The following is a 230170-nucleotide window of genomic DNA, read 5'->3' on the forward strand; positions in this document are numbered from 1 at the left end:
GTCGGATGAGGACGCTCGCGCGGTGGACGCGGTCCTGGAGGATCGGATCCCGGACCGCAACTCCGATCAGATCCGGAAAGCGGCCAACCATGCGGCGATGATGGCCGACCGTGACGGCGCCTCCCGCCGCGCCGAACGCAACCGCGGCGGACGCCGCTTAACCGTGCGACAGGGCGACACCGGCGTCGCGTCCATCGAGGTTGAAGACGGCCCCGCCGAGAAGGTCGCCGCCGCCTACACGCGGATCGATCGTGAAGCCCGCGCCCTGCGAGCCGACGGGGAGACCCGCACTCTGGATCAGTTGCGTGCTGATGTCGCCCTTGATCTTCTGCTGGGTGGTCAGGGTGGGAAGAGTGAACGGTCTGAAGTGTTCCTCTATATGGACCTTCAGACGTATTTGGGGTTGAACGATGATCCCGCCGAGATGGCCGGGCATGGGCATATCCCCGCCTCGCTGGCCCGGGAAATCGCCAGTGGGTCGAACACGGTGCTGCGGCGGATCATCACCGACCCACTCTCAGGACAGGTCCTCGACCTCGGCCGCGACCGCTACCGACCCACCGCCGGACTCGACGAATTCGTCCGAGTCCGAGACAGAGAATGCCGAAGACCCGGCTGCCACCGCGTCGCCCAAGCCTGCGACCTCGACCATTCGCTGCCGTGGCAACACGGCGGCCATACGTCGGATACCGAGCTGATCGATCTGTGCCGCCGCGACCATCGGTTGAAGGACGAGCCTGGGTGGAACTACCGGTTGGGTTCTGACGGGACTCTGACTATCACCACGCCCACCGGACAGCGCTACGACAGCTCGCCTCCGCCGCTGCACGAACCCCGCGACGAAGCACCACCGTTCTGAGCCGTCGCCGGAAAACGGCAACGGCACGACGCGGCGTCGCGAGCCTGGCCACCTCCCTGCACGAGCCCCGTCGCCGAATAGCGACGACAGCACCGAGGCCACGACCGGCACCGGCCAAGTCGCCGAAAATGGCCACGGCACGGGACCGAACCTCCACACCGACCTCGCCGGAAAACGGCCACGATGCCGCACACCGCCACGCCTCGCGCCCGCTTGCTCCTCGCCGGCCGGCCGTCGCCGAGAAACGACCAGGCCCGCCGAGCGAACCGGCGCCATCACACCCTGACGGCCGTCGCCGAAAAACAGCCACTCCCCCGCCAGACCGCCCCAACTCCCGACACCAACGCCAACAACCCCCAAGCTCCGCCGACCACCCCCGGTGAAACCGGCGTGAACACCCGGTGACACCTCCCGACCCCTACCGGCAACCCCAGCCGCCAGTTGTCCACTTCATGACGTCATCCGGCCCTGCCCCTAGGTGTTCCACGACACTTTTTGGCGGGTTCCTACAATCCCCGGCCCCCGGCATGCGCCACCGGCGACATTCTCGTACCGGCCGGTAAGAGGCAGGCTGTTAGACAGGTATCAGGAGACTGTCCCGCGCGTGATCCAGCGGGACGGTGCCGCTCACTTGGGAGGCTCAGTCGGTGTTCAGTCGTGTCGCCATCGTCAACCGCGGGGAAGCCGCGATGCGGCTCATCCACGCCGTCCGCGAGCTTTCGGCGGAGACCGGACGGCGGATCGAGACCGTCGCGCTCTTCACGGACGCGGACCGGTCGGCGACGTTCGTGCGGGAAGCCGACATCAGCTACAACCTCGGGCCCGCGTCGGCGCGCCCGTATCTCGATTTCGCCGTGCTGGAGCGGGCCCTGACCGAGACCGGGGCCGACGCGGCCTGGGTCGGCTGGGGGTTCGTGGCCGAGGACCCGGCGTTCGCGGAGCTATGTGAGCGGCTGGGCGTCACCTTCATCGGTCCGAGCGCGGACGCGATGCGCAAACTCGGCGACAAGATCGGCGCGAAGCTGATCGCCGAAGAGGTCGGCGTGCCCGTCGCCCCCTGGAGCCGCGGCGCCGTCGCGGATCTCGACGCCGCTATCAAGGCCGCCGCCGAGATCGGTTATCCGCTGATGCTCAAGGCGACCGCCGGCGGCGGCGGTCGCGGTATCCGCGTCATCACCTCCGCCGACGAGCTCAAGGACGCCTACGAGCGCACCAGCCTGGAGGCCGAGCGCGCCTTCGGCAGCGGCGTCGTCTTCCTGGAGCGCCTGGTCACCGGCGCCCGGCACGTCGAGGTCCAGGTCATCGCCGACGGCCAGGGCACCGCGTGGGCGCTCGGCGTCCGCGACTGTTCGGTGCAGCGCCGCAACCAGAAGATCATCGAGGAGTCCGCCTCCCCGGTCCTGAGCCCCGAGCAGGCCGACGAGCTCAAGCGGTCCGCCGAGCGGCTCGCGCTCGCGGTCGAGTACCGCGGCGCCGGAACGGTCGAGTTCCTCTACCACCCCGGCGACAAGCTGTTCGCGTTCCTCGAGGTGAACACCCGCCTGCAGGTCGAGCACCCGATCACCGAGCTGACCACCGGCATGGACCTGGTCAAGGCCCAGCTGCACGTCGCTTCCGGCGGCAAGCTCGACGGCGTCCAGCCGGCCGAGTTCGGCCACGCCGTCGAGGCGCGGCTCAACGCCGAGGACCCGGACCGCGACTTCGCGCCGTCCCCGGGCCGCATCGCCCGCCTGGACCTGCCCGCCGGCCCCGGTATCCGGGTCGACACCGGAGTCAGCGAAGGCGACACCATCCCGGCCGACTTCGACTCGATGATCGCGAAGATCATCGCCTACGGCCGCGACCGTGACGAGGCGCTCGGCCGTCTGCGCCGCGCGATGGCGCAGACCACGGTCATCATCGAGGGCGGCGCGACCAACAAGAGCTTCGTCCTCGACCTGCTCGACCAGCCCGAGGTGATCGACGGCAGCGCCGACACCGGCTGGATCGACCGCGTCCGCGGCGAAGGCAAGCTGGTCACCCACCGCCATTCGGCGATCGCGCTCGCGGCCGCCGCGATCGAGGCCTACGAGGACGAGGAAGCTGTCGAGCGTCAGCGGCTCCTCTCCACCGCGCACGGCGGCCGCCCGCAGGTCCAGCACGAAAGCGGCCGACCGCTCGACCTGAAGCTGCGCGGCGCCGCGTACCGCGTGAGCGTCGCCAGGATCGGCCACCGCCGGTTCCGCGTCGGCGTCTCGGCGGGCGGCGGCGACATCCACCCCGCCGACGTCGAGGTCGACCGGTTCGACGAGCACACCGGCCAGATCACCGTCAACGGCACCCGGTTCCGCCTGGTCACCGGCACCCACGGCCCGATCCACCTGGTCGAGGTCGACGGCATCACCCACCGCATCAGCCGGGACGAGGGCGGCGTCGTCCGCTCTCCCGCGCCCGCGCTCGTCGTCGCGACCCCGCTGGAGGTCGGCGCCGAGGTCGAGGCCGGCGCGCCCGTGCTGGTGCTGGAAAGCATGAAGATGGAGACGGTGCTCCGCGCGCCGTTCCGGGCGAAGCTGCGTGAGTGCGTCGTCTCGGTCGGCAGCCAGGTCGAGACCGGCGCTCCCCTGCTGCGGCTCGAACCGGTGGCGGAGGAAGGCGAGGAGGTCGCGGAAGACAGCGGCAGCGTCGAGATCGAGCTGCCCGCGGAGCCGGACGGCACGTCGGCGGTCCAGCGGATCACGCGGGGACAGCAGGATCTGCGCAGCCTCCTGCTCGGCTTCGACGTCGACCCGCACGACGAGCGCCGCACGCTCAGCGCGTACCTGGCCGCCCGCGCCGAACTGGAGGGCAACGGCGACCGCCCGCTGGAGGGCGAGGTCGAACTGCTGACCGTGTTCGCCGACCTGTCCGAGCTGATGCGCAACAAGCCGATGCGCGAGGACGTCAAGGCGGACACCCGGGTGCACAGCGCCCGCGAGTTCTTCCACACCTACCTGCAGAGCCTCGACGTCGAACGCGCCGGGCTGTCGGAGTCGTTCCAGAACAAGCTCAAGAAGGTGCTGGCGCACTACGGCATCAAGGATCTGGAGCGCACGCCGGAGCTGGAGGAAGCGGTCTTCCGCATCTTCCTCGCCCAGCAGCGGACCTCGTCCGACGTCGCGATCGTCACCGCGCTGCTGCGGCAGTGGCTCACCGAGCCGCAACCGTTCGAGTCGATGCGCGAGCCCGCGGGCAAGGCGCTGGAGCAGCTCATCGCCGCCACCCAGCTCCGCTTCCCGGTCGTCGGCGACCTGGCCCGCAGCGTCGTGTTCCGCTGGTTCGCCCAGCCGCTGCTGCGCCGCACCCGCGCCGAGGCGTACAGCGAGGTCCGCAAACACCTGCGGCACCTCGACCTGCACCCGGATTCGCCGGACCGCGCCGAGCGGATCGCGAGCATGCTGGCCAGCGCCCAGCCGCTGGTCCGCCTGCTCGGACAGCGGATCGGCCGCCCCGGCACCGACCACAGCCCCCTGCTGGAGGTGCTGAGCCGCCGCTACTACGGCAACCGCGCGCTCACCGGAGTCCAGCAGGTGACCGTCGGCGGATGCACCTTCGTCACCGGTGACTACGCCGACGCGAACGAGCGGTTCCACATGGTCACCACCGCCGTCGACCGCGCCGGGCTTCCCGGGGCGATCAAGGCGGTCGCCGATCTCGCCGCCCAGCTGCCCGCCGACACCGACGTCGAGGCGGACCTCTACCTGACGTGGGACGACGAGTCGGCCGACGACGACGCGATGGCCGCGGGGCTGCGCGAGGTCCTCACCTCCGGGGCGTTGCCGAGCCGGGTCCGGCGCATCACCACCACGGTCGCCGGGCACGGCGGCGCGGTGATGCACCACCACTTCACCTTCCGCCCGTCCTCGACCGGGTTCAGCGAAGAACGGCTGATCCGCGGCCTGCACCCGCTGATCGCCCAGCGGATGCAGTTGCAGCGGCTGGCGAACTTCGACCTCACGCGACTGCCGTCGGGTGACGAGGACGTCTACCTGTTCAAATGCGTCTCGCCGATGAACCCGTCGGATCAGCGGCTGGTCGCGCTCGCCCAGGTCCGCGACCTGACCCCGTTGCGGGACAACGACGGCAAGCTGCTGGCCCTGCCCGCGGTCGAAGGCACGCTGGCGGGCTGCCTCGACGCGATCCGCGAGGTGCAGGCGAAGCTTCCGCCGAAGAAGCGCTTCGACACCAACCGGATCATGCTGTACGTGTGGCCGACCAGTGAGCTCACCGGCGAAGAGCTCGACACGGTCGCCCAGCGCGTGCAGCCGTCGACGGCGGGCGCGGGCCTCGAAGAGGTCCAGTTCCTCGGCAGGCAGCGCGATCGCGCCACCGGCGAGGTCAAAGAGGTCGCCGTGCGCATCGGCTACGACGTGAGCGGCGGCGTGCAGATGTCGCTTTCCGAGCCCACGACCGAGCCGATCCTCCCGCTCGACGACTACCGCCAGAACGTGCTGCGCGCCCGTCGCCGCGACACCGTGTACCCGTACGAGCTGACCGAGATGCTCGGTTCGTTCACCGAGTACGACATGGACGACACGAACACCCTCGTCCCGGTCGACCGGAAAAAGGGCCGCAACAAGGCGGCGATCGTCGCCGGTGTGGTCACCACGCCGACCGAACGCCACCCCGAGGGCGTCAAACGCGTGGTGCTGCTGGGCGACCCGACGAAGGCGCTCGGCGCGCTGTCGGAGCCGGAGTGCTCGCGGGTGATCGCGGCGCTGGACCTCGCCGAGCGGCTGCAGGTCCCGCTGGAGTGGTACGCGCTCTCGGCCGGCGCCCGGATCTCGATGGAGTCCGGTACCGAGAACATGGACTGGGTCGCGGCCGCGCTCAAGCGGATCGTGCACTTCACCCAGAACGGCGGCGAGATCAACATCGTGGTCGCCGGGATCAACGTCGGCGCCCAGCCGTACTGGAACGCCGAAGCGACGATGCTCATGCACACCAAGGGAATCCTGGTGATGACGCCGGATTCCGCGATGGTGTTGACCGGTAAGCAGTCCCTCGACTTCTCCGGTGGCGTCTCGGCCGAGGACAACTTCGGCATCGGCGGCTACGACCGCGTCATGGGCCCGAACGGCCAGGCGCAGTACTGGGCGCCGAACCTCGCCGCGGCGCGCGACGTGCTGATGTCGCATTACGACCACACCTACGTGGCGCCGGGCGAGCCCGGTCCGCGCAAGGCGGTCACGAACGACCCGATCGACCGGGACATCTCGTCGTTCCCGCACGCGGCCGTCGACAGCGACTTCACCACGGTCGGCCAGATCTTCTCGCGGGAGGCCAACCCGGACCGCAAGAAGCCGTTCGACATCCGCACCGTGATGCGCGCGCTGTCGGATCAGGACCACCCGGTGCTGGAACGCTGGCCGGGTATGGCCGACGCGGAGACCGCGGCCGTGCAGGACGTGCACCTCGGCGGACGGCCGGTGTGCCTGCTCGGTATCGAGTCGCGTTCGGTGCCGCGCCGCGGCTTCCCGCCCACCGACGGCCCGGACACCTACACCGCGGGCACGCTGTTCCCGCGGTCGTCGAAGAAGGCGGCGCGGGCGATCAACGCGGCCAGCGGCAACCGGCCGCTGGTGGTGCTGGCGAACCTGTCCGGTTTCGACGGCTCGCCGGAGTCGATGCGGAAGCTGCAGCTCGAGTACGGCGCGGAGATCGGCCGGGCGATCGTCAACTTCGAGGGCCCGATCGTGTTCACCGTGATCTCGCGGTACCACGGCGGCGCGTTCGTGGTCTTCTCGAAGGCGCTGAACCCGAACATGACGGTGCTGGCGCTGGAAGGCTCGTTCGCCTCCGTGCTCGGCGGGGCGCCCGCCGCGGCGGTCGTGTTCGCCGGTGAGGTCAACGCCCGGACCGCGGCGGATCAGCGGGTGCGGTCGCTCACCGAGAAGCTCAGCGGCGCGGTGGGCGCCGAACGTGCCGCGCTCGCCGCGGAGCTGGCCGAGGTCCAGTCGTCGGTGCGGGCCGAGAAGCTGGGCGCGGTCGCCTCCGAGTTCGACGGCGTGCACAGCATCGAGCGCGCGGTGAAGGTCGGTTCGGTGGACGCGATCATCAGCGCCGCCGAGATGCGGCCGCGCATCATCGAAGCGATCGAAGCGGGCCTGGCGAAGCAGTAGCAGCCGCCCCTTCCGGAATGTCATGAAAGGGCCGTTCAGGACGAAAAATGTCCTGAACGGCCCTTTCATGACATCCGGGGCAGGCTAGTCGGTGGGCGGCTGATCCCCGAAGTCCTCGGGCGCGATCTTGTCCAGCGCTGCCCGGAACTCCTCGACCTCCCGTTCCTGAGCGGCCGGGTCGGACGGCACCGACGGCAGTTCGGCGTCGGGCCCGGCTCCCACGATCTCGACCCGCACCGATGCGACCTCCAGCACCGCGTCCGCCACCTCGATCCCGACCCCGGCCCGCAACCCGATCGCGACCGCGTCACTCGGCCGCGCCGAAACGCGGATCCCGGAATCGAGTACCAGATCCGCGAAGAAGATGCCGTCCCGCAGCGCGGTGACCTGCACTCCGGTGACCCGGTGCCCGAACGACTCGACCACCTGGCCGATCAGTTCGATCGTGCCGGGCCGGGGCAGCCGGATCCGTTCCTGCGCGAGCGCCACCGCGCTCGCCTCCGGGCCGCCGATCGTGATCGCCAGCCAGCGGCGTTCGCCCTCCCGTTCCCGCAGCAACATCACCGGTGCCGCTTCCGGCGCCAGGACTGCCATCCCCTCGACGTCCATCGAAATCATGCGCGGTACCTCATTCCCTCGCCTCAGGCGGTGTCGTCGTCCTTCAGTGCCTTGTCCGCCACCACTTCCGACGGGGCGGACTGGTCGCGGCGCTGAAACGGGGTCGTATGCCCCTCGGCGCGCATCCGGGCGATCATGTGCGGGTAGTGGAGTTCGAACGCCGGCCGTTCCGACCGGATCCTCGGCAGATCGAAGAAGTTGTGCCGGGGTGGCGGACAGGTCGTCGCCCACTCCAGGGAGTTCCCGTGTCCCCACGGGTCGTCGACTTCGACGACCTCCCCGAACCGGTAGCTGCGGACGACGTTCCAGAGGAACGGCAGCACCGACGCGCCCAGCAGGAACGCGCCGATCGTGGAAATGGTGTGCAGCACGGTGAAACCGTCCGTGCTCAGGTAGTCGGCGTAGCGGCGCGGCATTCCTTCGTTGCCGAGCCAGTGCTGGACGAGGAACGTCATGTGGAAGCCGATGAACGTGGTCCAGAAATGGAGCTTCGCGAGCCGCTCGTCGAGCATCCGCCCGGTCATCTTGGGGAACCAGAAGTAGATCCCGGCGAAGGTGGCGAACACGATGGTGCCGAACAGCACGTAATGGAAGTGCGCCACCACGAAATAGGTGTCGTGGATGTGGAAGTCCAGCGGTGGCGCGGCGAGGATGATCCCGGTCAGCCCGCCGAGCAGGAACGTCACCATGAACCCGATCGACCACAGCATCGGTGATTCGAAGGTGAGCTGCCCCTTCCACATGGTGCCGATCCAGTTGAAGAACTTGATCCCGGTCGGCACAGCGATCAGGAAGGTCATGATGGAGAAGAACGGCAGCAGCACCGCGCCGGTGGCGAACATGTGGTGCGCCCACACGGCGAACGACAGCGCGGTGATCGCGATCGTCGCGAACACCATGAGTTTGTAGCCGAACAACGGTTTCCGGCTGAACACCGGCACGATCTCGGTGATGATGCCGAAATACGGCAACGCGACGATGTACACCTCGGGATGCCCGAAGAACCAGAACAGGTGCTGGAACAGGATCGCCCCGCCGTTGGCCGGATCGAAGACGTGCGCGCCGAGCCGCCGGTCCGCCTCGAGGCCGAACAGCGCCGCGGTGAGGATCGGGAAGACCGCAAGGATCAGGATGGTGGTGAACAGGATGTTCCAGGTGAACAGCGGCAGCCGCCACATGGTCATCCCGGGCGCGCGCAGGCAGAGGATCGTGGTGACCATGTTGACCGCGCCGAGGATCGTCCCGAGCCCGGACACGATCAGGCCCATGATCACCAGATCGGCGCCGACGCCCGGCGTGTGCGCGGCGTTGGACAGCGGCGTGTACATCGTCCACCCGAAGTCGGGCGCGCCGCTCGGCGTCAGGAACGAGCTGAGCACCATCAGCCCACCGAAGAGGTAGAGCCAGTAGGAGAACGCGTTCAGCCGCGGGAACGCGACGTCCGGGGAGCCGATCTGCAGCGGGAGAATGTAGTTGGCGAAGGCGAAGAGATTCGGCGTCGCGTACAGCAGCAGCATGATCAGGCCGTGCATGGTGAACAGCTGGTTGTACTGCTCCTGCGACAGGAACTGCATCCCCGGCCTGCCCAGCTCGCCGCGCATCAGCAGCGCCATGAAGCCGCCGATGAGGAAGAACGCGAACGAGGTGCTCAGGTAGAGGACGCCGATCGTCTTGTGGTCGGTGGTGCGGACGACGCCGAGGAACACACTCCCCTTGGGGGCACGGATCCGCCCGCCGAAGCGGACGGCCTCCGGGCGCGGAGCGGGCTTCACGGCGGTCATGGCGACTCCCAGCACGAGGACACACCTTCTGAAGGCTGGTACCCCTCCAGGAGAGTCCCTACACGCGGGCTTTTCAAGGGCTGGTCGAGTAGAGGACCCTGGCCACCGTGAGTGAAGGGGGCTTCCGATGAATCTTGCCGCCGTCCGTGCCGCCGCGGCGGCGCAGCGGGCGCGGGTCACGCCGGGTATCGACGACATGGGCCGCTATCTGGAATCCCAGGTGGCCGATGTTTCCCACCGCGAGGTGATCGGGCCGGCACTGCCCGGCTCCGGGGCGAGCGGGGTGGTCGTCTTCCGCGGGGAACGCGTCGCGTCCTGGGGTGATCCCGAGGTGCCGGAAATGGCGTTCAGCGCCACCAAAAGTGTCGTGTCGACCGTCGCGGGCCTCGCCTTCGACGCCGGCCTGATCCCGGACGTCCACCAGCCGGTGACCGACACCCTCGACATGCCCGAGCTGGACGGCCCGAGCGCGATCACCTGGCACCACCTGCTGCAGCAGACCAGTCAATGGGACGGTGAGCTCTGGGGCAAACCGGCGTGGGCGGACGCCGGGAGCCTCGGTCCGGGCAGCGCGCCGCCGGACGCCCCGCCGGGCGCCGGCTGGGCGTACAACGACGTCCGGGTGAACCTGCTCTGCCTCGCGCTCACCCGCTTGTTCGGCCGGTCGCTGCCCTCGGTGCTGCGGGACGGCGTCCTCGGGCCGATGGGCGCGTCCGCGAACTGGTCGTGGCATGGCTACCGCGGTGCGACGACCGACATCGACGGTGAAGCCGTTCCGGTCGTCAGCGGCGGAGCGCATTGGGGAGGCGGCCTGTGGATCTCCGCCGGCGACCTCGCCCTGCTCGGCTCGCTCTACCTTCGCGACGGCGAGCACCACGGCCGCCGTCTGCTCAGCCGCGCGTGGATCGAGCGCACCTGGAGCCCGTGCGCCCACAACCCGGATTACGGCTACCTCTGGTGGCTCAACGACCATCGGCGGGTCTTCCCGGCCGCTCCGCCGAGTGGCCGGTGTGCCCGCGGGAACGGCGGCAGGCATCTGCTGTGGGTCGATCCCGAACGCGACCTCGTCATCGTCTCCCGCTGGGGTGAGGACGCCGAACGGTTGCTGCACGAGGTCTCGGCCGCGATCTCCTAGCCGAGCAGAGCCTCCAGATGGTCCGCCGCCGTCGCGGCCCCGCCCGCCTCCCGGAACGAGGCGCCCACCTTCTCGGCGGCCGACCGGTACCCCGGATCGCCCAGCACCTTCGTCACGGCGGCCGCGATCCGTTCGGGTTTCGCCTTGCCGAACCGCAGCCGGACACCGGCGCCCGCGTCGACGACCTGGCCGGCGATGATCGGCTGGTCGTCCCGGATCGGTGCGACCACGAGCGGCACCCCGTGCCACAGGCTCTCGCAGACGGTGTTGTGCCCGCCGTGGCAGACGACGGCGTCCACGCGGGCCAGAAGTGCCATCTGGGGCACCTGTGGCACCACGAGCACCGTGTCCCCCACCAGGCCCACGGCACCGCCTGGATCGGCGATGACGGTCCGGATCCCGTCGACGTGGGAGAGTCCCCGGGCGGCCGCGCGGAGGAAGTCCCCGGCGGCGTCGGCGTTCGCGGTGCCGAGCGAGACGAACACGGCGGGCACCGCCGGGTCGAGCCGCTCCCACGGGAAGCCGCCGGTGGGCGCTCGACCGCCGATGGACGGGCCGACCAGCCGGACCCGGCTCGGCAGCGCGGCCGGGCCGAGCAGTTCCCGGGTGGTGAACGCGAGCACGCCGTGCGGCGACATCCGGGGATCGGCGGGGCCGCCGTCGATCCGCGCGCGCAGGCCGTCGAGGAGGTCGTCGAGCCAGGCCGCCACCTTGGGCAGCCCGGCCAGGGGATCGACGAGTTCCGCGGACGTCGTCGCGGAGGTGACCCACGGCAGGCCGAGCCCGTCGGCGACGAGACCGCCCGCGATGGCCTGCTGGTCGGCGACCACCACCTGCGGGCGGAACCGGCCGATCGCGGCGCGGACCCCGGGCGCCATCGCCTCGGCCAGCGGGATCAGGAACTCCTCCCACAGGAACCGGAACGCCGCCGGTCCCTTGAGGCTCGCGTCGCGTTCGGGCAGGCGACGCGGGATCGCGCACGGGAACACGACGGCACCGTCGCCGGCGAGCCGACGGATGACCTCCGGCCGCCCCGCCCAGGCGACCTCGTGCCCACGTGCGGTGAGGGCGGCCGCGACCCCGGCCGCGGGGTTCACGTGCCCGGTCAGCGGCGGGGTGACGAAGAGGAATCTGCCCACTCAGGCCGCCGTTTCGCACGAGTGTTCGCGGACCCAGTCCAGGATCAGTTCCGACGTCTCCGCGGTGCGCTCGACGAGTACCGAATGTCCCTGGTCCGGCAGGACGACGGTGCGGCAGCGGCCGAGGTTCGCCTCCAGGTCCGGGACCTGCGCCGAGAGTCCCGACTGGTCGCCGAACAGCGCGAACACCGGGCAGCGGACGGCCTTGAGGTCGTCGTCGATGGTCCGGCTCAGCGGGATGTCCTCCGCCAGTGTGGTGGCCGCGAGGATCTTGTACGCGGATTTCGACAGCCGGGCGGTGTGCGCGCCGTGGTTCTCGGCGATCCAGCCGATCACCTCGTCGTGCGCGAGCCTGTTCTTCGCGTCGGCGAGCCCTTCGGCCATGTGCCCGATCCACGCCCGCACCGGTGGCTCCGCTTCGATGGCGACGACGCTGGCGACGCGCTCGGGATGCGAAGCCGCGAGCCCAAACGCGATCGAGCCACCGAAGGAGTTCCCGGCCACGTGCACCGGCCGGTCGATCCCGAGCTCGGTCAGCAGACCGTCCAGGTCGGCGACGAACTCCTCCAGCCGGTAGCCGGTGGCGGGCCTCGTCGTGCGGCCGTGCCCGCGAAGGTCGTACATGACGACGTCGATGCCTTGCGCGGCGAAGGCGGGCCCGAGCGTGAAGTAGTAACTCGCCAGACTGTCGGTGAGAAGGCCGTGGACGAACACCACGACCGGCGCCGTGCCGTCCGGCGGACCCAGCCGCTGCACGTGGACGTCGAGGTCGCCGACCTTGACCTTCGCCATGCTCAGGCCTTCCCCGCCAGGGACGCGACCACGTGGTCGACCAGTTCGCCGACGGTCAGCGCGATGATCTCGTCCAGTTCGCGTTCCGCGATGAACTCGGCGAAGTTGACCTTGTCGCCGTAGTGGTCACGCAGCCGGCCGGACAGCGTCACGAGGTCGATGCTCTCCAGTTCGAGGTCGTCGTGGAACTTCGTGTCCCGGCCGATCTCGGCGTCGTCCAGCCCGTACTCCTCGAGCAGTTCGCGCAGCATCACGGTGAGGTCGGCCAGTACGGTCCCGGCCGCCGCGGTTTCGGTGGTCATTCTTCGTTCTCCGTCCAAGCCACGACGTAATCCGTCAGCGGTGTGGTGATCGTGGTGTGCCACACCGGATACCGGGCACCGCCCACCTCCACGGTGAGCCGCCCGTCGTCCGCGCCGACGACGGCGAAAGCGCGCGGATCACCGCGCAAGCCGGTGCGGAGCCGTTTCGCGACGGCCTCCTTGGCGGCCCAGAACCTGGTGAACCACACCGCTTCCGGCTCGCCGAGCAGGGCACGTTCCGCCGGGCCGAGAGCAGCGGCGACCGTGCTCTCCGGCCGGTCTTCGACGGCTTCGATGTCGATCCCGCAAGGCCCAGGCCGGGCGATGGCGACGCCGAGCGCGTCCCGATGGGCGATCGAGACGGTGAGCTCCGGAAGGCTTCTCCCATAGGCGCCCGAGACGGTCGGCGCCCCCGACGAGTCGTTCCCGATGCGCAGTTCGGCGGGGAAGATGTCGCCCACGCCGTCTGTCCACAAGAGACGCCGGACGGCGTCCTTCGCCGCGATCCGGCCGAGCAGCCAGGCCCGTCTCCGGCGCGGGGACTGGCCGGCGTACGCCTGTCTTTCCTCCCCGGCGAGCACGTTCCGCATGATCAGCTCGCGCGTGGCCAGATCCGGCCATTGCTCGCGCACCAGCGCCCAGCCGCCGGGGCGTGCCTCGGACAGCGTGGCCCGCTCGGGCCGCCGGTCCATCGCCCGGATCACCGGGTTGCTGTCGAACCGGCGATCACGCCAGCCCTCGACCTCGGCCCAGACCCGGCCACCGTGGATCAGCTGGACGTCCGCTTCGAGTTCCGCGTCGGTCACCGACACGATGCGGACGACGCAGTCGACCCGGTCCCCCGGTAAGGGATGTTCGCCGTAGAACCGGATCCGCCGCATCCCCACCGGGAAAACCGTGGTCCTGGCGGGCAGCCGCGACATGATCCAGTACCCGAGCAGCTGACCGGCGTTGTCCAGCAGCGCCCCCGGCGCGTCCGGGGTCCGCAGCACTCCGCGCACGTGGCGGTCCCCGACCGCGACCAGTTCCTCGACGCCCTGGAACCTCGGCCCGTGGAACATCCAGCGCTCGGTGTAGAGCTGCTCGGCGCGCAAGTCCGGCTTCCGTTCCCGCGAGGCCGGGAACGTCCACGGCCCGGGCGGATCGGCGGGGAACGCGGCGTCCAGATCGATGACGGCCCTGGAGTAGTCGCCGAGGGAGACCCCGGCCCGGGAAGGACCTTGCGGCACCACGGTCACCGGGACGTCCAGCGCGGGGATCGCGGCGATCCACTGGTTCAGCCGGACGTCCTCCAGCGCGACCGCGCGACGGCCCGGCGCGGCCTGCTCGGCGAAGTCCATCAGATGCCCGATCACCGTCGTCGCGGGGACGACCGGCCACGAGTCCGCGGGATCCGCACCGGGCGGTTGTTTGAAGAAGCAGTGGTCGAGCAGATACGGCATCGTCTCGACGGAGACACGGAGTTCGGTGCGCGACGGCCGGATCCGGGGCGCCGACCTGGCGGCGAACAGTTCGGCCGCCAGGCCGGCGGTGTCGGCCAGCAGCCCGGAGAATTCGGCTGCCAGCGGGTTCCTTTTCCCGATCTTGTCCAAAGTGGACGTACCGGCGCCCGATGGGCGGAACCCGTGCCGGACGCGTTCGTCGAGCGACACGAGCGCGCCGCCGAGGTCGAGCCGGATCGTCCGGCCGCGTTTCGCGCCGCGTTGACCCGGCAGGAGTTCGAACGCCGGATCGGCGCCGTCGGCCCACAAGGCCGTCGCGGTCCGCAGCAGTTGCGGCAGACCGGGCCGGTGCGCGGAATGCGCGGCGACGACGAGATGTTCGCGGTCGTGCAAGGTGTTCCCGATCAGCGATCCGAGCTGCCCCGCGCCCGTCTGCACGAACGCGCGGAATCCGGCCGCGTACAGGTTCTCCACGAGACCGCGGAACCGCACCGGTTCCAGCAGGTGCCGGACGAACAGGTCCCGCACTTCCGCGGCGGCCGCCGGGTAGGGCTTTCCGGTCGTGGCGGACCAGACCGGGAGTTTCGCCGGATGCAGCGTGTAGCGTTCCGCGGCCTCACGGATCGGGCCGAGATACGGGGCGAGCATCGGCGTGTGGAAGCCGGACCGGAACGGCAGCACCTGGGAGATCACGCCGTCCGCGCGGAACCCACGCACGAACCCGTCGACGGCCTCCGCCGGCCCGCAGATCATCGCCTGATTGGGCGCGTTGTCGTGGGAAAGGACCACTTCGGACTGTCCTTTGAGGACTTCGGTGACCACGGGCGCGGCCGCGCCGATCACCGCGAAGGTCAGCCCCGGTACCTTGAGCGCGTCAGGATCGAAGCCGGCCAGGAAGGCGTCCACCTCGGTGTCGGCATGGATCCCGGCGACGGCCATGGCGGTCCACTCCCCCAGGCTGTGCCCGGCGAGCGCGTCCGGGGTGACGCGCAGCGTGCGCAACGCCGTGTCGAGGAGTCTGCCCAGCTGGAACACGCCCTTGCCGTGCCTGCCGACGTCGCCGATCGTGACGTCCGGCGCTTCCCAGCGGATACCGAAATGCCGGGCGATGTCATCGGCGTCGGCCTCGAATTCGTTCTCCAGCCCGGGGAAGACGAACGCGAGCTTGCCCCCGCCCGTGCCGAGCAGCGGTTCCGGGACGAACCAGAGGTCGTTGCGGCCACGCCAGGGTCTGCCCTTCGCGACCACCTTCCTGGCCAGGTTCAGCCGCTTGGGCGTCGGGTCGACGAGCCCGAGCCGGACCCGGCCGCGACCGGTGTCGCTCTCGCTCAGAACGTCGTCGTGCTCGAGCAGGCAGCCCATCTCGGCGACGGTCGGCGCCGAGAGCCGCAGGACAAGTTCGGGCTCGGAGACCTCGACGGCGGGCCGGGTCGCGGCCTGCTCCAGGACCACGTGGGCGTTGATCCCGCCGAAGCCGAACGCGTTGACCCCCGCCCGCCGCACCGGCCGCCGGTCGTCGGTCTCCCAGGTCTTCGCGGCGCCGAGCGTCTCGAACCGGGTCGATGCCAGCGCCGGATGCGGGTTCTCGCAGTGCAGAGTCGGTGGCAGAACTCCGTGGTACACGGCCAAAGCGGCCTTGACGAGTCCGGCGACGCCCGCCGCGGGCATGGTGTGCCCGATCATCGACTTGACCGAGCCGAGTACCGCCGTCGGCTCGTCCTCCTGTCCGAATACCTCCGCGATCGTCGCCAGTTCGGCCGCGTCGCCCGCCGGGGTGGCGGTCCCGTGCGCTTCGAGCAGGCCGATCGTGGCGGGGTCGATTCCCGCCGCGTTCCAGGCCTGCCGCACCGCACGGACCTGACCGGCGGTGTCCGGAGTGGACAGTCCGGCGGTCCGGCCGTCGCTGGCCACGCCGGTCCCGGTGACGACGGCGTAGACCCGGTCGCCGTCCCGTTCGGCGTCCGCGAGCCGTTTGAGCACGACGACCCCGGTGCCCTCGCCGATCAGCACCCCGTCCGCGTCCTCGTGGAACGGCCGGATCCGCTGACTCCGCGACAACGCGCCGAGCTGGGAGAACACGCTCCAGAAGGTGACGTCGTGGCAATGGTGCACGCCACCGGCCAGCACGACGTCGCATCGCCCGGTCGCCAGTTCGCGAACGGCGTGGTCGACGGCGACGAGCGAGGAGGCGCAGGCGGCGTCCACCGTGTACGCGGGTCCGCGCAGGTCGAGCCGGTTCGCCAGCCGCGACGCGGCGAGGTTGGGCACGAGCCCGATCGCGGCGTCGGGGGCTTCGGGCCCGAGCCGGTCGGTGAAGGCCCGGCGGAGTTCCTCCAGCCGCTCGCCGCCGAGTTCGGGCATCAGCTCGCCGAGGGTGCGGACGACCTGGGTGGCCGTGCGCACCCGCTGGTCGAGCCGCACCAGACCGGGCGTCAGATAGCCGCCGCGGCCGAGGATGACACCGGTCCGCTGCCGGTCGGCGGGCAGCCGGTGCTCCCCGCCCGCGTCGGCGATGGCCTGCGCGGCCACCCGCAGCGCGATCAGCTGATCGGGTTCGGTACCGGGGACCGACGACGGCATCACGCCGAAGCCGGTGACGTCCACTTCGGCCAGTTCGCCGACGAAACCGCCGCGATGGCAGTAGATCCGGTCCGCCCGTGGTTCGGCGTCGGGCTGGTAGAACCCCGGATCCCAGCGATCGGCCGGGACTTCGGTGATCGCGTCGACGCCGTCGACGATGTTGCGCCAGTAGGTCTCGAGATCGGGGGCGCCCGGGAACAGCACCGACATCCCGACGATCGCGATCGGAGGCGTTTCGGCCACCGGTCACCACCCCGACGCGGTGTAGGTGACGGACGTGAGGGCCGCGTCGCCCCACGCCAGTTCGCGCAGCAGGCTCAAGGTGCCTTCCTCGGGGTCGATCAGCTCGATCCCGCGCCGGGCGTAGTCCCGCATCAGCTCCGGGGTGACCATCCCGTTGTTCACCCCGGTGGGCGCCCACGGTCCCCAATGGACCGTCAGCCCACGACGTCCGTACACAGTGGACCAACGGTGGCCGAGCGCCTCCAGCGCGTCGTTCGCCGCCGCGTAGTCGGCCTGGCCGCGGTTGCCCAAGGTCGCGGCGATACTGCCGAACAGGACGGCGAACCTCGGCGCCTCCGGCAGTTCACCGGCCGCCGCGAGTAGCGTGCTCGCCCCTTCGACCTTGGTGGCGAAGACCCGGTCGAAGGACGCCGGATCCTTCTCGGCGATCAGCTTGTCCTCGATGACGCCCGCCGCGTAGACGATGCCGTCGAGCCTGCCGTGTTCGGCGTGGATCTCCTTGACCGCGCGGTGCACGGCCTCCGCGTCGAGCATGTCCACCGAGTGGTACCGCACCGGGCTGCCGAGGTCGCGGATCCGCCGCAGCGTTCCGCGGACCTCGCGTTCGGACTCGATGAGCCGGATGGTCCGCTCGATCTCCGCCGGTTTGGTCAGCCCGCTCCCGATCAGGGCGGCACGCAGCTCTTCCGTCGTCGTCGCGGTCGCGATCCCCGGTTCCTCGCCGTCGATGGGCACGGCGGTGCGGCCGAACAGTTCGATACGGCACCGCGACGCCGAGGCCAGCGTGGTGGCCAGCCGGGCGGTGATGCCCTTCGCCCCGCCGACCAGGAGGACGACCGAGTCCCGGTCCAGGCCGAGCGCTTCGGCCTCGGCCGTGCCGTCTCCGGCCGGACCGGCGCCCGTGCTGCCGAGCAGACCGAGGCCCTCCTCCGTCATCCGCAGACCACGCCGTGCACCACCGCGGCGGACGACGACCGGCTCCCAGTCCCCGGTGGACAGCTCGGCGAGCAGGGTCTCCACCTGTTCGTCCACAGTGGATTCCGGATGCTGCTCCACCACGCGGGCGACCGTGTCCGGATACTCCCTGGCCACCGTCCGGAAGAAGCCGCGGGCACCGTCGGCGGGGCCGTTCGCGATGAGCCAGCGCGGACCTCGCGCCAAGACCGCTTGGTACAGCGGGAAATCGTCGGGGAACGACGGCGACAGGTGGAACACGCCGTCCGCGCCGTGCTCCGGTACGCCTTGGACCAGTTCGGTTTCGGCGCCGTACCCGGCGAGCCGGGCGGTGAGCATCTCGGCGACCTGACCTTCACCCACGACGGCGAAACGGAGCCCGGCGAGTTCTTCGTCGGCGGGAGCGGCGCCGGCGAGATCGAATTCCCGCATCAGGTAGCGCTTCGGCGCCACCACCACGGCGCCGTTCTCTTCGGCGGGCTGGTCACCGGAAGGAACGCCGCCGAGCAGATCGGCGAGTTCCGCCGCCGTCCGGGCCTTGGCGAGGACCTCGGGATCGCCGTCGGTCAGGCCCAGCCGGGCCGCGAGTTCCCCGGCGATCTCGGCCCGTTTGATCGAATCGACGCTCAGATCCGCTTCCAGGTCCAGATCCGGCTCGATCATGTCCACCGGATAGCCGGTCCGCTCGCCGATCACCTCGACGACGGTGTCGAAGACCGAGCGTTCGGGCACGATCTCGACGCGCGCGGGCTCGGGTACCGAGGCGACGACGACGGGCGCGGGCGGTGGCACACCGGGATCGGTACCGAGGTAGCCGAGCAGGACATCCCGTTGCGCGGCGATCATCTCGCGGCTGGTGCGGAGGAACTCCGAGATGAGCGCCTCACCGCCGTCGGTGCCGGGCCGGGAAGTCACGATCGCCTCCGTGGGGATTCGCTGGGCTGGGTGCAGGGCGGTGGCGGGGATCTCACCGTCGGCGGTGCGGACGAGGTGTCCGTCGACGGTCCAGCCCGCCTTCTTCGGTGGCCGGACGGACAGCGCGTCCGTGCCCGCGCGGCCGGTGAACAACCGGCCGGTGCGGACGTCCGCGCCGGCGACCGCCAGCTTCGCCAAGGCGGCGAGGAATCCGGGGATCCCGGTGCGGCGGCCGCCTTCGAGAGTGACCGTCCGATGTGGACGGCCGTCGAGTACGGCATCGACGAGCCGGGTGAGGACCGAGCCGGGGCCCGCTTCGACGAACGTCCTGGCGCCCGCCGCGTACATGGCCTCGATCTGGTCGGCGAACCGCACCGGCGCGCCGATCTGCGCGGCCAGTCCGGCGCGGATCCCGTCCGGCGTGGACGGGTAGGGCGCGGCGGTCCGGTTGGCCCACACCGGGATCTCCGGTTCCCGGACCGCGACGGTGCCGAGCACGCGGCCGAATCCCGGCTCCGCCGGGGCGACCAACGGGCTGTGGAACGCGCACGCGACCGGAAGGGATTTCGCGCCGATCCCGCGGTCGCGTAGCCGGTCCATCGCCAAACCGACCGCGTCCGTCGGCCCGGAGATCACCGTCTGTTTCGGCGAATTCCGGTTGGCGGTGACGACGGTCCCGGTCAAGCCCTCGGCGGCGAGTACTTCTTCGACGTCGGTGGCGTTCGCGGCGACGGCCGCCATCGTTCCCGGGTCGCCGGTGCCGGTCGCACCGAGGATCGCCTCCGCCCGCGCCCGGCTGAGGTCCAGCAGCGAAGCCGAACTCAACGCACCGGCGACGGTCAACGCGACGAGTTCGCCGTAGCTGTGACCCGCCACCATCGAGGGCCGTACCCCGGCCGTGCCCAGCAGGTGGTGCGCGGCGAGCCCCACGATGCCGAGCGCCGGCTGCGCGGCCCGGGTGTCGGTCAGCCGGGCACGCTGGGCCTCGCGTCCGGCCTCGTCGAAAGCGGTGGACGGGAACAGGACGTCGACCGTGGCCCCGCCGCGCGCGAGGTAGCGCCGCAGTTCGGGGAACGCGACGAACAGCTCCGCGAACATCCCCGGCCGCTGGCTGCCCTGCCCCGGGAAGAGGAACGCGATCTCGCCCAGCGGCGCGTCGTCGGCGCCGAAGATACCCGCGTTCTCGTCCCGCTCCCCCGCGATGGCCCGGCGGAGCAACCCGGCCAGTTCGTCCACAGTGGACGCCAGAATGGCGAACCTCGGCCGTCCGTCCCGGGTTTCCGCCCGGCGGGACGCGGCGAGCGCCAGATCACGCAGCCGCCAACCCTGTCCCGTCGCGGCCAGGAGATCTTGCGCGTCCTTGTCACCCGCGAACAGGAAGAGCTCGGCAGGCCAGTCGTCGAGGGTTTTCGCGGGTGGGACGGCGCCTTCGTGCGCGGTCAGGACGACGTGGAAGTTCGTGCCGCCGAACCCGAACGCGCTCACTCCGGCGACGCGTTCGGTCTCGGCCCACGGCCGGGCCTCGGTGTGGAACGCGAACGGGCTGGTCTCCGGGTCCCACGCCGGATTCGGCTTCGCCAGGTGCAGCGTCGGCGGTTTGACGCCGGTGTGCAGCGCGAGGCTCGCCTTGATCAACCCGGCCAGCCCGGCGGCGCATTTCGTGTGCCCGATCTGGGATTTCACCGAACCGAGCGCGCAGCGGCCGGGTTCGGCGCCCGCTTCGGTGAACACCTCGGTCAGGGTGGTGAGTTCGGTGCGGTCGCCGACGACCGTGCCGGTGCCGTGGGCTTCGACGAGCCCGACCTGCGACGGAGAGATCCCGGCGTTGCGATACGCCCTGGTCAGCGCGTTGTGCTGCCCCTCCGGCCGGGGCGCGGTGAGCCCGAGTGCCCGGCCGTCGCTGGCGCTGCCGACGCCCTTGATGACGGCGTAGACGCGGTCGCCGTCGCGTTCGGCGTCCGCCAGCCGTTTCAGGACGACGCACGCGACGCCCTCGCCCAGCGCGATCCCGTCCGCGTCGCTGTCGAAGGTGGCCGAGCGGCCGGACGGCGAAAGCGCGTGCACCGACGAGAACAGCAGGTAGTCGTTGATGCCGTTGTGCAGGTCGGCGCCGCCGCACAGGACGAGGTCGCTGGTGCCGGCGACGAGTTCCTTGCAGGCGACGTCGACGGCGGTCAGCGACGAGGCGCACGCCGCGTCGACCGTGTAGTTCGCGCCGCCGAGGTCGAGCCGGTTCGCGACCCGGCCCGCGATGACGTTCGCGAGCACGCCGGGGAACGAGTCCTCGGTCAGGCGCGGCAACTGGCGGTCGAGGTCGGCCGGGAGTTCGCCGAGGTAGGACGGGAGCACGGTCCGCAAGGTCATCGCGTTGGACAGGTCGCTCCCGGCTTCCGCGCCGAAGACCACCGACGTGCGGGACCGGTCGAAATCGCGTTCCGCGTATCCGGCGTCGGCGAGCGCCCGCCGCGACACTTCCAACGCCAGCAGCTGGACGGGTTCGATACTAGCGAGCGACGCGGGCGGGATACCGTGGTCGAGCGGGTCGAACGGGATCTCCGGCAGGAAACCGCCCCAGCGTGACGGCGTCTTCTCGCCGTCGCCGCCGGGCGCGTAGTAGAGCGCCGGATCCCAGCGCCGGGCCGGGACTTCGGTGACGGAGTCCGCTCCGGACAGGATGTTCGCCCAGAACGCCGAGAGATCCCCGGCCTGCGGGAAGACCCCGGCCATCCCCACGATGGCGATGTCGAGCGGTTCCGGCACGGGCTCGTCGTCCGGGACGCTCAGCAGTTCGGCGGCGCGGGCGGCGAGAAATTCCTGGGCCCCGGGGCCGACGGCCTCGTGCAGCCGGGCGATCGTCGTGACCTCGGACCGCAGCACGGCGACGTCGCCCGCCATGAACATGCCCTCGGCGAGCTGCCGGTCCTCACCGACCGGGCTGAGCGCGTCCCCGACCCGCTCGATTCCCTTGCTCGCCAGCCGAAGCCGTCCGACGTTGAGCTTCTCCAGCCGTTCCCAGGCCTCGCGATCGGGCACGTCCTTCAGCGCGCGCTTGAGTTCCGCGTATTCGGTGGTGAACGCCGAACGCACGCACCGTGTCGCGTGTCCCGGCGCGGTCTCCAGCAGATCGGTGCGCGTGGCTTCGACGACCTGGCGCTGGAACAACGGCAGGACGGCGCCCGCCAGGACGGCCTCCTCGGTGAACAGGTACGCGGTGCCCATCAGCAGGCCGACCGTCGCGCCGAGCCGGGTCAGCGGTGCCGCGGCGGCGGTGACCATCGCGGCCGAGCGTTCGTCGTGGACGCCACCGGCGAAGTACACCTCGACCTCGGCTGCATACTCGCGGAGGACGTCGATCTGGGCTTCCCACAAGGGAAAACTCGCCCTCGGCCCGACGTGCCCACCGCATTCGGCACCTTCGAAGACGAATTTGCGCGCACCCGCTTCGAGGAACTGGCGCAGCAAACCCGGTGACGGGACGTGCAGGAACGTCGAGATCCCTGCCTCTTCCAGCGTCTTCGCCTGCGCCGGACGGCCACCGGCGATGATCGCGTGGCTCGGCCGGATCTCGCGGATCACCTCGAGCTGCGCGGCACGAATGTCCTCGGCCGCGAACCCGAGCACACCGACGCCCCAGGGCGCGTCACCCAACGCCGCCTTGGTCGCTTCGAGCATCTCGCGGGTCCGCGCGGGCCCGGACAACGCCAGTGCCAGGAACGGCAGCGCTCCCCCGGCGGCGACGGCCCGCGCGAATTCGGGCTGGTCGCTGACCCGGGTCATCGGTCCCTGCGCGAGCGGCAACGGGGCGCCGGCAGCGGTGAGCCCCTCGGCGATCGAGGCGCGAACGCCGTGGATCGCGGCCGGGAGGGTTCCCCAGCGGTCGCGGAACCGCTCGGGCAGGAAGGCGTCCTGCCCGGCTTCCACCGGCCGTCGGCGGAGGCGCCGGACGCCACCGTCCACAATGGTCTCGGAACCGTCGAGGCCGTCCAGGGCCCTCGTGACGTCCGACGGGAGCTCCGCTTCGGGGAGCAGCGCGAACGCCGTGTCGAGGACGACACCGGCGGCGCCTCCGGCCACCGCGGCGGCCGCGGTGTGCGAGCCGATCCCGCCGTACGCCCAGACCGGGACACCGATCGCCGGATCGGCCAGCAACTGCTGCAGGAACACGAAGGTACCGAGTTCGCCGACCCTGCCGCCTGCCTCGTGGCCGCGGGCGACGAGCCCGTCCGCACCGGCGGCGACGGCTCGGGCGGCTTCGTCCCGGCTCGTGACTTCGACGAGTACCCGGCGGCCCACGAAGTCCACAGTGGACAGAGGGGTACCTTCGGCGAGCAGAACCGTGTGCACCGCCGAAGGAAGGTCGACCGGTCCCGCGACGCGGACGCCGAAACCGGTCGCGAGCCAGTCCTCCGCCAGGTCGAGTTCTTCGCGGGCCACCCGGTTTCCGCTGGTCAGATCCAGGACACCGAGCGCACCGGCCAGCGCCGCCGCCGCGGTGAACCGCGCGGACGCCACACCGAAAGGGTGCATCGCGATGAGCAGATCCGCCGTACCGGTCAACATTGAGGCATCGGCGCCACGAATCGACTTACCCACGGGAAGCCTCCGGCACACGGAAGAGTGAATTGGTTACCGGGCGTACTTAAACGCAGGCGAGGCTTCACGTCAATACTCGACAGTAGGGTTTCCGCTCACAGGAACCGGATGGCGGTACGCCGACCTTGCGAAACGCGAAGTCCGTCGCGAGAATTTAGCGTTCCGGATACACACGGGACATCCAAGGGGTCGGGTTTTCCCTGCCCCTACAGGAAAGAACAGTCAACGACCAGGTGTCCCAACGTCCGATACGCCATCCGGCGTGTTACCCGGAGTTCACCATTCCGCTTTCGTCGGACCACCGGAATCAGTGGTCCGTACCCATTTCCGGAAATCGACGCCCTTTCGCCCTATCGTCGGTAGCCGGGCGCCGGGAGTTTCGGTATCACGCGCGGAAAACATGAAGGGAATCAGCGGGATTTCGCATTCCGGACGGCGATGCCCAGCAGTTCCGCGGCCGGACCGGCGAGCCGCCGCCCGGCGGGCCACACCGCGCGCAACTCCCGGCCGAAGTCGACGCCGTCCACCGCGACCGCGACGAGCCGCCGGTCGGCGACGTCCCGGGCGATGGCGAGTTCGCTGATCACCGCCGGTCCGGCGCCCGCGATCACCGCGTTGCGGACGGCGGAGGCGGAACCCAGTTCCAGCAACGGTTTCGCCGGTCCGACCCCGGCCTTGCGCAGTGCGGCGTCCACGGTCTCCCTGGTCCCGGAACCGAGTTCACGCACCACGAGCGGCGTGATCGCCAGCTCGGCCGCGGTCACCGGGCGGCGTTTGCGCGCCCACGGATGACTCGCGGGCACGACGAGGACCAGCCGGTCGGTCGCCACCCGACGCGACGAGAGACCGGGCAGCGAACCGGGCGATTCGACGAACCCGAGATCGACCTTGCCCTCACGCGCCATTTCGGCGGCCTGGTCGGAGTTGGTGACCTCCAGCCCGAGGTACAGTCCGGGGTCGCCGCGTTTGAGCTCGCCGATCCAGCCCGGCACCAGGTACTCGGCCAGTGTCATGCTCGCGGCGACCCGCAGATGCGCCTCGTGCTGGGTGCGCAGCGCCTCGGCGCCGTCGAGCAGACCGTCGAGTTCGGACAGCACGCGATGCGCCCAGCCCGCGATGACCCGGCCGTCGGGGGTGAGCGCGGAGCCGCGCCGCGTACGGTCGACCAGCACCAGCCCCAGCCGTCGCTCGACTGTGGACAGTCGTTTGCTCGCGGACGGCTGCGCGATCCCGAGGCTGGCCGCGGCCTGCCCGATACTGCCGAGCTCGTCCACGAGCACGAGCAGGCGCAGGGAGTCCAGATCGGGTGTGGTCATAGCCCAAGTGTATGACCTACCCCCGGTATTCCCGGCTACCGAGCCCACCCCGGCCGGGCGAAGCTCGAACCATGAGCACCACGCACGCGAGACCGACGAAGCCCTACCTCACGGCCTTGGCCGTCACCGGCGCCGGAGTGGCCGCCGCTTACCTGGTCGGCACCGCTTTCCCGGTCGTCAGCGCGCTCACCATCGCCGTCGTGCTCGGCATCCTCACCGGCTCGCTGTCGTCGGTGTCGGAGGAGACCCGGAAGGCCATCGCCGGGATCACCAAGAAGCTGCTTCGCGCCGGCGTCGTGCTGCTCGGTCTGCAACTCTCGCTCCCGGCCGTCCTCGCGCTCGGCCCCGGGACCCTGCTCGCCGTCGTGCTCACGGTCGGCATCACGTTCCTCGGCACCATCGGCCTCGGCAGGCTCCTCGGCGTGCCACGCGGTCTGGCGATGCTGGTCGCGACCGGCTTCTCGATCTGCGGCGCGTCCGCCATCGCCGCCATGGAAGGCGTGGTGAAACGCGAAGACTCCGACGTCGCGACCGCGGTCGCACTGGTCACCTTCTACGGCGGGCTCGCCATCGCGGCGGTCCCGTTGATCGGCGGCTGGCTGCGGCTCGACGCGGCCCGTATCGGCGAATGGGCCGGGCTCAGCGTGCACGAGGTCGCGCAGGTCGTCGCCGCGGCCACCCCGGCGGGCAGTGCCGCCATCGCGGTCGCGATCGTGATCAAGCTCAGCCGGGTGGTCCTGCTCGCCCCGATGGTCGCCGCGGTCGGCGTGCACGAACGGAATCGTCCCGTCGACGGCAAGCGGCCGCCGCTCGTCCCGCTGTTCGTTCTCGGTTTCCTGGCGATGGCCGCCCTGCGCAGCACCGGGATCGTGCCGGGCCTCGCGCTCGACGTCGCCAAGATCGCCTGCACGCTGCTGCTGGCCGGAGCGCTGTTCGGGCTGGGCTGCGCGGTCCGGATCGGCACGCTCGTCCGCACCGGCGGCCGCGCACTGGTGCTCGGGCTGCTCTCCACCCTGCTGGTCGGGACCACCGCGCTGGTCACGCTGACCGTGCTCGGCTGAGGACCGCGACCGCGAGCAGCGCGACCACGCCGCCGGTGACCATCACCGCCGGGACGGACACCGCGTCGACGACCAGTCCGCCGAGCAGCGCGCCCGCCGAAAGGGTCGCCTGGAACGACGAGGTGAACAGCACCGACGCCGCCTCGGGCGCCTGCGGAGCCGCCCTCGCGAACCACGTTCCCGAACACACCGGGACGGCACCGTAGGCGAATCCCCAGACCACCAGCAGCGCCAACGCGCCCGGTTTCGTACCGCCGAGGAACGGCAACGCGCAGGTCACCACGCCGATCAGGCCCGCCGCGGTGAGGAAGGTCAGCCGGAGGTCGCGCGCGATCGCCGCCCCGGCCACGAAGTTGCCGGCGATCCCGGCGGTGCCGTAGACGAACAGGAAGACGGTGATCAGCTCCGGGCTCACCTGCGTCACCTGGCGCAGGAGTGGCGTGACGTAGGTGTAGGTCCCGAAGTGGGCGAGCACGACCAGCACCGTGACGAGCAGCCCGAGCCGGGTCGCCCGCTGACGGGTCATCTCGCGCAGGACGCCGAGCCGGGTCGCACCCGCCGACGGCAAGGGCGGCAAGGCGAACGCCAGCGCCGCGAGGACCCCGGCCGTGAACACCGCCATCACGGCGAAAGCCGCCCGCCAGCCGAAAAGTTCGCCGAGGAAGGTCCCCGCGGGCACGCCCAGCACGGAGCCGAGCGGGACGGCGGAGAAGATCACCGCGGTCGCCGTGCCCGCGCGTTCCGGGCCCACGAGCCGGGCGGCGAGCCCGGACCCGATCGCCCAGAAAGCGCCGATCACCAGCCCGACGAGGACTCGCGAGACCAGCACGGCCCAGTACGCGTGCGCCGTCGCGGCGAGGACGTCGGACAGCGCCAGCACCACCATCAGCGCGCACAGCAGGATCCGGCGGTCGAGCCGTCCGGCGGCGACGGTGACGACCGGGGCCGCGAGCGCGGCGAGGAACCCCGGCAGGGTCATGGTCAGGCCCGCCGTCCCCGGCGTGATCCGGAAGTCCTCGCCGATCGGGGTCAGGAGGCCGATCGGCAGGATCTCCGTGGTGACGAGGGAGAAGATCCCGAGCGTCACCGCGAGGACGGCGAGCCATCCCTTCAGCGGGGTCCGCGCGGAGGTGTCGAGGGTCGAAGCGGTCATGTGCTCCAGCCCATCACCGCGCGGGCACCGCGGTCTGGCGGATTCGCGACGTTGATCTAGGTACGGGACCGCTGGGTCACGACGATGCAGGCGACGACGATCAGCGCGGTGACCGGCGCGGCGGCCGGGAGGTGCTCGCCGAGCAACAGGACCGCCCAGACCAGCGTCAGCAGCGGCTGGGCGAGCTGCAACTGGCTCGCCCGTGCGACGCCGATCTCGGCCATTCCGCGGTACCAGGCGAAAAACCCGCCGAACTGCGAGATCAGGGCGACGTACAGCAGGCCGACGATCCCTTCGCCGGTGATGTGCAGCGGCTCGGTCGCGAGCCCGAAGACGGCGAACGCGCCGGTGACCGGCAACGCCATCACCAGCGCCCAGGCGATCACGTGCCAGCCCGCCATCTCCCTGGCCAGCCTGCCGCCCTCGGCGTACCCGAACGCGCACAGCACGAGCGCGCCGAACAGGAACAGGTCCGCTGTGGACAGTCCGCCGCCGCTCTGCGCGACGGTGAACACCACGACCGCGCTCGCGCCGACCGCGGCGGCGAGCCAGAACCGGCGGGACGGCCGGTTCCCGGTCAGCTTCGAGGAGATGACGGCGGTGGCCAGCGGCAGCAGCCCGATCACCACCGCGGAATGCGCCGTCGACGACGTCTTGAGCGCGAGCGTGGTCAGGATCGGGAAGGCGAGGACGCAGCCGAGGGAGACCACGGCCAGGCCCCGCCATTGGTCGCGTCTCGGCAACGGGACCCGGAAGACCCGGAGACAGGTACCGGCGACCAGCGCGGCCAGGACGCTGCGCAGCCCGGTGGCGGTCCACGGGTCGAAGCCCTTGAGCGCCCACACGGTGGCGGGGAACGTGAACGAGAAGGCGAGGACACCCAGCGCCGCCAGCGCGGTCCCGGAGCGGACCGCTACTGCCCGGTCCGCGATAGCGCTATCATCCAGTCTCATGTCCGATGGTAGCAGCGTCACCAGCCTGGTCACACAGCTGCGGTCCACTTTGGAGCGCTATCCAATCGATGGAAAGCTGCCGTCCAGCCGGGAGCTGGTCCGGGAGCTGAAGGTGAGCCCGGTGACGGTGTCGCGCGCCATCGCCGCGCTGGCCGCCGAAGGACTGGTGATCACCCGCCCCGGAGCCGGCGTCTTCCGCGCGCCGCCGCCCCGTGAAGCGGCCGTGTCCGGCGACGTGTCGTGGCAGGAGGTGGCGCTGAGCTCGCAGTCCGGCACCCGCGCGATCGACGCGAGCGGCGTGCTCACCGCGCTGAGCGACCCGCCTTCGGGCGTCATCGACCTCAACGGCGGGTACACGCATCCGAGCCTGCAGCCGGAACGCGAACTCGCCGCGGCGTCGGCCCGCGCCGGCCGCCGTCCCGGCGCGTGGACGCGGCCGCCGATCTGCGGCCTGCCGGAACTGCGGGCCTGGTTCGCCCGCGACATCGGCAGCCCGGTGAACGTCGAGAACATACTGGTCACCTCGGGCGGGCAGAGCGCGCTGACCACGGCGTTGCGCGCGCTCGGCGCTCCCGGCGCGCCGGTGCTGGTGGAATCCCCGACGTACCCGGGGATGCTCGCCATCGCGCGGGCGTCCGGGCTGCGGCCGGTCCCGGTGCCGATCGACCGCGACGGCGTCCGGCCAGGACTGCTCGCGGACGCCTTCCGCGAGACCGGCGCCCGGTTGTTCGTCTGCCAGCCCGCGTTCCAGAACCCGACCGGCGCGGTGCTGTGCGCCGAACGCCGCGCCGAGGTGCTGCGGATCGCCCGTGCCGCGGGTGCTTTCGTGATCGAGGACGATTTCGCCCGGCTGATGGCGCATCCCGGCAGCCCGGCTCCCCCGCCGCCGCTCGTGGCCGACGATCCCGACGGGGTCGTGGTGCACATCCGCTCGCTCACGAAACCGGCGTCGCCGAGCCTGCGGATCAGCGCGCTGGCCGCCCGCGGCCCGGCACTGGAACGGCTGCGCGGCCTCCACGCCGTCGAGAGCTTCTTCGTACCGCGGCCGCTGCAGGAAACCGCGCTCGAACTGGTGAGCTCCCCGGCGTGGTCCCGGCACCTGCGGACTCTCGCGGCTTCGTTGCGGGAACGCCGCGACGTGGCCGTCTCGGCGTTGCGGGAGTTCCTGCCGTCCTGGCAGGCCGTCCCGGTCCCGACCGGGGGCTACCACCTGTGGCAGCCGCCCCCCGGTTTCGTCGACGAAGTAGCGCTGACCAGCGCCGCTTTCCGCGCGGGAGTAGCGGTCACCCCGGGCAGGATGTACTTCGCGGCCGAGGCGCCGGGGCCCTATCTGCGCCTGAGCTACGTCAGCGCCGCGACGGGCGCGCAGCTGCGCGACGGGATCCAACGCCTTTCCCAGGCGTACCAGGAGCTCCCCGGTTGACGTCTCGTACGATCGCCCACGGAGGCGACGAGAAGGCATGACTCAGCCGGCGGCGGAGCCGCACGATGCACCCGGCAGGCTCTGGGAGCTGCTCGACGACGGCCAGCGCAAGGCGCTGCGGGCCGAGGCCGAACTGCGCCGGTACCCGGCGGGAACGGTGATCATCCGCGAGGGCGACCGCTCGGACTGGGTGCTGATCCTGATGACCGGGCGGGTCAAGATCACGTCGGTGTCCACCGGCGGTTACGACGCCGTGCTGGCCGTGCGCGATCCGGGCGACATCATCGGCGAGATGGCGTCGATGGACGGCAGCCTGCGCTCGGCCACCGCGATCGCCGTCGAGCCGGTCACCGGCCTGTGGTTGTCCGCGCGGGCGTTCAACTCCGTGCTCCGCGAACATCCCGGTATCTCCGTGGTCCTGCTCCGGATCATCACCTCACGTCTGCGTTACGCCAACTCGCGCCGGACCGAATTCGGGGACAGCACCGCCGCCGAACGCATCGCCGCCATCCTCGTCGACCTCGCCGAGCGCTACGGCGTGCCCGTCGCCGAAGGCACCCTGATCGCGCTGAAGATCAACCAGCGCGACCTGGCGGGACTCGCTTCCGCGTCGCGGGAAGCCGTCGCGCGGACCCTGCGGACCTTGCGCGCCGACGGGCTGCTCAGCACCGGACGCCAGCGGCTGGTCGTCCGGAGCCTGAACGACCTCAGGCAACTGGCCCCCGACGACCACTGAGCCGCCGCGGCAGCGCCCTCATCGGCGCCCGGCTCTCCAGCGAAGCAGGGTCCGATGGCGTTCCACCCGCGCCCCGAACCGGGTGAGCGTTTCGTGCACGGCCTGGTCGCCGGGGTCGAACATGACGCGATCGCGCACCAGGGCGCCCAGTTCGACGATCAGCGGCCCCGCCAGGTCGTCATGGACCCTGAGAATCGTCAGCGAAGCCAGGCCGCTCTGCTTCTTGTGCCAGGCGAGGACGTCGACGCGGACCGGCGCCCTCCGGAACCGGCGCACCCCCATGGCGACGAGCCCCGCGACACCCTGGCACGGCAATTCCAGCACCAGGAACGGCAACAAGAAGAGTCCCAGCAGCAAGTACATCGGGACATGCACGAGTGCTTCCAAGAAGACCAGCAGCCCGAAAGCGCCCGTCGCCACCTTGTCCAGAGGTCCGTTGTCTCCGGTCTCGTCTCGAGCCTTGGGTTCGTCGTCGAGGTAGAGCCCCCAGTCCGGGGTGAGCTTGTAGTGCCGGTAGCCGCCGGCGAGCCCAGCGAACGGCTGGACCCACCGGCGCCACGGGGCGAACCGGCGATCGACCGCCCATTCGCGCCCCTCCGGATCGAACACCTTCATCGCCCTCCCCCTCTCGATCTCGCCCCGTGTCGGCGGGATCGAGCTTGGCAGGAAGAGCAGCGTCGTTCTGCGTCACCTGACACAGAACGCGAGATCGGTTGTACGCGCCTTGTACGACCGAAAAGGACGCTGATGCCCCGTCACCCGGAAACCATCCAGGACGGAGCAATCCCTTGAAGATCTCTCGCGTCGCACAGGGCCTGTTCGCGGCCCTCGTCGCCATCGCGGCGGTCGGCGCCTTCCCTGTCACCTCATTCGCCGCGACCGCCGCCGTCGGGAACACGGTGGTGTACAAACAGAAAACAGAAGGTTACGACTGCTTCAGAATCCCCGCGATCGTCAAAGCGAACAACGGTGAGCTGCTCGCGTTCGCCGAAGGACGCAACGGCGGCGCCAGCTTCTGCAACGACCGCGGCGACATCGATCTCGTCGTCAAACGCTCCGCCGACAACGGCAGGACCTGGAGCGCCCCGAAGATCGTCATCGAAGGTTTCGGTGACACCAAAGGAAACCCGACCCCGATCGTGATCCCGTCCACCGGGCGGATCGTGCTGCTGTCGGTGATGGAATGCGTCAAGAACCCGGACTGCAACAGGATTCCGCGTGTTTCGATCAGCGACGACCACGGCAAGACGTGGACCGCGCCGAAGGTGCTCACCACCCAACTCGGGTTCGACACCGCGCCGGGCTGGCTCGCGACCGGCCCGTCGCACGGCATCGTGCTGACGCGCGGCGCGCACGCCGGCCGGATCGTCGCCGGGATGAGTTACACCATCGACGGCAAGAACAGCGGCGCGCTCGTCTACAGCGACGACCAGGGTGTCACGTGGAAACGCGGCGCCACCGACACCCCGGCGACGACGGCCGGGCTCAACCCGCAGGAGATCAGCGTCACCGAACTGCTCGACGGGCGCGTCTACGCCGCGGCGCGCAACCAGGCCAACAACGACAACAAATGCCTGAGCGGCGGCGCGAAGAACCGTGCCTACGCCATCAGTTCCGACGGAGGGGCGAGCTTCTCCACCAAGTTCACCTTCGAGGAGGACTTGATCACGCCGGTGGTGCAGGCTTCGACCGCCCGGATGACCGCGACCGACAAGGCGGGCAAGTACAACCGGATCCTGTTCGCCGCGCCGTCGGTCTGCGACCGCCGCAAGGAACTCGTCGTGCGGTCGTCGTTCGACGAGGGGGCGAACTGGCAGGGCAACTCCGCCGGCACCCTGGTGTGGAGCGGTGACGCCGCGTACTCCGACATGGTCCAGCTTTCGTCGGGCTCGGTCGGCGTGCTGTACGAAGCGGGCCCGGCAGGCAACGCCAACGAGACCATCCGCTTCTCGACCGTCACCGACACGACCCTCGGCGCCCCGGTCTGCGGCGGCGGATACGGCGTGATCGACTCGGCACCGCTCGGGACGGCTGGCACGGTTTACCTGTCCTACAACGCTTCCAACGGACAGAACTGTGTCAGCACGATGAAGAGCGAGGCGGCGGGCACCGCGACCGCGACGTCGGCCTACCTCGAGGTGTCGGGGTCGGCCCGGATCACCGACTCCGGTTCGTTCTCGTGGTTCGCCGGTCCGGTGCGGGCGGCCGCGGCGGGCAAATGCGTGAAATGGGGCGGTTCCGCGGGCGGGAGCAAGTACGACAGCCCGTCCGAACACTGCGGCTGAGCACTGGGTCTCGTGAGTGGCGAGGACGGTTAGAACCGTCCTCGCCACTCACGAGGTCACGCGCGGCGCGTCACCCACCAGAGCCTCGCGCCCAGCAGCGCGGCGACCGCGGCCGCGCCGGTGAGCCACCAGAACGTCGCACGGAAGGCCGCCTCCGCGCCCGCGGGCAGCAGATTCGCCAGCACGACGGCGAACAGAGCCGTCCCGGCGGCACCGCCGACCCGGCTGACGATGTTGATCTGCGCGGCGGCGTCGGGCAACTGGTCCTTGGTGACGGCCGCGTATCCGGCCGTGGTCGCGGGCATCAGCAGGAAGGCCACGGCGATTCCCCTGGCCAGCAACAGGATCTGCACGACGACGCCGTCCGGTGGGAAGCCGCCGATGGCGAAGGGGACGGTGGTGGCGAGCGTCGCGACACTCCCCCAGGCGGCGACCAGGCCCGCGCCGTAGCGGTCGGTGAGCTTGCCGGAGATCGGCAACGCGATCGCCGAACCGAGCCCGAGCCCCATCAGCAGCAGCCCCGTCTCGACGACCCCGTTCCCGCCCAGTACCTGGAAGTACAGCGGCAGCAGGAAAAGCGCGCCGAACAACGCGGGCGCGGCGAAGAAGGACAACGCGACCGCCGCGGTGTAGACGCGGCTGGAGAACAACGTCAGGTCCATCACCGGGTTCTCCCGGCCCCACGACCGCCGGACGAACAGCGCCAGCAGCACGACCCCGGCGACGAGCGGCACCAGCACTCCCGCGCCGAACTCCTCGCCACCTTCACCCCAGGTGGTGAGCCCGTACAGCAGCGCCGGGATTCCCGCGCTCACCAGGACGAAACCGAGCCAGTCGGGCCGGGTCGCCGCGCCCTTCGTACCGCGAGGCACCAGACGCAGCCCGAGTACCAGCGCGATCACGCCGACCGGGATGTTGATCAGGAAGAGCCATTCCCAGGAGAGACCGCGCAGCAGGACCCCGCCGAGAACCGGGCCGAACGTCGGGCCGACGCTCATCACGATGCCCAGCGTCCCCATGACCCGCCCGAGCCGGGCGGGACCGACCGCCTGGCCGAGCACCGTTTGCCCGGCGGGCAACAGTAGGCCGGCGGCGAGGCCTTGCAGCACCCGCAGCCCGATCAGCCAGCCGACGTTCCCGGCCAGCGCGCACAGCACCGAAGCCACGGTGAACGCCGCCAGCGACACCAGCCAGACGCGGCCCGCGCCGAAGCGGCGGCTGAGCCAGCCGCACAACGGCAACGCGACCGCCAGCGCGACCAGGTACGCGGTGAAAACCCATTGCACGGAAGCGATTCCGGCGCCGAGCTCACGGGTGAGCGTCTCGGCCCCGACCGCGAGGACCGTGGTGTCCAGCATGGTCATGAACGCGCCGAGCACGATCACCCAGGCCATCCGCCAGGCCTCGGCCGGAACCTTGTCCGGCGGCGGGGCGGTGTCCGCCCGCCGTTCCAGCGAAACAGCCATCGGGATGTTCTCCTCACGTGCCCGGGGATCTTGACCCGGCTCACGCTAAGACCTCGACTTAAGTCAAGGTCAAGCGAAGAACACCACGATCACTTCGGCGGACGCAGCCGCGGGGAAAGCTTGGTGAGCGCCAATTCCTCCAGCCGGCTCGAGATCTCCGCGAGCCCGGCGTCGAACCGGTCCAGATCCACCCCCTTCTCGGACAGGTCTTCGCGAACGTGTTTTTCGACCTTCGCCCAGTCGTTGCGGTACCGGGTGGCGAGTTCCTTCCACGGCACACCGGCCAGCCCGGCGGTGAGGCCGCCGTCGTAGGCGAGCACGCCGCGCTCCATCAGGTACGCGATGCCCGGGTAACCGAGATATCCCTGCCAGTAGGACCCGTTGTCGTTGGCCGTGATCGATCCGGCGGCCGGATCGTGGCGGACGTCGTAGGTCTTGGCCTTGTCCGACGACGTCACGCGTGCCGTGTCACCGTCGATCTCGACCCGCCCGTCGGCGACCGCGCCGAGCGCCTCGTAGATCTTGATGACCGGGGACGGCTTCCATGCGGTGGCCAACTCAGCCCTCGAGCCTTTCGAGCAGGACGATGTCGACGGTGTCACCCTCCTCTTTGCCGATCGCCTTGCGCACGTCGGCCTTCACCGGCAGCTTGTGGGTGCCGTCCCCCAACGCCATGAACGAACTCCGGAACGGATGCCCGTCGATCGTCCCGCGCACCTTGACCAGTCCCCTGGTGCCGAAGAACTCGGCGGAGCCGGGCATGATCACGTACGTCCAGCCGCCCTTCTCCGGGCTCTTGAGCAGCTTCGCGGTGAACTGTTTCTTGTCCATGGATCCACCCTACGACAGCGCACCGACGAAACCAGACACTCAGAGGGTGACTCGGATGCGCACGCGGCGGCCGACATCGCGGGCCCACGCCCGGATCGACGGCCAGTCGCGGAAATCGCCGGCCCACGGGCCCGCCGCCATGATCTTCCAGAACAGCCCGCTCGCGGTGTCCGGGGTGAGCTTTCCGCCGAAGGTGGCCGTGCGTTCGGCGTCGATCCTCGCGGCCAGCAGGGCGACCCCGGCGGGCAGGCTCACCCGTTTGCCCGCGGCGAGCGGCCCGCACGGGCCGCTGTGGAACAACCAGACGGGGCGGTTTCGCAGCGCCTCTTCGTGCTCGGCGAGCAGGCGGACCGCCTCCGGGCGCCAGCGCCGGTGATACAGCGCGCTTCCCACGATCACCGCGCCGTACGGCTCGACGTCCTCGACTTCGGCCGCGTCCTGCAGATCGGCCGTCAGCCCGCCTTCCCGCAGCTCGGCGGCGATCACCTCGGCGATCTCCCTGGTCCCACCGGATCGGCCGGCGTGGACGACGAGCACTGCGGTCATGTCCCCATTGTCCGCGCGGCCGCAACCCGTGCCACCGTTCAGCCCATCGACACGCCGCATTCGGCTCACCTCTTCACCCGTCGGAGCGCTACCCGGGAGGCAGGAACGCCGGCCTCGCGGCCGGATCGGGTTCGTCGTAGTAGCGGTGGAACACCGCGGTCTGCCCGCCGGACAGCGGGGGGACGATCCAGCTCCAGTCGGCCTGGCAGCGACGTCCCGCGCGTTCCTCCTTGGCGATATGCGTGAGGAACCGCCGCGATTCGGTGTGGTGGTCGGCGACGGTCACGCCCGCCGCGTCGAAGGAGTGCTGGACGGCCAGCGTCAGTTCGACCAGCGCCCGGTCGCGCCACAGGGTGCGCTCGGACTTCGTCGACAGGCCCATCAGATCCGCGATCACCGGCAGCAGGTCGTAGCGGTCGGCGTCGGCGAGGTTGCGCGCGCCGACCTCGGTGGCGAGGTACCAGCCGTTGAACGGCGCCGCGGGATAGGTGAGCCCGCCGATGACCAGCCGCATGTTGCTGATCGCCGGGACCGCGTGCCAGCGCAGGCCGAGCCCGGCGAACCACCGGTGGTCGGGATGCGACAACGGGACCTCCAGCACCGCGTCCGGCGGCAGCCGGAACAGGCTCCGCTCCTCCGGCTCGGTCTCGATGAGGAGCGGGAGGACGTCGAAGGAGCCCTTCCGTTCGGGCGGCCGCCAGCCGTGTTCCCGGACGGTCTCGGTGAAGTCGGCGTGGCGCGGATCGCCCAGCACCGAGCCGTCGCCGAGCCGGTAGCCCGCGTACCGGACGAGCTGATCGTTGTGGATCTTCGGACCGGGTCCCGCCGGGCCGTCCGGCGCGAACACGGTGATGGTCGAGCGGATCCGGCCACCCCGGGTCGCTTCTCGCAAATGGGTGACGCACTCGTCGGCGATGGCGGAGGCGCCTTCGACGTCGCGGCGGTCCCGCACCTTCAGCCCCTGCCAGTACAGCCTGCCGATGCAGCGAGCGGAGTTCCGCCAGGCCACCCTGGCGCCGAATTCGAGCTCGGCGGTCGTGTGCCGGTAGGTGCCGGTCGCGTCGATCTCGGCACGGACCCGGTCGAGCCGTGCGTGCAGCCGTGCCTGCCCGCCGTCCGTTTCGGCGTGGAAGAGCCGGAGGAAGTCTTCGGCCTCCGCCACGTCCACGCTCCGTTCCCGGGGCCGTACCTCCGGAGGCAAGCGAGGGATATCCGTCACCCGCATGGACGCCGTCGCCACCTCGGCCTCCCACTCTCCGAATTCGACGCCGGCACCGGCGGCGGGAACGATCACCATTCCTCCTGCACTCGGAAAATGCCCGGAGGCTCATGCCTGATCGGCGAGCTGGCCGGGTCCGGACCAGACGAAAGACGATACCCCACGGTAAGGCGGCCACGATCCACCAAATGGCAGAAGCTTCGGCCACGATGACATTTCAGCAGGTGGAAAGCTTGCCGACGACAATATTTGGAATTGAGTAAGACTTCGCGGGATATTCACCGAATTTCCTCGAAGAAAACGATCACATCCGGGTCATGATCACTTTATGATCGTCATTCATCACTCTTTCGAGCGTATTCGACCCCCGACTCTTCTACTCTTTCCCCCTGCCGGTGTATTGACCCGGTTCCGCCGTCGCTAGAGTGCTGGGAGATCCGACGGAAAGGAAAATCGTGGTCGACAGGCGGATTCCGGTCATCCTGGTCGCGGGCTTCCTCGGCTCCGGCAAGACCACCCTGCTCAACCACCTGCTGGCCAACCGGCAGGGTGCGCGGATCGGGGTCGTGGTCAACGACTTCGGCAGCATCGCGGTCGACGCGATGGCCGTCTCCGGCCAGGTCGACACCATGATGTCGTTCGGCAACGGCTGCCTGTGCTGCGCCGTCGACGCGAGCGGCCTCGACGCCATGCTCGCGAAGCTTTCCGAGGCCGAGGCGGGGATCGACGTCATCGTGATCGAAGCCAGCGGGCTCGCCGAACCACGTGACCTCATCCGCCTGATGATCGCCAGCGAGAACCCCGTCATCGCCTACGGCGGTCTGGTCGAACTCGTCGACGCCGCCGAGTTCGAATCGACCAGGAAGCGGCACCCGGAACTGGACGAGCACCTCGGGTTCGCCGACTTGGTCGTGCTCAACAAGACCGACCGGGCAGACGAGGAGACCCTGGTCAAACTGCGCGGCACGATCGACGAAATCGCGCCCGGCACGCCGGTGATCGCCACCTCCCACGGCCGGATCGACCCCACCCTGTTCTTCGACGCCCGGCCGCGCGAACGAGTGGGCCAGATGTCGTTCGACGACCTCCGCGAGGAGGAGCACGACCACGAGCACCACTTCCACACCGCGTACGACAGCGTCGCCTTCACGACCGAGCGCCCGCTGGACCCGCGACGGCTGATGGACTTTCTCGAACAGCGCCCCGGCGGGCTCTACCGGATCAAGGGCTTCCTCGACTTCGGCCCGAATGGCACGCGGTCCCGGTTCGGCCTGCACACGGTGGGCTCGTTCATCCAGCTGGAGCGGTCGTCGTGGCCGTCCGGCCTGCCGCGCCGGAGCGAGCTGGTGCTCATCGGTTCGGGAATCGACACCGAGGCCGTCACCGCGCGCCTGGAAGCCTGTGTCGCGGATGATCCCGAGGTCGTCGACGAACGCGGCATGCTGCGCGTGCTGCGGTTCATTCAGGACTGAATCGGGTCTGACACGCCGAAGGCCGAAATACCGGGAATCGCGGCGCGTCTGCTTGACACTGTTTTCCGGAAGGAATCTCGAGCTGGACCACCTGTATCGGGAGGACAGTTCCATGACGAACACCGCCGGACGCTGGTACCTGGTCGGCGCGCTGCCGGAAGACTCCCCCGCCGCGCATCTGATGACCCGCTCCGAAGACCTCCGGTACCGGCGTTCCGCCTGCGGGGACAAGGAATCCCGCCTGTGGACGCCGGTGGACCTCACCACCACCGACGTCGCCCCGTGCCCACGCTGCGCCGCGACCTTGCCCGGCCACCGGTCCAGCCGCAAGGCCGAACCCGCCGTGAACACACAACTCGCTTTCGACCTGCCACTCTGACCGCGTTTAGTCCTCTGAATGCGGTAGTTGCGTGCGCAAGGACCGCATTCAGAGGACTAAACGCCTTCTTTCTTCGCCCGGCTCGGCGCCACCCGCGGCGGCTCGTTCGGCATCTTCGGGTAGACGGGCGGCCAAGGCGCGTCCATGAGCCCGTTCGCCATGTCCTTCTTGGACATCTCGAGCAGCGGCTCGATCGACTGCGGTTCCGTTGCCGCCCAAGGGTCTCCGCGTTCGGCGAGGCGGGCGGGCACAGTGGACAGGGTGAGCTTGTCCGGCTCGACGGTCTCCAGTTCGTCCCAGCCGATCGGCGTCGACACCTGCCCGCCGACCCGCGGCCGCACGCACCACGCGCCGAACACCGTCTTGTGCGGCGCGTTCTGGTTGAAGTCGACGAACACGCGGGAGCCGCGTTCCTCCTTCCACCACTGCGCCGTCATCTCCTCCGGGTGGCGGCGTTCGAGTTCGCGGGCGAGCGCCACGGCGGCCGCGCGGACCTCGTAGCCGTCCCACCTCGGTTCCAGTGGCACGTAGAGGTGAAGGCCGCGCGAGCCCGAGGTCTTCAGTTGCGCTGTGATGCCCAGCTCCTCGAGCAACGCCTTCGTGAGGACGGCACCGTGCCGCAGTTCGGGGAACCCGATCCCCGGCGACGGGTCGAGGTCGATCCGCAGCTGATCACTGATGTCCGGCGCGTCGGCCCGGTTCGGCCAGACGTGGAACCCGAGGCACCCTTGATTGACCGCCCAGATGACGTGCGCGAGGTCCTTCGCCACGAGCGCGTCCGAAGTGGTCCCGTTCGGAGTGGACACCACCGTCGTGGTCAGCCAGTCAGGGGCGTTCTTCGGGACCCGCTTCTGGAACCACGATTTCCCGCCGGCACCGTCGGGATAGCGTTCCAGCAACAAGGGCCGGTCGCCGAGCTGGGCCAGCAGCGGGACCGAGACCGCGCGGTAGTACTCGACGAGGTCCAATTTGGTCTCGCCGCGCTCCGGGAAATAGACCTTGCCCGGATTGGACACCGTGAACTCGACGCCGTCGAGATCCAGCGTGACCGGCTCCGCCTTCATTTTTCCCCCAGCTCGGTGAACAAGGTGGCCAGCTCGGCGGGCGGGACCTCTTCGAGCTGCGCGTACGTGCACGAGGCGGGCTCGCGGTCGGGACGGAAGCGCACGAGCCTCCCGCCGTGCCGGAACCTGGTGCCTTCGACGTGTTCGTAGCGGACCTCGGCGACCCATTCGATGCGGACCGGCTCCCAGCTCAGGTCCTTCTTCGGCGCCCACCGGCTGCCCGCGCCCGGCATCCGGCCGCCCGCCTCCTCGTGGGCCTCGGCCCACTCGCGCCACGGATGGTCCTCCAGCGCGTTCTCCCGCAGCGGCGCGAGCTCGTCCACCAGCTCACGACGCCTCGCGGCGGTGAAACTGCTGGCCACGCCCACATGGTTCAGGACGCCCTCGTCGTCGTAGAGGCCCAGCAGCAGCGACCCGACCCCGACCCCGTCCTTGTGCCACCGGAATCCGGCGACGACGCAGTCCGCGGTGCGCTGATGCTTGACCTTCCACATCACCCGCTTGTCCTGCTCGTACGGCGCGTCGGCCGGTTTGGCCATCACGCCGTCGAAACCCGCGCCCTCGAAGCGGGTGAACCAGTCCTGTGCGACGTCGGGATCCTCGGACAGCGGGGTGAGGTGCACCCGGGCGAACTTCGTGTCGACCACGCTTTCGAGCAGCTTCCGCCGCTCCCCGAACGGTTCCGGCGTGAGATCCCGGTCGTCCAGGGCGAGCAGGTCGAACACGACGAAACTGGACGGCGTCTCCTCGGCCAGCTTCTTCACCCGGGACGCCGCCGGATGCAGACGCAGCTGCAGCGCCTCGAAATCGAGCCCGCCCTCGGTGACCAGCACGATCTCGCCGTCGACGACGCAGCGCTCGGGCAGCGCCTCCTTGAGCAGCTCGACCAGCTCGGGGAAGTACCTCGTCAGCGGCCTGTCGTTGCGCGAGCCCAGCACGACCTCGTCGCCGTCGCGGAAGACCACGCAACGGAAGCCGTCCCACTTCGGCTCGTACAGCAGCCCCGGCGTGCGCGGCAGTTCGTGCACGGCCTTGGCCAGCATCGGCTTGACGGGCGGCATCACGGGCAGTTCCACGAGGCGATCCTAAGCCGCGCCACCGACAAAAGCGCGACGTCAGAGCTCGGCCAGGAGGAGCCCGCTGCGGGGTTTCGGCGTGAAATAGGTGGCCTTCCTCGGCATCCGCGCCCCGGCCGCGTGCACGGCGAGCACCTCCGCGTACGGGACCGGGGCCAGCAGCAGCACCGCGTCCGCGTCCTCGGGCACCGGAACGCCGGGCAGCAACGGCCGCACGTGGGGCCCTTCCGGATCGACGCCGAGTGCCCCGCGGAGCAACTCCTGCTCGACCACCGCGTGGTCGCCGCCCGCCTTGCCGAGCGACACCCGGAACGCCGACGTCCCCGCCACCACGGTCACCTCGCCCGCCTCCGACGGCGGATCCGCCGGACCGGGGCGGACGTCGTACCCCGCTTCCGTCCAGCGCCGGGCCAGGGTGTCCGCGTCGAGACCGGTGCCGGCGAGCACCCGGTGGATGGGCCCGATCCTCAGCCCCGGCCCGCCGGTGACCAGCGCCAGCAACGCCCCGCGCCCGGAGGCCGCGGCGGCCGCGACGCGGTGGTTGCCGTCCGCGACCAGGAGATCCAGGCCGTCCAGGGTCGCCAGCAGTTCGTCCTGGTCTTCGCCGGGGCCGGCGAGCCACAGTTCGTGCTCACGACCCGCGCCGTCCACTGTGGACAGGCTGGGCACCCGGCCGCGGCAGATCCGTTCGATCAGCGCGGTCAGCTCGCGGCCGCCGGTCGCGGGGACCAGCATCGCGGCGCTCGTCGCGACACCGAGACCGGCGAGCATCGCGGCCCGTTCCGCGACGACGTCCGGATAGACGTCCTCGGTGTGCCGGACCCGGGTCACGCCGTCGTCGCGGACCGCGGCGGGGTCGACCAGGCAGAGCACGCCGAGCGCGACGCCGTCCGGCCCGTCGATGCGATACGGCGCGACCACGGCGGAGACGGGGCGATAGTGGCGCTCCCGGATCCGTTCGAACGTCGCCCTGGCCTGCGGCAACGCGGCCTCGATCGAGAGCCCGCCCGCCAGCGCGGCCGGGGTCCTCGCCGGATGCTGGACCGCCAGCAGGCTGTCGCCGCGGGCCCCGGCGAGCGCGGCGGCCACCCGGTCCGGGTCGGCGAACTCGTCGACGTCGGGCCCCGGGACGGTGTCGCGGACTACCCAGCCACGGTCGATCGGGCGGATCCAGGTGCTCATCCGATCCATTTTGCGGGATACCTCACGGAAAAAATCGGTCCCATGACCGGGTGTCTCCGTGGAATGCTTACCCATGCGAAGTAGTTGACGTCGTTCATGAGCCTGAGGAGACCGTCACAGATGACCACCCCGGCCCCGGTCACCACGAAGGAAGGGGTCGGTTTCCGGTCCGAACGCGGCCCCGTCCTCATCGCCGTGATGCTGTGTTCCGGCCTGATCGCGCTGGACTCGACCATCATCGCCACGGCGGTGCCCTCGGTGGTCGCCGATCTGGGCGGGTTCTCGCAGTTCCCGTGGCTGTTCTCGATCTATCTGCTGACCCAAGCGGTCACCGTCCCGCTGTACGGCAAGTTCGCCGACGTGCTCGGCAGGCGTCCGGTGATGTTCTTCGGGATCGCGGCGTTCCTGCTGGGTTCGGTGCTGTGCGGCGCGGCCTGGAGCATGCCGGTGCTGATCGCCGCCCGCGCGGTGCAGGGCATCGGCGCGGGCGCCATCCAGCCGATCGCGCTGACCATGGTCGGCGACATGTACACCGTCGAGGAACGCGCCAGGGTGCAGGGCTATCTCGCCAGCGTGTGGGCCATCTCGTCGGTGGTCGGGCCGACGCTGGGCGGCGTGTTCGCCGAGTACCTCGACTGGCGCTGGATCTTCTTCATCAACCTGCCGCTCGGCGCGCTGGCGGCGTGGATGCTGTTCCGGAACTTCCGCGAGCGCGTCGAACGCCGCTCGCACCGCATCGACTACCTCGGCGCCACGCTGCTCACCCTCGGCTGTTCGCTGCTGATCCTCGGCCTGCTGGAGGGCGGGGTCGCCTGGGGCTGGGCGTCCGCGCCGAGCCTGGGGATCTTCGCGGCCGCGGCGGTGCTGCTGGTGGCGTTCGTGTTCGTGGAGCGCAAGGCCGAGGAGCCCGTGCTGCCGCTGTGGATCTTCACCAAACGGACCCTGATCGGCGGCAACCTGGTCGCCGTCGTCGTCGGCATGCTGCTGATGGGGCTGACGTCGTATCTGCCGACCTTCTCGCAGGGCGTCCTCGGCACCGGCGCGCTCGTCGCCGGATTCGCGCTGGCCGCGCTGACCGTCGGCTGGCCGATCTCGGCGTCGCTGGCGGGCCGGATCTACATGCGGATCGGGTTCCGGGACACCGCGCTGATCGGCAGCGGGGCGGTCATCGCGGGCGCGGCGCTGACGGTGTTCCTCGCGGCGGGTTCGTCGATCTGGCTGGCGGCCGCGGCCGCGTTCGTCCTCGGGCTGGGACTGGGGCTGGCGTCGAGCCCGACACTGATCGCCGTGCAGTCCACCATCGGCTGGGAACGCCGCGGCGTCGTCACCGCGACCAACATGTTCAGCCGTTCGCTCGGCAGCGCGGTCGGCGTGGCGATCTTCGGCGCGATCGCGAACGCCACCCTGGCGAACCGCTTCGCCAACCCGCCCGCCGGGGTCACCGGCCTGCCGTCCGGCGTCGACGCGACCAGTGTCGTCCTGGAGGGCAACGGTCCGGAAACCGCGACGACGACGTTCGTGCGGGGCGCCCTCGCGGACGCCACGCACCACGTCTTCCTGGCGATGCTGGTGGTCGCCGTGCTCAGCGTCGGGGCGCTGCTGCTGATGCCGCGGCGGACCGAAGAACTGAAGTTCGACTAGCGCCTCGGTCCGGTGGGTCGTGAGTGGCGTTTCGGGTTCTAACCCGAAACGCCACTCACGACCACGGTGACCCAGTCAGTTCTGCAGCGGGACGGCGTGCTCGACGAAGTTCTCCACGAACCGCTCGATCGGCTCCGGCCCGGCCGGGTACAGCACGAACTTGCTCAGCCCCGCGTCGATGTGCTCGGCGATCAGGTCGCGGGCGGCGCTCCAGCCGTCCGCGATCAGCCGGGCCGGGTCCGCACCGGACCGCGCCGCGACCGAAGCGGCGAGCGCGTCCGGGATCCCGTCATCCGCGACGAGGAGGCTGATCCCGAAGTGGTCGGCTTCGACTTCCCGGTCCGCCTCGGCGGCGGCCTCCTGGATCGCCTCGCGGCCTGCCCGCGCCTCCTCCGGCGTGAGGAAGCTGGCCAGCCAGCCGTCCGCGAGCCTGCCGACCCGCCGCAGCGCGCCGGGTGCCTTCCCGCCGAGCCAGAGGTCGAGCCGTTTGAGCGGGGTAAGACCGAGCCCCTTGCCTTCGACGCGGAAGAACTCGCCATCGAAGGTCACTTCCTCCTGCTCCAGCAAGGTCCTGATCAGCCGCAACGACTCGTCGAACACCGCGGCGCGACGGCCTTGCGGCACCGGGAACAAAGGCAGTTCCGCGTCGCGCGCGGGTTTCAGGCCGAAGACCGGAAGGACCCTTTTCGGCGCGAGCGCGGCGAGGGAGGCGAGCTGTTTGGCGACCAGCACCGGATCGCGGCCGGGCAGCACCATCACCCCGGTGCCGACCTTCAGTTTCGCGGTGCGGGCGAGCGCGTGCGTCAGCCCGACGACCGGATCGATCCTGGGCGAGTACACCGCCTCGGGCAGCCAGAGCGAGTCGACACCCGCCCGCTCCAGCAGATCGACCGCGGCGCCGAACTCCTCGGGCGCCGTCCCGGTCCCCAGCCCCGCACCGACCCTGATCTTCAGGTCCTCCGCCACATCCGCTCCCATCCGCCGAGCCCCGGTGTCCAGTGTTCCCAGCGTGAACAACCCCGCACAAGCATGGACTCATTCCGCGATTCCCCCGTACATTCCAGTGTCGTGCGGGTCGTTCCCGCGCGGATTGGGGGATTTTCGAATGGCAGGACAGGTTCTGAGCAGTTGGACGCGCTGCTTCCATCCGGCGCCGTCGGCCGGGATGCGGCTCATCGCCTTCCCGCACGCCGGTGGGTCCGCCAGCGCGTACCGCTCGTTTTCGGCCGCCCTCTCACCCACCGTCGAGGTGCACACCGCGCAGTACCCGGGGCGGCAGGACCGGATGGGCGAGCCGGTCATCGACGATCTGCACGTCCTCGCCGAGCAGCTGGTGGACGTCGTCGCCGCGTTCCCGAAACCCTTCGCCCTCTTCGGCCACAGCATGGGCGCCATCGCCGCGTTCGAGGTCGCGCGGCGGCTCGAAGCACGCGGCATCGTGCCGGCGGCGTTGTTCGTCTCGGCCCGCCGCGGCCCGGATGTACACAAGGAGAAGGCACTCCACCTCGCCGACGACGACACCTTCCTTCAGGAGGTCAGCCGTCTCGGCGGCACGGACCCCACGATCTTCGACGACCCGGACATCCGCGCGCTCGCGTTGCCGGCGCTGCGCGGCGACTACAAGGCCGTCGAGACTTATCGGTACCGGCCCGGTCCCGACGTGAGCTGCCCGATCGTCGCGCTCGCGGGCGACGCGGACCCGGTCCTGGAGGTGCCGGACACCGAGAACTGGGCCGGGCACACCAGCGGCTCCTTCGAGCTGGAAGTGTTCCCGGGCGGGCATTTCTTCCTCGACGACAACCTGGACGCCGTCGCCGCGCGCATCCTCGGCAAGCTGACCGTCAGTCGCTGAGGCCTTCCCTGCTCGCCCACGCGACGACCTCGGTCCGGTTCGCCAGGCCGAGTTTCGCCAGGATGCTCCGGACGTGGCTTTCCACCGTACGTTCGGAAAGCACCAGTTTCTCGGCGATCCGGCGGTTGCTCAGCGCGTCGGCGAGCAGGGCGACGATCTCGCGTTCCCGCCCGGTGAGCGGGTCCGCGGCACGGCGTTCGGCGCGGACGCGGTCGAGCAGCGCCGCGGCCCGCGCGAGCGGCCCAGGCATCGCCAGCCGCCGGAACTCGTCGAGGGCCTCGCGCGCGATCCCTTGCGCACGAACGAAATCGCCCCTGGCGACGAGAACTTCGGCGAGCAGCAACCGCGCCTGCGCGACGCCTGGCCGAGCGCCGATGCCTTCGTTGATCGCGATGGCCTGCTCGAACAGCCGCGCCGCCTCGTCGTGGCGGCCTAGCAAGGCGTTGAGCCGGGCGGGGTGCTCCAGGCTCGATCCGGTGCAGAAGACACCCGCGCCACCGGACACGGTCGGCCGCACCTCTTCGAGGCGCCGCAACAGGTATTCCGCCATCTCGACGTCTCGAAAGGCCTCGACCAGCGGCACGAGATTGGGCAGCGCGCCGGTGGCGTGCAGTGCGAACTCCGGGCTCCGCACCAGCGGGACCAGCTGTTCGTACCGGACCCTCGCCTCGTCGAGGTCGCCCGCGAGCAGGCTCAGCAGCGGCCGCGAGACCAAGGTGACCGGCAAATGCGGCGCGCGCTCCAGCAAACCCGCGTAGTCCTTCCGCAGATCCCCGGGGTCACCGGTGAGCAGCACGAGCTGGGTGCGGAACGCGTAGGACATCCCTTTCGCGGAGAAGTCGTCCGCGAGTTCGGTGTCGGCCAGTTCCTCCGCCGCGAGATCGAGTTCGCGTGCCTCGGCCAGATCTCCGCGCAACGCCAGCACCGAACTGCGCAGCCGCAGGTCGTGCCAGCGGACCAGGGGCAGCCTCGTCAGCCGTGCCAGCGTGGTCACCGCGACGAGTTCGTCGTTGACGAGCGCCATCCGCCCGTCCGCCAAGGCCGCGTCGATCCGCCATTTGTGGCCCCACAAGGAAACCAGCGGCTGCCGGGTACGCGAGCCCAGTTCGGCGGCCAGCGCGCCGAGCCGCAGCCGTTCGGACAGTGGCAGCTTGTCCGGAGCGACCTTCATCCGGGCGCGGACGGCGTCGACCAGCGCCTCGGGATCGCCCGATTCGTCGGCGAGTGCGAAGGCTTCGTCGGCGAGCTTTTCCGCATCGGCGAACCGGCCGTAATCGGCTTCCACCGAGGCGCTGTGCGCCAGCAGACGTGCCCGCGTCGTCCGGTCGACCCCTTCGGCCGCGAGCGCGCGGACGACGAGGTCGCGAATACCCGGCAGGAGATCCGGCGCCGCGACGTCGCGCACCACCAGCGCCGCGCGGGCGATCAGCCCGGCGTCGGCGGCGAGCCGGGCATGGTCGAGACTTCGCGCGAACCGGCCCGTCCGGTATTCGGCGACGGCGAGGTCGAGCAGCAGCCCGGCACGGTCCACTTCGGACAGTCCCGCCTTCGCGCGGGCGTCGAGCGCCATCGCGAGGAAACGCGCCGCTTCGTCGAAGGCCAGTGCCCGGTTCGCTTCCGCGGCCGCCAGCGCCGCCCACTCCGCCGTCTTCTCCGGCGCGGTCGCCGAACGCAGCCAATGCCCGGCGACCGTCCCGGCGAGCGAGGGTTCACGCCGGGCGTGTCCTTCGAGCGCGGCCGCGGCGCGACCGTGCGACGTTTCCCGTTCGGCTTGGCGGAGATCCGCGTAGATCCCGTCGCGGACGACGGCGTGGGCGAACCGGCCGGAACGCAGTACCCCGGCCTTTTCGGCCTGATCGAGCCCGTCGGCGACCTCGATGGCCGACAGGCCGGACACCTCCGAGAGCAAGGCGGCGTCGACGTCCTCGCCGAGCACCGCCGCGATGGCGAGCAGCCGCCGTACTTCCGGCGCGAGGGCGGCCACCGCGGTCCGCACGAGGTGGCCGAGTTCCGCTCCGCCGGCCGAACGCGCGATCGCGCCGAGGTAGAGCGGATTCCCACCGGAGCGGCGATAGGCCTCGCGTACGTCCTCTTCCGTCAGCCCGGTGAGCAGCGCCCGCGCTTCGGACTCGGCCAAGGGCGGCAGCGAGATGCTCCGCGCGCCAGGACGGCGGAGGAGATCGGGCAGGGCCGCGTCCAGCGCGGGAGTGTGCCCGGTGTCCCGGTGCGTCGCGACCACGGCCAGCTTCGAGCGCCGCAACTCCCCCGCCAGGTGGCGCAACAGCCGCAACGACGCCTCATCGGCCCAGTGCAGGTCTTCGAGGACGACCACCAGGCCCGCCGGTTCCGCCGCGGCCACCAGCGCGTCCGCCGCGGCGGCCACCAGCCGGAACCGCGCCGCCTGGACGTCGCCGGCGCCCTCGGTCTCGGCGAAAGCGGTCTTCACGGCCGAATCGACCGACGGCAGCGCCTCGACGACGCGGCGCCACGGCCACAGCGGCGGCGCACCCGGATCGTCGGCGCACCGGCCCCAGACGACGGTGGACGCGCTGGACGTCGCCTCTTCGACCAGCCGGGTCTTGCCGATCCCGGGTGGACCGGAGACGAGCACGAGGCCGCCGGAGCCCGCGGCGGCGTCGGCGAGCCTGCCGCGCAGGCTCGCCAGTTCGCCCTCCCGGCCCACGAATGGTTCCCGGTTCACGCAAGGAGTATCGCTCTCCGGGCCCGATTCCGTACCGCCCTGCGTACTGGCACTGATGTCCGGCGACCGCCGGGAGCGCAGAGTCGGCACGTCCGACGGGAAAGGAAAGCCCATGTACGCCACCGTCCACCAGTTCCGGCGTTCGCACGCCGACGAGTCCGCGGGCTGGGGCCACGCCCTCGCCGCCGAACTCCATCCCGGCACCGGGTCGCCGGGCACCTGCACGCTCGCCCAGGTCGGCGGTCTGACCGGGCTCGTCGTCGCGTTGTGGCGCGACCGCGGGTCCGCGCTCGCCGCCGCCGACCGGCGTATCGCCCACGTCTTCGACGCCCGTGTCTACGCGGTCGCCGACGCCGAAGGCGGCGCGGCCGAGCCCAGGATCGCGCAGGCGACCTGGTTCGACCGGCCACTCACCCAGGCACAGGCCGACGCCGCCGAGTTCGGCGGGCGCGAGCGGATCCGGCCCGCCGTGCGGGGACTCGACGGGGTCGGCGGCTTCTACGTCCTGACCGCCGAAGACCGCTCCAGCCTCGTTCTCGGCTTCACCGAGTCGATCGAGGCGATGGAGACGGTCCAGAAGACGATCATGGCGACGGAGTTGCTGCCCGGCGAGGATCCCGCGCTGCTGCCGGGCCCGGACCGGGTGGACGTCCACCGCGTGCTCCACACGTCCCTGCCCTCGCTCGGCCTGGTGGGTGAGCCGCGATGACCGCCGGGACGTCCGCGCGCGTCGGCACGTGGACCGTGCTCGCCGATCGGACCTCGGCCACGTTCACCGTCCGGAACTTCGGATTCCGCGTGGTCCACGGCTCGATCCCGGTCAGCCTGGGCTCGGTACGGGTTTCCGCCGACGGCGTCGTCGTCGAAGCGGCGCTGGACCTCGACAAGATCAACACCGGCAACGCCAAACGCGACGCCGACCTGCGTAAACCCGGACTGCTGGCGATCGACGCGCAGCCTGTGCTGACCTTCGCGGCGGACCGGGCCGACGAGGGCCCGGACGGATGGACGGTCGAGGGCACTCTGGGCGCGCGCGGCGAGTCCTGTCCCCTCACGGTGACCGCGACCGGACCGGTGGACAACGGCGACGGCACCTGGCGAGTGCTCGCCGGTGCCGTCTTCGACCGGCGGGCGATCGGCCTCCGCGCGCCGAGATTCCTGATCGGCCGGGAGATCACGATCGCGCTCGACGTGGTCCTCGCCCCACCTGGGTGATCAGGCCCAGGCGGCGAGCTCCTTGGCGAGCGACGAAGGTCCGGCGGCGGTGCGCAACGCCGGCGGACCGGGCCAGCAGTCCTGGTGGTCGCCGGTCCGCAGGGTCTGGGCGAACCTGGCGACCAGTCGCGGATGCGACGCCACCGTGCGGCCGCCGAGGTAGGCGACGACGACGTGGTGATCGTCGTCCGCATGCGTCGCCACGGCGGCCGACCAGCCGTGCTCCTCGTGCCACATCAGGTCGACGTCGCGCTCGGGGAAGCCGGGAAGGCGCCAGTTGAGCCTCAGCTGGGCGGTGACCGGACCGGTGAGGTCGACCGTGCCCGAATCCCGCTGTATCCCCAGTGCCGCGGCCACGTCCTCCAAGTAGGCGTTCAGCCTGGTCATGAGCTCCAGACCTGCTTCCGTGGGCGCGGGGGTCGAGGTGGTCACGGTCCCTCATCTTCCTGTCACTTTGTGCTGGCGTGACGGGAATTACCCACCCCGGAGCGGCTTCACACCCTCATTTCGTCACACCCCGGTTTCGGTTCGCTCAAGCCGTGGCTTCGATGACGCGGGTGAGCGCCTTGTGCAGCGCCTCCAGCTCGGAGACCTCCATTCCGAGCTTCTCCACGACGCGATACGGGATCTTCTCCGCCTCCGCGCGCAACGCGCGACCGGATTCCGTCAGCTCGACCGTCAGCAGCCGCTCGTCCTCGGCGCTGCGCCGGCGAGTGACGTAACCGATCGTCTCCAGCCGCTTGAGCAGCGGTGACAGCGTCGCGGGTTCGGCGCGCAGGGCGACGCTCAGGTCCTTGACCGCCTGCGGGCCCCGTTCCCAGAGCGCCAGCATGACGAGGTACTGCGGATGGGTGAGCCCATGGGGTTCCAGCAGCGGCCGGTAGATGGCGATGACGCTGCGTGAAGCGACCGACAGCGCGAAACACACCTGACGCTCCAGAGCGAGCGGATCCTCACCCAGATCGATCGACTTCATCTCCGGCCCCTCCGAGTTCATGCCGCCGATCCTAGCGGTGACGCTAACATTTAGCGTACTAATGATTAGTGTACTGTGATCGTATCGAAGGAAGGAGTCGCCCGATGCCCCGCAAGCGCCCGGACGTGTTCCGCTGGCTGTGGTACTCACTCGGCGGCAGGCTGCCCGAGCGCTACCACGACTGGATCCTCCACGACGCGACCACCGGAAGCTGGCGCTGGCGGCACGTCGCCCGCAGCACGGTGATGATCGCCCCGCTCTGCGCGGTGTGGCTGCTCCTGCCCGGCCCGCTCACCCTGCGGCTGGCGATCGTGCTGATGGCCGCGCTCGTGGCGTACTTCTACTCGATGGCCTACATGGAGGAGAGCATCGAGCACCGGCTCGCCAAGAACGGCTTCCCTCCGGGCATCGGGCGCCAGACCCGCGCGGAGGCCGCCGCGGTCGCGGAAGCCGAGGTGACCGAGCGGTACCTCGCGCGGTACCGGGACCAGCCGAACTCCTGACGCCTCTCGGCCCGCCAGTCGCCTGGGCGCCGATCCGGACGTTGCGAAAGCCACTTTCGCAACGTTGAAGGTTGCGAAAGTGGCTTTCGCAACGCCAGAGTGGGTGGTCAGGCGGCCTGCTTACGGGCGATGGCGGCTCGATAAGCCGCGACGAGTTCCGCGGCGACACGTTTCGGTTCCGTTCGCAAGCGGCTGGGCAACGTCTGAAGGACCACGATGCCGGCAGCCGCGTACCTGGCGTTTCTAGCGACCGTCGCGGCGTACTGCTGCTTGCCGAAATGGAAGTCGTACGAATCGATCTCCCAGGCCAGACCCGCCGCCACGAAGTAGCCGTCTGCGGTCGCGATGTATTCGCCGTTCTCGTCGCGCAACTCGTGATTCCACAAGGGTTCCGGCAAGCCGGTCAGCCGCCACACCTTCATCGCGTCGACCTCCGCCGCCGACCGTGCTCCGTCGGCGATCCTATGCAGCACCTCGCGCGGGATCGCCGTGCCACGGCTGCTCCCGGCGTCGAGTTCGGCGAACAGCTCCGCGAGGCTCACACCCCGCTGCACCGCCTCGGCCAGCAGAGCGGAAGCCTCTCGTCTCGAGCCAAGCCGACGACACACGTCGAGGACCGCCCTGTTCAACGGCGCCAGCGGCACTCCGTCGATCGTGATCGCCTGCGGTAGCCGGGTCGTTCGTTCGACGATCACATGCCCAGAACTGCCGACCTTGTGCTCGAGTGGCACCAGGAGGTGGACACCGAAGGGCTGGTCCGGCAAACCCCGCAGCCCTTGCCGCCGGCATGCGACGACTCCGGTCACCACGGCGTCCGGCCCCGCGTACAGGAGCGCGGCATCGACCAACTGTCGCCGCGTCGGCGTTCCGGAACTCAGCAGCACGACACCCGGTAGCAGCCGTTGCCAAGGTTTCCCGGGGCGGCACCGTCGATAGCAGGTCATGGACGGAACGCCGAGTTGCCCGAGCCGGGCGACAGTGACCACGCCACCACGGCTGTGTTGATAGAGCCCTTCGGGGTCACGGGCCCAGTCTCCGGTCTTCACCCCATGATCATCGGGACGGCGATCGATCGCGCACCAGTCCCTTTTGCCGGCCTGTGGACAACTCGCCACACCAGCCCCACTGTGGATAACTCCGGGGAGTTGCGAAAGCCACTTTCGCGACACCGGCGAGCACCCGCAGAAGACCACGGCGGCCGCCCTCGGCCAGGAGCGCGGCTAGAGTGCGCGGTGATGAGACGCAAGCTCCGCCCGCCGCTCCCGCCCCGCCACGGGCTCGATCCCGCGAGGCTCAAGATGCCCGCCGAGGGGCCGTGGACGACGTTGCGGGAGCACCTCGTCGAGCGGCTTCCCCGCGTCGCGCCCGAACGGATCGAGGAGATGCTTCGCGAGGAGCGCATCGTCGGACTCGACGGGCCGCTGGGCGTCGATTCGCCCTTCGTGCCGGACTCGTTCATCTGGTTCCATCGCGACCTGCCCGAAGAGGTCGAGGTGCCGTTCGAGGTTTCCATACTGCACCGCGACGAGCATTTCCTCATCGCCGACAAACCGCATTTCCTCGCGACGATCCCGCGTGGACGGCACATCCTGCAGACCGCGCTGGTCCGGCTGCGCCGCGACCTCGATCTCCCGCGGCTCACCCCCGCGCACCGGCTCGACCGGGTCACCGCGGGGCTCATCCTGTTCGTGATCACCCCCGAAGTCCGCGGCAAATACCAGACGATGTTCCGAGACCGTTTGGTGCACAAGGAATACGAGGCGATCGCGCGTCACGATCCTGCCGTCGCGATGCCGCGTGAGATCAGCAGCCGCATCGTCAAGGAACGCGGGGTGATCGCCGCACAGGAGATCGACGGGCCGCCCAATGCCGAGACCCGCGTCGAGCTGATCGAGCACCGCGACGGTCTCGGCCGCTACCGGCTGATCCCCGCGACCGGCCGCACCCACCAGCTCAGGCTGCACATGAGCGGCCTCGGGTTGCCGATTCTCGGCGACGACTTCTACCCGGAGCTGACCGAAACCCCGCTCGACGACTTCACCGAACCCTTGCAGCTGCTGGCGAAAGTCCTCGAGTTCACCGATCCGGTCACCGGGGAACACCGCCGGTTCGAGAGCAGGCGGACGCTCCAGGCATGGACGGACCTCGACGCGTGGCGCCGCGGCCCGAGCCTCGTGAGTGGCAAGGACGGTTAGAACCGTCCTCACCGCTCACGAGGCGACCCCGCTCACTTACGCCAGAACTTGATCCCGCTCCAAGTCACCTTGACCGGCCCGGCCCCACTGGCCGTCCGGTAGGCGCCGAACTTGTCGTAATAGCTCCCGCTGCTGCTGCTCACGGTCTGCTTCAGCGAACCGTTGATGTACACCTTGTGCGTGCTCCCGACCTGGTGCACGGTGTTGACCCGCACCGACGTCCCGACGGTCGCGCCGCTTCCCAGGGTGTCCCCGCCGTGCACGGCGTAGAGCCGCCCGCCGCGTTCGACCGCGAGCATGAAGTACGGGCCGGCGGTCGGCGCGTCGCGGAAGGTCTGCTTCAAGCTGATCCGGCTGCCCGCCATGCTGGTGATCCGGAACGACCCCTCGAACTGCCGGGTCCCGCCGGTGTAGGTCACGTAGCGTCGTTCCGCCCGCTGGTCCCCGCTTCCGGTGGAGCAGGTCAGCTCGAAGTTCAGCCCGTCGACCTGGCCGCATCCGCGCTCTTGCACGTTGAACGAGGGGTTCTCCGCCGTCCACGGCCCCGTTCCGATCTGGGCGTTCGCCGGCATCGCCGACGCGATCAGGCCGAGGACGGCCGTCGCGACCACCCCGGCGGTCCGAAGTCGTCTCCGCATCCTGCCTCCTGCGCACTCAGGGCGGCGGTGATGGTCCAGACCAGGACCAGGCTGCGACTGTACGAGCACGAACCGTCGTCGGACAAGACGTTGACGCTCCGGCGTCCCGCTGATTGGGTAACGACGGTGATCCTCTCCTTGACGGTCCTCGAAGGACTGGCGGCCGGGACGATCGACCTGGCCTTCCGGCGCTGGTCGAAACAGAACGTCCGCCCCGGCGACGTCATGCGGCTGGAGGCCGGGGTGATCGAGGTCGTCTCGGTCGAGATCGTCGACCCCGACGACATCACCGAGGCCGACGCCCGCCGTTCCGGCGCGGAGTCCGCGAACGCGGTCCGCGGGACACTGCGCGGCCCCGCCGACGCCCCGGTCTACCGGATCCACCTGCACTACCTCGGCCCCGATCCCCGGCACGCCCTCAGCGCGGACGCCGAACTGTCCGAAAAGGACGCCGAGGCCATCGGCAAGCGCTTGTCCAAGATGGACAGACGTCGCCCGTGGACGCACGAGACCCTGCGGCTCATCGCCGAAAATCCCGGCCGCCGCGCACAGGACCTCGCCGAACTCCTCGGCCGCGAGAAGGAACCGCTGAAAGTCGACATCCGCAAGCTGAAGAACCTGGGCCTGACGCTCAGCCTCGAAGTCGGCTACCGGATCTCCCCTCGCGGCGCGGCCTACCTGCGCCTCATCGAGGATCCCGGTAGAACGCGCTGAGCTCAGGCGCGAGCCGCTCCGGCGCGACACTGTGGAACTCGCCGTCCAGCTCGACCCGACGCGCCCCCGGGACCGTCTTCGCCGCGGCGAGAGCGGCGGCCTTCAGCCAGTCGGTGCTGCCGTTGCTGTTCACCACGAGCACGGGCGTCGCGATCGACGCCAGTTCGCCGGGCACCTTGGAATCCCTCATCACGAAGGCGTCGTAGACGAGCGTGGGCGCGAACGACCGCAGCTCCGCCCACATCGGCGTCGCCTTGGCCGCGGTGACGGCCTCCGCCGGGGTGCCGACCGCGGACATCGTGAACAGCGCGACGGCGTCGTCCCACCGGTCCGCCGCGACCAGCTCGCGCATCTCGTCGGCATACCCCACGGGAACTTCTTCCGTCTCGCCGCGATACGGCGGCTCGAAGACCGACAGACGCGTCATCGGCACTCCCGCCGCGGCCGCGAGCAGCGCCAGCGCACCCCCGGAGGAGATGCCGTGCACGATCACCGGCTCACCGAGCGCGGCGACCACCGCGGCCAGGTCCTCGATCTCCCGCTCGACCGCGTACGGCGCGGTGTCGCCGCTGTCTCCGCGGCCCCGGCGGTCGTAGGTCACCACGGAGAACTCGGCCGTCAGCTCCGCGACCAGCGGTTCGTCACCGTGCCGGTCGTTGCCCGCGCCCGCGACGACGACCAGCGCCTGCCCCTCGCCGCGTCGTTCGAACGCGATCGGCGTCCCGTCCGCGGACCTCGCTGTGTGGATCATGCGGACCATCGTGCCCGACCCCACCGACAGAATCAGGTCATTTACGCCCACTCGAACACCCGTTCGACAAATGATCGGAACCGGGGTAGGTTCGGATGCCATGACCCCCGCCCTGCAAGCCTCGCTGTTCGACGAGTGCGCCGCGCTCGGGCTCGGCTCGCTCGACGGGCTCCGGCGCACCGAGCTGACCCGCGGCGCCTGGATCGACGTGCTGCCCGGCTGGCTCTCCGGCGCCGACGAGCTGTTCACCCGGCTCGCCGAAGACGTGCCGTGGCACGCCGAACGACGGCAGATGTACGACCGCGTCGTCGCCGTTCCCCGGCTACTGAGCTACTACCGCGAAGGGATGCCACTCCCCCACCCGATCCTCACGGAGGCGCGGGAGACGCTCTCGGCGCACTACGCGGAAGAGCTCGGCGAGCAGTTCGTGACCTCCGGCCTGTGTTTCTACCGGGACGGGCGCGACAGTGTCGCCTGGCACGGCGACGACACCGGCCGCTCCCGCACCGAGGACACCATGGTCGCGATCGTCTCGGTCGGCGCCGCCCGGCAGCTGGCGCTGCGCCCGCGTGGCGGCGGCGAGACGATCCGGCGCGCCCTCGGCCACGGCGACCTGATCGTCATGGGCGGCAGCTGCCAGCGCACCTGGGAACACGCCGTCCCCAAAACCGCCAAACCGGTCGGCCCGAGGATCAGCATCCAGTTCCGTCCGAGAGGAGTCGCCTGAAAGATCAGTCCAGCAGTACGGGCAACGCGTCGACGCCGTAGACGATGGAGACCTTCCGGAAGCCGACCTCTTCCGGTTCGACCGCCAGCCGCATCTCCGGGAACCGGCGGATCAGCGCGGGATACGCGGTGCGCAGTTCCATCCTGGCCAGTTCGGCACCGATGCAGCGGTGGATACCCCAGCCGAAGGCGAGATGCGACGTCGGCTCGCGGGTCGCGTCGAACTTCTCCATGTCCTCGCCGAGGACGCCGTCGCGGTTCGCGACACTGAGCGACACCAGCACGATGTCGCCCTTGGCGATCCGGACCCCGGCGATCTCCATGTCCTCCTTGGCGAACCGCGGGAAGGCCATCTGCACCACGGTCAGATACCGCAGCTGTTCCTCGACGAACTTGTGGACGGCCTCGTCGTCGCCGCGGACGGTTTCGAACAGCTCGCGATCCTTGAGCAGCACGAGCGCGCCGAGCGCGAGCATGCTCGCCGTGGTCTCCAGCCCGCCGGTGAGCACGCCGTCGGCGAGGCCCGCCAGTTCGCGGTCGTCGATCTCGTCGCCATGCTCCTTGATGAGCATGCCGAGCAAACCGTCGCCCGGCTGCTCGCGCTGCTTCTTGACGATCTCGTCCAGATAGGACAGTGACTCGGTCATCGCACCGAGTGACGCCCCCGCGCCACCGAAGAGATCGAACCGCGCGGTGCTCAGCCGCTGGAAGTCGTCGCGATCCTCGTACGGGACACCCAGCAGCTCACAGATCGTCAGCGACGGGATCGGCAGCGCGAAGGCCTCCCACAGATCGACGGGGCCGTCCGCCTTCTCCATCGCGTCGAGCTGTTCTGCGACGATCTCGTCGATCCGCGGCGTCAGGCGCGACAGCCGCCGCATGGTGAACTCCGGCGTGAGCAGCCGCCGCAGCCGGGTGTGCACCGGCGGATCGGCGAACCCGAGCCCGCCGGGGTTCTGGTCCTCGGTCACGCCGGCGTTCCCGACCAGGTTCGTGAAGTCGCTGCTGAACTCGCCGACCTTGCCCAGCACGGCCTTGGCCTCGTCGTAGCCGGTGACCAGCCAGCCGTTCATCCCGAACGGCAGGTCGAGTTTGCTGATCGGCTCCGCCGCGCGGATCCGGCCCAGCTCGGCCACCGGGTCGAGACCGTCGCGCTTGAGCGGCAGCAGCGCGTTGTCCGGGATGACCGACATCTTGGACAGGTCGAAACCGTTCTTCTGCTGACGCGCGAGGTAACGGCGGCCGATCCACGCCAGCACGCGCGAGCGAATGCTCCCCATACTCTGCACCCTACTCCAGCCCGCGACCAGCTGACCTGGCACAACAGGCCGCCTCCGCCCGCCGGGGCAGGAATTTCGACGGCTGTTCACCCGCCGTCCCACTCGATTACTCACGTCCAGAAAGTCGGATTTCCCCCGCCGGGGGTTCCCGGCGACCGGGAGACGTCGGTCACCGTCGGTCACGACGGACCGGAGGTAACGCCTGACAGCGGGCGCGCGTCGTGAGATTGTCGGACCCTACTGGGAGGATTCGGACATGTCAGCCGCCCTCATCGGACGTGACCATCCCGCGGGGGTGCTCCGCGCGGAGATCGCCCGCGCCGCCGAAAGCCACGGCGGGCTGGTGCTGGTCACCGGGGAAGCCGGGATCGGCAAGACCACGCTCGTCACCGGCGCCGCCGAAGAGGCGAAGCGTCTCGGCGCCCTCGTGCTCAACGGATCCTGCTGGGACTCCGCCAGCGCCCCGGGCTACTGGCCGTGGACACAGGTGGTCCGCGGGCTGCGGCGCGCGGTCGGCGAGCGCTGCTGGGCCGCGATGGCCGACAGCGCGTTGGACGTCCTGCTCGGCGAAGCGCGTGGCGACGGCGCGGCCGACGGGTTCCGCTTGTACGACGCGGTGACGAGTGCGCTGGTGGCCGCTTCTCAGGACCAGCCGGTCGTCGTGGTGCTCGACGACCTGCACTGGGCCGACGCCGCCTCGCTGCGGCTGCTGGAGTTCGCCGCCCAGCACACCTGGTTCGAACGGCTGTTGCTGATCGGCACGTACCGGGATGTCGAGGTCGAAGCGACCGATCATCCGCTTCGCTCGCTCATGCTGCCGTTGCTCGCGAAGGCCACTTCGGTCACTCTCACCGGCCTCGAACCGGACGAGGTCGGCACCCTCATGGCCAGGACGGCGGGCGCGGAGCCCGACGACGCGCTGGTCGCCGAGGTCCACCGCCGCACCGGCGGGAATCCGTTCTTCGTCGAGCAGACGGCCCGGCTGTGGCACAGCGGCGGTTCCGCGGAGACCATCGCCCCCGGCGTGGCCGACGCCCTGCAGAGACGGCTTTCCCTGCTCCCCCGGCCGGTCCTCGCTCTGCTGACCACCGCGTCCGTGCTCGGCAGGGAATTCCACCGGCGGCTGCTCGCGGGGGTGGCGTCGGCGCCCGTGCCCCAGGTGGACCGGCTGCTCGACCAGGCCGTCGCGGCGCGGCTGGTCGTGGTGCACGGGCAGGGCCGGTTCGCCTTCGCCCACGACCTCGTCCGAGAGACGCTGTACGCCGGCCTGTCCGAACCGGACCGCCGCAAGCATCACGCCGCGGTCGTCGCGGCGGCCCGCGAGACGCCGTCGTCCTCGGACCGGCTCTTCCCCGCGGACATGGCCCGCCACGCGCTGCTCGCGGGGCGTGAACTCGATCCGGACGAGGCCGTCGATCTGCTGCTCGCCGCCGCGATCGACGCCACCGGCCGGATGGCGATCGAGGAGACGACCACGCACTACCGGCGGGCGATGGAGATCGTCGAAGACCGGCGGCGGCAGGCGGTCATCGCGCTCGAACTGGGCGCGCATCTGACCCGCCACCAGGAAACCGAGGAGGGCAGGCAAGTCCTCGACGACGTCTCCGTGCTCATCCGGGAACTCGACGACGACGATCTCCTCGCCCGGCTCGCGTTGACCCTGATCCGCGCCGACCACAAGGGCCTGCGGGTCGACGAGACGGTCAAGGTGCTCACCGAAGCGCACGGACGACTGTGCGGCCGCGAGCCCGGCCGGGACGTCACCGTCGAGGAGATGACGCAGGAACTGACCGCGCACATCATGATCACCGCCCGCGACGACCAGGACGATTCCGCCCTGTTGTTCGGTCTGTGGGCCCGGCACGACGCGATCTGGGGGCCGGGCAGCGCCGCGGAACGCGAGCGGCTCACCGACGAACTGGTCCTCGTCGGCCGCCGCACCTCGAACCCGGAATTGGAGCACTACGCGGCGTCGTTCAAGTGGGTGGCGCTGCTCGAACAGGGCGATCCCCGGTATTTCGAGCAATACCAGGAGTTTCTCGCCCTGGCGGCCACCGGCAGGGCGCCGAGTTCACAGCTGGCGTCCCGGATCGACCAGAGCATCATCGCCACGCTCCAGGGCCGGTTCTCCGAAGCCGAGGCGTTCATCCAGCAAGTGGTCTCGTGTCACGGAGGAGACGACCATCCCCATTTCGGTGACCTGAACCAGTTGCAGCGATGGGCCCGGTGGTGCCTGGAGGGACGGTTCGACGAACTCGTCGGGCTGCACCGCGAAATCTCCCGCACCGGGTACGCCTACGGCCGGTTGCTGGAGGCGATCACCGCCGCCCAGCGCGAGGACGTCGGGGAAGCCGTCCGGCTCACCGATCTCGCGGCCGACGCGAAGCCGTATCCGCGGGACCTGGAAGCGTTGTGGTTGCGCTGTCAGGCGCATACGGCGGCGGTCTCACGCGATCCCGAACGCTGTGAAGCGGCCCGCGCGCTTCTCCTGCCGTACAGCGGGGAGTGGCTGGTTTCCCTGTACGGCTGCGAGATCTCCGGCCCGGTCGACCTCTGGCTCGGCAGGCTCGATCTCGCTCAGGAACGGTGGAACGAAGCGGTGGACCGGCTGCGCGGTGCCGCGGTCTCCGCGGATCGTCTCAGGGCGACGGTCTGGGCGGCCGAAGCCAAGTCCTGGCTGGCGATCGCCCTTTCCGGCCGCAACCTCGACGGCGACGCGACGGCCGCGATGAGCCTGCTGTCCGAAGTGGACGAAGAAGCCACCGCGCTCGGTATGCGACAGGTCGCGGCCAGGGTGACACGGGCGCGGCAGGAGGCGCGGACCCCGACTGCGCCGATGGCCGAGTTCCGCCGCGACGAAACCGTGTGGACCTTGCGCTTCGACGGCGTCACCACCCACCTTCCGGACTCGAAAGGCTTGCGGGATCTGCATTTCCTGCTCGGCAGGCCGGGCTCGGAGGTGACGGCGGTGCGGTTGCTCGATCCCGAAGGCGGCGAGGTGGTCGTCGCCGCGAAGAGTCTCGGCGGGGACGCCGTCCTCGACGCCGAGGCGAAGGCCCGGTACCGCGCGCGGCTGGACGAACTCGACGAACTGATCGACACCGCGACCGGGCTCGGCCAGGACGCGCGCGCCGCCGCGCTGGACCGGGAACGGGACGCGCTGCTCGCCGAACTGCGGTCCGCGGCCGGGCTCGGCGGCCGCACCCGGCGGCTCGGCGACGAGGCCGAACGCGCCCGCAAGACGGTCACCGCCCGGATCCGCGACACCCTGCGCAAACTCGACGAGCAGCATCCGGCGCTGGCCGCGCACCTGCGCGCGTCGGTCACCACCGGCTCTTCGTGCCGTTACGCGCCCGAGGAAAAAGTCCCCTGGCGGCTGTGAGCCGCCAGGGGACCTACCCCCGGTTCACTTGCGGTTGTAGAGCCGCATCGTCAAGGTGCCGAAGATCGCGAGGATGATCGCGCCGGCGATCAGCACCCAGCTGATCTCGCCACCGTCCCAGTTCCCGTCCATCATCGAGCGCACCGCCGCGACCACGTGGGTCACCGGGTTCACGTCGACGAAGGCCTGCAGCCAGCCCGGCATCGTCTCCGGATTGACGTAGATGTTGCTGAGGAAGGTCAGCGGGAACAGCACCATCATGCTGACGCCCATCACCGACTTCTCGCTGCGCAGCAGCAGGCCGAACATCGTCCAGATCCACGAGAACGCGAACGAGAACGCCAGCAGCAGCAGGATCGCCGCGGCCACGCCCCCGACTCCCCCGGCGGGACGGAAGCCCATGATCAGCCCGACGCCGAGAATCACCAGCGAGGCGATGAGGTAGCGCAGCATGTCGCCGAGCAGGTAGCCCACCATCGCCGACGGCCGCCAGATCGGCAGCGTGCGGAACCGGTCGAAGACGCCCTTCTCGATGTCGGTGTTGACCGAAATCCCGGTGTACATCGTGATCATCAGGATGCTGCTCGCCATGATGCCCGGCAGCACGAACTGCAGATACTGCGTCGGCGAGCCGGACAGCGCGCCGCCGAACAAGTAGGTGAACATCAGCGTCATCATGATCGGGAACGCCGTGACGTCGAACAACTGCTCGGGCACGTGCTTGATCTTCAGCATCGCGCGCCACCCGAAGGTGACCGAAGTGGAGAGCGCGCTCGGGCGCTGTGGGCGGTTCTTCGCGATCAGGACGGCGGCGAGATCCTCCGCCTTCGGTGCCGCGAGAACGGGTTCGTTGTCTTTGACTGCCGTGGTGCTCAAGCTGCACTCTCCTCAGGCGTTGCGGTGCGGTCGGTGAGGGCCAGGAAGACCTCGTCGAGGCTCGGCTGGCCGAGGGAGAAGGTGTCGACGACGATGCCGGCGCGGGCGAGTTCGGCCAGTGCGCGCGCGGCGTGCTCGGCGGCACCTTGTTCGGTGCTCTCGCCCGAAAGCCGGGCGGTCAGCGCGACGGGATCCGCCTCCAGGAGCACCTGCGCCTCCAGGGTGCGGACGAGCAGTGCCTCGGCCTCGGACCGCTGGCCGGCCTCGCGCAGCCGGACGTGGACGGCGCCCGCGCCGACCGACGCCTTCAGCTGCCCCTTGGTGCCTTCGGCGATCACCTTGCCGTGGTCGATGACCGCGATCCGCGAGGCCAACTGGTCGGCCTCGTCGAGGTACTGCGTGGTCAGCAGGACAGTGGTGCCGTGCTTCACGATCGCGCGCACGATGTCCCAGACCTGGTTGCGGCTGCGGGGATCGAGCCCGGTGGTCGGTTCGTCGAGGAACAGCACGTCCGGGGTGTTGAGGATGCTCGCGGCGATGTCGATCCGCCGCCGCATCCCGCCGGAGTAGTTCTTCACCTGCCGTCCCGCGGCCTCGGTGAGGCCGAACGCCGCCAGCAGCTCCGCCGCCCGTGCGCGGGCGGCCGGTTTGCGGTGCCCGGTCAGCCTGCCGATCAGCACCAGGTTCTCGGTGCCGGTCAGGTCTTCGTCGACCGAGGCGTACTGCCCGGTCAGGCTCACCATGGACCGGACCGCGTCGGCGTCGCGGACGACGTCCTTGCCGAAGATGCGCGCTTCACCGCCGTCGGGGCGGAGCAGGGTCGCGAGCATCTTCACCGCGGTGGTCTTGCCGGCGCCGTTCGGCCCGAGGACGCCGTACACGGTGCCTGCCGGGACCTTCAGGTCGATCCCGTCGACCGCCCGGTTCTCGCCGAACACCTTGACCAGCCCCGAGGCTTCGATGGCCAGTTCACTCATTTTCCGTTTCCTTTCAGAAGCTTTCAGCAGACGTAGGGGCGGGCGGCGCGGGCGTCGCGCAGGGCGAGGCCCCACCAGGCGAGCGCGTCGAGCAAGGTGGTCACGGCCTGCACTTGCCCGTCGGAGTCGAAGATCGTGCCGTCGAGGAGGTTGAAGGCCACCGTGTCGCGCATGGTCACCGTGTGCAGCTCGGTGAAGATCGTGCGCAGCTGCTCCACGGCGTAAAGCCCCTGCGAGCGGTAGCCGTAGGAGACGAAGCCGACCGGTTTCGCGCGCCACTCGTCGTAGGCACAGTCGATCGCCTGTTTGAGCGACGCGGGGAAACTGCGGTTGTACTCGGGGGTCACGACGACGAACGCCTCCGCCTCGTCGACCAGCCGCGCGAACCGCTTCATGTCGGGCGTCGGATGCTCCGGAAGCCCGGAGGGCAGGTCGAAGTCGACCAGGTCGAGCACGTCGGTGACGAGATCGTCCCGGTGTTCCGCCCGGCCGGTGAACCATTTGCCGACGGTGTCCCCCACCCGTCCTTCGCGGGTGCTGCCGACGATCACCGCGACCCGCAGCGGACTGACGTCCATGACCGACCTCCTCTCGCCTCACCCCTCAGGCGCGAGAAAGCCGCCGGGCTTCCGCTAGATCGGATCTAGCGGAAGCCCGGCGGCTTCGGTCGGTGATCTCGCTACGCGTCCAGCGCGATCGCGATCGCGCCCAGCAGGGACGCGTCCTGGTCGAATTTCGCCGACACCAGTTCCGGCGGGAACGGCACGGCCCGTGCGAGCCGCTCACGCAGCGCGGGCAGCAGGATGTCGGCCGAACGCACCAACCCCCCGCCGACGGCGATGCGCTGCGGGTCGAGCGCGATCGCGAGGTTCGCGACGTGCATCGACAGTTCGTCGAGCGCGGCGCCGACGAGTTCCTTCGCCTGCGCGTTCTCCCTGGCGAGGCCGAACAGCTCGCCCGCGGTTACCGGGCGGCCGAGCAGCACACTCGCCCGGCCGCCCAGCCCACGCCCACCGACGGCCTCCTCCAGCGGCGCCGCTCCGCTGGCGAAACCGTCGGTGTCCTGCGGCGAGAGGAGGTTGTACCCGATCTCTCCCGCAGCGCCGTTGGCGCCGGCCAGCAGCCGGCCGCCGACCAGGACCGCCGCGGCGATCCCGGTCCCCAGCGAGAGGAACACCGCCGGATCGGTGTCCGCCAGTGCCCCCCAACGCCATTCCGCGAGCGCCGCCGCCTTGGCGTCGGTGCCCACCTCGATCGGGACGCCTTCGAACTCGGCCGCGACGAGTTCGCGCAGCCGCAGTTCCTCCCAGCCCGGCACGTTCGGCGCGAGCAGGATGCGGTCCTCCAGCACGATGCCCGGACTGACCACGCCGATCGCGACGAGCCGTTCCGCGGCGCCTTCGTCGGCGAGCAGTTTCCGCGCCGCGGCGAGCGCGCGGCTCACCACCTGCTCGGCGCCCGCCTGCGCGTCGGTGTCGAGCCTCCGGGTGACCAGCAGGCTCCCGGCTCTGTCCGCCAGCCCGATCGCGACCTTCGTCCCGCCGAAGTCGATCCCCAGGATCAGTTCTTCCCCCGTCACTTCCCGTTCCCCTCTGCCGCCCCCGCGAACGATTCCTGAATCCCCTTGGGCCCGAACGGCCACACGCGCTCCGCCTTCGCGTAGGCGAGGAACGCCGCCACGCCCAGCACGATCCAGCCCACCGAAAGCCCGATCGACAGCCAGGTGGCGGAGAAGTAGATGTAGACCCAGCCGAGCAGCGCGATGATCGTCGGGATCGGGTAGAGCCATTGGCGGTACGGCCGCTCCAGCTCCGGCCGTCGCCGCCGCAGCACCACGATCGCCGCGACCTGCGCGAGCGACTGGATGAGCACCAGCACCGTCACCGCCGCGTTGATCACCGCGGTCAGGGTGAACAGCGAGCCGATCGCGGCGATGGCGCCCATCGTCAGCACACCGGCGGTCGGCAGGTTCAGTTTCGGGTGCAGTTTGGCGAACACCGGCAGGAACACCTTGTCGCGCGCGGCTTCGAACGGGACCCGCGAACCGCCGAGCAGGCCCGCGAACACCGAACCGATCGCGGCGATCACGATGAACACGGTGATGACCTTGGCCGCGCCCGTGCCCCACGCCTGTTCGAGCACGGTGGAGGCGACCGACGTGGCGTTCTTCAGCTCCTCCAGCGGGACCGAGCCGAGGACGCCGAGCTGCAGCAGGAAGTACAGGCTCATGATGCCGAGGATCGACAGGATGATCGAGCGCGGCAGCGTCCGGCCCGGGTCGCGTACCTCCCCGCCGAGGTAGGCGCTGGTGTTGTAGCCGAGGTAGTCGTAGATGGCGATGATCAGGCCCGCGCCGAGCCCGGCCCAGAACGCGCCGCCGTCGAACGAGAACGCGCCCGGGGTGAAGGCGAACGCTTGCGCGCCGTCGAAATGCGTGAAGGCCGCGACGATCACCGAGAGCGCGGCGAACAGCATGATCCCGAACAGGACGGTGGTCAGCTTCCCGATCTCGCCGATCTTGCGGAACAACGCCAGCACGATCAGGGCGATGATCCCGAGACCGATCACCTTGCCGAGCGTCGTCGTCCCGCCGTCGTCGGCGACACCGGGGATCAGGTATCCGAGGTACTGGACGAGGCCGATGATGCCGGTGGACATGATCAGCGGGATGAACAGCACCGCGCTCCAGGCGAAGAGGAACGGCATGAGCCTGCCGGTGCGGACGCCGAACGCCTCGCGCAGGTAGACGTAGGTGCCGCCGGCACCAGGGAGGGCGGCGCCGAGTTCCGCCCAGATGAGACCGTCGGCCAGCGCGATGACCGCGCCGATGAGCCAGCCGAACATGGCCTGCGGGCCGCCGAGGGTCACCACCATCGCGGGGATGGTGACGAACGGGCCGATGCCGCACATCTGGGTCATGTTGATGGCGGTCGCCTGGAGCGGCCCGATCTTCCGCTCGAGCCCCGGCCGCGGGGATGAACTCAAAACGCGCCTCCCTGTTAGTTAGTAAAGTTTCTTAACATAATTTCGGGCGTGTCGGAAGGCCACGCGGCGAAGTTGTCGCGCACCGGTCCACCCGGGATTGCCCGAAAGGGCGGAATCCCGGGTAATACGCCCGAATGGACCAGTGCGGGACGTATCAGGGGCTCGTCGTTCCGCGTCCTTACCCAGAAGGACGTCTTTTCCGAGGACGGTGAGGTCCATGAAACGGCTGTTCAGCGCGGCGATGGCGATCGCCGCACTCGGGTTCGCGACCGCCTGCGGCGGGACGTCCACGCCCCGCGACACGGCGCCGGGCGATCTGACGACCGACAGCGGGATCACCACCGAGACGGCCCCGACGGCGTCGTCCGACGCGCCGCCTACGGGACCGGGCCCGACGAAGGACTCCCCTCCGCCCGGCGTCGTGCCCGGAAGCCCGATCAGGTACAACAGCGACCTGCTCGGCACCGACCCCGCCACCGCCAAGGACGCGATCGAGCAGAACCTCGAACGGCTCTGCAAGAGCTCCCGGCGATGCGGTGTCTCGGTCGTGGTCGTGGGCGAGGGGAACTGCATCCGCAGTATCGGCCCGAATCCGGTCTACCCCGGCAAGACGATCACGATCCGGGCGAGGGCCTGCGAAACCGAGACCACGGAGGAAAGCTCGGCGCCGCCGAAGCCGGAAAGCTCGCAGCCGAGCGAAACCACCGGCGGATGAGCACCCGGCGGCCACTACGCCGGGGCCTGCGCGCCCCCACGCCGCCGGAGCCCGAATCCGCGGCGGGCCCGTCGCACGCGCTCAGGCTGGTCGGCACCGTGCTGGCCAACACGACGCTGCTCACCGCGTTGCTCTACTACTTCGGGCTCGTCTACACGCAGACGTACTTCATCTACTTCCGCGTGCACTACACCCTGCTCGGCCAGACACCGGACGAGATCTTCGGGCGCGGTGTCGACGGGGTGCTCCTGCCCCTGACTGCCGCCGCGGGCGCCGCGTTGCTGTTCCTCGTCCTGACCCGGTTCCTGAAGATCCGCCTAGGCGAGGGTTCCTGGGCCCGGCTGCTGCGGATCTGCTCCCCCGTCGCGGGTGTCCTCGGCCTCGCGCTGCTCGCCGTCACGACCGCGATCGCCCTCGACCCGGAACCGTTCCGCGACCGGCCTGGTGCGCCGGGGATCGGCTTCGCGATCGGGGTCCTGATGGTGCTGTTCTCCTGGCGGCACTGGACAGCGCACAGAACGGGAAGCACCCGGTCGAGCGTCGCGGAACTGGTGACCGGCTACGTCCTGGTGAGCATCGGCCTCTTCTGGGCGGTCGGCGACTACTCGGGAGCCGTCGGCACGAGCCGTGCCTTCGAAGCCTCCGGGGTGATCGCGACCAGACCGGCCGCGACCCTGTACAGCGCGGAAAGCCTCAACCTCACCGCGAACGGTGTCCTGCAGGTGAAATGCGCCGACCCCGAATCGGCCTACAAGTACCGGTACACCGGGCTGAAGCTGCTGCTCCAGTCCAGCGGCCAGTACGTCTTCCTCCCGGCGAACTGGCGGGCCTTGACCGGTGTCGCGTTCGTGATCCCGAAAACCGACAAGCTGCGCCTCGAATTCGGCCCGCCCCGCTCGGCGCCGCTACCCGGCTGCTGACGTGCGTCAGCCCAGGTGGCGCGTCAGCCACTCGGCGACCGTGTCGTCCACCAGTTTCGCGATCGGCAGCTGCGGCGCGGGCTCGATGCCCGGTTCTTCCGCCAGCGGATGGGCGAGACCGGCCACCCTGGCCAACTGGACGTCGTCCGGCCGGGCGTACCGCTCGCGCAGCGCGGTGACCAGATCGTCGGCGTCGGTGCGCAACGACGGATAGTCGTCCTCGCCGGAGACGAGCAGCAGCGGAACTTGGGTTTCCCGCGCCGATATTTCACCCGATCGTGCGACGAAGTCGAGCCGATCCGCGGCCTGGTCCGCCTCGTCGTTCCACGGATACGGCTGGTCCAGCAGGCCTTCCACCAAGCCGACCACCGAACGCGCCCGCACGGCGGGGTTGATCAGGGTCGCCGCGCGCACCGGGATCTCCCGCGTGGCCAGGATCGTCAGCGCCACCGCACCACCGAGCGACCCGCCGGCGACCGCCGTGCGGGACGTGTCGAAGCCGAAGCGTTCACGCAGTTCGGCCAGCGCGGCGGGGAATTCCAGCGCCGCCTGGCGGACGAACGGGTCGACGTAGGCGAGCATCGCGTCCCGCCGGGCCCGTTCGACCACCGCGTCCATGCCGCCGTCGACCATTCTCGCGCCGCACAACGGCATTCCGAGATACACCCGCCACGCCGGCACCCCGGCCAGCGGCAACGCGGCCGCGAACGCCGCGTCGGAGCGGGGCGCGTCGATCATATGCCAGGCGACCACCACCGGCGCGGGTCCGCTGACCTCGGCAGATGGCGGCAAGACCGTGAACGGCACCCCGGCGGCCGTGCCCGTGACCGGTTCTCCCACCGCGATCCTTCCTCGTACGCTGTCGATCTCCACGATATCCAGGACGCGGCGGAGGCGGACCTCGTTCCGCCACAAGCGAAACAGTATGCCCGCGACGTCACCCCGACGCGCCGCGGAGGTGGTTGCGACCCGGCGACGGCGGCCGAATAGTGTTGCGGCCCGGCCCTTTGGAGGTGAACCGCCCGTGCCCGACGTCGACTATTACGAGGTGCTCGGCGTGGGCAAGGCCGCCTCGGTCAACGAGATCAAGACCGCGTACCGGCGGCTGGCGAAGTCGCATCACCCGGACACCGGCGGATCCGCCCTCACGTTCCAGCTGGTCCGCGAGGCCTACGACACGCTCAGCGATCCGATGCGGCGTGCGGGCTACGACGCGGGCGGGCGCTCGGTGCGCGCCCCGATCCGGCCGCGGCCGCGGCGCCGCTTCGGCGAAGAACCGGGCTACGAGCCCGAACCGGTCGTGATCGATCCGGACGACCTCGAATGGTGGGAATTCGCCGCACAGGACGAGCGCGTGCGCCACGGCCGCCGTCGTGGCCCCGGGCACACCCCCGTGGTGGCGGCGGTCGGCGGGATGGTGCTGGTCCTGCTGCCGGTGCTGACCGGCGTCGGCTTCTCGGCCCCCACGCTGATCGTCTGGCTGATCCTGACCGCCGGCACCGCCCTGCTGGTGCAACGGCTCGCGCGCGGCTATCTGGCCGCCTCCCGCGCCAAGAACCGGTTCGCCGCCGAGTTCGGCGGGAAACGCGTGTTCGGCACCCCCGGCGTCGAGACCGACGAACTCGCCGAGCGTCTCACCGCCGACATGCTCGAGCGCTATCTGACCCGGTTGCCCGGCGCGCGGATCTTCCACGGCCTCTCGTGGCCGGACTCGGTGTTCGCCGACGTCGACCACGCGGTGCTGTGCGGGAAGCGGCTCGTGCTCGTGGAATCGAAGCTGTGGCTGCCGGGTCACTACGAGACCGATGACGACGACCGTCTGCTGCGCAACGGCCGCGCCTTCCGCGGCGGTGGGAGCAGACTGACCGAAAGCCTCGCCGAATTCCGGCGGGTGCTGCCCGGTGTCACGCTGCGCGGGGCGATGGTCGTGTACCCGAGCCGGACCGGTGAGATCACCACGGATCCCGACGATCCCTCCCCCGCGCCGCCGATGACGCCGGAGCAGTTCCTGCACGAGATCGGCGGCTGGCTGGCGGCGGAACCGTCCACTGTGGACACGGCGACCATGCGAGTCGTACGGGACCGCGTGGTCGGCACCGTCTAGCCCCCTCCGCATTTCGTCCTCTGAATGCGTACGCGCGTGAAGGCCTCCTTCCCTCGGCTGAGCCGAGGGAAGGAGGCCTTCACGCGCAATACGAGGAACTACCGGCCCGAGCGCTCCTTCTTGGCGCGCGCCGACCGGGTGCAGACCTCACCGACGTCGACCGTCTGGCCGCGGTCGATGTAGACGTCCGCCAGCCCGACGAGCTTGCCCTTCGGCGACGTACAGGTCAGCTGGTACGCCTCCTTGGGACCGTAGGTCGGCGGGATGGGCGACTGGAACGACACACCGCCGGTCCAATCGTCCACAGTGGACGGGTTCGCCTGCGAGTAGTTGACCAGCACGGCCCGGTAGTCCCCGGCGGGCGGGTCGTACAGGATCGCGTGCTCTTCCGTGGTCCCGCCGTTCGCCGACGACGACACCATGTTGCCCGCGGCGTCGAAGACGTACAGGTCCCAGTCGGTGTCCTGACTGGCCCACTTCACGTCGACGCTGAACTTCCCGTTGTCGACCTTGGGGAGCCCGTCCACGTGGAACGTGAAGCTCTCCGAAGCCGGGTCGGTCGGGTAGTTCGTGTTGATCGCCGGGACCCCGGGCGGGTTGGCGACCTGGATCGCCGCCTGCGCCGGCCCCTGCGGTTCGCGGCCGTAGCGGCCCGCGACGTAGGGACGGGTCGACGGGTTGATCGACCACGCGAACCGGCCACCGGTCGACGACAGCGACGAGTTCAGGTCGTCGGTCACGTAGATCGGCGGCTTCGTCGAGCCGTCCGGCTGCACCACCGGGGAGGTCGGCGTCTGGAAGGTCTTGTGCAGCTTCAGCTGGTAGCCCTTCGGCGCCGTGCCGATCAGCGTCGAGTGCGCCGCCGGGTCGGCGGCGTTGGCCATCATGTCGATGAAGGCCGCACGGTTACCGCCCTTGCCGGCACCGGCCGCGGGGGCGACGCCGGTGTACTCGGCGACGACACCGGCCTCGAACGGCGGGTGGAACTCCGTGTTGCCGATCTCGAAGGTGAAGCCCCAGCCACCGGTGGCCCAGTACGACCAGTCCTCGGTCGACCCGGTCGTGTCGTAGAGCGCCCACGACGGCTGGCTGGTGTATCCGTTGCGCGAGGCCATCTTGTCGCCGAGCGCCTTGTACGCCGGCTCGTCGAGCGGCGGGCGGACGGCGGCGACACCCGGGACACGCAGCACCAGGTTCGAGAAGGTGTGCAGCGTGATCAGGTTGGTCACCTGGCGGTTCGACACGATCGAGCGGATGTTCTGCGTCTCGGGCTCGGAGAACGGGCCGGAGCCGCGGAACGTGTCGCTGCGCCACAGGGTCGACGCGCCGGCGCCGCCCCAGAAGCCCGCGTAGTTGCGGTTCGGGTCGGTGCCGCGTTCACGGCCGCCGGGGTTGGCCTTGCAGACGCCGGTCGCGAACTCCTTGGGCGAGTCGTTGACGTTGCAGTTCTTGCGCTTCATCTCGTAGTCGAACCGCGAGAAGTCGCCCTTGGGCTCGGCCTCACGGGAGATTTCGAAGCCGTCGGGGTTGACGATCGGCACGATGATGTTGCGCGTCCGGCCGACCAGACCGCGGATCTCGGGGTTGTTGCCGGTGTAGCCCTTGACCAGTTCGTGGGCCCATTCCATGGCGTGCTCGCCCGCCGGCCACTCACGGGCGTGGTGCACGCCCATGGTGAAGTTGACGGGTTTGCCGTCGGCGATGTTCTTGACGTCGGTCGCGATCTCGAGACCGACGACGTCACGGCCTTCCCAGGTCGGCTGCGGCAGCGTGAACGCCGTGGCGATCTTGGGGTTCTTACGGGCCAGTTCCTTGACCTCGAACTGGTAGTCGTAGAGGTGCCGGTAGCTCGTGCGCCCGGACGGCAGGGTGGAGCCCGGCGTCTTCGCGGCGTACTCGCGGTCGGTCTTGGCGTTCTGGATCGACCGCGCCGAAAGGTCTCCGTCGACCACCTTCGACTTGAAGCCGTTGTCCGCCAGTGTCTTGCGGTCGGCGTCGTTGGCGAGGACGACCTCGACGCCGGTGGCGTCGGCCTTCTCCGTGACGTCCAGGCCGAGCCGGAGGAGCTTGTCCTTGTCCTGCTTGGCGGGCGTCTCGACCCGGACCAGTTCGGCGCGCTGCGGCGCGGGCGCGGCGCCGGTCGGGGTCCCCTGCGGCGTGAGCGCGAGGAAGTCGACCCCCAATACCGCGTCGCGCGTCCGGCCGTCGTACCGGCAGGTCTGCACGACCAGTTTCTGGTCCTTCTTCACGAAGCCTTCGGCGAGCTCGTGGCTGCGCAACGCGGCGGACGCGGCGACCACGGCGCCGGTGGCCTTGTCGAAGACCGCGAGGTCCCAGTCGCCCTCGGTGCCGCCGCGCGGCGCCAGGCGCGCCTGCAGCAGACCGTCTACTGTGGACGTGAACTCGCGCCGATCGGTGCCGGACGTACCCGGCTTCTGCAGCGCGGCGAAACAGGAACGCGGCACGGCCTGATCGGCCCGCACCACGTTGTCCGCGGCCCCCGCCGTCGTGGCCGACGGAAGTGCCACGAAGGCCCCGGCGAGTACCAGGGTCGCCGCGGTCCATCCCGCTCTTCGCCGGTTTGGTGAATACCCCACAGACTGACCTCCTTGGACAGTCCGGTGACCGGGTGAGGTCACCGGTAGCGAGACCCTAGACCCGCGACCCCGCCGGAGGGACCCGCCACAAGTCGTCTACACCTCTTTCGGCCCAACGATCTCACCGTCCGTGCCGGAACGATCACCGGCACGCGCGCCGTAGAATGGGACTTTCCTGTCGATTCCGACAGGTCGGCCTAAGAAAACCTTCAGGTTGGGTGGTTACCTTTCAACCATGACGACGCCCCAGGTCACCGCCAGGTCGCCACTGGCCCTGCTGGCCGCCGTGGTCTCCGTCGCCGGCGGAGCGCTGCTGATCCTGTTGCTGCAGGTCCTTCCCGCCACCAGCGACATCAGCCCGGTCCGCCGCACCATCAGCGAGTACGCGCTCAGCGAGAACAAGTGGATCTTCGACGTCGCGGTCCTGCTGGTCGCGTTCGGCTCGGCGATCGGCTTCGGCGCGCTGATCCGCCGCAAGCACCTTCCCGCGCTGTCCGCGGCATCGGTCTTCTGCGCGCTCTGGACGGTGAGCCTGGTGGTGATCGTGGCGTTCCCCAAGAACAACTGGGCGATCGGGCCGAGCACCGGCGGGACGGTGCACCGGATCGCGAGCGTCGTCGCCTTCGTCTGCCTGCCGCTGGCCGTGTGGTTCGCGGCGAAGGCCGTCTTTCCCTCCTCCCCCGTGCGGCGCGCCGTGACCAGGGTGCTCGCGGTGGCGGCCCTGGCCTGGTTCGGCGTGATCCTCGGGGCGATCGTGGTCTCGATGAACGGCGGCGAACCCTGGTGGCGGGCGATCCCCCTCGGGCTGGTCGAACGCGCGATGGCGCTGACCGGACTGGTCGCGCTGGCGTCGCTGCTCATCCCCGCGCGCGTGGTCACCGCACCGGTGACCGAGCAGGCCGAAGCCCTGGAGATCGCGTCCTGACCGCCGAACGCCTCGCCCGCGCCTGGGACGAAGCCGCCGACGGCTACGAGGCCTACTACGTCCCGCGGTTCGCGCCCTGGGTCTCGGCGGCGGTGCACGCCCTGCCCAGGCGCTGCCCGAGGGCCCTGTCCTCGTTCCCTGCTGCGGGACCTTTCCGGAGCTCGACGTGCTCACCGGGCCGCGGGCAACCCGCTCGTCCCCGCGTTGGAGGGCGCCACGCTCGAACGGGACGAGGTCCTGTCGTTCCCGATGGTCCACCCCGACGCGGACACGTTCTTCACCGCGCACACCCGTTCAGGGCCGATGCGGCCGCTCGCGGACGCGCGCGGTGAAGAGTTCATCGCCGTGCTGCGCGAGGAATTCCTGCGAAGGGCGCCGGAAGGGGAATGGCGGCACCGTCCGTCTGCCCGGCATATCGTGGCACGGGCGTGATCTCGACGGCGTCGTCGTCGGCGTCCTTGCGCAACCGCGCCGTGCACACCGAAAGGTGCACCACGTTGGCACGTTTGTGGTGGCGGTACACGTGGACGTCGGTGGCGAAGCACGCCGCGGCCAGCAGGGCCCGCCGCTGCTCGATGCGCTCGTAGCCGACCCCCGCCGGGCAGAACACGGTGACCTCGACCTCGTCGCCGCGCGGTTTGGTCCACAGGATCACCGGCAGCTTGCCGTCGAGGGTGCACACCCGGGCGCGGGCGAATCCGGTCCGCAGCCGGTGCTGCACGACGATCGAGCGCAGCCGGTCGCGGAGGAACCGTCGCGCCGATTTCCAGTAGAACAGCCAATTCGCGACGCCGAACAGCACGACCGCGCCCCAGATCGGGCCGGCCGCCTGGAAAAGCGAGAACAGCGCGTACGGGAGGACGAGGAGCGCGCCGATCTCGTACCGCCAGTGGTAAAGCGCGGTGATCGGGTTGGGCCTCCTGACCACCGTGATCTCCCTGGCCAGCTCGGCGATCGCCTGGGGTTCCTGCCAACGGCTCATGACCTTCCTCCTGTCCGTCCGGCGGTTTGCTCGGCGGCCACGGCCGCCGCGGGAATGGAGCGGACGACACCGGCACCGGCGCAGTCCGGGCAAACGGCGTCCTCGTAGGGCCACCACCCCGTGCCTCCGCACGGTTCGCACGCGTGCACGGTGTCCCAGCGGGGATCGCGGTAGACACGGCGCCTGCTGTTCGGCACCCGGGTCACCTGCCAGCCACGAGCGGCCGCTCTCGAGTCCTCGCCGGACGCGAAAAGCCATTCGTGGAAGCGTTCGAGAAGTCGATCGAACCAAGATCGGGGCGCTGCCGTGTGGTTCTCGTGGTGGGACATGAGGTTCACCCCCGATGCGGCGAAGCACTGACGCGGATCGGCACACACGACGCCTACTCCGGCATTCGTGTGGCCCGCAGGCGACGCGAACCGAAACGGATGCACAGCGTTACGATCAGATGGCTGACAGCATCTGCTCTTCGGTCGTGCCCTGTCCGGACCGGCCCTCTCGGCCGGGCGGGTCACGCACCCCAGGACCAGGAAGAACAGGCCCGGACTCGGCTACTCGCACGTTGTGACACGACATTGACCGACGCGCCAGCGCGGTCCGATTCGCTTGCTGTACTCTCCCCGTTGTGTGCACGTTCAGTCACCGCCCTACTTTGCCTACTAAAGGTAGGTAAGCCTGTGTCTAGTGCCTACATGAAGCCTACATCGGCCGGACGGCGGCCGGTAAGCCCCGATGCGGAAACCGTTACCGCGTCGGGTGTCGGCCGTGAGCTACGGCGGCTGCGCAAGGCCGCCGGGGAAACCCAGGCGGAAACCGCCCGGATCATCGGGGTGACCAGGGCGAACCTGACTCAGTGGGAGACCGGCAAATACCTGCCGTCGACCCATAACGCCCGCCAGCTCGACGACCACTTCCGCGCCGCGAACGCGCTGTTCACCCTGGTCGAGGCGGCCCGATCGCCGCAGGAGCACACCGCCCCGCCCCTTGTCGCCGACGCCGGCGTGGTCGACACTTCGCGGTCGCTGCTGCAGGTGTTCCACACCGTCGGCGCCAAACTCGCCGAGCGCCTGATCCGCGACGAGCACGGGAAACCGCTGGGCTGGCGGCACAATCTGCAGAAGAGCACCGGGCCGAAGGCGCTCAGCACCGCCTATGGGATCAACACCATGCTGATGGTAGGCGATCCCTACATCGGCCTACATACACTCGCCGAAGATCTCTACCGGCTCCAGTCGGCGCACGGCTGGCGGGGCCGCGCGGGCGGCAGGCGGCCGGAGACCACCGCGTCGGTGGTGGACGCGCTTTTCCGCACCAGCACCATGTCCGCGGACGACGGACTGAAACAACTCGAAGGGTCGCTCCTGATCGGAGAGGAAATCGACCCGTACAGCCGGACCCGTCCGTACCTGTTGTCCGCCGTGCTGCACACGGCGGTCCGGCTGCGGCCGGACGCCCCGCTGACCGACCGGCTGATCGACGCCCTCCTGGCGGCCCGGCTCGACTTCGACGGCTCACTCCTGTGGCCGGAGAAGAACGAGGCCGGGCTCGTCGCCCCGGAGGCTTCGGTGGTGCACACCGCGCGGTCGGTCGTCGCCCTGCGGGACGTCCTGCGCAGCCGTGAAGATCGCAACGACGTCCGTGAGGCGGCCGACGAAGCCACACAATGGCTCATCGATCGGTCCCATTCGGACGATGGCGTGGCAGAGGATCTAGAGAGGCCTCGCCCCGACGGTGAAGGAACGACCCGGATCATCATCCGGCACTTCACCTCCGCCTGGGTCGTCCAAGCGCTCGCCACCGCCCCCTTCCTGCCACTCCCCCGGCTCAACCGGGCGCTCGGAACCCTTTGGGAGCGCTACGACGCCGACCAGGGGCTCTGGGCCTGGGAGAGCGGAGACCTACCCATTTGGCAGACGCTGGACGCCGTCACCGCGCTCCGCGCGGCCGCCTTCGCCGCCGCGGCGCCCCCGCTCAGTCCTCCAGGAATCCCAGGAACTCCATGATCGACACCCCGCCATCGACCCTCGCCGCCGTTCCGGCGGACGGTGACGCCGACCTTCCCTGGCTGCGCACGGTCGCGCGCCGGGTCCAGGACTCCCCCGACGTTTTCCTTTCGTGGCTCGAAGAAATCCTCGGTGACGAAGAAGCCGTCCGCGCCGCGGCGAAGCGTTCCTACTGGCATCCCAACGGTTTCGCCAAAATGGTGCTCCACGCCTCGCCCGATTTCCGGATCCGGCTCCACGTCTGGCCGGAATCCGCGGAGCCGTCGCGCGGCGAGTCCAATCCGCACAGTCATCGGTGGGAATTCGCCTCGGCCATCGTCGCGGGTGAGGGCCTGCACATGGTCGAGTTCCACGAAACGGCCGACGGCGGGAAGCCGTACACGCGGTACCGCTACGGCGCCGACCCGGCGAACCCGGCCGCGTTGCTCGCGGACGGCGAGGCCCGGCTCGAAGTGGACAAGACCCCGCACGTCCGGCTCGGCGAGGTCTACTCGTGCGACACCGGAATCGTGCACACCGTGCGGCCGATCGCGGCCGGGTTGACCGCGACGGTGGTGATCCAGGGGCCGCATCGCACCAGCACCACCGTCGTCTACTGCGAGCCGGGCGAATCCGACGACCAGCCCAACGGCGACCTGACCGAGGCCGATTTCCGTGTCCTGGTCGGCGCCGTCGCGGAAGCGGTGGCGTCATGCCGCTGAACTGGCCCGCGCCACGTCGCGGCATCCTGACCGACAGGGCCATCAGACGGGCGCACCGCAGCGGGGAGCTCACGATCACCCCGTTCGAACCGACCCTCGTCCGCCCCGCCGCGATCAGCCTGCGGCTCGGGCACGAGGCCTTCGCGCTGGAATCGACCGGGACCGTCGACATCGCCGACCGGAGCACCTATCCGGAACTCCGGCCGAAGGAACCCGACGCCGAAGGACGGCTGTGCGTCGAACCCGGCGAAGTCGTCCTCGCGCCGACGCTGGAGAAGATCGGGCTTTCGGAGAAGCTCGCCGGGCTCGTCGACGGGACGAGCGACTACGCGCGGCTCGGCATCAGCGTCGTCCTTTGTGGACAGGTCAGCCCCGGTTTCGGCAGTGAGAAAGGCGCCGTGCTGACCTTGGAGATCGTGAACCATCTGCGGCATCCGGTGCTGCTGCACCCCGGAGCGCGGATCTGCAACCTCATGCTGTTCGCCTCGACCGGAAGCGAACAGCCCTACGGCGCGCTGCCGCACAACTATTCCAGCGACCACAACGTGGCCCCGTCCCGATTGGCGGATCATGTCGGCCGTAACTGAACTCTCGCCGGTCGGCGACGACGTCCGCCTCGGCGACCTCGGCGAGCACGCGATCCTGGAGCACATCCTGCGGCCGCGTTACGGCGGTGTCCGCGGGTTCGGTGACGACTGCGCCGTCCTCGACGCCGAAGAGGGACTTCGCGGCGATCTGGTCGCCACCACCGACAGCTGTCCCACGCCGCTGGTCACCATCCTGGGCGAAACGGATCCGTATCACGCCGGATGGCTGCTGGCGACGATCAACCTGTCCGATCTGGCGGCGGCCGGGGCGACGCCGCTTGGCCTGGTCGTCAACTACACCCTGCCGAAGACGACCACGGCGGGCGAATTCCGGCGGCTTCTCGACGGCGTGGACGACTGCACGAAGAAGCACGGGACCAAGGTCGTCGGCGGCGATCTCCGGGACGGTCCGGTCCGGCAGCTCACCGCCACCGCGATCGGCCGGTGCGTCCCCGGCGGCAGGCTCGGGCGACTCGGTGCCGAGGTCGACGACCGTCTGCTGCTGGTCGGTTCGCCCGGTTACCTGTGGTCGTACGCGTTGCTCGTCGAACAGCAGGCGCGGCTCTCCGATTCGGCCGTCGCCGAGATCCGCGAGCGTGCCTGTAAGCCGATGGCGCAGGTGGCCGCCGGGAACGCGCTCGCCACGGCGGGCCTGGCACGCGCCGCGATGGACGTCTCGGACGGTCTTTTCCCGACCGTGCGGACCCTGTGCGGGGCCAACGGCCTCGGCGCGCGGATCACGACGGCCATCCGGCTGGACGAGCCGCTCGCCGACGTCTGCGCGCAGTCGGGACTCGGGCGGTTCGAGCTCGCGCAGGCTTGGGGCGACTGGACGCTCGTGGTCGCCGTGCGGCCGGAGGACGTCGAGCTCGCCAAGAAGACGCTCGCCGGCGAAGGTGTCGCGGCGCAGGAGATCGGCGTGCTCGTTCCCCGCGAGGAAGGCATTTCGCTGGACGACGGCGAGCCTTGGGAAGGGATCGCGCAGGAGCGGTTCTCGCCCAGTTCGTGGCATGGCGGCGAGCTGCCGCGGCTGATCACCGAGGTGCTGGGCAAACGGGCGAGCTGACCCGAGCCTCGTGAGTGGTACGGACGGTTAGGGCCAAGGCTTCCTTAGGTACCTACTGAATGTGGGGGTCAGTTGGCCGAAGGTCCGTGAAGGCCTCCTTCCCTACCTTCAGGGTAGGGAAGGAGGCCTCCACGGACTTCTCGCTCGCCACCCACGGCTCGGCAACACCACCAGCCCCAGCGGTCGGCGTAAAACCCCTGCCCCAGTAAATGAAGGTGAGCAAGGGGCGCATGTGGCACCTCAGCGTGCTTGCGGAAGCGCAGGTCGGCGCGCCAGATGTCGGGACGATCAGCTCGCCGGGAGTGGCCGTTCGGGCGCCCGTGATTACGATCACAGCGAGACTCCTGGCCTGACTTCTCTACAAACCAACTGCTTAGTACGGCAGACTCGACGGCACTTCCACTCGACGACGAGGAGAACACCCGTGACCGAACACCCCTCCCGTGTAGCGATCGTCACCGGCGCCGGCCGCGGCATCGGGGCGGCCGTGGCCAAACGGCTCGCTTCCGACGGATTCGCCGTCGGCCTGCTGGACCTCGACGAGGCCGGTGTCGAACAAGGGGCGGAAGCGATCGTCGCCGAGGGCGGCAAGGCCGTCGGTGTCGCGCTGGACGTCAACGACGCCGCGCAGGTCGAAGCCGCGGTGACCCGGGTGGCCGAGGAACTCGGCGCGCCGACCGTGCTGATCAACAACGCCGGCATCACCCGCGACAACCTGCTGTTCAAGATGACCGAACAGGACTGGGACTCGGTGCTGGGCGTGCATCTCAAGGGCTCGTTCCTGATGACCCGCGAGGTGCAGAAGTACCAGACGCAGGAGAAGTGGGGCCGCATCGTCAACCTGTCCAGCACCTCGGCGCTGGGCAACCGCGGCCAGGTCAACTACTCCGCCGCCAAGGCCGGTATGCAGGGCTTCACCAAGACCCTCGCGATCGAACTGGGCAAGTTCAACGTCACCGCGAACGCCATCGCCCCCGGGTTCATCGCCACCGACATGACCGCGGCGACCGCCGAGCGGCTCGGCATGTCGTTCGAGGACTTCAAGGCGGCGGCCGCGTCGCAGATCCCGGTGCAGCGCGTCGGCACCCCCGACGACATCGCCAACCTCGCGTCGTTCCTGGTGAGCGACGGCGCCGAATTCATCTCCGGTCAGGTCATCTACGTCGCCGGCGGACCGAAGGACTGAGCCATGCGCGAATTCGCCTCCCTGCAGGAGTTCGAGAACGCCGTCGGCGAGCACTTCGGCTACAGCGACTGGCTGACGCTCACCCAGGAACGGGTGAACCTGTTCGCCGACGCCACCGACGACCACCAGTGGATCCACGTCGACGTCGAGAAGGCCGCCGAAGGCCCGTTCGGGGCGCCGATCGCCCACGGTTTCCTGACGCTGTCGCTCATTTCGGGCTTCGTCGGCAAGCTTTACCGGGTCAACGGGCTCAAGATGGGCATCAACTACGGCCTGAACAAGGTCCGGTTCCCCCAGCCGGTCAAGGTCGGCGCGAAGATCCGGGCGGGTGCCGAACTGGTCGAGGTCACCGACGTCGCCGGCGGCAAGCAGGCCGTCGTCCGGTGGACGATCGAGATCGACGGCGAGCCCAAACCGGCGTGCGTCGCGGAAATGGTCGTCCGCCTGATCGCCTGAGAGAGTGACCTCCGGCACCTCGCCGGACCAGCCCTACCTGACATACCGACTGGTCGGTACTGTTATCGGAAAGCGAGACGCTGGAGGCACCATGAACCAGTCCGACCTGCCGGGCCTCGACCTGACCAGGCTCAAGGCCCATCTGGACGAGCACCGGCCGGGTCTCGTCCAGGGCGACCTGAGCGGCCAGGTCGTGGAAGGGGGCCGGTCGAACCTCACCTACATCGTGGGTGACGGCCGGTCCCGCTGGGTGGTCCGCCGCCCGCCGCTGGGCCACGTCCTGCCGACGGCGCACGACATGGGCCGCGAGTACCGGGTGATCTCCGGCCTGCACGGCACGGCGGTCCCGGTGCCGGAAACCGTGCTGCTGTGCGAGGACACCGGCGTCATCGGCTCGCGGTTCTACGTGATGGAGTTCGTGGAGGGCACGCCCTTCCGTTCGGACACCGAGCTGGCCGCGCTGGGTCCCGCCCGCACCAAGGCGATCGCGGACGAGCTGGTCGACACCCTGGTCGCGCTGCACGCCGTCGAGCCGGAATCGGTGGGACTGGGCGATTTCGGCCGTCCCGAGGGCTTCCTCGAACGCCAGTTGCGGCGCTGGAAGAAGCAGCTCGACGGCAATCGCAGCCGCGACCTGCCGGGCGTCGACGAACTGCACGACCGGCTCGCCTCGTCGGTGCCGGAATCGGGCGAACCGTCGATCGTCCACGGCGACTACCGGCTGGACAACGTGCTGGTGAACGCCGACGACCGGATCACCGCGGTGCTGGACTGGGAGATGTCCACCCTCGGCGACCCGCTGACCGACCTCGCACTGCTGGTGGCCTACGCCGAACGCGACAAGGTCTCCCTGCAGTTCGTGTCCAACGCCAGTTCGGCGCCGGGCTACCCGCGCAACGACGAGGTCATCGCGCGGTACGCCGAACGTTCCGGCCGCGATGTGTCCCGGCTCGACTGGTACGTGAGCTTCGCGTTCTTCAAGCTCGCGGTGATCCTGGAAGGCATCCACCTCCGCTACAGCAAGGGACAGACCGTCGGCGCCGGATTCGACGGCATCGGCTCGGGCGTCGTTCCCCTGATCGCGCACGGCATCGAAACGCTCAAGGAAGAGGGATAGGGATGGACTTCGCCTTCGACGCGAAAACCGAGGAACTGCGGGGAAAACTCCTCGAGTTCATGGATTCGCACATCTATCCGGCCGAGGCCGTCTTCGAGCGGCAGCTGGCCGAGCGCGACAGCGAGTGGTCGCAGCCGCCGATCGTCGAGGAACTCAAGGCCGAAGCCCGTAAACGCGGGCTGTGGAACTTCTTCCTCCCCGGTGACCACGGCGCGGGCCTGACGAACCTGCAGTACGCGCCGCTGGCCGAGATCACCGGCCGCAGTCTCCGGCTCGCGCCGACCGCGGTGAACTGCGCGGCACCGGACACCGGGAACATGGAAGTGCTCACCATGTTCGGCACCGACCAGCAGAAGAAGCAGTGGCTGCAACCGTTGCTGGACGGCGAGATCCGGTCCGCGTTCGCGATGACCGAGCCCGACGTCGCCTCTTCCGACGCGCGCAACATCGCCACCAGCATCCGGCGTGACGGCGACGAATACGTCATCAACGGTCGCAAGTGGTACATCTCCGGCGCGATGAACCCGAACTGCAAGATCTTCATCGTGATGGGCAAAACCGATCCGGACGCGCCCGCGCACAAGCAGCAGAGCATGATCCTGGTCCCCCGCGACACCCCCGGCATGACCGTGAAACGCGGTATGCACGTGTTCGGCTACACCGACGGGGACCACGGCGGCCACGCCGAAGTGCTCTTCGAGGACGTCCGCGTACCGGCGGAGAACCTCATCGCCGGCGAGGGCGACGGGTTCGCCATCGCGCAGGCACGCCTCGGGCCCGGGCGGATCCACCACTGCATGCGCGCCATCGGGATGGCCGAGCGCGCGCTGGAACTGATGTGCCGCCGGGCGCTCTCGCGTGAGACCTTCGGCAAGCCGATCGCCGAACAGGGCGTGGTGCAGGACTGGATCGCCGAGGCGCGGGTCAAGATCGAGCAGCAGCGGCTGCTGGTCCTGAAGACCGCGTGGCTGATGGACACGGTCGGCAACCAGGGCGCGCACACCGAGATCCAGGCGATCAAGATCTCCACCCCGATCACCGTCGAATGGATCCTCGACAAGGCCGTGCAGCTGTTCGGCGCGGGCGGGGTCAGCCAGGACTTCCCGGTCGCCGAGATGTGGGCGCAGGTGCGGACGCTGCGCCTGGCCGACGGCCCGGACGAGGTGCACAAGCGTTCGCTGGCGCACCGTGAGCTGAAGAAGTACCGCGGGGAGGCTTCGAAGTGACCACTGTGGACGATCTCAAACGGCGCGTGGCCGAGTTGCTGGCCGCGTATCCGCCGGAAAGCACGCCGCGTCAGGACTTCCTCGACGCGCGGTTCGACGCCGGGCTGGCGTGGATCCACTTCCCCGAAGGCCTTGGCGGGCTGAACGCGCCCCGCTCCCTTCAGTCCGTTGTCGACAAAGAGCTCGCCGCGGCGGGCGCGCCGGACAACGACAAACGGCGGATCGGCATCGGTCTCGGCATGGCCGCGCCGACGATCCTCGCCTTCGGCACGCCGGAACAGCACCAGCGTTTCCTGCGTCCACTGTGGACCGAACGCGAGGTGTGGTGCCAGCTGTTCAGCGAGCCCGGCGCCGGCTCCGACCTGGCCGCGCTGGGCACCCGCGCGGTGCGTGACGGCGACGACTGGGTGGTCACCGGCCAGAAGGTCTGGACGTCGGGCGCGCACAAGTCGCAGTGGGCCATCCTGGTCACCCGCACCGATCCCGATGTGCCGAAACACCGTGGCATGACGTACTTCCTGTGCGACATGACCGCGCCGGGCGTCGAGGTCCGGCCGCTGCGGCAGATCACCGGGGAGGCCGAATTCAACGAGGTCTTCCTCAGCGAGGTCCGCATTCCCGACGCGCACCGCCTCGGTGCGGTCGGTGAGGGCTGGAAGGTCGCGCAGACCACGCTGATGAACGAGCGGGTCGCGATCGGCGGGACCGAGTTCCCGCGTGACGGCGGCATGGTCGGCGTCGTCGCGGAAGTCTGGCGGGAGCGCCCGGAGCTGCGGACGTCCGAACTGCACGACAGGCTGCTGAAGCTGTGGGTGGAAGGCGAAAGCCTGCGCCTGGTGAGTTCGCGGCTGCGACAGCAGCTCGCCGCGGGCGCGCCGGGGCCGGAGGGTTCCGCGGTCAAGGTCGCGTTCTCCGAGCTGAACCAGGCCGCGTCCGGGCTGGAGATCGAGCTACTCGGCGAAGACGGTCTGCGCTACGACGACTGGACGATGCGCCGCCCCGACGGCGTGAACTTCCTCGGCCGCGAAGCCGGCTATCGCTATCTGCGCGCGAAGGGGAACTCCATCGAGGGCGGCACCTCGGAGGTCCTGCGCAACATCATCGCCGAGCGTGTGCTGGGGCTGCCGTCCGAGCCGCGGATCGACAAGGACGTCGCCTGGAAGGACCTGCCCCGATGAGCGACCTGCTGTACTCCGAGGTCGAAGAGGACCTTCGCGCCAGCGTCCGTGACCTGTTCAAGGACCGCGCGGAACCGGCGGCCCTGATCACCAGGACCGAGACGGCCGAACCGTACGACCTGAAGCTGTGGCGCACGCTCGCCGCCGACCTCGGCACGGCGGGTCTCGCCGTCCCGGAGGCGCTGGGCGGGCACGGCGCTTCGGCGCGGGAAGTCGCCGTCGTGATGGAGGAGCTCGGGCGCAGTGTCGCCCCGGTCCCCTATCTCGGCAGCGCCGTCCTGGCGACGTCGGCCCTGCTGGCGACCGACACGGCACAGGCGGAAGTGACCGAACGGCTCGGGAAACTGGCCGCGGGCACGCTCATCGGCGCGCTGGCCGTGCCGCTGTCGACCGCGCCCGGCGCCGAGTTCCCCTCGGCGGTCACCGCGGCGGCCGACGGCACGCTTAGCGGCCGGGTCCGAAGCGTCGCCGACGCTTCGGTGGCCGAACTGCTCGTCGTCCCGGCGGTGGGACCCGACGGTCCCGGCCTGTACACGGTCGACGCGGCGTCGGCGGGGGTGACCGTCGCCGAGGCGATCTCCCTCGACCTCACCCGGCGCATCGCCGACGTGACCTTGGAGAACGCGGCCGCGAAACGCGTCGCCGACGCCTCGACGGCGGCGTCCGCGCTGGACACGGCACTCGTGACCGCGGCGGGTCTGCTCGCCTCGGAACAGCTCGGGATCGCCGAGTGGGCGCTCACCGAAACGGTGCGCTATCTCAAGGAGCGCTACCAGTTCGGCCGTCAGGTCGGCTCCTTCCAGTCATTGAAGCACCGGCTGGCGAACCTGTACACGGATCTGGTCAACGCCAGGGCGACCGCGCGATACGCCGCCGACTGCCTGGCCTCCGGTGACGACATCGCGATCGCCGTCGCGGTGGCACAGGCCCGCAACTCCCCCATCGCCGTCCACGCGGCCGAAGAGGCGATCCAGCTGCACGGCGGGATCGGCATGACCTGGGAGCACCCCGCGCACCTGTACCTGAAGCGCGCGAAGAGCGACGAGATCGCCTTGGGCACTCCTGGACGGCATCGCGCGGCTCTCGCGCCGCTGATCGACCTGCCGGCCTGATCCACCCGGCGGGGTCCGCCCGGAAACGGTCGGACCCCGCCGAGCGGCTGGGCGCTACTCGGGCCGCAATGCGGCCAGCAGGAGATCCGCGAAGTGGTCGCCGATCTGGCGGGCCGAAAGCGCGCCGCCACGCCGGTACCACGAACCGAGGTGGTGCACCGAGCCGAAGAAGAAGTCGACGATCACGTCGGCCGGTTTGTCCCCGCGGAATTCGCCGGACTCCTGGCCTTCCTCGATCAGCGTGCGGAACCGCTCGTGGTACTTGCGGCGTTCCGCGCGGACGGCCTTCTGCTTCTCCACGCTGAGCTGGTGCATGGACTGCATGAAGATCGTGTTGTCGTCGAGGTTGTCGATCGTGCTGACGATGACGTCCGAGGCGGCGGAACGCAGCCGCTCCCGCAGCGGCGCCTCGCTCGAGGCCACCTTTTCCAGCTGCTCGGTCTGCGAGCGCAGCACCCGGGCGTAGATCTCGTAGAGAAGGTCGTCCTTGGAGCCGAAGTAGTGGTACATCGCGCCCTTGGTGACGCCGGCCGCCTCGACGATCTCCTGCACGGAGGTGCGGTCGAAACCCTTCTTGGCGAAGAGCTTCGTGGCGTGCGACAGCAGACGGCGCGGGACGGCGGCCTGGTCTTCGCCGCCTGCCTCGGCCTTCCGGGTGGTCGCTCGTGTCATGACCGGCTCCTTCTCGTGCGGACACTCAGCATACCGGCCGGTTTGTCGACGCACGGGAAAAGGCACTCGAGATCGCGTGATCAGGCACGTGACTCGCGTGATTGGAGGCCGCACTCGGTGTTCCGGCGCCGATCACGCGAGTGCGGTGCCGCGCAGGTCCGTGAGTGGCGATTCGGGTTAGAACCCGAATCGCCACTCACGACCACCCCGCCCGAAAGCTGACCGCGGGCCCCAGCACGAACGCGGTCAATACCCGCCCGCATGCTCGAAGAACCGCCGTGTCGACGGACCCGCGGACGGTTTCGACCTGCGCCATCCCGCTCAGCCCCTCTCCCGGAGTTCGCGGCGGAGGATCTTGCCGCTCACCGTCTTCGGCAGTTCGTCGAGCACCTCGATCACCCGCGGGTACTTGTACGCGGCGAGGCGTTCTTTGCAGTACGCGACGAGGTCCTGGGGGTCGGGCGTGGTGCCCGGCGCCGGGCTGATGTAGGCCTTCACGGTCTCACCGCGGTAGGCGTCCGGAACGCCGACGACGGCCGCTTCACGCACCGCCGGATGCGTGTACAGGACGTCCTCGACCTCACGCGGCCAGACCTTGAACCCGGAGGCGTTGATCATGTCCTTCTTGCGGTCGACGACGTAGACCCAGCCGCTCGGCTCCATGAAGCCGATGTCGCCGGTCAGGAGCCTGCCGCCGGGCAGCACGGCTTCGGTCGCCTCGGGCCGGTTCCAGTAGCCGGGGATCACCATCGGACCTTCGACGGCGATCTCACCCGCCGTCCCGAACGGCTGTTCCTCGCCGTTCTCACCCAGGATGCGCACGATGGTCCCCGGTACGGGCAAGCCGATCGAGATCGTGCCGGACGCTTCGTCGATGGGCGCTTCGAGGCTGCTCGGCACGACGATGCAGCCCGCGGTCGTCTCGGTGAGCCCGTAGCCGTTGTGGATGTAGTGGCCGAACCGTTCGCGGAACGTGCCGACCACGGCGGGCGGCAGCGCGGCACCACCGGAGTACAGCAGCTGGAAGGAGTCGAAGTGCTCGCGGCTCACGCCGGGATGGGCCATCAACGCCATGTACGCCGTGGACGGGCCGACCGTGTACACGGGCTTGTGCTCCAGGAAGGCGTCGAGCACCACGCCGGGCTCGAACCGGTACGCGAGCGCGAGCGTGCCGCCGATGTCGATCGCGGAGGCGATCTCGCACACCATGCCGGTGATGTGGAACAGCGGGGCCAGACCGAACAGCGTGGCGCCCTCGCCGAGACCGCTGAACGTGCTGAGCACGGCCGCGTTCGCGCCGAGGTTGCCGTGGGTGTTCATCGCCCCCTTCGGTGTCCCGCTGGTGCCCGAGGTGTAGCTGATCAGCGCGACGTCGTCGGGGCCGAGGCCCGGGTCAGCGGGTGGCTCCCCCGCCGCGGCCCGCGCCGCCGTCAGCAGATCGGCGGCGCCGGGGGTCGGCTCCCGCACGGTCTTGCCGAACACCCGCGGGTCATCGCGGCCCTGCAGGTCGAGTTCGCTGGTGGTCAGCGCGATCGTCACGTCGCTGCCGGGCACGAGCGGGCGGATGCGGCGGTTCCATCCGCTCTGCGAGCAGACGACCGCACGCACCCCCGCGTCCTCGAAGACGTGCTGGAGTTCCCGCTCGCGGTACATCGGGTTCACCGGGACCACGATCCCGCCCGCCTTCCACGCGCCGAGCAACGCCAGCACGAACTGCGGGATGTTCTGCAGGACCAGGGCGAGCCGGTCGCCGGGCGCGAAACCGGAGGCCAGCAGATGACGCGCGACGCCGTCGGAGAGCTCGTCGACCTCGCGGTAGCTCATCGTGGCGTCGAAGTAGGCGATCGCCGTGGCCTGCGGAGAGCGCTGGACCGCCCGCCGGAAGGACGCCAGGACCGTGGTCGCTTTCGGTGCCTCCGCCACCTTCATCCGATCCTCGTAGGCGGCCAGCCACGGCTTCGCTTCGTACCGGCTCATGCAGGTTTCCTCCCTGACAAGTCTCGACGATCCCGTAAGCATCCGCTTAGTATGTCGATGACGCAAGGAGGTCGACGTGACCGATCAGCTCTCACCGTCCGAAGTAGACACTGCGGGCACGGTCCGCTACGCCGTGGACGGCGCCGTCGCCACGATCACCTTCGACAAACCCGGCCGCGGCAACGCGATGGACCAGCCGATGCAGATCCGCTACGGCCGGCTGCTGGGCGAGGCGTCGGCCGATCCCGGCGTCCGTTCCGTCGTCGTCACCGGCAGCGGGCGCTCCTTCTGCCCCGGCGCGGACCTGGGACTGCTGGAGAACATCTCCGTCAGCGGCACGGGCGCGCCGGAACGAGAAGGGTTCCGCGACGTCCTCGCCGCCGCGTATGCCGACGTGCCGGTGGTCGCGGCGATCAACGGCGGCTGCGCCGGGCTCGGCTTCGTGATCGCCTGCGCCGCCGACGTCCGGTTCGCCGCGGCGGGCGCGAAGTTCACCACCGCCTTCGCGCGGCGGGGCCTCATCGCCGAATACGGGGTGGCGAAACTGCTGCCCGAACTCGTCGGCCGCGGCCGGGCACTCGATCTGTTGCTCTCCGGCCGGACCTTCACCGCCGAAGATGCCTACGAGTACGGCCTGGTGCAGGAAGTCGTGCCGCCGGAAGAGCTTTCGGCGCGGGCAATGGCCTATGCCACCGAACTCGCGACCTACAGCGCGCCACGTTCTATGGCGCTCATCAAACGGCAGGTCCTTCGCGAAGCCGGGCTCTCCTTGGAGGATTCCGCCCGCGAAGCCACCGCCCTGATGCTCGAATCCTTCGGTCACCCGGAACTTCCCGAAGGCCTGGCGAGCTGGAACGAACGCCGTCCGCCGGATTTCCCGCCGTACTAAGGAGCTTAGGTCGCCCCGGACACGCGTCCGGGGCGACAGAGGCGAATCAGACGGTTTCGCGCGTGGTCACCGCGTCCTTCTCCGCCGCCAAAGCGGTGCAGGTGCGCACCCACAGCTCCCAGCCGCGCAGCGCCTGGTTGCAGTTCCAGCCGGTCCAGCGTCCCGCCTGCGCGCCCTCGTTGCCGGCGCGGTTGCAGGCGGTTTTGCTGCTCCAGCCCTCACTCACCTTGCGATACGGCGTGCAGGAAGCCGCCGCGACGTCTCCCGACGCCCCGGCCGCGCACGGTTCCGCGGTGCTCGCCATCGCCGATCCCGCGGTCAGCATCGACCCGGCCACGGCCGCGGCAAGCACGAACCCACGGACCACGAAACGCTTGTTCATCGTGTTTCCTCACCGCGAGCAGGACCCCCTCCCCACAGTGGCCGATTCCGCGGCGAAGATCAACCGCCGGGTGGATACACGCCGTGGCGGCCGGATTCAGCCGGTCCGATCCCAGGTCATGGGCGTGGTTGCGCATGCGTGCATCCGAGCGGTCCACTCGGTCGTACTCCACCCGGAAGGGGACGACCATGTCGGTCACCGATGAACTCCTGGCCAACAACGCCGGTTACGCCGCGCGCTTTTCCGGACCACTGCCCTTGCCGCCCGCCAAACACGTGGCCGTGCTCGCCTGTATGGACGCCCGTATCAACGTCTACGGCGTTCTCGGCCTTCAGGAAGGTGAAGCGCACGTCATCCGCAACGCGGGCGGCGTCGTCACCGAGGACGAGATCCGTTCCCTCGCGATCAGCCAGCGCCTGCTCGGCACCGAGGAGATCATCCTCATCCACCACACCGACTGCGGAATGCTCACCTTCACCGACGACGATTTCAAGAAATCCATTCAGGAGGAAGTCGGCGTCAAACCGGCGTGGGCCGCCGAGTCGTTCGGCGACGTCGACGCGGACGTCCGTCAGTCGATCGCGCGAATCAAGAACAGCCCGTTCATTCCCAAGAAGGATTCCATCCGCGGTTTCGTGTTCGACGTCGCGACGGGGAAGCTGAACGAAGTCGTCTGAAACATAAGGGACCGCGCAGGGCGAAACCGTGCGCGGTCCCGGGGGTCATTCGCCGGTGACCTGCTCCACCTTGCGCTGCAGCTTGTTCATCCCGCCGAGCCAGCGGTCGGTCTGCGTGGCCCGCGCGGCGTAGTAGTCCGCGACCTCGGGATGCGGCAGCACCAGGAACCGGTCGGCGGCGATGGCCTCGAACAACGCGTCCGCGACCTGTTCCGGCTGGATCGCCGACGCGCCCATCAGCAGTTCGCCCGCGGGGCCGGTGTTCTCCAGCATCGCCGTCCGCACACCCTGCGGGCAGATGGCCTGCACGGTGAGCCCGCGGTGCCGGTACGTCGCCGACAGCCATTCGGCGAAGGCGAGCGCGCCGTGTTTGGTCACCGAGTACGACGCCGAACCGAGGCTGGTCAGCAATCCCGCGGCCGACACCGTCGAGATGAAATGCCCACGGCCGCGTTCGAGCCACGGCGGCAGGAGCAGCCGCGCGGCGCGCACGTGCGCCATGACGTTGACGTCCCAGATCCGCGCCCAGTCCTCCTCGGGCGCGTCCACGCCGCCCATCGGCGCGATCCCGGCGTTGGCACAGAAGACGTCGATCTCGCCGAGGGTTTCGCGGGCCGCCTCGATCAGCGACGCGACACCCGCTTCGCTCGCGGCGTCACCGGCGACGGCGGTCCCGCCGATCTCCTTCGCGACCTCGGCCGCGGCATCACCGTTCAGGTCGCCGACGACCACGCGCGCGCCCTCGGCGGCGAAGCGGCGGGCGAGTACGGCACCGATCCCGCCGCCCCCGCCGGTGACGACGACACCGGATCCGGTGAAGGACGGGGTCACAGGCCACCGGCCAGCGTCACGCCGCCGTCGAGGACCATCGTCTGCCCGGTGATCCAGCCCGCCTCTTCCGAAAGCAGGAACGACACGGCGCTCGCGATGTCCGCCGGGACGCCGAGGCGCTTCATCGGGTACGGCGCCGAGACCTCTTCTTCGCGGCCTTCGTACAGCGCGGTCGCGAACTTGGTCTTGACCACGGCCGGCGCGACGGCGTTGACGCGGATCTTCGGGCCCAGTTCGAAACCGAGTTCCTTGGTGAGCCGGATCAGCGCGGCTTTGCTGACGCCGTACATCCCGATCCCGGGCGACGCGCCGAGCCCGGCGATGGACGCGACGTTCACCACCGCGCCGCCGTGCTCCCCCATCCACGCGTCGCGCGCCCGGCGGGTCCACGAAAGCGGGGCGAGCACGTTGACGGCGAAGATCTTCGCGGCGGCACCGGGGTCGACGTCCAGCGTCGGCCCGAACACCGGGTTGATGCCGGTGTTGTTGACCAGCATGTCGAGCCGTCCGAACGTCTCGATGGTCTTGGCGACGGCCTCGGCCTGGTGCTCGTCGTCGTCGGCCTTGCCGGGAACGGCGATGGCGACCGCCTCGCCGCCCAGTTCGGCGACCGCCTCGGCCAGCGGCTCCGGCTTGCGCGCGGTGATGCACACCTTCGCGCCGCGCTCGACGAGGTCCTTGGCGATCCCGAGGCCGATACCCCGGCTGGCCCCGGTGACGATCGCGACGCGATCCTTGAAGGAGTGGTTCACTCTGTCGATCTCCTCTTTCCTTGACTAAGCGAGCGCTCACTTACAATGGGAAGGTCCGGAGGCGCTGTCAAGCCCACTCTCCGGTTCGAGCGTCTGGGAGGATCTGCGGATGACCATGTCGCTGTCGGCCGAACTGTGGCCCGACGTCCAGCCGGAGACGGCACGGCGCCTGATGCTGGCCGGGGTCGAATCCTTCGCGCGGCGCGGCTATCACGCGACCACCACCAGGGACATCGCCTCCGCGGCGGGAATGAGCCCCGCGGCGCTGTACGTCCACTTCCCGTCCAAGGCCGCGCTGCTGTTCGCGATCTCGAAGTACGGCCACGAGCAGACACTCTCCCTCGTCGAGAGCGTCGTGGCACGGGAGACCGACCCGGTCGAGCGGATCCGGCTGCTGGTGGAGGACTTCGTGGCCTGGCACGCGCGGCGGCACACCGTGGCCCGCGTGGTGCAGTACGAACTGCAGGCGCTGCCCGACGAGGAGTTCGAGATCGTCGCGAAACTGCGCCGCCGCATCGAGCAGGTCGTGCGCGAGGTCATCACCGAAGGCGCCCAGGCCGGCGTGTTCACCGTCGGCGACCCGCACACCGCGGCCCGCGCCGTGCTCTCGCTCGGCGTCGACGTCTCCCGCTGGTACAACGAACGGGCCCGCCAGACCCCCAAGAAGCTGGGCCAGGAGTACAGCGAGCTGGTACTGCGCATGCTCGGCACGAAACTCTCCTGACCAGTACTGATCGACCTCTCGCGGCGATACCGCCACCAGAGTGACATACCAACTGGTCGGTATCTAGAATTACCCGTTGAGACGTTGACCACATACTAAGCGGTTGTTAACTTGCCCGGACTGCATCGCCGCAGCAGCGCCGAGCGAAGGGCATCCAGATGGCCGACACAGCACCGAACGCCCCCGGAACCGCCGCCGAACCGACGATCACCGTCTCCCAGCGCAGGAGGGCCGCGACCGCGGCGGCACTCGCCTCATCGGTCGAGTGGTACGACTACTTCGTCTTCGGGATCGCCGCCGCCCTGGTGTTCGGGAAGACCTTCTTCCCCACCACCAACGCCGCGGCCGGCGTCCTCGCCTCGTTCGCCACCTTCGCGGTCGGCTTCCTCGCCAGGCCCCTCGGCGGGATCATCGCGGGCAGCCTCGGCGACAAACGCGGCCGGAAACCCGTGCTGGTGCTGGCGATCGCGCTGATGGGCGCGGCGACCACGCTGATCGGCCTGCTGCCGACCTACGACTCGATCGGGATCGCCGCGCCGCTCCTGCTGGTGCTGCTCCGGCTCGTGCAGGGGGTCGCCGTCGGCGCCCAGTGGGGTGGCGCGATGCTGCTCGCCACCGAGTACGCGCCGCCCGGCAAACGCGGTCTCTACGGCAGTCTCGTCCAGCTCGGTGTCCCGATCGGGGTGGTGCTGGCGAACACGGTGTTCCTGGTCGCCGCGCAGGTGGCGCCGCCGTCGGACTTCCTCGTGTGGGCGTGGCGGATCCCTTTCCTGGTCGGCGTCCTCGTGCTCGGACTGGCCTGGTACATGCACGTCAAGATCGACGAGACGCCCGAATACCGCCGTGCGGAAGCGAAACTCGCCGCCGAAGAACGCGGCCGGGCCAAGTCGCCGCTGCGTGACGTCCTGCGTCACCACAAGGGCACGGTGCTACTGGCCGGCGGTTCGTTCATGGTCAACACCGCCACCTTCTACATCCTGCTGAACGGCGTCCTCGACTACGCCACCCGTCATCTGGGCATGTCGCGGACCACGGTGCTCGTGGCGACCCTGCTGATCAGCACGCTGCAGCTGGCGATCATCCCGCTGTCGGCGAAACTGTCCGACCGGATCGGCAGGCTCAAGATCTACACCTTCGGCGCGGCGGGGGTCGCGCTCTGGGCGATCCCGATGTTCCTGCTGATCGACACGGCGTCCTTGCCGCTGTTCGTGATCGCCTCGTTCGTCGGGTCGCTGTTCCTCGGCATCATGTACGGCCCGCAGGCGGCGCTGTTCGCCGAATTGTTCACCGCCGAGATGCGCTACACCGGCGCCTCGCTGGGCTATCAGATCAGCGCGGTCGTCGGCGGCGGACTCGCGCCGTTCATCATGGTGCTGCTGCTGGAATCCACCGGGACGTCGATGTCGGTTTCGCTCTACATCATCGTGCTGGCGCTGATCTCGCTCGGTTCCATCGGCCTGCTCGCCAAACGCGCACGGTCCACTTCGGACTCACACGACCGCGCGCGCGAAGCGGTCGGCGACCAGGCGTAGCCGCTCCTTGACCTCGTCCGGTGCCTCCTCCACGACGAAGTCCACGTCCCAGTGGGCGAGGTAGTAGGGCATCACGGAGAGGTCGTTGGAACCGACCCTGACCCGGCAGGTGTGCTCGTCGATGGCTTCGATCGTCCCGGCGGTCGGTGACACGTACTCGGCGAGCGCCTCCGCCGAGGCGCTGACCCGCAGCACCATCTGGTGCGGATACGGCGAAGACGTGATCCCGCGGGAGACATAGGCCGCGAGGTCCTCGGCGGGCGGTTCCCTCGGCGTGAACCGGAAGCTGGTCGCCGGGACGCCGTCGATCCGGTCGACGCGGAAGGTCCGCCAGTCGTCCCGATCGAGATCGAACGCGACCAGGTACCACCGGCGCCCGGTGTGCACCAGGCGCAACGGCTCGATGTAGCGCTCGGTGACGTCGCCGCTGTGGCTGCGGTAACCGAACCGGAGCCGCTGATGGTCGCGGCACGCGGACGCGATGACCGTCAGCGCCGCCGCGTCGATGACCGGGACGACGCCGCCGAGCGGGATCATCGCGGCGTTCAGCGCGGTCACCCGGTGCCGGAGCCGGGCGGGCAGCACCTGCTCCAGTTTCGTGAGCGCGCGTACCGAGGTCTCCTCGATCCCCGACACCGTCCCGTTCGCCGCCGTGCGGAGCCCGACGGCGACCGCGACCGCTTCGTCGTCGTCCAGCAGCAGGGGCGGCAGCGCGGCCCCCGCGCCGAGCCGGTAGCCACCCGCGACGCCGGGCGTGGCGTGCACCGGGTATCCCAGCTCCCGCAGCCGCTCGACGTCGCGCCGGACCGTGCGGACGTCCACCCGCAGCCGGTCGGCCAGATCGGCGCCCGGCCAGTCGCGCCGCGCCTGCAGCAGGGAGAGGAGCCTCAGCAGCCGGGCCGACGTGCCGGTGGTCATCGGTTCGCTCGCTTCATGAGAGGGAGTCTGGCAGACATTCAGGACAGGTCCGGTCCGCATTGGCTTCCGAGTCGAGTCGGCACCTTCATGTGACCCAGTGGACGACACGTGTGCTCAGACGGACGACACGCGTGATCAGGTGGACGACACGCTCGCGGCCGGGACGCCATCGCGTGTCGTCCGTCTGATCACGCGTGTCGTCCGTCCAGTCACGCGAAACCGCCCGGCCTGACGCCACTTACAAGCCGTAAGGTTGGTCAGGTGATCGATCCCGCGCAGCTGCTGTCCGTCGCCCGCGAAGAGGCCGAACTCGGCAAGGCCGAGGGCGGGGTCCCGATCGGCGCCGCCCTCTTCGACACCACCGGCGCCCTGCTCGGCCGCGGCCACAACCGCCGGGTCCAGGACGGCGACCCGTCGATGCACGCCGAGACCTCCGCGTTCCGGAACGCGGGCAGGCGGCCGCACTACCGGGACACGATCATGGTCACCACCCTCTCCCCCTGCTGGTACTGCAGCGGGCTGGTGCGCCAGTTCGGCATCGGCCGGGTGATCATCGGCGAGGCCACCACGTTCGAGGGCGGGCACGGCTGGCTCGAGGAGAACGGCGTCGAGATCACCCTGCTCGACGATCCGGCCTGCACCGCGTTGATGACCGAGTTCATCCGGGATCACCCGGAGTTGTGGTTCGAGGACATCGGCGTCCCCACCGCGGACTAGTTCTCGACCTCGAAGACGACGGTCCGGTTGCGCCCGGCCCCCTTCGCCGCGCGCATCGCCTGATCCGCCGCGCCGACGAGCCGGTCGAGCGTCTCGCCGCCGGCGGGATGCGACGACACTCCGATCGAGACCGTCACCCCGGCGAACGTCCCATCCAGTGAGACGAACGTCGAGGAGATCCGCAGCCGGATGCGTTCGGCGATCGCGTGCGCGTCGAACCGGCTGGTACCGGGCAGCAGGACGACGAATTCCTCGCCACCGAACCGGCCGACCAGGTCCGCCGCGCGGACCTCGGCGCGCAAAGTGTCCGCCACGGCACGGAGGACGTCGTCCCCGACGTGCCTGCCGTGCCGGTCGTTGAGCCGGGCGAAATGGTCGAGGTCGAGCATCAGCAGCGAAAGATCCGCGCCACGGCCACGAAGCAGATCGAACTGGGTGCGCGCACCGTCCAACCAGGACGACGCGGTGAGCAGCCCGGTGCCGGAGTCCGTACCCGCGTGGCCGCGCAGGGCGCGCATCGTCCCGGCCCGGTGAAGTACCACGAGCGCCCCGGCGAGTACCACGGTGGCATACGGCCATTCCGCCGCCGACCACGCGAGCAGCAAGCCGAACGCGACCATCGCCGCGTCGAAGGCGAACCCCGACGGTTCCGCCCCGAATTCGGCGGCAGGCGCGGCCAAAGCGGCGTCGACGGACAGGAAGATCAGTCCCGTCGCGAAAACCAGGGCGAAACTCTCGAAATCCCTTGCCGCGTCGGCGAACGGCGGCGCGCCGAGCAGGACCGGGATGATCGAGGCACCGAGCGCCGAAAGCATCGTGGCGGCGGCCGCGAACGCCTGACGGTGGGGAATCCCGCGCCGGATCCGGAACCAGCGGTAGCCCGCCGAAGCGGCGACGAGTACCGCGGCCAACGCGGGCGGCAGCAGCAAAGCTCCCGCGAAGATCCAGGCCGCGTCCAGTCCGGCGCCGAGCCGGGTGTCGGCACGGGACCGCTCGACCGGTCGCGAAAGCTCCGAGCTGAGGATCATTCCGGCCAGCAGAGCCGAAAACGGGAGCAAGGACGACGGCGCGGGCGGCCGCAACACGAAGAGGTAGGCGGTGGCGGCGAAAGCGGCGAAGTCGACCAGGAGCAGGTACCCGATCAGGCCCCGCCTGGGTAGTTCCCACAGGCTCCAGGACCCCAGTATCCGCCGCGGCGCGGCGAGCCGGTCTCTCCGGCCGCGGCTTCCGGTCGCCATCAGGGAGTCCCCCACCATTTCGGCAAACTAGCCGGTAATCGCGGTGGTGTCGATCCGCTTTCCGGGTCATCACCCCCCTACTAAGGTCGGTCGTTTCCGCCGGGATTCCCGGTGAATTCTTGACAGTCCTCAATGGTCTAGTCCACCGTGAGTGAGCGCACCCTCCCGGTTGATACGCCGCGTCAAGACGGAGGTGCTCCACACCTGCGCGCCTCGCCGCGCGCGTACCAGTTGGAGGACCTATGAAATCGCTACGACGCTGGGCGACACTGGCCACCGCCGCGGGCGCCGCTCTCGCCACGACCGTCGGCCTCGCCCCCGTCGCCTCGGCGGCCCCGGATCCGGTGCTCGCCTCGCCTTATCTGTACCAGTGGTCGGGACAGACGGACCCGATCGCCGCGATGAACGCCACCGGCGTCAAGGCCTTCACCCTCGCGTTCGTCCTCTCCGACGGCGGCTGCAACCCGAAATGGGACGGCAGCCGTTCCCTCACCGGCTCCGACGCCACGCTGATCAACAACATCCGGGCCAAGGGCGGCGACGTCATCCCGTCGTTCGGCGGCTGGTCCGGGACGAAGCTCGGCCCGAAATGCGGCACCGCCTCGGCCCTCGCCGGCGCGTATCAGAAGGTCATCGACGCCTACAAGCTCAAGGCGATCGACCTCGACATCGAGAACACCGACGAGTTCGAGAACTACACCGTCCAGGACCGGATCCTGAACGCCGTCAAGATCACGAAGCAGAAGAACCCCGGCCTGCGCGTGGTCATCACCATCCCGACCGAGGTCGGCGGCCCCAACTCGCACGGCAAGCGGCTGATCACCCAGTCGAAGGCGCTCGGCGCGGGGGTCGACGCGTGGTCGGTCATGCCGTTCGACTTCTCCAGCGGCGGTGACATGGCGGGCAAGACCCGCAGTGCCGTGGACGGGCTGAAGAACGTCGTGAAATCCACCTTCGGCCTGAGCGACGACGCGGCCTACCGGCGCAGCGGGCTTTCGTCGATGAACGGGAAGACCGACGTGGCGGGCGAAACCGTCAGCGTCGCCGACTTCCGCGCGATCCGCGACTACGCGGCGAGCAAACATCTCGCCCGGCTGTCGTTCTGGGCGGTCAACCGCGACTGCAACAACTGCGCGGGGATCTCGCAGGGCAAGTACGACTACACCAAGATCGTCGCGGGTTACACCGGCTGACTTCCGTTCCCCACCGGTGTCAGTCCGCAGGGTGAGCCCTCGGTACAGGTGGTCGTGAGTGGCGATTCGGGTTCTAACCCGAATCGCCACTCACGACCCGCATCAGCGACCGCAGTCCGCCTTCGTGTTCAGCGGCCGTCCCCGTGACCACACCAGATCGACCGGATGCACCGAACCGTCCGGGTCGATCGACAGGATCGGCAGCGCCTTGTCGAGCTGGTTCCCCGTCGCCTGATCGAACGCGACGAACCCGGTCGCGCCGGGTACCGGGGAGTTGCAGTCGATACTGCGCAACACGTCCGGCACCGAAACCGGATCCGACGACACGTTCTGCACCGCGGCTTCGACGGCCGCAGCGACCGCGTCGTGCTCGATCATCGCGGCACCGTCCCACAGTTCCGCCTTGGGGAAACCGTGGGTACCGGTGAATTCGGCGACGAAGTTGTCGTAATTCTTCTTGTACGTCGGATGCGCCGAATCGGCGGTGAACATATCCCACTGGTCGGGATACGCGAGCGCCGTGTAGCGGAGCCGGACGCTGATGTCCTTGTTCAGCTGCAAGGGTTTCCCGGCGAGCGTGCTCGCGTCGTCGCCGGTCATCACGGTCACCGTGTCGAGCCCTTCGCAGGCGCCGTCACCCGCCAGCGACGCCACGAGAGCACCGAGGTCCAGTCCACGGCCCGCGAAGTAGATCAGGTCGGGTCTCGCACCGCAGATGTCGTTGTGCCACCTGCTGAACAGCCCTCGCAGGTACGCCTCGCGCGAGGTGTCGGTGAGCGGTTTGACGTCGTAGGTCTTCGTGAAGATCACCGGGACCTTCGAGGAACTCTGGAAGGCTTCGGCGAGCGTGGTCGCGTAGGTGTCCTCCTTGCTGACGCCCTGGATCATCATCACCCGCTTGAAACCGTGCGCGGCGATGTATCCGGCCGCGGCGCGGGCTTCGTCGGTGTTGGTCGGGCCCACGCGGAAGAAGTTGTCGATCCGTACGCCCTTCGGATCGATGTTCATGTTGTCCGCGGTGACGGTCGCGCCGATCGTGGCGATCCCGTGCTTGGACAGTTCGGCCACCAGCGCCCGGCTGCTCTCCGTGCTGATGCCGATGTCGGTGACCGCCACGATGCGCTGGGCGGCGGCCGCGGCGACGATCTCCTCGGCGACGACCTGCCAGTGCTCGGCGTTGCTCCCGTAGTTGGCCAGCAGGAGCTTGATCCCCGGCGGCCCGTTCTTCGGCCACGCGGCGGTGATCGCGCCCTGGATCTCCCGCCGGACGAACGGGAACGGCTGGCTGTCGACCTTCGGATCGGGCGCGAGGTTCTCCAGCACCACGATGGTCTTGAAGTTCTCGCCCGCCATCTCGTTGCGGCCCTTGATGAGCTTCTCCAGCGGGTCGAGCGGATCGTTCTCCCGCATCGGACCCGAGTCGAGGTTCAGCCCGACGCAGACGTACGACGCGCCGATCGACTCCTCGTCCGCGTCCACCGCGCGCAGGCCGGGACCGCAGGACTCCCACGGACTGATCGACACCAGCGCGGCGCCCAGCAGCACGACGGCGATCGCGATCAGCAGCACCCGATGGCGGTGCGCCCAGCCGCGCGGCCGCACCGGGGGCCCCGTCGCCGCGCGTTCACGGGCCGCGGACATACGTGTTCTCAACGAATCGAGCCAGGACATGACGGAGTTCCGTTCCGGGTCAGGGGAATTCGCCGCGACGGGCGGCTTCCTTGGCCGACACGAGCGCGCCGACGTCGGGCTGGTGCGAAGTGGTGGCCAGCGCGGCGAAGGCGTTCGCGATCACCTGGTGCTGAGCCTGCCCGCGGACCGCGAACGGGTTGGCGGTCAGCCAGCCCGCCGCGATGAGCCGGGCGACGTTGTTCCGGATCTCGGACCGGCCGGCCGGGCATCGCGCGTTGTCGAGGTTGACGAGTTCTTCGTACAGTTCCGCGTGATCCCGCTCGGGCGGCAGATCGTCCGGCGCGTTCAGCACCAGTTCGAGCTTCGCGATCCACTCCGCGTGCGGGATCCGGTTGAACTCGCGCTCGAAGAAGGTGACCACTTCGCCGATGTCGCCCAGTGCGAGATTGCAGTAGGCCAGGCGCACCGGATCCTGTGCGGTGTCCGGATCGTCGCGCAGCGCCTTGAACTGGTCGGTGTAGGTCGGCCCGTCCCCGTCACCGCGGCGGGCCAGCGCGGACACCAGGTTCGCCGCGATCCACGGGTGCAGGGCGGCCTGGTCGGTCGTCGAACCGGGCGAGTTCTTCGCCGTCACCCACAACGACGTGCGCAGTTCGGTCAGGATCCGCCCGACGTGCGGCTGGTCGATCCGGCTCTGCGCCGCGTCCGGGATCAGCCAGGGCGCGGTCGCGAACGGGGCCGCGGTCACGAAGTCGTCGACGTGGACGTCGTCGAGGTGTTCGGTCAAGGCGAGCTCGGTCAGCCTGCGGTAGCAGGGATCCTGCTCGCCACGCGGATCGGTGGTGAGCAGGTCCCGATCGCCCTCGCGCGCGTCGCTCGCCCGCAACCGCCCGGCGAGTTGCTCGACCGCCGACGGCAGCCCGCCGGTCGCCCGGTGCGCGAGCGTGACCTTCGGCGTCCGCGCCCCCGAATCGAGGATCCGCGCGATCCGTCCGATGGACTGCGGCGAGATCCGGACCGGGTAGTAGGCCGAGTCGAGCGCGCCGTTGGCCGGATTCGCCCAGTCGTCGTAGGAAGCCTCCTCGCAGTCCACCATCGGCCGGACGGCGGGTGGGGCGCCGGACGCGGGTTTCCACGGCGCGAGCCAAGCGGTGCCCCAGTCGTCGTGCCACCGCCCGCTGGTGGCGATCACCAGCAGCGCGTCGTGGGCCTCGCGGTCGTTCGGATGCTGGACGGCGTGCCGTTCCCGGGCCGCGATCAGATCGGCGAGGAATTCGGTCCCGCCGGGGTGGTCGACGTCGTCGAGTACCACCACCCAGTTGTGCCAGTGCCTGCGCTGCAACGAGATGTCGCAGGTACAGGGGCTCTTCTCCTCCGGCTTGGCCATCCGGGGATGGTTCTCCCGGACGTCGCCGAGGAACGCCGCCATCAGCCATTCGGTGACCGCCTTGGCGTCACGGGCGCTGCCGTGCGCGAGCCGGTTGAGTTCGAGCAGCGCGTCGAACGGGGATCTCCCCTCGGCATGGGGGAAGTCCGCCAGCGACCGCAGCGCCTTCCCGAGCCGGGGCCGGATGTTCCGGACCAGATGCGGGAACGTCTGGCGGAACAGATCCGCGTACGGGGGCTCGACGAGACCGGTCGCCTTCGCCGTCTCGGTCAGCGTGTCGAGCGTGCTGTCCATCGCCGGTGTCCAGATGATCCGGTCGAGACTGCCGAGCAGCGACTTCAGTTGCGCCAGGTCGTCGTCGCGATTTCGACCGGAAAGCTCCGCCTGGACTGCGATCAGCGCGATCGTGAAACGAATGAACTGCGGTTTCGGTCGATTTCGCCACTTTCTCGAAAACGAATAGGCCAGTTTCGTGAGCACGTCGATCGTGCCCGCCCTGCCGCCTTGCCCGAAATCGAATCCGGCGTGGACGACACCCCAGCCCAGGTCGCGTCGGATCGCTTCCAGGGCCGTGGTCTTCCCCGAACCGACCGGTCCGAGCAGCAGCGTCACCGGCTGCGGGCGCGACGGATTCCCCGTCTCGCGGTTGATCAGCATTCTCCGGGCGAACTGCACCGCGGGAGAATGTCGGTCCACACTCATTTTCCTGTTCAGCCCCTAGCCGTGCTCCGGGAGGAATGGAGAGTGCGAACCATCGTAGGTATCCGACCGAAGGCGGGGCACAGGAAAAATGACACCGGACACGAATGGACGAAATCGGGGATGAATCGTGATTCTCGATCGACGGTGAGCGACGACGCCGATCACCCGATCGGCGCTACCGGCCCCATTGCGGCCAGCGACCGCCGCCGTGATACCAGTCGTAGTACTGGTCGAAATCGTGGTGGCCGGCGCGCGGGTCCGGCCGTTCTTCGGGTTCCGGCGTGGGTGTCGGGGACGGCGTCTCCGAACCGTGCATCGACGCGGTCATCGGCGGCGGGGGTGCGACACTGCCGCCCGAGGGTCCCGACGGGACGGGCGAGGAGACCGGGACGTCGATCGCCTGCGGGGCGATGGTCAGCGACGGCGGCAGGAGCGGGGTGCCCGGGACGACACCGCCCGGCTCGGAAGGAACGAGCACGACGGCCAGCAGCCCGCCGACGAGCACGCCACCCGCCGAAAGCGCCGAGATCCGCCGGATCCTGCCGGTGCCCGGAGCGGCTTCCGGAGCCCGGTGCTTCGGCCCGCGCGGTCCCCGGCGGCGGGGTGCCGCGCCGGCTTCCCGCATCAACTCGCTCAGTGTCCGTTGATGAACCCGCTGGCGAGTTCGACACAGCGGGTTCAGGGCGTCCTCACCGGTATCGCGGCGAGCCGTGCGTGCCATCGGCACCTCCCAACCCGGTCCGTCGCCCGGCGACGGCCTCATCCCGGGGTGGATCCTAGGAACGCGGGAGGTGCTTGTAAACGGTCGTCGTCCACTGCGGACAGACGATGCGGTGAAAGGTCAGGCGGCTGCGGTGACCGCGATCGCGGCTTCGCCGGCCTCGGTCAGCTCGGCGGGCACCCGGCCGGTGACCGCGGAGGGGCCGGAGGTCTCGGCGGGGCGGATGTACCCGCCGTGGGCCAGCGCGTGCGCGGTCATCTGATCGCAGCAGGCGAACCCGTCGATGAAGAGATCCGGCTCGCAGCTGCACGACATCTGGGCACGGCGCGCCGCGACCGCTCGCAGCATCGCCATCGCGCGATGGGACAGTTCGACCTCTGAACCGGACACCGGACTGGACCTCTCTCGATCAGCCACCTGAATCAGCAGCACTTACACCGTGTTATCGGCCGCTGCTCCATCAGTGTTAACAAGATCTCAGACGTCGGTGGTGACTTTTCGGTTCCGTCAGATCTTCGCCGACGCCAACGTCGGTTCCAGGACCCGCGCCCACTGCGCGACGATCTGCTTGCGCCGCTTCGTGTCGTCGGTCAGCAGGTTCGCCAGGCCCAGGCCGCGGGCGAGATCGAGAGTGGCCTGGACCAGCTCGCGAACGCCTTGGTGGGACTCGTCGACACCGAGCAGCTCGACGGTCACCCGGTGTGCTTCCCGGCCGACCCTGGCCTCCAGCGGCACCAGCGTCGCGCGCAGCGAGTCGTCGGTCGATGCCGCGACCCACAGGTGGAGCGCGGCACGGAACAGCGGCCCGCTGTAGAGGTTGAGCACCATGTCGACGGCCCGCTCGATCCGCGACCGGCCCGACGGCAGTTCCGCCGCGCGGGCCCGCAGTTCCACGATCTGGATCTCGCCGACGTGCTCGACCGCGGCCGCGACCAGGTCCTCCCTGGTCGGGAAGTGGTGCTGGGCGGCGCCGCGCGAGACCCCGGCGCGTTCGGCGATGACCGCGACGGTGGTCCCGTGCCAGCCCAGCTCCCCGATCGTCTCGACGGCGGCCTCGACCAGCCGCCGCCGGGTGGTGCGGCTGCGCTCCTGCTGTGGTTCGCGGATCATGGCCCTGATTCTGGGGTACGGCTTTCGACCCAGAAATCGAGCTGCAGGTCTTCCTCGGTCCCGCCGACGCGGTACTTCGCGAAGTCCGTGACGCCCTCGGCGGCCAGCACCTCGTCGTCGAGGTAGAAATTCCCCGTCGCCTCGGTGCTCGGTTTGGTGAGGATCGCGTGCGCGGCGTCGGCCATGATCTCCGGCGTCCGCGATTTGGCCGCCAGCTCCGCGCCGACGACGTTGCGGATCGCCGCGGTGTCGATCGTCGTACGCGGCCACAGCGAGTTCGCCGCGATGCCGTACCGCCGCAGCTCCGCGGCGAGCCCGACGGTCACCAGGCTCATCGAATACTTCGCGATGCTGTACGCGAGATGCCCGGCCTGGAACCACTTCTCGTCCAGGCTGATCGGCGGCGACAGCGTGAGGATGTGCGCGTTCTCCGCGAGCTTCAGATACGGGATGGCGAGCTTCGACAGCAGGAACGAGCCGCGCGCGTTGATGTCCTGCATCAGGTCGTAGCGTTTCATGCTGACCGATTCGGTCGGGGTCAGGTCGATCGCGCTCGCGTTGTTGAGCACGATGTCGATCCCGCCGAACTGCTCCGCGGTCCGCGCGATCGCGGCCTCGACCGACGTGTCGTCGCGGACGTCGCCGACGATCGGCAGCGCCTGCCCGCCGGCGTCCTCGATCGCCTTGGCCGCGGTGTAGAGCGTGCCCGGCAGCTTCGGATGCGGCTCGGCGGTCTTGGCCAGCAGGGCGATGTTCGCCCCGTCGCGGGCGGCGCGGACCGCGATGGCCTCGCCGATCCCGCGGCTGCCGCCGGAGATGATGATCGTCTTGCCGTGGAGCGTGCTCATGACGCCTCCTCAGTAGGAGCGGGGCAGGCCGAGGCTGTGCTGGCCGACGAAGTTGAGCACCATCTCACGGCTCACCGGCGCGATCCGGCCGAGGCGGACGGCCGTGACCAGCGTGCCCAGCCCGTATTCGCTGGCCAGCCCGTTGCCGCCGTGGGTCTGCACGGCCTGGTCGACCGCGCGGATGGCGACCTCGGCGGCGGCGTACTTCGCCATGTTCGCCGACTCGCCCGCGCCGAAGTCGTCGCCGGAGTCGTAGAGCGACGCCGCCTTCTGCGTCATGAGCTTGGCCAGTTCCAGCTCGATCTTGATCTCGGCCAGCGGATGCGCGAGCCCCTGGTGGGTGCCGATCGGCGCGCCCCACACCTTGCGCTCGTTGGCGTAGGCGACGGCCTTCCCCAGCGCGTACCGCGCGATGCCGAGCGAGAACGACGCGCCCATGATGCGTTCGGGGTTGAGCCCGGCGAACAGCTGAGCGATCGCCGCGTCCTCCTCGCCGACCAGCGCGTCGGCGGGCAGGTGGACGTCGTCGAGGAACAGGCCGAACTGCTTCTCCGGCGAGACGATGTCCATGTCGATCTGCTTGTACTCGAAACCGGGCGTGTCGGTCGGCACGGTGAACAGCGCGGGCTTGAGCTTGCCGGTCTTGGCGTCCTCGGTGCGGCCGACGACCAGGACGGCGTCCGCCTCGTCGACGCCGGAGATGTAGACCTTCCGTCCACTGAGGACCCAACCGTCGGCGTCCCGCTTCGCGGTGGTGGTGATCTTGTGCGAGTTCGACCCGGCGTCCGGTTCGGTGATCGCGAAGACCATCCGCCTGCTGCCGTCGGCGATACCGGGCAGCCAGCGCTTCTTCTGTTCGTCGGTGCCGAACCGCGAGATGACCGTGCCGCAGATCGCCGGCGAGACGACCATGAGCAGCAGCGGGGAGCCCGCCGCGGCGAGTTCTTCGAGCACCGCGGCGAGATCCGCGATCCCCGCTCCCCCACCGCCGTACTCCTCGGGCAGGTTCACGCCGAGGTAGCCCAGCCGTCCGGCCTCGGCCCACAGTTCCTCGGTCTTGAGCCCGGCGCGCGCCTGCTTGGCGTAGTACTCGTACCCGTACTTCTTGCCGAGTTCGGCGACCGCGGCCCGCAGCGCGACGCGCTCCTCGGGCTCGGTGAAGTTCATCGCGTTCATTCTTCGTCTCCTACCACCGCGAGGATCGTGCCCACTTCGACCTGTTGTCCGACCACCACCGGGAGTTCCGTCACGACGCCGTCGGCGGGCGCCGCGATCCGGTGTTCCATCTTCATCGCTTCGAGCCACAGCAACGGATCGCCGGTCTTGACGGTGCCACCCGCCTCGACCGCGAGCCGGACGACCGTGCCCGGCATCGGCGCCACGAGCGAACCGGCCGCGAGCGCCGCGTCGGGATCGGTGTACCGCGGCACCACGCCCAGTTCGACGGAGCCGTCCGGCGAATCGACGTACACCGTGTCGCCGTACCGCGCGACGGCGAACTTCCGCCGTACCCCGGAAATCTCCAGGATCACGTCGCCGCTCTCGGCGGAAACCAGTTCGACGCCTTCGAATCCGTCGGCGCGCAGACCGTCCCGGCCGAGGCCGTAGCCGACCTCGATCTCGTCGTCACCGTGACGAAAACGTTTGCGCTGCACTTGGGAACGGACGTTGCGCCAGCCGCTCGGCAACCGGCGCTGAACCCGGGCCTCCGAGCGATTCGCGGCCGCACCGGCCAAAGCCGCGGCCAGCGCGGAAATCCGTACGGTGTCCACAGTGGCCAGTGGGGCCGCCAGGGTTTCGAGACCGTGCCGGTCGAAGAACGCCGTGTCGGTCTCCCCGGCGAGGAAAGCCTCGTGGCGCAACACGTTCACCAGCAGGTCGCGGTTGGTCACCACCCCGTGGATCTCCGCGCCCGCCAAGGCTCCGGCCAGCGCCCGCGCCGCGCTCCGGCGATCCGGGGCGTACGCGATGACCTTGGCGAGCATCGGGTCGTAGTGCACACCCACGGTCTGTCCGCTGACGAAACCCGAGTCGAGCCGGACACCCGGGCCGACCTCGAACTCCCGCTGCGCCGCGGGAAGCTCGAAACGATGCAAGGTGCCGCTCTGCGGCTGCCAGCCCGCGGCGGGGTCTTCGGCGTAGAGCCGGACCTCGATGGCGTGACCCCGCGTTTCCGGCTCGTCGATCGGGAGGTGCTCGCCCTCCGCGATCCGCAGCTGCAGCGAGACGAGGTCGAGCCCGGTCGTGGCCTCGGTGACCGGATGCTCGACCTGGAGCCGGGTGTTCATCTCCAGGAAGTAGAAGCGCCCGTCCGGTCCGGCGAGGAACTCGACCGTCCCGGCGCCGACGTAGTCGATCGCCTGCGCGGCCTTGCGGGCGGCGTCGAACAGCGCCTCCCGCATGGCCTCGTCGACGAACGGCGACGGCGCCTCTTCGACGACCTTCTGGTGACGGCGCTGGATCGAGCACTCGCGCTCCCCCACCGCCCACACCGTTCCGTGGGTGTCGGCGAGCACCTGCACCTCGATATGCCGACCGGTCTCCAGGTACCGCTCGCAGAACACGGTCGGGTCGCCGAACGCCGACGCGGCCTCCGCGCTCGCGCCTTCGACGGCCTCGGCGAGTTCGCCGAGTGTCCGCACGACACGCATACCGCGTCCGCCACCTCCGGCGGAAGCCTTGACCAGCAACGGAAGGTCGGCCTCGGTGACCTCGGCCGGGTCCAATTCGGACAGGATCGGGACACCGGCCTCGGCCATCATCCGCTTGGACTCGACCTTGGAGCCCATACTCTCGATGGCTTCCGGCGGCGGGCCGACCCAGGTGAGCCCGGCGTCGAGCACGGCGCGGGCGAAGGCGGCGTTCTCGGACAGGAACCCGTAGCCGGGGTGGATCGCGTCGGCGCCGGTCTCCACGGCCGCCTTGATCAGCAGCTCGGCCCGCAGATACGTGTCGGCGGGCGCGTTTCCCGGCAGGCGGACGGCGACGTCCGCCTCGGCGGTGTGCGGCGCGTCGGCGTCCGCGTCGGAGAACACCGCGACCGTGCCGATCCCGGCGTCGCGGCAGGTGCGGAACACGCGGCGGGCGATCTCCCCGCGGTTGGCGACCAGAAGTTTCTCGATCATGCCGCTCACATCCTGAAGACGCCGAAGCCTTCGGCGCCCTTCACTGGTCCATTGTGGATCACGGACAGGCTGAGCCCGAGCACCGTGCGGGTGTCGCGAGGATCGATGATCCCGTCGTCGTAGAGCATCCCGGAGAGGAACATCGGCATCGACTCGGCCTCGATCTGCCCTTCCACCATGGCGCGCATGGCGGCGTCGTGCTCCTCGTTGTACTCCTGTCCGCGCGACGCGGCGGCAGCGCGAGCCACGATGGACAGCACACCGGCAAGCTGCTGCGGCCCCATGACCGCGGATTTCGCGCTCGGCCAGGCGAACAGGAACCGGGGATCGTAGGCCCGGCCGCACATGCCGTAATGCCCGGCGCCGTACGAGGCACCCATGAGCACCGAAAGATGCGGCACCTTCGAGTTCGACACGGCGTTGATCATCATCGCGCCGTGTTTGATGATGCCGCTCTGCTCGTACTCCTTGCCGACCATGTAGCCGGTGGTGTTGTGCAGGAAGACCAGCGGCGTGTCGATCTGGTTGGCCAGCTGGATGAACTGCGCGGCCTTCTGCGACTCCTCGCCGAACAGCACGCCTTGGGCGTTGGCGAGGATGCCGACCGGGTAACCGTGGATACTCGCCCAGCCGGTGGCGAGACTGCTGCCGTACAAGGGTTTGAACTCGTCGAAGTCCGAACCGTCGGCGACCCTGGCGATCACCTCGCGCGGGTCGAACGGCACCTTGAGATCGGTGGGCACGATGCCGAGCAGGTCTTCGGCGGAGTACAGCGGCTCGGCGTAGTCCGGCTTCGGCGTCGGGCCCTGCTTGGTCCAGTTGAGCCGTTTGACGATACTGCGCCCGAGGCGGATCGCGTCCTCCTCGTCCGCCGCGAGGTAGTCGGCGAGGCCCGACGTGCGGGCGTGCATTTCGGCGCCGCCGAGCGATTCGTCGTCGGATTCCTCACCGGTCGCCATCTTGACCAGCGGCGGACCGCCGAGGAACACCTTCGCGCGTTCCTTGACCATCACGACGTAATCCGACATACCGGGCAGGTACGCGCCGCCCGCGGTCGAGTTCCCGAACACCAGCGCGATCGTGGGCACCTTCGCCGCCGAGGATCGCGTGAGGTCACGGAAGATCCGGCCGCCGGGGATGAAGATCTCCTTCTGCGTCGGCAGATCCGCCCCACCGGACTCGACGAGGTTGATCACCGGCAGGCGGTTCTGCGCGGCGATGTCCGCGGCACGGTAGCTCTTCTTGGCCGTCCACGGATTGCTCGCCCCGCCTTTGACCGTCGGGTCGCTGGCGGAGATCATGCACTCCACGCCTTCGACGACGCCGATGCCGGTGATCACGCTGGCGCCGACCTGGTAGTCCGAACCCCAGGCCGCCAGCGGCGACAGCTCCAGGAACGGCGAGTCCTCGTCGAGGAGCAGCTCGATCCGCTCGCGGGCCAGCAGCTTGCCGCGTTTGCGATGCCGGGCGACGTACTTCTCGCCGCCACCCGCGATCGCCTTGGCGTGCTCGCCGTCGACCTCGGCGAGTTTGCCGAGCATGGATTCGCGATTCTCCGCGAACTCCTCGCTCCGCGTGTCCACAGTGGACCTGATCGTGCTCATGCGGTGTATCCCAATCGCTTCGCGGCCAAGCCGGTGAGGATCTCGTTGGTCCCGCCGCCGATACCGAGGATGCGCACGTCACGGTAGTGACGCTCCACTTCGGACTCCCGCATGTAGCCGAGTCCGCCGTGCAGCTGCACGGCCTCGTTGACCACCCATTCGGCGGCCTCGACGGCGGTGTTCTTCGCGAAACAGGCTTCGGCGATGACCTCTTCGCCCGCGACGTGCCGCTGGGCGACCTGACGGGTGTAGGTGCGGGCGACGTCGATCTTGCGGGCCATCTCGGTGAGTTTGTGCTGAACCAGCTGACGGGAGATCAGCGGACGGCCGAAGGTCTCGCGCAGGCGGCACCAGTCCAGGGTCAGGTCGAGTGCCCGCTGCGCGTGCGCGTAGCCCTGCACGGCCAGCGAGACCCGTTCGGTGACGAACTGCGTGGCGACCTGCGCGAAGCCGCTGTTCTCGGCGCCGATCAGGTTCTCCGCCGGCACGCGTACGTCCACATAGGACAGCTCGGCGGTGTCCGAGCAGAGCCAGCCCATCTTCTCCAGCTTGCGGGAGACGGTGAAGCCCGGTGTGCCCCTTTCGACCACGATGAGCGAGATCCCGTGGGCGCCGGCTTCCCCGGTGCGGACCACGGTGGTCACGAAATCGGCGCGGCAACCCGAGGTGATGAAGGTCTTCGCGCCGTTGATGACGTACTCGTCGCCCTCGCGTACCGCCGTCGTGCGGATCCCGGCGACGTCGGAACCGCCGTCGGGTTCGGTGACCGCGAGCGAGCCGATCTTGGTGCCTTCGAGCGTCGGCCGGACCCAGCGTTCGATCTGCACCGGATCCCCGGCCGCCGCGATATGCGGGACGGCGATACCGCAGGTGAACAGCGAGGCGAAGAGGCCACCGGATCCGCCCGCGTAGTGCAGTTCCTCGGCGATGACGACGGCGTCGAGATAGTCGCCGCCCCCACCGCCGACCTCCTCGGGGAAGCCGACGCCGAGCAAGCCGAGTTCCCCGGCCTTGCGGTGCAGATCGCGGGGCAGCTCGCCCTCGCGTTCCCAGTCGTCGAGGTGCGGCAGGATCTCGATTTCGGCGAACCGCCGGACGGTCTTGCGCAGTTCGGCGCGTTCCGGCGTGGCGAAGGGGTCGGTCACAGGAGGGCCTCCGGGATGTCGATCTCGCGGGAACGCAGCCATTCCCCGAGCGCCTTCGCCTGCGGGTCGAACCGCGCCTGCGACGCGACGCCCTCGCCGAGGATGCCTTCGACGACGAAGTTGACCGCCCGCAGGTTCGGCAGCAGATGCCGCCGGACCTCGAGATCCGCGGTCTCCGGGAGCAGCAGTTTGAACTCGGTGACGGTCAACCGGTGCGCGAGCCAGCGCCACGCCTCGTCGGACCGCGCCCAGACGCCGACGTTCGCGTTGCCGCCCTTGTCGCCGCTGCGCGCGCCGACCACCTTGCCGAGCGGCACCCTGCGGACTTCGGCCTGGGTGAACGGCGCGGGCGGGGCGGATTCGTCCACTTCGGACAGAGGCAGGGTCTCGACGGCGGGCGCGATGTCGCGACGGGTTCCGTCCGGCAGGACGGCGATATGCGGCACCTCTTGTGCATCAACGAAAGCGGCACGATAGACGCCATAGGGCGAGGCGGCCGCGGGTGGCGCGGTGACGTGGAACCCGGGGTAGCTCGCGAGCGCGAGCTCGATCGCCGCGCCGCTGAACGCGCGCCCCGCGACCTCCGGATCGGCGTCCTTCACCGCGACGTGCAGCAGGGCGCTCGCCTGCTGCTCGGTTTCGGCGTCGGGCCGGTCGGTGCGGGCCAGGGTCCACCGGACGTCGGCGGGTGGCCGTGCCTTGAGCGCGCCTTCGAGTTGTTCCTTGACCAGAGCGGCTTTCGCCTCGATGTCGAGTCCGGTGAGGACGAACGTCGTCTCGTTCCGGAAACCGCCGAGCCCGTTCAGGCAGACCTTGAGCGTCGGGGGCGGCGGCTCGCCCGTGACGCCGCTGATCCGGACGCGGTCCGGGCCGTCCTCGGTGAGGGTCAGCGTGTCGAACCGCGTCGTGACGTCCGGCCCGGCGTACCGGGCGCCGGTGATCTCGTAGAGCAGTTGCGCCGTAACGGTTCCGACGTTCACCACGCCGCCGGTGCCGGGGTGTTTGGTGATCACGCTGGAGCCGTCGGCGGAGATCTCGGCGATCGGGAACCCCGGGACGCCGATCTCGTGCTCGGTGAAGAAGGCGTAGTTGCCGCCGGTGGCCTGCGTCCCGCATTCGATCACGTGTCCGGCCGCGACCGCGCCCGCCAGCGCGTCGTAGTCGTCGCGCGCCCAGCCGAAGTGCGCGGCCGCGGGGCCGACGATCACCGACGCGTCGGTGACGCGCCCGGTCACCACGATGTCGGCGCCCGCGTTCAGGCATTCCGCGATCCCCCACGCGCCGAGATAGGCGTTGGCGGTCAGGGTCTTGCCGAAGCCGAGCTCTTCCGCGCGCTGGATGAGGTCGTCGCCCTCGACGTGCGCGATCGCGACGTCGACGCCGAGTTTCGCGGCCAGTTCACGGAGCGCGTCCGCGAGCCCGGCGGGGTTGAGCCCGCCCGCGTTGGCGACGATCTTGACGCCTTTTTCCTTGGCCAGCGCGAGATTCTGCTCCATCTGGCGCAGGAACGTCTTGGCGTAACCGCGGTTCGGGTCCTTCATCCGGTCGCGGCCGAGGATGAGCATGGTCAGCTCGGCCAGGTAGTCGCCGGTCAGCACGTCGAGCGGGCCGCCGGTGAGCATCTCGTGGACCGCGGAGAACCGGTCGCCGTAGAACCCGGACGCGTTGCCGATGCGGATCGGGGTCATGCGAACTGCCCCGGCTTCCGGCCGGCTCCGGGAGGCCCGGCGAAGGCCTGCGCGATCCCGAGCCATTCCTCGACGTCCTTGCCGGTGGCGACCAGGTCGGTGTCGGCGGGGTGACGGCGCTGGGTGATCACGAGGCAGAAGTCGACCGCGCTGCCGGTGAGCCGCTGCCCGGCGTCCTCGGGACCGAAAGCCCAGGTGGTCCCGTCGGGCGCGGTCAGCTCGACGCGGAATTCCTCGGCGGGCGGCGCGAGCGAGTTGAGCTTGTAGGCGAAGTCGCGCGTGCGGGTGCCGAACCGGGCGATGTGCCAGATCCGGGCGGTGTTCTCGCGCGCGACGCCGAGCGCGTCGAAGATGTCCTGGCCGTGCGCCCAGGTCTCCATGAGGCGCGCCGTCACCATGGACGCGGCGCTCATCGGCGGGCCGTACCAAGGGATCTTCTGCCCGTCTGGCACCGCGGCGAGCGCTTCGGCGAGCTCCGCGCGACCGGCGCGCCACTCCGCCAGCAGCTCGCGGGGCGGCGTCTTCGCCCCCTCGGCGGCGCCGTCGTCGACGTAGGACTCGCCCGTCGCGAGCAGCCCTTCGATCTCGGCCTGCCACTCGGCCTCGGACCCGCGCGCCGCGATCAGCGCCTTCTTGTCCGTCCAGGCCAGATGGGCGATCTGATGGGCGATCGTCCAGCCTTCGGCCGGGGTCTGCCGCGCCCAGTCCGACGCGGGCAGATCCGCCACCACGTCGTCGATGGCCTGCGATTCCGCCGCGAGATCCCCAAGGATCACGCCCAGGTCAGCCATGCCCGCCTCCTCGCGTCCTCCTCAGGCTGGCACTCGGCGACGGAAAAATCAAGCGCGCCTGATTGTTTTCCTCGATCGACGTTCCGTGAAGGCCTCCTTGAGGGACTCTGGGTCTCTCAAGGAGGCCTTCACGGACAGCGGGCCCCCTCAGGATGTCCAAAAAGGACACTTTTCGAGACCAGGGCGTCCGTTTTGTGCACTTTGCGCAGTATGGCTCAGGGGTCGTGAGTGGCGATGGTCGTTCTAACCCTCTTTACCACTCACGACCTCGACGAAAATCGGACATTATGACCTCAACCGGGCGCACAGTCCGCGCAAGGGGTCCGTTGTGGACACATCGCAGGTTCGATCACGCCATGTTCGACTTTCCCCTCAATAACAGAGGTCCCTCAAGGAGGCCTTCACGGACAGCGGGCAGCTCAGCTCCCCGGCCGCTCGAATTCCCGGATCAGCACCGGATACTGCTCGCCCCCGTGCCCGGCGGCGATCGCGCGATCGGCCATCGCCTTGATCAGCTTCGGCAGCTCGGCGTTCACGCCCAGCGCCTCGCTCTCCTCGACCATGTGCGCCATCGCGCGCGCGTCGGTCTCCAACGCCGACACCTCGGCGGGGAACGAACCCTTGTCGATCTGCTCCGCGTAGCCGGGCAGCCAGTCCGCCACCCCGGCGGCGATCTGCCGCGCGAAGGGTGCGTACGTCGCGGCGTCGACACCGGCCGTCTTGAGCATCGCGGTGCCCTGGAGCCACGCGTTCAGGACGCTCCACATCATCGTCAGACCGGCGACGTCGTAGAGGGACGCGAGGCCGGGGTCCTCGCCCAGATGGCTGACCGTGCCGAGCGCGCCGAGGTCGAAGTCCGGCCGCGGTCCGCTCAGCAGGATCACCGCCTCGTCGGTCCCGATCGACGACGGGATGGCCATGATCGCCCCGTCCAGGTAGCGAGCGCCCTGTTTTTCGGCCCAGGTGGCGGTTTCCCGCGCCTGCGCGGAGTCGCCCGAGGTGAGATTGACCAGTGTCGTGCCCTCGAGCCGGGCGTCGCCGAGCAGTTCGCGCACGGCGGGATAGTCGGTGAGGCACACGATCGTCACGCCGCCGAGCGCGTCACCGATCGTGGGCGCGAGCCGCGCGCCTTCGGCCACGAGCGCGTCCGCCTTGGCGGCCGTCCGGTTCCAGACGGTGGTGGGATACCCGGCCTTCAGGAACGCGCGGGCGAGCGCGGTGCCCATCAGGCCGAGGCCGACGACCGAAATCGGGGTGTTCGTTTTGTCTGTCATGGCACGATCGTCAACGTTGATACCGGTATGAAGGTCAAGTGGGGAAAGCGATGAAGATCGGTGAACTGAGTCACCGGACGGGCGTCAACGCCCACCAGCTGCGCTACTACGAGGCGCAGGGTCTCTTGGAGGCGAGCCGCGGCACGAACGGCTACCGCGAGTACGACGAGACGGCGTTGCTGCGGGTGCGGCAGATCCGCCATCTGCTCGCCGCCGGCCTGTCGTCCGAGGACATCGCGTACCTGCTCCCCTGCGCGATCGGCGAGGAGCCCGAGCTGATCGGCTGCCCCGAACTGCTGGCCGCGATGCGCGAGCGGCTCGGCCGCCTGGACGAGCAGCTGGCCAAGCTGAACCGGTCGCGTGACGCGCTGGCCGAGTACATCGTCGTGGCCGAGCGGGTCGGCGCCGAGACCTATCCGCCGTTCGACGGCACCGCCGCGTGAACGAGGCGATCCGGGAGCAGGGCACCGGCGAGGCGGACCATCTGGACGACGTCGAATGAGCCTTGTTGACACCTTGTCAACACTGGCTTACTTTCACGTCATGAGCGCGTACGCCGAAATCACCTACGAGGTCGAAGACCGCATCGCGACGGTCACGCTCAACCGGCCCGAGGCCCGCAACGGCTACACCATCCGCATGGCCGACGAACTCGGCGACGCGATGGACCGCGCCGACCGCGACGAGGACGTCCGGGTGGTGATCCTGACCGGCAACGGCAAGGATTTCTCGGTGGGCGCCGACCTCACGCAGGGCGGTTTCGACTTCGACCCGGAGACCGGGCCGGACGCGGCGTGGCAGGAGCCGGCGGGACGCTGCTCGAAGCGGATCTTCACGATGAACAAGCCGGTGATCGCGGCCTTGCGGGGCGCGGCCGTCGGCGGCGGCGTCACGATCACGCTGTCGTGCGACTACCGCCTCGCGTCCACGGACTCCCGGTTCGGCTTCGTGTTCGTCCGCCGCGGGATCTACCCCGAAGGCGCGTCCGCGTGGTTCCTCCCCCGGCTCGTCGGGATGGGCACGGCGCTCGACTGGATGATCAGCGGCCGCGTCTTCGGCGCCGAGGAAGCGAAAACGGCCGGACTGGTCCACAGTGTCCACGAGCCCGAGGAAGTGCTCGGCAAGGCCCGCGAACTGGCTCGCGAGATCGCCGCGACCACGTCGCCGGTCTCGGTCGCCGTGACCCGCCAGCTGCTGTACCGGATGGCGAGCGCGGAATCGCCGTTCCCCGTGCACGAGCTCGACTCCCGGCTGATCGGCGGCCTGGGCGCCAGCCCGGACGCGGTCGAGGGGGTCGTGTCCTTCCTGCAGAAACGACCACCGGAGTTCTCCATGCGCGTCGACACCGACCAGCCTCCCTACCTGCCATGGCTGAACAAGTGACCGCCTATCCCCCGGAACCCTGGAACCTGGCCGGTCAGGCGTACCTGTCGATCTGGCGTGTCCCGGTGAGCGAACTGCCCACACTGCCCGGCGGTGTCGAGCCGATCGTGGTCGGCGGCCGCGCCCAGGTGTTCACCGCCTGGATCGACTACCAGGAACCCGGGCAGCTCCAGTACCACGAGCTGCTGGCGACGGTCGCGGTCCGCGGCGAGCGCCTCTCCGGCTCCATCACCGACATCTGGGTCGACAGCGAAGTGTCGCTCGCCGGCGGGCGGGCGCTGTGGGGCATCCCCAAGGATCTCGCCGCGCTCGACTTCGCCCACGGCCGGACCTTCACCGCCTCGGCGGCCACCCAAGACGACTGGATCGCGACGGCGGCCTTCACGCCTCGCCCGAGCCTCCCGGTGCGGATGCCGGCGGCCTTCGACGTCGTCCAAATGCTGGACGGTCGTCTCAAAAGGAGCCCCGTCCAGGCGAAGGCGAGGCCTTGTCCGGCGGCCGCGGACTGGCGGATCAACGAGTCCGGGCCGTTCGGCTTCCTGGCCGGTCAGCGGCCCGTCCTGAACGCCTGCCTGCGCGATTTCAAGATCGTCTTCGGCGGTTGACCAGCCGCTCAGCGTGATCGTCTAACCCGCCAGGGTGAGCCGACGACACGCCACCCATTGGGGCACGTGCAGCCTCCGACCCCTACATGTAGTCTCTGGGAACCGGCACCGCCCAGCGACGGGGAGACCGCTCGGGAGCGGTGGTCGGACAGCTTTGTGAACGTGCAGCGCACGGCCTTGTGAGGCCTTGTGGTGCTTCAACGCGCCCTTTTGGAGACATGCATGTCAGTGGAAACCGGTCAGCGGCCGCCCTCGTCCTCGGACACCACGCCCGCGACCGTGCGAGTCATCCGGCGGGACGGCAGCGTGTCCCCCTTCGACGCGAACAAGATCTCGGTCGCGGTGACCAAGGCCTTCCTCGCCGTCGAGGGCGGTGACGCGGCCGCTTCGTCGCGGATCCACCACCTGGTCAAGGAACTGACCGAGCAGATCGAGACCACCCTGCTCCGCCACGCCGGTCCCGAGACCGCGCTGCACATCGAGCAGATCCAGGACATCGTCGAGCTCGCGCTCATGCGCGGCGAGCACCACAAGGTCGCCCGCGCGTACGTCCTGTACCGCGAGGAGCGCGCGAAGGCCCGCGAGGCCGAGAAGCCCGCGTCGTCCGACGTCGCCATCAGCGTCAAGGCGGCCGACGGCTCGCTCCGCCCGCTCGACTGGGCCCGCGTCTCGCACGTCGTCGGCGAGGCCGTCGCCGGTCTCGAGGACGTCTCGGCGGAGCCGGTGCTGGCCGAGGCCAAGCGCAACCTCTACGACGGCATCAGCGCCGACGAGCTCGCCCTCGCGCAGATCATGGCCGCGCGCGTGCTCGTCGAGCAGGAGCCGAACTACTCCTACGTCAGCGCCCGGCTGCTCGCGGACAAGCTCCGCGGCGAGGCCCTCAGCTACCTCGCGGGCGTGCCGCAGCAGGCCAGCCAGGACGAGATGACCACCCGGTACCCGCAGTACTTCCGGGACTACCTCAGGCGCGCCGTCGAGCTGGAGCTGGTCAACCCCGAGCTGCAGGCCTTCGACCTGGACAAGATCACGGCGGCCATCCGCGCCGAGCGCGACCTCGACTTCGGCTTCCTCGGCCTGCAGACCCTGTACGACCGGTACTTCCAGCACCACGACGGGGTTCGATTCGAGCTGCCGCAGGCGTTCTTCATGCGCGTCGCCATGGGCCTGGCGATCCGCGAGGACGACCGTGAGGCTCGTGCCATCGAGTTCTACGAGCTGCTCTCGACGTTCCACTTCATGGCGTCCACCCCGACGCTGTTCAACTCGGGCACCACGCGCCCGCAGCTGTCGTCCTGCTTCCTGACCACGGTCGACGACGACCTGGACTCGATCTTCCAGGCGTACAAGAACAACGCGCTGCTGGCGAAGTACTCGGGCGGTCTCGGCAACGACTGGACCCCGGTCCGCGGCCTCGGCGCGCACATCAAGGGCACCAACGGCCAGTCGCAGGGTGTCGTGCCGTTCCTCAAGATCGCCAACGACACCGCGGTCGCGGTGAACCAGGGCGGCAAGCGCAAGGGCGCGGCCTGCGCGTACCTCGAGACCTGGCACGTGGACATCGAGGAATTCCTCGACCTGCGCAAGAACACCGGTGACGACCGTCGTCGTACGCACGACATGAACACCGCGAACTGGGTGCCGGACGAGTTCCTGCGCCGGGTCGAGGCCGACGCGCAGTGGACGCTGTTCTCACCGAACGAGACCCCGGACCTGCACGACCTCTACGGCAACGCGTTCGCCGAGCGCTACCGCGAGTACGAGGCCGCCGCCGAACGCGGTGAGCTCAAGGTGTTCCGCAAGGTCCGCGCGGTCGACCTGTGGCGCCGCATGCTGACAATGCTGTTCGAGACCGGCCACCCCTGGATCACCTTCAAGGACCCGTGCAACCTGCGTTCGCCGCAGCAGCACGTGGGTGTCGTGCACTCGTCCAACCTGTGCACCGAGATCACCCTGAACACCACCACCGACGAGGTCGCGGTCTGCAACCTCGGCTCGGTGAACCTGCTCAAGCACGTCACCCCCGAGGGCCTGGACACCAAGCGCCTCGAGAAGACCGTGCGCACCGCGGTCCGCATGCTCGACAACGTGATCGACATCAACTTCTACACGATCCCGGAGGCGCGCCGCTCCAACCTGCGTCACCGCCCGATCGGCCTCGGCCTGATGGGCTTCCAGGACGCGCTGTTCGAGATCGGTGTCCCGCTGTCCTCGGACGAGGCCGTGCAGTTCGCGGACACCAGCATGGAGCACATCAGCTACTACGCGATCTCGGCGTCGACCGACCTCGCGGAGGAGCGCGGCCAGTACCAGACGTTCGAGGGTTCCTTGTGGAGCAAGGGAATCCTGCCGATCGACTCGATGCAGCTCTTGATCGACGCGCGTCAGGGCGACGCGCTCGACGTCGACACCTCGTCCACTTTGGACTGGGCGCCGCTGCGTGAGCGGGTCAAGACCGTCGGCATGCGCAACTCCAACGTGATGGCGATCGCGCCGACCGCGACGATCTCCAACATCTGCGGCGTCGGGCAGTCGATCGAGCCGCTGTTCCAGAACCTGTTCGTCAAGTCGAACATGTCCGGCGACTTCACCGTGGTGAACCCGCACCTGGTCCGCTCGCTCAAGGAGCGCGGGCTGTGGGACGAGGTCATGGTGTCGGACCTGAAGTACTTCGACGGCAGCCTCGGCCAGATCGACCGCGTGCCGGACGACCTGAAGGCGCTGTACGCGACCGCGTTCGAGATCGAGTCCAAGTGGCTGGTGGACGCCGGTTCGCGGCGCCAGAAGTGGATCGACCAGGCCCAGTCGCTGAACCTGTACATCGCGGCGCCCAGCGGCCGCAAGCTCGACGAGCTGTACCGCTACGCCTGGCACAAGGGCCTCAAGACCACGTACTACCTGCGGGCCCGGTCCGCGACGCACGTGGAGAAGAGCACCCTGCGCGGCACCGACGGCAAGCTGAACGCGGTTTCGGCCACCCCGGCCCCCGCCGCACCCGCTTCGCCGAAGCCCGCCGCCGCCCCGGCTCCCGCCGCTTCGCCCGCGCCGTCGGCTTCCGCCGCGGTGTCGCCGTCGCCTGCCGCCGCGGTCCCGGCGGCCGCGGTCCCAGCCGCGGTTCCCGCCGCCAAGCCGGAGCCGAAGGAGATGCCGAAGGTCTCGGACGTCGACTTCGTCGCCACCGAAGGTGCCGCCTGCCGGATCGACGACCCCGACTGCGAAGCCTGCCAGTAAGACATCGTCGTGAGTGGCGATTCGGGTTCTAACCCGAATCGCCACTCACGACCCCCGACTCGTGAAGTGAGCTTTCATGACCACCTTTGACGCCTCCGCCGACGCCACGGGCCTCGGTGAGATCGAAGTCGGCGCCGCCCGCATCAACGTCGACGACAAGCGGATGATCAACGCCCGCGCCGACGTCAACCAGCTGCTGCCGATGAAGTACACCTGGGCGTGGGAGAAGTACCTCGCCGGCTGCAACAACCACTGGATGCCGACCGAGGTCGCCATGCAGGCCGACATCGCGCTGTGGAAGTCGCCCGACGGCCTCACCGAGGACGAGCGCACCATGCTCAAGCGCAACCTCGGCTTCTTCGCCACCGCGGAATCCCTGGTGGCCAACAACATCGTGCTCGCGGTTTACCGGCAGATCACCAACCCCGAATGCCGCCAGTACCTGCTGCGCCAGGCGTTCGAGGAGGCCGTGCACACGCACACCTTCCAGTACATCTGCGAAAGCCTCGGCCTCGTCGAGGGCGAGCTGTTCAACATGTACCGCGAGGTCCCGTCCATTTCGGACAAGGACGCGTGGGCGCTGAAGTACACGCAGAACCTGGAGAACCCGGACTTCGAGACCGGCACCCCGGAAGCCGACCAGAACTTCCTGCGTGACCTCGTCGCGTTCTACGTGATCTTCGAGGGCATGTGGTTCTACACCGGTTTCGCGCAGATCCTCTCGCTCGGCCGCCGGAACAAGATGATCGGTATCGCCGAGCAGTACCAGTACATCCTGCGCGACGAGTCGATCCACCTGAACTTCGGCATCGACTGCATCAACCAGATCAAGATCGAGAACCCGCACCTGTGGACCGAGGAGTTCCAGGCGGAGATCCGGACGATGCTGACCGAGGCGTGCGAACTCGAGGTCGCCTACGCCCGCGACACCATGCCGCGCGGCATGCTCGGGCTCTCGGCCGAGCTGATCGAGCAGTACATGCACTTCATCACCGACCGGCGGGCGCAGCAGATCGGCCTCGCGCCGATCTTCGGCGAGACCGAGAACCCGTTCCCGTGGATGTCGGAGGCGATGGACCTCAAGAAGGAGAAGAACTTCTTCGAGACCCGCGTCATCGAGTACCAGTCCGGTGGCGCCCTCGACTGGGACTGATCCCGAACTCGTAACTCGCGTGTTCGAATCGCGAACTCGCGTGATCAGACACGTAACTCGCGTGATTGAGCGGCGAACTCGCCTTCGATCACGCGAGTTCGCCGTTCAATCACGCGAGTCGTCCCTCTGATCACGTGAGTTACGCCTCCAGTCACGCGAGACGCGGATTCGGTACGCTCCGGAGTGCTACTGGTTCGCCCGGCCTCCCAGGCCGGTCGAGGTAACAGGGAACCCGGTGCGAATCCGGGACTGCCCCGCAGCGGTATGTGGGAACGAAAGCCGTCACCGTGCGAGACACGGTAAAGCACTGGGACATGGCGCCCCGGGAAGCGACGGCCGGTAGGAGCGAGCGAGTCGCCCACGAGTCCGAAGACCTGCCCGTGGTACGCGCGCCGACGGCGTGCGTGAGTCCGGGCCTCGTGGGATGGGCACGACCGAACGGCGGTCACTCCTGCGCGCTCCGGGCTCCGACGACAAGCTCGCGAGGAGAGAGCTGTGACCGAAATCGGCACGACAGTGCTGGGCTACCCCCGGATCGGACCGGACCGGGAACTCAAGCGTTCACTCGAACGCTACTGGGCGGGAAAGACCGACGAAGCCGAACTGCTCGGCACCGGCCGCGCGCTGCGCACCCGCGCCTGGCGGGAACTCAAGGACGCGGGACTGGATTCCGTCCCCTCCAACACGTTCTCCCATTACGACCAGGTGCTCGACACCACGGAGCTGTTCGGAGCGCTGCCGGAGCGCTTCACCACGCTCGGCCTCTCGCCGCTCGACACCTACTTCGCCGCCGCGCGCGGGGTGCAGGACGCGCCGGCGATGGAGATGACGAAGTGGTTCGACACGAACTACCACTACATCGTCCCCGAACTCGGCCCGGACACGACGTTCTCGCTCACCGGCACCAAACCGCTCGACGAGTACCGCGAAGCCCGCGCGATCGGTGTCGAGACCCGGCCGGTGCTGGTGGGCCCGGTGACGTTCCTGCTGCTCGCGAAGCCGGCCGAGACGGGTCCTGAGGGCTTCCGTCCGCTGGAGCTGCTCGACAACCTTCTCGACGGCTACGTCGAACTACTTCGCCGTCTGCACGACGAAGGCGTCGAGTGGGTCCAGTTCGACGAGCCCGCCTTCGCCGCGGACCGCAGCGAACGGGAGCTCAACGCGCTCATCCGCGCCTACCACCGGCTCGCGAAGGAGACCGCGCGGCCGAAGATCCTGGTCGCCGGGTACTTCGGCGGGCTCGGCCGCGGACTCGGCGTACTCGCCCGCTCCCCGATCGACGCCATCGCCGTCGATCTCGTCTCCGATGAGTCCTTTGTGGACGCCGTCGCCTCCGAGCCCGCCTTGCGGGACAAGGAGGTCCTGGCCGGTGTCGTGGACGGGCGCAACGTCTGGCGCACGGATCCGACCCGCGCGCTCAGCCGGGCGGCGACGTTGCTGGGCACCGCGAAGTCGGTCAGCGTGTCGACGTCCTGTTCGCTGCTGCACGTGCCCTACGACGTCGAACGGGAGGACGGGCTTCACCCGCGGCTGAAGGGCTGGCTCGCTTTCGCCAGGCAGAAGGTCGACGAGGTCGTCCTGCTCGGGCGTGCGTTGAAGGAAGAGGGAGTCGACCTCTCCGCCGCCCGCGCCGCGGCTGCGGATCGCGCGACGGCGGCCGACCTGGCCGACAGCGGGGTCCGCGCCCGGCTGGAGGCGCTGCGGCCGGAGGACACCGTCCGCTCCCCCTACGCCCGGCGCGCGGCGGCTCAGCAGGCCGCGTTGAACCTGCCGCCGTTGCCGAGTACGACGATCGGCTCCTTCCCGCAGACCACCGAAGTCCGGAAGGCGCGGGCGGCGCACAAGGCGGGTTCGCTGGACGACGCGGGCTACGAAGCCGCGATGAAGGCCGAAATCGAACGCGTCGTCCGGCTGCAGGAGGACCTCGGCCTCGACGTGCTGGTGCACGGTGAGCCCGAACGCAACGACATGGTGCAGTACTTCGCCGAGCGGCTGGCCGGATTCGCGGCCACCGACTTCGGCTGGGTGCAGTCCTACGGTTCGCGGTGCGTCCGGCCGCCGATCCTGTACGGCGACGTCTCACGTCCGGAGCCGATGACCGTCGAGTGGGCGCGCTACGCGCAGGGGCTGACCGGCAAACCCGTCAAGGGCATGCTGACCGGACCGGTGACGATCCTGGCGTGGTCGTTCGTCCGCGACGATCAGCCGCTGGGCGAGACCGCCCGTCAGGTGGCGCTGGCCATCCGCGACGAGGTGCACGACCTGCAGGAGGCGGGCATCCGCGTCATCCAGGTGGACGAGCCGGCGTTGCGGGAGCTGCTCCCGCTGCGCGCGGCGGCGCACGAGGCGTACTTCGCGTGGGCGGTTTCGTCGTTCCGGCTGGCGACTTCCGGGATCGACGACGCCACCCAGATCCACACGCATATGTGCTATTCGGAATTCGGTGAGGTGGTCAAGGCGATCGACGCGCTCGACGCCGACGTCACCAGCATCGAGGCCGCGCGGTCGAAGATGGAGGTCGTCACCGATCTCGGCGCGGCGGGCTTCGGCCGCGGCGTCGGGCCGGGTGTCTACGACATCCACTCGCCGCGTGTCCCCGGCGTGGACGAGGTCAGCGGCCTGCTGCGGACCGCCGTCGGCGCCGTGCCCGCCGAGCGGATCTGGGTCAACCCGGACTGCGGCCTGAAGACCCGCGGCTACGCCGAGGTCGAACCGGCCCTGCGGAACCTCGTCGCGGCCGCCCGCACGGTCCGCTCCGAACTGGCCTGACCGGTCCGTGAAGGCCTCCTTGAGGGACCCAGGGTCCCTCGAGGAGGCCTTCACGGAACTTCCATCGAGGTATTGTCAACGCGTCAATAAGGGTGCGATGGTGGAGCGGTAACCGGTCTCAGCGGGGAGATGGTCACCATGGCGAACGCCGTCGAAAAGGTCACCGGGGCGCTGCGCGAGCGGGTTCCGCCGCTCACCTCGATCCCCCTGCCGCGTTCGGTCGACCAGCGCTGGCTCGGCGCGACCTGGCCGGTCCGCGAACTCGCACCCGCCCCGCCGGGCCTCAAACCCGTCCTCGGTGACGAGGGGCCGCCGGTGATCGGGCACGCGCTGGACTTCATGCGCTTCGGCATCGAGTTCGGCCTCAAACGCTACGAGACCTACGGACCGGTGTCGTGGATGGGCGCGTTCGGGCGCCGCATCGTCGCGCTCACCGGCCCGGAGGCCACCCAGATCGCGTTGGTGAACAAGGACAAGGCCTTCTCCCAGGAGGGCTGGAAGTTCTTCATCGAGCAGTTCTTCGACCGCGGCCTGATGCTGCTCGACTTCGGCGAGCACCATCTGCACCGCCGGATCATGCAGGCGGCCTTCACCCGGCAACGGCTCACCGGTTACGTCGACCAGATGGGCCCGGCCCTGCGCGACGGCATCGCCGCGTGGGCCGACCGGCCGAACCCGCGGATCTACTGGTCCCTCAAGCAACTCACGCTCGACGTCGCGACCCGCGTGTTCATGGGCATGAGTTCCGGCGACGACGCGGCCGTGATCAACCGCGCGTTCGTGAACTCCGTGCGCGCGGGCACGGCCATCGTGCGGTTCCCCGTCCCCGGCGGCCGCTGGGCGGCGGGCCTGCACGGCCGCAAGGTCCTCGAACGCTACTTCTCGGCGAACCTGCCCGCGAAACGGGCGAGCGACGGCGACGACCTCTTCACCGCGTTGTGCCACGCCACCACCGAGGACGGCGACCGCTTCACCGACGCCGACGTCGTCAACCACATGATCTTCCTGATGATGGCCGCGCACGACACGTCGACGATCACCAGCGCCGCCGCCGTCTACCACCTCGCCAAGCATCCGGAGTGGCAGGAACGCGCGCGCCGGGAGTCGCTCGCGCTCGGCGACGCCGTGCCGGACATCGAAGCGCTGGAGACCCTGACGACGCTGGACCTGGTGATCAAGGAAGCCCTGCGCCTGGTGGCCCCGGTTCCTTCCCTGACCAGGAAGACCGTGAAGGACACCGAGGTTCTCGGGCATTTCATTCCCGAAGGGACACTCGTCGGGATTTCCCCGACCGTCAACCATTTCTCCCCGGAGCACTGGACGGATCCGATGCGGTTCGACCCGGACCGCTTCGGCGAGGACCGCCGCGAGGACAAGTCGCATCGCTACGCGTGGATGCCGTTCGGCGGTGGGGCGCACAAATGCATCGGCCTGCATTTCGGGACGTTCGAGGTGAAGGCGCTGCTGCACGAGATGCTGCGGGCGTATCGCTGGTCGGTCCCGGAGAGCTACACCGCGCGCTGGGATTACGTGTCGCTGCCCGTGCCGGCGGACGGCCTGCCGATCCACCTGACGCCTCGGTGAACCCATGTCCACGATCGAGCACTCTTGGTAACTTCCGGTCACCACTCGTGTAGCAGCGATCACCCTTTCAGCCGGTAGACACCCCGGATCGCGCATGGTGCCGTGGCACTACACCCGGTCGGCTCATACCTAGTGTGGGTCCGTGGGCTCGGACACCCGGTCTGAGCTGGCCATCAACCGCGCATGAAGAGGTGAAGTGTGCCCGAACCTGGTTCCGCGCCAGGGTTGGTGGACGTGGCCCGGAGATGGGCCGAGACGCTCGCTGACACTAAAGGAGTATCGCTTCCCAAGGAGCAACTCGAACAGTTCCTGCTCGGCGTCGCCGAGGACGCCGTCCGTGCCGAGCCCGATCATCAGCCGGCGCTGCTGCGCTTCTCCAAGCTCTACTCCGCCTCTCCCATCGGGATCGCCCTCGCCGACGCCAACGGCACCATCGTGGAGGCGAACGCCGCGCTCGGCCGTCTCCTCGGCTGTCGTCCCGCCTCGCTGCGCGGCCGGGAGATCCCCGACCTCGGCTCCGCCGAACACGACGTCGCCCGCCTGCGGAACGCGCTCGCGCAACTCATGACGCACGGCCAGCCGACCCAGCAGGAACGCCTGCTGCTGGCCCACAGCGAGGAAGGCCCGCTCTGGGGCGACGTGACCCTGACCGATCTCCCCGGTGACCGGCCCGGTACGACCTATCCGGTGTTGATGGTCGCCGACGCCAACGAGATCCACCTGCTGCAGGAACAACTGCGGCACCAGAACGTGCACGACGTGCTGACCGGCCTGCCCAACGCCACCGCGTTCGGCAACGCCCTCGAAACCGCGCTCGCCGGATCCGGCGGCGAGCAGGTCGCCCTCGTCTATCTCGACATCGACGGCTTCAAGGTGATCAACGACGGGCTCGGTGCCGGTATCGGGGACCAGGTACTGCGCGGCGTCGCGACGAAACTCAGGTCCGTGTTCGCCGGCAGGCACGAGGGTTCCGTCGCCCGGTTGTCCGGCGACGGATTCGCCGTCCTGCTGCGCGGCGATTTCACGCCGCCCCAGGTGATCGCCCTGGTCGAGCAGGCGCTGGAGGAACTCGCCGAGCCGATCTACCTCGGCGGGCACGGGATCGGGGTCAGCGCGAGCGCGGGTATCGTCGTCCGCCCGGCCGCCGACGGCGGCTCCGAAGACCTGTTGCGGGCCGCGGAAATCGCCCTGCACCGCGCCAAGGAGGCGGGCAAGGCGCAGTGGATGCTGTTCGACCCGGAGCTCGACGCGCGTGACCGTGGCCGCTACCAGCTCGGCGCGGTCATCGCGGGCGCGCTGGAGAACGGCGAGTTCTCACTGATCTACCAGCCGACGGTGAAGCTCGCGAATCCCGACCAGCTGGCCGCCGTCAACGCCGGGCTGCGCTGGAGCCATCCGGAGAAGGGCGAACTGGACTCCGACGAGTTCTATCCGCTGGCCCAGATCACCGGGATGACCATCCCGCTCGGCCGGTGGCTGCTGGCCGAATCGCTCGCCGCCACCGCGCGATGGCGCAGCAGGTTCGGCGACGCCGCTCCCGACGTCTGTGTGCGGCTGCCGACCCGGCTGGCCATCGAGCCCGATCTGGTCCTGCTGGTCAAGGAACAGCTCGACCGGCACAACCTGCCCGCTCAGGCGCTGCGGCTGTGCACGGACCGCGATTCCGTGCTCGACTCGAGCGGCGAGGTGCTCGACTCCTTCGCCGTGCTGGCGGATCTGGGCGCACAGCTGGTGCTGACCATCTCCGGTTCGGACGATCTGGAGCTGATCCCGCGGCACGGGCTGCCCGTCCGCCACGTGATCCTGTCCGGCCCGGTCGTCGACGCGCTGGCCCACGGCGAGAACGAGGCCGACGTCCGCCATCTGTGCCAGCTGGTCGCCAGGGCCAAGGAGCTGAAACTGCGCATCGGCGCGGAAGGCGTCCAGAGTCACGAACAGGCCGAACGGCTGCGGCGGTACGGCGTCCTCGCGGCGCGGGGTTCGTTCGTGGCGGATTCCGCGACCGGGGACGAGGTCGACGAGCTGATCGAACGGCACGCCCACTGACGTGACAGGATCGCTCCATGGACCAAGGTGACCTCGCCCCGGACTTCACGCTGCCCGACGACAAGGGCGAAGAGCGCAGGCTGTCGGACTTCCTCTCGTCCGGTCCGGTGGTGCTGTTCTTCTACCCCGCCGCGATGACCAGCGGCTGCACCGCGGAAAGCTGCCATTTCCGCGACCTGGCCGCGGAATTCGCCGAAGTGGGCGCGCACCGCGTCGGCATCAGCCCGGACGCCGTCGCCAAACAGCAGGAGTTCTCCGCCAAGCACGGCTTCGACTATCCCCTGCTGTCCGATGTGGACGGTGTGGTGGCGAAACAGTTCGGCGTCTGGCGCAAATTCAGCCCGCTGCACGCCAAACGGCACACCTTCGTCATCGACACCGACCGCAAGGTGCTCGAAGTGATCAAGAGCGAGCTGAAGTTCACCGTGCACGCCGACAAGGCGCTCGCTGCCTTGCGCGAGCGCAAGACTAGGGGCGCTTGAGCCGCCAGGACCGGTTGACACCCGAACAGGCGGGGGCGTGCGGCGGTTCGGCGGGCTCCTCGCCGATCATCGTGAACCCCAGCCGCGCGGGTACGGCACCGCTCGCGAGGTTCTTCTCGTCGTGCCGGATCTCGACCTCCGGCGCGCCGAGCCGGAAAGCCTCGTCTGCCAACAGCTTCGCGGCCCTGGTCGCGAAGCCGCGGCCGGTGTGGTGCCTGCCGAGCCAGTAGCCGATCTCGATCCGGTCCGGATGCGTGATCATGCCCGTGCCGCCGACGAGATCCTCCCCCGCGAGGATCGCGAAGTCGTAGGTTTTGCCGTCGGCCCAGTTCTTCGCGGACCGCTCCAGGAAGTCGGCGGCTTCACGGCGACCGTAGCCGTAGGTGGCCCAGATCATCCAGGCGCCGAGGTGTTCGGCGGAGTCGCCCACGACGGCGGCGAGGGTTTCGAGCTGCTCGGGCTTCCAGCGGCGCAGGGTGACGACTTCGTCGGCGAGGGTCTCGGCGGGCGCTTCCATCCGCCCATGGTGACGCGCTTCGGTTCCGGGCGCCTCCGGTTTTCCGGTCCCCAAACGCTATGAACGGGCCGTTCCTTGCAAATTTTGCAAGGAACGGCCCGTTCATAGCGCCGGAAGGTCAGGTCAGGATCGCGCTGTCCGGGATCTCCGTGTCGTTCTTCAACGCGTCGAACAGCAGCTTCGACTTCGTCTTGTCCCAGTTCTCCGCCGAGCCGTTGGTCACCGGCACCGTCGTGGTGACGACGCCGCCCGACGAGATCCCGCGCATCGCCAGCGCCAGCCCGACCAGGTTGTGCACGTGGTCGCCCGAATCCATGGTCAGCGCGTCCGGCGCGGTCGACAGCAACGGGAACAGCGAGAACGGGTTCAGCAGCGTGCCGGGGCTGCCGATCTCGCTGACCAGCGCGCCGATGAACTTCCGCTGGTTGGCGACGCGGTCGAGGTCCGAACGCGGGGTCGCGTCGCTGTGCCGCATGCGGACGAACCCGAGCGCCTGCGGACCCTGGAGGTCCTGGCAGCCCGCGGGGATCTTGATCTTGGTGAGGGTGTCCTCCATCGGCTTCTCGACGCACATGTGCACCCCGCCGATCGCGTCGACGATCTTCGCGAAGCCGCCGAAGCCGATCTCGGCGTAGTGGTCGATGCGCAGGCCGGTGGCGCCTTCGACGGTCTGCGCGAGCAGCGTCGGGCCCCCGATCGAGAACGCCGCGTTGATCTTGTTCTTGCCGTGCCCCGGAATGCTCACCTGCGAGTCCCGCGGGAGGCTCAGCAGCGTCGGTTTGACGCTGTTGGACGGGACGTGCGCGATCATGATGGTGTCGGTCCGCTTGCCGCCACCGGCGGCCTTGGAGTCACCGGTGACCAGCTTCTCCTGCTCTTCGGGCGTGAGCCCGTCCCGGCTGTCGGAGCCCACGATCAGCCAGTTGGTCCCCTCGGCCGCGACGGGGCGGCCGGAGTAGTCGGCCAGCGCGTCGACGCGGTTGATCGAGAACTCCAGGTACACCCACACTCCGGCGAGGAACACCACGAACACGGTCAGCAACGTGAGCAGCACCTTGCCGAAACCCCAGCGCTTGCGCCGCCGCGGCGGACGTGCGTCGTCCATCGGACGCCCAGGAGGGGGCTGCGGAGGGCCTGGACGGCGCGGAGGCGGGCCGGCGGGGCGTTCCTGACCTCCGTGCCCCATCGGCGTCGTCCGCTCGTCGTACGGGCTGCTCCCCCGGCCCGGCAGCGGCATCATCTGCGCGGGCTGATGCCGCCGGGGGCGGCCGGACGGCGGCCGTTGTGGCGGCAGCCGTCGCCCTCGGTCGTCGCCTCCATACGTCATGCCGAATCACCCGTCCCGATCTCGCGTGTGGGGCCCAGTCAACCGCAGACCCTAGGTGAAGGACGTGCGGCACCCCGCATCGGTTGGGTGGTGCTCACCGTCCGGTTTCGGCGAATCCGAACTGGTGGACCTTGAGATACCCCGACCGGAACCCCGCTTCGGAGTACGCCAGATAGAACTCCCACATCCGTTTGAAGACCTCGTCGAAGCCCAGTTCGGTGATCTCGTCCCACCGCTGGGTGAACCTCTCCCGCCACAGGCGCAACGTGCGGGCGTAGTCGTGGCCGAACTCGCGCACCCCCTCCAGCCTCAACCGCGCGTGCTCCAGCAGGCCCTGCTCGACGGAGGTGGTCGACGGGATGAGCCCGCCGGGGAAGATGTACTTGTGCACCCAGGTGTACGAACGAGCCGCGGCGAGCATGCGCTCGTGGTCCATGGTGATCGCCTGGAGCCCCAGTCTGCCGCCCGGCTTCAGCCGCTTCCCGATGGTCTCGAAGAACGTCGGCCAGTACGCCTCCCCGACCGCTTCGATCATCTCGACACTCACCACGGCGTCGTACTCGCCGGAGGAGTCGCGGTAGTCGCACAGCCGGACGTCGACGCGGTCGGAGAAACCCGCCGCCGCGATGCGCTCGGTCGCCAGCTTCGCCTGCTCCTCGGAGATGGTCAGTGACGTGACCGTCGCCCCGCGCGCGGCGGCCCGGATCGAGAGTTCGCCCCAGCCGGTGCCGATTTCGAGCACCGTGCTGCCTTCGCGGACGCCGGCGTAGTCGAGGACGCTGTCGATCTTGCGGTGCTGGGCGGCGGTGAGGTCGTCGTCCGGGCCGAACAACGCCGACGAGTACATCATCGACGGGTCCAGGAACGCGCCGAACAGATCGTTCGACAGGTCGTAGTGACGATGGATGTTCGACCGCGCGCCTTCGACGCTGTTCTCCTCGCCGTCCGGGTGACCGCGGTCGACGAAGCGGCGGAACCGCTGCAGCAACGGCGGGATGAGCGTCGCCATCCGCTCCGCGAACGGGGTCAGCACCTCGGCGAGCGCGTCGCTCGTCCAGTCGCCGACCATGTACGCCTCGCCGAAGCCGATCTTCGCGTCCACGCCGAGGCGGTGGAAGAAGGCGGCGGGACGGTTGAGCCGCATCTCGGGCGCGTCCGGGCCGCCCGCGCCCAGCTGCGAGCCGTCGGGCATGCGCACGCGGACGTTCAGCGGGCGCACCGCTTGCCGGAACAATTGTTCGGCGATCCGCGCCCGGAACGGGGAATGCGGCGGAGTGGCCAATCCCGGCCACCGGGTTTCGTCGGGACCGGGAAGGCCGGCCGAACCTGCCGCCCGATCGACGCTCGACGTGGACATGGGTACTCCCTCCCGCCCGGTCTAGACCGGGATCCGCAGCCGCTCCGAGCTCGGCCGATCCCAGGCTCCGCTCAGCGTTTCGTCAGTGCCCCCGGCTTCGATCAGCTCGAGCGCGAATGCCCGTACCAGACGGTTCCAGACCCGAGACCTTCGCAGCATCGCGTGCCCCTCGCCACCGATTTCAAACCGCGCCGACCGCGATGTCACCTTTTCGGCGCGTTCGGCGAAAGCGTGTGACGCCACCGGATCCGTCATCCGGTCCTTGGTCCCGTGCGCGATCAGCACGGCGCGGCCGCGGACGGCGTCGACGGGTTCACCCGGCGGTGTCCACGGTGCCAGCGCGCAGACCCCGACGACGGCCGGATCGTCGGCCACGCGCAGGCCGACCCGTCCCCCCATCGAGTGGCCGACGAGGATCACCGGCACGCCGGGGTGATCCTCGTGGATCCGCGCCAAGGCCCAGCGCGCGTCGGCGAGCGCGTCGGTGCCGTGGTCGTTCCAGCCGTAGATCCGGTTGCGCAGCAGCCGCACCTCGACCCCGTGCCCCCGGCCGGCCCGGTGCACGTCCTTCGCCAGCGGCACCATCCGCTGGTACGCCAGCCGCCACGGCGCCACGCGGGCATGACTGTGCTCCGCGCCGCCGTGCAGTACCAGCACCACGGCTTTCACCTGGCCGCGTGCCCGCCAAGTCCGCACCGCGGGATCAGCCTCGCTCACCCTGGACCCTCCAGTCTCCGAAACCCCGGCCGCAGTGATCGGGTCAACCTCGATCATGACCCCATGTATTCCACTTCGGCGATTGGTCCACGCGATACATTCGTCGCTGATCTCCAGACGGAAGGGCGGATGTGGTGAGCACCACCGAACGTTGTGCAGACGTCGCCGAACGGCTCGCGGAGGCCGAACGGGGTAACGCGGAGCAGATCCGGAAGTCGGCCGAGCTGATCCTGGGGGTCATCCGGGCCGACGCCCTGGTGTTCACCGCCGGGGCGGGGCATTCGCTGGCCGCGGTCGCCGAGACCTTCTACCGGGCCGGCGGGCTCGCCTGCGTCTACCCGGTCTACCACCCCGAACTGCTGCCGCTGCACGGCGCGCAGCACAGCACCAAGACCGAGCGCCGCTCCGGGCTCGCCGAAGAGGTGCTCGCCGAACGCGCCCCCGGTCCGGACGATCTGCTGGTGGTGTTCTCGACGTCGGGCGTCAACCCGTACCCGGTCGAACTGGCCGCCGGGGCGCGCAAACGCGGAGCGTCGGTCATCGCGGTGAGTTCGGCCGCCTCCGTGGCCGCGGCGCCCAAGCGCGCGGCCACGACGCTGATCGAAGAGGCGAACATCGTGCTCGACTCGCACGTCCGTCCCGGCGACTCGAGCTACCCGCCGGAGGCGCCGCGGACCGCGCCACTGTCCACAGTGATCAACGCGTTCCTCTGGAACCTCGTGCTCGCCGAGGTCGTGGACCTGGGTGCGGCGCTGGGCGTCGACATCCCGCTGTGGCGCAGCTCCAACGTGGACGGTGGCGACGAGGCCAACGCCGCGCTGCTGGCCAAGTACGGCGCGCGGGTTCCGGCACTGCGGTAGCGATTCGCGGGGGCGGGCCTCTTGACTCGTCCCCGCGACGCTTCTACGGTCACATACCGACCGGTCGGTGTCCCCACGGGAGGTCCGCGCCATGACCGAGATCCACGGTGACTGCGCGGCGGGCTTCGAACCCGTCCGGGCCGCCTTCGAGGAGAACTTCGCCGGACGTGGCGAGCTCGGCGCCGCGTTCTCGGTGACCCGGCACGGCGAGACCGTGGTCGACCTCTGGGCGGGCTGGGCCGATCCGGACCGGACGATCCCGTGGCGCGCGGACACGCTCACCAACGTCTGGTCGACCACCAAGGGCATGACCGCGCTCTGCGCGCACCACCTCGCCGACGCAGGCGCGCTCGACATCGACGCCCCCGTCGCGAAGTACTGGCCGGAGTTCGCGGCCGCGGGCAAACAGGACATCCCCGTGCGATGGCTGCTCTCGCACCGCTCCGGGGTGACCGGGATCGGCGTCGAGCGGCCGGTCAAGGTCGAGGAACTCTACGACTGGGACCACATCACCGGACTGCTCGCCGCGCAGCCGCCGCTCTTCGAACCGGGCACGGCCAGCGGCTACCACGCGCTGTCGTTCGGCTTCCTCGTCGGCGAGGTGATCCGCCGGGTGAGCGGACAGGACGTCCGCGCGTACTTCGCCGAACACATCGCCGGTCCGCTGGACGCGGACTTCCGGATCGGCCTGGACTCCGACGACGATCTGGCACGTTGCTCCATCCTCGTCGAGCCCGTGCTCAGCGACGAGATGAAGACCGCGCTGACCCAGGCGTTCGCCAACGCCGGCCCGGTCGCCCTCGCGGCGCTGGCGAACCCGCGCGTCCAAGGCCGCGACGCCAACGAGCCCGCCTGGCGGCGCGCGATCCTGCCCGCCTTGAACGGACACGGCACCGCCCGGGCCATCGCGACCGTCTACGGCGCGGTCGCCTCCGGGCGGCTGCTCTCGGCCGAGGCGCTCGCGACGGCCCGCGAAGGGCAGGGCCGGGAGGCCGACGTCGTCGGCGGGCTGGGCAACGAATGGGCGCTGGGGTTCTACCTCGGCAGCGAGGAACGCGGCTTCGGCCCGAACCCGCGCGCCTTCGGGCACGACGGGCTCGGCGGCTCGTCCGGCGGCGCCGATCCCGAGAGCGGGATCGCCTTCGGCTACACGATGAACCGGATGGGGCCGCTCATGCGGGACGATCCGCGGAAGATGGCGCTGGTGAACGCGACCTTCGCCTCCCCTGCCCTCGCCTGACCCGCTCCGGATGTCATGAAAGGGCCGTTCAGGACGAAAAATGTCCTGAACGGCCCTTTCATGACACATCAAGCGGAAAGCGACCCACCTCGGTCACGCGGCCGCAGGCTCCTCCGAGAACTGCGTCAGGTACAGCGACGCGTAGCGACCTTCGCGCGCGAGAAGCTCTTCGTGCGTCCCTCGCTCGACGATCTCCCCGTGCTCGATCACCAGGATCTGGTCCGCCGCCCGGACCGTCGACAACCGGTGCGCGATGACCAGCGCGGTCCGCCCGTCCAGCGCGTCGGTCAGCGCCTCGCCGACGGCCGCTTCGGACTGCGAGTCCAGATGCGCGGTCGCCTCGTCGAGGACGACGACCTTCGGCTGCGCCAGCAGGAGCCGGGCGATGGTCAGCCGCTGCCGTTCACCACCGGAAAGCCGGTACCCCCGCTCCCCCACCACGGTCTCCAGCCCGTCCGGCAGCTCCCGGATCAGCTCGGCCAGGCGCGCCTTCTCCAGCGCCGACCAGATCTCGTCGTCGGTGACCCCAGGCCGCGCGTACTCGAGGTTCGCGCGGATGGTGTCGTGGAAGAGGTGCCCGTCCTGGGTCACCACGCCGACGGTTTCCCGCAGTGAGGCGAAACTCAGCTCACGAACGTCCACATCGGACAACCGGACCGAACCGGCGTCGACGTCGTACAGCCGCGGCAGCAGCGAGGCGATCGTCGACTTGCCTGCGCCCGAAGATCCCACCAGTGCCACCATCTGCCCGGGTTCGGCACGGAAGCTGATGCCGTGCAACACCTCCTCACCACCCCGGTGATCCAAAGTGGACACGTCCTCCAGTGAAGCCAGCGAGTACCGGTCCGCCGCCGGGTAGCCGAACCGGACATCGGAGAACTCCACCGAAACCGGGCCTTCGGGAACGCGTCGTGCGTCCGGCTTCTCTTCGATCATCGGCTTGAGGTCGAGTACCTCGAAAACCCGCTCGAACGACACCAGCGCGGTCATCACGTCCACCCGGACGTTCGCCAGCGCGGTCAGCGGCGAGTACAGCCTGGTCAGCAGCAACGCCAAGGCCACGACGGTGCCCGGCGCGAGCGCCCCGGTCAGCGCCAGGTAGCCGCCCAGCCCGTAGACCAGCGCCTGCGCGAGCGCGGAGACCGTGGTCAGGCTGGTCAGGAACCAGCGCGTCAGCATCGCCGTGCGGACGCCGATGTCGCGCACCCGCCCGGCCCGCGCGCCGAACTCGCCCGCCTCGCGCTCCGGGTCGCCGAACAGCTTCACCAGCGTTGCGCCCGGCGCGGAGAACCGTTCGGTCATCTGCGTGGTCATCGACGCGTTGAGCCCGCCTGCCTCCCGCTGCAGCCCGGCCATCCGCCGCCCGAGCCGCCGCGTCGGCAGGATGAACACCGGCAGCAGCACCAGTGCCAGCAGGGTGACCTGCCACGACAGCGTCACCATGACCACCAGCGACAGCGCCAGCTGGATCACGTTGGTGACCAACCCCGACAGCGTGGCGGTGAACGTGCGCTGCGCACCGATGACGTCGTTGTTGAGCCTGCTCACCAGCGCGCCGGTGCGGGTGCGCGTGAAGAACGCGACCGGCATCTTCTGCACGTGGCGGTACACCGCGAGCCGCAGGTCGAGGATGATCCCCTCGCCGATCCTCGACGACTGCGCCCGTTCGGCCAGCCCGAGCCCGGCGTCGATCAGCGCCAGCGCCGCGATCACCACGGCGAGCCACACCACCAGCGCGACGTCGTGCCCGCCGACGATCGCGTCGACCACCTTCCCGGCCAGTACCGGCGTGCTCACCGCCAGCACCGCCGAGACGACGGTGAGCACCAGGAATATCAGCAACCTCCGCCAGTGCGGCCTGGCGAACCGTGCGACGCGGCGGAGCGTGCCCTTGTGCAGCCCCTTCGGAACGTCGGCCGACTTCATCGCCGAGTTCATCAGCGTCCACGTGTTGTCCATGAGAACCCTCTCTTCGCCCCCAAAACCTCGATATTAGTCGAGAGTTTTCCCGGATATAAGCATGACCAACACCGGAGCACACCGGATGCTTCCCGGTTTCCGCGTCCTCTTTCCGGCGCAGGTGGCCACGTCGGTAGCCTGGGCCGGTGACCAAGGACCCCGACCGGCGACGACTGACCATCGACCTGGTCTTCTACACGGGCTGCCTGATCTTCGCCGTCGCGAACACGGCGGTCGCGGAATTCTACGGCTATCGCGTGTGGGCGAACTTCGCCGTCGCGGGTTACGGCCTCGCCGTGGTCCACACCGGCTGGCTGACGATCGCCGCGCGGCGCGGCAAGACGCCGCCCGGCGCGCTCGGCTCGCGGTGGGTGGGTATCGGCGCCATCGGGTTGTTCGCCATGATCCTTCCGTTGGGAATGCTCGTCATTCGCCGTCTGACCGGAGTGGACTGGCTCGTCACACCCAACTCGTGGGCCGCACAGCCCGAGGTCTGGGTCATCGAACGCTCGGCGAAACTCCTTCTGGAGAACGGAACCCCGTACGTCGACGTCACCGCGCTCGGTCGCGCGGTGGAAGTAAACGATTACACGCCATACGGTCCCGTGATGACCGTCTTCGGTCTGCCGCGCGCCCTGCTGGGCGGCGGACCGGTCGCGAACGCCGTCACCGACGCGCGCTGGATGTTCGCGCTGGCGGCCGTCGCATGTGTACTGCTGACGCTGCGGTTGCTGAAGTGGCCGAAAATCCCGGTCAGCGCGGCACAACTCGCCCTCGCCTGCCCGCTGACCGCGCTGACCTGGGCGGTCGCCGGCCCGGATCTGGCCATCGTCGGGCTGCTGGTGCTGTCCTTCGCGCTGGCCTCGACGGGCCGCGCGGTCCTGTCGGGTCTGGTGCTGGCACTGGTGGTCAGCGCGAAACTCATCGTCGCGCCGGCGATCGTGGTGCTGGGTGTCCTGTTGATCACGCGGCGTGGTCCTCGCGCACTGGGCGGATTCGCCGCGGCACTCGTGGTGACGACCCTCGTCCTGCACGTACCCGTCTATCTGGTGGACCCCAAGGCGTTCGTCGAGCACGTCTTCCGGTTCCCGATGGGAATCGGCGTGATCAAGTCACCGGCGGCGAGCCCGTTGCCCGGCCACCTCATCGCCTCGCTCGGCCCGGTGGGCACGGCGGTTTCCTTCGCCCTGCTCGGGATCGCGGCCGTCGCGATCCTGGTCTGGCTGCTGCGACGCCCGCCCGCGACCGGTTCGGACGCGTTGCTGCGCATGGCCGTCGGGCTGGTCGCGCTGATCATGCTCACTCCGGCGACACGGTACGGCTACCTGGTGTATCCGCTGGTCCTGCTCGGCGCCAGGCTGGCCTTCCTCGCCGCGGAAACCCGTGAAACAGCGGTCCCTGGAAAGGGAACTGCGCCCCCCGCGCAGCAGTCCGCTACTTCCTCGTGACTACTTCTTCTTGACCCTGGTGGCACCGCCACGGCCGCGCAGCTGGACGCCGGACTCCGAGAGGACCCGGTGCACGAACCCGTACGAGCGACCCGTGGACTCCGCGAGGGCGCGGATGCTCGAGCCCTTCTCGTATTTCTTCTTCAGGTCAGCGGCCAGCTTGTCACGCGTGTTGCCGGTGATCCGCGCGCCTTTCTTGAGATCAGCCACGTCGATCGCCTTCCCGCCGAGAGTGTTCTGGGCCACATAACGGCCCCTGTCGCCGCAATGATCGAACACTGAGCGCCGGAATGCCAGACGACGAGCGCAAAACTGCTGAAACCGCGATCACATTGGGCCATTTCAGTGGCCGGATGGCATCGATCAAGCACCCGAACGGACGCAGGCCTCACGCAAGCTGGACAAGTTCCAGATAATCCGCCGACCAATGGTCCTCGGTTCCGTCCGGCAGGAGGATCACGCGTTCCGGCTCCAGCGCCTCGACCGCGCCCGGGTCGTGCGTCACCAGGACCACCGCTCCGGCGAAGCTGCGCAAAGCGTCCAGGACCTGGGCACGGCTGGCCGGGTCCAGGTTGTTCGTCGGCTCGTCGAGCAGCAAAACGTTGGCAGCGCTGGACACCAGACCGGCGAGCGCGAGCCGCGTCTTCTCACCGCCGGAGAGCGTGCCGGCGGGCTGATCGAGCTGCTCGCCGGTGAACAGGAACGAGCCGAGAAGGTTCCGCAACTCCTGCGCGCCGGTGTCCGGCGCGAGGTGACGGATATTTTCCCACACGGACGCATCGTGGTCGAGCGTTTCGTGTTCCTGTGCGTAATAGCCCAAACGCAATCCGTGACCTGGAATGGTCTCGCCGGTATCCGGAGTTTCCATTCCGCCGAGCAGCCGGAGCAGAGTCGTCTTTCCGGCACCGTTCAATCCGAGCACGACGACCTTCGACCCACGGTCGATGGCGAGGTCGACGCCGGTGAAGATCTCGAGCGAACCGTAGGACTTCGAGAGCCCCTCCGCGGTGAGCGGGGTCCGGCCGCACGGGGCGGGCTCGGGGAACTTGATCCGGGCGACCTTGTCGGCCTGCCGGGTCTCGTCGAGCGCGGACAGCATCTGCTCGGCGCGGCGGGCCATGTTCTTGGCGGCCACGGCCTTCGTCGCCTTGGCACCCAGTTTGGCGGCCTGCTGCTGCAGCGCGGACGCCTTCTTCTCGGCGTTCGCGCGCTCGCGGCGGCGGCGCTTCTCGTCGGTGGCGCGCGCGTCGAGATAGCGCTGCCAGCCCATGTTGTAGAGGTCGAGCTCGCCGCGGGTCGCGTCGAGGAACCAGACCTTGTTGACCACGTCCGCGAGCAGTTCGACGTCGTGGCTGATGACCACGAGACCGCCGTCGTGCTGCTTCAGGAAGCCGCGAAGCCAGTTGATGGAGTCGGCGTCGAGGTGGTTGGTGGGCTCGTCGAGCAGCAGGATGGTCTCGGATTTGCCGCCGGCGCCCGCTTCGGCGGCGGCGAACAGGATCCGGGCCAGCTCCACGCGGCGGCGCTGACCACCCGAGAGCGTCTGCAGCGTCTGCGCGAGCACCCGGTCGGCGAGGCCGAGGTTGGAACAGATCCGCGCGGCCTCGCTCTCGGCGGCGTACCCACCGAGAGAGGCGAAGCGCTCTTCGAGACGGCTGTAGCGGTTGACCGCCTTGTCGCGTTCCTTCTCGTCCACCAGCTCCGACATCGCGTTCTGCGCTTTTTCCATGTTGCGCAGCAAGGAGTCGAGGCCGCGAGCGGAGAGCACACGGTCCTTCGCGGTGACGGACAGGTCGCCCTCACGCGGGTCCTGCGGGAGGTAGCCGAGCTCGCCGCTGCGGCGGACTTCGCCCGCGTACGGCTCGCCCTCCCCCGCCAGGACCTTGAGCGAGGTGGTCTTGCCGGCGCCGTTGCGGCCGACCAGGCCGATGCGGTCGCCCTGCTGGATGCGGACGTTGGTGTCGTCGAGCAGGATGCGCGAACCAGCGCGCAGCTGCAGGCCAGAGGCCGTGATCACGGGAACTCCCGGTACAAGGGGTGGATGAGCGGACAGCTTCGACTCGCCGGCCGACGGGCCGGCGAGGAGCTACTCCAAGAGGATGTCCACGCGATCAGTGTACGGGCCGGTGTCGAACGGTTTTATCCGACCGTGCCCGACGTCACGGCCCGGCGAGGGTGATTTCGACCGCTACTGCCCGTTCCGCCGCGTCTTCGAGCACCGTGCGGCGTGGTTCCGGGATGTCGAGAACGCGGGGTTCGGCACGCTCGAACAACGGCGCCAACCGCCGGTCCTCGCGCAGGGTTTCCAAGGCGCGGCGGTCACCGCCGAGGACGACAGCGTCCACTTCGGACAGTTGAGGGACGAGCACCTCGAAGGCGTCTTCGGAGGCGGCCCGTAGCGCTGTGCGGACTTGCCCTTCCCGACGCCGCGCGAACCGCTGCTGCGACCACCCGCCCGCCGCGGACCGGCCCTGGACGAGATGACGGTCCGTCCTGGACTGGACGACCACTCCCCCGCGCGCGATCCCGACGCTGTGCCCGCCGCGGCGCACCAGCAGGAGGGCGATCCTCCGCGAGATCAGCGCGTGCTCGACGAGCGGACCGACGGCCAGTCCCGTCACCGTTCCTTCCGCCTTCAACGGTCCGAAAGGGACGGTCGCGACGGCGACGACGCCGTTCTCCGCGACGACCGTGACGGCGTCCGGCTTCAGTTCCGTCGAGCGGACGCCTTCGTTGCGGACGGCGAAGCGCGCGTACCAGCCTTCGAGCCGATCCGGGGCGACCTCGACCGCCCGGCCCCCGCCCGCCACCTGCCGCTCCCTCGCCATGGGTCCAACGTACGGGGCCCGACCGGATCGGCAACCCCGCACTCGCGTGCTCAGGCACGGAACTCGCGTGCGGGAAAGCGGAACTCACGTGATTGAAGGCGAAACTCACGAGTCACGCCTTCAATCACGCGAGTTACGGCTCCAATCACGCGAGTGTCGCGCTCAAGCACGCGAGTCACGCCTTCAAGCACGCGGGCGCGAAGGCGTGACTCGCATGACCGGAGGACTAGACCGGCTTCACCGGCCCCTTCCCCACCGACTTCCCGACACCCGCGGGCCGCTCGGCCACGCCGGGCTGCACGAAACCGTTGATGTGCAAGGAGATCGAGCGGATCGAACCGGTGTCGCCACCGGCGACGTCGACCGCGGTGAACTTCCACGTGCCGTCGGCCGCCGCACCGGCCAGGCCGCCGAGCGCCTGCGCCGGCTTGTAGGTGCCGGTGAACGGCGCGTTCGCCGCGCTCACCGAGCTGAACGCGGCGGCCGCGTTGTCGGCGAAGACGACCTGGCACAGGTTGTTGCCCGAGCCGCCGCTGCGCTGGAACACGGTCGCCTTCGCGCCCGCGGGCGACGTCAGCGTGCCGACCAGGTCACCGACGTACGAGTGGTTGATGCCCACGGTCGCCGAGGTCTGGTCGGTGTTGCAGGTCGCGCCGTCCACCGAGAACGTCAGCTTCGACGCCCGCCCGACACCGCTCACCGTGATCGGGACGGTCACGCCGGTCGGATCGCTGTCCGGGATCGCCACCGCGTCACCGGCGTAGGCGAAGTTCTGCGTCACCGGCGACGGGGTGCCGACCGGCAGCGAGAAGGTGGACGTCGTCGGCGAGTACGAACCCGCGAAGGTCACGCGCGCGTTCAGCACCACCGGCACCCCGAGTTCCTGCGTGGCGGGAACGGTGATGGTGAAGTCGTTCACGCCGGTCTGCCCGGGGCTGATCGTGCCGTAGGACTTCGACCGCGGCGCCACCGTGACACCGGGGGTCGGGCTGGAGAGCACGACGCTGGTGGACGTCGCGGTGCCGTCGCCGCGGTTGGTCACCGGCAGGGTGACCTTGGCGGTGTCGCCCGGGTCGAGCGCGGATCCGCCGTCGGCCGGGGTGACCGTCGGCTGGCCCGCGGACGCGAGCGGCTGCGGGCTGGCGCCGGTGTAGGCGAGCACCTTGTCGGCGAGGATGACGCCCGCGCCGCTGGAGTTGTCGCGGCCGGGGGCCAGGATGTCGACGGCGGTGTTGATCAGCGCCTCGCGCACCTCGGCCGGGGGCAGCCCCGGGTTGCCCGAGAGCACCAGGCCCGCGATCGCGGCGGCGTGCGGCGCGGCGGCCGACGTGCCGTAGAACGTGGTGAAACCGGTGACGCTGGTGGAGACGCCGTCGGCCGCGGTGATGTCCGGCTTGTTCCGGACCTCACCACCGGTCCCGGACACGTTGCCGGGAGTGATCGGGGTGCCGTCGGCCTGGTAGAACACCCGCCGCGGACCATCCGAAGTGAACCGTTCCACCTTCGAACCCGGGCCGAACGCCGCCGGGAACGGGCCCGCCGGGTTGGCCGGGTCGCCCGGCTCGAGGGCACGGGGGAACGCCTTGGCGGCGGGGGCCGCCGCGACACTGAACGCGTCCCGCGCGGCCGAGTGGCCCACGGTCACGCCGGGTTTGGTGTAGGCCTTGAGACCGTCGGCCGAATCGGTGAACCGGCCGCGCAGCGCGGACAGCGAAAGGTAGCGGCCCTCACCGGAGAACTTGACGATGGCCAGCCGCAGCCCGGCGACACCCGTGGTGTCCACCCGTTCGTAGGCGTCCTGGGTGCCGGTCTGGACGTCCTGGCTGAAGTCGACGACGTTGCCCGCCGCGTTCAGCAGGTACAGGTCGTAGTCGTTGTTCGAGCGGCCCAGCGGGTCCGACCAGAACAACGTGACCGGCACCCGGCCCGAAGCGCTCGAGATCGGCTGGAAGATCTGGTTGCCCGCGGCACCGGCGAAGTTGTGCGCGGTCCCGGCGTATTTGCCGATGCTCTTGCCGGAGTCGACGAAGTCGCCTTCCCAGTGGCCCGAAGTGCCGTCGGCGACGTTGCCCTCGTTACCGGCCGAGGAGAAGTACAGCGCGCCGTTCGCGGTCACGTCGTTCACCGCCTGGGCGATGATCCAGTCCTGGAACGGGGATTCCTTGAAATACAGGACATCGTCGACGATGACGTCGCAGTGCGCGTCGAAGCGCAGCTTGCGGATGTTGTCGGCGAAACTGGCGTCGGAGTTGAACGCGCTGGCGAAACCGAGTGCCGCGTTCGGCGCGAGATCGTGGATGATCTCGAGCATCGCGGTGCCCTCGTCACCGTCGCCTTCCTGGCCGGGGATCACGTCGACGCCCGCCGGGAGTTCGCCGCGTGCCTGCGAGGTCGCGAGCGAGTCGATGCCGTCGGACAGCGCGCAGATCTTGGTGCCGACGCCGGTGACGCCGAACTGCTGGCGGGCGGTGTCGGCGTTGTGCGCGCGGTCGCCTTCGCTGTTCGTCGGCCCGGCCGCGATACCGACCTGCCCCTTGGCCTCGACGGCCTTCTTCAGCTCGTCCGCGATCCGGGCGGCCTTCTCCTCCTTGCTTTCCCGCTTGCCCGCGGTGGCGGGCTCGGCGAGCTGGCGGGCCGTGAACGCCTCGTTGGCGGTCTCGACCTTCTTGACGTCGGCGCGGGCCGCGATCGACGGCACCGCGTTCAGCGGAAGCTCGGCGCGGACACTGCCGTACCGCTCGGAGACCGCGCGGATCCCCGCACCGGATTCACGCAGTCCCTTGAGGAGTTCTTCCGAGACCTGGCCCCGGATGTCCACGAGTACGGTGCCGGCCGCGGAGACATTCGCCCCAGACCCCAGTGCGGGAACCGCGGAGGCCGACATCCGCTGCGCGCGGAGTTTCTGTTCGACGAGCAGTCGGCTGTCCACTTTGGACTCGCCGGCGTTCTGGCTCTTCTTGATCGACTGCAGTGCCTCGATCTGCCGGACGGTGTTCTCCGAGAACGCGTCCGGCGACTGCGTGGTCTCCGCCATCGCGACGGGCGGGCTCACCAGGCCGAGCGCGGTAACGAGGGCCGCGGTGCCCGCGGTCAGGATCGTTCTTCTTCTCCTACTAGAACGGGTTGGACGCACGTGCGCCTCCGATTCCTAGGCGCGTGCCCCGACTCACGCTGACCGACGCCGGCGATCACCGGCTGGATCAAGCTAAGTACCGGGCGCGCACCGGCGGCAGGAGCCGTTCGGGTGACGTCGGATGGATAATTTCCGGATTCGGCCGCAGGTCGTGGGCCGTTCAGGGTAATCGTGTCGTTACAGGACGAACGAGTCCGACCAAGGCTGCGAAGCACGGCCAGACAAGCCGTCCAAAAGGGTCACCGCCTGTTTGTCCGTCAGCGACGCCACGAAGTCGACGACCGCCCTCCCCCGCGCCAGGCCCCGGACGGCGTCCGCGCCGGTGACCGGTTCCCCGGTCGCTCCGATGAGCAGTTCCGGCGACGTCCGCGCCAACGCGGAGAACTCGGACTGCGCCAGTTCCACCAGATCGTGCAGCCGCCGCGGGAGACGGTAGAACTCGTCGCGATCGAGCAGCCACGCGTCCAGCGCGTCGACCAAGGTGGTCACCAGGCTCGCCTGTCCGCGTTGGTGCAGAGCGAGTTCCGGGCGCAGCAGGACGAACCGCCGGTGCACGAATTTCAGCACCTGCACCTCGTGCCATTGCGCGGGACGCAGCGTGAGATGCCCTGTCCGGGTGGAGGGCGACGCCACCACCTGGACGCCGTCGACGAGCCGCGCGGTCCATTTCGCGGAGAAGGCGGCGGTGGCCTGTTCGGCCTCGATGGAACCGTCGAACCCGGTGGCGAGCAAACCGTCGACGAGTTCGTCGCGCACACGGGCGACGGCGCTGGTGAAGGCGTCGTCGTCGACGATCCACCCGTCCTTGGCGTGCATCCGGCGGCGCAGCCGTTCCAGCGAACGGCCGGGCAGCCGCCGTTCGGCGGTCAAGGTCGCGTCGTCCAGCGCGGCCAGTTCCGCCGCGTGGTCGGCCCAGCCGGTGAACTCGGCGGCGACCGGGGCGTGCTGCAGGACACCGATCCGGTGGAAGTCCTGGAGATCGTGGATGGCGTACGCGATGTCGTCGGCGGTGTCCATCACGGACGCTTCGACGGTCTGCTGCCAAGCCTCGATCCGGCCGGCGAACGGGGCCCGCGCCTGGGTGAAGTCGTCGAGTTCGGTGCTGTAGGCGGAGAACTTGCTCGCGCCGGTGCCGGGGGCGTCGGCCGGTTCGGCCGCGCCGCGTGGCTGGACGTCCATCGACGTCGGATGCGGGTCGGGTACGTGCAACCGCGCCCACGGGTATTTCAGCACCGCGGCGCGTACCGCCGTGGTGAGGTCCAGACCGGAGGCGGACGGGCCGCGCACGTCGGTCGTGGTGATGATCCGGAACGATTGCGCGTTGCCTTCGAAACCGTCGGCGAGGCCGAACCGGTGCCGGGCGATCCGGTCCAGGGTCTGCTCGCCGAGATGCCCGAACGGCGGATGCCCCAGATCGTGCGCGAGCGAGGCGGCCTCGGCGACGTCCGGGTCGCAACCGCCCAGCTTCGCGGCGAGCTCGGCCGAATCGCTGGCGGAATTGATCCGCTCGGCGATCGCGCGGGCGACCTGTGCGACCTTGAGGCTGTGGGTGAGACGGTTGTGCAGGAGCCCGGAACCGCCGGCGCTGACCACCTGCGTCACGCCGCCGAGCCGCGCGAAGAAGGGCGACGCGGCGATCCGGTCCCGGTCGATCCGGAACGGGCTCGTGGCGAGGTCGGTGAACCCGGCGCTCTCGCTCGCCGGATCGCGCCGCCACGTCCTCGGGTCCGTCTGTTCCATGCGCAACACCGTATCCGTCGAGGCGGCGTGATGAGATACGAAGGTGGCGGACGTGGTGATCGCAGGCGGCGGCCCGGCGGGCCGGGCGCTCGCGCGTGCCGTCGCCCGGCGCGGCCTGGCGACGGTCCTGATCGACCCGGCGCCGGGCAGGCGCTGGCGGGCGACCTACGGGCTGTGGGCCGACGAGCTGCCCGCGCTGCCGGCCAGCGCCGTCGCGTGCGCGCCGTCGGCCACGCTCGCCTTCGGGACCGGACCGCACGTCCTCGACCGCCGCTACCTGGTGGTGGACAACGACGGCCTGCGCCGGTGGCTGGACGAGGGCTACGACGTCGTCGCCGGGACGGTGTCCGGCGTGGACCACGGACGGCTGGGCTCCTCGGTGCGCCTGGAGGACGGCCGGGTCCTCGCGACAGGTCTGTACGTGGACGCCACCGGCGCCCGGCCGCGGGGGAACCGGTACGAGCAGACGGCGTTCGGCGTCGTCCTCCCCGCCGAGGACGCGCTGCGCCTGGTCGACCGCCCGGACACCGCCGTCTTCATGGACTGGCGGGACACGGAGTCCGGATTCCTCTATGTACTGCCGCTCGGCGACGGCACCGTCCTGGTCGAGGAGACCTCGCTCGCCCGCAAACCAGGGCTGCCTCTGGATGTCCTGGCGGCGCGGTTGCGCGCCCGGCTCCGGGCCGTCGGGCTGAGGTCCCACGGGCGTGAGGAACGCGTGCGGATCGTGCTCGACCTGCCCGCGCCCCGGCGTGGGCGGACGGTGCCGGTCGGGGCCGCCGGGGCGCTGGTGCATCCGGCGACCGGATACAGCGTCGCGACGTCGGTGCGGCTCGCGGAGCCGGTCGCGGACGCCGTCGTCCGGGTTTGGGATCGAGGTCCCGCCGCGGTGGCGTCGGCCGCGCATCGAGCGCTGTGGCCGTCCTCGGCACGCACCGTGCACGGATTGCGACGGCATGGATTGCGCGCGTTGTGCGGGATGCCGCCCGATCTGGTCCCGGTGTTCTTCGACCTGTTCTTCACGTTGCCCACGGAGCTCCAGCGCGCTTTCACGAGCGGTCGCGAAGATGTTTCGGGTACGACTGAAGCAATGTCGACACTTTTCCGATTGTCACCGTGGCAAGTAAGAAAACACCTGATCGGGTGGCGTGCGTTACGCCGTTCTAGGTAACCCAGGTGCCTTCGCGATGAACATCAGTTGACACGTGTTTTGTTTCGCGCCGTCACCCGCGAACATTCGCTTGTGACGTTGCAGATCGCTGTCCGCTTCGCTTACCAGCCGTTGTACAGCCTGCACACCGGTGGCGTCGTCGCGTTCGAAGCCTTGGCGCGGCCGGGCCGTGGGACCGCCCACGAGTTGCTCGCCGACGCCCGGCGCAACGGCAGGCTGGCCGAGGTCGACGTCGGGCTGGCCGCCGAGGCCGTCCGGCAGCTGCGCGAACCGCAGGCCGCCCTCCCCCTGCACCTGAACCTGTCCGCGCGGACGGTGGCCGCCCCGCCGTCGCAGTTCGACCCGCTGACCGACGCGCTCAGCCTGGCGGGCCGCCGGACCAGGGACGTGGTGCTGGAGATCGGGCCGCCGTTCACGCAGATCCCCGCCGATCTGCTGCTGACCGGTATGCGGCGGCTCACCGAACTCGGTTTCCGGCTCGCGCTCGACGGCCTCGGCCGCGGCGACCTCCCGCTGACGCTGCTCGCTTCGGCACCCGTCGACCTGGTGAAACTGGACCGCAGTGTGCTGCGGGGGCTGCCGCACGACCCGGCCGCCGTCGCGGTGGTCGAAGCGGTGCTGCATTTCGCGTCGCGCACCGACAACCGCCTGGTCGCGACCGGGCTGGAGACCACGGAGCAGCTGGAATCCGCCCGGCGGCTCGGGGTGCGGATCGCGCAGGGCAACCTGCTCGCCCCGCCGGACGGCGACCACGCGCCGCTTCCCGCGCCGGACGCGCCGGGCCCGTTCATCCCCGGCACCGCCCGCGCCCGCCGCGTCGGCGACTTCCTCCGGCCCGCGACGACGCTGCCGGAAGACGCGACCTGCGACGACGTACGCGAGGTGCTGGCCGCCGCCGACGGCCCGAGCGGCATCGTCGGCATCGACGACCGCCACCGTCCACAGTGGTCGATCGACCGGACCCGGTTCCTGGTCGCGGTCACCGGGTTGTACGGCCACGCCCTGCACGCCAAACGGCCGGCGTCGCGGCTCGCCGACCGGCCGCACACGATCCACGCCGACGCGAGCGCGCTCGAATTCCTCGAACTGGTCACCGACGCGGACTGGGGCCGCACCGGGGACGACGTCGTCGTGGTCGACGACCGCGGCCGGTGCGTCGGTGTGGTGCTGGTGAACGAGGTCGTCCGCGGAGTCGCGGAGGCGAAGGTCGAGGAGGCGGTTTCGCTGAGCCCGCTGACCCGTCTACCGGGCAGCGACGCGGTCGCGAGGGACGTCGACCGCCGGATCAACGCGCGGGAGCCGTTCGTCGCGGCCTGGCTGGACGTCGATTCGTTCAAGACGGTCAACGACACCGCCGGATTCGCCGCGGGCGACGACCTGATCCGCACGCTCGGCCGGACGCTCACCGATCTGGAGGCCCGGCTGCGCCGGATGCGCGTCAGCCACGTGGGCGGGGACGATTTCCTGATCGCCTGCGACGTCGACGAGATCGGCACGGTCGCCACCGCGCTGCTGGACACGCCGTGGTCGGCCGACGGGCTCCCGGTGACGGTCTCGCTGGCGACCCTGGTGTGCGGGAACGGCGCCATCCGGTCCTACAAGGACGCTTCCCGGCTGCTGGCACCGTTGAAGAAGCAGGCCAAGGAGGTGCCCGGGTCGAGCTGGGTGCTCGGGCGACCGGGTTCGGACCGGGTCGAGGTGCTGCGCGGGATCACGACGCGCGGCCTGCCCTCGCAACGCGTCGCCGGCTTCTGACCCCTTCCGCATTTCGTCCTCTGAATGCGTTCCTTGCGCGTGCAAGTACCGCATTCAGAGGACGAAATGCGGCGGGTCAGAGGTCGTAGGCGGCTCGGTAGGCCGAGAAGCGTTCGTCGACCTCGCCGGCGGTGAGCCCGAAGTCCGCGAGGTCGTACCGGTGCACGGGTTTCCTTTCCCCGGAGCGGCTTTCGGCGTGCACGACGGTCATCGCGTCCCGCGCGGCATCGCTCAGCGGGAGGCCGAAATGCCGGTACACGCCCTCGACCGTGCCGATCGGGTCGGCGACGAAATCCTCGTACCGCACATCGCAGAACTGCGCGGGATCATGCCGTTTCCGTGCCTGCAAAGACTTTTCCGCACCCCGCGCCCAGAGATCCAGCTGGCTCCGGCCGATCACGTCGCCGCGGAAGACGTCTGACCAGCCCTCCGAAGCCTGTTCATTCAGGCTGCACACGGACGCGACGATGGTGCTCGGCGCGCGATGGGTCTGGACGATCAGCGCGTCCGGGTACACCTCCAGCAGCGCGTCGAGCGCGAAAAGATGGCTCGGGTTCTTGAGCACCCAGCGGCGCCCGGCGTCGGGCAGGCCGATGAGCTGCAGGTTGCGCCGGTGCCTGCGATAGGCGTCGGTCCAGCTCTGCCCGTCCAGCCAGCGCGAGTACGACGGCACGTGCGCGAGGCATTCGTAGGACACCGATTTCAGGGACTGCCGCAGCAGCTGCCAGCATTCCTCGACCTGATCGGCGGACATGTGGTGCAGCCCCATGAACTCGGGATGCTCGACGTGATGCTTCTCGTAGCCCGCCTGGATCCCTTGGAAGACCGGGTTTTCCGCCCACGTCTCCCGTGGCGGGCGCGGTTGCGGTACTTCGGTCAGCCAGACCTCCAGCCCTTGGTGCGCCGGATCCTCGGTGAGCAGCCGATGCAGCGCCGTGGTCCCGGTGCGCGGCAGCCCGGTGACGAAGATGGGCCGCTCGATGGGAACCTCGGCGTACTCCGGGTTCTGCTTCCAAGACGCCTCGCTCAGCGACCTCGCCACCAGGGCACCGCGCAGGAACGCACGATGGATCTTGTTGCCGTACGGGGTCAAACCCGCCTCGCCGGCGTACGAGTCCAGCAGCACGCGGAGACCTTCGAGATGGTCTTCGCCACCGAAGTCGTCCAACCCGGTGAGCTTCGCCGCCGACGCGTGCAGATCTTCCACGGTGCCGACGTTTTCCCGCCCTGGCAGCATGTTCTTCCCTTCAATGGTGATATTCACCGGCGTTGACGTCGAGACACTGGCCGGTGACGCACCGGGCGAGCGACGAGGCGAGGAACACGACGGTGTCGGCGATCTCGTCCGGCTCCGGCAGGCGGCGCAGGTCGATCGTCTCCGCCGTCTCGGCGTACACTTGCTCCGGCGGTACGCCGCGTTCCTTGGCCAGATAAGCGAAATACCATTTCAGCGAGTCCGCCCAGATGTAACCGGGCGCGACCGAATTGACCCGGATCCCCTGCGGTCCGAGTTCCGAGGCGAGACTTTGCGCGAGCGCGAGCAGGCTCGCCTTCGCCATCTTGTACGCACCGAACGTCCGCCGGGAATGCCGCAGTACGGCCGAATTGATCATCACCACCGAGCCGCCGCTCTCCGCGAGCGAAGGCGTGAACAGCCGCGTGAGCCGCAGCGCGGCGAGCACGTTGGTCTCGAACCCCGCCCGCACGTCGGCCAGGTCGACGTCGGCCAGATCCATGATCGGCGGGATGGCGAAAGCGTTGTTCACCAAGGCATCCACCCGGCCGAATGCCTTCAAGGCGGACTCGGAGAGATTCGCGGCCGAAGCGTCGTCGGTGATGTCGGTGGGCACGGTGACCGCGCGGCGGCCCAGCGCGTCGACCTCCTTCGCGACCTCGGCAAGCCTTGATTCGGTGCGGGCGGCGAGGACGACGTCGGCGCCCGCCGCGGCACAGCGGATGGCGATGGACCGGCCGAGTCCCGGCCCGACGCCGGAGACCACGACCACCTTGTCCCGCAAGAGATCCGTCATCCCAGCATCCTCGCCGCGACGGCGGTCTGACGGGCCGAGATCCGGTCCGCCCATTCTCGCGGGGTCACCCGCGCTTCGTCGTAGAACGGCAACCGGTCGGCGAGTTCGCCGAACTTCACCACCTCGACCTCGGGACCGTCGGCTTCGCTCAGCGCACGGGAGAGGCGCTGCCAGCGGATCTGGACGTACCCGCGGTCGTGCCCGGTGCGTTCGAGCCAGTTGGCCAGGCCCGGGTCGCGTTCGCTGATCACGAAACGGATCTTGCCGTCCGGATCGACCCGCGCCTGGTCGGCGGTGAGGCTCGTCTGATGGTTGATGTAGTCGAGCGAGAGGTACCAGACGCTGCCGAGCTGGATGCCCTGATAGGGCGCGTCCGAACGCGGCACCGTCACGATCATGACCTCTTCGTCGCCGAGTTCGTAGTGCCCGGCCGACGAGTACTGCGTGGTCAGCCCGCCCGGTGTGGGACGCGGCTCGGTCATCGTGTTCACCGGCAGGTTCAGGTAGAACCACTTCGGGAAGGCGAGGAACGTACGCAGTCTGCTCAGCAGGATCTTGCCGGTGACGCCGTACCGCTTGGCCAGCCCGTCGCGGGTGAGCGGAGCGGGCGCACCACCCGCGGTGTCGGCGCACTGGATCTGGATCGTGCCGCGGCGTTCGGTGGCCCAGTCGCTGTAGACCTCGCGCACCACGAGCATCGACGAACCCGGGCCGAGGACGAAATAGTTGGGGCCGGGGTCGGGTTTCGCCGGACCGAAGCGGAGTTCGAACGAGCCGTCGTCGGCGATCTCGATCTCGCGGTCGTCGAAGGCGGCGAGGCTGTCCGGCACCTCGACGGGTGAGTAGTCGCCGTTGAGGACCTGGAAACTGACGTCGGCCGTGCTCCCCCGCGTCCCGGTGACGACGTACTCGCGGTCCTCGCGGATGTTCGCGTTGAAGTACAGCGTGTCCGGGTTGTCCAAGCCCATCTTCGTGTACGGCCCGGTGGACTGGGTGAAGAACGGGTAGTCGCGTTCGTAGGCCCACGCCATCTGCAGGGAGGCGCGGATGCTGCCGGCGAGGTAGTCGTACCCCTCGACCAGGTCCTGTTCGGTGCGGATGTGCGGCGCCTCCGCGATGACCTTCTCGGCTTCGGCGATCGCGTCCGCCAACGGTTGAGTGAGCACCGGCGACTCCTCATACTGGTACAAATATGTACCGACTTGGTACGTTCCTCGCATCGTCAGACTAGAACGCGTTCTAAGGATGGGTCAATGGCCCGGCATTCCCCGCCCACCGAGCGAGTCGTGAGGCTGCTCGACTTCTTCACCGCGCACCCCGGCCGGCGCTTCGGGCTTTCGGAGCTCGCCCGTGAGCTCGACCTGGCGAAACCGACCTGCCTCGGCATCGTCACCGAGCTGACGGCTGGTGGCTACCTGGTCCGCGACCCCCAGCCGGTCACCTACCGGCTCGGGCCCGCGATGGTCGCCGCTGGCCGCGTCGCGAGCGAAGGCTTCGGCGCGAGCGAGGTCGCGCGACGGCATCTGGAGGACTTGAGCAGGCGCTACGGCGCGACGTGCACGGCGTCGGCCGTGGTCGGCGACCGGATCCTGATGCTGCAGAGCGCCGGGCCGGGCCGCGTCAAACTGGGCGAGACGTATCCGTTCGCGCCGCCGGTCGGCCTGATGTACGTGCTGTGGGACTCCGACGCGGCGTTCGACGCGTGGCTCGCCAAACCTCCGGCGGTGCCGGTGCGACTGGACGAAGCACACCTTCGCCGCGTCGTCGCCGAATGCCGGGAGCACGGCTATCTGGTGGAGAGCCTGACTTCCGCGGGGCGGCGGCTCTACGCGCTGATGGCGGGCGTCGGCGCGGAGGACCTGCCGCCGGAAGTGCGGGGCCTGGTGGGGGAACTCGTCTCGAGCCTCGGCGAACGCGTCTACCTCGGCGCCGATCTGGAGCCGCGGCGCAAGCACGCGGTGAGCCTGCTGGCCGCCCCGACGTTCGACGCTTCGGGACGGCAGGAACTGGTGCTCACGCTCTCGGTCGGCGAGCCGGTCACCGGCGCCGAAATCGCACGACGGGGCGCCGCACTGGTCGCGGCCGCCGATGCCGTCACCGCCGAATCCGGGGGCCGCCACCCCACGCGCATTTAGTCCTCTAAATGCGGCAGTTGCCCGCATCGCCCGGTGCCCTGAAGGCCCCCTTCGAGACGTTCAACGTCCCAAAGGTTCCCTTCGCGACCCCCGTGACCAACCCCCGGCCGCATTTAGAGGACTAAATGCGAGCCACGAAGCCCCTCCAGCATCCGGTGTCCCCAATGCCGCGTTGGGGACACTGAGCGTCTCCAATGTGGCATTGGGGGCATCGAGCGAGCCTCGGCCTGCCGCATTTAGAGGACTAAATGCGGGTCAGGGGGACCACCGGTTCGCGGTGAGCTTCAGGCTCGGCACGTCGTCCATCGACATCATCGTTTCGTACAGCCGGTCGTACTGCGTGGACGCGGTCAGCCAGACGCCGTCCACCCGCCGGTAGGTGTCCTCGTAGTACGCCGCGCCCTCGATGATCACCCGGTGCTCGGGCACGATCACCTTGTCCCGCATCAGCCAGATCCCGGTCGCGGTGTCGCCGTCGACGTCGATCTCCGGCTGCCCGGCGAAATGCACCGTGGTGACACCGGGGCCGACGGCGTTCCGAAAGAACTCGACGATCGCTTCGCGGCCTTCGAACGTAAGCGGTTTGCCGTACGACGGCGTTCCGTATCGCGCGCGCACATCGGCGGTCAGGGTCCCGGCCATCTCGTCCCACAGCTTGAGGTCGAGGCAGCGGAGGTAGCGGGCTTTCAGGCGGCGGATCTCTTCAAGCGCGACCAGGTCCATGCCGACAGCGTCCTCCTCCCCTTGACCGAGCACAAGAACTTGTTCTACTTTTCTGATCTCGAACGACGGAGGTCACGATGGCGTCCCCGGCCTACGAGCTCACCCATCTCGAAGCACTCGAAGCCGAAGCCGTGCACATCTTCCGCGAGGTCGCGGCGACCTTCGAACGGCCCGTGCTGCTGTTCTCCGGCGGCAAGGACTCGATGGTGATGCTTCATGTGGCGGCCAAGGCATTCTGGCCGTCGCCGCCCCCGTTCCCGGTGATGCACGTCGACACCGGGCACAACTTCGACGAGGTCATCGAGTTCCGCGATCGCACGGTCGGTAGGTACGGGCTCCGGCTCGTCGTCTCCAGCGTCCAGGACGACATCGACGCGGGCCGGGTCGTCGAAGACCCGAAGGCCGGCCGCAACCGGCTCCAGACCGCCGCCCTCCTGCGGGGGATCCGCGAGCATTCCTTCGACGCGGTCTTCGGCGGCGCCCGGCGCGACGAGGAGAAGGCCCGCGCGAAGGAACGGGTGTTCAGCTTCCGCGACGAGTTCGGCCAGTGGGATCCGCGCAATCAGCGACCGGAGCTGTGGGATCTGTACAACGGCAGGCATCGCAAGGGTGAGCACATCCGCGTCTTCCCGCTGTCGAATTGGACCGAGCTCGACATCTGGCAGTACATCGAGGCGGAGGACGTCGACCTGCCGTCGATCTACTACTCGCACCGGCGGCCGGTCGTCCAGCGGGAGGGCATGCTGCTCGCGCACACCCGCTTCCTCACCTTGAACGAAGGCGAAAGTCCTTACGAGGCAACGGTTCGCTTCCGCACCGTCGGCGACGCGACCTGCACCGGCTGCGTGGAGTCGACGGCGACGTCGCCGGGCGAGGTGGTCGCCGAAGTGGCGGTCAGCAGGCTCACCGAACGCGGCGCCACCCGCGCCGACGACCGGATCTCCGAGGCTGGCATGGAAGACCGGAAGAAGGAAGGTTACTTCTGATGGGCGCCTCACTGGTCCGTCTCGCGACGGCGGGCAGCGTCGACGACGGGAAGTCGACACTGATCGGCCGCCTGCTGTTCGATTCGAAGGCGGTGTTCACCGACCAGCTCGAAGCCATCGAACGCACCAGCCGCGACCGCGGCGAGGCGTACCCGAACCTCGCGCTGCTGACCGACGGCTTACGCGCCGAGCGCGAACAAGGCATCACGATCGACGTCGCCCACCGCTATTTCGCCACCCCACGGCGGAAGTTCATCATCGCCGACACGCCGGGACACGTGCAGTACACCCGCAACATGGTCACCGGCGCGTCCACGGCGGATCTCGCGCTGATCCTGATCGACGCCCGCAAGGGCGTGCTCGAACAGTCGCGGCGGCACGCGTTCCTGGCCAGCCTGCTGGGAATCCCGCATCTGGTGCTGTGCGTCAACAAGATTGACCTGGTCGGCTGGTCGCAGGAACGCTTCGAAGAGATCCGCGAGGAGTTCCGCCGGTTCGCCATGAAACTTCAGGTGCACGACCTCACCTTCGTGCCAATGTCGGCACTGCACGGCGACAACGTCGTCCATCGAGGCGCCAGTATGCCTTGGTACGAAGGGACTTCCCTGCTGCATCACCTCGAACAGGTGCACGTGGCCTCGGATCGCAACCTCATCGACGCGCGATTCCCCGTGCAGTACGTGATCCGGGAGCACAGCCGCGACTTCCGCGGCTACGCGGGCACCGTTGCCGGCGGGGTGTTCAAACCCGGTGACGAGGTCGCTGTCCTGCCTTCCGGTTTCACCACCACAGTGCGCGCGATCTGGGGCCCGGGCGGCACCCCGGTCTCCGAGGCCTTCGCCTCGCAGGCCGTCACGATCGAACTCGAAGACGACCTCGACCTCGGCCGCGGCGACCTGATCTGCCGCCCCGGCAACCGTCCCCACACGAGCCGGGACGTCGACGCGATGGTGTGCTGGTTCTCGGAACAAGGCGCCCTAACCCCGGGCTCGAACTACCTCGTGCGGCACACCACCCGGGAGACCAAGGCCGAGATCCGCGACCTGGACTACCGGCTCGACGTCACCACCCTGCACCGCGACGAGACGGCGAAGTCGTTGTCCCTCAACGAAATCGGCCGGATCCGGCTGCGTGCCCGGCAGCCGCTGCTGTTCGATTCCTACCGCCGCAACCGCTCCACCGGAGGTTTCCTGCTCGTCGACGAGCATTCCGGCGCGACGGTCGCGGCGGGCATGATCACCGGGCCGAGCGTGACCGCGTCCAACGTCGTCTGGCACACCGCCGCGGTCACCAGGGCGGAACGCACGACACGCGGGCTCACCGTCTGGCTCACCGGGCTTTCCGCGTCCGGGAAATCGAGTGTGGCCGTGGAACTGGAACGGCGGCTGGTGGCGTCGGGCAGGCCAGCGTACCTGCTGGACGGCGACAACCTGCGACACGGGCTGAACGGGAACCTCGGCTTCAGCCCCGCCGATCGCGCCGAGAACGTCCGCCGCGTCGCCGAAGTCGCGAAGCTGTTCGCCGACGCCGGTGTGGTGTCGGTGGTCTCCTTGATCAGCCCGTACCGGGCCGACCGCGAACTCGCCCGCGCCACGCACGAGGCCGCCGGGCTGCCGTTCCTCGAGATCTTCGTCGACACGCCGCTGGAAGTCTGCGAAGACCGCGACCCCAAGGGAATGTACGCGAAGGCGAGGGCGGGCGAGATCAGCGGGTTCACCGGGGTGGACGCTCCGTACGAGCAACCCGAGAGCCCGGATCTGGTGCTGCGCCCCGAAAACGGGGATCCCGCCGCGATGGCCGCGCTGATCCTCGCCGCCCTCGACTGACCTGAGCCTCAGCCCGCCGGCGTGACGAATCCGGTGTCGTAGGCCTTGATCACCGCTTGCGTCCGGTCCCGCGCGCCGAGTTTCGCGAGCACGTTCCCGACATGCGTCTTGACCGTCTGCACGCCGAGGTACAGCTCGCCCGCGATCTCCACATTGGACAGTCCGCCCGCCATCAGCCGCAGCACCTCACTCTCGCGTTCGGTGAGCCCGGCACCGGCCAGACCGTCGAGTGGCCCCCGGTTCGCCTGCTGTGCGGCCAGCCGCCGGATCGCGGCCGGGAACAGCAGCGACTCCCCCGCCGCCACAGTGCGGATCGCCGCGACGATCTCCTCGGGCCGGGCCCGCTTCAGCAGGAAGCCGCTCGCCCCGGCGAGCAAGGCGTCGTAGACGTAGTCGTCGTTTTCGAAGGTGGTCACCACGATCACCTTCGGCGGATTGTCCATAGTGGACATCAGATGGGTGGTCGCGCGGATCCCGTCGACCGAAGGCATCCGGACGTCCATCAGCACGACGTCGGGCCGGAACCGCGACACCAGGCCGGGCACCTCGGCACCGTCGGACGCTTCGCCGACGACCTCCAGGTCGGGCTCCGAGGCGACGATCGCCCGAAGCCCCGCCCGGATGAGCTGTTCGTCGTCGACCAGCAGCACCCCGATGCTCATCGCCGTTCCCCCCATGGCACCGCCACCTCGACCTTCCAGAATCCGTCCGCGCGGCCCGCGGTGATCGTGCCCCCGAGCACTTCCACCCGTTCCGTCATTCCCCTCAGCCCCCGGCCGCCCCCGTCCCGTGACGGCGGCGCGTCGCCGAGCGGATTGGACACCCGCACCCGCAACAGCTCCGCCCCGGCGTCGACGAGGACCGCCACCGGCACCTTACCGGCGTGCCGCAACGCGTTCGTCAGGCATTCCTGCAAGATCCGGTACGCCTCACGGGAGACGACCGGCGGCACCGCGGACGGATCACCGCGTATCTCCGCCGACACCTCGGCGCCCGCCAGCCGCGTGGCCTCGACCAGCGCGGGCAGCTCCGCCAGCCCGGATTGCGGCGCCCTCGACGACGCCTCGTCACGCAGCAGGCCGAGCACGTGGTCGAGATCGTCCAGCGCGGCGCGGGCCGAATCCTCGATCGCGGTGAGCGCCTGCTCGGTGAACTCCGGATCGGACCTCAGGGTGCGCCGCGCCGCGCCGGCCTGGATGGTCACGACGCTCAGCGCGTGCCCGACCGAGTCGTGCAGTTCGCGCGCGAGCCGGTTGCGTTCGGCGAGCTGTTCGGTGCGCTTCTCCAGCTGGGCGATCCGCTCCGCGGCCGAGATCCCCAGCAGGCTCTTGGCGCAGCGGGTCAGCACCGCGCCCGCACCCCACACGACGTAGGCGAGCACGACGACGCCGACCAGGCACGCCACCGGGATCCACGCGCTCGCCCAGCCTTTCGGCACCTCGATCGCGCTCGCGTCGGTCAGGGCGATCTTGCCGCTGAACGGGGCCGCGATCGTGAAGCCGAACGCGACCGGGACGAAGAGGCTCACCAGGCTGATGACGCAACCGGTGCTCACGTGCAGCAGGAACATCGCGGTCGAGCGCAGCCGGACGGGCCAGCTCCCCGCGGGCCCGAACACGACTCCCGGCACGGGATCGTCCAGCAGTTCCCGCACGGCCGCGCCTTCCAGCACGCGGACGGCGGGGATGAACGACGACGCGATCATCACCACGACGACGGTGATCAGCCCGATCACCGTCCCGCGTTCCAACGTCACGACGAGGGGCAGCAGCGACGGCACCATGATGGCGGCGAAGAGCACATACGGCACGCTCAGCGCGCCACCGAGGATGAAGTAGACCCACCTGCGGTAGGTCGCCCGATCCAGGAGCGGGCCGAAAAGTCGCATGGGGTCTTTCTAGCGTGTGCCGGCTTCGCGTGGATCCCTCATCAGTATCTCCGCGATCTCCCTCGCGAGGGTGACCCGGCGCGCGTCCCCGTCGATGCCGGTATGCGCGACGGCGCCTTCGAGCAGAAGGAAGAGCTGCTCCGCGAGCCGCTCGGGATCGACGGCGCCCGGCGCGTCCTCGCGGAGGAGTTCGGCGAACTTCGCGCGCACCGCCGCCTTGTGCCGGCGGATCACGTCGAGGCCGGGATGCCCGGCGGGCAGTTCGGCGGCCGCGTTGAGGAACGCGCACCCCCGGTCGCTCCCCAGCTTGGGGTGATCGACGTAGGCGTCGAAGACCGTCAGCGCCCGGGGCACTTCGGCCTCCGCCAGCCGCTCTTCGAGGTACGCCCACCAAACGTCGTGACGCCGTCGCAGGTACGCGATCGTCAGCTCCGTCTTCGACCCGAAGGACGCGTACAGCGTCTTCTTCGTGACGCCCGCCGCCTCGGCGATGGCCGCGACGCCCACGGCGTTCAGGCCCTCCTGGTAGAAGAGCTCGCTCGCGGCGCTCAGGACACGCTCGCCAGCCGGTGTCAGCATGCCTCGACTATACCGATCGGTTGACCCGAGCGCGAAATGCGGGAACACTCCATAGGTATACCGCTCGGTATACCTCTGGAGGAGAGCTGATGGTTTCTTCGTACAAACGCGAGCTGACGTTCACCGCGGCCGGGTTGTCGCTGATCGCGGTCTCGTACGGGCTCGCGAGGTACGCGTACGGCCTCTTCGCCCCGACGCTCCGTACGGAGTTCGGCCTCGACGGCGGCACGCTCGGCGCCATCGCGGCGGGAAGCTACGTCTCGTACTGCCTCGCGGTCATCGCTTCCACCGCCGTGACGACCCGTTGGGGCGCGCGGACGGGTGCGCTCGCCGCCGGGGCGACGGCCACCGCGGGAACGTCCCTGATCGCGGCCGCGCCGAACGCGGGCGTCCTCGCGCTCGGCGTCGTCCTCGCCGGAGCCAGCACCGGCCTCGCTTCCCCCTCACTCGCCGACGCGGTCTCCCGCGTCGTCCGCGTGACGCGCCGGGACCGTGCCCAGTCCGTGGTGAACGCCGGAACCGGACTCGGCGTGCTCGTCTCGGGCCCGGTCTCCCTGCTCGCGGTCGGCGACTGGCGAATGGCTTGGTGGGCCTTCGCCGCGGCCTCGGCCTTGGTGACCTCGTGGATCGCCCGTGTCGTGCCGCCGGTGAAGGACGACCGCGCGCGGGGACTGCCGTCGCCGCTGTTCCCACCGGCCACCGGGCGGCTGCTTCCGGCCGCCGCGACCCTCGGCCTGGCCAGCGCGGCGATCTGGACGTTCGGCCGGGACATCGCCGTGAGCGTCGGCGGACTCGACGAGACCGCCTCGACGGTGGTGTGGATCGTGCTCGGCGCGGTCGGCCTGGCGGGCGCGTTCACCGCCGAACTGACCTCCCGCGCGGGACTGCGCCGCGCCTGGTCGGCGGGAATGCTCCTGTTCGCCGCCGCCACGGCCCTCTTCGCCCTCGCCACCCGCTCGCTCCCGGCGCTCGTCGTCGCGGCGGCGCTCTTCGGGGCCGTCTACATCGGACTGACCGGGGTGCTGATCCTCTGGGGCACCAGGGCCTACCCGACGGCGCCCGCGTTCGGTGTCGGCGTGGCGTTCCTAATGCTGGCGCTCGGACAGGCCGCAGGAGCACCGCTCATCGGTCTCCTGGGTGATCTCCTCGATCTTCGTGCCGGCTTCCTCGCAGCGGCGGCGATCGCCGTTCTCGGTGTTCTGTTCGCGCCCAAGGAAGCGACCACTACCTACAACTTCGGGGTCCGCTCCCTCGCAAGGGTGAACTCCGTCCCGCCGCAGCGGGAATCCCGCGCGGGCTGCGCGTGATGTCCTCTTCGTCATGAACCTGCTGCTCGGCCTGCTCACCCTGCCCGTCTACGCGCTCATGCTGTGGCCGCTCGTGGTCGGCGCCCGCCGCGTGCTGGGGGTGCGGATCGGCCTGATCCGCGCGGGCTGCGCCGCCGGATTCGGCTGGCTCGTCGCGGGCGGCATCCTCGCCGCGTTCCCGCAGGCGATGTACGCGGGCAACGCCTTCGCCGGGCTGGTCATCCCGGTGGCGGGCAGCGCCTTCCTGGCCACGCTGATCTTCCTGTTCGTCGCGGAACTCGCGCTCCCCGCCGGTTCGGGGCTCGGGCTGATCGGCAGGATCCGGTCGATGCGCCGCCGCGCGGCCCGGACCCGGCGCTACTCGCAGATCACCCGGATCGCGATCAAACACGGACTCGGCCGCTACCTCACCGGCCGCCGCGAACCCGGCCTCGCCCAGGTCCGGCACGCCAAACTGGCGCGCTCGCTGCGGCGCGCGCTGGAGGAGGGCGGCGTGACGTTCGTGAAACTCGGCCAGCTGCTCTCGACCCGGTCCGATCTGCTCCCGCCGGTTTTCGTCGACGAACTCAGCAAACTCCAGGACCAGGTCGCCTTCGCCGACGCCGACGAGGTCGCGACGGTGCTGCGGGAGGAACTGGGCGGCGACCCGGACGAGATCTTCGCCGAATTCGACCCGGAACCGATCGCGGCCGCGTCGATCGCGCAGGTCTATCGGGCGAAGCTGCGCGGCGGGCAGGACGTGGTCGTCAAGGTGCAGCGGCCCGGCGTGCAGGCCTTGGTCGAGCGGGACCTCGACATCGTCCGCCGGGTGGCGGCCGCACTGGACGTGCGCGCGGGCTGGGCACGCTCGCTCGGAGTCGTCGACCTCGCCGAAGGATTCGCCGACGCGCTGGTCGAGGAACTCGATTTCCGCACCGAGGCCAGGAACATCGAAGCGGTCACCGCCGCCTCCCCTGGTACCGAGGTCGCCCTTCCGACCGTCCACAAAGAACTGTCCACCGAACGTGTCCTGGTGATGCGGCGTCTCGACGGCAAACCGCTCGCGGCCGCCAAGGAGCAGGTGCCGGTCGCGGAACGGGCGAAACTCGCTCGGTCGATGCTGCGGTGCGTGCTCGGCCAGGTGATGGGCAGCGGCGTCTTCCACGCCGACCCGCATCCCGGCAACGTCCTGCTGCTCACCGACGGCAGGCTCGGGCTGCTCGACTTCGGCTCCGTCGGCAGGCTCGACTCGGGTCTGCGCGGCGGGCTGCAGAACCTGATCCTCGCGCTGGATCGCGGCGACCCGGCCGCGTTGCGCGACGGCCTGCTGGAGATCGTCGACCGGCCGGACGAGATCGAGGAGCGGCGGCTGGAACGGGCGCTGGGCGCCTTGGTGGCCAAGCATTTCAACCACGGCCAGGCCCCGGATCTCGACATGTTCACCGACCTGTTCCGGGTGATCGCCGACTTCAAGCTCAGCGTGCCCCCGCCGATCGCCGCGGTGTTCCGCGCCCTGGCCACCTTGGAAGGAACGCTGGCCGCGCTGGCGCCGGGATTCAACATCGTCGTCGAATCCCGCGCCTACGCCGCCGAGCAGGTCGGTGCCGGCCTGCGCCCGGAATCGCTGCGGTCCACGGCCACCAACGAACTGATGGCGCTCCTTCCGGTGCTGCGACGGCTGCCCCGCCGCGTCGACCGGATCGGCGACGCGCTGGAGCAGGGCAGGCTTTCGGTCAACGTCCGACTGTTCTCCGACGAACGCGACCGCGACGTGGTCACCGGTCTGGTGCACGAGATCCTGCTGGCGTTCGTCGGCGTGGCCACCGGGCTGATGGCCGTACTGCTGCTGGGCAGCGCGACCGGCCCGGAGGTGCTGGCCGGGGTCACGCTGCACCAGATGTTCGGCTACAACCTGCTGGTGGTCAGCGCATTGGTGGGATTGCGGCTGCTCTTCGTCGTTTTCCGGCGGAGCGGACAACGAGCACGATCGCCCCGATGACCCCGACGGCGACCAGCCCCGCCCCGCCGAACGCGAGGTTGCGCGAAGTGCGGAAGCCGGTGTCGGCCACCGGATCACCGGGCAGCCCGGCCTCGACGAACGCGGTGGTCTGCGGGAAGGGGTCGGCGGCGAGGACACTCCCGAGCCCGACGACGACTCCGACGACCTTCGACAGCGGCACGGCGCCGTCACCCGGCATGCCGACGTAGAGCCGTGAGTCCCGGGAATTGTTCCGCTGGTCGCCGACGACGAACACCGCGCCCGGCGGCACCTGGACGCTGAACGGCCGGTACTCCTTGCGCCCGTATCCGTTGTCGTCCTCGGTGTAGGGCTCCTTGACGGGCTTCCCGTTGACGGTGATCAGGTTGTCCTGCGTGCAACAGACGACCTGGTCACCGCCGACACCGATCACCCGCTTGACGATCCGGCCGTCGGCGGGGCTCGAATCCGGGAACGCGGAAACCTCCATGAGGACGACCGCGCCGCGGGGGATCTCGGGCAGGGAGGTCCAGCGGTACAGCACGACCGCGCCCGGCTGGATCGTGGGCGCCATCCCGCCGCCGGGAACGCTCGCCATCCGGTAACTCATCAGGGTCCAGAACCCGTATCCGCCGGTGCCCACGCCGACAACCGCCAGCAGGATCATCACGAACAGGAGCGGGGAGAATCTTCGCTTCGGCCCGGGTCTGTCGGCGGGCGGCGCGGGAAAGTCCGTTTCGGTCACAGCGCAGAGTAGCGCCCCCTCAACCTCGGGGTGCGTACATGATGACCCCGACCCCGGCCAGGCAGATCAACGCGCCGATCACGTCGTAGCGGTCCGGGCGGTAGCCGTCGGCGACCATGCCCCACGCCAGCGAACCCGCGACGAACACTCCGCCGTACGCGGCGAGGATGCGGCCGAAGTTCGCGTCGGGCTGCAAGGTCGCGACGAAGCCGTAGAGGCCCAGCGCGACGACGCCGGCGCCGATCCAGAGGTAGCCGCGGTGCTCCCGGACGCCTTGCCAGATCAGCCAGGCACCGCCGATCTCCAGCAGGGCGGCGAGCGCGAAGAGCGCGATGGACCGGAAGATCATCCCGGCAGCTTATTGCGGCGTGGCCCGACCTTCATGTCCTGAAGGCCCCCTTTGAGACGTTGAATGTCTCACAGGGGGCCTTCACGACATGAGGTTTCGCGTGCTTGAACGGACGACTCGCGTGATCCAGCGGACGACACGCGTGTCTGGATGGACGACACGCGCCCGGCCGGGGTTTCACCTCGAGTCGTCTGCCCAATCACGCGTGTCGTCCGTCGGAGCACGCGAGTCGTCCATCCAGACACGCGAACCCACCAGCGGTGCGGTATAGGCCGTTATACGCCACCGCAAGCCCCAGAAGCGCGTGAAGGCCTCCTTCCCTCGGCTGAGCCGAGGGAAGGAGGCCTTCACGCGCGAAAACGGGGAATCAGACGGTGAAGCCGAGCGCCCGCAGCTGTTCGCGGCCGTCGTCGGTGATCTTCTCCGGACCCCACGGCGGCATCCAGACCCAGTTGATCCGGAAGTCCTTGACCAGCCCCGTTCCCCCGCCGACGAGCGCGGCACCGGTCTGGTCCTCGATGACGTCGGTCAGCGGGCAGGCCGCCGACGTCAGGGTCATGTCGATGGTGGCGGTGTTGTCCGCCTCGACGCGGATGTCGTAGACCAGTCCGAGGTCGACGACGTTGATGCCGAGCTCCGGGTCGACGACGTCGCGCATCGCCTCTTCGACGTCCTCGACCTTCGCCACGTCGGCGCTGTCCGGGGCGGCGGCGGTCTCGGCGTCGAGGTCGGCGGCCGTGCGGCCCTCGCGGGTTTCGGTCTGCTGTTCGGTCATGCCGTCTCAACTCCGTTGGTCGTGCGGGCGACGGCGTCCTTGAACGCCATCCATCCGAGCAGGGCGCATTTCACGCGGGCCGGGTACTTGGCCACGCCGGCGAAGGCGATGCCGTCCTCCAGCACGTCCTCGTCCGGCTCGATCTGTCCCTTGCCCTGCATCAGCTCGACGAAGGCGTCCATGGTGGTGAACGCCTCCTCCACGGTGTGCCCGACGACGAGATCCGTCAAGACCGACGTGGACGCCTGGCTGATCGAGCAGCCCTGTCCCTCGTAGGAGACGTCGGCGACCTTCCCGTCGTCGACCTTCACCCGCAGCGTCACCTCGTCGCCGCAGGTCGGGTTGACCTGGAACGATTCGGCGTCGAACGGCTCGCGCAGGCCGCGGCCGTGCGGGTTCTTGTAGTGGTCCAGGATGATCTCCTGGTACATGCTCTCCAGGTTCATCACGCGACTCCGAAGAACTTCTGCGCCTCACGCACCCCGTTCACCAAAGCGTCCACTTCGGACAGGGTGTTGTAGACGTAGAACGACGCGCGCACGGTCGCGGGCACCGAGCAGGCCCGGTGCAGCGGCCACGCGCAGTGGTGCCCGACGCGGACGGCGACACCGAGGCTGTCCAGCACCTGCCCCGAGTCGTGCGGGTGGACGCCGTCGATGACGAACGAGACGAGCCCGCCGCGGTCGACCATGTCGGTGGGGCCAACGATCCGCACGCCCGGGATCTCGCCGAGTCCGGCCAGCGCCGCCTCGGTGAGGACGTGCTCGTGCGCGGCGACGCGGTCCATGCCGATCGCCGACAGGTAGTCGGCGGCCGCGCCGAGGCCGACGGCCTGCGACGTCATCGGGGTTCCCGCCTCGAACCGCTGCGGCGGCGCGGCGAACGTGGTCTGCTCCATGCGGACCATCTCGATCATCGAGCCACCGGTCAGGAACGGCGGCATCGCTTCGAGCAGCTCGCGGCGGCCGTAGAGGACACCGATGCCGTACGGCCCGACCATCTTGTGCCCGGCGAAAGCGGCGAAGTCGACGTCCAGCGCGTGCAGGTCCACCGGGAAATGCGGCACCGACTGGCAGGCGTCCAGCACGACCAGCGCGCCGACCTTGCGGGCCTTCTTCACCAGGAACTCGACCGGGTTGATCGTGCCGAGCACGTTGGACTGGTGCGTGAACGCCAGCACCTTGGTCCGCTCGGTGATCAGCTCGTCCACATTGGACAGATCGAGCCTGCCGTCCGCGGTGACGGAGAACCACTTCAGCGTCGCGCCGGTGCGCTGGCTGAGCTGTTGCCACGGAACCAGGTTCGCGTGGTGCTCCATCTCGGTGATGACGATCTCGTCGCCGGGACCGAGCTTGAACCGCTCGGCCTCGGGACCGGCCGTGGCGGCGTTGCTCATCGCGTAGGCGACGAGGTTGATGCCCTCGGTGGCGTTCTTGGTGAACACCAGCTCGTGCGGGGAGGCGCCGACGAACTCCGCGATCCGCACGCGGGCGGACTCGTAGGCGTCGGTCGCCTCCTCGGCGAGCTGGTGCGCGCCGCGGTGCACCGCGGCGTTCGAGGTCTCCAGGAACCGGCGCTCGGCTTCGAGCACCTGCGCCGGCTTCTGGGACGTCGCACCGGAATCCAGATACACCAAGGGTTTCCCGTCCCGGACCGTGCGGGTCAGGATCGGGAAGTCGGCCCTGATGGCCGCTACGTCCAGCGGAACAGAGTTAGCCGTGGTGGTGGTCATCGGGCCAACTCCTCTCGGTGTAGTCGTGAAGTTCAGTGATCAGACGGCGGCGGTCTCGGCGGAGCCGGTGTACTTGACGTACCCGTTCTCCTCGAGCTCGTCCGCGAGTTCACGGCCACCGGACTCGACGATCTTGCCGCCGGCGAAGACGTGCACGAAGTCGGGCGTGATGTGCCGCAGGATCCGCGTGTAGTGCGTGATCAGCATGACGCCGGCGTCGTTGTTGGCCTTGAACTCGTTGACGCCCTCGGACACGACGCGCAGCGCGTCGACGTCGAGGCCGGAGTCGGTCTCGTCGAGGATGGCGATCTTCGGCTTGAGCAGCGCCAGCTGCAGGATCTCGTGGCGCTTCTTCTCGCCGCCGGAGAAGCCCTCGTTCACCGAACGCTCGGCGAACTCGGCCGAGATCTCCAGCTTGCCCATCTCCTCCTTGACCTCCTTGACCCAGTGGCGCAGCTTGGGGGCCTCGCCACGGACCGCGGTGGCCGCGGTGCGGAGGAAGTTGGACATGGACACGCCCGGCACCTCGACCGGGTACTGCATGGCGAGGAACAGGCCCGCGCGGGCGCGCTCGTCGACGCTCATCTCCAGCACGTCCTCACCGTCGAGCAGGACCTGCCCGGAGGTGACTTCGTACTTGGGGTGGCCGGCGATGGCGTAGGACAGCGTGGACTTGCCCGAACCGTTGGGGCCCATGATCGCGTGGGTCTCGCCCGACTTGATGGTCAGGTTGACGCCCTTGAGGATCTCCTTGGGGCCCTCCTCGGTCGTGACCGAGGCGTGCAGATCCTTGATTTCCAGCGTAGGCATTTCTTTCCTAAAAGTCTGATGTGGACGGACGAGGGCTCAGGCGCCCACGGCTTCGAGTTCGGCTTCGATCGCGGCCTCGAGACGCTCGCGCACCTCGGGAACGCCGATCTTGACCAGGATCTCGTGGAAGAACCCGCGTACGACCAGGCGGCGCGCGGCGTCTTCGCCGATTCCGCGCGACTGGAGGTAGAACAACTGCTCGTCGTCGAACCTTCCCGTCGCGCTCGCGTGGCCCGCGCCTTCGATCTCGCCGGTCTCGATCTCCAGGTTCGGGATCGAGTCGGCCCGCGCGCCCGGCGTGAGCACCAGGTTGCGGTTGAGCTCGTAGGTGTCGGTGGCCTCGGCGGCCGCCCGGATCAGCACGTCGCCGACCCACACGGTGTGCGCGTCGTCGCCCTGCAGCGCGCCCTTGTACATCACGCGCGACTTGCAGTTCGGCACCGCGTGGTCGACGAAGAGACGGTGCTCCTGGTGCTGGCCCGAGTCCGCGAAGTACAGGCCGAGCATCTCGACGTCGCCGCCCTTGTCGGCGAAGGTCGCCGTCGGCGAGACGCGGACCAGGTCACCGCCCAGGGTGATGACGATGTGCTTGAGGCTGGCGTCGCGCCCGAGCTTCAGGTGCTGCTCGGAGACGTGCACCGCGTCGTCGGCCCAGTCCTGGACGCTGACCACGGTGACGTTCGCCGAATCGCCGATGACGAACTCGACGTTGTCGGCGTACGTGCCGGAGCCGACGTGGTCGAGGACGATGACGGCCTCGGAGAACTGCTCGGCGCGCACCTGCACGTGCCCGTAGGCGACCTTGCCCTCGCCGGGGCCGGTGATCTTCACCGTCGACGGCTTCGACGTCTTCGTCTCCTTGGGCACCGTGATGACGGTGGCCTCGGTGAACGAGGAGTACGCCTGCGCGGCGATCCGGTCGCTCGGGACACCCGCGGCGCCGAGGCGCTCGTCGTCCCGGCCGACCGTCTCGATCTTCAGTTCGGGGGCGGCGTCGGCGTCCACGGTGGCCGAACCCGAGGCGGCGGCGGACCCGTCGTGCAGGCCGCGCAGCCGCTTCATCGGCGTGAAGCGCCAGTTCTCCTCACGACCGCCGGGGACCTCGAAGGCCTCGACGTCGTAGGAGGTGAATCGCTCCGCGCGGGACGTGGCCGGGATGACCACGCCCTCGCGCATCGCTTCGGAAACGTTGTTCTCGGTAACCGACATGACTAGCCGACGGACCCTTCCATCTGAAGCTCGATCAGGCGGTTCAGCTCGAGCGCGTACTCCATCGGCAGCTCACGCGCGATGGGCTCGACGAACCCGCGCACGATCATCGCCATGGCCTCGGCCTCGTCGAGACCGCGCGACATGAGGTAGAACATCTGGTCTTCGCTGACCTTCGAGACGGTCGCCTCGTGGCCCATGGAGACCTCGTCGTTGCGGATGTCGACGTACGGGTACGTGTCCGACCGCGAGATCGTGTCGACCAGCAGCGCGTCACAGACGACGCTGGACCGCGAGTGGTGCGCCCGCTTGGCGACCTTCACCAGGCCGCGGTACGAGGTGCGGCCACCGCCGCGCGCCACCGACTTCGACACGATGGTCGAGGAGGTGTGCGGCGCCAGGTGCTCCATCTTCGCGCCGGCGTCCTGGTGCTGGCCCTCGCCCGCGAACGCGACCGAGAGGACCTCGCCCTTGGCGTGCTCGCCCATGAGGAACACGGACGGGTACTTCATCGTGACCTTGGAGCCGATGTTGCCGTCGATCCACTCCATGGTCGCGCCCTCTTCGCACTTGGCGCGCTTGGTGACCAGGTTGTAGACGTTGTTCGACCAGTTCTGGATGGTCGTGTAGCGGCAGCGGGCGCCCTTCTTCACGATGATCTCCACGACCGCCGAGTGCAGCGAGTCGGACTGGTAGATCGGCGCGGTGCAACCCTCGACGTAGTGCACGTAGGCGTCTTCGTCGACGATGATCAGGGTCCGCTCGAACTGACCCATGTTCTCGGTGTTGATCCGGAAGTAGGCCTGCAGCGGGATGTCCACCTTGACGCCCTTGGGCACGTAGATGAACGAACCGCCGGACCACACCGCGGTGTTCAGCGCGGAGAACTTGTTGTCCCCGGCCGGGATCACGGAGCCGAAGTACTCCTTGAAGATCTCCGGGTGCTCCTTGAGCGCGGTGTCGGTGTCCAGGAACAGGACGCCCTGCGCCTCCAGGTCCTCGCGGATCTGGTGGTAGACGACCTCGGACTCGTACTGCGCGGCGACACCGGCGACGAGACGCTGCTTCTCCGCCTCGGGGATGCCCAGCTTGTCGTACGTGTTCTTGATGTCCTCGGGCAGGTCTTCCCAGGAAGTGGCCTGCTTCTCCGTGGACCGCACGAAGTACTTGATGTTGTCGAAGTCGATCCCGGAGAGGTCCGCACCCCAGTTGGGCATCGGCTTCAAGTCGAAGAGCTTGAGCGCCTTCAGTCGCGCTTCGCGCATCCACTCCGGCTCGGACTTCTTCGAGGAGATGTCGGTGACGACGTCCTCGTTCAGTCCGCGACGGGCGCTGGCGCCCGCCTCGTCGGAGTCCGCCCAGCCGAACGCGTACTTGCCAAGGGACTCGATGGTCTCTTCCTGGCTCATGGGCGCGGTGGTGGGAGTGCGCTGCTCGGCAGCGGCAGTCATGCGGGTTTCCCTCCATTCGGGATCCGTGCTGTGCGCCCTGGGGAGGGCGCCGTGCTTCCCGGCCCGGGTGTGGCCGGGTGACCCGTCGAGACGACGGGTACGTGTGTGGTGCACGCGTTGTCACCGCGTGCGATGGTCGCCAGCCGCTGGACGTGAGTACCCAGAAGTTCCGCGAAAGCCTCGGTTTCGGCTTCACACAACTGAGGGAACTCGGCGGCGACGTGGGCGACCGGGCAATGGTGCTGGCAGAGCTGTTCGCCGACACCGACCTGACGGGTCGACGCAGCGTAGCCCTCCCTGGTCAGCGCCGCAGCGAGAGCCTCGGCACGGGCGGCCGGATCCGTGTGCTTGGTGATCGCGTCCTGGTGCGGACCGACCAGCGAAGCGACCCGGGCCTCCGCGAAGGCCTTCACGGCGTCTTCCCCGGCGTGTTCGGCGAGGAACCGGATGGCCGAGGACGCGAGGTCGTCGTAGGCGTGCCCGAAGCGGGCGCGGCCGGCTTCGGTGAGGAGGAAATTCTTGGCGGGACGGCCTCGCCCGCGGGGGCCCCGACGGGGCGCGTCCCGGGTTTCGGCCTCGCCGTCGGCGAGCAGCGCGTCGAGATGACGGCGGACGGCGGCGGCGCTGATACCCAGCTGCTCGGCCACCACGACGGCGGTCATCGGACCCTGTTCCAGCAGCAAACGGGCCACTTCGTGCCTGGTCCGGCCCTCGGGGCCGACCTGCACGGGGACAGGCTGGACCTCGGCGCGGGGCATGTCGCCACCGGCCTCGTCCTGCGTCCCCGTCTTTTTCACAACACAAGTGTGACGTATTTCCGGGGAGACGGCAAAGAGGGGTGCCTCACGGAGTGGCGTGGGTCACGTCGGCACGGCTGAGCACAGGGGTAACCACGTACCCGCCCGGTCTGTTCCCGGGATCGCTACCCTTCGTGCGTGGTAGTGGGCGATCACCCGGCACAGCGGGCCAAGGACGAAGACCGGGCGGCGGGGTCGGTGGCGACGCTCGTGCCCGGGCGCCCGCACGATCCGGAACCGCTGGACGACAAGGAACTGCGCGGGCTGAACGTGGTCCGCCGGTTCGGCGCGGTCGGCTCCCTGTTCCTCGCCCTCGGCTCGCTCGGCGCGGGTGCCGCCCCGGTGATCAACCCGGTGCAGGAGATCCCGGTCCTGAGGCTGTTCACCCGGATCCCGATGGTCTCGCTCGCGATGGGCCTGGCCGGGATGGCGATCATCGTGCTCAGCTGGCTGCTGCTCGGCCGGTTCGCGCAGCCCGCGCGCCGCCGCCTCGCCACCCAGGGCCAGCTCGCCCGCACCATCGCGCTCTGGTGCGCGCCACTGCTGTTCATCCCGCCGCTGTTCTCCCGCGACGTCTACAGCTATCTCGCGCAGAGCGAGATCGTCGCGCGCGGGATGGACCCGTACTCCCTCGGCCCGGCCGAAGCGCTCGGCGTCTCCGACCCGCTGACCTCGGGCGTCTCCAACATGTGGCGCGAGACCCCGGCGCCCTACGGCCCGCTGCTGCTGCGTCTCGGCGGCTGGCTCGCGCCGCTCAGCAGCGGCAACATCGTCACCGGCGTGTTGCTGCAGCGCGGGCTCGCGCTGATCGGCGTCATCCTGATCATCTGGGCGCTGCCCCGGCTGGCCCGCCGGTTCGGCGTGCAGCCCGCCACCGCGCTGTGGCTCGGCGCGGCGAACCCGCTGCTGATCTTCCACTTCGTCGCCGGCGCCCACAACGACGCGCTCGCCATCGGGCTCATGGTGGCCGGGCTGGAGGTCGGCCTCCAGCGGATGCCGGTGCGGTTCAAGAACGACGAACCACCGCCGCTGGCCAAGGGCGAACTGCTGTACATCGGGCTCGGGGTGGTGCTCATCACCCTCGGTGTCGCGGTGAAGATCAACGCGATCCTGGCGCTGCCGTTCTTCACGGTGATGGTGGCCAGACGCTGGCACGGCCGGATCAAGGACCTGGTCACCGCGGCCGTGCCGATGGCGTTGCTGTTCGGCGTGACCCTGGTGGCGGTCTGTTACGGCACCGGCCTGGGCTTCGGCTGGGTCGGCGCGCTCGGGACGCCGGGGCTGGTCCGCTCGTGGATCTCGCCGACGTCGGAGCTCGCCGCGCTCGGCGGTGTCCTCGGCATCGCGCTCGGCCTCGGCAACCACACCAACGCGATGGTGCCGATCCTGGGCTCGCTCGGCTATCTCGTCGCGGGCGCGGTGACGGTCAAGTTCCTCTGGGACAGCTTCAAATGGCGCTACCGGCCGATCATCGGGCTCGGTGTCTCCCTCGGCGCGGTGATGGTGCTGCACGTCGCGCTGCAGCCCTGGTATCTGCTGTGGGCGATCATCCCGCTCGCCGCGGCGGCGGGGACCTCGCGGTTCCGCATCGCCGCGACGATCGTCACCGCCGTCCTGCCGTTCCTCCTGCCGACGACGGGGAGCACCTTCGAGGGCCGCGGTTTCGTCCTGCCGTTCGCGTGGGCGGCCGCCGGGGTCGTCACGCTTCTGGGGCTGTTCATCGTCCACCGCCTCTCACCACTGCTGCTGTCCAGACCGTCCCCGGAGCATTCGGTCCCGGCGTGAGGCCGTATCGTGACCTGTCGTGAACGCCCCCGCCGTCGAGATCACCGGGCTGGTGAAGCGCTACGGATCCACCACCGCCGTCGATGGACTCGACCTGCGGATGGAACGTGGCACCCTGCTCGCTCTGCTCGGCCCGAACGGGGCCGGCAAGACCACCACCGTCGAGATCTGCGAAGGCTTCCTGCGGCCTGACGACGGCGAAGTCCGCGTGCTGGGCCTGAACCCGGCGCGCGACGGCGCGGCGCTGCGGCCCCGGATCGGCGTGATGCCCCAGGGCGGTGGCGCGTATCCCGGCGTCCGCGCCGACGAGATGCTCGGCCTGGTCGCCGCGTGCGCGGCGAATCCGCTCGACCCGGCCTGGCTGCTGGACGTCCTCGGTCTTTCGGGAGCGAGGAAGACGCCGTTCAAACGGCTTTCCGGCGGGCAGCAGCAACGGCTCTCGCTCGCCTGCGCGCTCGTCGGACGACCGGAGTTGCTCTTCCTCGACGAGCCGACGGCGGGGATGGACCCGCAGGCCCGCCGCCTGGTCTGGGATCTGCTCGAAGCGCTGCGCGCCGACGGGGTCAGCGTGCTGCTCACCACGCATCTGATGGAAGAGGCCGAAACGCTGGCCGACACCGTGGTGATCGTGGACCACGGCAAGGTCGTCGTCGAAGGTTCCCCGCAGTCGCTGACCGTCGAAGCGGGCGAGACGGCGCAGTTGCGGTTCAAGGCCCGCACGCGGCTCGACACCGCGCTGCTGACCGCGGCGCTGCCCGAGGGGCACCTCGTCCACGAATCGGCGCCGGGCACGTATCTCGTCGAGGGCGCGATCGATCCGCAGGTCGTGTCGACGGTGACGGCGTGGTGCGCGCAGCAGGGTGTCATGCCCGAGGAACTGCAGGTCGGCAGGCGCACGCTGGAAGAGGTCTTCCTGGAGCTGACCGGACGGGAACTGCGCGCATGACCACGACGCCCACCCCGCGGTTCACCGCGGGCACGTTCACTCCCGCGCCCGGTCGCGGTTCGCTCGGCAAGATGCTCCGCACGCACGCGAAGGTCGAGGCGAGCCTGACGCTGCGCCACGGCGAGCAGATCCTGCTGACCCTGCTCATCCCGCTCGCGCTGCTGATCGGCCTGTCGCTGCTGGACATCCTGCCGTCGTCACAACTCGGCGATTCGTCCAAAGTGGACTGGATCACGCCGAGGATCCTCGCGCTGGCGGTGATGTCGTCCGCGTTCACCGGACAGGCCATCGCGCTGGGCTTCGACCGTCGTTACGGCGTCCTCAAACGGCTTTCCGCGACCGCGCTGCCCCGCTGGCTGCTCGTCGCGGGCCGGGTGGCCGCCGCGCTCGTGGTGGTCGCGCTGCAGGCGGTGATCCTCGGTGTCGTCGCCGCGCTGCTGGGCTGGTCGCCGTCGCTCGGCGGGATCCTCGGCGCGATCCCGTTCCTGATCGTCGGCACGCTCGCGTTCGGCGCGCTCGGCCTGCTGCTCGGCGGGGCGCTGCGCGCGGAAGCCGTGCTGGCGCTGGCGAACATCGTCTGGTTCGTGCTGCTGCTCGCGGGCGGCATCCTGCTGGCGCCGTCGACGATGCCGTCCGGCGTGGCGTGGATCGTCGAACTGCTGCCTTCTGGCGCGCTCGCCGAAGGGCTGCGGTCGGTGCTGCTGGACGGTTCGTTCGGCTGGGGCCCGTTCGCGGTGCTCGTCGGCTGGGGTGTCGTCGCGGGCGCGGTGGCGAGCAAGACCACTCGCCTGACCTGAGGCGGCCGACACAGCCGGTGCGGCCGGTGGAAGGCTCTCAGGAAGGGCGTTCTAGCATCGGACGGTGCCGTTCCAGAGCCTTGTAGCGCGTCTGCCGTATCCCTCGTTCGCGGTCCAGCGAGCGGTCGCGATAGCGGCGGTGATCGCCCAGGCCGGAATCGGCGTCACCGGATCGGTCGTCCGGGTCACGGGTTCGGGTCTCGGCTGCCCGACCTGGCCGCAATGCGTCGAAGGCAGCATCGTGCCGGTCGCGCACCCCGAATTCGACGCGCTCACCCAGTGGATCGAATTCAGCAACCGGATGCTGACCGGGGTGGTCATCCTGGTCGCCGCGCTGTGCGTGATCACCGCGTGGCGTGTGCAGATCGAGCACCCGAGCCGCCGCCGTCTGGTGAAGCTGGCCTGGACGATGCCCGCCGGCGTGATGCTGCAGGCCGTCGTCGGCGGGATCACCGTGCTCGCGAAACTCGAATGGTGGACCGTAGCGCTCCACTTCCTCGCCTCCACCCCCCTGGTCTGGCTCGCGGTGCTGCTGCTGCGGGCGTTCAAGGAGGGTGACGAGCCCGCCCGCTGGCTGATCCCGGACGCGGGCCGCAAGACGCTGATCGTGCTCGCCGCGGCCATGTGGGCCGTGCTCGTCGCGGGCACCGTGGTGACCGGCGCGGGCCCGCACGGCGGCGACCCCGGCACCCACCGCCTCCAGGCCCCGATCGAGACGCTCACCCAGGTCCACGGCGGACTGCTGGTGGTCTACCTGATCGTGCTGGCCGTCTTCGGGCTCCAGCTGATGCGGGGCGAGACACCGAAGCCGGTGTGGCGGCGCTACACGATCGTGTGGGTCGTCGCGCTTTCCCAGGGCGTCCTGGGCTCGGTGCAGTACGCGCTCGGCGTACCGGAAGCGCTGGTCTCGCTCCATGTCCTCGGCTCCGCGCTGGTGATCATCTCGACGGCCGCGCTGTGGTGCGGTTCGCGCGATCGTGGCTCCGCGCCGGTTTCGCCCGCCGCCGACCGGGAACTCGCCACTTCGAACTGACCCCTCGGCAAACCGGACGTAACCCCCGGGCGGCGTGCTCGCCAGACTGCCCCCTTACGCTGCGCTCGGTGCCCCACTCGGGGGTCACCACCGAGTCGAGGCACGAGGTGTCGCATGACCGCCAGCACCGAGCCGGACGCACCGGCCAGTCCGTCCAAACCCCTGATCTCCCACCGCCGGGGTTCCGGCGAGATGCTGATACTCAAGACCTTCCTGCTGGTCCCCTTCGTCGCGCTGCTCGCCGCCGTGCCGATCGTGTGGGGCTGGGGCATGACCTGGGTCGACCTCGTGCTGGCGGCGGTGTTCTACACCCTCGGGACGCTCGGGGTGACCGTCGGCTATCACCGCTACTTCACCCACGGCGCCTTCAAGGCCGGACGCCCGCTGCGGGTCGCGCTCGCCATCGCCGGGAGTTTCGCGGTGCAGGGCTCGGTGATCTTCTGGGTGGCCAGCCACCGTCGCCACCACGCCTTCGCCGACCGTGAAGGCGACCCGCACTCCCCCTGGCTGTTCGGGACGTCACCGGGGGCGCTGCTGCGCGGCTTCTGGCACGCGCACATGGGCTGGATGTTCAGCCGCGAGGTGACCAACTACGACCGTTTCGCGCCGGATCTGGTGGCGGACAAGGATCTCCGGGTGGTGAACCGCTACTTCTGGCTGTGGATCACGCTGAGCCTCGCGCTGCCCGCGGTGCTCGGCGGGCTGATCAGCTGGTCGTGGTGGGGCGTGGTGACCGGGTTCTTCTGGGCCGGGCTGGTCCGGATCGCGTTCCTGCACCACGTCACCTGGTCGGTGAACTCGATCTGCCACCTGGTCGGCGAGCGCCCGTTCGCCAGCCGGGACAAAGCGGCGAACTTCTGGCCGCTGGCGATCCTGTCCATGGGCGAGTCGTGGCACAACTCCCACCACGCCGACCCGACCTGCGCGCGGCACGGTGTCCTGCGTGGACAGGTCGACGTCTCGGCGCGCGTGATCTGGCTGTTCGAGAAGTTCGGCTGGGCACGGGACGTGCGGTGGCCGAAGCCGGAACGCCTGGCCGCGAAACTCGTCAAACCCGCCTGACCCCCGAACGCGTTTCGTCCTCTGAATGCGGTAGTTGCACACGCAAGGATCGCATTCAGAGGACGAAACGCGGGGAGTGTCAGGCGAGTTGCTGCCGGACGGCGGAGGCGAAACGCCAGGCCGCGGCGGCATCGGTCTGCCGGAACCCGAGCGAAGGCTCGACGAGCTCCAGTTCCAGCAGCAGCGGCCTGCCGTCCGGCCCGGCGACGAGGTCGACCCGGGCGTAGAGCAGCTCCGCGCGCAGGATGCCCAGCAGCGCCGCCGTCGCGTCCAAAGCGTCTTCGGCCAGCGCACGGAATCCCGCGGCAGGCTGCACCGGCGCGAGTTTCTCCGTCACGTACAGCCCGGATTCGTCGAGCTCCCGGCCCAGCATCGCGGCCTTCGAGAACGCGTGCGAGTACACGCCGCCGAAGTACACCAGCGCGATCTCGCCCTCACTGTCCACACTGGACTGATACGGCTGGAGCAGCACGGTGCTCCCGTCCGCCTGCAACCCGGACAGATGCGCGGCGGCCGCGTCGCCCGCGGTGAACCGGCCGGCACCGCGTGAACCGGCGCCGATGGCGGGCTTCAGCACGAACTCGCCCTTGGGCCAGCTCGGGGCCTTGTCGTCCGGCGCGATCAGGGTCGTCGGCACGACCGCGACCCCGGCGTCGCCGAGTTCGGCCAGATAGGACTTGTCGGTGTTCCAGCGCACGACTTCGGCCGAATTCGACAGTGCCGGCACGGATTCGGTCCAGGACAGGAACTCGTCGTGGCGCTCGGCGTAATCCCAGGTGGCCCGCAGCACGACGATGTCCGCGGCGCCGAAGTCGACCGTCGTGTCGTCCCAGGCGGCCCAACGGGTCTTGAAGCCGAGGTCGGCCAGCGCCTCGGGAACCGCGTGCTCGTCGCCGTCGCCTTCCGGCAGCGTGGAGCAGGCGACGAAGATCGCGGACCCGCTCACTTCCCCGCCATCCGGCGGCGGTGCTCGGCGCCGATCTTGGTGGCCTTCACGGTCTCGCTGTCCCATTCGGCGGGTTCGAGGTCTTCGACGGCCTCGACCAGCGCCTCGCCTGCCTCCACGGAGGCGACGACGACGTCGCCGAGCGCGCCGTCGGCACCCACGAGCACGACCCGCGCGCCGATCCGGCCGATGTTCTCCACCACCGCGCGCGACGGCTTCCCGTGCCGCTTCACGAAGTCGCGGGCGGCCGCGACCTGGCGCGACGTGGGGGCGGCGGTCTCGGTCTTCTCTTCGGTCTCAGCCACCCGCCGAGCTTAACCGCGAAAGGCCCGGGACGCGGAATAACCGTGGCGTCGGCCATAGTTGTGCCGGTCGGAACGACCTTGAACGAGGAGGATGTATGCCCGCGGCAGTGCAGATCCGGCGAACCGGTGGCCCCGAAGTCCTTGAACTGGCGCAAGTCGAGGTCGGTGAACCCGGTTCCGGTGAACTGCTCGTGGACGTCGCGGCGGCGGGCGTCAACTACATCGACACCTATCACCGCGAGGGCATCTACCCGGTCGACACCCCGTTCGTCCTGGGCATGGAGGGTGCGGGCACGGTGGCCGCGGTCGGCGCGGACGTGACCGGTTTCGCCGTCGGCGACCGGGTCGCCTGGCAGGGTTCGCTGGGCAGTTACGCCCAGCGCCGTCTGCTCCCGGCCACCATCGCGGTGAAGATCCCGGACGGCGTTTCCGAGGAGACCGCCGCCGCCACGATGCTCCAGGGCATCACCGCGCACGCGCTGATCGCCTCGACCTACGAGGTCAAGGCCGGTGACGACGTGCTGATCCACGCCGCGGCGGGCGGCATGGGCCTGCTGCTGGTCCAGCTGGCCAAAGCCCGCGGCGCCCGGGTCATCGGCACCGTCTCCACCGACGAGAAGGCCGAACTCGCCAAACAGGCGGGCGCGGACGACGTCATCCGCTACGACCAGGTCGACTTCGCCAAGGCCACCCGCGACCTCACCGGCGGCAAGGGGGTCGAGGTCGTCTACGACGGCGTCGGCAAGTCCACTGTGGACGGCAGCCTGGCGAGCCTGAAGATCCGCGGCCTGCTCGCCCTCTACGGCGCGGCCAGCGGTCCGGTGCCGCCGATCGACCCGCAGCTGCTCAACCGCAGCGGCTCGGTGTACCTCACCCGCCCGACCTCCGCGCACTACGTGCTCACCCGCGAGGAGCTGGAGTGGCGCGTGAACGAACTGTTCACCGCCGTGCAGGACGGCTCGCTGAACATCCGGATCGGCGGCCGCTACCCGCTGGCCGACGCCCGTCAGGCGCACGAGGACCTTCAGGGTCGCCGCACCACCGGCAAGCTCCTGCTGATCCCGTGACGAAGCTCTGGCCGGACGAGGTCCGGCTCACCGGTGAAGGGCTCGTCCTGCGGGACTGGGTCGAAGACGACGTCGCCTTCATGCCCGGGTTGTTCGACAACCCGGCCGTCGCGCGGTTCACGCCGCTGCCCTCCCCGTTCGACGAGGCGGCGGCGAAGGCGCACTACGCGAAGTACCTCACCCGCCGCGCCGAGGGCACGGGGCTGCGGCTGGCCATCACGGCCGACGGCGGCGAGCCGCTCGGCGAAGTGGTGCTGTTCCTGAAGGACGACGCGGCCGAGCTCGGATACGCCGTCGGCCCCGCCCACCGCGGGCGGGATCTGGCGGCGCGGTCGCTGCGGGTGCTCACCGCGCACGCGCTGGAACTCGGGCTGGGACCGCTCCAGCTGAAGATCGACGCCGAGAACGCCGCCAGCGCGGCCGTCGCCCGCCGCGTCGGCTACGCCCTGACCGACGCTCCGCCCGAGGCGAAGGTCGAAAAAGGCTTGGAGATCAGCCTGCTCACCTGGGAGTACGCCGGCTGAGGTGAAAGTCCGTGAAGGCCTCCTTGAGGGACTCTGGGTCCCTCAAGGAGGCCTTCACGGACTTCAGCTCGACCTCGGCGCCCGTCAGCCCTTGTCGGTCGGGACGCTCACCGCGTCGGTCACGAACACCAGCGTCTCGTTCGGCTCGATACCGTTCCCGCCCTGGCCGTAGCCGAGGTCCGGCGGGATGATCAGCAGCCGCCGCGCGCCCTGCTTGATCCCTTCGAGGCCCTGGTCCCAGCCCTTGATGACCATGCCGGCGCCGAGCGTCAGGTCGAACGGCTCGCCGCGGTCGAACGAGCTGTCCAGCTTCTGCTTGTTGGACCAGGTGACCAGCGAATAGTTCATCTTCAGGTTCGCGCCGGCCTTGGCGCCCTCGCCGGTGCCGGGCTCGAGGTCCTTGGTGATGAGCTTCTTCGGCGGATCGCAGTCGTCCGGGATGGTGATGGTCGGCGCCTCGCCGAACTTCCCGGTGGTCTTCACGTCCTCGGCCGTGCATTCCTTGCCCTTCGGGGCGGCCGGAGCCGACGACGACGCCGACGCGGGTGCCGCGCCGGAGGACGACTGGACGGAACCCGCGGTGTTCTGCTTTTCGCCACAGGCCGCCAGGGCGAGGACGCCCGCGCCGATGACCACGATCTTGCCGAATGTGCGCATGCGGCCGACCTTAGCCAAGACCCTCCAGCGCGGGAACAAGGTCACCGGTCTGCACTACGCCCATCCGACGGGTCGCCCTGGTCAGGGCCACATAAAGATCGTTGAGCCCGCGCGGCGACTCGGCGACGACCTCGTCCGGGGCGACCAGCAGGACCGAATCGAACTCCAGCCCCTTCGCCCGCTCGACCGGCATCACCGACACCCGGTCCCCCGACTCGCCGAGCGTCTCCGACAGGGCGGGGACCAAGGACGACGGGCACAGCACCGCGACCGTCCCACCGTCCACAGCGGACAGTTCGGCGTCGACGAGGCCGGGCAGTTCCGCGGTGAGCTCCGCCGGGTCCACCTCACGCAACCACGGCTCGAAACCCGTCTCCCGCACCGAAACCGGCGCCTCCAGCTCCGGGTTGACGTCGGCGAGCACCCGCGACGCGACGGCCATGATCTCCGCCGGGGTCCGGTAGTTCACGGTCAGTTCTTCGAGCCGCCAGCGGTCGGCGACGTACGGCGAAAGCGCCTCTCCCCACGACTTCGCCCCACCGGCCGCGCCGGTCTGGGCGACGTCGCCGACCAGTGTCATCGACCGGTTCGGCGACCGCCGCATCAGCAGCCGCCAGTCCATCGCGGTCAGTTCCTGCGCCTCGTCGACGATCACGTGCCCGAAGGTCCAGGTCCGGTCCTGGGCGGCCCGCTGTGCCGCGGTCATCTCGCTGCGGCGCTGCTGACGTTCGGCGAACAGTTCGGCGTCGAGGACGTCGCCCACCCGCAGCAGTTCCTCGTCGACGATCTCCTCGTCCTGTTCGAGGATGTCGAGCACGCCTTCCGCGTAGGCGCGGTCTTCCCGCTCGCGGCGGGCGGCCTCGGCGCGGGCTTCGGTGTCGTCCTCGCCGAGCAGCTCGGCGAGCTCGTCGAGCAACGGGACGTCCGACGGGCTCCACTTCGCGTCCGTCGGGCTGTAGAGATGCTCACGATCGGTGTCCGACAAGGCTTTCCCCGCCGCGCTGCGTAGCCGTTCGCGGTCGGCGAACAGCTCGTCGAGCACGATCTCCGGGGTGAGTTTGGGCCACAGTCCGTTGATCGCGGCGGCCACGTTCTTGTCCGCGGCGACCTCGGCCCGGATGTCCTGGACGTCGCGGGCGTCGAGCAGATCCTCCCCCAGTTTCCGGGCGGCCTGCCGGGTCAGCGCGTCGAGGAGGTCCGAGACGAAGATCCGCCGCGCGAGGTTGTGCGGACGGCGCGACCGCCGCGCCCGCGTCCGCGCCTCGGTGCAGGTCTTGCGGTCGAGCATGAGGATCTCGCGCTCGAACTCGATCTCCAGCACCGGCTCCGGCACCCGCTGACGATCCCGGACCGCGTTGGCGAGCACGTCGGCCATCACCGGGCGGCCCTTGATCTCGGCCGCTTCGCGCGTGACCGGACCGGCGGCGTCCAGCCCCGGGTACAGCTGGCCGATCGTGGCCAGCAGCACCCCGGTCTCGCCCAGCGACGGCAGCACCTGCCCGATGTAGCGGAGGAACGTGCTGTTCGGCCCGACCACCAGCACGCCGCGCGTGGTGAGCTGCTGGCGATGCGTGTAGAGCAGGTACGCCGCTCGGTGCAGCGCGACGGCGGTCTTGCCGGTGCCCGGCCCGCCCTGGACCACGAGGACGCCGTTCGGCGACGCGCGGATGATGCGGTCCTGCTCGGCCTGGATGGTGGCGACGATGTCGCTCATCTCGCCGGTGCGGCGGCGCTCCAGCGCGGCCAGCAGGGCCGCCTCGCCCGCGAGCCCGAGGTCCTGGCCCTGGTCGGCGGCGGAGAGGTCGAGGATCTCGTCGTCGACGCCGACGACCTTCCGGCTCAGCGACCGGATGTGGCGACGCCGCCGGACACCTTCGGGTGAAGCGGCGGTGGCGAGATAGAACGGCCGCGCGACCGGCGCGCGCCAGTCGACGAGCAGGGGGCGGTAGTCGTCGTCCTCGTCGAACAGCCCGAGCCGTCCGATGTAGGTGGTCTCCTCCGCGTGGTCCGGCAGGAAGTCGAGGCGGCCGAAGCACAGGCCCTGCTCGACGGAGCTCAGCTGGGACAGCCTGTCGGTGTAGAGCGTCGTGGCGACGTCGCGTTCGGTGCGCGCCTGCGGGGTGCCGCCGGTCTGGCGCAGCGTCTCGTCGAGCCTGCGCTGCGCGTCGACGCGTTCGGTGTCGAGCTTGCGGTAGAGGGTGGTGACGTACTGCTGCTCGAGCGCGACGTCCTGCTCGAGCGCGTCGAGTTCCCGGTCCGGGGACACGGACAAAAGCAGCCTGCTTTCGAGAGGTGGGACAGGGGCCGAACGAAGTACAACGGCGCCCTCCATCATCTCATTCCCGCACGCTCACCCGGACCAGGAGGAAGGCCGACAGCGACAGGACGGTCGCCACACTCGCCCATACGACGTTCTCGTGGAGCAGGACGGCGAACGTGGCCGCGATCCCCGCGATCGACTGCGCGACGAACCCGCACAGCGCGACGGCGTAGGCGCCGTGTCCGGGCACCTCGCTCACCGCGACGGCCATGCTGCTCGGGAAGAGCGCGGCCTGGCCGAACGTGGTCCCGCAGTAGAGCGCGACGAACGTCACGAAAGCGGCCGTGAGCGGGATCGCGGGCACGAGCCACAAGACGATCGTCAGCAGGCCCGCGCCGGTCATGATCAGCGCGCCCGCGCGCATCAGCCACGGCGACCCCTTGCGCCCGGCCAGCCGGTTCACCAGCAGCGCGCCGGCGAAGTACGCGAGCCCGAACAGGAGCCCGAGGCCGCCGTACTGGTCCGAGCTCAGCCCGAAGTGCTGCTGGAACACGAACGGCGCGACCTCCTGGAGCAGCACGATCGTCGCGAACCCGAGCCCCGCCGCCATCGTCGGCCGCAGGAACGCCGGAACGGTGAGGATCCGGAGGTAGATGCGGACCATGCCCGTCTTCTCCGCGCGGCTCTCGCCGAGCGGAATCGTCAGCGCGCCCAGGACGCACAGCACACCCGCCGCCGTCAGCACCACGAAACCGCCCTGCCAGCCGCCGATCAGCCCGCCTGCGAACTGCCCGCCGCCGAGTGCGGTGACGAACGCGATGGAGAGCACCGAAAGCCGTTTGGCGAGCGCGTCGCCGTCGCCGAGGTCGCGCACGACGATACGGGCGATGATGGCCGCGCCTCCGGCACCGATCCCTTGCAGGGAACGGAGAACGAGCAGCCACGCCGGGGAGGCGTTCACGATCAGGACCGCGCTGGACGCGACGAAGAGACCGAGTGCCGCCAGCATCGCCGCCCGCCGCCCGAGCCGATCGGCCGCCCTACCCCACAGCACCACCGGAGCCGCCGCGCCGACGACGAACAGCGACACCGAGAGCGCCGCGATGCTGCGCGACACGGCGAAGTCGCGCTCGATCATCGGGAGGGAGGGGAGGTAGATCGTCGTCGCCATCTGGGCCGTGAAGACGATCAGGCAGGCGACCGCCATGGTCGCGCGGCCGGCCCGGACGGTGGCCGGGCGCTCGGTCGTGCTCGTCACTCCGCCGGACGGTACCGACGGGTAACCCGGCGCGTCGCCCTATGCCACACCTTGGGAAGCCCATGCATTTAGTCCTCTGGATGCGGTACTTGCGCGTGCAAGTACCGCATCCAGAGGACTAAATGCCAAAGGGATCAGAAAGGCAGCCCGATGGCGGGAAGCCCGATCGCCGAGTCCACCGCCAGCGCGACGAACACGATCATCAGGTACGTGTTCGACCGGTGGAACAGCGACATCGGCTTGGTCTCCTCGCCACGCCGCACCGCCGCGTTCAGGCTGTGCGCGTAGAAGAGGAACCAGCCACCCGCCAGGATCGCGAACGTCGTGTAGATCCAGCTCGTCACCGGGACCAGCAGCAGCGTCCACGCGACCATCACCCACGAGTAGATGACGATCTGCCGGGCCACGTGCTGCGGGGTGGCGACCACCGGCAGCATCGGCACGCCGGCGCGCTCGTAGTCCTCGCGGTACTTCATGCCCAGCGCCCAGGTGTGCGGCGGGGTCCAGAAGAAGATGACGCCGAACATCACGAACGCGGGCCACTCGACGGTGCCGGTGACGGCGGCCCAGCCGATGACGACCGGCATGCAGCCCGCCGCGCCGCCCCAGACCACGTTCTGTGACGTACGCCGCTTCAACACCAGCGTGTAGACGAAGATGTAGAAGAGGATCGTCACGATCGCGAGGATCGCCGAGAGCAGGTTCACCGTGAAATAGAGCACGACGAACGACAGGACGCCGAGCACGAGACCGAAGATCAGCGCGCCGCGCCGGGGGACGGATTCCTTCACCAGCGGCCGGCGCTTCGTGCGGTTCATCACCTTGTCGATGTCCGCGTCGATGACGCAGTTCAAGGCGTTGGCACTGCCGGCGGCCATGGTGCCGCCCACGAGCGTCGCGAGGACCAGCCACGGGGACGGGATTTCCCGGCCAGCCAGGAACATCGCGGGAATCGTGGTGACGAGGAGGAGCTCGATCACCCTGGGCTTCGCGAGGGCGGCGTACGCGCCGACGACCTGGCGGATTGTTCGCCGGCCACCGTGCGGTCGTTCACCGGTCGGATGTACGGCGCTGGTGCTGTCACTGCGTCCGTGCGCAGCGTTCACCAACGACATTTCACTCCCTGCGTCAGTTTTCGGGGCGGGGCCCACCAGGCTTCCGGGTGATGTGGCGGCCCCGGATCCGGAGTGTTCTGAACCCTCCCCCGATGTTAGACGTGCTGTTTCCAGAGGGTGATCGCGGGTCCTCGACCGGCCGAACCATTAGGCTGGCCGCGGTAGCTCGCGGCGTGCCCCTGCGAACGGCCCGGACCAGGAATATCGTCCCTTCCGGATCGATTGAGATTAGTAGCGGTACACGTGGGTTATCCACGAGGGAAGAGAAGCCACAACCTGATGACGGGGAGTTCGAGTTCAGTGTCCGAAACCGCCTCTACCAGCGAGAAGAACCCACTCCTCCGGCGCAACGTGCCCGCCGACTGGACCGAGAACGACACGCGGGCCGTCGACACCGTACGGGTGCTCGCCGCGGACGCGGTCGAGAACTGCGGCAGCGGTCACCCCGGCACCGCGATGAGCCTGGCGCCGCTCGCCTACACGCTCTTCCAGCGGACGCTGCGTCATGACCCGGCCGACCCGGAGTGGCCCGCTCGTGACCGCTTCATCCTCTCCGCCGGTCACTCGAGCCTCACCCTGTACATCCAGCTGTACCTCGCCGGGTTCGGCCTGGAGCTGGAAGACCTGAAGCAGCTGCGCAAGTGGGACTCGAAGACCCCGGGTCACCCGGAGTACCGCCACACCAAGGGCGTCGAGACCACCACCGGCCCGCTCGGCCAGGGCCTGGCCAACGCGGTCGGCATGGCGATGGCGGCCCGCCGCGAGCGCGGTCTGCTGGACCCGGACGCCCCGCAGGGCGAGAGCATCTTCGACCACTACGTCTACGTGATCGCCTCCGACGGTGACATCGAAGAGGGCGTCACCGCCGAGGCCTCGTCGATCGCCGGCCGCCAGGAGCTGGGCAACCTGATCGTCTTCTGGGACGACAACGAGATCTCGATCGAGGACGACACCAAGATCGCCCTCTCCGAGGACGTCGTGAAGCGCTACGAGGCCTACGGGTGGCACACCCAGGTCGTCGAGGGTGGCGAGGACGTCGTCGCGATCGAAGAGGCCATCAAGGCCGCGAAGGCCGAGACCGAGCGCCCGTCGTTCATCGCGCTGAAGACCGTCATCGGGTACCCGGCGCCGAAGAAGATGGGCACCGGCAAGGCCCACGGCGCCGCGCTCGGCGCCGAAGAGGTCGCCGCGGTCAAGGAGATCCTCGGCTTCGACCCGGAGCGGACCTTCCAGGTCGACGACGAGGTCATCGCGCACACCCGCCAGGCCGTCGACCGCGGCAAGACCGCCCGCGCCGAATGGCAGGAGAAGTTCGAGGCGTGGGGCGCCGCCAACCCGGAGCGCAAGAAGATCGCGGACCGGATGGCCACCCGTTCGCTGCCCGAGGGCTTCGCGGACAACCTGCCGAAGTGGGAGCCGGACGCCAAGGGCATCGCGACCCGCAAGGCCTCCGGCGAGGTGCTCAACGCGCTCGCCGAGCCGCTTCCCGAGCTGTGGGGCGGTTCCGCGGACCTCGCGGAGAGCAACAACACCACCATGAAGGGGGCCGACTCGTTCGGCCCGGAGAAGGCTTCCACCGACATGTGGAAGACCAGCCCGTACGGCCGGACGCTGCACTTCGGCATCCGCGAGCACGCGATGGGCTCGATCCTCAACGGCATCGCGCTGCACGGCGGCACCCGCCCCTACGGCGCGACGTTCCTGATCTTCTCCGACTACATGCGCCCGCCCGTCCGGCTGGCCGCGCTGATGAAGGCGCCGGTCACCTACGTGTGGACGCACGACTCGATCGGCCTGGGCGAGGACGGCCCCACCCACCAGCCGATCGAGCAGCTCTCCTCGCTGCGCGCGATCCCCGGCCTCAACGTCGTCCGCCCGGCGGACGCCAACGAGACCGCGTACGCGTGGAAGGCCGTCCTGGAGGACGTCCACCACCCGTCGGGTCTCGCGCTCACCCGGCAGAACGTGCCGGTGCTGGAGGGCACCAGCGCCGAAGGCGTCAAGCGGGGCGGTTACGTCCTCGCCGAGGCGTCCAACGGCAGCCCCGAGGTCGTGCTGATCGCGACCGGCTCCGAGGTCCAGCTGGCCGTCGAGGCCCGCAAGACCCTCGAAGCCGACGGCATCCCGGCGAGCGTCGTCTCGATGCCGTGTGTCGAGTGGTTCGACGCGCAGGACCAGTCCTACAAGGACTCGGTCATCCCGCCGTCGGTCAAGGCACGCGTCTCCGTCGAAGCCGGTATCGCCCAGTCGTGGCACCGCTTCACCGGTGACGCCGGGGTGAACGTTTCGATCGAGCACTTCGGTGCGTCGGCCGACGCCGCCACACTGTTCCGTGAGTTCGGTTTCACCGCGGAGGCAGTCGTCGAGGCCGCCCGTCGCTCGATCGCCAACACCAAGAACTGAAGGGGAAAGCATGAGCAACGACAAGCTCGCGCAGCTGTCCGAGGCCGGGGTGTCGATCTGGCTCGACGACCTGTCCCGTGAGCGCCTGAACACGGGCAACCTCGCCGACCTGATCCGCGACAAGCACGTCGTGGGCGTGACGACCAACCCGACGATCTTCGCCAACGCGATGTCGAAGGGCGAGGCGTACGACGAGCAGACCAAGGAGCTCGCCGCCCGCGGCGCCGACGTCGAGGCCACCATCCGTGAGCTGACCACCACCGACGTGCGCAACGCCGCGGACCTGTTCCGCGACGTCTACACCGCCACGAACGGGGTCGACGGCCGGGTGTCCATCGAGGTGGACCCGCGGCTGGCCAAGGACTCCGACAAGACGGTGGCCGAGGCGCAGGACCTGTGGAAGACCGTGGACCGGCCGAACGTGCTGATCAAGATCCCGGCCACCGAAGAGGGTCTCCCGGCGATCACCAAGACCCTGGCCGAGGGCATCAGCGTCAACGTCACGCTGATCTTCTCGGTCGAGCGGTACCGGGCGGTCATCGAGGCCTACTTCGCCGGACTGGAGCAGGCGAAGGCCAACGGCCACGACCTCAAGGGCATCCACTCGGTCGCGTCGTTCTTCGTGTCCCGCGTGGACACCGAGATCGACAAGCGCCTCGACGCGATCGGCACCGACGCGGCCACCGCCCTGCGCGGTGAGGCCGCCATCGCCAACGCGCGGCTCGCGTACGCGGCGTTCGAGGAGCTCTTCGCTTCGGACCGCTGGAAGGCGCTCGCCGAGGCCGGTGCGAACCCGCAGCGTCCGCTGTGGGCCTCCACCGGCGTGAAGGACCCGCAGTACTCCGACACCCGCTACGTGGACCAGCTCGTCGTCAAGGACACGGTCAACACGATGCCGGAGAAGACTCTCGACGCCGCGGGCGACCACGCCGAGATCACCGGTGACACGGTGACCGGCAAGGGCCCCGACGCGCAGGTCGTCTTCGACAAGCTGCGTGTGGTCGGCATCGACATCGACGACGTGTTCCTGACGCTGGAGAACGAAGGCGTCGAGAAGTTCGAGAAGTCGTGGACCGAGCTTCTCGAGACCGTCACCGGGCAGCTGGAAAAGGCGAAGGACTGATCTGGACCATGGCAGGGGAAACGACCGGCGTCGAAATCGTCGACGCCGCCCTGGCCGGCGAAGCCGCTCCGTTCGCGGAGCGGCTCGTCGCCGACCAGGTCGCATCGAAACTGGCGTCCCAGGACGCCACACTGTGGGGTCCCGAAGCCGAGTCCGAAGCGTCGATCCGTCTCTCGTGGACGACGCTGCACAAGTCCTCGCGGCCGTTGATCGGCGAGATCGAGGCACTGCGGACCGACCTGCGTTCCGAGGGCGTCGACCGTGTCGTCCTCGCGGGCATGGGCGGTTCGTCGCTGGCCCCCGAGGTCATCACCGCGACCGACGGCGTCCCGCTGACGGTCCTCGACACCACCGACCCCGGTCAGGTCGCCGACGCGCTCGCCGGTGACCTGGAGCGCACGGTCATCGTCGTGTCGTCGAAATCCGGCGGCACCGTCGAGACCGACAGCCACCGGCGGATCTTCGCGAAGGCCTTCGCCGACGCGGGCATCGACGCGGCGCGGCGGATCGTGGTCGTCACCGACCCGGGCTCGCCGTTCGCGGAACTGTCCGAAAAGGAGGGTTACCGCAAGGTCTTCCTCGCCGATCCGAACGTCGGTGGCCGCTACTCGGCGCTGACCGCGTTCGGGCTCGTCCCGGCCGGGCTCGCCGGAGCGGACGTCGCCCGCCTGCTCGACCAGGCCGCTTCGGTGGCCGACGAGCTGGCCGCCGACTCCGTCGACAACCCCGCGGTCAAACTCGCGGCGGCGTGGGGCGCGGCGCACGAAAAAGGCGCCGAGAAGGTCGTCATCGCGGACACGGGATCGGGCATCAAGGGCTTCGCCGACTGGGCGGAGCAGCTGATCGCCGAGTCCACCGGCAAGCAGGGCACCGGTCTCCTGCCGGTCGCCGTCGAGGGCCCGGACTCCCCCGGTTTCGCCGACGCCAAGGGCGACGCCACCCCGGTGGCCGTCGGCCGGGCGGAAGGCGCGGCGAAGATCTCCGTGACCGGCTCGCTCGGCGCGCAGTTCCTGCTGTGGGAGTTCGCCACCGCGCTCGCCGGACGGCTGCTCGGGATCAACCCGTTCGACCAGCCCGACGTCGAGGCCGCCAAGAAGGCCGCGCGTTCGCTGCTCGACAACCCGGACAAGCTCAAGGGCGGCGAAGAGCCGTCCACTGTGGACGGCGCGGTCGAGGTGTTCGGCTCGGAAGGCGTTTCGACGGACGGGAAGCTCGCGGACATCCTGCGGGCTTTCTTCGATTCCGCGCCGGAAACCGGCTACATCGCGGTGCAGGCGTACCTCGACCGGCTCGACGACGCGTCGACGGCCGTCCTGCGCGGCGAGATCGCCAAGCGGACCGGCCGCCAGACCACCTTCGGGTGGGGGCCGCGGTTCCTGCACTCGACCGGGCAGTACCACAAGGGCGGGCACCAGAACGGTGTCTTCCTGCAGATCACCGGCGCCGTCGAGGACGACCTCGACGTCCCGGACCGGCCGTACACGCTCGGCGTCCTGCAGCACGCGCAGGCGCTGGGTGACGGTCAGGTGCTCGCCGAGCACGGTCGTCCGGTGCTGCGCCTGCACCTCACCGACCGGGCCGCCGGCCTGGCCGAACTGGTCCGCGCGGTACAGGAGGCCGGCGAGTGACACGAGCCTGGAACAACCCGCTGCGCGACCCGCGCGACAAGCGGCTGCCGCGGATCGCCGGGCCGTCCAGCCTGGTGATCTTCGGCGTGACCGGTGACCTCGCCCGCAAGAAGCTGATGCCGGCGATCTACGACCTGGCCCACCGCGGGCTGCTGCCCGCCGGGTTCTCGCTCGTCGGATTCGCCCGCCGGGACTGGGAGCACCAGGACTTCGGCGAGCTCGTGCACGACTCGGTCAAGGAGCACGCGCGGACGCCGTTCAAGGAGTCGGTGTGGAACCGGCTCGCCGAAGGCATCCGGTTCGTGCAGGGCACCTTCGACGACGACGAGGCCTTCGACAAGCTCGCGCAGACGGTCAAGGACCTCGACGCCGAGCGTGGCACCGGCGGCAACACCGCGTTCTACCTGTCGATCCCGCCGAGCGCGTTCCCGGTGGTGACCAAGCAGCTCGCCCGCTCCGGCCTCGCCGACGCGAGCGAGGACACCTGGCGCCGCGTCGTCATCGAGAAGCCGTTCGGCCGCGACCTCAAGAGCGCCAAGGAGCTCAACGAGATCGTGAACGACGTCTTCCCCGAGGAGTCGGTGTTCCGCATCGACCACTACCTCGGCAAGGAGACGGTGCAGAACCTGCTGGCGCTGCGGTTCGCGAACCAGCTGTTCGAGCCGATCTGGAACGCCAACTACGTCGACCACGTGCAGATCACCATGGCCGAGGACATCGGCCTCGGCGGCCGCGCGGGGTACTACGACGGCATCGGCGCCGCACGCGACGTCATCCAGAACCACCTCCTGCAGCTCCTTGCGCTGACCGCGATGGAGGAGCCGGTCTCGTTCGCCCCGCGCGCGCTCCGCGCGGAGAAGGTCAAGGTGCTTTCGGCGACCAAGCCGCTGGCGCCGTTCGACGAGACCACCGCGCGCGGGCAGTACGCGGGCGGCTGGCAGGGCGGCATGAAGGTGCCGGGCCTGCTGCAGGAAGGCGGTTTCGCGAAGGACTCGACCACCGAGACCTACGCCGCGGTGACGCTGGAGGTGCAGAACCGCCGCTGGGCGGGTGTGCCGTTCTACCTGCGCACCGGCAAGCGGCTGGGCCGCCGGGTCACCGAGATCGCCGTGGTGTTCAAACGGGCGCCGCATCTGCCGTTCGACTCGACCTCGACCGAGGAGCTGGGCCAGAACGCGCTGGTGATCCGGGTGCAGCCCGACGAGGGCATCACGCTGCGGTTCGGGTCGAAGGTGCCGGGGACCACGATGGAGGTCCGCGACGTCACGATGGACTTCGGGTACGGGCACGCCTTCACCGAGTCGTCTCCGGAGGCCTACGAGCGGCTCATCCTGGACGTGCTGCTCGGCGAACCGTCGCTGTTCCCGGTGAACGAAGAGGTCGAGCTGTCCTGGGAGATCCTGGACCCGATCCTCGACCACTGGGCCAAGAAGGGCGCGCCCGAGGCGTACCCGCCCGGTTCGTGGGGACCGCCGTCCGCCGACGAGATGCTGGAACGTACCGGCCGGAACTGGAGGCGTCCGTGATCATCGACCTGCCGTCGACCACGACGTCGCAGCTGAACAAGAAACTCGTCGAGATCCGCGAACAAGGCGGGCAGGTCGCGCTCGGCCGCGTGCTGACGCTGGTGATAGTGGCCGACGACGACGACAAACTCGAAGAGGCGATCGAGGCCGCCAACGAGGCCAGCCGCGAACACCCCTCGCGGGTGATCGTGGTGGCCAAGGGCGCGCGGACCGCCGCGCCGCGGATCGACGGCCAGATCCGGGTCGGCGGCGACGCCGGCGCGAGCGAGGTCATCGTCCTGCGGCTCTACGGTCCGCTGGCCTCGCAGGGGCAGAGTGCGGTCGTGCCGCTGCTGCTGCCGGACGCGCCGATCGTCACCTGGTGGCCCGGCACCGGTCCGAAGGCTCCGGCCAAGGACCCGCTCGGTGAGCTGGCGCAGCGCCGGATCACCGACTCGGCGGCGGAGAAGGCGCCCATAAGGGCACTCACCACGCGGGCGAAGTCCTATGTGGAGGGTGACACCGATTTGGCGTGGACCCGGCTGACCCGGTGGCGCGCGCAGCTGGTGTCCGCTTTGGACCTTCCTCCGTACGAGAAGGTCACCGGCGCGACAGTGACCGGCGAGGCCGACTCGCCGTCGACCGAACTGCTCGCCGGCTGGCTGGCCGAGTACCTCAAGGTGCCGGTGAAGCGGGTCAAGAGCAGCGGCGCGGCGGGCATCATCTCGGTGACGCTGGACCGGCGTTCCGGCCCGGTGGAACTGCACCGGCCGGACGGACGGGTCGGCACGCTGACTCAGCCGGGCCAGCCGACGCGCCGGATCGCCCTGCAGCGGCGGGACAACAAGGACTGCCTGATCGAGGAGCTGCGGCGGCTCGACCCGGACGAGGTCTACGAGGCTTCGCTGAACGGGCTCGGCAAGATCTCGACGGGTACCGCGGCCAAGCCCGCTCCGGCGAAGAAGGCGGCTCCGGCGGCGAAGAAGGCTCCGGCCGCCAAGACCGCGAAGAGCGCCTCATGAGCAAGACCGAGGTCGTCGTCTACGAGAACCCGGACCTCCTGGCCGCCGCCGCGGCGGCCAGGCTGGTCACCCGGCTCGTGGACGTCCAGGCCGCCAAGGGTTCCGCTTCGGTGGTGCTCACCGGCGGTGGCACCGGGATCGCGATCCTGCGGGAACTGCGCGACTCCAGTGCCCGTGACGCCATCGACTGGTCGCGGCTGGACGTCTACTGGGGAGACGAGCGCTTCGTCCCGGCGGATTCGGACGAGCGCAACGAGAAGCAGGCCCGTGAGGCACTGCTCGACCACGTGCCGCTCGACCCGAAGCGGGTGCACGCCATGGCACCTTCGGACGGCGAGTTCGGCGATGACGTGGACGCGGCGGCCGCCGCCTACGCGGAGATCCTGACCCCTGAGGTCCCGGCGTTCGACATCATGCTGCTGGGCCTCGGCGGGGAGGGGCACACCGCCTCGATCTTCCCGGACAGCCCGGCGGTGCACGAGAAGGAACGCTCGGTCGTCGCGGTGCGCGACTGCCCGAAGCCGCCGCCGACCCGCATCTCGCTGACCCTGCCCGCGATCCGTCGCGCGCAGGACATCTGGCTGGTCACCGGCGGCGACGCCAAGGCGGACGCCGTCGCGCAGGCGCTGGCCGGTGCGGGCGAGGTCGAGATCCCGGTGGCCGGGGCACGCGGCTCGCGCCGCACACTCTGGCTGCTGGACCGAGGCTCCGCCTCGAAACTCACGAAGGTCTATCAGCCGCCTACGGGCTGACGTTTCGCGCGTGAAGGCCCCCTTCCCTCGGCTGAGCCGAGGGAAGGGGGCCTTCACGCGCATCCGGGCACCGTGACCCAAGGCGTGACTCGCGTGATCAGAGGCGTAACTCGCGTGATTGGAGGCGCCACACGCGAGTTACGTCTCCAGACACGCGAGTTACGTCTTGGATCACGCGAGTCACGAGCCTGATCACGACCCACCAGGCGGCGGCGGCGGTGACACCCTCATGGCGGAAGTCCGTGAAGGCCTCCTTCCCTACCCTGAAGGTAGTGAAGGAGGCCTTCACGGAACTCGCGCGGCAGGGTCACCGCGCGACCACGAAACGTGACATAGATCAACTTCCCCGGACTTCGGCATCAGAGAGGACTTGTTCGCGCGTCGAAATGATCAGCGGACCACCGAGCCCGGGTGGTCCGGTGTGGGTTCGACCGACCGAACGTTCATGCACTTGTCCGCAGAACGGACAGTGATCGCCCAGTCGCTAGCCCGACTGGGGGAAACTTACCGCCCTTGTACATCCACCCGTTAGCATCCGCACATTTGTTCGTTCCTGCGCGTCCCGATCGGGCGAAGAACACGTCTCACCATCCAAGTCCACAAGACGAGTGAGGTCGCCAGCGATGAGCACAGAGGGTCTCTCGATGCCAGGTATCTCGGTGGGCGGCTCCGGAGCGGACGCCGCCGACCGGATGCGCCGTGCCGCCGGGGTCATGTCGTTCGCCAAGCTCAAACGTCCGGCGCTGGTCGCCCTGGGTATCGACACGCTCGCGATCTTCCTCGCCGCGCTCGACGTCTGGCTGGTGATCCCCGAGAAGGCCCAGCCATACTCGATCTACCTGTCCGGCGCCGCGTGCCTCGGCCTCGCCTTCCGGCGCAAGCTGCCGTTCCTCGCGGTGATCGTCACCGTCCCCGGCTTCCTGGCGGGGTGGTCGCAGCTGGCCGCGATGATCGCGCTCGGCTTCCTCGCCACCCGCAAACAGATGCACTGGCAGACCTGGGCCGGCTTCGCGCTCGTCTTCACCTGCCGGTTCGTGCAGTGGCCGCTGGCCGACTTCGTCGAGCTCAGCTGGCGCGAACACGTCCTGGACGGCATCTACGGCGTCATCGTCGCCGGGATGCCGGTGGCCATCGGCCTGCTCATCGGAGCGCGGACCGAGATCTCGCAGAAGCTGTCCGAACTCGCCGCCAGCCGCGACCGCGAACGCCGCTTCCACGCCGACGCCGTCCGCGCGGAGGAGCGCGCCCGCCTCGCGCGGGAGATGCACGACGTCGTCTCGCACCAGATCACGCTGATCGCGATGCAGGCCGGCGCGCTGCAGGCGCAGACCACCGACGCCCGGTCGCTCGAAACCGCGCAGGTCATCCGGAAGCTGAGCACCAAGACCCTCGAAGAGCTGCGCTCACTCGTGAGCGTGCTCCGCTCGGGCTCCGAGGACGACGGGCCCCGGCCGGGCATCAACGAACTCGACCGGCTGATCCGCGGCTCGGACGTCCCGGTGCACCTGACCGTGGAGCGGATCCCCGATCTGCTGCCCAGCCAGGTTTCGGCGGCGGCCTACCGGACCGTGCAGGAATGCCTGACCAACGTGCACAAACACGCACCGGGCGCCACCGCGACCATCCGGATCCAGGGCGAGCACGGTTCGCTCAAGGTCGAAATACGCAACGAGCGCGCTCGGACCCCCGGTGCGGCCCTGCCCTCGGGAGGGCACGGGCTGACCGGGCTGGCCGAACGCGCTCGACTGCTGGGTGGGAGCTTCGAAACCGCCGACACCGAGGACGGCGGGTTCCGGGTGCGTGCCCGGTACCCGCTCGACCGGTGAGCAGCTGCTAGATCTCCCGGCGCTGGCGCAACCGCTCCAGCGCCTCGGCGAGGATGGCCTCGCCGTCGGCGTCGGAACGCCGTTCCTTCACGTACGCGAGGTGAGTCTTGTAAGGCTCGGTCCGCGGCGCGGCAGGAGGGTTCTTCTCGTCCTGCCCACCGGGGAGCCCGCAACGCGGGCAGTCCCACTCGTCGGGAATCTCGGCGTCCATCGAGAACGAGGGCTGTGCCTCGTGCCCGTTGGCGCACCAGTAGGAAATACGGCGCCGCGGCGCCGACTCACCCCGCTCCGATTCGCCCGAAGGCCCGGCACCCACACGGGTGCCCCGAATCGCGTTACCGCCAACCATGAATCCTCACACCTATAGGGATCGGCGGCGCGCCCCCCATAGGCACGCCGAAACACCTGGATCGATCAGACCTTGAGCAGGAGCCCGAGGCCGATGATGCTGATCAGCCACACCGCGCCCAGCAGCAGCGTGATCCGGTCGAGGTTCTTCTCGGCCACGCTCGAGCCGGAGAGGCTCGACTGCATACCGCCACCGAACAGCGAAGACAGACCGCCACCACGGCCGCGGTGCAGCAACACGGCGACCACCAGCAGCACGCTGGAGGCGATCAACAGGATTTGCAGGAACAGCTTCATGTCATCCTCTGCGCTCTTGGAGAATGCAGGAAAACGGTGTGCCACCAGCGGCTCTTGACCGCCAGAACACACCGTACTCCTGGACTCGTCCACTGCTGTGTGACGGACCGGATACCCAGGTTACCCGGTAGGTGCCCCGATCAGGGCAGGGGCCCGCCCGCGGCGAGTGCGCAGAGTTTGGTGAACTCGTCACCATCCAGGCTGGCACCACCGACGAGCGCACCATCGATGTTCTCGCAGGCGACGAGGTCACTGATGTTGTTGGCCTTGGCCGAGCCGCCGTAGAGCACGCGGACCGAGGACGCGACCTCGGCACCGTACTTCTCCGCGAGGGTGGCGCGGATGGCTCCGCACACCTCCTCGGCGTCCTGCGGGGTCGCGACCTTGCCGGTCCCGATCGCCCAGACCGGCTCGTAGGCGACGACGACGTCCTTGACCTGCTCGGCCTTGAGCCCCTTGAGGCCCTCGACCAGCTGGGCCGTGGTGTGGGCGATGTGCTCCCCGGCCTCGCGGACCTCGAGCTTCTCCCCCACGCACAGGATCGGCTTGATGCCGTGCTTGAGCGCGGCCTTGACCTTCTTGTTCACCAGTTCGTCGGACTCGCCGTGGTACTCACGCCGCTCCGAGTGCCCGACGGTGACGAAGCTGCAGCCCAGCTTCGCCAGCATCGGGCCCGACACGTCGCCGGTGTAGGCACCGGAGTCGTGCGGCGACAGGTCCTGGGCGCCGTAGGTGAGCGACAGCTTGTCGCCGTCGGTCAGCGTCTGGACGCTGCGGATGTCGGTGAACGGCGGCAGGACCGCGACGTCGACCTTCGCGTAGTACTTCTCCGGCAGGGCGAAGGCGATCTTCTGAACCAGCGCGATGGCTTCGAGGTGGTTCTGGTTCATCTTCCAGTTGCCGGCGATGAGCGGTTTGCGCGCCACTAGTCGTTCTCTCCCAGCACAGCGACTCCGGGCAGTTCCTTGCCCTCCAGGTACTCCAGCGACGCGCCGCCGCCGGTCGAGATGTGCGAGAAGCCGTCCTCCGGCAGGCCGAGCTGCCGCACGGCCGCGGCGGAGTCGCCACCGCCGACCACCGTGAAGGCGTCGCTCTTCACCAGCGCTTCGGCCACGGCACGGGTGCCGCCGGCGAAGGACTCGAACTCGAACACGCCCATCGGGCCGTTCCAGAACACGGTCGCCGCGTCGGCCAGCTTGCCCGCGAACAGCTCACGCGACTTCGGGCCGATGTCGAGGCCCATGCGGCCGGCCGGGATGGCCGTCGCGTCGACGACGTCGAACTCCGCGTCGGCCGCGAAGCCCGTCGCGGCGAGGACGTCCACCGGCAGGATCAGCTCGACGCCGCGTTTCTCCGCCTCGGCGAGGAAGCCGCGGACCTGGTCCAGCTGGTCCTCCTGCAGCAGCGAGTTGCCGACCTCGTGGCCCTGGGCCTTGAGGAAGGTGTACGCCATGCCACCGCCGATGAGGAGCCTGTCGACCTTGGTCAGCAGGTTGGCGATGACGCCCAGCTTGTCCGACACCTTCGCGCCGCCGAGGACGACGACGTACGGCCGCGCGAGGTCCTCGGTCAGCTTCTTGAGGACGTCCACCTCAGCCAGCACGAGGCCGCCCGCGTACGCCGGAAGCGCCCGCGCGATCTCGTAGACCGAGGCCTGCTTGCGGTGCACGACACCGAAACCGTCGGAGACGAACGCGCCGCCGGGGACGAGCGCGGCCAGCTCGGCGGCCAGCTCCTGCCGCTCGGCCTCGACCTTGCTGGTCTCGCGCGCGTCGAAGCGCACGTTCTCCAGCAGGGCCACCTGGCCGTCGTGCAGACCGGCGACGGTGGCCTTGGCGGACTCGCCGACCAGGTCACCGGCCAGCGGGACGTCGACGCCGAGCAGCTCGGTGAGCTTCGCGGCGACGGGCGCGAGCGAGAACTTCGGGTCCGGCTCGCCCTTGGGACGGCCGAGGTGCGCCGTGACGACCACCTTCGCGCCCGCCTCGGCGAGGCGCTTGAGGGTCGGCAGGGCCGCGCGGACACGGCCGTCGTCGGTGATGGTCTCCCCGTCGAGGGGGACGTTCAGGTCGGAACGCACGAGTACGTACCGGCCCGAAACGTCCCCGCTCAGCAGGTCTTCGAGGTTCTTCAGCGCCATGGCTCAGGAGAGCTTGGTGCCGACGAGCTTGACGAGGTCGGCGAGGCGGTTCGAGTAGCCCCACTCGTTGTCGTACCAGCCGACGACCTTGACCTGGTTGCCGATGACCTTGGTCAGCGGCGCGTCGTAGATGCAGGAGGCCGGGTCGGTGACGATGTCGGCCGAGACGATCGGGTCGTCGCTGTAGCGCAGGATGCCGGCCAGGGGGCCCTCGGCGGCGGCCTTGTACGCGGCGTTGATCTCCTCGATGGTCGCGCTCTTGGCGAGCGTGACGGTGAGGTCGGTGGCCGAACCGGTCGGGACCGGGACGCGGACCGCGTAGCCGTCGAGCTTGCCGTTGAGCTCCGGCAGGACCAGGCCGATGGCCTTGGCGGCACCGGTCGAGGTCGGGACCATGCTCAGCGCGGCGGCGCGGGCGCGGCGCAGGTCCTTGTGCGGCGCGTCCTGCAGGTTCTGGTCCTGCGTGTACGCGTGGATCGTGGTCATCAGGCCCTGCTCGATGCCGAAGGCGTCGTTGAGGACCTTGGCCAGCGGGCCGAGGCAGTTGGTGGTGCAGGACGCGTTCGAGATGATGGTCTGCGAACCGTCGTACTTGTCGTCGTTGACGCCCAGCACCACGGTCAGGTCCTCGCCCTTGGCGGGCGCGGAGATGATGACCTTCTTGGCGCCACCGGCGATGTGCGCCTTGGCGGCGTCGCCGTTGGTGAAGAAACCGGTCGACTCGACGACGACGTCCACGCCCAGGTCGCCCCAGGGCAGGTTGGCCGGGTCGCGCTCGGCGAGGGCCTTGATCGTCTTGCCGTCGACGACGATGCCCTCGTCGCTGACGCTGACCTCGCCCGGGAAGCGGCCGAGGATGGAGTCGTACTTCAGCAGGTGGGCCATGGTGGCGACGTCGCCGAGGTCGTTGAACGCGACCACCTCGATGTCGTGACCGGCGGCCTGCACGGCCCGGAAGAAGTTGCGGCCGATGCGGCCGAAGCCGTTGACACCTACGCGAACCGTCACTGCTGCCACTCCCTTGAGACTCGTCCGGGATCGCCCCGGTAAGACGTCCTTTACTCGGGCGCAACCCTAGCGTGCGTGCTCGGGCGACCCTCTTTGCCCTGACGAGACTTCCACCACTCGGTGGGTCAGGTCAAGAATCGATTAAGTGCGTCGCTACCAGGACGTCTTGGGAAAACTCTCAGCTTCACTGTGCTAGCCGTCGCTCCAGCGGTGTGCGCATCCGTGGCGTGACTCGCACCTCTCCGAACCACTCGGCCAGGTGGTTCGCCTCCGCCTCGACGGCCCGTTCGACGTCCGCGCCCACGTCCTCCAGGAGGTGATGGACGACCTCGCCGTCCGGCCGCTGCGCCCAGCCGCCGACGATGCGGCCGTCGGCCCAGACGGTGGGCCCGATGTTGCCGGTGCCGTCGAACAACGGCGCCTTGTGCGGACCGAGGTACCAGTCGCGCTCGATCCACCCCATCGCCGTCGGGTCGAGGGACGGGAGCAGGGCGACCCAGGGTTCGGGCTCCGCGACCGGCTCCAGATCGTCGGCGAGCACCACGCCGGGGACGCCGTCGAGATCGACCTCGACCGGCTGAATCTCGGCGAGCGCCTTCTTCGTCTGGCCGATCGTCCAGCCCGTCCACCAGCGGAGGTCCGCGATCGGGGCGGGGCCGTAGGCGTAGAGCCACCTTCGGGCCAGCTCGACCCTGGCCGCGTCGGCGTCCCAGCCGGCGAGGCCCTGTGGCAGCCAGTCCGCCATCGGGGCCCAGTAGTACTGGCTGCTGATCCAGCTGCCGCGCGGGCGGCCGCGCACGATGCGGCCGTCGACCGCGAGCTGGAACAGGACGCGGCTGGTGACGTTGGCGATCGCCTCGTACGGCTTTCCCTTCGCCATCAGGAGTTGCTGCTTCAGGCGTGGCTCGTCCTGGGAAAGCTCCTGCGCCGTGGCGGAACCGCGGGCCTTCAGCGCGCGCTCCGTCGCGTCCTCGACCTCGGCCAGCCAGCGTGCCGGCTCCGGCACGTTCTCCGGATGTCCCTGCGTGCCAAGGTGCTGTTCGAGCAGGCGGCGCTGCTTCTTGGCGATGTCGGCGGAACACGCGGCCTGCACGAGGGCCGCGTTCTCGTGCCCGAGGACGAACACCGTGCGGCGCATGCCGAGCATCCGGATCAGCGTGCGCTCTTCGTAGAGCGCGCTCTCCACTTCGGCGACGCCGTTGCCTTTCACGCGCGCCCAGGCCGACAAGTGCACGGACGCCGGATCCGTGGCGTGCAGCGCGACGACCGCGTCCGCGGCGGCGAGCACCGACTCGGCGGGCGTGGTGAGGCGATGACGCGTCGCGAGCCGGGCGCGGCGCTGCGCGATGTCGATCTTGGGGGTCACGGATCGGTTCTATCACCGGGGCCCGACAAAAACGCCGGATCGGCGTGGGCGTCGTGAGTGGTGACGACGGTTAGAGCCGTCCTCACCACTCACGAGGGGCTAGACGCGCTCCAGCTCGAACACCGGGATGACCCGGTTGGTCTTGCTCTGGTACTCGGCGAACTGCGGCATGAGGGCCGACTGCCTGGCATAGACCTCGTCGCGCTCGGCGCCGGTGAGCACGCGTGCGCGGACGGGAAAGGTCTCGGTGCCGAGCTCGACCTTGGTGTCCGGGTTGGCCACCAGGTTGTGGAACCACGCCGGGTTGTCGTCGGCGCCGCCCTTGCTCGCGAAGATGTAGATCCGGTCGTCCTCGAGGAGCGGGACGAGCGGCGCGATCCGCTCGGTCCCGGACTTCGCGCCGGTGTGGTGGACGAGGACGAGCGGGTAGCCCTCGAACATGCCGCCCGCCTTGCCGCCCGTTTCACGGAACTCGGCGATCACGCTTCGGTTGATCTTGTCGAAGTCGAAGGTGTCTGTCATGACCTCGATCGTATGGCGCACCGAGTGATCCCATCGATGCTCAGAATGGCCATGAACATATCCGTCTGTCGCATTATCATCGCCGACATGGACCTTTTGGCCGAAGTGCTCGCCGTGGGCGGTGTCCGGGGCACGGCCGGCGCCCGCATCGAGGCGTCCGGGCCGTGGGGCATCCTCTGGCACGGCATCACCCGCGCCGCCTTCTACGCGGTCACCTGCGGGACGGCCTGGCTGGAACTGGCCGGGCACCCACCGCGGCAGCTCATGCCCGGCGACGTCGTCCTGCTGCCGAACGGGCCGGAACACACCCTGCGCAGCGCCCCGGACGTCGCGATCATTCCCAATCTGTGCAGTGCGGCGGAGAAGGCGCGCGACTGCGGCGGCGTGCTGCGCCTCGGCTCCGGGGAGGTCGAGACGCACGTCCTCGGCGCGTCCTACGACTACGACCCGGCTGTGTCCACCCAGGTGCTCGCCACCCTGCCGGAGGTGGTGCACATCCGCGCGAACCGCGGCCGCGACGGACTGGACGACACCGTGCGGCTGCTGTCGCGGGAACTGGCGAGCCCGCAGATCGCCACCGACTTCGTCCTCAACCGGCTCGTCGACATCCTCCTGGTCCAGCTGCTCCGCGCTTGGCGGACCGAGAAACCCGCCGAGACGCGGGGAACCTGGCTCGGCATCCTGGGCGATCCGCTGATCGGCGTGGCGCTGGCCAAGATCCACGAGGACCCGGCGAAACCCTGGACCACCGACCTGCTCGCGGCGGAACTGTCGACCTCACGCAGCACATTGACCCGCCGGTTCCGCGAAACCACCGGCCGGACGCCCGGCGACTACCTGACGCTGTGGCGGATGGACCTGGCCGCGGTGCGGCTGCGCGACACCGACGACACGGTGGACACCATCGCGCGCTCGGTCGGCTACACGTCGGTGTACGCGTTCAGCCGGGCTTTCCGGCGTGCCCGCGACCAAGCGCCGGGGCAGTACCGGACGTCGACGCGGAAGCGCCTCACGCCGGCCGGGTGACCGGAACGACCTCCAGAAGTTCCTTCAGGCCTTCGAAATCCTGAGGATTCGTCGTGTAGAGCGGCATCCGGTGCGCGATGGCCACGCTGGCGATCATCAGATCGGCCACCCGGCGCCGGGGTGTCCTGCCCATCGCGAGCACGGACGCCGACACCCGGCCGAAGATCCTGGCCGCCTCGGTGCCGAAGGGCAGCGGGTCGAATTCGGACTCCACCCGTTGCAGCAGATCCGTACGCCGCGCCCGCTCGGCCGGATCGGTGGCGTAATGCGGCCCCGCGGACAGTTCGGCGAGCGTGATCGTGCTGATCGACATCAGGTCCGGCAGCTGGGCGTGGTCGATCGTCCGCCGGAGGATGAGGATGTTCGTGTCGAGCAGGCCGTGGACCTCAGCGGCCATAGGGATCTTCCACCTCCCCTTCGAAAGCGTCGTCGAGGTCCGCGCGGAACCTGTCCGGGTCGATGAGCGGAGCGTTGGCCGAGCCGGTGGCGAACTGTTCCCGGGAAACGGCGTGACGACGACACAGCGGAACCAGCTGGGCGATGGGCGAACCGCTACGGGTCACGGTGAAGGTTTCCCCGTGCTCGACCGCGTCCATGATCTCGCCGGACCGGTTCCGGAGATCACGTTGGGAGATCTCGTGCTGAACGCTCATGACTCGAGGATAGCGCAGGGTGGCACGGTGTGCCACATCCACGTCACGCCGTCTCTTCCTCCTGCTCAGGCTCCTCCGACGGGCGCGTGAACAGCCGCGTCGCCGACAGCCGCGCGACGCCGTCCGGCTCGCCGAGCTCGTCGGTCGCGTTCCGGATCGTCGCGTCGACGGACAGGTACTTGCGCCCCGCCCGCAGGTCCGCGTCGTTGCGCAGCCGCACGATCAGCGGGAACTCGCTCAGCGCGCCGGCGTCGAACAGGCCGGTGGTGTAGATCAGCTGGACACCCAGCGCCTCCGCGACCGCGCGCTGCAGTTCCAGCAGGTAGCCCGCCGACGCGCGGCCGATCGGGTTGTCGAGGAACAGCACGCCGGAATGCCGGTTGCGGGCCTTGCCGCGGTTGTTCGCCCGCAGCGCCGCCAGGGTGCAGTACAGGATGATCGCCGCGGTCAGCTGCTGCCCGCCGGAGAACACGTCCCGGATCTCGGAGACCCGCTGCCGTTCGGTCCGCAGCACCGAGTCCGGCTTCAGCATGTCGACCCGGAAACCCTTGGGAGCGGCGGCCTGCACGCCGCGCAGCACGAGCGAAAGCCCGTCCCGTTTGACGTCGCGGCCGTCGGAGGTCTTCCCCACCGCGGCCTCGTCGACGACCTCGCCCAGCTTCTCGGCGAGCACGTTCTCCTCGAGTTCGGTGAAGCGGATCCGCAGGAACTCCTGACCAGACCAGTCGCCGAGACCGTCGGGCAGCCGTGAGACCCGTTGCGCCGCACGGAGTGTGCGCAGGGCGCCGTCGACCATGCCCTGCAGCCGGGTGATGATGCCGCCGCGGTGCCGGTCGATCTGCGCGAGATCGTCGGTGAGCGTGCGCAACCGGGGACGCAGCGCCTCCGCCCATTCCGCGGCGTGGGCGGGCAGCTGGTCGCGGCGGACCGAGATCACCTGCTGCCGCACCGGTGTGCTGAGCTTTTCGAACCGCTTGTCCGTGGCGTACTGCGCCAGCTGGTCGGCCGCCGCCCGCACCCGCCGGTCACCCGCGTCGGCCGCGTCCTGCGCCTCGGTGAGCGCCGTGTTGAGCCGTGAGTGCTTGGCGCGCGCGGATTCGACGTCGCCCTCGAACGGCGCTTCTTCGTCCTCTTTGGACAACAGATGCGCCATCGATTCGGCCAGGAGACCGAAGCCGGACGCGGACGCCTTCGCGGACTCCAGTGTCGCTTCGGCCGCGGCGCGGCGCTCCTGCAGTTCCTCCCATTTCCGCGCGGCGGCGGACACTTCGAGACCGGCTTCGTCGATCAGCTCCAGGCCGTGCTCGATGTCCCTCGGCCGCGCGTCGAGGGCCAGCGCAGACGGCTGTTCCGGCAGCTGGCCCAGTTCCGCCTTGCGGGTCGCGACGAGGCCGACGATCTCGGTGCGCTCCTCCTCCAGCACCGCGACGGCCCGGTTCGCCCGCGCCTGCGCCGCGGCCCGCGCCGAAGCGTCGGAGCCGTCCGGCGTCTCCAGCAGCGCGGAAGCCCGCTCGCGGACGGCGTCGTCCAACGCCTCCAGCGCCGCCCGCGCGGACGCCTCGACGCTCTCGGCCTGGTCGAGCTCGGCACGGAGATCGCTGCCGACCTCCACCTTCGCGTACGCCTCGGAGGCCGACGCGAAGGTACGCCGCAACGCGTCCACCGGTTCGGCGGGTACGGAGTCGTCTTCGGTGACGTCGCTCGATCCCGGCACCTCGGCCAGTTCCGCCTTCGCGGTCGTCGCCGTGCGCCGGTGCCCGTCGGCGGTGCGCTGTTCCTCGCCCGCCTGCTCGCGCAGCCGGGAAGCCTTCACCGCGGCTTCGGACGCCGTGGCCTCGGCCCGCTCGGCGATCTCGGTGGCACGTTCGACGTCGTCGGTCCACTCCGGGATCTTCGCGGCACGCGTGGCGAGTGCTTCCAGCCCACGAACGCGCTCCCCCGCCTCGGCCGAGATCGAGCGCAGCTCGGGGATCCGCTCCCGCAGCCCGGCCGCCTTCTCACCGAGCCGCTGGAACTCCTTTTCGGCCTGCTCCAACGCGGTCCGAGCGGTCTCGTGCGCGGTGCGCGCGTTCTGGAGCTGCTCGGCGAGCGTCGCGATGCTGCCGGGCGGGTAGTCCTCGCGCCAGGTCTTGAGCTTCCAGGACAGCGCGCTGTCGTCGGCCAACGACGTCGCCAATGCCGCCAGCCGGCGCTGACGTTCCGCGTGCCGGAGCGCGATGGCCTCACGCTCGGCGTCGGCGGCCTCCTCGTCGTACATCGCCGGATTGGGCGGCACGAGGAACTCGATCCCCGCCTCACCCGGCAGCCGGTCGGTCGTGGTGGCCTCGGTCGTGGCGACGGGGATGATCGTGCTGGGCAGCAGCCGCCGCTCCGCCAGGACCTTTTCGGCGAGCCGCACCTGTTCCGGTTCGTTCAGCAGGATCCCCGAAACCAGCTGGGGCGCGCGGGCCAGCACGGCCGCCCGCCGCTTCTTGTCCAAAGTGGACAGATAGCGCCAGCCGGACCACGCGTTCATCCCGGCGGCCTCCAGCGCGTCGAGCGCGGCCTGGACGTCTTCGGGAGCGGGCAGGAGGCCACCGGAACCGAGCGCGTTCAGCGCGCGCTCGTCGACGGATTCCTCCATCCGCAGCGCGGTCTGTTCCTTCTCCGCGGCCGAACCCGCCTCGCGCAGACGTTCCAGCAGCACCGGGAGATCCGTCTCCAGCGCGACGTCGTCCGCACCGAGGAGTTCGCTCAGCCGCGGTTCGACGGCGAGCGCGTCGGTGCGCCGGTTGGCGCGGTCGAGTTCCTCGGCCGCGCGTTCCAATCGGTCCTTTGTGGACCCCGCGAGCCGGTGCGCGTCGTTGACCGTGGCCTGCGCGGCACGCAGGTCTTCGGCGACACGTTCGAGCTCCTGTTCCCGGCGGACGAGTTCCGCGGCGGCCGTCTCGGCCTCGACCCTGGCCGCGCGCGCCGCTTCGGCGACGTCCGCCCCGGCCTTGAGCGCGCCGGAGCGGACGGCTTCCGCGATCTCCTCCCGGATTTCGGCGATCCGCGCCCCCAGCCCGCGAGCCTCCGCCCGGCGCGACGCCGCGAGGTTCGCCGACTCGTCGCGTTCCGCCTGCGCCTTCTCCGCTTCGGCCCGCAGGGCGGCCACATGGGCTTCGGCCTTCGCCGCCTGCTCGGTGGCGTTCTTGGCCAGCCCCAACAGTCCCCTGGCGAGCGCGCCCGTGGCGGCGTTGCGCGCCTGCAGCGCCGGCTGCGCCTTCTGCTCGCGATTCCCCACCAGTTCCCGGAAATCGCGGGCCTTGCGGGCGGCGTTGAGGTGGTTGAGCACGGTGGCGCATTCACGCCAGGCCTCGGCCGCGGTCTTGGCCTCGGCCAGTTCGCCGTCGATCCGCTTCTTGCTCTCCTGTGCCTCGTCGAGCCGCAGTTTCCCGACCAGGCGGCGGAGTTCGGTGACCCCGGCGGTGAGACGGCGGTGGTCGCCCTCGGCCAGCTTCTCCGCGGATTTCACCTCGTCGACATGCTGTTCGAGCCCGCTCAGCCGCTCGTTCTCCAGCTTGTCGCGGGCGGCGACCTGACCGGCCAGCGTCCGCATCTCGGCGCGGGCCGCGTCGGCGAGCTTCCGCGACGCGGCGGCGACGCCTTCCTCCTCCGCCAGCGGCGTGAGCAGGTCGAGCGCGCCCGCGACGAAGTCCCGCTCCGACAACAGATCCCCGCGCTGGGCGAGGTTGTGCGCGTAGGTCGCGACGACCTCGGCGAGATCCTTCGGCTCCTCCTCCGAAAGCACCGCGCGCAACAGGAACTCGACGAAAGCCTCGTCGGTGCTGAAGGCGAAGGCGTCCGCCGCCTCGCCCTCACCGGCGTTCATCGCGCGCTGGTACCGGAAAAGCTCGGTGTCGAGGCCGAGACCGTCGAGCCGCGACGTCCATTCGTGGTGCCGCCGGGTCCAGAACAGCTCCAGTTCCGGCTCGCCGCCGTGCACCTTGTCGAGCTGGTCGTGGAAACCGGACATCGTCAGCAGCCTGCCGTCCGACGTCAGCGGCAGCGAGTCCAGATCCAGCGAGGGCGTCGGCCGGAAGCAGTACCAGGAATCGACGAGGTTCTCCGAGTCGGCCGACACCACGTGCCCGCGCCATTCCGACACCTTGCCGGTGATCACCCGGTGGCCGGTCTCGACCTGCAGCCACTCCAGCACGACGTGCGAAACGTCCTTGGCGGCGACGAACTTCTCCAGCACCTTGGTGTTCGTCGTGCCGACGACCTGACGGCGGCCGGGCAGCATGACCGAGAAGATCAGCTTGATCAGGACGGATTTACCGCCACCGTTCTCCAGGAACAGCACGCTCGCCGGCGACGGGCGCCGCGGCGGCCCCTCCCCCGCCAGGTGGATCCCGGCGCTGAACAACGCGTCCTGTTTGGGTGCGGTGATGGCGGCGCCGACGCCGCTGAAGTCCAGCACGACGTCCTGGTACCGCGCGCCCGCCGGGCCCACCGAGTGCAGGCGAACCCGCGAAAGCTCGTACATCGACTCCCCTTGGTTAAAGCGTGTCCGACGCGGCCGCGCGCAACGTTCCGCCGCCGTTGGCCACCGACACCACGTTCAGCTCGAGCAGATCGTCGAAGGCCGCGTCGGCGGCGAGTTCGCGCACCTGCACCTGGTAGCGCGGTGTCGTCCGGTAGGTCCCGCCCTGTTCTCCGCTGACCTGGACGAGAAAACCTTGATCGGCGAGGAACCGCAGGGCCCGCGCGACCATGCCGCGTGTGGTGTCCGACGACAGCCTGCCGTCCTTGGTCGCGGCGGCCGCCGGACGCCGGGCGTAGGCGCGCCACGCCTGTTCGAGTTCGGGCGCGTCGGCCAGCGGGTCGTTGTTCGCTTCGGCCTGCGCCGCGCGCTCGTCGAGGATCCGGCAGGCCTCGCGCACCATCGCGTCCACCTGTTCGACACTGACGCGGCCGATGTAGGTGTCGTTGGCGAGGTCGTCCGGACGCGGGTAGCCGAGCGCGGCGGTGGCCAGATGGACGAGACCGTGCAGGACCTTCTCGGTCTCGCGGCGTTCGCGGATCTTGCTCTGCCGCGCGTAGCTGTCCATCTTGATCTCGAAGACGGACTCGTCGGTCGCCGCCAGCACGGCACCGGCCTGGAGGTTGACCTCCAGCACCATCAGCCCCAGCCCGGCCGCGACCGCGTGCGTGAGCTGTTTGAACGCCCTGTCCTCGCCGTAGCGCCGGACCAGGTCGCCGTACACGACGTCCCGCGACGGCAGCTGCTTCGGGCGCATGCCGAACGAGACGAGCCGGGCCGCGGATTCGACGTCCCCGTTGGTCGTCACGCGACCTCCTCCTCTTCTTCTTCGTGTCGATCGACCGTGGCCGACGAGAGCAGCAGGTCCGCTCCGCCGAACTCGGGATCTTCGAGCAGCGTGCCGTCGTCCACGGCCAGCAGCACCTGACGCTCCCCCAGCCGGAGCGCCGCGCCGACCTCGGGACTGTAGGCGTGCACCGCCCGCAGGGCGACCAGGGCGGGCAACGCGGGATCGATCCGGCGGGCCTCTTCGAGCAGCCCGGACAGCCGTCGCGGCACTTCCGGCAGGTCGAGCAGGTCGTCGGCGAGGCGCCACTGCTCGTCGCCGAACTTGTCGGTGACGTCGGCGGGCATCAGCTCGGGCTCGGGGATCTCGCCGACGAGCTGATCGCGTTCGGGGGCGGGCCGCAACAGCAGCGACACCAGCGAGGACAGCGACGGCACGGTCGGCGGCGAGATCCCGGCACCGGCGTGGAAGAACGACTCGGCAGGCGCGACGGCCTGGGCGATCGGCAGGCCCAGCGTCGGCATCAGGAGCTGGCCGAACAGGTCGATCGTGGCGCGCTGCGGCGGCCCGGAGAACTGCTGGCGGTCCTGCTCGGCACGGAACACCGCGCCCGCGTCGGCGAGCCGGGACTGGAGCCGCGTGTGGCGGCGGATGCAGTCGCCGACGATGTCGACGAGTTCCGCGGCACGGCGTTTGCGGTCGAGGTCCTCGGTCTCGTCCCGTGACGCGGTGATGTTCTTGAGGATCGCGTTCTCGGCGCGGAACCGGGACTCGATGTGGGACAGCGCCTGATCCAGCAGATCCGGGACCTCGCGCTCCCAGTCGACCGCGCGCACGTCGCGGCGGGTGGCGTCGAGTTTGGCGCGCAACGTCTCGCCGTACTGGACCGTCCGGTAGCGGGCCTGTTCGGCGGCGAGCTTCGCGTCGGCGAGGCGGCCGCGGTTGATCAGGTTCTCCAGTTTGACCTCGGCCGCGATCTGCGCGGACTCGACGTCGGTGTCCAGCGCGCCGACGAGCACGTTGATCGCCTCGTCGGTGGCGCGCAGATAGACCTCGCCGTCGGGCGCGGCCAGCTCGACGAGCAGCTTGAAGTCGAACTGGCGGCGCTGATACCCGCCACCGGGGCCGATGGAGCCGTAGACGCGGCGGAACCCGCGATCGGTGGTGCCGACGTTGATCAGGTTGTCGAGCACCCACCGGGCGACCTTGGCGTGTTCGTCCGGCGTCCGGCCGGGTGCCTGGAGCGCGACGAACGGCAGCAGGCGCGCGATCACCTGATCGTGGTCGGCGCCGGTGTCGAAGTCCATCGACACGGTGACCTGGTCGATCGTGTGCAGGGCGATCTCCGCCATCTGGTAGATCGTGGCGTCCGCCCAGTCCAGCTTCGACTTGCGCGCGTCGAGGTCGTGCAAGGGCGCTGTGCAGGCCAGCGCCTTGAGGCGGCGCGTCAGCCCCTCGTCGGCCAGCCCCATCCCGGTCAGCTCGTCGTCTCGCACAGCAGGCCAGGCTAGTCGCCGTCCCCTCCACCCCGCACGGGTGACCGGGTGGAGCTCAGGTGTGGACGTAGGACTGGATCAGGATCGAGGTTTCGGCGCCGCCTCGATGCTGCAGAATCGTCCGGTCCCCGCCCGCGCAGTCCCGTCCGGCGTAACCCCAGTGCCGCTCCGCGCTGCGGTTCACCATCGACCTCGCCGGGAACGGCAACGCGGTGCATTGCCGTCCGTCACTCGCCCAATCCGGCGGCAGCTGCACCTTGGCCCCGCCGTAGCCGGGTTCGGGCCAGAAACAGAGGAAACCTTCCGCGCAGTCCGGGACGACCGTGGCCGCCGGAGCCGAGCCGGAATGATCCGAAGACAGGACGAGCACCACGGCGGTGGCGGCGAGCCCGGCGGCCACCGCCGAGCCCACCCGGAGCACGCGTCTTCGCCACGGTCTGGCAAGCGGGCTCGTTTTCACCTCGCCCCGGATCCGGTCGAAGCGCTCGAACAGTTCGGGCTTCCCGCAGCCGTGCAGATAGCAGCGCAGCTGCCCCGCCGTCGGCAGCAGACCGTTCTCGATGTTGGACACCCGTTGCCGGGTCAGCGCGTCCTGGCCGAGCAAAGAGCGTTTGGCGACGCATTCCTGAGTGAGCCTTCCGCGCACCTCGCGCAATTGCGCGCCGAAGTCCTTCGCAGTGGACATGGTCCACCCCCTCCCCATCGCCATTGTGTCGCACCCGGTCACGGTGTCGCGGGACGAACCGCGACATACCGCGACATCGTTTTCCCTGGTCAGCCCCGCGCGATGCTGCTGTCGTGGACGTGTCGGACAACCGATCAGGGAGGAATTCACCATGAAACGTTCACTCGTTCCGGTGGCCGCGGCCGCCGCCTTGCTCGTCTCGGGTGTGGCCTGCACACCGGCTTCCGCGGCGGAAGAGGGCAACTGCACCCCGGTCGTGCACTGGTGCGGCGGGGTCTTCAACGACACTCCGCGCGTCGTCACGGTGGCCGGGAACTTCGACGGCCGGAACTACACCGATCTCCTGCCGCTCAGTGCCGGCGGGCGGACCGGGCCGAACCGGGACATCGACGGCGTGCGTATCCCGGTCGGCTGCACCGCGCATCTGCGCACGATCGTCAACCGGTGGGGTGGCGAGGACTACGACGGCGGCGCCGCGTACGCGTCGGGCACCTGGCACCGCATCCACGACGACGAGGTCGTCAAGATCACCCGGCTCGCCTGCCGCTAGCCGGGGCGGTGCCGCCCGGCCACCGGGGGTCCGGGCGGCACCACCCGCGGGTGACCGGGGCTGCTCACCGCCGGGGTGTCCCAGTAGCGTCGGGTCATGCGTGAAATGAACAGGGACGAATGGTGGGCCTTCGCGAGCGAGGGCACGCGGACGGGCATGCTCGGTCTGGTCCGCGCCAACGGGGCGGCGATCGTGACGCCGGTGTGGTTCCTGCTGAACGAGGGGCCGGACGGGGACGAGCTGATCTTCACCACCGGCACGGACACGCTCAAGGGCAAGGCACTGCGGCGCGACCCGCGGCTTTCCCTCGCCGTCGACGACCAGAAGCCGCCGTACTCGTACGTGCAGTTCACCGCCGAAGCCGTGTTGCACCACGACCTCGGCGAGATGCTCGAATGGGCGACCAGGCTCGGTGGCCGGTACATGGGTGAGGACAAGGCCGAGGCCTACGGCAAGCGCAACGCCGTACCGGAGGAGTCCTTGGTACGCGCGCGGATCACGAAGGTGATCGCCCGCGCCGACATCGCCGGCTGACCCCTTCCCCCCCTCGCATTTAGTCCTCTGGATGCGGTCCTTGCGCGTGCAAGTACCGCATCCAGAGGACTAAATGCGTTTTGGGGCGTGACCCTCCGTGTTGATGTTGGTCAACTATTGACACGAAGCACCCACTGGTGTGTGATCTGAACCATAGATAGGAAAGTTTCCTAACTAAAACTCCACCTTCCCCGCCGGGCCCCGCCCGGTCCGCCGTTGTACCTCCCGACCCCCGAACTTCACGTATGGAGGCTCCAGTGGCACCCCGACCACCGTGGCGCGCGCTGCTCACGTGTGCCGCCGCGACGGCGATGACCGTCGCCGTCCTGCCGGCTCCGTCCGCCGGCGCGGCACCGACCGATCACGAATCCGAAGCCGCCACGATCTCCCAAGGCGCCGTCGAAAAGAACCACGCGGGCTACTCCGGCACCGGGTTCGTGAACTTCGACAACGTCGTCGGCAGCTACGTCGAGTACACGGTGAACGCCGCGCAGGCCGGAACCCAGACGCTGACCTTCCGCTACGCCAACGGAACCACGATCGACCGGCCGGTTTCCCTCAGCGTCAACGGCACCGCGGCCGGGACGCTGTCGTTCCCCGGCACCGGCGCCTGGACCACCTGGAAGACGGTCACGAAGGACGTCGCGCTGGCCGCCGGGGCCAACAAGATCCGCACCACCGCCACCACCGCGAACGGCGGCCCCAACGCGGACAAGCTCACCGCGAGCGGAGTGACCGACGCCGAGGCGCCCACGCCGCCGAAGAACCTGGCCGCCAAGGACGTCAAGGCCCGCAGCGCCACGTTCACCTGGGAAGCCGCGACCGACAACGTCGGCGTGGTCCGCTACGACGTGATGCGCGGTGGCAACGTCCTCAAGTCCGTCGACGGGAACACGCTCACCACGACCGTCGACAACCTGCAGCCGAACACGGCCTACGACATCTCGGTCGGTGCCTTCGACGCGGCCGGGAACCCTTCGCAGCAAAGCAATGTCGTCCAGTTCACCACGCCGTCCAGCGGGGACACCACACCGCCGACGGTGCCGGGGAACCTGCGCTCGACGTCGGTGACCGCGAACAGCGTTTCCTTGGCATGGAACGCTTCCACGGATGACAGCGGCACCATCGCCGGTTACGACGTGTACCAGGGCACCACGAAGGTCGCGACGACACCGTCGCTCGAAGCCACGGTCACCGGCCTGACGGCGAACACGTCGTACACGTTCACGGTGAAGGCCCGTGACCTCGACGGCAACGCTTCGGCCGCGAGCGACGCGCTGACCGCGAAGACGAGCGGCGCCGCGGGCGGCGGGATTCCCGAGTACGACAAGGACATCACGAAGGCGGACCTCGCCTGGTCCGTCGACTTCCTGCCGGACGGCACGGCGCTGGCGACCGAACGGGACCGGTTCGAGATCCTGCGGATCACGCCGTCGGGCGAGAAGACGACGGTCGGCAAGGTCCCCGGCGCGGTCGGCACCAACGGCGAGGGCGGCCTGCTCGGCATCGCGATCTCGCCGAACTACGCCACCGATCACGCGATCTACCTGTACCACACCGCATCCGGCGACAACCGGATCGTGAAGATGACCTACGACAACGGAAAGCTGTCCTCGTCGTCGACACCGGTGCTCACCGGGATCGCCAAGAACCGTTACCACAACGGCGGACGGCTGCGGTTCGGTCCGGACGGCAAGCTCTACGCCACCGTCGGCGACGGGCAGAACAAGGACACCGCGCAGAACAAGGGCTCGCTCAACGGGAAGATCCTGCGGGTCAACCCCGACGGTTCGGCGCCGAGCGACAACCCGTTCTTCTCCACCGGTGGCAACGCCCGCTACGTCTGGAGCTTCGGGCACCGCAACCCGCAGGGCCTGGCCTGGGATTCGCGCGGTCAGCTGTGGGCGTCGGAATTCGGCGACGGCAAGCTCGACGAGCTCAACCTGATCCAGAAGGGCGGCAACTTCGGCTGGCCCCAGTGTGAAGGCACCGAAGGATCCTGCGGCGGCACGGTCGCGCCGAAGAAGACGTGGCCGACCAGTTCCGGCGGGCCGAGCGGGATCGAGATCGTCAACGACTGGATCTACGTCGCGGCGGTCACCAGCGCACAGCTCTTCGCCACGCAGATCAACGCGGCGGGCAACGGCGTCGGTCCGGTGCAGTCGCTGTTCTCCGGCCGCTGGGGCAGGCTCCGCTCGGTCACCAAGACACCGGACGGCGGGCTGTGGGTCACCTCGACCAACGCGGACAAGAACGGCGGCACGCCGAGCGTGCTCGACAACGTGGTGGTGCGGCTGAAGTTCCCCGGCGGCTCGCAGCCGGGAGCGTTCAAGCTGACCAGTTCCGCGTTCGCCGACAACGCGACCATCCCGGACAAGTTCACCTGCGCCGGTGACGGCACCGCGGGACAGGACACCTCGCCGCCGCTGGAGTGGAGTGCCGGGACGACGGGCGCCAAGGGATACGCGATCGTCTTCGCCGACGTGGCCAACAACGGCAACAAACTGCACTGGGCGATCTGGGACATCCCGGCCTCCGCGGCTTCGCTGCCGGAAGGACTGGGCTCGGGCTTCACGGTCCCGAACCAGAACGGCGCCAAGCAGAAGGCCATGGGCAGCGGGGCGAACTCGCAGAAGTATTTCGGCCCCTGTCCCGGCGGCTCCAGCCATCCCTACACGTTCACGCTCTACGCGCTGAAGTCGGCGACGGTGCCGGGCTTGTCCTCGTCCTCGACGATGGCGCAGATCGAAACGGCCATCAAGAACGCTTCGACGGCCAACGTCAAGCTGCGCGGCAAATCCAGCGCCGCGTCCTGAGCACGGTCGGGGTGTCCGGAGCGGCGCCGGGCACCCCGACCGTATCCAGTGTGACTGGAGGAACGCCACCCCGTCCGGGATTTCCCGGCGGGGTGGCGTTTTCGTGAAGAACAACCACGTTGACGGGATGTGAGCCGAACCGGCAGGATCATGGTCAGCAGGTCGTCCTGGTCGGGGCCCAGTGAAGACGCCTGCGGCGAACTGGGGAGAAAATTGCGTAATCTCAAGCGATTCGTCGTGTCCATGGCCGTTCTCGCCGGATTCTCGGCACTGCTCGGCGCGCCCGCCGCCCAGGCGGACGAGCGCGTCGATCTCGGTCAGCTGAAGCTTCGTCCCGCCAAGATCCACGGCGTGGGCATCGCCGCCCAGCAGGACGTGTACCTGATCGGCCCGGCGTCCGACGAAAGCCGTTGCCTGGACGCGGATCTGGGCACCATCAACGGCAACGGCACCAAGGTCCAGCTGTGGACCTGCATCGTCAACCCGGACAACACCATCCCGGCCAACCAGGCCTGGTACGTGACCCAGATCCCGGAGGGGCACTACCGCTTCCAGAACGCCCACAGCGGCCGGTACCTGGATGCCGACCTCGGCACCATCAACCGCAACGGCACCAAGATCCAGCTGTGGGACTACATGGCGGGTGGTTCGAACCAGTGGTTCACGGTCACCGAGAACCCCGAGGGCTACCTGCGCCTGCAGAATGTGCGCAGCGGCCGGTACCTCGACGCCGACCTCGGCACCGCGGGCCGTGACGGCGGAGTCGTGCAGCTGTGGGACTTCGTGGCGGGCGCCAAGAACCAGTGGTGGTTCTGACCATGACGGTCCTCCGCAGGGGTGCCGCGCTGGCCGCCGCCCTCGTCATGACCGTGTGCGGCGCCGGGGCGGCGCAGGCCGCACCGGCGCACGAAGCCGGTGATTGTTCTTGGCGGCAGACCAAACTGAAGATGCCCTCCGGGATCGACTACGCCTACATCGACGGATCCGCGGGGACGGAGTGGATCGTCGGGAACGGTAGCGACCATTCCGAACCCAGCGAGGGGATCATCTGGCACAACGGTCAGCCCCGGATCATGCTGCGCTTCGCCGACGGCGCGTGGAACCACACACGGGATATCAACCGGAACGGAGTGGTCGTCGGGGCGAAGGTCGGTGACGGGCGCGAGTCCGCTCCGTACGTCTACCAGAGGTTCTACCGCTGGCTTCCGGCACCGGCGACCGGGCACACGCACGCCACCCGCCTCAACGATCGCGGCGACATCACCGGTTTCGTCGAGGTCGCGGGCGAGACCCGGATCGTCTTCTGGCCCGCGGGTGGGGCCGGGTACCGGATCCTCGGGGACGGATTCCCGGTCGGGATCGACGAAACGGGACGGGTGGTGGCCTCGACCGGCGAGATCTACCACGCCGACGGCAGTCAGGGCAGGCTCCGTTCGCCCGCCGGTCTCACCGGGATCGTCGCGTCGCAGTTCGACGAAGGCGTGGTCGCCGGCCACGGCTTCGACTCGGCGGGCGGGCGCACGGCCGTGGTGTGGAACTCCGCGGGCGACGTGCTCTCGACCATCCCCGGCGCGACGGCGAAGGCGGCCAACTCGAGCGGGCTCGTGCTCGGGTTCCGCGGCACGCACGCGGAAGGTTCGGCGACCGTGTGGCGGAACGGGGCGGACGAGGCCACGATCACCGGCCCCAGGCCGGGTTTCTCGGACGAACCACATCCCTTCGGTGCGGATGCCGCCCTGACCGCGGACGGCACGATCATCGCCACGCCGACCGGTTTGCCCGAGCCGTCGTACTGGCGTTGCTCGTGATTTCCTGATGTCCGGTCCTTCACCGGCCGCTAAGCTCCGGCCGGTGAAGGACTGGACGTTCTGCCCGCGCTGCGGGGACCGGACGAGACTCGACGGCGCCGGCGAGGACACCCACGTCCTCTGCCCCGCCTGCGGCTTCACCAAATACGACAACCCCTTGCCGACCACGGTCGGTCTCATCCTCGACGGCGACCGGATCCTGTTGCTGCGCCGGGCACACGAGCCGCGCGAGGGCGCTTGGGACACCGTCGGCGGTTTCCTCTCCGGCGCCGAGACCGCCGAGGAGAACCTCGTCCGCGAAGGGCTGGAGGAGATCGGCTGCGAACTCCGGAATCTCCGCTTCGCCGGGACGTATCCGTCGGTCTACGGCGACACCGGCCTGAAGACGATCGGTCTCGCCTTCGTCTGCGAGCTCCCCGAGGACGCGGAAATCGTGCTCTCGGAAGAGAATTCCGAGTACGCCTGGTTCCCGCTGGCCGATCGGCCGCCGCTCGCCTTCGCCGATTGCGAGGCCGCGGCCGCCTCGCTCACCAGCCGAACAGGTTCCGCATGATCCGCGAGCAGCGCTCGGTCATCGCCGCGGCGTCCTGATCCGGCTGGTCGATCCACCAGCTGATCAGGGAGTCGACCACGCCGGTCCAGACCTGGGCGATCGCCTCGATGTCGCGATCGTCGTCCAGCCCGCGCGAGTGCATCAGCTGAGCGGCGCCGACCAGCGCGAAGCCGTCGAGCCGGTAGCGGTAGTCGACCGCGACACCGGCGATCTCACCGGTCGAGGGCACCGTCGGGTCGCGTAGCAGCTTCCAGGCGTACCGGTCGTTGTCGAACGTCTCGAAGATGGCCGAGAGCACCGCGAGCGGCATCCGTTCCGGCGGCTCGCCCTCCTCCGCCATCGTCTCGGCGACACCTTCGGTCAGCCGGTCCCCCGCCCGGTGCAGGCAGGCGAGATACAGCCCGTCCTTCGAGCCGAAGTACTGGTACAGCAAGGGTTTCGTGACGCCGACCCGGCGGGCGATCTCCACCATCGACGCCCCGGCGTACCCGTTCTTGCCGAACTCCTCCGTCCCGGCGCGCACGATCTGGGACTCCCGCTCCTCGCGGGGCACCCCCTTCGTGCCGACGGCCCTTGCTTCTGTCACGGCGGTTATCTTACCCTGAGGTAAATGACCCTAGGGTAAGTTACCTGATGGTCAGATAACCGGGGGCGAGACAGGGAGAGGTGCGGTGGCGGATTTTCTTGCCCATCTGAGTGACCCGGTGCTGATGGCGACGCCGGTGTTCCTGCTGTTCGTCGCGATCGAAATCCTCGCGCTGCACGTGCTGGGGCACGACGACAACGTCATCGGCTACAGCGTCAAGGACACCCGCACCAGCATGTCCATGGGCGCGGTGGCGGTGGTGATCAACGGTGTTTTCCGCATCGCCATGCTGTTCGTCTTCGCCGCGCTCTACGAACTCGCGCCGGTGAAGTTCAGCCCGCACGACTGGTGGACCTGGGTCCTGATGCTGCTGGGCCAGGAGATCGTCTTCTACGCCTACCACCGGGCGAGCCATCGCGTCCGGCTCATGTGGGCGGGCCACCAGGTGCACCATTCGAGCGAGCACTACAACTTCTCGACGGCGTTGCGGCAGAAGTGGACCCCGTACTTCCAGCTGCCGTTCTGGTCGATCCTCGCCCTGGCGGGCATCCCGCCGTGGATGATCCTCACCGGCCTGTCGATCGACCTCGTCTACCAGTTCTTCGTGCACACCGAGAAGATCCGGAAACTGCCGCGCTGGTTCGAGTACGTGTTCAACACGCCTTCACACCATCGGGTGCACCACGGCAGCGACCAGGAGTACCTGGACGCGAACTACGGCGGCATCCTGATCATCTGGGACCGGATGTTCGGCAGTTTCGTACCGGAGGGCAAACGCCCGACCTACGGGCTGACCAAGAACGTCGACTCCTACAACCTGCTCAAGGTCGGCTTCCACGAATACGGCTCGATCCTACGCGACGTCCGCGCGGCCGGCTCGTGGCGGGACAAACTCGGTTACGTGTTCGGCCCGCCGGGCTGGCAGCCCAAGGAAGCATTAAGCGCTCCTGCGCAGCGCGGGTGAGTTCTCCGGGCGGATCTCCGGCGGGAGGCTCTCCAGCGGCGGCCGCTGGGTGAGGGTCACGTCGGTGAGCACGAGTTCCCGCTCGACGGCCTCCCCCGCGCCGCGCCGGAACTGGGCGAGCGACGTCGACGGCGGCGCCGCGGAGATCACCCGGCCGCCGCGCTCCAGCCGGTCCATCAGGGTCAGCATGATCTGCGCGGCCATCCGGCCGAGTGCCTGGGTGCCCTGATGCCGGTGGGTCCGGTGGCCGAGGTCGACCTGCGCGAGCGCGTCGAGCCCGTGCAGTTCGAGCAGGTCGATCAGGTGGCCGACCTCGACGCCGTAATGCGTGACGAACGGGATGCCTTCGAGCACTTCGCGCCGTCCCGCGTACTCGCCGGCGAGCGGCTGGACGAAACCGGCCAGTTCCGGCCAGTACATGTTGAGCAGCGGACGGGCGACGAGTTCGGTGACCCGGCCGCCGCCGTCGGGTTCGACGCCCGCCGCCCCGGCGAGCGGACGGTGGTAGAACCCTTTGACGTAGGCGATCGCCGGGTCGGTCAGCAGCGGTCCGAGCAGTCCGGTCACGTAGTCCGCGGTGAAGTCGCGGAGGTCGCCGTCGACGAAGACGACGAGGTCCCCGCTGGTTTCGGCGACGCCCTTCCAGAGCGCTTCCCCCTTGCCTGTCAGGCTTCCCAGTTCCGGGAACACCGCGTCCTGCGCGACGACGTCCGCCCCGGCCGCGGCGGCGACCTCGGCGGTCGCGTCCGTGGAATGGCTGTCCACCACCAGGATCTCGTCCACCAAGGGGAACCGTTCGACGAGTTCGCGCCGGATGGTGCCGACGATCGCGCCCACCGTCTCCGCCTCGTCGCGAGCCGGGATCACCACCGAAACCCGCGTCCCGCGTTTGGCGGCGACCAGCTCCGCCGCCCACCAGTCACCCGCCCGGCTGCTGCGCCGCGCGAGCCACGTGCCGACCTCCGCCGATACCCGCATGGCTGCCCCTTCCCTCGAAGATCACCTCACCGGTGAGCTTCGAGGGCGGCTGTTTCCATCCGTCGTCGCCGCGGAAACCGCCGCGTTACGCCTGCCCGCCGGGGGTTAACGCCCGGGAGAGCACCTCACCCGTCCGTCGTTTGGCGAGATAGAACGCCGCCTCGTGCGGCTTCGCCCCGTTGTCGACCGTGTAGCCGCTGTCCAGGACCCCGTCGGCGCCGGGGAACAACCCGCTGAGGTCGGGCCGGGCGGCGACGAGGTCGTCCCGGTCGGCCAGGTTCACCCAGCTCGCGACGCCGGGCGGGACGGACGGCGGCTGCGGGCGGGTCCGTTCGTAGACGACCGTGCGCAGGCCCAGCGGGGAGCCGAGGGTGAGCAGCAGCGGCAACGGGCGACCGTGCAGATGGGCGGCCTCGTAAGCGACGACGGAACCTAGGGAATGCCCGATGATCGCCTCGGTCTCCGGCCCGATGTGCTCGGCGACGCGGGCCTGCACGCGTTCCCGGATCGTCTCGTCGGTGAGGTACAGCGTCACCTGCTTGAGTGCCTTGACCACCACTCGTTCGGCGAACGCCACCCCGAGCCTCGCGAACGGCTTCAGCCGCACCAGTGCGTTCAGCACCGGGCGGGCGGCCGCGCGCACGCCCTGGGTCTCCCCCGCCGGACCGCCGAGCAGGTCCAGTTCGGCCTTCGCCCGGTTCCGGTCCGCCTCGCGGGACGCCGAAGAAGCCGCGTTCCGGAGCCATTCCGCCGCCAGCGTTTCGGCGAGCGCCCACTCGTCCGGGGTGAGTTCGTCCGCGCCGCCCTGCTGGCCGTCCTTGAGGAAAAGGTCACCGTAGAAGGCCATCCGCGCGTCACCGGGCCGGGCGTCGCGCCACAGGGTGTCGGCCAGCGCGGCGTCACCGGCGAGCCGGACCCCGCCCGCCAGGCTCGGCAGCCATTCCGCCTCGAGCGTGTCCGCGGACTTCTGTTCCTGGGCGATGCCGTGCACCAGAACGATCCGAGCCATGGCGCACAGTATCGCGGGCCGCCCTTGCCGGTGGCCGCCCGATGAGACAAAGTGATCTCCGTGGGAGAGCGGAGGTCGTTGGTGGTCGCGTCGCAATGCGACTCACTGAACCTTCTCTCGTTCCTCCCCGACGCGGGCCATCAGGTCTCGACGGCTCTGCTCGACCCCGACATCGGCGGCTGCGTCCCCGCCCTCGAAGACGGTCGCGGCCTGCTCGTCGACCCGACGATGGTCGAGCTGGACGACGCGCTGGTGGAGGCGTTCGAGCGCGCGTCGGAAGACGAGGCGACGCTCTTCCTCTCGCTCGTCGGGCACGGCGAATACGCCGACGACGACTTCTACTTCCTCACCAAGGACACCGGGTTGCCGGTGGACAGCCGCCGTTCCTTCCTGTTCGCGCAGCGGATCAAAGAACTCCTCGGCCGCTACTCGATGCTCGACGGGCTGGTCATCCTGCTCGACACCTGCCACGCCGGGATCGGGGCGAGGCAGGCTGGTCAGCGCTGGCTGCGGATCGTCGGCGAGGCGGGCAAACGGTTCGACCTGCTCACCGCGTCGGACGACCGTGTCGCCGCGAACGGGTGTTTCAGCCGGTCGCTGGTCTCGGTCCTGCGGACGGGGCACGCGGAGTTCGGCGAACGCGTCCGGTGCGCGGATCTCAAACGCGTGATCACCGGCCTGTGCCCGGCGCAGACCGCCGTCCACCTGGGTTTCGACGGCACCCGCGAGGTCGCCGAGGCCGACCAGGGGCTGTGGCTCGCGCTGAACTCCTCCCCCGCCTGGCGTCGTTCGCCGCTGGCCGGCAACCCGGCCGCGCCCACCATCGAACGGCTGACCGCGCACTACCAGCCGGATCCGAAACTCGGCGAGACCGTCGGGCATCTGCTCACCGGCGCCCGGTTGGTCGCGATCACCGGCGAGGCAGGCGCGGGAAAGTCGACCATGCTCGCCGCGCTGGCCCGTCCTTCGGTGGCCGGATCCTATGTGCCGCCCGACTTCCTGCACGCCGTGCTGTTCGCGAGCCGCGGCGACACGGCCGAGCGGCTCGCGAGCGAACTCGCCCGTCAGTTGCGGCGCACGGTTCCCGGTTTCGCCGACGCCGAGCAGGCGCACCGCGCCGGTCTCGACGACGCCGGCCGGAGCGGTGCGAGCGCTTTCGATCTGGCGCTGCTCGGTCCGCTGCGGAGTCTCGCTCCACAATGGACCGGAGCCCCCGTGCGGATCGCGATCGACGGGCTCGACGACCTCGATCCCGATGTCCGGGACCGGCTGTGCGGTCTTCTCCGGAGTCTCTCGACGGGACCGGAGCCGGCACAGGTCAAGACGGTCGTGGCCACGCGGGATCCGGCGTGCCTGCCGCCCGCGGTCGAGGTCCGCCTGGTGATGGCGGGCGGTTTCGACCCGGCTCCCGTGGTGCGGGAACCGGAGGACAGCGGGGACTGGGGCAGCGAGCCCGACTACGACACGGGTTCGCCCACCTCGCCGAGGATCACCCCCGCCACGCTGATCATCGACGTCCCCGGACAGCCGCCCGCCCACCACGAACTGTCCTTCGGGCTCACGACGCTCGGCCGCAGCAGGAACGCCGCGATCCGGCTCGGGGACTCGCGGGTGTCCCGGCTCCACTGCAAGATCCGCTGGGACGGCACGGACGCGTGGCTGACGGACCTCGACTCCGCCAACGGGACCTTCGTCAACGGGCAGCGGGTGCCGGACGCCCGGCTGGCGCACGGTGACGTGCTCCGGCTCGGCGATTCGACGGTCACCTTCATCAGCGTGGCGCAAGAGGACGCCGACATCGAACAGAGCACCGGCGCGGTGGCCTCGCCTCGGCCCGGTCACGCCGTCCTGCTGGAGTTGCTGGGGCTCGCCGCCACCCGGGGCCCCGTCCCGATCTCGATCCTCACCGCGGCGAGCGCGGCGGCGGGCGGTCCGGACCGGCGGGTGCGCGTCCGCGATTTCCTGGCCGGACTCGGCGACTCGGTCAGCCGGACGCGGGCGGGTCTCGACGACGAAACCGTCCTATGGACCGGGGAGCCGCCCGTTCTCTCCCCCGACGCGGCGGCCCGGCTGCGTGCCCGCCTGGCGGCGGCGACCTCGGAGGTACCACTCGTGGCCGGAGACGACGAGCCGACGCCGGAACAGAGCTACGCGGCGGCCAACGAGGCCGAGCACTTCTGGCTCGCCGGGCTCCGCGAAGACGCCTTCGCCGCGTTGGAGCGGCGGGGGTCCCATATCCCCGTCGAGAACCGGGAACGCTGGGCCGCCTGGGCGAACCGGGCGGCCCGGGAACTCGGCGACACCGACCGGATCACCTTGCGCTGCAAGGCACGGCACGCGACGTGGACCGGTAAGGCGGGCGACGCTGCCCGAGCGCTCACCCGGTTCGAGGAGCTGCTGCCGATCGCCACGGCCGCCCTGTCGAGTGGCGACGAAGAGGTCTTGAGCATTCGCCACAACATCGGCTACCTCCTCATGGAACTCGGCCGCTTCGAAGAGTCCCGGGCGGCGTTCGAAGCCCTGGTCCGGGACGCCACCCACGCTCTCGGAGCCGATCATCGCGAGACGCTGCACGCCCGGCACCTACTCGCGGTGGCGACGGGCAAGACCGGGAACGGGGAGGAGTCCCTCCGCCTCTCCCGGGAGCTGCTGCCGCAGGCGAAACAGGCGCTGGGCGACGACGAGATCGTCAGCCACGTGCGGCACAACATCGCGTTCTGGAGCGCCGAAATCGAGCACCCCCCCCCGTTGTTTCGGAGTATCGACAGCTCCTCACCGAAGCGACGGGACGGCTGAATGAGCGGCATCCCGATGTTCTCGACCTCCGATTCGGGCTCGCGCTCACCGTCGCCAAGGCGGGCAGGGTCACCGAGGCGCTTTCGACCTGGACCCTGCTGCTCGCCGATTCCGTCGAGGTCCGCGGCGAACGGCACGACGAAACCCGGAAGATCCGCGAGCAGCTCGATCACTGGGGCGCGCGGGAGTGAGCGGTGAGCGCCCTGCGCATCGCGCTCCTGACCTACCGCGGAAACCCGCGCAGCGGCGGTCAGGGCGTGTACGTCCGGCATCTGAGCCGCGAACTCGCCGCGCTGGGGCATCGCGTCGAGGTGCTGTCCGGGCCTCCCTATCCGGAGGTCGATGAGGGCGTGCGGCTGACGAAGATCCCGGGCCTCGACCTGTTCGCGGAGCCGAACCCGTTCCGGACCCCGCGGCCGCGCGAGCTGCGCGACCTGCCGTCGTGGGTGGAATTCCTCGGCATGCGCCGCGGCGGTTTCCCCGAACCCCTCGCGTTCTCCCTGCGTGCCGCGCGCCATCTCGCGAAGCGCCGGGGCGAGTTCGACATCGTCCACGACAACCAGGGACTCGGCTACGGGATGCTCCACTGTGGACTGCCGACACTCGCCACGATCCACCATCCCATCGCCGTGGACCGGGCACTGAAGCTCGCGACCGTCACCGGACGGGAGGCGGCGCGAGTCGCGCGGTGGTACGGCTTCGTGGAGATGCAGCACCGCGTCGCGCGGCGGCTGCCCGCGCTGACCGTTTCGCGGGCTTCCCGTGCGGCCATCGGCCGGGAGATGGGCGTTCCGGAGGAAGGGATCCACGTCGTCCCGCTCGCCGCGGACACCCGGATCTTCCGGCCGCGACCCGAGATCCCGCGCGTCCCCGGCCGGGTCGTGGCCACCGCCAGCGCGGACGAACCGTTGAAGGGGCTCGAACACCTGCTGGCGGCGTCGGACCGGATCGAAGGCGAACTGGTGATCGTCGGCAAACCGAAGCCGGACGGCCCGGCGGCGCGGGCACTCGCCCGGCTCGGCCCTGGCGCCGACGTCCGCTTCGTCAGCGGGCTGGCCGACGAAGAACTCGCACAGCTGCTGTGTTCGGCCGAAATCGCTTGCATACCTTCATTGTTCGAGGGGTTCTCGCTGCCGGCCGCCGAGGCCATGGCCTGCGGGACACCGGTCGTCGCGACGACCGGCGGCGCCCTGCCCGAAGTCGTGGGTGACGCGGGGATCCTGGTGCCGCCGGGCGATGTCCCGGCGCTCGCGGAAGCGCTCACCAAGGTCCTCGGCGACGAACACCTGCGCGCCGACCTCGCGGCCCGGGGGCTGGCGACGGCGGGCGCGCTGAGCTGGCGGCGCACCGCCGAGGAGACCGCGGCGCACTACCGGCGCGTCCTCGGCCGGGAGCGTGCGGAGTGCTGACCGTCGATTTCGACCGGTTCCCCGTCGGCCCCGGCGACCGGGTGCTCGACCTCGGCTGCGGGGACGGCCGTCACGCGTACGAGGCCTACAAACGCGGCGCGGACGTGGTCGCCGCCGACCTCGACGACACCGCGCTCAAACACGTGCGGGACATGTTCGCCAACCTGGCAGAGGCGGGCGAGGCACCCGGCACGGCTTCGGCGCTGGCCGTCCGCGCGGACGCACTCCGGTTGCCGTTCCCGAGCGGCTCCTTCACCCGGGTGATCGTCGCCGAGACCCTGGAACACATCCATGCCGACCGCGCGGTGCTCGCGGAGGCGAGCCGTGTGCTGGCGCCGGGCGGACGGTTGGTGGCGACCGTGCCGCGCTGGTGGCCGGAGCGGATCTGCTGGCTGCTCTCGGACGCGTATCACGAGGTCGAAGGCGGGCACATCCGGATCTACCGGCGGCGCGAACTGCTCGGCAAGCTCACCGAGGCCGGGTTGCGGACGACCGGCGGCCATCACGCGCACGCCCTGCATTCGCCGTACTGGTGGCTGAAATGCGCGGTCGGCCCCGACGAGGAGCACCCGCTTTGCGCGCTGTACCACCGGTTCCTGGTCTGGGACATCATGCGGAGCCCCCGGCCGGTGCGGTTCGCCGAATGGGCGCTGAATCCGGTGCTCGGCAAGAGCCTCGTCGTCTACGCGCGCAAACCGTGAAGGCCACCGCCGCCACCATCGCGGCCATGCAGTGGCGGGACGGCGGGATCCCCTGGGAGACCGGCGGGCACCTCGATCCGTGGAATCATCTCGAAGCCGCGATGGGTCTCGACGTGGCCGGGCTGCACGCGGAAGCCGAAGCCGCGTACGAATGGCTGCTCCGCAACCAGCGCCCTGACGGGTCCTGGGCGGCCCGGTACCGCGACGGCCGCGTCGATTTGTCCACTATGGACACGAACTTCACCGCGTACGTCGCGGTCGGAGTCCGGCACCACTTCCTGCGGACCGGGGATCACGCCTGGCTGGACCGGATGTGGCCGGTCGTGGACAAGGCCATCGACGCCGTCCTGCGGCGGCAGCAACCGTCGGGCGCCATCTCCTGGCGCGACGATCCCGAGATCCGGCTGGTCGCGGGCTGCGCCAGCATCCATCACGCGCTGACGCAGGCGCTCGCGCTCGCCTCCGTGCGAGGGCTGGACCGTCCACAATGGCGAGTCGCGGCGCACCGGCTGCGTGCCGCCCTGCTCGGCGAGCCGGGGCTGTTCGCCGCGAAACCGCACGCGATGGATTGGTACTACCCGATTCTGGGCTCCGTCGTCACCGGCGCCGACGCGACGGAGCGGCTGGCGGCGGGCTGGGACCGGTTCGTCGAACCCGGGCTCGGGGTGCGGTGCGTGCACCACGAGCCGTGGGCGACCGGCGGCGAGACGGCCGAACTGGCGCTCACCCTAGCCACTCGCGGCGACCGTGCCCGCGCGACTGAACTCCTCGCGTGCCTTGCCCGGCTACACCACGACGACGGCTCGTACTGGACCGGCTACCAGTTCGCGGACGAGGAATTCTGGCCGGACGAGCGCACCACGTGGACCTCGGGCGCCGTCCTCCTCGCGACCGCCGCCCTCGACGGCGACCCGGCCACCTGCGACGTCTTCGGCGAACACCGCGTTTAGTCCTCTGGATGCGGTCCTTGCGCGTGCAAGTACCGCATCCAGAGGACTAAATGCGGGAGGGTCAGGCCTCGTCTTCTTCCAGCATGTCCGGGGTGACAGCGGATTCGGTGTCCGGAATGCCTTGTTCCTTCGCCTTTTTGTCGGCCATCGCCAGCAGGCGGCGGATCCGGCCGGCGACGGCGTCCTTGGTCATCTGCGGATCGGACAGCTGGCCCAGTTCCTCCAGCGAGGCCTGCCGGTTCGACAGCCGCAGCTTGCCCGCGGCGAGCAGGTGCTCCGGGGCGGATTCGCCGAGGATGTCCAGCGCCCGCTCGACCCTGGCCGCCGCCGCGACGGCCGCGCGGGCCGAACGCCGCAGGTTCGCGTCGTCGAAGTTCGCGAGCCGGTTCGCGGTGGCACGCACCTCGCGGCGCATCCGCCGCTCTTCCCAGGCGAGCACGCTCGTGTGCGCGCCGAGCCGGGTCAGCAGGGCACCGATCGCGTCACCGTCGCGCACCACGACCCGGTCCGCGCCGCGGACCTCGCGCGACTTGGCCTGGATGCCCATCCGCCGGGCGGCGCCGACGAGCGCCAGCGCGGCCTCGGGGCCGGGGCAGGTGACCTCGAGCGACGACGAACGACCGGGTTCGGTGAGCGAACCGTGCGCCAGGAACGCGCCGCGCCAGGCGGCTTCCGCGTCGGCGACGCCACCGGACACGACGGCGGCGGGCAGCCCGCGCACCGGGCGGCCGCGCTGGTCGATCAGACCGGTCTGCCGGGCGAGCCCCTCGCCGTCCTTGACCACCCGGACGACGTACCGCGTGCCCTTGCGCAAGCCGCTGGAGGAAATGACGTGCACGTCGGACTGGTGTCCGTACAGTTCGTGGATCTCCTTGCGCAGCCGCCTCGCCACCGAACCGGTGTCGAGTTCGGCCTCCACCACGACGCGGCCGGCCACGATGTGCAGCCCGCCCGCGAATCGCAGCATCGACGCGACCTCCGCGCGGCGCGGGCCGATCTTGGTGATCTCCAGCCGGCTCAGCTCGTCCTTCACGGCGGCGGTCATCGCCATCGCTGCCCCTCCATACCTTCAGCTCCTCCCCCGGTGAGACCGAGAGCGTCTCGCATACAGCCCGCGAGCGCATCAGGATCATGCCGCCCCGTCACGACCGGGTCAGCCACCGCCCCCAGCAACGCCCGCGCGCCCAGTCTCCCGGCCGCGTCCCGCAACCGGGCTGGTGAGGGCACCGAGTCCCGGTCCGCGATGACCGCGTCCACCCGTAATTCCGGGGCGTGTTCGAAGAGTACGTCCAAATGCTTCTCCGGCGAGAATCCCGCCGTCTCCCCCGGTTGGGGGATCAGGTTGAGGATCACCACCTTCGTGGCGTCCGTTCGGAGCAACGCGTCGTGCAGATCCGGCACCAGCAGATGGGGCAGCACACTCGTGAACCACGAACCCGGACCGAGGAACACCACGTCCGCGTCGAGCACGGCCTCGATCGCCTCGGCACAGCCGCGCGGCGGCCGGTCGGCCTGCCCGGTCGGGTGAAGACTGATCCGGTGCACCTGCCCCGGGGTCGTCGCCACCGCCACCTGGCCGCGGATCCGCCGCAGCGCCTCGGGATTCTCGGCGTCCAGCCCCGAAACCTCGCCCTGGATCTCCAGCGGTTCGGGTGACATGGGCAGGACCCGGCCGGAGATGCCCATGAGCCTGCTCGCCTCGTCGAGCGCGGCGACCGGGTCGCCGAGTACCTCGAACAACCCGGCCAGCAACAGGTTCCCGACCGCGTGCCCGGCGAGCGCGCCGTCGCCGCCGAAGCGGTGCTGGAACACCTCCGCCCACAACGTCCCGCCGTCTTCGGCGGCGAACGCGGCGAAGGCCTGCCGCAGGTCGCCCGGCGGCAGCAGCCCCAGTTCCCGGCGCAGCCTGCCGGACGAGCCCCCGTCGTCCGCGACGGTGACCACGGCGGTGACCTGCGAGGTCACCCGGCGCAAGGCGGTGAGGGTGGCGTGCAGGCCGTGCCCGCCGCCCAGGGCCACCGCGCGCGGTGCGCTACTCGCGGCCAAGGTCGCGGTGCACCACCTTCACGGCCATACCGTCCTCATTGGACAGACGCTGGGCGAGCTCCTCGGAGATGGCGACGCTGCGGTGCTTTCCGCCGGTGCAGCCGACGGCCAGCGTCAGGTACCGCTTGCCCTCACGCTTGTAGCCCGCGCCGATCAGGCGCAGCAGCTGGTGGTAGCGGTCGAGGAACTCGTCCGCGCCTTCCTGGCTGAGCACGTAGTTGCGGACCTCGCCCTCGAGACCGGTGTGGTCGCGCAGTTCCGGGATCCAGAACGGGTTCGGCAGGAAGCGGACGTCCATCACCAGGTCGGCGTCCATCGGCAGGCCGTACTTGTAGCCGAACGACAGCACGGTGACCCTGGTCTGCGTGCTCGCCTCGGAGCCGAAGGCGTCCTCGATCTTGGCGCGCAGGTCGTGCACCGAAAGCGACGACGTGTCGAGCACGAGGTCGGCCTCTTCCCGCAGCGGCTCCAGGAGCGTGCGCTCGGCCGTGATGCCGTCGGCGAGCCTGCCGTCGCCCTGCATCGGGTGGCCGCGGCGGACGGCCTCGAACCGGCGCACCAGCACCGCGTCGGTGGCCTCCAGGAACAGGACGCGCGGCTTGTACCCGCGGGCGTCGAGATCCTTGATGACCGAAGCCAGGTCGTCGGTGAACGCGCGCGAACGCACGTCCATCACCACGGCGACCTTGGTGATCGCGCCCCGCGCCTGTGCGCCGAGCTCGACCATGGTCGCGATCAGCTCGGGCGGCAGGTTGTCCACCACGAACCAGCCCAGGTCCTCCAGGCATTTCGCGGCGGTGCTGCGGCCGGCGCCGGACAGACCGGAAACGACCGCGACCTCCATCCCGGAACCGCGGCCCTCTTCTTGCGCACTCACAATGGTCCCTTCACCGATCACGTACTGGACTCCCCCGCCGCCGCGGACTCCCCTGCGAGCGCCGCGACGACCGCTTCGGCGGTGCGCCTGCCGAAGCCGGGCACCGCCTCGATCTCTTCTATCCGCGCTTCGCGGAGTTTCTTCACCGAGCCGAAATGCTTGATCAGCGCGGTACGACGAGCCTGCCCCAGCCCCGGCACACCGTCCAATGCGGACACCTGCATCCGCTTGGACCGCTTCTCGCGGTGGTACCGGATGGCGAAGCGGTGCGCCTCGTCGCGCAGCCGCTGCAACAGATACAACGCGTCGGAGGTGCGCGGCAGGATCACCGGATCGGGATCTCCCGGCAGCCACACCTCCTCCAGCCGCTTCGCCAGGCCGACCACGGCGATGTCGGTGACGCCCAGTTCGGAGAGCACGTCCGCGGCGGCGGTGGCCTGCGGGCCAGCGCCGTCGACGACGAGCAGGTTCGGCGCGTAGGCGAACTTGCGCGGTTTGCCGGTCTCCGGGTCGATACCCGGCCGGTCCGGATCGACCCCTTCGGCGTTTTCCTTGAGATACCGGTAAAACCGGCGGCGGACGACCTCCGCGATCGACGCGACGTCGCCCTCTTCCGCGGCCTCACGCAAGGCGAAACGCCGGTACTCGGACTTGCGCGGGATACCGTCCTCGAACACCACGAGCGAAGCGACCACGTCGCTGCCCTGGATATGGCTGATGTCGACGCATTCGATGCGCAGCGGCGCGGTTTCCAGCGCCAGGTAGTCCTGCAGTTCCGCCAGTGCGGCCGAGCGCGCGGTGAGGTCGCCCGCGCGGCGCAGTTTGTGCTGGGTGAACGCCTCTCCGGCGTTGCGTGTCACGGTTTCGGCGAGCGCGCGTTTGTCGCCGCGCTGCGGCACCCGCAGGCTCACCCTCGACCCGCGCAGCCCGGACAGCCATTCGCCGAGGGCTTCCGCGTCGGCGGGCAGCTCGGGGACGAGCACCTCGCGCGGCACCGGCGAGCCACCGTCGGGATCGTCCGCGCGTTCGGCCTGTTCGCCGTAGAACTGCGTGATGAAGTGGTCGACGAGATCCTTGACGTCCATCTCTTCGGCCTTGTCGATCACCCAGCCGCGCTGCCCGCGGACCCGGCCGCCGCGTACGTGGAAGACCTGGACGGCGGCTTCGAGCTCGTCGTGGGCGAAGGCGACGACGTCAGCGTCGGTGCCGTCGCCGAGCACGACCGCCTGCTTCTCCATCGCGCGCCGCAGCGCGCCGAGGTCGTCACGCAGCCGCGCGGCTCGCTCGAACTCCAGCTCTTCGGACGCGGCCGCCATTTCCTGTTCTAGACGGCGGATCAGCGCGTCGGTGCGGCCGGCGAGGAAGTCGCAGAAATCCTCGACGATCTCGCGGTGCTCGTCGGCGGAGACCTTGCCGACGCATGGCGCGGAGCATTTCCCGATGTAGCCGAGCAGGCACGGCCTGCCGATCTGGCCGTGCCGTTTGAAGACGCCCGCCGAGCAGGTGCGTGCCGGGAAGACGCGGAGCAGCAGGTCGAGCGTTTCGCGGATGGCCCAGGCGTGCGCGTACGGGCCGAAGTACCGCACGCCCTTCTTGCGCGCGCCGCGATAGACGTGCAGGCGCGGGTACTCCTCGTTCATCGTGACGGCGAGGACGGGGTAGCTCTTGTCGTCGCGGTACCGGACGTTGAACCGCGGGTCGAACTCCTTGATCCAGTTGTATTCGAGCTGGAGCGCCTCGACCTCGGTGCCCACGACGGTCCACTCGACGCTCGCCGCCGTCGTCACCATCTGGCGGGTGCGCGGGTGCAAGCCCGTGATGTCGGCGAAGTACGAGTTCAGCCTGCTTCGGAGGCTTTTCGCCTTGCCGACATAGATGACCCTCTTCGTGGCGTCACGAAATTTGTACACGCCAGGGGCGTCCGGGATGCTCCCCGGCGAGGGACGGTAGGTGGTCGGGTCAGCCACGTCGACAAGCCTATGGGGCACCACCGACAGTCTTACGAGGCCCCGTCCTTACGCGCGGTCCGGTCAACCCTTCGAGTGGCCATTCCCACCATCCGGTCCGTCTTTCGCCACGCATACCGACCTAAGTCGGGTCTTCCGCCGTAACCGACGTTCGTTGGTACCTGGCGGGTGAATCGGTTGATTACTTTCCGTCCCAGTTCCACTTCATTCGGTTCTTCGTCAGATGACGCTCGAAAGGACTCCTGCACCGTGAGCCGTCTTCGTACGCTGGGCGCCGCCACCCTCGCCGCCGCAGCCCTCACCATGACCGCGGGCGCTGTCGCCTCCGCGGGCACCCCGACCGGTGTCCAGCCCAACATCGTGGGCGGCGGCACCGCCCCCACCGTGAGCTGGGGCGCCCAGGTCTACGTCAACACCCCGGGCCGTCAGTGGGACGGGTTCAACTGCTCCGGCAGCGTCATCGCCCAGCGCTGGGTGCTGACCGCCAAGCACTGCCTCGACTCCGACGGCACCGGCATGCGGGTCCGCGTCGGCAGCAACCAGCTGCAGGGCGGCCGTGAGATCGCCGTCGACCGCAAGGTGTCCTCGCCGGCCGGCTCCGACATCTCGCTGCTGCACCTGGCCTCCGACGCCGGCGTCACGCCGATCACCCTGGCGAGCTCGAACCCGTCGGTCGGCAGCACCAACCAGCTCTACGGCTGGGGCCGCGAGACCCCGACCGGCCCGCCCGCCTCGGCGCTGAAGGTCGCCAACGTGCGCGTCTCGGGCAGCTCGACCGACGCCTACGGTGGCCCGGCCATCCAGAGCGTCGGCATCGACGGTTCGGCGTGGAAGGGCGACTCGGGCGGCCCCCAGGTCTCCAACGGCGTCCAGGTCGGTGTCGCTTCGACCGTGCAGAACCAGAGCGGCTCGAACATCCGCGGCACCAACAACTACGGCAGCGTCGCTTCGGCCCGCTCCTGGATCCGCTCGACCACCGGGGTCTGACCTCCACCCCGGCCGGGGCCCCTGCCGCGACGTGACCCGTCGCGGCAGGGGCCCCTTTCACGTCGGGGTGTCGGTGGGGTGTGGGACGCTCGCGGGCATGCGGATCGCGACCTGGAACGTGAACTCGATCGGGCCCCGGCTGCCGAGGGTGCTGGAGTGGCTCGGTTCGGCTCAGCCGGACGTGCTGTGCCTGCAGGAACTCAAGAGCGGCACCGACGCCTTCCCCGTCGAAGCGGTGCGGGAGCTGGGCTACGAGACGGCCGCCTACGGCATCGGGCGCTGGAACGGTGTCGCGATCCTGTCGCGCGTCGGGCTGGAGGACGTGACACGCGGGCTGACCGGCGAGCCCACCTTCGAGGACAAGACCGACGCGCGGGCCATCGGCGCCACCTGCGGCGGGCTGCGGCTGTGGTCGGTGTACGTGCCCAACGGGCGCGACCTGGAGAACCCGCACTACGGCTACAAACTCGCCTGGCTCTCCGCGCTGGAGGCGACCGTGCGGGAGGAGCAGGCGCGCGGACTGCCGTTCGCGGTGCTCGGCGACTTCAACATCGCGCCGACCGACGCGGACGTCTGGGACATCGGCGTGTTCGCCGAATCGACGCACGTGACCGAACCGGAGCGGAAGGCGCTCGCCGCGCTGCGGGACCTCGGGCTGTCCGACGTGTTCCCGCGGCCGCTGAAGTACGACCACCCGTTCACGTACTGGGACTACCGGGCCGGGAACTTCCCGAACAACAAGGGAATGCGGATCGACCTCGTGTACGCCGACGCCGTCGTGGCGGGTGCGGTGACGGATTCCTATGTGGACCGTGAGGCGCGGAAGGGGAAGGGGCCCTCGGACCACGCGCCGATCGTGGTGGATCTTTCGCTCTGAGGGGCCTGCGGGTGGTCCCGGATGTCATGAAAGGGCCGTTCAGGACGTTTTTCGTCCTGAACGGCCCTTTCATGACACTTGAGTGAGCCCGACGAACGCAGCCTGCCCGGATGCTAGGAACGGTCCTTTCCTTGCAAAATTTGCCAGGAAAGGACCATTCCTAGCACTCGAAGGAGCCGGCGAGGGGGCCTTCACGTACTTGCACACCGCAAAGATCGCATTCAGAGGACTAAACGCGCCCGGTCGGGAAAAGGCGAGCGTCAGCCCTCCCAGGCCGCCTTGTGCAGCCGCCGCAGCGCCCGCACCGCCGCCACCGCGCGTTCCCGGTCCACCGCCTGCACGGCCATGACCGAGTAGTACTCGTCCTCCGGCAGCTCCAGCCGGGCCCACGAGGCGCCGTCCGGGAAGCTCACCGAGAGCACCTCGCTCCACGCGAACTTCTTGGTCATCAGCACGTTCCGGACCTCGATGCCGTCCGCGTCGGCCTTCACGCGCGCGGTCGCGAACAGCATCGTGCCCGCGGCGAGCAGGACGCCGATGCCGATCATCGCCGCCTGGTCGGACGGCTGGAAGATCACGCCGGTGTCCGAGCCGCGCAGCAGCACCGCGACGACCACGAACGTCGCCAGCAGGATCACCGCCAGCACGGAGCACATCACCAGGGCGCGGCGGGGCCGCACCACCACGACCTCGGACTCCGTCATCACATCCGCCTCGACGCTCACACGAATCCCCGCTCGGTCCACGGCTGGCGCAGGTTCCGCAGCGCGTGCGCGGCGTCCAGCGCGGCGACCGTCGCTTCGTAGCCCTTGTCCTCGACGGAGCCGGGCAGACCCGACCGGTCGAGGGCCTGCTGCTCGGTGTCGCAGGTGAGGACGCCGTTGCCGACCGGGGTGCTCTCGTCGAGCGCGACCCTGGTCAGCCCCGCGGTGACCGCGTCGCAGACGTACTCGAAATGCGGCGTCCCGCCCCGGATGACCACGCCCAGCGCGACCACCGCGTCGTGCGTACGGGCCAGCGCCTGCGCGGCGACGGGCAGTTCGACGGCGCCCGCGACGCGCACGACCGTCGGCTCCTCCTCCAGGTCGGCCGCCTTGGCCGCATCGAGGGCGCGGTCCAGCAGGGCGCTCGTGATCTTCGTGTGCCAGCGCGTGGCCACGATCCCGAGCCGGATGTTCTTACAGTCGGACAGGTCGAGTTCGACGTCCGGACGGCCTTCGCCGCTCACCGCGTGCCACCTCCGTTGCCCTGGTCGACCTCGGCGCCGACCTGGTCGAAATGCTCCAGCTGGGACAGGTCGTGCCCCATCCGGTCCCGTTTGGTCTTGAGGTAGCGCAGGTTCTCCGGGTTCGGCGAGATCGGCAGCGCGACCCGCCCGGTGACCCGCAGGCCGTAGCCCTCCAGCCCGACGCGTTTGGCCGGGTTGTTCGTCAGCAGCCGCATCGAGCGGACGCCGAGGTCGCACAGGATCTGCGCGCCGGTGCCGTAGTCCCGCGCGTCGGCGGGGACGCCGAGCTGCAGGTTCGCGTCGACGGTGTCCGCGCCGGCGTCCTGCAGCTGGTAGGCCTGCAGTTTGTGCAGCAGCCCGATACCGCGGCCCTCGTGGCCGCGGATGTAGAGCACGACGCCGCGGCCTTCCTTGGCCACCGCTTCCAGCGCGGCCTCCAGCTGCGGGCCGCAGTCGCAGCGCAGCGAGCCGAACACGTCACCGGTCAGGCACTCGGAGTGCACGCGGACCAGGATGTCCTCGCCGTCGCCGATCTCGCCGTAGACGAACGCGATGTGCTCGATGCCGTCGAGCAGGCTGTCGTACCCGACCGCGCGGAACGTGCCCGCGTTCAGCG

The 230170-nt window shown here is 69.6% G+C and carries 195 protein-coding genes and 1 riboswitch (1 of these 196 cut by a window edge); of the genes, 85 read left to right on the forward strand and 110 right to left on the reverse strand.

The features are described 5' to 3' along the window. Positions 1-859 (forward strand): DUF222 domain-containing protein (locus AB8M46_RS27630; protein WP_394362156.1); only part of this gene is annotated, 859 nt, incomplete at its 5' end. Between the two features lie 647 nt (positions 860-1506). Then, the gene (locus tag AB8M46_RS27635) at positions 1507-6996 is read left to right on the forward strand and encodes a carboxyl transferase domain-containing protein (protein ID WP_394362157.1); all 5490 of its coding nucleotides are present in this window, start codon (positions 1507-1509) and stop codon (positions 6994-6996) included. Between the two features lie 84 nt (positions 6997-7080). Here the strand turns inward: AB8M46_RS27635 and AB8M46_RS27640 are convergent, their stop codons facing one another. Together AB8M46_RS27640 and ctaD are read right to left on the reverse strand one after the other, a co-directional pair. Continuing rightward, complete coding sequence (locus AB8M46_RS27640; RefSeq protein WP_350599183.1) at positions 7081-7614, reverse strand: bifunctional nuclease family protein; 534 nt, start codon at positions 7612-7614, stop codon at positions 7081-7083. Between the two features lie 23 nt (positions 7615-7637). Then, on the reverse strand, positions 7638-9395 hold the full coding sequence (ctaD, locus tag AB8M46_RS27645; RefSeq protein WP_378423303.1) for a cytochrome c oxidase subunit I: 1758 nt from the start codon (positions 9393-9395) through the stop codon (positions 7638-7640). A 127-nt stretch (positions 9396-9522) separates the two neighbouring features. On the opposite strand from ctaD, the gene AB8M46_RS27650 reads away from it, so the two are divergent. After that, positions 9523-10530 carry a serine hydrolase domain-containing protein gene (locus AB8M46_RS27650; protein ID WP_394362158.1) on the forward strand — a complete coding sequence of 336 codons (1008 nt, stop codon included), beginning with the start codon at positions 9523-9525 and terminating at the stop codon, positions 10528-10530. On the opposite strand, the gene AB8M46_RS27655 is transcribed toward AB8M46_RS27650, so the two are convergent. The 6 genes from AB8M46_RS27655 to AB8M46_RS27680 all read right to left on the reverse strand — a co-directional run bounded on the left by AB8M46_RS27655 (position 10527) and on the right by AB8M46_RS27680 (position 24806). Next, positions 10527-11669: a glycosyltransferase gene (locus AB8M46_RS27655; RefSeq protein ID WP_394362159.1), complete on the reverse strand. Its 1143-nt coding sequence runs from the start codon at positions 11667-11669 to the stop codon at positions 10527-10529. The genes AB8M46_RS27650 and AB8M46_RS27655 overlap by 4 nt on opposite strands. Next, positions 11670-12461 carry an alpha/beta fold hydrolase gene (locus AB8M46_RS27660; protein ID WP_394362160.1) on the reverse strand — a complete coding sequence of 264 codons (792 nt, stop codon included), beginning with the start codon at positions 12459-12461 and terminating at the stop codon, positions 11670-11672. Between the two features lie 2 nt (positions 12462-12463). Then, positions 12464-12763: an acyl carrier protein gene (locus tag AB8M46_RS27665; protein WP_037344201.1), complete on the reverse strand. Its 300-nt coding sequence runs from the start codon at positions 12761-12763 to the stop codon at positions 12464-12466. After that, entirely contained in the window at positions 12760-16995 is a 4236-nt protein-coding gene (locus AB8M46_RS27670; RefSeq protein ID WP_394362423.1) for a beta-ketoacyl synthase N-terminal-like domain-containing protein, read from the reverse strand. Before AB8M46_RS27670 ends, AB8M46_RS27665 begins: the two co-directional genes overlap by 4 nt. Positions 16996-17031: 36 nt before the next feature. Further along, entirely contained in the window at positions 17032-23457 is a 6426-nt protein-coding gene (locus AB8M46_RS27675) for an SDR family oxidoreductase (RefSeq protein ID WP_394362161.1), read from the reverse strand. Between the two features lie 443 nt (positions 23458-23900). Next, positions 23901-24806: a LysR family transcriptional regulator gene (locus AB8M46_RS27680; RefSeq protein WP_037344197.1), complete on the reverse strand. Its 906-nt coding sequence runs from the start codon at positions 24804-24806 to the stop codon at positions 23901-23903. Between the two features lie 71 nt (positions 24807-24877). Here AB8M46_RS27680 and AB8M46_RS27685 point away from each other — a divergent pair, with 71 nt between their 5' ends. After that, positions 24878-25867, forward strand: a complete 990-nt coding sequence (locus AB8M46_RS27685) for a YeiH family protein (protein WP_394362162.1) — start codon at positions 24878-24880, stop codon at positions 25865-25867. Here AB8M46_RS27685 and AB8M46_RS27690 read toward each other — a convergent pair. Beyond that, positions 25845-27020, reverse strand: coding sequence for an MFS transporter (locus AB8M46_RS27690; protein ID WP_394362163.1), 1176 nt, complete (start codon positions 27018-27020; stop codon positions 25845-25847). The two genes, AB8M46_RS27685 and AB8M46_RS27690, sit on opposite strands and share 23 nt — an antisense overlap. 56 nt (positions 27021-27076) lie before the next feature. Next, positions 27077-27973 carry a DMT family transporter gene (locus tag AB8M46_RS27695; RefSeq protein WP_037344194.1) on the reverse strand — a complete coding sequence of 299 codons (897 nt, stop codon included), beginning with the start codon at positions 27971-27973 and terminating at the stop codon, positions 27077-27079. On the opposite strand from AB8M46_RS27695, the gene AB8M46_RS27700 reads away from it, so the two are divergent. Continuing rightward, positions 27972-29396 (forward strand): PLP-dependent aminotransferase family protein, encoded by a 1425-nt coding sequence (locus AB8M46_RS27700; RefSeq protein WP_394362164.1) that lies wholly within the window; start codon positions 27972-27974, stop codon positions 29394-29396. The two genes, AB8M46_RS27695 and AB8M46_RS27700, sit on opposite strands and share 2 nt — an antisense overlap. 37 nt (positions 29397-29433) lie before the next feature. Continuing rightward, complete coding sequence (locus AB8M46_RS27705; protein WP_052120931.1) at positions 29434-30132, forward strand: Crp/Fnr family transcriptional regulator; 699 nt, start codon at positions 29434-29436, stop codon at positions 30130-30132. Between the two features lie 18 nt (positions 30133-30150). On the opposite strand, the gene AB8M46_RS27710 is transcribed toward AB8M46_RS27705, so the two are convergent. Continuing rightward, complete coding sequence (locus AB8M46_RS27710) at positions 30151-30747, reverse strand: hypothetical protein (RefSeq protein WP_394362165.1); 597 nt, start codon at positions 30745-30747, stop codon at positions 30151-30153. Positions 30748-30920: 173 nt separating this feature from the next. Between AB8M46_RS27710 and AB8M46_RS27715 the strand changes: the two genes are divergently transcribed. Continuing rightward, positions 30921-32417 (forward strand): exo-alpha-sialidase, encoded by a 1497-nt coding sequence (locus AB8M46_RS27715; protein WP_394362166.1) that lies wholly within the window; start codon positions 30921-30923, stop codon positions 32415-32417. A gap of 56 nt (positions 32418-32473) precedes the next feature. Here AB8M46_RS27715 and AB8M46_RS27720 read toward each other — a convergent pair whose 3' ends face one another. From AB8M46_RS27720 to AB8M46_RS27740, 5 genes are all read right to left on the reverse strand, one after another. After that, on the reverse strand, positions 32474-33883 hold the full coding sequence (locus AB8M46_RS27720; RefSeq protein WP_394362167.1) for a DHA2 family efflux MFS transporter permease subunit: 1410 nt from the start codon (positions 33881-33883) through the stop codon (positions 32474-32476). 89 nt (positions 33884-33972) lie between these two features. Beyond that, positions 33973-34440, reverse strand: a complete 468-nt coding sequence (locus tag AB8M46_RS27725; RefSeq protein WP_037344187.1) for a hypothetical protein — start codon at positions 34438-34440, stop codon at positions 33973-33975. Position 34441: 1 nt separating this feature from the next. Then, positions 34442-34714, reverse strand: coding sequence for a DUF1905 domain-containing protein (locus AB8M46_RS27730; RefSeq protein ID WP_016335596.1), 273 nt, complete (start codon positions 34712-34714; stop codon positions 34442-34444). A 39-nt stretch (positions 34715-34753) separates the two neighbouring features. After that, positions 34754-35260, reverse strand: coding sequence for a flavodoxin domain-containing protein (locus tag AB8M46_RS27735; protein ID WP_037344186.1), 507 nt, complete (start codon positions 35258-35260; stop codon positions 34754-34756). A gap of 88 nt (positions 35261-35348) precedes the next feature. Beyond that, entirely contained in the window at positions 35349-36557 is a 1209-nt protein-coding gene (locus AB8M46_RS27740) for a nitric oxide synthase oxygenase (protein ID WP_394362168.1), read from the reverse strand. Positions 36558-36934: 377 nt separating this feature from the next. Here AB8M46_RS27740 and AB8M46_RS27745 point away from each other — a divergent pair, with 377 nt between their 5' ends. Both AB8M46_RS27745 and AB8M46_RS27750 read left to right on the forward strand, forming a co-directional pair. Further along, positions 36935-37951 carry a CobW family GTP-binding protein gene (locus tag AB8M46_RS27745; RefSeq protein WP_394362169.1) on the forward strand — a complete coding sequence of 339 codons (1017 nt, stop codon included), beginning with the start codon at positions 36935-36937 and terminating at the stop codon, positions 37949-37951. A 112-nt stretch (positions 37952-38063) separates the two neighbouring features. Beyond that, positions 38064-38330: a hypothetical protein gene (locus AB8M46_RS27750; RefSeq protein ID WP_037344584.1), complete on the forward strand. Its 267-nt coding sequence runs from the start codon at positions 38064-38066 to the stop codon at positions 38328-38330. Between the two features lie 56 nt (positions 38331-38386). Here AB8M46_RS27750 and ligD read toward each other — a convergent pair whose 3' ends face one another. The 3 genes from ligD to AB8M46_RS27765 are packed head-to-tail and all read right to left on the reverse strand — an operon-like array spanning position 38387 to position 41661. After that, positions 38387-39394, reverse strand: a complete 1008-nt coding sequence (ligD, locus tag AB8M46_RS27755) for a non-homologous end-joining DNA ligase (RefSeq protein ID WP_125738177.1) — start codon at positions 39392-39394, stop codon at positions 38387-38389. Continuing rightward, positions 39391-40470 (reverse strand): ATP-dependent DNA ligase, encoded by a 1080-nt coding sequence (locus AB8M46_RS27760; RefSeq protein WP_394362170.1) that lies wholly within the window; start codon positions 40468-40470, stop codon positions 39391-39393. The genes ligD and AB8M46_RS27760 overlap by 4 nt, the downstream gene beginning before the upstream one ends. Before the next feature lie 39 nt (positions 40471-40509). Further along, positions 40510-41661: a DUF1015 family protein gene (locus tag AB8M46_RS27765; RefSeq protein WP_394362171.1), complete on the reverse strand. Its 1152-nt coding sequence runs from the start codon at positions 41659-41661 to the stop codon at positions 40510-40512. 111 nt (positions 41662-41772) lie between these two features. Here AB8M46_RS27765 and AB8M46_RS27770 point away from each other — a divergent pair, with 111 nt between their 5' ends. Further along, on the forward strand, positions 41773-43293 hold the full coding sequence (locus AB8M46_RS27770; RefSeq protein WP_394362172.1) for an MDR family MFS transporter: 1521 nt from the start codon (positions 41773-41775) through the stop codon (positions 43291-43293). Positions 43294-43368: 75 nt separating this feature from the next. Here the strand turns inward: AB8M46_RS27770 and AB8M46_RS27775 are convergent, their stop codons facing one another. Further along, positions 43369-44259, reverse strand: coding sequence for a TIGR03854 family LLM class F420-dependent oxidoreductase (locus AB8M46_RS27775; protein ID WP_394362173.1), 891 nt, complete (start codon positions 44257-44259; stop codon positions 43369-43371). Positions 44260-44398: 139 nt separating this feature from the next. Here AB8M46_RS27775 and AB8M46_RS27780 point away from each other — a divergent pair, with 139 nt between their 5' ends. Continuing rightward, complete coding sequence (locus AB8M46_RS27780) at positions 44399-45145, forward strand: thioesterase II family protein (protein WP_199755270.1); 747 nt, start codon at positions 44399-44401, stop codon at positions 45143-45145. Here AB8M46_RS27780 and AB8M46_RS27785 read toward each other — a convergent pair. After that, entirely contained in the window at positions 45135-47846 is a 2712-nt protein-coding gene (locus AB8M46_RS27785; protein ID WP_394362174.1) for an AAA family ATPase, read from the reverse strand. The genes AB8M46_RS27780 and AB8M46_RS27785 overlap by 11 nt on opposite strands. Before the next feature lie 112 nt (positions 47847-47958). On the opposite strand from AB8M46_RS27785, the gene AB8M46_RS27790 reads away from it, so the two are divergent. Then, entirely contained in the window at positions 47959-48555 is a 597-nt protein-coding gene (locus tag AB8M46_RS27790) for a hypothetical protein (RefSeq protein ID WP_394362175.1), read from the forward strand. After that, positions 48552-49061 carry a YceI family protein gene (locus AB8M46_RS27795; protein WP_394362176.1) on the forward strand — a complete coding sequence of 170 codons (510 nt, stop codon included), beginning with the start codon at positions 48552-48554 and terminating at the stop codon, positions 49059-49061. The genes AB8M46_RS27790 and AB8M46_RS27795 overlap by 4 nt, the downstream gene beginning before the upstream one ends. Here the strand turns inward: AB8M46_RS27795 and AB8M46_RS27800 are convergent, their stop codons facing one another. Both AB8M46_RS27800 and AB8M46_RS27805 read right to left on the reverse strand, forming a co-directional pair. Next, on the reverse strand, positions 49062-49493 hold the full coding sequence (locus AB8M46_RS27800; RefSeq protein WP_037344174.1) for a DUF6292 family protein: 432 nt from the start codon (positions 49491-49493) through the stop codon (positions 49062-49064). It lies immediately after the preceding gene. Between the two features lie 100 nt (positions 49494-49593). Further along, positions 49594-50037 (reverse strand): MarR family winged helix-turn-helix transcriptional regulator, encoded by a 444-nt coding sequence (locus AB8M46_RS27805; protein WP_378429244.1) that lies wholly within the window; start codon positions 50035-50037, stop codon positions 49594-49596. Positions 50038-50141: 104 nt separating this feature from the next. On the opposite strand from AB8M46_RS27805, the gene AB8M46_RS27810 reads away from it, so the two are divergent. After that, complete coding sequence (locus tag AB8M46_RS27810) at positions 50142-50540, forward strand: DUF5313 domain-containing protein (protein ID WP_037344172.1); 399 nt, start codon at positions 50142-50144, stop codon at positions 50538-50540. Between the two features lie 107 nt (positions 50541-50647). Here the strand turns inward: AB8M46_RS27810 and AB8M46_RS27815 are convergent, their stop codons facing one another. Next, entirely contained in the window at positions 50648-51586 is a 939-nt protein-coding gene (locus AB8M46_RS27815) for a hypothetical protein (RefSeq protein ID WP_394362177.1), read from the reverse strand. Positions 51587-51775: 189 nt separating this feature from the next. Here AB8M46_RS27815 and AB8M46_RS27820 point away from each other — a divergent pair, with 189 nt between their 5' ends. Beyond that, positions 51776-52735: an RluA family pseudouridine synthase gene (locus tag AB8M46_RS27820; RefSeq protein ID WP_394362178.1), complete on the forward strand. Its 960-nt coding sequence runs from the start codon at positions 51776-51778 to the stop codon at positions 52733-52735. Between the two features lie 32 nt (positions 52736-52767). On the opposite strand, the gene AB8M46_RS27825 is transcribed toward AB8M46_RS27820, so the two are convergent. After that, a complete protein-coding gene (locus tag AB8M46_RS27825; protein ID WP_394362179.1) occupies positions 52768-53373 on the reverse strand; it encodes a hypothetical protein in 606 nt (201 codons plus the stop codon). A 30-nt stretch (positions 53374-53403) separates the two neighbouring features. Between AB8M46_RS27825 and AB8M46_RS27830 the strand changes: the two genes are divergently transcribed. After that, positions 53404-54087: a hypothetical protein gene (locus AB8M46_RS27830; RefSeq protein WP_394362180.1), complete on the forward strand. Its 684-nt coding sequence runs from the start codon at positions 53404-53406 to the stop codon at positions 54085-54087. Here AB8M46_RS27830 and AB8M46_RS27835 read toward each other — a convergent pair. Continuing rightward, on the reverse strand, positions 54059-54838 hold the full coding sequence (locus AB8M46_RS27835; RefSeq protein WP_394362181.1) for an alpha/beta fold hydrolase: 780 nt from the start codon (positions 54836-54838) through the stop codon (positions 54059-54061). The genes AB8M46_RS27830 and AB8M46_RS27835 overlap by 29 nt on opposite strands. A 100-nt stretch (positions 54839-54938) precedes the next feature. Between AB8M46_RS27835 and AB8M46_RS27840 the strand changes: the two genes are divergently transcribed. After that, entirely contained in the window at positions 54939-55565 is a 627-nt protein-coding gene (locus AB8M46_RS27840; protein ID WP_394362182.1) for an alpha-ketoglutarate-dependent dioxygenase AlkB, read from the forward strand. Between the two features lie 4 nt (positions 55566-55569). Here AB8M46_RS27840 and AB8M46_RS27845 read toward each other — a convergent pair whose 3' ends face one another. Then, positions 55570-56844: a cytochrome P450 gene (locus AB8M46_RS27845; protein WP_394362183.1), complete on the reverse strand. Its 1275-nt coding sequence runs from the start codon at positions 56842-56844 to the stop codon at positions 55570-55572. 256 nt (positions 56845-57100) lie between these two features. On the opposite strand from AB8M46_RS27845, the gene AB8M46_RS27850 reads away from it, so the two are divergent. Then, positions 57101-60226 (forward strand): ATP-binding protein, encoded by a 3126-nt coding sequence (locus AB8M46_RS27850; protein WP_394362184.1) that lies wholly within the window; start codon positions 57101-57103, stop codon positions 60224-60226. Between the two features lie 24 nt (positions 60227-60250). Here the strand turns inward: AB8M46_RS27850 and AB8M46_RS27855 are convergent, their stop codons facing one another. The 5 genes from AB8M46_RS27855 to AB8M46_RS27875 form a co-directional block, all read right to left on the reverse strand. Beyond that, entirely contained in the window at positions 60251-61102 is an 852-nt protein-coding gene (locus AB8M46_RS27855; RefSeq protein ID WP_037344162.1) for an ABC transporter permease, read from the reverse strand. Next, entirely contained in the window at positions 61099-62079 is a 981-nt protein-coding gene (locus AB8M46_RS27860) for a daunorubicin resistance protein DrrA family ABC transporter ATP-binding protein (RefSeq protein WP_037344160.1), read from the reverse strand. Before AB8M46_RS27860 ends, AB8M46_RS27855 begins: the two co-directional genes overlap by 4 nt. 23 nt (positions 62080-62102) lie before the next feature. Next, the gene (locus tag AB8M46_RS27865) at positions 62103-62657 is read right to left on the reverse strand and encodes an NADPH-dependent FMN reductase (RefSeq protein WP_394362185.1); all 555 of its coding nucleotides are present in this window, start codon (positions 62655-62657) and stop codon (positions 62103-62105) included. Between the two features lie 101 nt (positions 62658-62758). Beyond that, on the reverse strand, positions 62759-63658 hold the full coding sequence (locus AB8M46_RS27870) for an ROK family protein (RefSeq protein ID WP_394362186.1): 900 nt from the start codon (positions 63656-63658) through the stop codon (positions 62759-62761). Further along, the gene (locus tag AB8M46_RS27875; protein WP_037344154.1) at positions 63655-65064 is read right to left on the reverse strand and encodes an APC family permease; all 1410 of its coding nucleotides are present in this window, start codon (positions 65062-65064) and stop codon (positions 63655-63657) included. Before AB8M46_RS27875 ends, AB8M46_RS27870 begins: the two co-directional genes overlap by 4 nt. Positions 65065-65281: 217 nt before the next feature. Between AB8M46_RS27875 and AB8M46_RS27880 the strand changes: the two genes are divergently transcribed. Both AB8M46_RS27880 and AB8M46_RS27885 read left to right on the forward strand, forming a co-directional pair. Continuing rightward, entirely contained in the window at positions 65282-65779 is a 498-nt protein-coding gene (locus AB8M46_RS27880; protein ID WP_394362187.1) for a hypothetical protein, read from the forward strand. Further along, positions 65776-66699, forward strand: a complete 924-nt coding sequence (locus AB8M46_RS27885) for a hypothetical protein (RefSeq protein ID WP_394362188.1) — start codon at positions 65776-65778, stop codon at positions 66697-66699. Before AB8M46_RS27880 ends, AB8M46_RS27885 begins: the two co-directional genes overlap by 4 nt. A gap of 6 nt (positions 66700-66705) precedes the next feature. Here the strand turns inward: AB8M46_RS27885 and AB8M46_RS27890 are convergent, their stop codons facing one another. Then, complete coding sequence (locus tag AB8M46_RS27890) at positions 66706-67539, reverse strand: alpha/beta hydrolase family protein (RefSeq protein ID WP_394362189.1); 834 nt, start codon at positions 67537-67539, stop codon at positions 66706-66708. A 184-nt stretch (positions 67540-67723) separates the two neighbouring features. Here AB8M46_RS27890 and AB8M46_RS27895 point away from each other — a divergent pair, with 184 nt between their 5' ends. Continuing rightward, positions 67724-68803: a DnaJ domain-containing protein gene (locus AB8M46_RS27895; RefSeq protein ID WP_037344146.1), complete on the forward strand. Its 1080-nt coding sequence runs from the start codon at positions 67724-67726 to the stop codon at positions 68801-68803. Between the two features lie 98 nt (positions 68804-68901). Here the strand turns inward: AB8M46_RS27895 and AB8M46_RS27900 are convergent, their stop codons facing one another. After that, positions 68902-71400 (reverse strand): M14 family zinc carboxypeptidase, encoded by a 2499-nt coding sequence (locus AB8M46_RS27900; RefSeq protein WP_125736302.1) that lies wholly within the window; start codon positions 71398-71400, stop codon positions 68902-68904. A 235-nt stretch (positions 71401-71635) separates the two neighbouring features. Between AB8M46_RS27900 and AB8M46_RS27905 the strand changes: the two genes are divergently transcribed. After that, a complete protein-coding gene (locus AB8M46_RS27905) occupies positions 71636-72325 on the forward strand; it encodes a DUF998 domain-containing protein (protein WP_394362190.1) in 690 nt (229 codons plus the stop codon). A 337-nt stretch (positions 72326-72662) separates the two neighbouring features. Here AB8M46_RS27905 and AB8M46_RS27910 read toward each other — a convergent pair whose 3' ends face one another. Next, the gene (locus AB8M46_RS27910) at positions 72663-73307 is read right to left on the reverse strand and encodes a hypothetical protein (RefSeq protein ID WP_037344143.1); all 645 of its coding nucleotides are present in this window, start codon (positions 73305-73307) and stop codon (positions 72663-72665) included. 692 nt (positions 73308-73999) lie between these two features. Between AB8M46_RS27910 and AB8M46_RS27915 the strand changes: the two genes are divergently transcribed. From AB8M46_RS27915 to AB8M46_RS27960, 10 genes are all read left to right on the forward strand, one after another. Next, the gene (locus AB8M46_RS27915; RefSeq protein WP_394362191.1) at positions 74000-75310 is read left to right on the forward strand and encodes a helix-turn-helix transcriptional regulator; all 1311 of its coding nucleotides are present in this window, start codon (positions 74000-74002) and stop codon (positions 75308-75310) included. Then, on the forward strand, positions 75307-76011 hold the full coding sequence (locus AB8M46_RS27920; RefSeq protein WP_394362192.1) for a hypothetical protein: 705 nt from the start codon (positions 75307-75309) through the stop codon (positions 76009-76011). Before AB8M46_RS27915 ends, AB8M46_RS27920 begins: the two co-directional genes overlap by 4 nt. Then, on the forward strand, positions 76002-76598 hold the full coding sequence (gene dcd, locus AB8M46_RS27925; RefSeq protein ID WP_125736308.1) for a dCTP deaminase: 597 nt from the start codon (positions 76002-76004) through the stop codon (positions 76596-76598). Before AB8M46_RS27920 ends, dcd begins: the two co-directional genes overlap by 10 nt. After that, on the forward strand, positions 76582-77664 hold the full coding sequence (locus tag AB8M46_RS27930; RefSeq protein WP_394362193.1) for a thiamine-monophosphate kinase: 1083 nt from the start codon (positions 76582-76584) through the stop codon (positions 77662-77664). Before dcd ends, AB8M46_RS27930 begins: the two co-directional genes overlap by 17 nt. A 424-nt stretch (positions 77665-78088) precedes the next feature. Further along, entirely contained in the window at positions 78089-78850 is a 762-nt protein-coding gene (fabG, locus tag AB8M46_RS27935) for a 3-oxoacyl-ACP reductase FabG (RefSeq protein WP_394362194.1), read from the forward strand. A gap of 3 nt (positions 78851-78853) precedes the next feature. Beyond that, positions 78854-79306 (forward strand): MaoC family dehydratase, encoded by a 453-nt coding sequence (locus tag AB8M46_RS27940; protein WP_037344134.1) that lies wholly within the window; start codon positions 78854-78856, stop codon positions 79304-79306. A 91-nt stretch (positions 79307-79397) separates the two neighbouring features. Continuing rightward, positions 79398-80423 carry a phosphotransferase family protein gene (locus AB8M46_RS27945; protein WP_394362195.1) on the forward strand — a complete coding sequence of 342 codons (1026 nt, stop codon included), beginning with the start codon at positions 79398-79400 and terminating at the stop codon, positions 80421-80423. Between the two features lie 2 nt (positions 80424-80425). Continuing rightward, a complete protein-coding gene (locus tag AB8M46_RS27950; RefSeq protein ID WP_016333240.1) occupies positions 80426-81649 on the forward strand; it encodes an acyl-CoA dehydrogenase family protein in 1224 nt (407 codons plus the stop codon). After that, positions 81646-82827, forward strand: coding sequence for an acyl-CoA dehydrogenase family protein (locus tag AB8M46_RS27955; protein ID WP_037344129.1), 1182 nt, complete (start codon positions 81646-81648; stop codon positions 82825-82827). Before AB8M46_RS27950 ends, AB8M46_RS27955 begins: the two co-directional genes overlap by 4 nt. Then, positions 82824-83939 (forward strand): acyl-CoA dehydrogenase family protein, encoded by a 1116-nt coding sequence (locus AB8M46_RS27960; protein WP_394362196.1) that lies wholly within the window; start codon positions 82824-82826, stop codon positions 83937-83939. The genes AB8M46_RS27955 and AB8M46_RS27960 overlap by 4 nt, the downstream gene beginning before the upstream one ends. A 54-nt stretch (positions 83940-83993) precedes the next feature. Here AB8M46_RS27960 and AB8M46_RS27965 read toward each other — a convergent pair whose 3' ends face one another. Continuing rightward, positions 83994-84611, reverse strand: coding sequence for a TetR/AcrR family transcriptional regulator (locus AB8M46_RS27965; protein ID WP_016333237.1), 618 nt, complete (start codon positions 84609-84611; stop codon positions 83994-83996). A 321-nt stretch (positions 84612-84932) separates the two neighbouring features. Beyond that, entirely contained in the window at positions 84933-86588 is a 1656-nt protein-coding gene (locus AB8M46_RS27970) for an AMP-binding protein (RefSeq protein ID WP_394362197.1), read from the reverse strand. A 76-nt stretch (positions 86589-86664) separates the two neighbouring features. On the opposite strand from AB8M46_RS27970, the gene AB8M46_RS27975 reads away from it, so the two are divergent. Continuing rightward, positions 86665-87477, forward strand: coding sequence for an enoyl-CoA hydratase-related protein (locus tag AB8M46_RS27975; protein WP_394362198.1), 813 nt, complete (start codon positions 86665-86667; stop codon positions 87475-87477). A 46-nt stretch (positions 87478-87523) separates the two neighbouring features. On the opposite strand, the gene AB8M46_RS27980 is transcribed toward AB8M46_RS27975, so the two are convergent. Next, positions 87524-87859, reverse strand: a complete 336-nt coding sequence (locus tag AB8M46_RS27980; RefSeq protein WP_073847049.1) for a hypothetical protein — start codon at positions 87857-87859, stop codon at positions 87524-87526. A 188-nt stretch (positions 87860-88047) separates the two neighbouring features. Between AB8M46_RS27980 and AB8M46_RS27985 the strand changes: the two genes are divergently transcribed. Then, positions 88048-88536: a carbonic anhydrase gene (locus tag AB8M46_RS27985; protein WP_125736314.1), complete on the forward strand. Its 489-nt coding sequence runs from the start codon at positions 88048-88050 to the stop codon at positions 88534-88536. Between the two features lie 45 nt (positions 88537-88581). Here the strand turns inward: AB8M46_RS27985 and AB8M46_RS27990 are convergent, their stop codons facing one another. Next, positions 88582-89367: an SDR family oxidoreductase gene (locus tag AB8M46_RS27990; protein ID WP_125736315.1), complete on the reverse strand. Its 786-nt coding sequence runs from the start codon at positions 89365-89367 to the stop codon at positions 88582-88584. Continuing rightward, entirely contained in the window at positions 89364-90119 is a 756-nt protein-coding gene (locus tag AB8M46_RS27995) for an SDR family oxidoreductase (RefSeq protein WP_037344122.1), read from the reverse strand. The genes AB8M46_RS27990 and AB8M46_RS27995 overlap by 4 nt, the downstream gene beginning before the upstream one ends. Positions 90120-90228: 109 nt before the next feature. Here AB8M46_RS27995 and AB8M46_RS28000 point away from each other — a divergent pair, with 109 nt between their 5' ends. Together AB8M46_RS28000 and AB8M46_RS28005 are read left to right on the forward strand one after the other, a co-directional pair. Continuing rightward, a complete protein-coding gene (locus tag AB8M46_RS28000) occupies positions 90229-90843 on the forward strand; it encodes a TetR/AcrR family transcriptional regulator (RefSeq protein WP_394362199.1) in 615 nt (204 codons plus the stop codon). 158 nt (positions 90844-91001) lie between these two features. After that, positions 91002-92375: an MFS transporter gene (locus tag AB8M46_RS28005; RefSeq protein ID WP_037344120.1), complete on the forward strand. Its 1374-nt coding sequence runs from the start codon at positions 91002-91004 to the stop codon at positions 92373-92375. Here AB8M46_RS28005 and AB8M46_RS28010 read toward each other — a convergent pair. Next, the gene (locus AB8M46_RS28010; protein ID WP_394362200.1) at positions 92334-93293 is read right to left on the reverse strand and encodes a helix-turn-helix transcriptional regulator; all 960 of its coding nucleotides are present in this window, start codon (positions 93291-93293) and stop codon (positions 92334-92336) included. The genes AB8M46_RS28005 and AB8M46_RS28010 overlap by 42 nt on opposite strands. A gap of 261 nt (positions 93294-93554) precedes the next feature. Between AB8M46_RS28010 and AB8M46_RS28015 the strand changes: the two genes are divergently transcribed. Next, complete coding sequence (locus AB8M46_RS28015; protein ID WP_125736318.1) at positions 93555-94010, forward strand: nucleoside deaminase; 456 nt, start codon at positions 93555-93557, stop codon at positions 94008-94010. Here the strand turns inward: AB8M46_RS28015 and AB8M46_RS28020 are convergent. Beyond that, on the reverse strand, positions 94007-95266 hold the full coding sequence (locus AB8M46_RS28020) for a GGDEF domain-containing protein (RefSeq protein ID WP_394362201.1): 1260 nt from the start codon (positions 95264-95266) through the stop codon (positions 94007-94009). The two genes, AB8M46_RS28015 and AB8M46_RS28020, sit on opposite strands and share 4 nt — an antisense overlap. Before the next feature lie 224 nt (positions 95267-95490). Here AB8M46_RS28020 and AB8M46_RS28025 point away from each other — a divergent pair, with 224 nt between their 5' ends. Continuing rightward, positions 95491-96441 carry a chitinase gene (locus tag AB8M46_RS28025; protein ID WP_037344118.1) on the forward strand — a complete coding sequence of 317 codons (951 nt, stop codon included), beginning with the start codon at positions 95491-95493 and terminating at the stop codon, positions 96439-96441. 102 nt (positions 96442-96543) lie between these two features. Here AB8M46_RS28025 and AB8M46_RS28030 read toward each other — a convergent pair whose 3' ends face one another. The 13 genes from AB8M46_RS28030 to AB8M46_RS28090 all read right to left on the reverse strand — a co-directional run bounded on the left by AB8M46_RS28030 (position 96544) and on the right by AB8M46_RS28090 (position 112468). After that, positions 96544-98112 (reverse strand): ABC transporter substrate-binding protein, encoded by a 1569-nt coding sequence (locus AB8M46_RS28030; protein WP_394362202.1) that lies wholly within the window; start codon positions 98110-98112, stop codon positions 96544-96546. 19 nt (positions 98113-98131) lie between these two features. Further along, complete coding sequence (locus AB8M46_RS28035; protein WP_235213388.1) at positions 98132-100135, reverse strand: hypothetical protein; 2004 nt, start codon at positions 100133-100135, stop codon at positions 98132-98134. 202 nt (positions 100136-100337) lie between these two features. Then, entirely contained in the window at positions 100338-100787 is a 450-nt protein-coding gene (locus tag AB8M46_RS28040; protein WP_394362424.1) for a hypothetical protein, read from the reverse strand. A gap of 216 nt (positions 100788-101003) precedes the next feature. Next, positions 101004-101273 carry a hypothetical protein gene (locus AB8M46_RS28045; RefSeq protein WP_037344114.1) on the reverse strand — a complete coding sequence of 90 codons (270 nt, stop codon included), beginning with the start codon at positions 101271-101273 and terminating at the stop codon, positions 101004-101006. Positions 101274-101390: 117 nt separating this feature from the next. Continuing rightward, complete coding sequence (locus tag AB8M46_RS28050; protein ID WP_037344111.1) at positions 101391-101993, reverse strand: TetR/AcrR family transcriptional regulator; 603 nt, start codon at positions 101991-101993, stop codon at positions 101391-101393. Beyond that, positions 101990-102841: an SDR family oxidoreductase gene (locus AB8M46_RS28055; RefSeq protein ID WP_394362203.1), complete on the reverse strand. Its 852-nt coding sequence runs from the start codon at positions 102839-102841 to the stop codon at positions 101990-101992. The genes AB8M46_RS28050 and AB8M46_RS28055 overlap by 4 nt, the downstream gene beginning before the upstream one ends. Before the next feature lie 9 nt (positions 102842-102850). Then, a complete protein-coding gene (locus AB8M46_RS28060) occupies positions 102851-104017 on the reverse strand; it encodes an acyl-CoA dehydrogenase family protein (protein WP_081975951.1) in 1167 nt (388 codons plus the stop codon). Then, positions 104014-105966 (reverse strand): biotin carboxylase N-terminal domain-containing protein, encoded by a 1953-nt coding sequence (locus AB8M46_RS28065; RefSeq protein WP_394362204.1) that lies wholly within the window; start codon positions 105964-105966, stop codon positions 104014-104016. The genes AB8M46_RS28060 and AB8M46_RS28065 overlap by 4 nt, the downstream gene beginning before the upstream one ends. Positions 105967-105971: 5 nt before the next feature. Continuing rightward, positions 105972-107570, reverse strand: a complete 1599-nt coding sequence (locus tag AB8M46_RS28070) for an acyl-CoA carboxylase subunit beta (protein ID WP_394362205.1) — start codon at positions 107568-107570, stop codon at positions 105972-105974. After that, entirely contained in the window at positions 107567-108715 is a 1149-nt protein-coding gene (locus AB8M46_RS28075) for an acyl-CoA dehydrogenase family protein (RefSeq protein WP_394362206.1), read from the reverse strand. Before AB8M46_RS28075 ends, AB8M46_RS28070 begins: the two co-directional genes overlap by 4 nt. Continuing rightward, positions 108712-110403 carry an acyclic terpene utilization AtuA family protein gene (locus tag AB8M46_RS28080; RefSeq protein WP_394362207.1) on the reverse strand — a complete coding sequence of 564 codons (1692 nt, stop codon included), beginning with the start codon at positions 110401-110403 and terminating at the stop codon, positions 108712-108714. Before AB8M46_RS28080 ends, AB8M46_RS28075 begins: the two co-directional genes overlap by 4 nt. Continuing rightward, entirely contained in the window at positions 110400-111194 is a 795-nt protein-coding gene (locus AB8M46_RS28085; RefSeq protein WP_350597174.1) for a TIGR03084 family metal-binding protein, read from the reverse strand. The genes AB8M46_RS28080 and AB8M46_RS28085 overlap by 4 nt, the downstream gene beginning before the upstream one ends. Before the next feature lie 419 nt (positions 111195-111613). Beyond that, positions 111614-112468 (reverse strand): NAD(P)-dependent oxidoreductase, encoded by an 855-nt coding sequence (locus AB8M46_RS28090; RefSeq protein WP_394362208.1) that lies wholly within the window; start codon positions 112466-112468, stop codon positions 111614-111616. Between the two features lie 50 nt (positions 112469-112518). Between AB8M46_RS28090 and AB8M46_RS28095 the strand changes: the two genes are divergently transcribed. From AB8M46_RS28095 to AB8M46_RS28135, 9 genes are all read left to right on the forward strand, one after another. After that, the gene (locus tag AB8M46_RS28095; protein ID WP_038523787.1) at positions 112519-112911 is read left to right on the forward strand and encodes a MerR family transcriptional regulator; all 393 of its coding nucleotides are present in this window, start codon (positions 112519-112521) and stop codon (positions 112909-112911) included. 100 nt (positions 112912-113011) lie between these two features. Further along, positions 113012-113851 carry an enoyl-CoA hydratase-related protein gene (locus tag AB8M46_RS28100; protein WP_125736327.1) on the forward strand — a complete coding sequence of 280 codons (840 nt, stop codon included), beginning with the start codon at positions 113012-113014 and terminating at the stop codon, positions 113849-113851. After that, positions 113836-114456, forward strand: a complete 621-nt coding sequence (locus tag AB8M46_RS28105) for an acetoacetate decarboxylase family protein (protein ID WP_394362209.1) — start codon at positions 113836-113838, stop codon at positions 114454-114456. The genes AB8M46_RS28100 and AB8M46_RS28105 overlap by 16 nt, the downstream gene beginning before the upstream one ends. A gap of 222 nt (positions 114457-114678) precedes the next feature. Continuing rightward, a complete protein-coding gene (locus AB8M46_RS28110) occupies positions 114679-117684 on the forward strand; it encodes a ribonucleoside-diphosphate reductase subunit alpha (RefSeq protein ID WP_394362210.1) in 3006 nt (1001 codons plus the stop codon). Positions 117685-117760: 76 nt separating this feature from the next. Continuing rightward, the gene (locus AB8M46_RS28115) at positions 117761-118837 is read left to right on the forward strand and encodes a ribonucleotide-diphosphate reductase subunit beta (protein WP_037344090.1); all 1077 of its coding nucleotides are present in this window, start codon (positions 117761-117763) and stop codon (positions 118835-118837) included. Between the two features lie 173 nt (positions 118838-119010). Beyond that, positions 119011-119234, forward strand: a riboswitch (cobalamin riboswitch). 98 nt (positions 119235-119332) lie between these two features. Then, positions 119333-121606, forward strand: a complete 2274-nt coding sequence (gene metE, locus AB8M46_RS28120) for a 5-methyltetrahydropteroyltriglutamate--homocysteine S-methyltransferase (RefSeq protein ID WP_394362211.1) — start codon at positions 119333-119335, stop codon at positions 121604-121606. 138 nt (positions 121607-121744) lie between these two features. Continuing rightward, positions 121745-123190 (forward strand): cytochrome P450, encoded by a 1446-nt coding sequence (locus AB8M46_RS28125; RefSeq protein ID WP_394362212.1) that lies wholly within the window; start codon positions 121745-121747, stop codon positions 123188-123190. A gap of 234 nt (positions 123191-123424) precedes the next feature. Beyond that, the gene (locus AB8M46_RS28130) at positions 123425-125236 is read left to right on the forward strand and encodes a putative bifunctional diguanylate cyclase/phosphodiesterase (RefSeq protein WP_394362213.1); all 1812 of its coding nucleotides are present in this window, start codon (positions 123425-123427) and stop codon (positions 125234-125236) included. 17 nt (positions 125237-125253) lie between these two features. Next, positions 125254-125718 carry a peroxiredoxin gene (locus tag AB8M46_RS28135; RefSeq protein WP_394362214.1) on the forward strand — a complete coding sequence of 155 codons (465 nt, stop codon included), beginning with the start codon at positions 125254-125256 and terminating at the stop codon, positions 125716-125718. On the opposite strand, the gene AB8M46_RS28140 is transcribed toward AB8M46_RS28135, so the two are convergent. From AB8M46_RS28140 to AB8M46_RS28155, 4 genes are all read right to left on the reverse strand, one after another. Further along, positions 125705-126235, reverse strand: coding sequence for a GNAT family N-acetyltransferase (locus AB8M46_RS28140; protein ID WP_394362215.1), 531 nt, complete (start codon positions 126233-126235; stop codon positions 125705-125707). The genes AB8M46_RS28135 and AB8M46_RS28140 overlap by 14 nt on opposite strands. Before the next feature lie 118 nt (positions 126236-126353). Next, a complete protein-coding gene (locus tag AB8M46_RS28145; protein ID WP_037344081.1) occupies positions 126354-127562 on the reverse strand; it encodes an LCP family protein in 1209 nt (402 codons plus the stop codon). 94 nt (positions 127563-127656) lie between these two features. Further along, positions 127657-128919 (reverse strand): class I SAM-dependent methyltransferase, encoded by a 1263-nt coding sequence (locus tag AB8M46_RS28150; RefSeq protein WP_394362216.1) that lies wholly within the window; start codon positions 128917-128919, stop codon positions 127657-127659. A 21-nt stretch (positions 128920-128940) separates the two neighbouring features. Continuing rightward, positions 128941-129636 carry an alpha/beta hydrolase gene (locus AB8M46_RS28155; RefSeq protein ID WP_378429426.1) on the reverse strand — a complete coding sequence of 232 codons (696 nt, stop codon included), beginning with the start codon at positions 129634-129636 and terminating at the stop codon, positions 128941-128943. Positions 129637-129767: 131 nt separating this feature from the next. Here AB8M46_RS28155 and AB8M46_RS28160 point away from each other — a divergent pair, with 131 nt between their 5' ends. Together AB8M46_RS28160 and AB8M46_RS28165 are read left to right on the forward strand one after the other, a co-directional pair. Then, positions 129768-130496 carry a sugar isomerase domain-containing protein gene (locus AB8M46_RS28160; RefSeq protein ID WP_394362217.1) on the forward strand — a complete coding sequence of 243 codons (729 nt, stop codon included), beginning with the start codon at positions 129768-129770 and terminating at the stop codon, positions 130494-130496. Between the two features lie 91 nt (positions 130497-130587). Next, positions 130588-131736: a serine hydrolase domain-containing protein gene (locus AB8M46_RS28165; RefSeq protein WP_394362218.1), complete on the forward strand. Its 1149-nt coding sequence runs from the start codon at positions 130588-130590 to the stop codon at positions 131734-131736. A 93-nt stretch (positions 131737-131829) separates the two neighbouring features. On the opposite strand, the gene AB8M46_RS28170 is transcribed toward AB8M46_RS28165, so the two are convergent. Continuing rightward, positions 131830-133695, reverse strand: a complete 1866-nt coding sequence (locus tag AB8M46_RS28170) for an ABC transporter ATP-binding protein (protein WP_378429389.1) — start codon at positions 133693-133695, stop codon at positions 131830-131832. Between the two features lie 146 nt (positions 133696-133841). On the opposite strand from AB8M46_RS28170, the gene AB8M46_RS28175 reads away from it, so the two are divergent. Then, a complete protein-coding gene (locus tag AB8M46_RS28175; RefSeq protein WP_394362219.1) occupies positions 133842-135143 on the forward strand; it encodes a glycosyltransferase 87 family protein in 1302 nt (433 codons plus the stop codon). On the opposite strand, the gene AB8M46_RS28180 is transcribed toward AB8M46_RS28175, so the two are convergent. From AB8M46_RS28180 to AB8M46_RS28200, 5 genes are all read right to left on the reverse strand, one after another. Further along, complete coding sequence (locus AB8M46_RS28180) at positions 135144-135353, reverse strand: helix-turn-helix domain-containing protein (RefSeq protein WP_003071237.1); 210 nt, start codon at positions 135351-135353, stop codon at positions 135144-135146. It abuts the gene before it with no gap. A 178-nt stretch (positions 135354-135531) separates the two neighbouring features. Next, entirely contained in the window at positions 135532-137160 is a 1629-nt protein-coding gene (locus AB8M46_RS28185; protein ID WP_038515461.1) for an ABC-F family ATP-binding cassette domain-containing protein, read from the reverse strand. A 142-nt stretch (positions 137161-137302) separates the two neighbouring features. Next, positions 137303-137971 carry an acVLRF1 family peptidyl-tRNA hydrolase gene (locus AB8M46_RS28190; RefSeq protein ID WP_394362220.1) on the reverse strand — a complete coding sequence of 223 codons (669 nt, stop codon included), beginning with the start codon at positions 137969-137971 and terminating at the stop codon, positions 137303-137305. Positions 137972-138197: 226 nt separating this feature from the next. Further along, positions 138198-141068, reverse strand: a complete 2871-nt coding sequence (locus tag AB8M46_RS28195) for a S8 family serine peptidase (protein WP_394362425.1) — start codon at positions 141066-141068, stop codon at positions 138198-138200. A gap of 213 nt (positions 141069-141281) precedes the next feature. Beyond that, positions 141282-142844 (reverse strand): deoxyguanosinetriphosphate triphosphohydrolase family protein, encoded by a 1563-nt coding sequence (locus AB8M46_RS28200; RefSeq protein WP_394362221.1) that lies wholly within the window; start codon positions 142842-142844, stop codon positions 141282-141284. A 43-nt stretch (positions 142845-142887) separates the two neighbouring features. Between AB8M46_RS28200 and AB8M46_RS28205 the strand changes: the two genes are divergently transcribed. Both AB8M46_RS28205 and AB8M46_RS28210 read left to right on the forward strand, forming a co-directional pair. Further along, positions 142888-144015, forward strand: a complete 1128-nt coding sequence (locus AB8M46_RS28205; protein ID WP_394362222.1) for a lycopene cyclase family protein — start codon at positions 142888-142890, stop codon at positions 144013-144015. 72 nt (positions 144016-144087) lie between these two features. After that, positions 144088-145770 carry a GGDEF domain-containing protein gene (locus AB8M46_RS28210; RefSeq protein ID WP_037344064.1) on the forward strand — a complete coding sequence of 561 codons (1683 nt, stop codon included), beginning with the start codon at positions 144088-144090 and terminating at the stop codon, positions 145768-145770. Positions 145771-145846: 76 nt separating this feature from the next. Here AB8M46_RS28210 and AB8M46_RS28215 read toward each other — a convergent pair whose 3' ends face one another. From AB8M46_RS28215 to AB8M46_RS28225, 3 genes are read right to left on the reverse strand one after another with little or no spacing between them, the layout of a single operon-like run. Further along, the gene (locus tag AB8M46_RS28215; RefSeq protein WP_394362223.1) at positions 145847-147007 is read right to left on the reverse strand and encodes a sulfotransferase family protein; all 1161 of its coding nucleotides are present in this window, start codon (positions 147005-147007) and stop codon (positions 145847-145849) included. A 10-nt stretch (positions 147008-147017) separates the two neighbouring features. Further along, positions 147018-147800: an SDR family oxidoreductase gene (locus AB8M46_RS28220; protein WP_394362224.1), complete on the reverse strand. Its 783-nt coding sequence runs from the start codon at positions 147798-147800 to the stop codon at positions 147018-147020. After that, positions 147797-148966, reverse strand: a complete 1170-nt coding sequence (locus tag AB8M46_RS28225; RefSeq protein WP_037344059.1) for a DUF1214 domain-containing protein — start codon at positions 148964-148966, stop codon at positions 147797-147799. The genes AB8M46_RS28220 and AB8M46_RS28225 overlap by 4 nt, the downstream gene beginning before the upstream one ends. Before the next feature lie 87 nt (positions 148967-149053). Between AB8M46_RS28225 and AB8M46_RS28230 the strand changes: the two genes are divergently transcribed. Continuing rightward, positions 149054-149935, forward strand: a complete 882-nt coding sequence (locus tag AB8M46_RS28230; protein WP_350598027.1) for a helix-turn-helix domain-containing protein — start codon at positions 149054-149056, stop codon at positions 149933-149935. Positions 149936-150190: 255 nt separating this feature from the next. Here the strand turns inward: AB8M46_RS28230 and AB8M46_RS28235 are convergent, their stop codons facing one another. Next, complete coding sequence (locus AB8M46_RS28235) at positions 150191-150658, reverse strand: nuclear transport factor 2 family protein (protein ID WP_394362225.1); 468 nt, start codon at positions 150656-150658, stop codon at positions 150191-150193. A gap of 77 nt (positions 150659-150735) precedes the next feature. On the opposite strand from AB8M46_RS28235, the gene cysD reads away from it, so the two are divergent. Then, on the forward strand, positions 150736-151644 hold the full coding sequence (gene cysD / locus AB8M46_RS28240) for a sulfate adenylyltransferase subunit CysD (RefSeq protein ID WP_394362226.1): 909 nt from the start codon (positions 150736-150738) through the stop codon (positions 151642-151644). Then, positions 151644-153470, forward strand: coding sequence for an adenylyl-sulfate kinase (gene cysC, locus AB8M46_RS28245; protein WP_394362227.1), 1827 nt, complete (start codon positions 151644-151646; stop codon positions 153468-153470). Before cysD ends, cysC begins: the two co-directional genes overlap by 1 nt. 8 nt (positions 153471-153478) lie before the next feature. On the opposite strand, the gene AB8M46_RS28250 is transcribed toward cysC, so the two are convergent. Genes AB8M46_RS28250 through AB8M46_RS28260 form a run of 3 tightly spaced genes read right to left on the reverse strand, consistent with a single transcriptional unit; the run spans position 153479 to position 155937 of the window. After that, positions 153479-154132, reverse strand: coding sequence for a response regulator (locus tag AB8M46_RS28250; protein WP_394362228.1), 654 nt, complete (start codon positions 154130-154132; stop codon positions 153479-153481). Beyond that, positions 154129-155358, reverse strand: a complete 1230-nt coding sequence (locus tag AB8M46_RS28255; RefSeq protein WP_394362229.1) for a sensor histidine kinase — start codon at positions 155356-155358, stop codon at positions 154129-154131. The genes AB8M46_RS28250 and AB8M46_RS28255 overlap by 4 nt, the downstream gene beginning before the upstream one ends. Before the next feature lie 9 nt (positions 155359-155367). Beyond that, positions 155368-155937 (reverse strand): TetR/AcrR family transcriptional regulator, encoded by a 570-nt coding sequence (locus AB8M46_RS28260; RefSeq protein WP_394362230.1) that lies wholly within the window; start codon positions 155935-155937, stop codon positions 155368-155370. Between the two features lie 89 nt (positions 155938-156026). On the opposite strand from AB8M46_RS28260, the gene AB8M46_RS28265 reads away from it, so the two are divergent. Both AB8M46_RS28265 and AB8M46_RS28270 read left to right on the forward strand, forming a co-directional pair. Beyond that, complete coding sequence (locus AB8M46_RS28265; protein ID WP_394362231.1) at positions 156027-157244, forward strand: MFS transporter; 1218 nt, start codon at positions 156027-156029, stop codon at positions 157242-157244. 13 nt (positions 157245-157257) lie between these two features. Continuing rightward, positions 157258-159222, forward strand: coding sequence for an ABC1 kinase family protein (locus AB8M46_RS28270; RefSeq protein ID WP_394362232.1), 1965 nt, complete (start codon positions 157258-157260; stop codon positions 159220-159222). Here the strand turns inward: AB8M46_RS28270 and lepB are convergent. The 9 genes from lepB to AB8M46_RS28315 all read right to left on the reverse strand — a co-directional run bounded on the left by lepB (position 159146) and on the right by AB8M46_RS28315 (position 167069). Further along, positions 159146-159946, reverse strand: coding sequence for a signal peptidase I (gene lepB / locus AB8M46_RS28275; protein ID WP_394362233.1), 801 nt, complete (start codon positions 159944-159946; stop codon positions 159146-159148). The genes AB8M46_RS28270 and lepB overlap by 77 nt on opposite strands. A gap of 19 nt (positions 159947-159965) precedes the next feature. Further along, positions 159966-160295: a YnfA family protein gene (locus AB8M46_RS28280; protein WP_037344048.1), complete on the reverse strand. Its 330-nt coding sequence runs from the start codon at positions 160293-160295 to the stop codon at positions 159966-159968. A gap of 367 nt (positions 160296-160662) precedes the next feature. Continuing rightward, the gene (locus AB8M46_RS28285) at positions 160663-161070 is read right to left on the reverse strand and encodes a metal-sulfur cluster assembly factor (RefSeq protein WP_016333171.1); all 408 of its coding nucleotides are present in this window, start codon (positions 161068-161070) and stop codon (positions 160663-160665) included. After that, complete coding sequence (gene sufU, locus AB8M46_RS28290) at positions 161067-161516, reverse strand: Fe-S cluster assembly sulfur transfer protein SufU (protein WP_007029705.1); 450 nt, start codon at positions 161514-161516, stop codon at positions 161067-161069. Before sufU ends, AB8M46_RS28285 begins: the two co-directional genes overlap by 4 nt. After that, positions 161516-162802, reverse strand: coding sequence for a cysteine desulfurase (locus tag AB8M46_RS28295; RefSeq protein WP_394362234.1), 1287 nt, complete (start codon positions 162800-162802; stop codon positions 161516-161518). Before AB8M46_RS28295 ends, sufU begins: the two co-directional genes overlap by 1 nt. 39 nt (positions 162803-162841) lie before the next feature. After that, positions 162842-163612 (reverse strand): Fe-S cluster assembly ATPase SufC, encoded by a 771-nt coding sequence (gene sufC, locus AB8M46_RS28300; RefSeq protein ID WP_016333168.1) that lies wholly within the window; start codon positions 163610-163612, stop codon positions 162842-162844. Positions 163613-163648: 36 nt separating this feature from the next. Beyond that, positions 163649-164821 carry a Fe-S cluster assembly protein SufD gene (sufD, locus tag AB8M46_RS28305; protein ID WP_037344045.1) on the reverse strand — a complete coding sequence of 391 codons (1173 nt, stop codon included), beginning with the start codon at positions 164819-164821 and terminating at the stop codon, positions 163649-163651. Positions 164822-164823: 2 nt separating this feature from the next. Next, entirely contained in the window at positions 164824-166272 is a 1449-nt protein-coding gene (gene sufB / locus AB8M46_RS28310; protein WP_007029701.1) for a Fe-S cluster assembly protein SufB, read from the reverse strand. Then, complete coding sequence (locus tag AB8M46_RS28315; protein ID WP_016333166.1) at positions 166269-167069, reverse strand: metalloregulator ArsR/SmtB family transcription factor; 801 nt, start codon at positions 167067-167069, stop codon at positions 166269-166271. The genes sufB and AB8M46_RS28315 overlap by 4 nt, the downstream gene beginning before the upstream one ends. A gap of 198 nt (positions 167070-167267) precedes the next feature. On the opposite strand from AB8M46_RS28315, the gene mptB reads away from it, so the two are divergent. The 5 genes from mptB (at position 167268) to AB8M46_RS28340 (ending at position 172692) form a co-directional block, all read left to right on the forward strand. Beyond that, on the forward strand, positions 167268-168854 hold the full coding sequence (gene mptB / locus AB8M46_RS28320) for a polyprenol phosphomannose-dependent alpha 1,6 mannosyltransferase MptB (protein WP_394362426.1): 1587 nt from the start codon (positions 167268-167270) through the stop codon (positions 168852-168854). Between the two features lie 19 nt (positions 168855-168873). After that, complete coding sequence (locus tag AB8M46_RS28325) at positions 168874-169800, forward strand: ABC transporter ATP-binding protein (protein ID WP_037344043.1); 927 nt, start codon at positions 168874-168876, stop codon at positions 169798-169800. Further along, positions 169797-170597, forward strand: a complete 801-nt coding sequence (locus tag AB8M46_RS28330) for an ABC transporter permease (protein WP_037344041.1) — start codon at positions 169797-169799, stop codon at positions 170595-170597. Before AB8M46_RS28325 ends, AB8M46_RS28330 begins: the two co-directional genes overlap by 4 nt. A 64-nt stretch (positions 170598-170661) precedes the next feature. Then, positions 170662-171630, forward strand: coding sequence for a heme A synthase (locus tag AB8M46_RS28335; protein ID WP_037344039.1), 969 nt, complete (start codon positions 170662-170664; stop codon positions 171628-171630). 114 nt (positions 171631-171744) lie between these two features. Continuing rightward, the gene (locus tag AB8M46_RS28340; RefSeq protein WP_037344038.1) at positions 171745-172692 is read left to right on the forward strand and encodes an acyl-CoA desaturase; all 948 of its coding nucleotides are present in this window, start codon (positions 171745-171747) and stop codon (positions 172690-172692) included. A 79-nt stretch (positions 172693-172771) separates the two neighbouring features. On the opposite strand, the gene AB8M46_RS28345 is transcribed toward AB8M46_RS28340, so the two are convergent. Beyond that, positions 172772-173638 (reverse strand): RimK family alpha-L-glutamate ligase, encoded by an 867-nt coding sequence (locus tag AB8M46_RS28345; protein ID WP_394362235.1) that lies wholly within the window; start codon positions 173636-173638, stop codon positions 172772-172774. Next, entirely contained in the window at positions 173635-173943 is a 309-nt protein-coding gene (locus AB8M46_RS28350) for a hypothetical protein (protein WP_037344035.1), read from the reverse strand. Before AB8M46_RS28350 ends, AB8M46_RS28345 begins: the two co-directional genes overlap by 4 nt. 95 nt (positions 173944-174038) lie before the next feature. Between AB8M46_RS28350 and AB8M46_RS28355 the strand changes: the two genes are divergently transcribed. Continuing rightward, positions 174039-175010 (forward strand): quinone oxidoreductase, encoded by a 972-nt coding sequence (locus tag AB8M46_RS28355; protein WP_037344033.1) that lies wholly within the window; start codon positions 174039-174041, stop codon positions 175008-175010. After that, positions 175007-175534, forward strand: coding sequence for a GNAT family N-acetyltransferase (locus AB8M46_RS28360; RefSeq protein ID WP_394362236.1), 528 nt, complete (start codon positions 175007-175009; stop codon positions 175532-175534). The genes AB8M46_RS28355 and AB8M46_RS28360 overlap by 4 nt, the downstream gene beginning before the upstream one ends. An 84-nt stretch (positions 175535-175618) precedes the next feature. Here AB8M46_RS28360 and AB8M46_RS28365 read toward each other — a convergent pair whose 3' ends face one another. From AB8M46_RS28365 to AB8M46_RS28380, 4 genes are all read right to left on the reverse strand, one after another. After that, a complete protein-coding gene (locus AB8M46_RS28365) occupies positions 175619-176191 on the reverse strand; it encodes an FKBP-type peptidyl-prolyl cis-trans isomerase (protein ID WP_350597643.1) in 573 nt (190 codons plus the stop codon). Between the two features lie 10 nt (positions 176192-176201). Further along, on the reverse strand, positions 176202-178457 hold the full coding sequence (locus AB8M46_RS28370; RefSeq protein WP_394362427.1) for a HelD family protein: 2256 nt from the start codon (positions 178455-178457) through the stop codon (positions 176202-176204). 70 nt (positions 178458-178527) lie between these two features. Then, positions 178528-179709 carry an MFS transporter gene (locus tag AB8M46_RS28375; protein ID WP_394362237.1) on the reverse strand — a complete coding sequence of 394 codons (1182 nt, stop codon included), beginning with the start codon at positions 179707-179709 and terminating at the stop codon, positions 178528-178530. A 134-nt stretch (positions 179710-179843) separates the two neighbouring features. Then, entirely contained in the window at positions 179844-180824 is a 981-nt protein-coding gene (locus AB8M46_RS28380; protein WP_016333153.1) for a heme o synthase, read from the reverse strand. 300 nt (positions 180825-181124) lie between these two features. Between AB8M46_RS28380 and tkt the strand changes: the two genes are divergently transcribed. From tkt to AB8M46_RS28415, 7 genes are all read left to right on the forward strand, one after another. Continuing rightward, positions 181125-183227, forward strand: a complete 2103-nt coding sequence (gene tkt, locus AB8M46_RS28385) for a transketolase (RefSeq protein WP_378428910.1) — start codon at positions 181125-181127, stop codon at positions 183225-183227. Between the two features lie 10 nt (positions 183228-183237). Further along, positions 183238-184350 (forward strand): transaldolase, encoded by a 1113-nt coding sequence (tal, locus tag AB8M46_RS28390; protein ID WP_037344543.1) that lies wholly within the window; start codon positions 183238-183240, stop codon positions 184348-184350. A gap of 8 nt (positions 184351-184358) precedes the next feature. Further along, positions 184359-185978 (forward strand): glucose-6-phosphate isomerase, encoded by a 1620-nt coding sequence (locus tag AB8M46_RS28395; protein ID WP_394362238.1) that lies wholly within the window; start codon positions 184359-184361, stop codon positions 185976-185978. Beyond that, positions 185975-187504, forward strand: coding sequence for a glucose-6-phosphate dehydrogenase (gene zwf, locus AB8M46_RS28400; RefSeq protein WP_016333149.1), 1530 nt, complete (start codon positions 185975-185977; stop codon positions 187502-187504). The genes AB8M46_RS28395 and zwf overlap by 4 nt, the downstream gene beginning before the upstream one ends. Continuing rightward, entirely contained in the window at positions 187501-188505 is a 1005-nt protein-coding gene (gene opcA / locus AB8M46_RS28405; RefSeq protein ID WP_037344020.1) for a glucose-6-phosphate dehydrogenase assembly protein OpcA, read from the forward strand. Before zwf ends, opcA begins: the two co-directional genes overlap by 4 nt. After that, the gene (gene pgl / locus AB8M46_RS28410) at positions 188502-189257 is read left to right on the forward strand and encodes a 6-phosphogluconolactonase (protein WP_016333147.1); all 756 of its coding nucleotides are present in this window, start codon (positions 188502-188504) and stop codon (positions 189255-189257) included. The genes opcA and pgl overlap by 4 nt, the downstream gene beginning before the upstream one ends. A 623-nt stretch (positions 189258-189880) precedes the next feature. Then, positions 189881-191083 carry a sensor histidine kinase gene (locus tag AB8M46_RS28415; protein WP_162836902.1) on the forward strand — a complete coding sequence of 401 codons (1203 nt, stop codon included), beginning with the start codon at positions 189881-189883 and terminating at the stop codon, positions 191081-191083. Between the two features lie 7 nt (positions 191084-191090). Here the strand turns inward: AB8M46_RS28415 and AB8M46_RS28420 are convergent, their stop codons facing one another. From AB8M46_RS28420 to AB8M46_RS28450, 7 genes are all read right to left on the reverse strand, one after another. Beyond that, a complete protein-coding gene (locus tag AB8M46_RS28420) occupies positions 191091-191432 on the reverse strand; it encodes an RNA polymerase-binding protein RbpA (protein ID WP_034311760.1) in 342 nt (113 codons plus the stop codon). A 65-nt stretch (positions 191433-191497) separates the two neighbouring features. After that, positions 191498-191728, reverse strand: a complete 231-nt coding sequence (secG, locus tag AB8M46_RS28425; RefSeq protein WP_016333144.1) for a preprotein translocase subunit SecG — start codon at positions 191726-191728, stop codon at positions 191498-191500. A 140-nt stretch (positions 191729-191868) separates the two neighbouring features. Further along, complete coding sequence (tpiA, locus tag AB8M46_RS28430) at positions 191869-192654, reverse strand: triose-phosphate isomerase (protein ID WP_037344017.1); 786 nt, start codon at positions 192652-192654, stop codon at positions 191869-191871. Then, entirely contained in the window at positions 192654-193862 is a 1209-nt protein-coding gene (locus tag AB8M46_RS28435; protein ID WP_304413655.1) for a phosphoglycerate kinase, read from the reverse strand. The genes tpiA and AB8M46_RS28435 overlap by 1 nt, the downstream gene beginning before the upstream one ends. 9 nt (positions 193863-193871) lie before the next feature. After that, positions 193872-194876 carry a type I glyceraldehyde-3-phosphate dehydrogenase gene (gap, locus tag AB8M46_RS28440; RefSeq protein WP_016333141.1) on the reverse strand — a complete coding sequence of 335 codons (1005 nt, stop codon included), beginning with the start codon at positions 194874-194876 and terminating at the stop codon, positions 193872-193874. Positions 194877-195060: 184 nt separating this feature from the next. Further along, positions 195061-196242: a winged helix DNA-binding domain-containing protein gene (locus AB8M46_RS28445; protein WP_394362239.1), complete on the reverse strand. Its 1182-nt coding sequence runs from the start codon at positions 196240-196242 to the stop codon at positions 195061-195063. Between the two features lie 99 nt (positions 196243-196341). Further along, the gene (locus AB8M46_RS28450) at positions 196342-196764 is read right to left on the reverse strand and encodes a nitroreductase family deazaflavin-dependent oxidoreductase (protein WP_394362240.1); all 423 of its coding nucleotides are present in this window, start codon (positions 196762-196764) and stop codon (positions 196342-196344) included. A gap of 87 nt (positions 196765-196851) precedes the next feature. Between AB8M46_RS28450 and AB8M46_RS28455 the strand changes: the two genes are divergently transcribed. Continuing rightward, positions 196852-197790 (forward strand): AraC family transcriptional regulator, encoded by a 939-nt coding sequence (locus tag AB8M46_RS28455; RefSeq protein WP_394362241.1) that lies wholly within the window; start codon positions 196852-196854, stop codon positions 197788-197790. Here AB8M46_RS28455 and AB8M46_RS28460 read toward each other — a convergent pair. From AB8M46_RS28460 to AB8M46_RS28485, 6 genes are all read right to left on the reverse strand, one after another. Continuing rightward, entirely contained in the window at positions 197774-198187 is a 414-nt protein-coding gene (locus tag AB8M46_RS28460; protein WP_037344008.1) for a type II toxin-antitoxin system VapC family toxin, read from the reverse strand. The genes AB8M46_RS28455 and AB8M46_RS28460 overlap by 17 nt on opposite strands. After that, positions 198177-198443, reverse strand: a complete 267-nt coding sequence (locus tag AB8M46_RS28465) for a type II toxin-antitoxin system Phd/YefM family antitoxin (protein ID WP_394362242.1) — start codon at positions 198441-198443, stop codon at positions 198177-198179. The genes AB8M46_RS28460 and AB8M46_RS28465 overlap by 11 nt, the downstream gene beginning before the upstream one ends. Positions 198444-198486: 43 nt before the next feature. Beyond that, complete coding sequence (locus tag AB8M46_RS28470) at positions 198487-202953, reverse strand: hypothetical protein (protein WP_394362243.1); 4467 nt, start codon at positions 202951-202953, stop codon at positions 198487-198489. A gap of 13 nt (positions 202954-202966) precedes the next feature. Further along, positions 202967-203707 carry a hypothetical protein gene (locus AB8M46_RS28475; protein ID WP_052120950.1) on the reverse strand — a complete coding sequence of 247 codons (741 nt, stop codon included), beginning with the start codon at positions 203705-203707 and terminating at the stop codon, positions 202967-202969. A 47-nt stretch (positions 203708-203754) separates the two neighbouring features. Beyond that, entirely contained in the window at positions 203755-205209 is a 1455-nt protein-coding gene (locus AB8M46_RS28480; RefSeq protein ID WP_378428634.1) for a hypothetical protein, read from the reverse strand. 79 nt (positions 205210-205288) lie between these two features. Further along, entirely contained in the window at positions 205289-205918 is a 630-nt protein-coding gene (locus tag AB8M46_RS28485; protein WP_394362244.1) for a peptidase inhibitor family I36 protein, read from the reverse strand. A gap of 151 nt (positions 205919-206069) precedes the next feature. On the opposite strand from AB8M46_RS28485, the gene AB8M46_RS28490 reads away from it, so the two are divergent. The 6 genes from AB8M46_RS28490 to AB8M46_RS28515 all read left to right on the forward strand — a co-directional run bounded on the left by AB8M46_RS28490 (position 206070) and on the right by AB8M46_RS28515 (position 212179). Further along, positions 206070-206468, forward strand: coding sequence for a hypothetical protein (locus AB8M46_RS28490; RefSeq protein WP_037343997.1), 399 nt, complete (start codon positions 206070-206072; stop codon positions 206466-206468). Positions 206469-206564: 96 nt separating this feature from the next. Further along, positions 206565-207002 (forward strand): PPOX class F420-dependent oxidoreductase, encoded by a 438-nt coding sequence (locus AB8M46_RS28495; protein WP_037343995.1) that lies wholly within the window; start codon positions 206565-206567, stop codon positions 207000-207002. A 311-nt stretch (positions 207003-207313) separates the two neighbouring features. Next, on the forward strand, positions 207314-209818 hold the full coding sequence (locus tag AB8M46_RS28500; RefSeq protein WP_394362428.1) for a PQQ-dependent sugar dehydrogenase: 2505 nt from the start codon (positions 207314-207316) through the stop codon (positions 209816-209818). 213 nt (positions 209819-210031) lie between these two features. Further along, positions 210032-210634 carry an RICIN domain-containing protein gene (locus AB8M46_RS28505; RefSeq protein ID WP_350593484.1) on the forward strand — a complete coding sequence of 201 codons (603 nt, stop codon included), beginning with the start codon at positions 210032-210034 and terminating at the stop codon, positions 210632-210634. Between the two features lie 2 nt (positions 210635-210636). Next, positions 210637-211626 carry a hypothetical protein gene (locus tag AB8M46_RS28510; RefSeq protein WP_394362245.1) on the forward strand — a complete coding sequence of 330 codons (990 nt, stop codon included), beginning with the start codon at positions 210637-210639 and terminating at the stop codon, positions 211624-211626. A gap of 43 nt (positions 211627-211669) precedes the next feature. Next, positions 211670-212179 (forward strand): NUDIX domain-containing protein, encoded by a 510-nt coding sequence (locus AB8M46_RS28515; protein ID WP_394362246.1) that lies wholly within the window; start codon positions 211670-211672, stop codon positions 212177-212179. Here AB8M46_RS28515 and AB8M46_RS28520 read toward each other — a convergent pair. Further along, on the reverse strand, positions 212154-212765 hold the full coding sequence (locus tag AB8M46_RS28520) for a TetR/AcrR family transcriptional regulator (RefSeq protein ID WP_235213386.1): 612 nt from the start codon (positions 212763-212765) through the stop codon (positions 212154-212156). The two genes, AB8M46_RS28515 and AB8M46_RS28520, sit on opposite strands and share 26 nt — an antisense overlap. An 85-nt stretch (positions 212766-212850) precedes the next feature. Here AB8M46_RS28520 and AB8M46_RS28525 point away from each other — a divergent pair, with 85 nt between their 5' ends. After that, complete coding sequence (locus AB8M46_RS28525) at positions 212851-213729, forward strand: sterol desaturase family protein (RefSeq protein WP_037343986.1); 879 nt, start codon at positions 212851-212853, stop codon at positions 213727-213729. Here the strand turns inward: AB8M46_RS28525 and AB8M46_RS28530 are convergent. Then, entirely contained in the window at positions 213703-214707 is a 1005-nt protein-coding gene (locus AB8M46_RS28530; protein WP_378428194.1) for a glucosyl-3-phosphoglycerate synthase, read from the reverse strand. The genes AB8M46_RS28525 and AB8M46_RS28530 overlap by 27 nt on opposite strands. Positions 214708-214792: 85 nt before the next feature. Continuing rightward, a complete protein-coding gene (locus AB8M46_RS28535) occupies positions 214793-215716 on the reverse strand; it encodes a hypothetical protein (RefSeq protein ID WP_394362247.1) in 924 nt (307 codons plus the stop codon). A 60-nt stretch (positions 215717-215776) separates the two neighbouring features. Between AB8M46_RS28535 and AB8M46_RS28540 the strand changes: the two genes are divergently transcribed. From AB8M46_RS28540 to AB8M46_RS28555, 4 genes are all read left to right on the forward strand, one after another. Then, positions 215777-218512 (forward strand): FHA domain-containing protein, encoded by a 2736-nt coding sequence (locus AB8M46_RS28540; protein ID WP_394362248.1) that lies wholly within the window; start codon positions 215777-215779, stop codon positions 218510-218512. A 194-nt stretch (positions 218513-218706) separates the two neighbouring features. Beyond that, positions 218707-219921 carry a glycosyltransferase family 4 protein gene (locus AB8M46_RS28545; protein ID WP_394362249.1) on the forward strand — a complete coding sequence of 405 codons (1215 nt, stop codon included), beginning with the start codon at positions 218707-218709 and terminating at the stop codon, positions 219919-219921. Beyond that, entirely contained in the window at positions 219915-220622 is a 708-nt protein-coding gene (locus AB8M46_RS28550; protein WP_037343981.1) for a class I SAM-dependent methyltransferase, read from the forward strand. The genes AB8M46_RS28545 and AB8M46_RS28550 overlap by 7 nt, the downstream gene beginning before the upstream one ends. Beyond that, complete coding sequence (locus tag AB8M46_RS28555) at positions 220619-221572, forward strand: prenyltransferase/squalene oxidase repeat-containing protein (protein ID WP_394362250.1); 954 nt, start codon at positions 220619-220621, stop codon at positions 221570-221572. Before AB8M46_RS28550 ends, AB8M46_RS28555 begins: the two co-directional genes overlap by 4 nt. Positions 221573-221633: 61 nt before the next feature. Here AB8M46_RS28555 and whiA read toward each other — a convergent pair whose 3' ends face one another. From whiA to uvrC, 4 genes are read right to left on the reverse strand one after another with little or no spacing between them, the layout of a single operon-like run. After that, complete coding sequence (gene whiA, locus AB8M46_RS28560) at positions 221634-222623, reverse strand: DNA-binding protein WhiA (protein ID WP_005152315.1); 990 nt, start codon at positions 222621-222623, stop codon at positions 221634-221636. Then, positions 222614-223618, reverse strand: coding sequence for a uridine diphosphate-N-acetylglucosamine-binding protein YvcK (gene yvcK, locus AB8M46_RS28565; protein ID WP_051972587.1), 1005 nt, complete (start codon positions 223616-223618; stop codon positions 222614-222616). The genes whiA and yvcK overlap by 10 nt, the downstream gene beginning before the upstream one ends. Then, entirely contained in the window at positions 223605-224462 is an 858-nt protein-coding gene (rapZ, locus tag AB8M46_RS28570; protein WP_034311885.1) for an RNase adapter RapZ, read from the reverse strand. Before rapZ ends, yvcK begins: the two co-directional genes overlap by 14 nt. A gap of 50 nt (positions 224463-224512) precedes the next feature. Continuing rightward, on the reverse strand, positions 224513-226462 hold the full coding sequence (gene uvrC, locus AB8M46_RS28575) for an excinuclease ABC subunit UvrC (RefSeq protein ID WP_350585770.1): 1950 nt from the start codon (positions 226460-226462) through the stop codon (positions 224513-224515). Positions 226463-226711: 249 nt separating this feature from the next. Between uvrC and AB8M46_RS28580 the strand changes: the two genes are divergently transcribed. Together AB8M46_RS28580 and AB8M46_RS28585 are read left to right on the forward strand one after the other, a co-directional pair. Then, positions 226712-227449, forward strand: coding sequence for a trypsin-like serine protease (locus tag AB8M46_RS28580; RefSeq protein ID WP_037343975.1), 738 nt, complete (start codon positions 226712-226714; stop codon positions 227447-227449). A gap of 97 nt (positions 227450-227546) precedes the next feature. After that, positions 227547-228326 carry an exodeoxyribonuclease III gene (locus AB8M46_RS28585; protein ID WP_037343974.1) on the forward strand — a complete coding sequence of 260 codons (780 nt, stop codon included), beginning with the start codon at positions 227547-227549 and terminating at the stop codon, positions 228324-228326. A gap of 260 nt (positions 228327-228586) precedes the next feature. Here AB8M46_RS28585 and AB8M46_RS28590 read toward each other — a convergent pair whose 3' ends face one another. The 3 genes in view from AB8M46_RS28590 to AB8M46_RS28600 are tightly spaced (at most 17 nt apart) and all read right to left on the reverse strand, a layout consistent with a single transcriptional unit that may run on beyond the window. Next, entirely contained in the window at positions 228587-229030 is a 444-nt protein-coding gene (locus AB8M46_RS28590; protein ID WP_037344534.1) for a PH domain-containing protein, read from the reverse strand. 17 nt (positions 229031-229047) lie between these two features. Further along, positions 229048-229554: a 6,7-dimethyl-8-ribityllumazine synthase gene (gene ribH, locus AB8M46_RS28595; RefSeq protein ID WP_394362251.1), complete on the reverse strand. Its 507-nt coding sequence runs from the start codon at positions 229552-229554 to the stop codon at positions 229048-229050. Next, a protein-coding gene (locus AB8M46_RS28600) for a bifunctional 3,4-dihydroxy-2-butanone-4-phosphate synthase/GTP cyclohydrolase II (RefSeq protein WP_394362429.1) crosses the window boundary here: on the reverse strand, positions 229551-230170 show its 3' portion. It continues 655 nt past the right edge of the window; the window shows 620 of its 1275 coding nt (coding positions 656-1275); its start codon lies beyond the right edge, outside the window; the stop codon is at positions 229551-229553. Before AB8M46_RS28600 ends, ribH begins: the two co-directional genes overlap by 4 nt.

It is taken from the genome of Amycolatopsis sp. SB7-3, from assembly GCF_041021335.1.
Classification (GTDB): Bacteria; Actinomycetota; Actinomycetes; order Mycobacteriales; family Pseudonocardiaceae; genus Amycolatopsis; species Amycolatopsis japonica.

Bases quoted from the DNA above. Each gene is read 5' to 3' on its own strand.
- AB8M46_RS27640 (WP_350599183.1), bottom strand. From the start codon at position 7,614: ATGATTTCGATGGACGTCGAGGGGATGGCAGTCCTGGCGCCGGAAGCG.
- ctaD (WP_378423303.1), bottom strand. From the start codon at position 9,395: ATGACCGCCGTGAAGCCCGCTCCGCGCCCGGAGGCCGTCCGCTTCGGC.
- AB8M46_RS27650 (WP_394362158.1), top strand. From the start codon at position 9,523: ATGAATCTTGCCGCCGTCCGTGCCGCCGCGGCGGCGCAGCGGGCGCGG.
- AB8M46_RS27660 (WP_394362160.1), bottom strand. From the start codon at position 12,461: ATGGCGAAGGTCAAGGTCGGCGACCTCGACGTCCACGTGCAGCGGCTG.
- AB8M46_RS27665 (WP_037344201.1), bottom strand. From the start codon at position 12,763: ATGACCACCGAAACCGCGGCGGCCGGGACCGTACTGGCCGACCTCACC.
- AB8M46_RS27670 (WP_394362423.1), bottom strand. From the start codon at position 16,995: ATGTCGGTGCTGTTCCCGGGCGCCCCCGATCTCGAGACCTACTGGCGC.
- AB8M46_RS27675 (WP_394362161.1), bottom strand. From the start codon at position 23,457: ATGTTGACCGGTACGGCGGATCTGCTCATCGCGATGCACCCTTTCGGT.
- AB8M46_RS27680 (WP_037344197.1), bottom strand. From the start codon at position 24,806: ATGACCACACCCGATCTGGACTCCCTGCGCCTGCTCGTGCTCGTGGAC.
- AB8M46_RS27685 (WP_394362162.1), top strand. From the start codon at position 24,878: ATGAGCACCACGCACGCGAGACCGACGAAGCCCTACCTCACGGCCTTG.
- AB8M46_RS27690 (WP_394362163.1), bottom strand. From the start codon at position 27,020: ATGACCGCTTCGACCCTCGACACCTCCGCGCGGACCCCGCTGAAGGGA.
- AB8M46_RS27700 (WP_394362164.1), top strand. From the start codon at position 27,972: ATGTCCGATGGTAGCAGCGTCACCAGCCTGGTCACACAGCTGCGGTCC.
- AB8M46_RS27695 (WP_037344194.1), bottom strand. From the start codon at position 27,973: ATGAGACTGGATGATAGCGCTATCGCGGACCGGGCAGTAGCGGTCCGC.
- AB8M46_RS27705 (WP_052120931.1), top strand. From the start codon at position 29,434: ATGACTCAGCCGGCGGCGGAGCCGCACGATGCACCCGGCAGGCTCTGG.
- AB8M46_RS27710 (WP_394362165.1), bottom strand. From the start codon at position 30,747: ATGAAGGTGTTCGATCCGGAGGGGCGCGAATGGGCGGTCGATCGCCGG.
- AB8M46_RS27720 (WP_394362167.1), bottom strand. From the start codon at position 33,883: ATGGCTGTTTCGCTGGAACGGCGGGCGGACACCGCCCCGCCGCCGGAC.
- AB8M46_RS27730 (WP_016335596.1), bottom strand. From the start codon at position 34,714: ATGGACAAGAAACAGTTCACCGCGAAGCTGCTCAAGAGCCCGGAGAAG.
- AB8M46_RS27735 (WP_037344186.1), bottom strand. From the start codon at position 35,260: ATGACCGCAGTGCTCGTCGTCCACGCCGGCCGATCCGGTGGGACCAGG.
- AB8M46_RS27740 (WP_394362168.1), bottom strand. From the start codon at position 36,557: ATGGTGATCGTTCCCGCCGCCGGTGCCGGCGTCGAATTCGGAGAGTGG.
- AB8M46_RS27750 (WP_037344584.1), top strand. From the start codon at position 38,064: ATGACGAACACCGCCGGACGCTGGTACCTGGTCGGCGCGCTGCCGGAA.
- ligD (WP_125738177.1), bottom strand. From the start codon at position 39,394: ATGAAGGCGGAGCCGGTCACGCTGGATCTCGACGGCGTCGAGTTCACG.
- AB8M46_RS27765 (WP_394362171.1), bottom strand. From the start codon at position 41,661: ATGGATCGGATGAGCACCTGGATCCGCCCGATCGACCGTGGCTGGGTA.
- AB8M46_RS27770 (WP_394362172.1), top strand. From the start codon at position 41,773: ATGACCACCCCGGCCCCGGTCACCACGAAGGAAGGGGTCGGTTTCCGG.
- AB8M46_RS27780 (WP_199755270.1), top strand. From the start codon at position 44,399: ATGGCAGGACAGGTTCTGAGCAGTTGGACGCGCTGCTTCCATCCGGCG.
- AB8M46_RS27790 (WP_394362175.1), top strand. From the start codon at position 47,959: ATGTACGCCACCGTCCACCAGTTCCGGCGTTCGCACGCCGACGAGTCC.
- AB8M46_RS27795 (WP_394362176.1), top strand. From the start codon at position 48,552: ATGACCGCCGGGACGTCCGCGCGCGTCGGCACGTGGACCGTGCTCGCC.
- AB8M46_RS27805 (WP_378429244.1), bottom strand. From the start codon at position 50,037: ATGAAGTCGATCGATCTGGGTGAGGATCCGCTCGCTCTGGAGCGTCAG.
- AB8M46_RS27810 (WP_037344172.1), top strand. From the start codon at position 50,142: ATGCCCCGCAAGCGCCCGGACGTGTTCCGCTGGCTGTGGTACTCACTC.
- AB8M46_RS27820 (WP_394362178.1), top strand. From the start codon at position 51,776: ATGAGACGCAAGCTCCGCCCGCCGCTCCCGCCCCGCCACGGGCTCGAT.
- AB8M46_RS27825 (WP_394362179.1), bottom strand. From the start codon at position 53,373: ATGCGGAGACGACTTCGGACCGCCGGGGTGGTCGCGACGGCCGTCCTC.
- AB8M46_RS27830 (WP_394362180.1), top strand. From the start codon at position 53,404: ATGGTCCAGACCAGGACCAGGCTGCGACTGTACGAGCACGAACCGTCG.
- AB8M46_RS27835 (WP_394362181.1), bottom strand. From the start codon at position 54,838: ATGATCCACACAGCGAGGTCCGCGGACGGGACGCCGATCGCGTTCGAA.
- AB8M46_RS27840 (WP_394362182.1), top strand. From the start codon at position 54,939: ATGACCCCCGCCCTGCAAGCCTCGCTGTTCGACGAGTGCGCCGCGCTC.
- AB8M46_RS27845 (WP_394362183.1), bottom strand. From the start codon at position 56,844: ATGGGGAGCATTCGCTCGCGCGTGCTGGCGTGGATCGGCCGCCGTTAC.
- AB8M46_RS27850 (WP_394362184.1), top strand. From the start codon at position 57,101: ATGTCAGCCGCCCTCATCGGACGTGACCATCCCGCGGGGGTGCTCCGC.
- AB8M46_RS27860 (WP_037344160.1), bottom strand. From the start codon at position 62,079: ATGAGTGAACTGGCCATCGAAGCCTCGGGGCTGGTCAAGGTGTTCGGC.
- AB8M46_RS27865 (WP_394362185.1), bottom strand. From the start codon at position 62,657: ATGGACGTCAGTCCGCTGCGGGTCGCGGTGATCGTCGGCAGCACCCGC.
- AB8M46_RS27880 (WP_394362187.1), top strand. From the start codon at position 65,282: ATGAAACGGCTGTTCAGCGCGGCGATGGCGATCGCCGCACTCGGGTTC.
- AB8M46_RS27885 (WP_394362188.1), top strand. From the start codon at position 65,776: ATGAGCACCCGGCGGCCACTACGCCGGGGCCTGCGCGCCCCCACGCCG.
- AB8M46_RS27905 (WP_394362190.1), top strand. From the start codon at position 71,636: ATGACGACGCCCCAGGTCACCGCCAGGTCGCCACTGGCCCTGCTGGCC.
- AB8M46_RS27910 (WP_037344143.1), bottom strand. From the start codon at position 73,307: ATGAGCCGTTGGCAGGAACCCCAGGCGATCGCCGAGCTGGCCAGGGAG.
- AB8M46_RS27915 (WP_394362191.1), top strand. From the start codon at position 74,000: ATGAAGCCTACATCGGCCGGACGGCGGCCGGTAAGCCCCGATGCGGAA.
- AB8M46_RS27920 (WP_394362192.1), top strand. From the start codon at position 75,307: ATGATCGACACCCCGCCATCGACCCTCGCCGCCGTTCCGGCGGACGGT.
- dcd (WP_125736308.1), top strand. From the start codon at position 76,002: ATGCCGCTGAACTGGCCCGCGCCACGTCGCGGCATCCTGACCGACAGG.
- AB8M46_RS27930 (WP_394362193.1), top strand. From the start codon at position 76,582: ATGTCGGCCGTAACTGAACTCTCGCCGGTCGGCGACGACGTCCGCCTC.
- AB8M46_RS27940 (WP_037344134.1), top strand. From the start codon at position 78,854: ATGCGCGAATTCGCCTCCCTGCAGGAGTTCGAGAACGCCGTCGGCGAG.
- AB8M46_RS27945 (WP_394362195.1), top strand. From the start codon at position 79,398: ATGAACCAGTCCGACCTGCCGGGCCTCGACCTGACCAGGCTCAAGGCC.
- AB8M46_RS27950 (WP_016333240.1), top strand. From the start codon at position 80,426: ATGGACTTCGCCTTCGACGCGAAAACCGAGGAACTGCGGGGAAAACTC.
- AB8M46_RS27960 (WP_394362196.1), top strand. From the start codon at position 82,824: ATGAGCGACCTGCTGTACTCCGAGGTCGAAGAGGACCTTCGCGCCAGC.
- AB8M46_RS27965 (WP_016333237.1), bottom strand. From the start codon at position 84,611: ATGACACGAGCGACCACCCGGAAGGCCGAGGCAGGCGGCGAAGACCAG.
- AB8M46_RS27970 (WP_394362197.1), bottom strand. From the start codon at position 86,588: ATGAGCCGGTACGAAGCGAAGCCGTGGCTGGCCGCCTACGAGGATCGG.
- AB8M46_RS27980 (WP_073847049.1), bottom strand. From the start codon at position 87,859: ATGAACAAGCGTTTCGTGGTCCGTGGGTTCGTGCTTGCCGCGGCCGTG.
- AB8M46_RS27985 (WP_125736314.1), top strand. From the start codon at position 88,048: ATGTCGGTCACCGATGAACTCCTGGCCAACAACGCCGGTTACGCCGCG.
- AB8M46_RS28000 (WP_394362199.1), top strand. From the start codon at position 90,229: ATGACCATGTCGCTGTCGGCCGAACTGTGGCCCGACGTCCAGCCGGAG.
- AB8M46_RS28005 (WP_037344120.1), top strand. From the start codon at position 91,002: ATGGCCGACACAGCACCGAACGCCCCCGGAACCGCCGCCGAACCGACG.
- AB8M46_RS28010 (WP_394362200.1), bottom strand. From the start codon at position 93,293: ATGACCACCGGCACGTCGGCCCGGCTGCTGAGGCTCCTCTCCCTGCTG.
- AB8M46_RS28020 (WP_394362201.1), bottom strand. From the start codon at position 95,266: ATGGTGGGGGACTCCCTGATGGCGACCGGAAGCCGCGGCCGGAGAGAC.
- AB8M46_RS28025 (WP_037344118.1), top strand. From the start codon at position 95,491: ATGAAATCGCTACGACGCTGGGCGACACTGGCCACCGCCGCGGGCGCC.
- AB8M46_RS28030 (WP_394362202.1), bottom strand. From the start codon at position 98,112: ATGTCCTGGCTCGATTCGTTGAGAACACGTATGTCCGCGGCCCGTGAA.
- AB8M46_RS28040 (WP_394362424.1), bottom strand. From the start codon at position 100,787: ATGCGGGAAGCCGGCGCGGCACCCCGCCGCCGGGGACCGCGCGGGCCG.
- AB8M46_RS28050 (WP_037344111.1), bottom strand. From the start codon at position 101,993: ATGATCCGCGAACCACAGCAGGAGCGCAGCCGCACCACCCGGCGGCGG.
- AB8M46_RS28055 (WP_394362203.1), bottom strand. From the start codon at position 102,841: ATGAGCACGCTCCACGGCAAGACGATCATCATCTCCGGCGGCAGCCGC.
- AB8M46_RS28060 (WP_081975951.1), bottom strand. From the start codon at position 104,017: ATGAACGCGATGAACTTCACCGAGCCCGAGGAGCGCGTCGCGCTGCGG.
- AB8M46_RS28065 (WP_394362204.1), bottom strand. From the start codon at position 105,966: ATGATCGAGAAACTTCTGGTCGCCAACCGCGGGGAGATCGCCCGCCGC.
- AB8M46_RS28070 (WP_394362205.1), bottom strand. From the start codon at position 107,570: ATGAGCACGATCAGGTCCACTGTGGACACGCGGAGCGAGGAGTTCGCG.
- AB8M46_RS28080 (WP_394362207.1), bottom strand. From the start codon at position 110,403: ATGACCCCGATCCGCATCGGCAACGCGTCCGGGTTCTACGGCGACCGG.
- AB8M46_RS28085 (WP_350597174.1), bottom strand. From the start codon at position 111,194: ATGGCTGACCTGGGCGTGATCCTTGGGGATCTCGCGGCGGAATCGCAG.
- AB8M46_RS28090 (WP_394362208.1), bottom strand. From the start codon at position 112,468: ATGACAGACAAAACGAACACCCCGATTTCGGTCGTCGGCCTCGGCCTG.
- AB8M46_RS28095 (WP_038523787.1), top strand. From the start codon at position 112,519: ATGAAGATCGGTGAACTGAGTCACCGGACGGGCGTCAACGCCCACCAG.
- AB8M46_RS28100 (WP_125736327.1), top strand. From the start codon at position 113,012: ATGAGCGCGTACGCCGAAATCACCTACGAGGTCGAAGACCGCATCGCG.
- AB8M46_RS28105 (WP_394362209.1), top strand. From the start codon at position 113,836: ATGGCTGAACAAGTGACCGCCTATCCCCCGGAACCCTGGAACCTGGCC.
- AB8M46_RS28110 (WP_394362210.1), top strand. From the start codon at position 114,679: ATGTCAGTGGAAACCGGTCAGCGGCCGCCCTCGTCCTCGGACACCACG.
- AB8M46_RS28115 (WP_037344090.1), top strand. From the start codon at position 117,761: ATGACCACCTTTGACGCCTCCGCCGACGCCACGGGCCTCGGTGAGATC.
- AB8M46_RS28125 (WP_394362212.1), top strand. From the start codon at position 121,745: ATGGCGAACGCCGTCGAAAAGGTCACCGGGGCGCTGCGCGAGCGGGTT.
- AB8M46_RS28135 (WP_394362214.1), top strand. From the start codon at position 125,254: ATGGACCAAGGTGACCTCGCCCCGGACTTCACGCTGCCCGACGACAAG.
- AB8M46_RS28140 (WP_394362215.1), bottom strand. From the start codon at position 126,235: ATGGAAGCGCCCGCCGAGACCCTCGCCGACGAAGTCGTCACCCTGCGC.
- AB8M46_RS28145 (WP_037344081.1), bottom strand. From the start codon at position 127,562: ATGACGTATGGAGGCGACGACCGAGGGCGACGGCTGCCGCCACAACGG.
- AB8M46_RS28150 (WP_394362216.1), bottom strand. From the start codon at position 128,919: ATGTCCACGTCGAGCGTCGATCGGGCGGCAGGTTCGGCCGGCCTTCCC.
- AB8M46_RS28165 (WP_394362218.1), top strand. From the start codon at position 130,588: ATGACCGAGATCCACGGTGACTGCGCGGCGGGCTTCGAACCCGTCCGG.
- AB8M46_RS28170 (WP_378429389.1), bottom strand. From the start codon at position 133,695: ATGGACAACACGTGGACGCTGATGAACTCGGCGATGAAGTCGGCCGAC.
- AB8M46_RS28190 (WP_394362220.1), bottom strand. From the start codon at position 137,971: ATGGCGAGGGAGCGGCAGGTGGCGGGCGGGGGCCGGGCGGTCGAGGTC.
- AB8M46_RS28200 (WP_394362221.1), bottom strand. From the start codon at position 142,844: ATGGAACAGACGGACCCGAGGACGTGGCGGCGCGATCCGGCGAGCGAG.
- AB8M46_RS28215 (WP_394362223.1), bottom strand. From the start codon at position 147,007: ATGCTGCCAGGGCGGGAAAACGTCGGCACCGTGGAAGATCTGCACGCG.
- AB8M46_RS28220 (WP_394362224.1), bottom strand. From the start codon at position 147,800: ATGACGGATCTCTTGCGGGACAAGGTGGTCGTGGTCTCCGGCGTCGGG.
- AB8M46_RS28230 (WP_350598027.1), top strand. From the start codon at position 149,054: ATGGCCCGGCATTCCCCGCCCACCGAGCGAGTCGTGAGGCTGCTCGAC.
- AB8M46_RS28235 (WP_394362225.1), bottom strand. From the start codon at position 150,658: ATGGACCTGGTCGCGCTTGAAGAGATCCGCCGCCTGAAAGCCCGCTAC.
- cysD (WP_394362226.1), top strand. From the start codon at position 150,736: ATGGCGTCCCCGGCCTACGAGCTCACCCATCTCGAAGCACTCGAAGCC.
- cysC (WP_394362227.1), top strand. From the start codon at position 151,644: ATGGGCGCCTCACTGGTCCGTCTCGCGACGGCGGGCAGCGTCGACGAC.
- AB8M46_RS28250 (WP_394362228.1), bottom strand. From the start codon at position 154,132: ATGAGCATCGGGGTGCTGCTGGTCGACGACGAACAGCTCATCCGGGCG.
- AB8M46_RS28255 (WP_394362229.1), bottom strand. From the start codon at position 155,358: ATGCGACTTTTCGGCCCGCTCCTGGATCGGGCGACCTACCGCAGGTGG.
- AB8M46_RS28260 (WP_394362230.1), bottom strand. From the start codon at position 155,937: ATGCTGACACCGGCTGGCGAGCGTGTCCTGAGCGCCGCGAGCGAGCTC.
- AB8M46_RS28265 (WP_394362231.1), top strand. From the start codon at position 156,027: ATGGTTTCTTCGTACAAACGCGAGCTGACGTTCACCGCGGCCGGGTTG.
- AB8M46_RS28270 (WP_394362232.1), top strand. From the start codon at position 157,258: ATGAACCTGCTGCTCGGCCTGCTCACCCTGCCCGTCTACGCGCTCATG.
- AB8M46_RS28280 (WP_037344048.1), bottom strand. From the start codon at position 160,295: ATGATCTTCCGGTCCATCGCGCTCTTCGCGCTCGCCGCCCTGCTGGAG.
- AB8M46_RS28285 (WP_016333171.1), bottom strand. From the start codon at position 161,070: ATGACCGAACAGCAGACCGAAACCCGCGAGGGCCGCACGGCCGCCGAC.
- sufU (WP_007029705.1), bottom strand. From the start codon at position 161,516: ATGAACCTGGAGAGCATGTACCAGGAGATCATCCTGGACCACTACAAG.
- AB8M46_RS28295 (WP_394362234.1), bottom strand. From the start codon at position 162,802: ATGACCACCACCACGGCTAACTCTGTTCCGCTGGACGTAGCGGCCATC.
- sufC (WP_016333168.1), bottom strand. From the start codon at position 163,612: ATGCCTACGCTGGAAATCAAGGATCTGCACGCCTCGGTCACGACCGAG.
- sufD (WP_037344045.1), bottom strand. From the start codon at position 164,821: ATGTCGGTTACCGAGAACAACGTTTCCGAAGCGATGCGCGAGGGCGTG.
- sufB (WP_007029701.1), bottom strand. From the start codon at position 166,272: ATGACTGCCGCTGCCGAGCAGCGCACTCCCACCACCGCGCCCATGAGC.
- AB8M46_RS28330 (WP_037344041.1), top strand. From the start codon at position 169,797: ATGACCACGACGCCCACCCCGCGGTTCACCGCGGGCACGTTCACTCCC.
- AB8M46_RS28340 (WP_037344038.1), top strand. From the start codon at position 171,745: ATGACCGCCAGCACCGAGCCGGACGCACCGGCCAGTCCGTCCAAACCC.
- AB8M46_RS28355 (WP_037344033.1), top strand. From the start codon at position 174,039: ATGCCCGCGGCAGTGCAGATCCGGCGAACCGGTGGCCCCGAAGTCCTT.
- AB8M46_RS28365 (WP_350597643.1), bottom strand. From the start codon at position 176,191: ATGCGCACATTCGGCAAGATCGTGGTCATCGGCGCGGGCGTCCTCGCC.
- AB8M46_RS28380 (WP_016333153.1), bottom strand. From the start codon at position 180,824: ATGTCGTTGGTGAACGCTGCGCACGGACGCAGTGACAGCACCAGCGCC.
- tal (WP_037344543.1), top strand. From the start codon at position 183,238: ATGAGCAACGACAAGCTCGCGCAGCTGTCCGAGGCCGGGGTGTCGATC.
- AB8M46_RS28395 (WP_394362238.1), top strand. From the start codon at position 184,359: ATGGCAGGGGAAACGACCGGCGTCGAAATCGTCGACGCCGCCCTGGCC.
- pgl (WP_016333147.1), top strand. From the start codon at position 188,502: ATGAGCAAGACCGAGGTCGTCGTCTACGAGAACCCGGACCTCCTGGCC.
- AB8M46_RS28415 (WP_162836902.1), top strand. From the start codon at position 189,881: ATGAGCACAGAGGGTCTCTCGATGCCAGGTATCTCGGTGGGCGGCTCC.
- AB8M46_RS28420 (WP_034311760.1), bottom strand. From the start codon at position 191,432: ATGGTTGGCGGTAACGCGATTCGGGGCACCCGTGTGGGTGCCGGGCCT.
- secG (WP_016333144.1), bottom strand. From the start codon at position 191,728: ATGAAGCTGTTCCTGCAAATCCTGTTGATCGCCTCCAGCGTGCTGCTG.
- AB8M46_RS28450 (WP_394362240.1), bottom strand. From the start codon at position 196,764: ATGACAGACACCTTCGACTTCGACAAGATCAACCGAAGCGTGATCGCC.
- AB8M46_RS28455 (WP_394362241.1), top strand. From the start codon at position 196,852: ATGGACCTTTTGGCCGAAGTGCTCGCCGTGGGCGGTGTCCGGGGCACG.
- AB8M46_RS28460 (WP_037344008.1), bottom strand. From the start codon at position 198,187: ATGGCCGCTGAGGTCCACGGCCTGCTCGACACGAACATCCTCATCCTC.
- AB8M46_RS28465 (WP_394362242.1), bottom strand. From the start codon at position 198,443: ATGAGCGTTCAGCACGAGATCTCCCAACGTGATCTCCGGAACCGGTCC.
- AB8M46_RS28470 (WP_394362243.1), bottom strand. From the start codon at position 202,953: ATGTACGAGCTTTCGCGGGTTCGCCTGCACTCGGTGGGCCCGGCGGGC.
- AB8M46_RS28475 (WP_052120950.1), bottom strand. From the start codon at position 203,707: ATGCGCCCGAAGCAGCTGCCGTCGCGGGACGTCGTGTACGGCGACCTG.
- AB8M46_RS28480 (WP_378428634.1), bottom strand. From the start codon at position 205,209: ATGGGGCTGGCCGACGAGGGGCTGACGCGCCGCCTCAAGGCGCTGGCC.
- AB8M46_RS28485 (WP_394362244.1), bottom strand. From the start codon at position 205,918: ATGTCCACTGCGAAGGACTTCGGCGCGCAATTGCGCGAGGTGCGCGGA.
- AB8M46_RS28490 (WP_037343997.1), top strand. From the start codon at position 206,070: ATGAAACGTTCACTCGTTCCGGTGGCCGCGGCCGCCGCCTTGCTCGTC.
- AB8M46_RS28495 (WP_037343995.1), top strand. From the start codon at position 206,565: ATGCGTGAAATGAACAGGGACGAATGGTGGGCCTTCGCGAGCGAGGGC.
- AB8M46_RS28500 (WP_394362428.1), top strand. From the start codon at position 207,314: ATGACCGTCGCCGTCCTGCCGGCTCCGTCCGCCGGCGCGGCACCGACC.
- AB8M46_RS28510 (WP_394362245.1), top strand. From the start codon at position 210,637: ATGACGGTCCTCCGCAGGGGTGCCGCGCTGGCCGCCGCCCTCGTCATG.
- AB8M46_RS28530 (WP_378428194.1), bottom strand. From the start codon at position 214,707: ATGCGGGTATCGGCGGAGGTCGGCACGTGGCTCGCGCGGCGCAGCAGC.
- AB8M46_RS28535 (WP_394362247.1), bottom strand. From the start codon at position 215,716: ATGGCTCGGATCGTTCTGGTGCACGGCATCGCCCAGGAACAGAAGTCC.
- whiA (WP_005152315.1), bottom strand. From the start codon at position 222,623: ATGGCGATGACCGCCGCCGTGAAGGACGAGCTGAGCCGGCTGGAGATC.
- rapZ (WP_034311885.1), bottom strand. From the start codon at position 224,462: ATGGAGGTCGCGGTCGTTTCCGGTCTGTCCGGCGCCGGCCGCAGCACC.
- AB8M46_RS28585 (WP_037343974.1), top strand. From the start codon at position 227,547: ATGCGGATCGCGACCTGGAACGTGAACTCGATCGGGCCCCGGCTGCCG.
- AB8M46_RS28590 (WP_037344534.1), bottom strand. From the start codon at position 229,030: ATGACGGAGTCCGAGGTCGTGGTGGTGCGGCCCCGCCGCGCCCTGGTG.